Source organism: Stenotrophomonas maltophilia, from assembly GCF_023518235.1.
In the GTDB taxonomy this organism is placed as follows: domain Bacteria; phylum Pseudomonadota; class Gammaproteobacteria; order Xanthomonadales; family Xanthomonadaceae; genus Stenotrophomonas.
Genome location: NZ_CP090423.1, coordinates 114,744 through 345,429, shown reverse-complemented (window position 1 = coordinate 345,429; position 230,686 = coordinate 114,744). Strand labels below are relative to the sequence as shown.

The following is a 230,686-nucleotide window of genomic DNA, read 5'->3' as shown; positions in this document are numbered from 1 at the left end:
GGGCAACACTCTGCACGTCGTCAATTGACGGAAGGAGTTTGCGATGACTGCCACCACCCACGAGAACCTTCATTCGACGCACGACAGCCACGCGCAGCAGCGGCCGACCTCGCCCTGGATGTGGATCGCGCTGATCGTGGCGATGTTCGCGGCTGCACTGCTGTGGCTGCGCCACGCCAATCAGGACGACGTGGCACCGGCGCCGGTGGGCGAGCGGATGCTGCCCGCTGCGGAGCAGCCACTGGTCGATGCGGCCGTGCCTGCCAACGGGCAGGCGGCTCCGGCCGCTATCCAGCGTCGGGCAGCGCCGGCGGTGCGTAACCGCGAGGCGCGCCCGCTGGCCAGCAACAGCAAGCCGACCTACCCGGCAACGGCACTGCGCAATGGCGTGCAGGGCAGCGTGGTGGCCAGCCTCAATGTCGATACCCGCGGCCATGTGACCAATGCGGCGATTGTTTCGCGCAGTGGCGAACGCAGCCGTGATCTTGATCGTGCGGTGCTGAGCACCGTGCAGAACTGGAAGTTCCAGCCGGCCATCCATGAGGGCCGTGCGGTAGCGAGCGTGGTGCGGGTCCCGGTGGACTTCCGCACCGAGCAGCGTTGATCGCGGACGAGGGGTTCGTGATGTTTCGACGGAGGCTTCGGCCTCCGTCCTTTTATGCGGAGCATCGTGCCAACCAAGGTTGGCACCTACCGGGTGCGTCATTCGTGTCGACCCAGGTCGGCACGTGCCGGGCGATGCGGTGCAGCGCTTGAAGCGCCGGTCAGGCCAGATTGAACCCGGCGCTGCGGGCCAGGCCGTCGAAATCCGGGAACGAGGTGGCGACGTTGGCGATGTCGTTGATGCGCACTTCGCCATCGCTGATCTGGCCGGCAATGGCGAACGCCATGGCGATACGGTGGTCACCGTGGCTTTCGATGGTGCCGCTGCCCAGGCGCACACCGCCGTGCAGGGTGGCACCGTCTTCAGTTTCATCCACCTGCATGCCCAGCGCGCGCAGGCCGGTAGCCATCGCCGCAAGGCGATCGGATTCCTTCACCCGCAGTTCGGCCGCACCGGTCACCACGGTCTGGCCTTCGGCGGCGGCCGCCGCCACGAACAGCGCCGGGAACTCGTCGATCATGTCCGGCACCAGCGCTTCCGGAATGCGGGCGCCCTTCAGCGGCGCGTAGCGCACCACCAGATCGGCCACCGGCTCACCGCCCTGCTCGGCCGGATTCTCTTCGGTGATGTCCGCGCCCATCAGGCGCAGCGCGTGCAGCAGGCCGGTACGACGCGGGTTCAGGCCGACCTGCTTCAGGCGCAGCGCGGAACCAGGAATGATGCTGGCGGCCACCAGATAGAACGCCGCCGAGGAAAAATCAGCTGGCACCACGATATCGGTGGCGCGCAGGCGCTGGCCGCCGCGCAGGCGCGCCTTGCCCGGTGAGAATTCGATGTCCACGCCGAACGCCGACAGCATGCGTTCGGTGTAGTCACGGGTCGGGTGCGGCTCGGTCACCGTGGTTTCGCCCTGTGCGTACAGGCCAGCCAGCAGCACCGCCGACTTGATCTGCGCGCTGGCCACCGGCGAGGCGAAATCGATGCCGTGCAGCGACTGCCCACCATGCACGTGCAGCGGCGGCGTGCCATCACTCTCGGTGTCGATCTTTGCGCCCATCTGCGAGAGCGGGCCGGTGACGCGCCGCATCGGGCGGCCGGACAGCGATTCATCGCCGATCAGCGTGCAGTCGAAGGCCTGGCCGGCCAGCAGGCCGGCCAGCAGGCGCATGCCGGTACCGGCGTTACCGCAGTCCAGCGGTGCGTCCGGCGCCTTCAGGCCATCGATGCCGACGCCATGCACGATGCGCTGCGACGAGCTGGGGGTTTCGATGCGCACACCCAGCTGGCTGAAGATGCGCGCGGTGGCGCGGGTGTCCTCGCCTTCCAGGAAGCCTTCGATATGCGAAGTGCCATCGGCCAGCGCGGCGAACATCACCGAGCGGTGCGAGATCGACTTGTCGCCGGGAATGGTCAGGCTGCCCTGCAGCGGCTGGCCCTTGCGGGCAATCCAGTGTTGCGCGTTGCTCATCGTTCGATCATTCCGTAAACGCCGGCCGCGCCGGCGATGCATCAGGGGGCAGCGGCCACGGCCGCCGCGACAGCAGCGCTCAGGGCACAGCCACCGGATAGGAGCCGAGCACCTTGATCTGCGCCGAGTGCGCTTCCAGTTCGGCCAGCGCGGCCTGCATCGGGGCGTCGTCGATATGGCCGGCCAGGTCGATGAAGAAGCCGTATTCCCACTTGCCGTGGTGCGACGGGCGCGACTCGATGCGGTTCATGCTGATGGCGTGACGGGCAAACGGGCTGAGCACATCGAACAGCGCGCCGGGCTTGTCATGGATGAACACCAGCACCGAGGTGCGGTCGTGCCCGGAAGTCGGGAAGATGTTGCGGCCCACCACCAGGAAACGCGTGGTGTTGTCGGCATCGTTCTGGATCGGCTTGGTGACCACCTTCTTCAGACCGTACACGTGGCCGGCGCTCTCACCACCGATGGCCGCCGCATCGTCGGCATTGCGCGCACGGCGCGCGCCTTCGGCGTTGCTCGACACCGGGATCTTCTCGGCTTTGGGCAGGTTGGCGCGCAGCCAGGCCGAGGTCTGCATGAACGACTGCGGATGCGCATAGATGCGCTCGATATCCTCGATGCGACCGCTGCGCGACATCAGGTACTGCTGCACGCGCAGTTCCACTTCACCGCAGATCTTCAGGTTGGAGGTCAGGAACATGTCCAGGGTGATCTGGATGGTGCCCTGCCCCGAATTTTCCACCGGCACCACGCCGAAATCGGCGTTGCCGGCTTCCACTTCCTGGAACACTTCCTCGATGCTGGCCATCGGCAGGCCCAGCGCCGAGCGGCCGAAGTGCTTGAGCACGGCCTGCTGGCTGAAGGTACCTTCCGGGCCGAGGTAGCCGATCTTCAGCGGCTCCTGCTGGGCCAGGCAGGCCGACATGATCTCGCGATAGACGTGCACCAGCAGCTCGTCGCTGAGCGGGCCTTCGTTGCGGTCGACCACCATGCGCAGCACCTGCGCTTCGCGCTCGGGGCGGTAGTAGTCGACGGCGGCGGCCAGCTTGCCCTTGGCCTTGCCGACCTGGTGGGCGAAGCGCGCGCGCTCGGCGATCAGGTTCTGGATGTCACGGTCGATCTGGTCGATCTTCGAACGCACGTCGGCCAGCGCCAGCGGCGCCAGGGTCGGCGCCGGGTTCGAGGCGGCCTTGGCCTTGCTCTTCGCCTTGGTGGGCGCCGTACCGTCCTTGGCCGGTTCGGCCTTGTTCGGCGCCTTCTTGCTGGATTTGCTGCTTCCCATCGGAATTCCTTGTTGCGGGGCACGCACCCGACGGTGCGCGCCGTTCATTGCTCAACCGTGACGCTGCTGGAAATCGGCCATGAAGGCGACCAGCGCCTCGGCCCCGGCCAGCGGCATGGCGTTGTACAGCGAGGCCCGGATGCCGCCGACCACCTTGTGCCCCTTCAGTGCCAGCAGGCCGGCGGCCTTGGCTTCGGCCACGAAACGGGTATCCAGATCGGCGTTGGGCAGGAAGAACGGGATGTTCATCCGCGAACGTGCGGCGTGCGCGACTTCGTTGCGGTAGAAGCCACCGGAGCCATCGATGGCGCCGTACACCAGCGCGGCCTTGGCGGCGTTGCGCCTGGCGAACTCGACCACGCCACCTTCGGCCAGCATCCACTTGAACACCAGGCCGGCCAGGTACCAGTTCCAGGTCGGCGGGGTGTTGAGCATCGAGTCGCGGGCGACGTGCGAGCGGTAATCGAAGATGTCCGCGCGCGGCTGACCGCTGCGCTCGAGCAGATCGCGGCGGATGATCATCACCGCGATGCCGACCGGGCCCAGGTTCTTCTGCGCGCCGGCGTAGATCACGCCGTAGCGGCGCACATCCAGCGGCTCGCTGGCGATGGACGAGCTGAAATCGGCGATCAGCGGGACGTTGCCGGTGTCGGGCACATCACGGAACTCGACACCGTGGATTGTCTCGTTGGCGGTGATGTGCACGTAGGCCGCATCGGGCGAAAGCTGCCAGTCCGCGCGCGGCGGCAGCGTGCGGTAGCCATCGGCCTCGCTGCTGGCGGCGATGTTGACGTCCACGTAGACCCCGGCCTGCTTGACCGCGGTCTTGCCCCAATGGCCACTGACCACGTAGTCGGCACGCTGGCCGGGGCTGGCGAAGTTGAGCGGGATCAGCGCCTGCTGGGTGGTGGCGCCACCAGACAGGAACAGCACCGCATAGTCGTCGGGGACATCGAGCAGGCGGCGCAGGTCGGCCTCGGCCTCGGCGGCCACGGACATGAATTCCGCGCCACGATGGCTCATTTCCACGATCGAAGCGCCGGACCCGTGCCAGTCCAGCATTTCCGCCTGCGCCTGGCGCAGGACCGATTCCGGCAAGGTTGCAGGGCCGGCACTGAAGTTGAACGCGCGCGTCATGTCACACCTGTGGGGCAAGACCCCTAGTATGCCGCACTGCACCAGCCTTGCGGCCTTGTAGCGCAAGGGAAATTTGGTTGCATTCGTATCCATTGGCGACGCAGGTGCGGCCGATGCGGCCGTAGCGCGCGAGGGCGGATGACGCTCTGGTAGCTGCCGACCTTGGTCGGCCTGCGGAAAGCGTGCCGACCAAGGTCGGCACCCACCAAAGCCAAGCGTGGGTAGCGCCGGGCCAGACCCGGCGGTCGCAGGGTTCAGCGTGCGCCGAACCAGAGCAGCAGACTGAGCAACGCCGCCAGCAGCAGCGCGCTGACCAGCAGCCACGGCCAACGCCGGACCCTGCGCGGCGCGACGGGCAGCACCGGCGCCTGCTCGATGTCCTGGCTGGCCTCATCCTCGTCCGGCAATGGGCGCCGGCGCGGGTCATGCGGAACCTCCAGCACGAACCGGTGCTGGCCATCGAACACCACCTGATCGCCGGCCTGCAGCCAGCAGTGGCGAACGGCCACGCCGTTGACCCGGGTGCCATCGGCACTGCCCAGGTCGCGCAGCAGCACGCGCTCGCCATGCACTTCCACGCGAGCGTGCTGTTCGGCGAACGCGGGGTCGTCGATGGCGATGTCGGCGTCGTTGCCACGACCGATCAGGCGCGCCCGCGACAACGTGAAGCTGCGCCCATGATGCAGGCCACCGACGCCACGCAGCAGGCGCTGCTGTTCATCGCTGCCCTCGTCACTCTTCGGCGCAGGCGCCTGCAGCAGGCTCTCGACCTCGCCCTGCAGCACCATCTCCACGCCATCGACGTACACCGCGTCGCCTGCACGCAGCAGGGCCATCCGCCGTACCGGCCGTCCGTTCACATGGATGCTGCGGATGCCGTTGCCGACCTGCAACCACAGCCCCCGGTCATCCATGCAGAACTGCGCCAGCAGCAGGGCGCCATTGCCGCCCTCGCCCAGCCTGACGCTGCCGTTGGCCTGGCGCACGATACGCTGCACCCCGGGCCGCAGGGGCTGGTCGGGCTGTTGTTGTTGGCTGAAGTGGACAAGCAGGTTCTGCACGCGGCGCAGACTAGCAGGTTGCTCGCCAACGAAGAAGAACCGGTGATGAGTACTTGGCGCGAAGGCCCCCGATGCGCACAATGCTCGCCCTCATTGATCATCCCCGCCCTGCGCCAGGAGCCTGCATGTCCACCATCGATGTCCGCCACGCCCACGCCCTGCCCGACGCACAGGCACGCGCGGCGATCGAACAGGTCGCCGCCAAGTTGTCCGAACGTTTCGGCCTGAAGTCGTCCTGGACCGCCGACGTACTGAATTTCTCCGGCAGCGGCGTGGACGGTGCGATCGAGCTGCAGCCGGGCGCCGTACGTGTCACCGCCAAGCTGGGCTTCCTGCTGTCGGCGATGAAAGGCATGGTGGAAGGCGAGATCCAGCGCGTGCTGAAGGAAAAGCTGGGCTGAATCCCTGCGGCGGCCATCACGGTCGTGCAACGCCATCGCGCGCTACTCTCGGGGCAGGCCCAACTCCCACGGGAAGTGCGATGAACCGTTACGAAAACGATGACCGCCGCGACGACGACGCCTCGTTTGGCGACCAGGCCGAGCGCTTCTCGCGCAAGCTGAGCGATTCGGCCCAGCAGGTCTGGCTGGCCGGGCTGGGTGCCCTGGGCCGCGCCCAGGCCGAAGGCAGCCGCTTCTTCGATGGCCTGGTGAAAGAAGGCGAAGCCTGGGAAGCCCGCCGCCGCGAGCGCCAGGGCGACCAGGGCCCGGGCTGGCGCGACAACGTTGAATCGTCACTGGACGACGCGCGTGAAAAAGCCTCCGGCACATGGAACAGGGTCGAGAAGGCCTTCGACGACCAGGTGCAGGGGGTGCTCAAGCGCCTGCATGTGCCCACCGCCGACGAAGTGACCGCGCTGGAAGCCCGCATCGACGCCCTGCATGCGCGCCTGGCCAAGCTGGAGACCCGGGCCGCTTCGGGCAGCGACGCGCCCGCGCCAGGCAGCCACCAGTCGCCGGACAGCCTGCCCTGACCGACGATTGTTGCAATGCAATAAAATCTGGTTGACAATCGCGAGCAACCCGCCAATCGCTTCGGCTGCCGTTTGTTCCCTCCCCTCACGGCTTCAGGATTGGCGGGTTTTTCGTGCCTGCACTACGCCGATCTGAGCGTTTGATCACATTTGGTGTCAGGAACCTCCTGACCCAGCGGGGCGGCGCGCCGATTACACTGTCGTCTTCCGCATTCGCCTCTTCCGCGCACCTCCCGCATGCTCCCCTGGATCCTGGCCCTGCTGTCGGCCCTGCTTGTCTGTTCCCTGGCCGTTGTCTATCTGTGGTGGATCAAGCGACGCCAGAAGGAGATGCAGCTCGGCCTGCAGGCCCTGGCCGGCATGCACTGGCGTGAGTTCTCGGTACTGGTCAAGCGCATGCTGCGCGAGCAGCGCGGGCTGCGCGAACTGAACGATCCGGCCGAGGATGCGCGGGAGCCGAGCAGCGATTTCGTGCTCAGTGACGGCCCCAACCACTGGCTGGTGTCGTGCAAGCATGGCCTGGCCTATCGCATCGGCACCGCTGCGGTGAACGAACTGGGCGCCGCCGCACGCTTGGCCGGCGCCAGGGGCGGCATGCTGCTGACCGAAGGGCGGATCGAACGCGACGGCCGCGCCGCCGCCGAAAAGCAGGCCGTTGAAGTGCTGGACGGCCCGCGCCTGTGGCCCCTGTTGCAGCCTTATCTGCCAGGTGACATCGACACGCGCGTGCGTGCCGGTGCGCGCCACGAAGCGCTGCGCCGGATCGCCATCGCCGCGCTGGGCTCGGTGACGCTGGGCTTGCTGGTGGGCGTGGGTCTGCAGGGCCTGCATGTGGACCGCGCCGAGCCCGTTGCCGCGGCGCCGGTCACCCCGACCGTGGCCGCTGAAGCGGCCCGCGAACCCGCTCCGGTGGCCACGCAGGCCGCCCTGGCAGCGCTGCCCGCGCCGGCCCCCACGGCCGCGCTGGGAACCGTCGATGCGCGCAGCAATCCCAATCCGGATACGGCCACGCTGGACCGTTTCCAGGCGGATCTGTCGCGCGCGCTGGCCGGCAAGCCCGGCATCGCCAGTGGCGTCTGGTTGACCCGCCAGACCCTGGCGATCAACCGCACCGGAGAACTGGATGCGGTATGGCCGCAGGTCTGCGAGGAAGTGCTGCACTACCCGGCCCTGCGCAATGTCCGCATCCAGCTCAATGCCCGCCCCGGCGTGGACGAGCCGGTGCGCTGGCGGCAGTGCGCCACGTATTGATGGGCACCGACATCCACGCATGTCGTGGATGCCACTGTCGCGTCGAGCCAAGCTCGACTCATCGCACATCGCGCGAACAGCAGCCGAGCGTGGGCTCGGCTCTACATGACGCCTCGCCAGGACTCGACGTGGCAGGCAGTTGTTGACCCGTTCGATGATGTCGTCCAGCAGCGCCGGATCAATGCAGGTGACGAGCGTGCGCCCGGCTCTACAGTAAATTTGCGCCATGCGTGGATACGGCCCCTACCGTGCGCCGGGCGCGAAGCGTGCCACCAGGTCCCAGGCATCTCCCAGGAACACCTGCCGCACGCGGGTGATCGGCTGTTCGCCGCGCCAGGTCAGGCGCTCGATCACCAGGCAGGCGGTGCCGGGCTTCACATCCAGCAGCCTGGCGCTGGCGGTGTCCGCGCCCCAGGCGCTGATGCGGTGCTGCGCGCGCGTCCACGACACGTTCTGCAGCAGCCAGCTGCCCGGCGCGGTGGTGTTGAAATCAACCTCCAGCACCTCGGGCACGCCCACCGGGCTGATCAGGCGGTGCTCCAGCGCCAGCGGACGGCCATCGGCCAGATGCAGGCAACGCATCGCCAGCAGCATTTCGCTACCAGCCAACTCCACTTCGCCGGCATTGCCCACGTCAGCCAGACGCAACTCGCGCTGCAGCAGGCGGTAGCCGTACTGATGGCCACGCGAGCCAACCTCCATCGCGATATCCGGAATTTCCAGCGCCACCTGCTCCAGATGCGGCGGCTGCCGCGCCACGAACGAGCCTGCACGGCGGCGGCGCTCGATCATGCCGCTCTCGGCCAGCGCGGTGAGTACCTTGTTCACCGTCATCCGCGAGCAGCCGTACTGCTCCATCAGCTCGTGCTCGTACGGGATGCGGAACCCCGGCGCCCACTCTCCGCTGAGAATGCGGCTTTCCAGATCGCTGCGGATACGCTGGTTGAGCGTGGCGGACTTGCTGGCCTTCACGTGGTGGGGTCTCGGTGGCGGGAGGCGATCAGCCCAGCACGCCCTTCAGGGCGGCGGCGAAGGCGGTGGTGATCGCCTCGCGCTGCAGGTGGCGCCCTTCGGCCACACACTGGCGGCCATGGCGCCAGACCGATCGCAGCGCGCCATTACGTGCGGCGAACACCCAGCTGTCAAGCCATGCGTCATCCTGTCGCGCCTGCAACGCGGGGTGTGCGGCATCCAGTTCGACCAGATCGGCACTGGCGCCCACCTGCAGGCCAGCAGCCACGCCCAGCGCCTGTGCGCCACCGTGCAGTGCACCTTCGAACAGGAAGCGGCCGGTGCTGCGGGTGGCATCCGGGGCCAGCACGTTGCGCCCGCGAAGGGTCAGGCGCTGGCCATATTCGAGCAGGCGCAGCTCTTCGGCCGCGTCGATCAGCACGTTGGAATCGGAGCCGACACCGAAGCGCCCGCCCTCGCGCGCGAACGCCTGCATCGGGAACAGGCCGTCGCCCAGGTTGGCTTCGGTGATCGGGCACAGCCCGGCCACGGCGCGGCTGGCCACGATGGCCGCGCGCTCGTCATCGGTGATGTGGGTGGCATGCACCAGGCACCAGCGCGTATCCACCGGCGCATGGTCGTACAGCCACTGCACCGGGCGCTGGCCGCTCCAGGCCAGGCAGGCCTCGACTTCGCGCACCTGCTCGGCGATATGGATATGCACCGGGCCATCAGTCAGCGGCAGCAGCGCGCCCAGTTCCTCACCGGTGACTGCACGCAGGCTGTGCGGGGCGATGCCGAGCACGGCGTCAGGCAACGCGGCCAACGCCGGCTTGGCGGCATCCAGCAACTGCGCGAAGCCGTCCACATCGTGGATCAGGCGGCGCTGCGCCGGATTCGGCGGCGCGCCACCGAAATCGGCGTGGGCGTAGAACACCGGCAGCAGGGTCAGGCCGATGCCGGTCTGCGCGGCGGCAGCGGCGATGCGCGCGCTCATCTCGGCACGGTCGGCGTACGGCTGGCCGTCGGCATCGTGGTGCAGATAGTGGAACTCGCCGACGCGGGTGAAGCCGCTTTCCAGCATTTCCATGTAGGCCTGGGCGGCGATGGCCTGCACCGCGTCCGGGCGCAGACGGGCCAGGAAGCGGTACATCAGCTCGCGCCAGCTCCAGAAGCTGTCACCGTCACCGCCGCCGATCTCGGTCAGGCCGGCCATGCCGCGCTGGAACGCGTGGCTGTGCAGGTTGGGCAGGCCCGGCACCAGCAAGCCGACGCGGGTATCACCGTCCTGCGCGCCCTGCCCGGTGCTGATCGCGGCGATGCGGCCGTCCTGCACCTGCAGGCGGACATCACGGGCCCAGCCCTCGGCCAGCAGGGCGTGGGCGGCATGGAAGCAGTGCGTGGAACGCGAATCGGACATGGCTGGACAACCCGAAATGGACGCCTATATTGTATAGACATATAAGCACAGCCGCGTTGTGGATGCCATGCACGTCGATACCCTCTGGTCCAACGTCCACCTGATCACCCTCGATGGCGACGGCCTGGGTGTCATCCGCGATGGCGTACTGGCCTGCGCCGAGGGCCGCATCGCCCACGTCGGTGCCGCTGGCAGCGATGCGCACCTGCAGCCGACCACCCGCATCGACGGTGAAGGGCGCTGGATCTCGCCGGGCCTGATCGACTGCCACACCCACCTGGTCTACGCCGGCAACCGCGCCAACGAATTCGAGCAGCGCCTGCAGGGCGTCAGCTATGCCGAGATCGCCCGCGCCGGCGGCGGCATCGTCTCCACCGTGCGTGCCACCCGCGCCGCCACACCCGAGCAGCTGGCCAGCGAAAGCCGCCCGCGCCTGCTGGCGATGCGCGCCGAGGGCGTGACCACCCTCGAGATCAAGTCCGGCTACGGACTGACCCTGGCCGACGAACGCAAGCAGTTGCAGGTCGCACGTGCATTGGGCGAGGAATGCCGGGTCAACGTGGTCACCACCTTCCTTGGCGCGCACGCGATTCCGCCGGGCCGCGAGGCACAGGAATACACCGACGAGGTGTGCAACGTGATGATTCCGGCCATCGCCGCCGAAGGCCTGGCCGAAGCGGTGGACGTGTTCTGCGAGAACATCGCCTTCTCGCCCGCGCAGGCGCGGCAGGTGTTCGAGGCCGCCCGCGCGAACGGACTGGCGGTGAAGATCCACGCCGAACAGCTGAGCAACCAGCACGGCGCCGAACTGGCCGCTGGTTTCGGCGCGCTGTCGGCCGACCATATCGAACATCTGGATGACGCCGGCATCGCCGCGATGGCCGCCGCCGGCACCGTCGCCGTGCTGCTGCCGGGCGCGTTCTATTTCACCCGCGATACCACCCTGCCGCCGATTGCCGCGCTGCGTGCGGCCGGCGTGCCGTTGGCGCTGGCCACCGACAGCAACCCGGGCACCTCGCCGCTGACCAGCCCGCTGCTGGCGATGAACATGGGCGCCACCCTGTTCCGCCTGACCGTGGACGAATGCATCGCCGGCTTCACTCGTGAAGCGGCACGCGCACTCGGCCATGGCGAGCGCATCGGCCGCCTCGCCGTCGGCATGGACTGCGACCTGGCGATCTGGGACATCGACGCCCCCGCCGACCTGGTCTATCGCATTGGATTCAACCCGCTGCACGCGCGCGTGGTGCGCGGTCAGCCCGACCTGCCTGCCTCCTGGAGCAACACATGAGCAACACCCTGGTTCTTCGCCCCGGCCATGTCACTCTCGCCCAGTGGCGGCAGGTCTATCGCGGTGCGCCGCTGGCACTGGACCCGGCCGCATTGCCGGTGGTGCGCGCCAGTGCCGCCGCCGTGGCCGCCATCGTCGCCAAGGGCGCGCCGGTGTATGGCATCAACACCGGCTTCGGCAAGCTGGCCAGCGTGCGCATCGAGCGCGAGGACCTGGCCACCCTGCAGCGCAATATCGTGCTCTCGCATGCAGCCGGCGTGGGCGAACCGATGCCGGCCAGCGTGGTGCGCCTGATGATGGCGCTGAAGCTGGTCAGCCTGGCGCAGGGCGCTTCCGGCGTGCGCGAGGAAACCCTGCTGCTGCTCGAAGCAATGCTCATCAAGGGCGTGCTGCCGGTGGTGCCGGCGCAGGGCTCGGTGGGTGCATCGGGCGACCTGGCGCCGCTCTCGCATCTGGCCAGCGTGATGCTGGGCGTCGGCGAAGCATTCATCGGTGATGAGCGTCTGCCGGCCACCGACGCACTGGCACGTGCCGGCCTGCAGCCGATCGAGCTGGGCGCAAAGGAAGGCCTGGCGCTGCTCAACGGCACCCAGTTCTCGACCGCCTATGCGCTGGCCGGCCTGTTCGAGATCGAGACCGTGTTCCAGGCCGCGCTGGTGACCGGAGCGCTGTCGGTGGAAGCGGCCAAGGGTTCGGACACCCCGTTCGATCCGCGCATCCATGCCATCCGTGGCCAGCGCGGGCAGATCGCCACCGCCGCGGCCCTGCGCACCCTGATGCAGGGCTCGGACATCCGCGAATCGCACCGTGACAACGACGTGCGCGTGCAGGACCCGTACTGCCTGCGCTGCCAGCCGCAGGTGATGGGCGCGGCGCTGGACATCCTGCGCCAGGCCGCGACCACGCTGGAGATCGAAGCCAACGGCGTGTCCGACAATCCGCTGGTGTTCACCGATACCGGCGAAGCGCTGTCCGGCGGCAACTTCCACGCCGAACCGGTGGCCTTCGCCGCCGACATGCTGGCGATGGCGGTGTGCGAGATCGGTTCGATCAGCGAGCGGCGCCTGGCGATGCTGGTGGACCCGGCGCTTTCCGGCCTGCCCGCCTTCCTGACCCCACGCCCGGGCCTGAATTCCGGCTTCATGATTCCGCAGGTGACCGCTGCGGCACTGGTCTCGGAAAACAAGCAGCGCGCCTACCCGGCCAGCGTTGATTCGATCCCGACCTCGGCCAACCAGGAAGACCATGTGTCGATGGCCGCGCACGGCGCGCGCCGCCTGATGCAGATGGCCGAGAACGCCGCCAACGTGATCGGCATCGAGCTGCTGGCCGCCGCGCAGGGCTGTGATTTCCACGCGCCGCTACGCTCCAGCGCCGCGCTGGAATCCGTACGCGCCACCCTGCGTGCGCAGGTGCCAACGCTGGAAGAAGACCGCTACTTCCACCCGGACATGGTGACTGCCACCCACCTGGTGCGCAGTGGCGCGCTTGCACACGGTCTTGCCGACCTGCTGCCGACCGTGGAACCGCAGGCATGAATGCCCATCCCGAATGGCTGACGGTGCACGAGGGCGATGCCCCGTTGATCGTCAGCTTCCCGCATACCGGCAGTGAGCTGCCGCACGACCTGATCGGCCACTACCACTCGCCGTGGCTGGCGCGCCGCGATGCCGACTGGTGGGTGCACGAACTGTACGATTTCGTGCGCGGTATGGGCGCGACCACGGTGCGTTCGGCGATCTCGCGTTCGGTGATCGACCTCAACCGCGATCCCAGCGGGGTCTCGCTGTATCCGGGCCAGAACACCACCGGCCTGTGCCCGCTGACCACCTTCGACAACCAGCCGCTGTACCACGCCGGGCGCGAACCGGATGACGCCGAGATCGCGCGTCGCCGCGATACGTACTTCCTGCCTTACCACGATGCACTGGCCGCGCAGATCACCCGCCTGCGTGCACGCCACGGCACCGTAGTGGTGTACGACGCGCATTCGATCCGTTCGCACATTCCACACCTGTTCGACGGCGAGCTGCCGCAGTTCAACCTCGGTACTGCCGGCCCGTCCGGCGCACCAGACACCTCCTGCGACAACGCATTGAGTGATGTGGTGGAGAACCTGCTCGGGATCAGTGGCATGAGCCAGGTGCGCAACGGCCGCTTCAAGGGTGGCTGGATCACCCGCCACTACAGCAACGTCGCCGGCGGCGTGCACAGCCTGCAGATGGAACTGGCCTGCCGCGGCTACATGCACGAGCCGCTGCCCGATCAGGTGGACGAACACAGCTGGCCCACCCCGCTCGACCCTGACCACGCCGCACCGCTGCGCCACACCTTGGCGCAGGTGCTCAACGCCTGCCTTGAATTCGCTACGAACCGGAGCGCCGCATGACCCGCAACGACCCGTCCCGCACCATCGCCGCGCCGACCGGCACCACGCTCAACGCCAAGAGCTGGCTGACCGAAGCGCCGCTGCGCATGCTGATGAACAACCTGCACCCGGACGTGGCCGAGCGCCCGCAGGAACTGGTGGTGTACGGCGGCATCGGCCGCGCCGCGCGCGACTGGGAGAGCTTCGATGCCATCGTCGAAACGCTCAAGCGCCTGGACGACGACCAGACCCTGCTGGTGCAGTCGGGCAAGCCGGTGGGCGTATTCCGCACCCACGCCGATGCACCGCGCGTGCTGATCGCCAATTCCAACCTGGTGCCGCGCTGGGCCAACTGGGACCACTTCAACGAGCTGGATAGGAAGGGCCTGGCCATGTATGGCCAGATGACCGCCGGCAGCTGGATCTACATCGGCGCACAGGGCATCGTGCAGGGCACCTACGAGACCTTCGTGGAAATGGGCCGCCAGCACTTCGGTGGCGACCTGACCGGCAAGTGGCTGTTCACCGGCGGCCTCGGTGGCATGGGCGGCGCACAGCCGCTGGCCGCAGTGATGGCCGGTGCTTCCTGCCTGGCCGTCGAGTGCCGCAAGAGCAGCATCGACATGCGCCTGCGCACCGGCTACCTGGACACCTGGACCGACAACCTGGACGAAGCGCTGCGCCTGATCGACGAATCGTGCAAGGCCGGCACCCCGAAGTCGGTAGGCCTGCTGGGCAATGTGGCCGACGTGCTGGCCGAACTGCTCAAGCGCGGCGTGAAGCCGGACCTGCTGACCGACCAGACCTCCGCCCATGACCCGGTGAACGGCTACCTGCCGCAGGGCTGGACCGTCGAGCAATGGGACGACAAGCGCGTGTCCGCGCCGAAGGAAGTGGAGAAGGCGGCACGCGCCTCGATGGCCAACCACATCCGCGCCATGCTCGGCTTCCACGCACTGGGCGTTCCCACCGTGGACTACGGCAACAACCTGCGGCAGATGGCGCTGGAAGAAGGCGTGGCCAACGCGTTCGACTTCCCCGGCTTCGTGCCGGCCTATATCCGTCCGCTGTTCTGCCGCGGCATCGGCCCGTTCCGCTGGGCGGCGCTGAGTGGCGACCCGGAAGACATCGCCAAGACCGATGCCAAGGTGAAGGAGCTGATTCCGGACAACCCGCACCTGCACCGCTGGCTGGACATGGCCGCCGAGAAGATCAAGTTCCAGGGCCTGCCGGCGCGCATCTGCTGGGTCGGCCTTGGCGACCGTGATCGACTGGGCCTGGCCTTCAACGAGATGGTCGCCAACGGTGAACTGAAGGCGCCGGTGGTGATCGGCCGCGACCACCTGGACAGCGGCAGCGTGGCCTCGCCCAACCGCGAAACCGAGGCGATGGCTGACGGTTCCGATGCGGTGTCCGACTGGCCGCTGTTGAACGCCCTGCTCAACACCGCCAGCGGCGCGACCTGGGTGTCGCTGCATCACGGCGGCGGCGTCGGCATGGGCTTCTCGCAGCACGCCGGCATGGTCATCGTGTGCGACGGCACCGAGGCAGCGGCGAAGCGGATTGGCCGCGTGCTGTGGAACGACCCGGCCACCGGCGTGATGCGCCACGCCGACGCGGGTTATGAGATCGCGATTGAGTGCGCGAAGGAAAAGGGGCTGGATCTGCCGGGAATTCTGGGCTGATCCAGGGGTGCCGGCCAGCGGCCGGCACTACCGGAAACACCGGGTTCTGCCGGGCATTGTCGGCTGATCCACGGTTGCCGGTCAGCGAATGCGCGGTAGTGCCGGCCGCAGGCCGGCATCGCACCCACCCACCGATGGCCCTTGACCGGGCCACGATGGGGTTTCCATAGTGCGGCCTCACCCTTGGGTTGATGCGCCATGAACCGACAGCTTCGCCATAGCGTTGCCCTGCTGTGCCTGCTTCCGGGCGTCGCGTTCTCAGCCCCGTCCGGCGTGGCCACCCGGTTGGACACGCAGTTGCAGACCAACCGCGAGCGCTACGGCATCGCCGGCCAAGCGGTACTGGTCGCACATGACGGCCAGGTGCTCTACCAGAGCGCCAGCGGCGAGCGTGACCCGGCCATCCATGCGCCGGCCACCGTCGATTCCATTTTCACAGCGCAGTCGATGGCCAAGCTGCTGACCAGCACGCTGGTGATGCAACTGGTGGACCAGGGCAAGGTGGATCTGGATGCACCGGCCAGCCGCTACGTGCCGGACCTGCCGGCCGCCTGGCGAACGATCAGGGTGCGTGACCTCCTCAACCACAGTTCGGGCGTCGCCGAGTACTACGACCGGGTCGACAATCGCTGGGTGAGCAAGGGCTACAGTGGCGTCGCGCCAGATCTTGCGGCCGCGCTGAAGGTGGCGGCCGCCGCGCCGATGCAGTTCGCCACCGGCAGCCGCGTGCAGTACACCCAGGCCAACTACCTGGTGCTGACGGCGTTGCTGGAAGCGCATTACCGCAAACCCTATCCGGCCATCGCGCGCGAGCGCATCCTGCAGCCGCTGAAGATGACCAGCACCTCGTGGGGCGTGGCCAGCGTGCCGGCCCAGCGCGCGGCGGTGCCGTACATCGGCAAGGACGGCGCATTGCAGCCCGCCAATGAAGACCCGTGGCCGAGCTACGGTTGGGGCCATGCCGACCTGCAGACCACCGTGGGCGACATGAACCGTTTCCTGCAGGCACTGGCCGCCGGCAAGCTGCTGCGCACGGCCACGCTGGAAACGCTCTGGCGGCCACAGACGCTGAGCGGCGGCGGCAGCAATTTCTTCTCCACCGGCTGGGACACCACCCGCAGCGATGGCTACACCCAGGTCGGCCACGATGGCGGCACCCGTGTGCGTGCGCGGCTGGCCTACAAGGGCACGCTGGCCGACGGCTACTGGGTGTTCGTGTACCTGACCAACGGCAGTGCGCGCAATGTGTGGTCGAGCACGTTGGTGGAAAGCACGATGGCGGTGGCCGCACCGGGGGAATTCCCGCATGCGGTGCTGTCCGAGCGATTGATCGCTTATGCGCTGGATGATGATGCAGGCGCTGCGCACGCCCTGCGCGCGTGGTTGCGCGACAGCAGCGGCATCGCGGCCAGCGAACTGGAGCGGGCGATCAACAGCGACGGCTACGCCATCCTCGCGAGCCTCGGCGCGCGCAGGGCGCTGAAGGTATTCACGCTCAACACCGAGCTGTATCCGCAGTCGGCCAATGTCTGGGACAGTCTGGCCGAGTGCCATGCCGCGCTGGGTGACAAGGAAACGGCAGAGCGGCTCTACGCGAAGTCGAAGGCGCTGGCGAAGCCTTCGCCGTAACCCTGCTGTAGAGCCGAGCCCATGCTCGGCTGCTCTTCATTGCAACAGCAGAAGACCCACGCTGCGCGCGACAGCCGAGCATGGGCTCGGCTCTACATGGATGCCGTGGGCGGCCATACGCTGCCGATGGGTGACGTGGCGCGCCCGACCTGTTAACTTGCGCGCCACTTTTGTGGTTTACAGCATTTCGCATGTCGCTCTCGCCTCACCGCCCCACCCCGTCGCTGCTGTTCCTGGCCGTTTCCTTCAGCCTGCCCGTCACTGCCCAGGCCGCCCCGCAGGCCACCACCCTCGATGCCGTACAGGTCACCGCCGCCGATGCCAGTGCGCAGGCACGCGCGGAACTGAAGCGCGTGTCGGGCGCCAGCAATGTCATCGACGTGGCCAAGGCCGACGGCCGCCTGTCCAGCAGCGCCGATGTGCTGGCCTACCAGCCCGGCATCAGCGCGCAGTCGCCAGGCAACGAGGGCACCAAGGTCTCGATCCGCGGCTCGGGCATCAATCGCGGCCCGGGTGCGCATGCCTCGGGCATTGCAGTGTCGATCGACGGCTTGCCGCTGACCGGTCCGGGTGGCACGCCGTACGAACTGCTGGAACCGCTGTGGCTGTCGCGCGTGGAGGTACTGCGCGGGGCCAACGGTTTCGAACGCGGCGCGCTGGCGCTCGGCGGCGCCATCGATTACGTCAGCCGCAGCGGCCGTGATTCGGCGGGCGTGCAGTTGCATTACGAGGCCGGCAGCCGTGGCTACCAGAAGCGTGGCCTGAGCTGGGGCGGCGTCAGCGGTGATGTCGACTATTTCCTGGCCTACACCGATACCGAATTCGACGGCTACCAGCGCCACGCAAGCGGCGATGGCAAGGGCGCGATGGCGAACATCGGATGGCAGATCACGCCCGGCCTGCAGACGCGCTTCTTCGTGCGCTATCGCGAAACCAACCACGAAACACCCGGGCGCCTGACCCGCGACCAGATCCGCAACGATCCGCATGCGGCGAATCCGGCCAACCTGGCCATCGATGCGCGCCGCCCGCAGCCGGGCAGCACCTGGCTGGGCAATGTCACCACGCTGCAGATCGATGAGGATTCGTCGCTGCAGGCCGGGCTGGTCTATCACAAATATCCGATGGACCTGAACGAAAGCCTGTACCGCCAGCAGCTGGACTACGCCAACCTCAACGCCACGCTCGATTACCGCCATCACCACACGCTGTTCGGGCTGGACAGCGACACCACGATCGGCCTGCGCGTCACCCATGACCTCGACGCCGACGTGCGCGAGTCGCTGCGCTTTGCCAGCAACGGCTATGCCGCCGGCACGCGCACGCGTGACTTCCGCCACCACGGCACCGACAGCACGCTGCACGTCAGCAATACCCTCACCTTCAATGACCGCCTGCGCATGCAGACCGGGCTGGCACTGATCAACACTCGCCGCGACGTACAGGTGACCTGGCCCAGCAGCGGCGGCCGCCTGCGCGATCATGACTGGGACTATGCGCCGCGACTGGGCTTCACCTGGCAGCACAGCGCGCAGACACAGTGGTTCGGCAACCTCAGCCGCTCGGTGGAAGCGCCGCATCCGTGGTCGATGATCTGGGGTTCGAACCAGTATTTCGGGCCGGGCAATGGCCCATCCACGGGCCGCCAGCGCACGCCGGTGCCGATGCAGAACCAGACCGCCACCACGCTGGAACTGGGTGCACGTGGCGACGCTGCGGTCGGTCGGTGGGAACTGACCGGCTACTACGCGCATGTGAACCACGAACTGCTGAGCGTGGAGCTGCAGCCGGTGCCGAACCTGTTCATCGCAGAGAACAACGCCAGCCCCACCGTGCACCGTGGCATCGAAGCCGGCTTGGACAGCACGCTGTGGCAGGCCGCGCCGGGACGCTTGTCGCTGCGTCAGGCGTACACCTTCAGCGATTTCCGTTACCGCCACGATGCACGCTTTGGCACCAACCGCCTGCCGGGCCTGCCGCGCCACAGCTACCAGGCCGAGCTGCGCTTCGATCACGCGTCCGGTCTGTATGCCTCGCTGAACACCGAATACGCCTCACGCATCGCGGTGGACTATGCCAACAGCTACTGGGCCGACAGCCATGTGATCTTCGGCAGCCGCATCGGCTACGACGCACCCGATGGCCGCTGGCAGGCGTGGGCGGAGATGCGCAACCTCGGCAACCGTCACTACGCCGCCACGGTCACGCCGGGCTATGACGATGCGGGCAAGGATGTGGCGCGCTCGACGCCGGGCGAAGGCCGTGGCGTCTATGCGGGTGTGCGTTGGCGTTTCGATTGAGCCACGCCACGGCGCGATCACACCCCGCGGAAAACTTCCAGCAGGCTGGCCGCGCCCGGTACCAGCTGCTGGGCCAGCCAGCCCACGATCGCAAAGAACAACAGCAGGCCCAGCAGCGGCCAGATCGTGTGCGTCACGCATACCCGCCACCAGCCCTGCTCCTGCATGCCTTGCATGCGCCGGTACAGGCCACCGGCGATGGCCGCATCCACCAGCAGTTCTGCCATCAGCAGCGGCGCTGACCATACCACCCATGCGCTGACCAGCACGACCGCTGCGCCCACCGCGACGATGCCGAGGACGGCCAGCAATGGCAGCCCGGCTTCGTCTTCGGCCAGTCCGGCCAGCGGCACCTCGCTCACCTCAACCCCGCTCTGCGCTGCCGACTCGTTCCACGAGGCAGACGCACCGCCACCACCGGAACGCCCGCCGACATCACTCCACGGCGATTGCGCGGCGCTGCCGTGTGCCGATGGGGTGCCTCCGCCCACCTCCGACGACAGCGCATCGAGCACGTTGTCCCAGCGCCAACGGATCCAGACCCACATCAGCAGCAGGAACACGCCGTAGGCCAGCAGTACCGCCAGCGGGTAGCGCAGCAGCATGGCCTCTACACCGGCCAGCCGCAGCAGATGTGAGACGAGGAACCCGGCGGCGCCGGTCAGCGCAACGATCAGGGCCATCTGCAGCCGCGGCCAACCACGCTGCTGCAGGTGCCGCCGCGCACGCACGACTTCGCTGCCACGGCTCCTGCGCAGCTTCAATGCACTGGTGGAAGAATGGCGCGGGTTCTTCATGCCGCCCCTCGTAGGCGGGAGGCAACGCGGTCAGCGACCTCGGAAACCTGATGCTGCATGCGGACGTCCTTGCCGGGCACGCGTAGGCGGTGATGGCTGGATTCTATCGCCACGCGGCGCCGCGTCCAGAGCGCGCACAGCTTCATTGATCAGGCAGCACCGGGCGTTACGCGCTCATCCACGCGTGACGTGGATCTACCGGATACGGCCGGATCAAGGCGGCGTAGCGGCTTTCAGCAGCTGCGCGGCCACCTGGTCGAACGGGGCGATATCCTGCAGCGCGCGGCTCATCGCCACCGCGCCTTCCACGCCGGCAATCACCAGGCTGGCCAGGCCGGCCGCGGCAGTCGCGTCGTGGCCATCGGCGACGAAGGCAGCTGCCAGGTGCCCCTGCCAGCGCACGAACACCTCGGCGGCGGCCACGCGTGGCTGGCTCGGTGCGGCATCCATCGGCTCTTCCACTGCGGCCGCCAGCACCGGGCAACCGGCACGGAACTGCGTGCGCAGCAGGCGTTCGCGCCACATCGCCAGGAACTGCTGCAGGCCCTGTGCCGCGCCGCCCTTCAGCAACTCCACCAGCAGCGCCTCCACCTTGTCGCCGGCCATGTGCGTGGCGCGTGCCAGCAGTTCCTGCTTGCCGCCCGGGAAATGATGGTAGGTGGAGCCCAGAGGTGCGTCGGCCAGCTTGGTCACCTCGCGGATGCTGGTCGCGTTGAGGCCGACCCGCGCCAGCATCTGTGCCGCAGCATCAATCACCCGTTGCGGGGCGTCAGAGGGTCGCGGGCTCACGGCGGGGTTCCTTGCCAGGACAGTTGTCATAGATTAGCGTACCGACCGTTCTATAACAGTCGTCATAAACATGAATCTATGGTTCCGCCTGCTCCACCTGCTGCTGTGCAGCCTGTTCCGGCCGAAGCTGGAAGCCCCGTTCGGGGTCTCGCGGCTGCAGTTCCGGGTGCTGCCCAACGACCTGGACAGCAACCTGCACATGACCAACGGCCGCTACTGGAACATCTTCGATCTGGGCCGGCTGGACCTGATCCTGCGCATGGGCCTGGGCCGGGTGGCGCTGCGTGAGAAGTGGGCACCGATCGTCGGCGCCGGCACCATCCAGTTCCGCCGCGAACTGAAGCCGTTCCAGCGCTTCACCCTGGAAACACGCCTGGTCGGCTGGGTCGGCTCGCGCGGCATCATGGAGCAGCGCGTGCTGATCGGCCCCGAGCAGAAGATCGCCACCCGTGCACTGCTGGTCACCGGCATCTACGACCGCCGCGCGCGCCGGTTCCTGGGCATGCCGACGATGATGGAAGCCATCGGCGTGGTCGCGCCGCCGTCACCGCCGCTCAGTGCCGCCGCCGAAGCGCTGCTGGCAGCCGATGCGGCGCTGAAGCGGGATGACGCCTGAGCCGCATCAGACCCTGGGCATGTTCTTGGTCACGCAGTGGATGCCGCCACCGCCGCCGGCAATCGCGTCGATATCCACCTGCTCGATCACGCGGCCGGGGTACAGATCCTCCAGCAGTTCACGGCAGTAGCCATCGGCCGCATCGTCACCGAACTGCGGCGCCACCACCGCGCCGTTGATCGGTAGATAGTTGATGTAGCCCATCGCCAGATCGTCGTTGTCACGGGTATGCACGTTGTCGCGCCCGTCCAGCGGCGGCGGCAGCGTGTGCACCTGCAGGCGCCGGCCATCGGCGTCGGTCGCATCGCGCAGTATCTCAAGATGCTCGCGGGTCAGATCGTAGTCGTAGGACTCCGGATCATTGTCGAGGTTGGCGATCACCACGCCCGGGCGCACGAAGCGCGCATAGAAATCCACGTGCGCATCGGTGATGTCCTCGCCGGCGATGCCGGGCAACCAGATCACCTTGCGCAGGCCCAGGTGATGCTTCAGCTCGGCCTCGATATCCGCGCGCGACAACTCCGGATTGCGGTTGCGGTTCACCCAGCAGCTCTCGGTGAGAATGGCCGTGCCGTGGCCGTCGACTTCGATGCCACCGCCCTCGCCGACCAGATCGCTTTCCAACAGCGTCGCACCGGTCACCTGCGCCAGCCACGGCGCCACCGCGCCATCGTTGCGCGCGCTCTGCTTGCCGCCCCAACCGTTGAAGTTGAAATCGACCAGGCCCAGTCCGCCCCGGCCGTCGGTGACGAAACACCCGCCGTAGTCGCGCACCCAGATGTCATCCAGCGGCACCTCCAGGAATTCGATGTTGTCGCGACCGCAGCGGTCCTGCGCCTGCTTCCGCTGCGCCGGGCGGCACAGCACGCTGACCGGCTGGTGGCGGGCGATGGTGCGCGCGAGCCGGGCCACGGCGCTGTTCACCGCATCGGCCTGCGCGCCCCACACCCGCTGCTGCGCGGCAAACGCGAGAAAAACGCGTTCCTGCGGGCCGTGCTCGTCGGGCATGCGCCAGGCGCCCGCGCCTGGGCCCGCGGCTGCAACGCGCCCCGGCAGGCCGGCCAGGCCCAGTGCCGCCAGGCCGCCAAGCCCGGCCGCACCGGCCAGCTGGGTAAGGAAGTGACGACGGGTAGACATGACGGGCTCCACGGGGTTGGGGGTCAGACCATGCTGCGCTTGCCGATCCATAAGAACAAACGATAGATTCAGCCATCAATTGAACAGTTCTGCTTATCTGAAATGCTCAAGCACTGGCCCACGCTGAACGCCCTGCGCGGCTTCGAAGCCGCCGCGCGGCTGGGCAGTTTCCAGGCCGCGGCCGAGGAACTGCACCTGACCCAGTCGGCGATCAGCCAGCAGATCCGCGGCCTGGAGGCCTCGTTGCAGCAGCCACTGTTCTTCCGTCAGGGCCGTAGCGTCACGCTGACCGACGCCGGCATCGACCTGCTGGAAACCACCCAGTCCCTGCTGCGGCAGCTGGCCAGTGGCATCCGCCGGCTTGATCAGTACCGCAAGCCCAATCAATTGATCGTCAACACCAGCCCGGCCTTTGCCCGGCATTGGCTGGTGCCGCGCCTGGCAGAGTTCCATCGCCTGCATCCCGATGCCGACCTGTGGCTGCTGACCAGCGAAGAAGCGCCGGACATGACCACGCAGACCCTGGACATCGCCGTACGCGATGACCTCGATTCACAGGCGCACTGCCAGCACCGCGTGCTGCTGCAGGATCGCCTCTATCCGGCCTGCCACCCGGCGCTGCTGGCCACGCCAGTGCATGAGCGCCTCACCCTGCACGGCGAGCGCGAGATGGACTGGAGCCAATGGCAGGTGCAGGGCGGCGCCGACGTTGGCCAGCGCCGCGACGGCATGAACTTTTCCGAGCCCGGGCAGCTGCTGGACGCCGCCTGCCAGGGGCTGGGCATTGCCCTGGTGAGCGAGCTGCTGGCGGCACGGGCCTGCCAACAGGGACAGCTGCACGCGCTGGACGACGCACGCGTGCGCGGCCCGCGCTGGAGCTGGCTGGTGCATGAGGACAGCGCCGCCGAACCGCTGGTGATCGGCTTCTGCGCGTGGTTGCAGGCCAGCCTGTCCGCTTCTACTTCTGCTTCAGTGCGCGGCTGACGGCCGCTTCTGCCAACGGCGCCATGCGCGCATAGCCCTGCGCCGTCGGATGCACACCGTCCTCGGCCAGCTGCGGATCGAGGCCGCCGACTGCATTGGCCATCGGCGTGTAGTAGTCCAGATAGACCAGCTGCTTCGCCTCGGCGTAGCGCTTCAATGCATCGTTCAGCGCACGCACTTTCGGCGCCGGCGTGATGCCCGGCATCCACGGGTACTCGCTGACCGGCAGCACCGAGGCCAGTACCACGCCGATGCCGTGCGTGCGCGCCAGATCCACCATCGCATGCAGGTTGTCTTCGATCATCGCCTGCGTGGAGGGACCGGTGTTGCCGGCGACATCGTTGGTGCCGGCCAGGATCACCACCACCTGCGGCTTCAGCGCCAGCACGTCCTGCGGGAAACGCAGCAGCATCTGCGCCGTGGTCTGGCCACTGATGCCGCGGTTGAGCCAGCCCTTGCCGGCAAAGAACGAGGCGCTGCCTTCCCTGCCCCAGCCTTCGGTGATGGAATCGCCGTAGAACACCACGCGTGGCTGGCCGGGCACAGCGGCAGGCAGCGCAGCGTTGGCGTCGCGATAGCGCTGCAGCTGCGGCCAATCGGCGAGCTGCTGCTGCATGAAGCGCACCTCGTCCGGGCGCAGCTGCTCGACCGGCTTCAGCAGCAGCGGATTGACCGCCGCAGGTTCGGCCGCCTTCAGCGGGGCGCTCAGCGCCATGGCAACGGTGATGGCAGCGGCAAGCAGCATGGATCCACGCATGCGGGTTCTCCAGGAAACCAGACCCGCAGTCTAGCGCTGCCTGCCCGCTTCATCGCGAAGCCGAGCGCGCCGCCACGCCGGTCACCTTGGCCGGCATCCACATGCCCGGCGTCCAGCCGCTGGCGGCCAGGATCGCCTTCGGGTCATCCTGCTGGACCAGCGCACGCACCGCCTCGCGCTTGTCCCTGGCCTGCAGGTAGTACGCCTTGGCGATGCGGTAACCCACCCAGTAACCCAGGTCGTAGGGTTCCTGCGAACCGGGCGTGTAGTTGTACAGCCACGGTGACAGGTCGGTGCTGTCCAGGTCGAGTGCGAATGCGCTTTCGATATGCACTTCGCGGCCGCGCGTCCACGCGGCGTGGCGCCCATTGCCGACGTTGCCGGAGATCAGTTCGGTGATGAACTCGGCGATCCCTTCGCCCAGCGAAATGCGCAGCACCGTCGCGCGTGGATCACCCGGTTCGACATCGATCAGGCCGGTCTGCTGGATGTGCACGTACTCGTGCGCGATCACGTGCACGAAGCGATCCTGCACGTTGGCATTCATGAAATCGGCCGCACACAGCGCTTCCAGGCCGATGATCACGCCACTTTTCGAGGTCAGGCCGACCGGCCGGCCGCGGCCCACCGCGATGGTCACCGGAGGGAATGTGGTCTGCGGGTAGATCGCCTGCAGGTTGGCGAACACCTGCACCAGGCGCTGCTTCACCGCCGGCAGCTCGGCCAGGCAGTTTCGTCCCTGCGCGTACAGCGCCGGCTGGTTGGCGATGGCCTCGGCGATGCGTTCAGCGGTGACCCGGCGCGCCTGGGCCAGCTCGGCCAGGCCGGTAGAGCCCTCGGCCAGGTAGTCGCGCAATTGGGCCACGCTGGGCTTGCCATCCGCACTGTCGTAAATCGCGTAGAAACGGCCGACATCCTCGGTGAGGATCTGCGGCCCCGTCGGTGCGGCGGCGGCCACGCCCACCGCCCCGGCACAGGCCAGGGCCAGCAGGCCGCGCAGGATCATGTGCATCGCTCCGTCCTTGGTGGTGTGCATGCAAGGCGCGCAATTTACCACTCTGCCCGGGCCGCCGCAGCAGGTGGATGCGGCGCCCCCTGGGCTATGCCAGACTCCCCCTGGGCAGCCAGCCACGGATGACGGAGCACGCACCATGATGATCGTTCCCGCCTACTGGGCCGAAGCCCGCGTACAGGCCCGCTTCCGTGGCCGCGCGCTGGTCGTGCGCCGCTTCGGCTGGTCCGATGAGGGCCCCGCCGAAGCCCAGGCACATGCCGATGCCCGCGCCAACGAGGCACTCAACGCCATCGTTGCCGGGCAGCCGCTGCCGCGCCGCGAGGTGCGCAGCAATTACGGCGTGGAAGGCGTGCCGATCCGCGAACAGATCGTGCAGCGCGATGGCGACGTGGTGATCACCCGCAACAGCTACGGCGCGCTGTGCCTGAACAGTCCGGATGTGTTGTTCGCCGACATCGACCACGCGCCTGCGCCGGGCGGTTGCGTGATGCCGGCCCTGATCGCCGCCGCGGTGCTGCTGGCCGGCGCCATCACCGGCACCCTGCTCTGGCATTGGCTGGTCGGGCTGGTGCTGGGCGTGGTGGCACTGCTGCTGGCCAACGCGGCAGTGCTGGCACGCCGGCGGCAACGCCTCGCCGCCGCCGGCGGTGCCGAAGGCATCGCACTGCAGCGGGTGGCGGCCTTCAGCGAACGGCACCCGGACTGGCACCTGCGCGCCTACCGCACCCCGGCCGGCCTGCGTCTGCTGGCGATGCACGCGACATTCCTGCCCGAAGACGAGCAGCTGCAGGGGTTGTTCAAGGCCCTCGGCACCGATGCACTGTACGCACGCATGTGCCGGCTGCAGCACTGCTTCCGTGCGCGGCTGACCCCCAAGCCATGGCGGGTCGGCTTGAAGTACCGCATCCGGCCGCCGGTGGCGGCCTGGTCCGCCGAGCAGGCCAGCAACCTCGACCGCCTGGCCTGGATCGCCGAGTACGAGAAGAAGAGCGCCGGCTTCGCGGCCTGCGCCTATCTGCGCAGCTTCGGCGATACCACGCGGGTGCATGCCAAGGCCGAACATGTGCGCGAACTGCACGACCGGCTGTCGCACGCGCAGGACCGCCTGCCGCTGGCATGACGGCGGCGCAGGCTCAGTCGGCACCCTGCACGAACGGCTGCCCGGCCAGGGTCATGCCCACCCGCACCGCAATCTGCTGGCCGCTCTTTTCGAAGGTCGTCGCGCACTGCGTGCCGCCTTTCTGGCATCGAACCTCCGGAAAGCCTTCCAGCGGTTCGGCAGCGCCCGCCACCGCGGCTGGCTGCCACCCGGCAGCATCCAGCAGGCGCTTGGCCTTGGCATAGGGCATGCCGGCGATGATGCCCAGCTGCGCCAGTTCGGCGGGCAGCGGCTGGGCGTGAGCAGGAGCCTGCGCCACCATCAGTAATGCAGCAAGAACCACAACCTTCATCGGTGCGCCCCACAACGTGCGTTGGAGCTACAGGGTAGCCCAGTGGCGGCCGCTGTCGGCGCATGGATCACCCCCTGTTACGCAATCCAGGCAGGCCGATACCTGGCGTTACCGTTCGGTCAATGCTCTCCCGGCCGAAGCCCATCGCCCCAGCGCGCCCGCAACGGCCCCTGCTGCCGGAACCGTTGCGGGCAAGCCGCCTCACGCGCAGGCCGGATCAGCCCGGCACGAGCGTGGCGCGCGCCTCCTGGCGGTGCAGTGCCCCCGCCCACAGGGATGGATCGACACCGCCCAGCTGCGCAGGCGCATCGCCAGCGAGCCCCGTGTCAGCACCCGCCTGGAACGCGCCCATGGCCCCCACCAGATGCTGAAGTTCCGCCTCCAGTGACATGGCCTCCGGCGCGGACGCGGCGGCGGAGGTCATGCTGGTGCGCAGCGCGGTCATCGGCGTCAACTGACTGGCAATCTGATCTGCAGTGATGGCGTAGCCACCATCGCCAGGCTGCACGAAGGCAATGGCGTACTGTCCACCCTGGAAATGGCGGAGCACACGCATCTGCTGCCCGGCGCTGCCATCCACCCTGACGACCAGATCATCGCCATCACGGTGATAGCTCAGGCGGCTGCGATCGATGCCATCGAAGTACAACCAGTCGGTACCACCGCCGGTGTTGTCCACCGTATCGGCGCCCGACCCGGCCCGGTAGAAGTACGTGTCGTTGCCCACTCCGCCGATGAGCATGTCATCGCCATCTTCGCCTACCAGTTGGTCGTCGCCGGCGCCACCGATCAGGATGTCCTTGCCGGACCCGCTGAAGCTGCCGTTGCCACCGGACAGGTAATCGTTGCCATCACCGCCTTCCAGCTTGTCATCGCCCCCCATGCCAAACAACTTGTCGTCGCCGGCAAGACCCTTGATCAGGTCACGCCCACTGGTACCAACCAACTGCTCGGCGTTCGCCGTACCGTTGATCTTGGAGGGGTAATCGGCATCGTTTCCGGTCCCCGGCGTACCTCCGCCGTCGCCACCGCCATTGCTGACCAGCGCATTGATGGCCGCCGTGTTGAGCGCATTGCCGGTGGCAGCCTGCAGATAGTCGAGCGCCCAGTCACCGCCCAGGAAGTGATTGGTCACCGTGACGCGTTGGTTGGCATTTCCGTTCACAACGATCACCAGGTTGTCACCTTCGCGGGTGAAAGCCAGCTGTCCGGTGGTAATGCCGTTCTGGAAGAACAACCAGTCGACGCCTCCCCCTGTGTTGTCGATCACATCGTTCCCGCCGCCATGGATGTACTGGTCATCGCCGCTGCCACCCAGAAGCACGTTGTTACCGTCCTGGCCGCGCAGAGTATCGTTGCCTGCGCCTCCCTCAAGCCGGTCATTGCCCGAGCCCGCAGCGCTGCCATTGCCGCCCGCAAGCTGATCATTGCCATCGCCTCCGCGCAGCGTGTCGTCGCCTGCCATACCGAACAGCGTGTCATCGCCGCCCAGACCCTCGATCAGGTCCTTGCCCGCGGTGCCCACCAGCTGCTCTCCTGCCGACGTCCCGGTAACGGTCTTGTCGAACCCGCCCCCACTGCCGCCGCTGACCAGCTGGTTGATCTGGGCTGCGCTGAGTGAACTGCCTCCATCAGGCTGAACCTGATCGATGGCCCAGTCCCCACCGAGGAAGTGATTACGCACGCGTACCGCCGGCGTAGCTCCCTGGTCGATCCGGATCAACAGGTCATCCCCGTCGCGGGAGAAGCTCAGCCGTTCCCGGGTGACCCCGTTCTGGAAGAACACCGTATCGTTGCCGCCTCCGGTGTTGTCTACGACATCACTGCCTGAGTTCGCATCGACCAGATAGGCGTCGTTGCCCGCGCCGCCCAGCAGGGTATCGTTGCCCGCCCCACCACTGAGCGTGTCGTTGCCGCCTCCCCCATTGAGCGTGTTGCTGCCACTGTTGCCCGCCAGGTAGTTGGCCAACGCATTGCCGGTCCCGTTGATGTCGGCACTTCCGGTCAGGAACAGGTTCTCCAGATCCGCCGACAGCGTGTAGGAGGCCGAAGACTGCACCTGGTCCGTGCCCCCGCCGGCAAGCTCGATGATCGTGTCCGCCGTGTTGTCCACGATGTAGATGTCATTGCCTGCGCCACCACTCATCTGATCGGCACCGCTGCCGCCATCAAGATAGTCCGCACCATTGTCACCGCGCAGGACATCGTCACCGCTGCCACCCCAGAGCTGGTCATCGCCGTCGCCGCCGACAAGGGTGTCGTTGCCGTCCATGCCGCTCAGCTTGTTTGCCGCAGCGTTGCCATTGATGACATTGTCCAACGCGTTGCCGTTGCCGGACACGATGCCGTTGGCCAGGATCAGGTTCTCGACATTGTCGGCCAGGATCAGGTTGGTCTCGAAGCGACGCTCGATGGTATCCAGACCGCCGTCTTCGTCCTCGAACACACGGTCCTGGGCCGATTCGATGATGTACAGATCGTCGCCCAGGCCACCGTACAGACGATCGGCACCGAGGCCGCCCTCGAGCCGGTTGTTGCCATCGTTGCCATACAGCTCGTTGTCCAGGCTGTTGCCAACTCCGCTCAGGTGGCCGGAGCCGGTCAGCACCAGATTCTCCAGATGGTCGCCCAGCTGCCAGTCCAGCGCCGCCTCGACCGTATCGACGCCTTCGCCGGCCACCTCGATGACAACATCGCCGGCGCTGTCGACCACGTAGGTATCATCGCCGGCACCGCCGACAAGGCGATCTTCGCCGGCCGCGCCATCAAGCCTGTTGTCGCCCTGGTTGCCTACCAGCGTGTTGTTGCCCTGGTTGCCGATGCCTTCGTATGCACCGTCGAGCAGCTCGAGCCGCTCGACGTGATCGCCCAGCACGTAGCGATGACTGCCACTGCGGACGGTGTCGTCGCCTCCGCCGGCCAGTTCGATCACCTGCTGGCTCGGATCATTCACCACATAGATGTCGTCGCCCTCGCCGCCATACAGGCGATCACCGGCGCCAGCGCCATTCAACACGTCATTACCTGCGCCGCCATGCAGATCGTCACGGAACTGGGTGCCGGCAAGCACATCCGCGCCATCGGTACCCCGCAGCACGTTGCGCACATTCACCGTCAGCCAGGCCGTGGTGCGCTGCCCCCAGCTGTCGGCAGCAATGATCTCCAGCGAAAGATCCGCACCGCCATTGGGCGGTGTGCCCGTCAGCTGCCCGGTAAGCGGGTCGATGACCAGCCAGGCCGGCGCATTCGCACTCAGTGAATAGGTCAGCGTGTCCTGGGCCTCGTCCTGGAACATGCCCGAGGGAATCTGTGCCGAGAAGGCCGCATCACCAATGGCCTCGAACTCGACGAACGGGATCAGCGTGATCGGAGGCTTGTTGGTGTACGGCAGCTGGTGAAGATCGCCGCGACGCACGGTGCCATCGGCGAACAGGAAGTGGTCGACCACCCCACGCACCACCAGACTGCCGCTTTCCTCATACCAGTAGTTGCTGACCGTGAGCTGATCATTCTGATCGCTGCCGACCTGCACGATCAGGTCCAGCCCACTGCGGCTGAAGGTGACGTCGTCCGGGTCGATGCCTGCGCCAAACACCACACGGTCGCGCCCGGCACCCGGCTGCGAATCCACCGTATCGCGGCCATCGCCGATTCCGTAGTGGAAGTCGTCGTCGCCATAACCGCCCCTGAGCATGTCATCGCCGGTACCGCCATGCAGGTCCGCACCGCCCTGGCCTGCGATCAGCTGATCATTACCCTCTTCACCATAGAGGTAGTCCCGGCTGGCCTTGTAGACCGTGTTCGGCTCGCGATCGCCGCCCTTGAGGGTATCGTTGCCTCCGCCGCCGCGGATTTCGTTGCTGAATCCGTTTCCGGTCAGGACGTTGTCACCGGCATCGCCGCGCAGGTTGGCGTGGAACGCGCCCCCGTTGATGGTGCCCGCGCCGCGTCCGTCAGGCACCAGGTTGTTGCCCAGCTCCAGGTTCTCGACATTTGCGAAGTCTGCCACCTCGAACCACTGGTTCTGGGGCGCGCCATCTTCGAGAGCGTCGATCACCACGGTATCGTTGCCTTCCCCGGCCAACTCCACCACTGTGTCGTTGGCACTGATGATGTAGCGATCATCTCCCATACCACCGTACAGATGGTTGGCGCCGGTCGACGTGCGGCCGTTGAGCGTGTTGTCGCCCGCATTGCCCCAGCCCGACCAGTCGCCGCTTCCGACCAGTTCCAGGTTCTCGATGTTGACCAGGTTGGCGATCGAGTAGGACAGGCTGGCACGCACCGTGTCGATGGAGAAGCGGTTGTCCCAGCCCCAGTCACCCTCGATGATCACATCGCCGAGGCTGTCGACAACATAGGTTTCGTTGGCCTGGGTTCCGATCAGCGTGTCATTGCCGGCGCCACCATCAAGCACGTAGTAGCGTCCACTATGGCTGCCCATATAGGACGGCTTGCCAAACTGGATGATGTTGTCCAGGTCGTTGCCGACCAGGGTGCGGGGAATGTGCACGATCCAGCCAGGATAGGACGGGTTCTGCCAATGCCAGGTGTTGCTGTTGAAGACGCCCACCAGATTCTCGACATTGGCCGTCAGGGTGTATGAGAAGGACTCGGCAAAGACGGTGTCCACGCCTTCGCCTTCCAGTTCGATGACCGTGTCCGGGGAAGAGGCGTACTGGTAGCCGGTGCTGATGTAGTAGCGATCATTGCCAGCACCGCCCCGCAGGATGTCCGGGCTGCCATCACTGAATTCGTTCGCATACAGCATGTCATCGCCGGCACCGCCATCAAGCAGGTCCGCACCGCCATCGCCGTAGATCACATCATTGCCATCACCGCCGAAGAGCTGGTCATCGCCTTCGCCACCGAAGATTCGATCGTTGCCCCCCTTTCCATGGACGATATCGTTGCCGGCACCGGCGCGCAGGTTGTTGCCTTCGTCGGTCGCTGTGTACGTATCGTCAGCGTCGGTACCAGTCCAGCTTCGCGCCGTCTCGACAAAGTCCTCGGCGCTCATCCACGTGCCGTCGTCGAACTGGATGATGTGGCTGCGGTTGCTCCCGGCAAGGAATCCATCCAGGCTCAGAGACTGGAACCCGGCACCGGTGAAGAAGGCGAGCATCAGGTCATCGCCGGAGACCTGGATGTTGTTGATCATCGCCCGTGTCAGTCCAGGGCCGATACGGATGATGTCCGTGCCGGCAGCGGCGCTTCCCAGGTTGATGATGCGGTCATAACCATGACCAAAATCGTAGTGATAGATGTCATTGCCGGCGCCGCCGTCGAGCACGTCGTGGCCAAGACCGCCGATCAGCAGGTCATCGCCGGCGCCACCGAACAGCCGGTCGTTGCCCTCCAGGCCCATCAACGTATCGTTGCCGTCAGCGCCATACAGACTGTCGTCACCGCTGGTGCCCAGCATGCTGTCATCACCGCCTGTACCGAAGACAAGCGTCGGCACCTCCAGTTGTTCCTCCAGGCGTTCGCGATCGGTGACATCAATACCGCCCACCGCAATGCCACCGGAACCAGAGGATGCAAAATAGTTGTGCACCACCACGGTATCAGTACCGTCGCGGTGGCGAATGATCAGATCCAGCCCGTACGCCTCGTAGTGCAGATCGGTCTGATTGATGCTGGTACCGAAGGTGATGCGATCACTGCCCGGATTGCCCTCCTGCAGGTAGACATGATCGATACCAAACCCCGCTTCGAAGTGGTACTGGTTGTTGCCGGTGCCACCGTAGAGCAGGTCATTGCCGCTGCCGCCATCGAGGAGGTCATCGCCGGCACCACCGGACAGCAGATCATTGCCTGCGCCACCGCGCAGCGTATCGTTGCCACCCGGGCCATTGTCTTCATCACCGTACAGCCTGTCATCGCCGGCACCACCATTGAGCTCGTCGTGCCCGCCCTGCCCGAACAGCACGTCGTTGCCGGCACCGCCGTCGAGATAATCATTCCCAGCCGCACCGGAACTGCCCGCGCCGCCATCGCCAGCCAGGACGTCATCACCGGCGCCGCCATACAGACTGTCGTTGCCATCCTCACCAAACAGACGGTCGGCGCCGCTGCCCCCGTTCAAGGAATCATTGCCGGCACCGCCCTGCAGCTCGTCGTCGCCATCGCCGCCGTCGAGGGTGTCGCGCCCATCACCTCCCATCAACAGGTCGTTGCCCGCACCACCGGCAAGCACATCGTCACCCGCTTCGCCACGCAGGGTGTCGGCCCCCTCACCACCGGACAGTGTGTCCTTGCCGGACCCACCCCACAGTTCGTCGTCGCCCTGGCCGCCCATGAGCGTGTCATCGCCTTCGCCGCCGATCAGCACGTCCTTGCCGGCGCCGCCATCAAGATGATCGTTGCCATCGCCACCTTCCAGATGATCGGCGCCCTCGCCGCCCAGCAGAACATCATTGCCATCCTGCCCGAACAGCCGGTCGGTGCCATTGCCGCCGTCGAGAGTGTCGTCGCCATCTTCGCCCTGCAGCTCGTCGTCACCGTCTTCGCCCATGAGGCGATCGTTGCCGGTGCCGCCAACCAGAAGATCGTTTCCGATACCGCCCGACAGCAGATCATCGCCGGCCTGACCGGACAGCTGGTCGTTGCCGGCGCCACCACGCAGGATGTCATTGCCGCCCCCGACGATTCCAGACTGCGGGTAATAGTCCCCCCAGATCAGATCGTCACCGTCTCCGCCGTCGATCAGATCATTTCCACCTTCACCCCACATCTCGTCGTCGCCGGCGCCGGCGCCGCCGTCAATGCTGTCGTTGCCGTCTCCGCCTGCCACCTGGTCGTTGCCGGCCCCGGCGAGGATCACATCGTGACCGCCTTCACCACTGATCGCATCGTTGCCATCCCCACCATCGAGGTAGTCGGCTGCACTGCTGCCACCGAGCTGGTCGTTGCCGTCTTCGCCAAACAGGCTCACACCGCTGGTGTAGGTGATACCCGAGCCCTCCTCCGTGGTGATCCGTCCCTGGCCCAGCGCAATGCCATCCGGCTCGGTGGCGCTGCTATAGACAAGGGTGTAGGTATCATTGTCCAGACGACGGAATCTGAACGTCCAGCCCGGCGCCACCGAGGCGCCACTGAAATCGAACATCCCCGACAGGCCATAGTTGAAGCCGATGGCCAGGCTGCCATCATCGCGGCGCCCCAGACGCTGCATTGCAGTCCAGCTGAAGAAGGCCTCCACGTCGCGCCAGATGCCGGATTCGGTGATCGGCACGCGTGAATTCGTGCGCACATCAAAGCCGAAGTTCCACTGCGCATTCAGGACATCATTGCCCTCTCCGCCATGCGCGATCGTCTCCGATCCCAGGCCAGAGATGAAGTCGTCGCCAACACCGCCGGTGATGATGTCGGCGCCACCGCGACCATTGATGATGTCACTGCCTTCACCGCCATCCAAGGTGTCACCGCTGCCGAACGCGGTTCCCCAGATCATGTCGCGGCCATTGCCACCGGACAGGTTGACCGCACCACTGGGCGCGCTGTTCACGAAGGGATTGAGGAAGTCGGCCAGCCCGGTTCCGCCCGTGCCTGCCTGGCCCGGCTTGAACTCCGGAAGCGTGATGCCCAGATGGCCCTGGCTCCAGCCGTCGACCATCACACTGCCGGTGTCGGTGCCACTGCGGATGATCAGCTTCGACCCATTGGCGATCGAGTGGCTGACCTTGATCTGGCCATCGGCGCTCTCCCAGGTGGTGGCCGACGTTGCGATGAGCCCGTTGGCCCAGGCCCCGTTGCCATTGATGACCACGGTACCGTTGCCGTCGGTGTCAACGATCGTATCCAGATCGCCGGCCAGGCCCGTGCCGATGGTGTAGGTGTCAAAGCCCATCCCGCCGCGCAACGTGTCGCTGCCGATGCCGCCGTCGAGCGTATCGTTGCCGGCGCCACCGAACAGCGCGTCATTGCCGGCGCCGCCGTTCAGGGTGTCGTTGCCGCTACCGCCGTCGATCACATCGTTGCCGGCCAGACCAGACAGCACGTCCGCGCCTTCCTGGCCGAAGATGACGTCGGCTTCATCGGTACCGTCGATGGCATCGCCCTGCAGCGAGCCATAGGCGGTCAGTCCGCTCCCTGGCTTCACCGACAGCTTCAGCACGTCCGGCAGGGCATTGAGGAACTCGCGGATCTGGTCCTTGTTGAACTCTCCGTCCTGGGCATCCAGCATCAGCGCGCCGGTGAAGAACAGGAAGGGATCCAACGGGCGGGCAGCCCCTCCGGTACCGTCCTCCAGCATTTCGGTGCTCAGCCGTGCCAGCCATGCCGAGTACACGTCATCGTTCATACCCAGACGCCAGAACCATGAACCGGCCCCCATGGGATCGTTCTCTGCGTTCTTGACCACCTTGACCAGCAGTTCGATGCCGGCCTTGGTATCCCACGGCAGACGACCGTTGCTGTTGAGCATCGAGTCCCAGATGGCATCGCGTTGCTGCTGGTCCAGAAGTCTGAAGGGCGTATTCAACGTCCAGGAATCAACCGGCAGGTTCAGCTCGGTGAAAATGCGGTTATGGAAGGTCCAGGCTTCGTCGGCGGTGATCTCACGAACAACGTCGCCCGCCGCATCTGCGATCTGGTCGAGCATGTCCAGGAGGCCCCGGGCCATGCCCGCGCGCACCGCCTGGATCTTCGCATCGTCCACGGGAACGCCATGATCCTTTGCGGTTTCCTCCAGAAACTCCAGTGCAGTCAGACCGGAGAACATGTTGCCCACGGCCACGCCACTGGCCAACCGGGCATAGCGATGCCCGAAACCGGCGATGAACTGGTACACCTCCTCGATCTTGCCGCTGTCGAGCATCGCCCGCGCCAGTGCACGCTGTTCGGCTGTCATCGTTTCAACCACGTTCAATCTCCTTCACGTTCCGGTGTGTAGGGCAATGGGACCTGATGCGTTGCAGATAGGCCTGGACATCGGCCTGGATCTCCCGCCAATGCGGCAGCAGGTTCTGACGGTAAACAATGGTGGTGCGTACATTCCGCAGCCCAGGCTGCTCAAGCGAGGCCTCGCACAGGGGCGTCCACTGCGGAGGTGCGTATTGCGGCCCGGTCATGCAGCGGATCAGGACAGTGGGTGCGCGTGCTGGGTCCAGGCTGTCGGTATAGGTGATCCGGTTCCAGTTGAAGCTTCGGCGCTCCGACAGCGCCGGTCGGGCCATCTCCAGTCCAAGCGCTGCGTCACGACCGAAATCGAATGTGACCACGGCGGGCAGTTCCTGATGGTGCAGGCGATACAGTCCCCAGTCCCGTATCTGCTGCAGCGTGATGTTCTCGCCCTCGCCGGCCTGGTTCAGGCCGATGTCGATCCAGTTCGAATCGCCGTTCCCCACCGAGTCATGCCGGTCGTAGTCCTGTCGGGTCCGCGCATTGCGCGGCGCCATCTCCGGCCAACGCAGCTGGATGGAAACACTGCGCAATGTCGCGCCGCAGGTGGACGCGGGCTCGGCCTGCGCGTCCCGATCCGTCTCCCATATCCACACATCCTGCCTGGGCACCTCCAGCGCGACACCACCGATGCGCCCCTGCAGTCGTGCAGCTTCTGGTCCTTTCCTGTCGGACCCGCATCCCACCAGCACGAATGACAACGACAACCACAGCATCACGTCGAACCGCAGCCGGCACACGCTCGCCAACCATCTGCCAGCCGCCGCTGGATCGGCCTCAGCGTTCACGCAGCGCCTCCTGCGCGTGCTGCTGCAGAGGGCTGAGCAGATAGTCGATGACCCGTCGTCGCCCCGTCTTGATCTCTGCGGACAAGCTCATGCCAGCACTCATCCTCACCTTGACGCCGCCGATGTCCAGCTCGGGACGGTCCAGGCGGATCCGTGCCGGAAACACCAGGCCCAGCTGCTCATCCTGTGCGGCATCATGGGAGACGCTCACGACGGTACCGGTGAGATAGCCATAGCGGGTGTAGGGGAAACTGTCGATCTTGATCGTGACCGCCTGGCCCGGCCGCACGAAGCCGATGTCCTTGTTGAGCAGCGTCGCTTCCACTTCCATGCCATCGCCACTGGGCACCACCACCAGCAGCGGTTGTGCCGGCGTCACCACGCCGCCCACGGTGTGCACGGCCAGCTGCTGCACGGTCCCGTCCACCGGCGCGCGCAACGTCATCTGTCGATTGCGCTGACCGGTCTTGGCCACTTCCGGCCCCATCTGCCCGATCTGCTCCTGTGCCTTGCGCAGTTCATCAAGGGCCTGTTGCCGGGTGTCGGTGAGCAGCACGCGCAGTTCTTCCCGTGCCGCCAGCAGCGCCGAGCGCAGCTCCTGCACCCGATTGCGCTGCGTGGCCAGGTCGCGCTCGGCGGCGATGCGTTCCTGTTCGCGCAACAGATAGTCGTGGCGCCCAACGTAGTTGCCTTCCACCAGGCGAGCATAGTCCGCCGCGCGGGTGCGCGCGATCTGCGCCGAATCACTCAACGGCTGAATCAAGCCCTCGGTGGTGTGAAGCTCTGCCTGGCGCTGCTGGATGCCGGCCTGCAGGCCATTGCGCCGTGCCCGGAAAGCGTCGAACTGACTGCGCACGAGCACCTGCTCGTCCGCCAGCCGCTGCGCGGGAAGGCCGCTGTCCAATGGCAACTGCGGCTGGCTGCCCGTGTCGAAGGCCACCAGCAGAGCATCCAGTCTCAGTGCCGCCAGCCGGGCGTTGGTCAAGGCTTCGCCGGCCTGGGCGAGCTCTGCCCCGGCGCCCGCCCCCTCCAGCTCGATCAGCAGCTCACCGGCTTTGACCGCCTGCCCGTCGCGCACCAGGATGCGGCGGACCACAGCGGTCTCGGCTGGCTGCACCACCTTGGTACGCGAGTTGACGACGGTCTTGCCGGGCGCCACCGCTACGATGTCGAGCTGGCCGATGCATGCCCAAAGCAGTGCCACGCAGAACAACGCGATGATGATCCGCATGCTCCAGCGCGACGTTGGCGAAACCGGCGTCTCGATCAGCTCCAGGTGGGCAGGCAGGAAATCGCGCTCATCGGCTGTTCGCTGCGGCGATTCCATCTGCGCACGGGCCTTCCACGCCGCACTCGCCACCCTTGCGTATCGACCCAGAAAATCGCCTGCGGCCTGGAATCGATGCTTCATGCGGCCCCCGCCTGCAACCGCTGCAGGTGGGCATAGAAACCATCGGGCAGGCGCATCAGTTCCTCATGAGCGCCGGCCTCGACGATCCGCCCCTTCTCCACCACCACGATGCGGTTCGCATGGCGCACCGTAGACAGCCTGTGCGCGATGATAAGCACCGTGCGGCCCTTGCATATCGCGCGCATGTTGGACATCACCGCATGCTCGGACTCGTAGTCCAGTGCACTGGTTGCCTCGTCGAAGATCAGGATGCGCGGATCGGTGATCAGCGCCCGGGCGATGGCGATGCGCTGGCGTTGGCCACCGGAGAGTCCTGCACCGTGTTCACCCACCTTGGTGTCATAGCCCTCGGGCAGCTCGACGATGAACTCATGCGCGCCGGCAAGCATGGCGGCCTGGATCACCCGTTCCAGCGGCATGCCGGGTTCGCCCAGCGCGATGTTCTCGCGCACCGAGCGGTTGAACAGGAAATTCTCCTGCAGGACTACGCCGAGCTGACGACGCAACCACGCCGGATCAGCCAGTGCCAGATCGTGGCCATCGATCAGTACCCTGCCATGCTCAGGCGAATAGAGGCGCTGCACCAGCTTGGTCAGCGTGCTCTTGCCCGAACCTGAGCGGCCGACGATGCCGATCACCTCGCCCGGTCGAACATCCAGCTCGATGTCATTGAGCACGGCGGCGGCGTCGGGACGATAACGGAACCCAACGCGCTCGAACGTGATCCGGCCCTGGATTGGCGGCAATGCCATCCGGCTTCCCGGCAGCTCGGTGCGCGTATTGAGGATATCGCCCAGCCGTTCGACCGAGATCCCGACCTGCTGGAAGTCCTGCCACAACTGCGCCAGACGGATGATGGGCGCTGCCACCTGGCCGGACAGCATGTTGAAGGCAATCAGCTGACCCAGAGTCAACTTGCCATCGATGACCAGCTTCGCACCCCAGAACAGGATCGCAACGGCCACCAACTTCTGCACCAGCTGTACGCTCTGTTGGCCGAGTGTGGCGATCTTGGTGACGTTGAAGCCTGCACTGACATACCCGGCCAGCTGGCTGTCCCAGGTGCGGGTCACCCTCGGGTCCACTGCCATGGCCTTGACCGTTCCGATCCCGCTGACGGTCTCCACCAGGAAGGCCTGGTTGTCCGCGCCTCGCTGGAACTTGTCATTCAGACGCCTGCGAAGCACAGGTGTCACCAGCGCCGAAATGAGCGCGTACAGCGGCAGCGACAATGCCACGATCAGCGTAAGCCAGCCGCTGTAATGGAACATCACGGCAAGGAAGACAACCGTGAAGAACAGGTCCAGCACTGAGGTCAACGCCTGCCCGGTGAGGAAGCTGCGGATGTTCTCCAGTTCCCGCACGCGGGCGATGGTGTCGCCCACCCGTCGCGATTCGAAGTACGCCAGCGGAAGCGCCAGCACGTGCCGGAACAGACGCGCGCCGAGTTCGACATCGATCTTGCTGCTGGTGTGTGAGAAGACGTAGGTGCGCAGGCCTGACAACACCACGTCGAACACCGCCATCGACACCAGGCCGATGGCAATCACATCCAGCGTGGTGAGCCCGCGGTGCACCAGCACCTTGTCCATCACCACCTGGTAGAACAGGGGTGTAACAAGAGCAAACATCTGGATGAAGAACGAGACGATCAGCACTTCCACCAGCAGGCGCCGGTACTTGATCACCGCAGGGATGAACCAGCTGAAATCGAACTTTGCCAGTTCGCCCAGCACCGAGGCACGCGAGGTCACCTGCAGCAGGCGCCCTGCATAGCGCTGCGCCAGTTCGTCCAGCGTGAGTGTTCGCGGCCGCTTTTCGGCCAGGTCGTGGATGAGTACCTGACCGGCGTCGACCCGTGCAATGATGAAAGGGTGTGCGCCTGCCAACGCCAGCGCCGGCAGCGTGACCCGGGAAAGGCGCCGCAGCGGCGTTGCAGAGATCCTCGCCTTGAGGCCAAGCCGGCTGGCGGCCAGCAGCAGGGCCGTCTCGTCAAAAGCTTCGCCGTTGCGCCCATGCGCATGCGCAAGCTGTTCCGCATCCGCAGCGATGCCATGGAACTGCGCAAGCAGTACCAACCCCCGCAATGCCAGATCCGGCTGGGCGTGAAGCACGCGCTCGCGTGCGACGCCCGGACTGGCTACCGTCCCCTGGTGCATGTCATCCCTGAATGCGTTTTCCCCGGCCCGATCATCGGATGGGCCTCCCGCGGATGTCAAGACCGCGTGATGTGCACCTGACCAACGCTCCCACTGCGCCGGCTACACCCCATCCCTGCCGTGGGGCTGACAGCACAGGGCCGCCCGCAGGCGGCCCTGTGCTGCGCCGTCGAGCAAGCTCGACGCTACCTGGCGTTCTTGTAGAGCAAGCTCGACGCTACTTGGCGTTCTTCACGTAGGTGTCGAACCAGTTCAACATTTCCGCCACAAGCTGCTCGTTCGATTCCAGCGCGGTGTACCAGTGCGGCTCGTTGGGCAGCATCACCAGGCGGGTGGTGCCGCCGTTACCGCGAATAGCCTGGTACAACTTGCGCGACTGGAACGGCTCGGTGCCCGGGTTGGCATCGTCCTCGCCGTGGACCAGCAGCAGCGGCAGCTTGATCTTGTCGGCATAGAAGAACGGCGACGCCTTCAGGTACACGTCCTGCGCCTGCCACACCGAACGACGTTCGTTCTGGAAGCCGAACGGGGTGAAGGTCTTGTTGTACGAGCCACTGGTTGCCACGCCGGCCTTGAACAGGTTGGTGTGCGCGATCAGGTTGGCGGTCATCAGGCCGCCATGGCTGTGACCGGTCACGCCGATGCGGTTGCGGTCGACCACGCCCATCTCCACCGCCTTGTCCACCGCCGCCTTGGCGTCGGCTTCCAGCTGCTCCAGGTAGGTGTCGTAGGCGTTCTTCGGGTCGCCCACGATCGGGAAGGAGGCGTTGTCGATGATCGCGTAGCCGGCCAGCAGCATCAGGCGGTACGGCTGCAGACGGGTGAAGGTCTGCTGCGAACCGGACACCTGCCCCGCCTGTGCCGCGTTGGCGAAGTCGGCCGGGTACGCGTACAGGATTGCCGGCACGCGCTGGCCTTCCTTGTAGCCCGGCGGCGTGTACAGGGTGAACGACAGGTCCACGCCGTCGGCACGCTTGTAGGTCACCAGCTGCTTCTTGATCTGGCGCACTTCCGGGGTCGGGTCGGCCAGCTTGGTCAGCGCAGTAGCACTGGACGCGAACTGGGCCTCGCCGGCCTTCGCATCAGCCACAGCATCACCCTGCTGGCGGATGAAGGCATTGGGCGGATCGATCACCGACTGGTGCCAGGTCAGGTAACGGCCCGGCGTGTTGCTGAAGCCGAGGAACTGCTCGTAGGCATCGGCGCTGCTGCGGAACAGGCGTTCGCTCTTCAGCGAGCCCAGATCCAGGCGGTCCAGGAACGGGCGGTCACCCTGCGGCGAGGCGCCGCGCCCGCTGAGGAATACATGATTGCCGTCCTGGCGCACGACCTGTGCACCGGTGGGCAGGCGGGTGAAGACCAGGTTGCCGGGGTCGCCGTACAGCTCATCACTGGACATGTCCCACAGCAGGCGGCCTTCCTTCTTCGGCTGGTCCACATCGACGATGCGGGTCTGCACCCAGTGGCGGTTCTCGTCATTCTCGTACTGGAACGCCACCGCCGGATCGGCAGTCCATGCGTAGCCTTCGAAGCGCTGCGCGGTGCGGGCGATTTCCACCGGCTTGCCGTTGAACGGTGCCTTCAGCATCAGCACGCGGTCGCGGTGCGGCACGCTGACCTTCCAGTCACCCTTGTCCAGCGCTTCGGCATAGACCAGGGTGGCCGGATCGGTGGCGCGCCAGTCGAAACCACGCGGGCCTTCCGGCACGCCGTGCACCGGCACGCGGTCGGCCAGCGGCAGGCTGGCAATCGGCGTGGCCTTGCCGCTGGTGATGTCCAGCACGGCCACGTCGTTGGCAAAGCGCTGGTAGGTCACCGCATGCGAGTACGGGGCCTTTATCGATTCGGTCAGCACATGCACGCCGTCGGGCGCGGCGCTGACGTCGTTGAACAACGCCGGCTGCCCGACCGGACGCACGCTGCCGGCGGCGGTATCGACCACGGCCAGCTGCGAGGCACCGTAGTAGGCGAACAGCTTCTCGTCATGCACGCTGGTCAGCGTATCGCGCGCCTCATAGGTGCTGCTCTCGCCGCTGCTGCCCAGCGATTCCTGCGCATCCGGGCCGGTCGGCACGCCACCGTCGGACGGCGCCGGGCCCTGGTTGGCCGGCACCAGCTTCACCAGCAGCTTCTGGCTGCCGCCCAGCCACTGCACGGTGTTGCCGAAGATCGGGTTCAGCTGCACGTTCGGGATCTGCTTCACCTGCCCCGTGCTGGCATCGCCCACCCACAGCTGCACGCTGGTATCGACCGCATTCTGGAAGGCGAAATGGCTTCCATCGGCCGACCACAGCGCGCCGGTGGCGCAGCCCTGCGGCAGGTTGACCTTGGTTTCCTTGCCGCTGCCGATATCAACCAGGGTGAAGTCGGCCACGCACGCCGGGATGCCGTAGCCACCTGGGGTGTCATGGCGGCTGCGGTTCTTCGGCTCCAGGCGCACGCCGGCCAGCTTCAGGTACGGCTGGGCGACGCGGCTGATCGACGGATAGGTCTGCGCGGTGGTCAGCAGCAGGCGCTGGCCACCCGGGGCCACGTTCGGCGCAGGCGGCGGCGGTGCCTTCAGCACCCTGAGCAGGTGCTCCGGCGGCTTTGCGTAATCGGCAAGCGCCGGGCCAGCGGCCAGCAGGCCGGCAGTGGCAACGGCAACCGCCGCCGCCAGCGAGGTTCGACGGATCAGCATCCTTATCCCCTGCAGTGTGAATGGAGCCCGAGGACGGGCAAGAGCCCGAATCTAGCACCGCAGCAGGTGGGGGGAATGGGCCGGAAGGGCTAGTGGCCGGATGCAGCAAAGTCGAACACACCCGGCGAGGCCGGCAGCGGGCCGGCATCTGCCAGGCGTGGGCCGTCATCACTGCTGGGCGTGCAGATCCCAGGCGGTCAGGTAGTCGGGGTCGACCACGATCATGCCGCTGTTGCGCATGCGGTATTCGCCGGGCGCGGCCCGCTGGTACTGGTCAAGCATGGGCGGCAGGTAGTGCTCATGACCATCATCTTCGTCGGCCAGCACCACGCCCTCATCGGCGCTGATGCGCAGCACGGTGCCGGCGTACTGTTCCAGACCCTGCACCTGGCCGTCGCCGCCATAGCGAGTGACGCCGACCAGCACCACCTTGCCGATCATTTCCTCGGCCTTGGCATCGTCCAGGGGCGGCAGCATGGGAGTGAATGGGTCGCTCATCGGTGCACCTCCAAAGCCTGTGGGGACATCGTGGATTCGGCACTCTCCCGCGTTGCCAATGCCGACGGCGACGCAGGGGTCCATCTCGGGGCGCAAGTGCGTGGATCGCAGGACCGGCCGGGCCATGCCGGGGTCGCGATGTGTGAAAAGTATCTGAAACTGCGGGGAAACGGCCATCCGTGCCGGGGGCGTGACCGTGTCAGGTCAAGGTCAACACCATGCGTTGCGTTGCATACAGGGTGAAGCATGACAGCTGCACTTTAGCGGCATGACGGCCTCCTGCTGAAGGTCACACGCGGGCGTGTTGCTCCGTTGAGACGAATGCTGCCACCCGGCCCGGAACGAAGAAGTGAAGATTGCAGGCGGCCGCTACACGATGTTTCGCGCGCTACCTGTTCGTTAAGCATGGGCCCTGCTCGGCCCCGGCGCGACGGCCCGGGCGCCACGCTAGAATGCGCCCATGCGCACCGTACATGCCCTCCGTTACATTACCCCGCTGCGGGAAGGCGGCTCCCTGCCCGCCGTGGTCGAGACCGACGACGACGGCATGGCCGTACTGAAGTTCCGCGGTGCCGGCCAGGGCCCGAAGGCGCTGATCGCCGAGCTGATTGCCGGCGAGATGGCGCGCACGCTGGGCCTGCCGATTCCGGAGATCCTGTTTGTCGAACTGGACCGCGAGTTCGCCCGCACCGAGCCGGATCCGGAGATCCAGGAGCTGATCCGTGCCAGCGAGGGCCTGAACCTGGGACTGGATTACCTGCCCGGCGCGATCAACTACGACCCGGCCGCGATGCCGGTGGACTCTGACCTGGCGTCGCGTATCGTCTGGTTCGATGCATTCACCAGCAATGTCGATCGCACCACGCGCAATCCCAATCTGATGGTGTGGCACCGCCAGCTGTACCTGATCGACCACGGTGCGGCGATGTACTTCCACCACGACTGGGCCAATGCCGGCGATGCCTGCGAGAAACCGTTCGTGCTGATCCGTGACCATGTACTGCTGTCATTCGCCAGCCGCATCGCCGAGGTGGATACCGAACTGGCTGCACGCCTGACCGATGCCGAGATCGAGCGCATCGTCGACCTGGTGCCCGACAGCTGGCTGGTGAACGAGCCGGCCTTCGACAGCCCGCAGGCCTATCGGCAAGGCTACATCGACTATCTCAAGCATCGCCTGAAAGTGCGTGCGGTGTTCGTGCAGGAGGCCATCCGTGCCCACGCTGCACACGTATGACTATGCGGTCATCCGCGTGGTACCGCGGGTGGAACGCGAAGAATTCATCAACGTCGGGGTGATCGTGTCCTGCCCCGGTGCACGGCACCTGGAAGCGGCCATCGAGATTGATCCCGCACGCCTGCACGCGTTCGCGCCAACGCTGGACCAGGAGGCGCTGCAGCCGTGGCTGGATGCGATCGTGGCGATCTGCCGCGGCGATGCCGGCGCTGGGCCGATCGCGCAGCTGCCGGCGCGTGCACGTTTCCACTTCCTCACCGCCAAGCGCAGTTCGATCGTGCAGATGTCGAGCACGCACGTAGGCCGAACCGCCGATCCGGCGGGTGTGGTGGAGCACCTGATGACGAAGATGGTGCGGATACCGGCCCCCGATCGGATGACGTCGACCGGGTGACGTCCACTGGGTAGAGTCGACTGTTAGTCGACTGCCGTCCGCGAAGGGATCGAAGCGCCCGCGCTTCGCGCGAGAGTCGACCAACGGTCGACTCTACATCCATTGCCTCACGTTCACTGCAACGGCAACCGCCGCGCGATGTAGTTGACCACATTGCCGATCGCATCCGGATCGACATTGGCCAGACCGACGATCACATAGCCCTGCGCGGGCAGCACCACGATGGCACTGTTCGATCCCGGCGCACCGCCTTCATGGCCGTACTGGTGTTCCCTGCCCTCGCCCTGCACCACGAAGCCAAAGCCATACCAGCGCTTGTGATTCTGCGCCGTGGTGGCCTGCTGCAGCAGTGCCGGCGGGACCAGCTTCCCGCCGCGCAATGCCTCGGCGAACTTCAGCATGTCGGTGGCCGTGCTGTAACCACCGCCGGCGGACATGCCTCGCCATGGCAGCGACTTCGTTTCACGCACCCATTGCCCGTCCTTCTTCGTGTAGGCGACGGCACGCTGTGGCACCTTCACCGTTTCCGGTTCGAAGCCGGTGCCGGTCATGCCAGCCGGTCGCAGGATGTGCTGCTCCACATAGGCATGGTACGACTGTCCTGAAACGGTCTCGATGAGGCGCCCAAGCACGATGAAGCCATAGTTGGAGTAGCTGTCCTGGCTGCCGGGCGTGAACTGCGGTGCATCCTTGGCGAAGCGCTGCACGTAGTCGTCCAGCGTCTTCAGCGAGGCCGAGTACTGTTCGAAGTCATCGCCGAAAAAGTCGCCAAGGCCACTGGTGTGGGTCAACAACTGGCGGACGGTCACCTCAGCGGCGACGGCCTTGTTCGGGTAGTCCGGCAGGTGCTTGCCGATCGTATCGTCAAGCCCCAGCTTGCCGGCCTGCACCAGCTGCAGGATGGCCACCGAGGTGAACATCTTGTTGGACGACGCCAGCCGGAAGCGCGTATCCGCCCGCACCGGAATACCGCCTTCGCGATCCGCCTGGCCGCCCCGCCAATCCAGCAGCACCTGGCCGTTGCGCGCCACCAGCAGCGCTCCCGACAGCGCGTCCTGTGCGCGCAGCGCGTCCAGCTTCGTCCTGGCGTCAGCCATCAGGGCCGGCAACGCAACGCGCTCCGGCTTGTACTTGTCCGGTATTCCGGTGCCTTCGATCTGGAACAGCTTCAGGTGTGCTGGATGGTCCGCGTCCATCTCCGCCGTCACCCACATCGCACGCTCGTTCAGCTGGCCCATCACCAGCAGCTTCGCGTGACCAGGCGCGCCCTCGCGCGTTTCCAGCACGCGCAGCGGGCCGGTACTCCCGCGGAACTCGAGATAGTCCCCGGGGCCACTGCCTTCCTTCTTCGCATACTTGTCGGCGAAAGCATGCAACGCATCGAGGCTGCCTGCGTTGAAAGCCGCAAGCCAGTCATCGATGGCGTCCTGCGCATGCGGATGTGCAGGTTCGGAGGTGGTTGCGCCAATCGCAGGAAATACCGGCGCGGCCGTCAGAAGCGGACAAGCCAGCGCAGCGCACAGCAGCAGACGTCCAACAGCCTTCATCGCAGTTCCTTTGCAGGAATCCCTGCACGCATCCTAGAGCAAGCATGCGCCTGCCGCATCCACGCTACGGACTCTGCCGCAGCACCTCCACCGTGACGTTGAATGCTTCGATGCGGCGCCACTCGCTGCGCGGATGCGGCAGCGACTCCACGCCCATCCCGATCCGGTACCTCACCGTGTCTGCACCTTCGCGCCAGCTGTAGGGCCCGCCATTGCTCCAGCCACAGCAGGTGTAACGCAACATCGGCATTCCGAACGTCTCATGCAGATACGCTTCGACCTGCTCGGCGCGTGCGCCGGCAACGCGGTAGTGGGCCTGCATGGGCTTGATGTAGGACACGTCGTCCTGACTGCAGCCCAGGTATTCCAGCCCTGCCGGCTTCCGCCCCATCGCCTGCAGGAAATCCTGGCATGGGGTGTCCGGTCGCGCCAATCCATCGGCACGCCCACGTGCCTCCCACTCGGCCTGCACCTGCGCAGGCGCGTGGCTGCCGGACAACGACGCCAGCAGCAGCACGCCGAGGGCAGGATGGAATGGCGGAATGGACGTCACGGGGCGATTCTTCGCAGAGGGGCGCCGGAATGCTACCTGATGCCTGCGCTATCGCCGCGCCATGCTCTGCTCATTGAACCGCGCCACGCAGAAATCCAGGAAGCTGCGCAGCTTGGGCGTCAGCTGGCGATCGCGCGGGTACACCAGGTTGATCGAGGTCGACACCGGCACGAAGCCGGGCAGCACTTCCACCAGTTCACCGCGCGCGAGTGCGGCGGCCAGCATCTCGTGCGGCTGCAGGATCAGCCCCAACCCACCCACCGCAGCGGTCAGCAACGGCTCGGCCTGGTTGACCATGAAGCGGCTGGACACCGGCACGGTCAGCACACCGCCGTCGGCATCGAGGAAGCTCCAGCGGGTGCGGATGATCGAATGCGCGAAGCCCAGGCATTCGTGCCGGCTCAGGTCGCTCGGGTGGGTGATGGGTGGACGCGAGGCCAGATACCCCGGTGCCGCACACAGCACCAGCGGATACGGACCCAGCCGCCTCGCCACCAGTCCGCTGTCGGCCAGATCACCGGTGCGGAACACCAGGTCGTAGCCGTCTTCGACGATGTTGACCAGGCTGTTGGACAGATTCAGATCAACCTGCACGTCTGGGTAGGCCTGCATGTAGGCCACCACCGCCGGGCCCAGCGCATGCACGCCGAAGGTGACCGGCGCGCTGATGCGCAGGCGCCCCATCGGCCGCCCGCGCGCCACTTCGGCCAGCTGTTCGGCGCCCTCCACTTCCTCCAGGATCACCCGCGCCCGCGCCAGATAGGCCTGGCCGAAGTCGGTCAGGCTCTGCTTTCGCGTAGTGCGGTTGAGCAGGCGAACGCCCAGGTGCTGCTCCAGCGCCTGGATGTGCTTGCCGACCAGCTGCGGCGACAGGTCCAGCGCGTCGGCGGCAGCGGCGAACGAGCCGACCTCGGCCACCTTGGCGAAGGTCCGGAGCGGAACGATCAGGTCCATTGCAAACGGATGTTTTCCAATGAAACGCCAGATTACCCCTTATTCTGGATGCAGACCACGCGCATAGTGGCCGCCACGCCCCCGCCGGCCCGCGCGCCGGCCCTTCCCAGGAGCCCCCATGAGTCAGGTTGTCCGCATCCACGAATATGGCAATGCCGATGTGCTGCGCATCGACGAGGTCGACGTTCCCGCCCCCGCCGCCGACGAGGTGCAGATCCGGGTCAAGGCGATCGGCCTGAACCGCGCCGAGGTGATGTTCCGCAACGGCGCTTATCTGCAGCAGGCACAGTTCCCCAGCCGCCTGGGCTACGAAGCGGCCGGCGTGGTCGAAGCGCTCGGCAGTGCAGTGAACGGCTTCGCCGTTGGCGATGCGGTCAGTGTGGTGCCACCTCTGGATATCGCCCGCTGGGGCACCTACGGCGAGCTGGCCAATGTGCCGGCGCGGCTGGTGGTCAAGCATCCGCAGGCACTGGATTTTGAAACCGCGGCCGCCGTGTGGATGCAGTACGTCACCGCCTGGGGCGCGCTGCTGGAGCAGGCGCATCTGACCGCCGGGGATTTCGTCATCATCACCGCGGCCAGCAGCAGCGTCGGCCTGGCCGCCATCCAGATCGCCAACGCCGTAGGTGCCACGCCGATTGCGGTGACCCGCGGCGCAGGCAAGCGCCAGGCCCTGCTCGACGCCGGCGCCGCCCATGTCATCGCCACCCAGGATAGGGACCTGGCTGCCGAAGTGGCGCGCATCACCGACGGCGTCGGTGCCCGCGTGGTGTTCGATCCGATCGGCGGCCCGCAGTTCAATGCACTGACCGATGCAATGGCGCGCGGCGGCATCCTGCTGGAGTACGGCGCGCTGAGCAGCGAACCGACGCCGTTCCCGTTGTTCAACGTGCTGGGCAAATCACTCACGCTGAAGGGCTACCTGTACTCGGAAATCGTCGCTGATGATGCCGCGCTGGCGCGGGCCAAGGCCTTCATCGTCGACGGACTGGACAAGGGCATGCTGGTGCCGATGATCGCAAAGGTGTTCCCGTTCGCGCAGATCCAGGAAGCACACCGCTATCTGGAATCGAACGAGCAGATCGGCAAGGTGGTGGTGACGGTGTGATCCGACGCCATGCAATGGGGGCGGCCGATGGCCGCCTCTATTTCTGCCCTGCCGGCAACGCAAATGCCATCACGTAATCGCCCTTCGGGGTTTCCATGAAATGGTGTCCGCCGGCCATGATCACCACATACTGGCGGCCGCCCTGTTCGTACACCATCGGGTTGGCCTGGCCACCGGCCGGCAGCTTGGCGTGCCACAGCTCCTTGCCGGTCTTCAGATCAATCGCGCGCAGCAGATCATCGGTGGCGGCGGCGATGAAGATCAGGCCGCTGGCGGTGATCACCGAACCGCCATTGTTCGGCGTACCGATTTCGATCGGCAGGCCGGAGCGGATGCCGAACGGCCCATTGCCGCGTGCACTGCCGAACGGGCGATCCCACAGCAGCTTGCCGGTACGCAGGTCGATGGCGCGGATGCCGCCATAGGGTGGTTGCTTGCACAGCAGGCCGGTGAACGGCACCCGCCAGCCGGCGTTGACCTGGATGGCATACGGCGTGCCCACCTGCGGATCACCGGCGCCCTCGCCACCGCCCTTGTCGGCGCGGATCTTCTCGCGCGGCAGCCAGCCCCGCCGGTCGGCCTCCGCACGCGGTACCAGCCGGTTGTAGTTGGGCATGTCGTTGTAGTTGGCCACGATCACGCCACGCCGCGTATCGATGGAGACGCTGCCCCAGTCCGAACCACCGTTGTAGCCGGGATACTCGATGGAATGGCGGTCGCTGCTCGGCGGCGTGTAGAAGCCTTCGTAGTAGGCCTTGCGGAACTGGATGCGGCAGACCAGCTGGTCGATCGGGGTCAGTCCCCACATGTCGCGCTCGGTCAGGTCATGCTCGCGCCGTAGCGTGTGGTACAGCGAGAACAGCTGGGTGGGCGAACGCTGTTGCGGTTCGACACCGCCAACTGGAACCTTGCGCTCTTCGGCGGCGCTGAGCAGCTGACCGTTGCGGCGATCAAGGATGTACAGGTCGCCCTGCTTGGTCGGCAGCAGGATCGCCGGCACATTGCCGGCCGCGGTCGGGTAATCGATCAGGCTGGCCTGCGAACCCAGGTCGTAATCCCATACATCCTTGCGCACGGCCTGGAAATGCCAGACCGGTTTGCCGGTGGCCACATCGAGGGCCACCAGCGAGGTGGAATAACGGTTCTGCGCTTCGCTGCGCGAGCCGCTCCAGTAATCGCCGGCGGCATTGCCCAGCGGCAGATAGACCAGGCCCAATGCCTCATCACCGGTGGCGGTGGTCCACATGTTGGGCGTACCGCGCGTGTAGGTCTGTTCGCGTGGCGGCAGGCCGTTGCGCTCGGGCTGGTCCATGTCCCAGGCCCAGCGCAGCTTGCCGCTGATCGCGTCGTAGGCCTGGATCACCCCCGACGGCGCATCCCGGCGCTGGCCATCGAGCACCTGGTGGCCGGTGACGATCACCCCGCGCACGATGGCCGGCGGCGAGGTGATCGACACATAGCCCGGCGGCACCTCGCCCATGCCCAGGGTGATGTCGACCTGGCCGTTGTTGCCGAAGCTGGCGCAGGGGCGGCCGCTGTCCGCATCCACCGCGATGATGCGGCCGTCCAGGGTGCCCTCGATGATGCGCGCCCAGCAGGCCGGATGGCTGCCGGGTGCGGCATTGCGGGTGACGGTGGGCGGTGGCTCGGGCAGCGCCAGATCGGCGGCCACGTCGGCCAGCACCGTATCGGCGATGGTCGGCGTGCTGGGTTGTTCGTAGTAGCTCACGCCACGGCAGGCGGCGGTATAGGGAATCGAAGCGTCCCTGACCTTCGGATCGAACCGCCACAGCTCCTTGCCGCTGCCGGCATCGAGGGCGATCAGGCGGTTGCGCGCGGTGCACAGGTACATGCGGTCGCCAATCTTCAGCGGCGTGGTTTCCGCGCCCCAGCGCTTCTTCGGCAGATCACCGGTTCGGAACTGCCAGGCCAGCTGCAGCGTGCCGACGTTGGCCGGCGTGATCTGCTGCAGCGGCGAGTAACGGGTGGCGGCGTTGCTGCGGCCCCAGGCTGGCCAGTCGCCGTCGGCAGGCTGGTCGGCCGGCTGCAGCCCGGTGGTGTCACGGGTCGGTTCCAGGCCGGCGCTGACCGCGCCTTCCGGGAACGGCTGATGCCCATCCACCTCACCCTTCGGCGCAAACGCCAGACCGAAGGCGGCCACGAACACCAGCAGCAGCACAGCGGCCACCGCACGCGAGAGCCGCCTGGAAACCGGCGTACGCAGGGTCGGCGCCAGCAGCGCCAGCACGATGCCCAGTGCGGTCACCAGACCCAGCCGCGGCACCCATCGCCAGTAGTCGCTGCCCGATTCCCACCCGGTCCACAGCAGCGTTCCGATGAACACCAGCGCGTACAGCGACGCGCCACTGCGCCGGTTGCCGAACAGCAGAATACCGCTGGCCAGCAGTCCGGCGCCGGCGATGGTGTAGTACGCCGAACCTCCCAGGCAGAGCAGCCACGCGCCGAGGCCGCCGATGACCAGGCCAAGCACGACCAGCAGCAGCGACAGCACGGTCACCAGCGGATGGCGGGATACAACGGGGGCGGCGGACTGCGGCGTGGCGGACTGCGGCGTGGCGGACATCGTCGATCTCCGGGGCAGCATGGCCTGTTATCCCACCGTCGCTGTGAAGTGCGCGTGCGGTGAGCGCCGGATACAACAACGCCGGCACGAGGCCGGCGTTGTTGAGGTGGCGTGGCGAGGCGGGCTTACGCCTGCGGCGCGTCCTCGCCCGGCGCGGGGGCTTCGGCCGGGGCGGCGGCAACCACCTCGTCCTCGTCCTCGTCGATCGAGGCATCCATGCGCTCCACCGCCTGCAGCTTCTCGTCCTTGGACAGGCGGATCAGGGTGACGCCCTGGGTGTTGCGGCCGACGCGGCTGATTTCCGAGCCGCGGGTACGCACCAGGGTGCCGCCGTCGGAGATCAGCAGGACCTCGTCGCTGGAGCCCATCAGCACCGCGGCCACCAGCTTGCCGTTGCGCTCGGTGGTCTGGATGCCGATCACGCCCTGCGTGCCACGGCCCTTGCGCGGGTAATCCGGCAGCGGGGTGCGCTTGCCGTAGCCGTTCTCGGTGGCGGTCAGGATGTACTGAACGCTGGCGTCGTCGGCGCCGTCGATCACCGCATCGCCATTGGCAGCGGCTTCCTCGACACCGTTGTCGTCCTCGTTCTCGTCCTCGATGCCACCGGCACTTTCGGCCACGATCAAGCTGACCACTTCCTCGCCGGCCGGCATCTTGATGCCGCGCACGCCGGTGGCGGTACGGCCCATCGAGCGGACCTTGTCCTCGCCGAAGCGCACGGTCTTGCCGTTGGAGGCGAACAGCAGGATGTCGCGCTCACCGTCGGTCAGGCCGACGCCGACCAGCGCATCGCCCTCGTCGAGGTTGATCGCGATCTTGCCGCGGGCCAGACGGAAGGCGAACTCGCCCAGCGGGGTCTTCTTCACCGTACCGTTCTTCGTAGCGAAGAACACGAACTGGCCATCGGCGTACTCGCGCACCGGCAGCACGGCCTGCACGCGTTCGCCCGGTTCCAGCGGGATCCAGTTGATGATCGGGCGGCCACGGGCGTTGGAACCCGCTTCCGGCAGCTGGTAGACCGGCAGCCAGAACACCTTGCCCGAACTGGTGAAGGTCAGCAGCGTGTCATGCGTGTTGACCAGCCACAGCTGTTCGATGAAATCCTCTTCCTTGGTCGCCGCCGCACTGCGGCCACGGCCACCGCGGCGCTGCGCGCGGTACACGCTCACCGGCTGGCGCTTGACGTAGCCGGCGTGCGACACGGTGACCACCACGTCTTCCGGCGCGATCAGGTCGAGGATGTCCAGGTCTTCTTCGCTGTGGCGGATCTCGGTACGACGCTCGTCGCCGAACTCGGCCTTGACGCTGACCAGCTCTTCGCGGATCACCTGCAGCAGGCGGTCGGGATCTTCCAGGATGTGGATCAGCCCGGCGATCACTTCCAGCAGCTGCTTGTACTCGTCGGTCAGGCGGTCCTGCTCCAGCCCGGTCAGGCGGTGCAGGCGCATTTCCAGGATCTGGGTGGCCTGGATCTCGGTCAGCTGGTAGCCGCCCTCGATCAGGCCCACGCCCTTGGGCAGATCTTCCGGACGCGACGCTTCGGCACCGGCGGCGCCCAGCATCGCACCGACCAGGCCCGGCTCCCACACGCGTGCCAGCATGCGCTCGCGGGCTTCGTTCGGGTTCGGCGAGGTCTTGATGAGTTCGATCATCTCGTCGATGTTGGCCAGCGCGACAGTCAGGCCTTCCAGCACGTGGGCACGGGCGCGCGCCTTGCGCAGCTCGAACACGGTGCGGCGGGTGACCACTTCGCGGCGGTGGCGTACGAACGCCTCCAGCATCTGCTTGAGGTTCATCAACTGCGGGCGGCCATCGACCAGCGCCACCATGTTGATGCCGAACACCGATTCCATCTGCGTCTGCTGGTACAGGTTGTTCAGCACAACCTCGGCAGATTCACCGCGCTTGATCTCGATGTAGATGCGCATGCCGTCCTTGTCGGACTCATCGCGCAGCTCGCTGATGCCTTCGATCTTCTTTTCCTTGACCAGCTCGGCGATCTTTTCGATCAGACGCGCCTTGTTCACCTGGTAAGGAATTTCAGTGACGATGATCGATTCGCGGCCGTTGTCGGCCACTTCGATATCGGCCTTGGCACGGATGCGCACGCGGCCACGGCCGGTGCGGTAGCCGGCGACGATGCCGGCGGTGCCGTTGATGATGCCGGCGGTCGGGAAATCCGGGCCCGGGATGTACTCCATCAGGCCATCGACATCGATGTCCGGGTTGTCGATCAGCGCGATGCAGGCGTTGATCGATTCGCTCAGGTTGTGCGGCGGGATGTTGGTCGCCATGCCCACCGCGATACCGGCCGAACCATTGACCAGCAGGTTCGGGAACCGGGTCGGCATGACCGTCGGCTCCAGTTCCTTTTCATCGTAGTTGGGTTGGAAATCGACGGTTTCCTTGTCGATGTCGGCCATCAACTCATGCGCGAGGCGCGACATGCGCGCTTCGGTGTATCGCATCGCTGCCGCCGAGTCGCCGTCGATCGAACCGAAGTTACCCTGGCCATCGACCAGCATGTAGCGCAGCGAGAACGGCTGTGCCAGGCGCACCAGCGTGTCGTACACCGACTGATCGCCATGCGGGTGGTACTTACCGATGACGTCACCGACGATACGCGCCGACTTGAAGTAGGGCTTGTTGCTGTGCGCGTTGAGTTCATTCATCGCAAACAGCACGCGGCGATGCACCGGCTTGAGGCCGTCGCGCGCATCCGGGAGCGCGCGGCCCACGATCACGCTCATGGCGTAATCGAGGTAGCTCTTGCGCATCTCGTCTTCCAGGTTGACCTGGATGATTTCCTTGGCGGTTTCTGCCATTCGGGTTCCGTTGTCTGGTAGCGGTCCAGTCCGGCGCAGCCCTCTGCGGGAGGGGGTCGCGCCGGAACCTCGATTCAACCTGTGGATACTACCACAACGGACCGTTTTCCGCCGCCTTTTACGGGGATTTTACCGGCACAAATCAGGAACTTAGGGGGTTCAGCCGCCCCTGTAGAGCCGGGCCCATGCTCGGTTGCGGCGGATTCCCCGGCGGAGCCGAGCATGGGCCCGGCTCTACAGGCATCCTCGCCCCTGCCCCCCTCAACCGCCGAAGGCGGCGCGCATGTTCTCGGCGGTCGGGTTCAGGATCACCCCGCGTTCGGTCACGATGGCGTCGATCAGCTCGCCCGGGGTGACGTCGAACACCGGGTTCCAGGCGGCGATGCCTTCGGCCACGGTGCGGGTGCCGCCCACGCCATACAGCTCGCCCGGGTCACGCTGCTCGATCTCGATCTGGCTACCGTCCACGGTGTCCATGTCCACCGTCGAGGACGGCGCCACGACCATGAACTTCACGCCGTGGTGGCGGGCGGCGATGGCCAGCTGGTAGGTGCCGATCTTGTTGGCGGTATCGCCGTTGGCGCAGATGCGGTCGGCACCGACGATGACCCACTGCACAGCGCCGGTCTTCATCAGGTGCGAGGCCGCCGAGTCGGCGATCAGGGTGGCGTCGATGCCGTCCTGCTGCAGCTCCCACACGGTCAGGCGCGCGCCCTGCAACCACGGCCGGGTCTCGCCGGCGAACACCCGGGCAATGCGGTGCTGGGCCATGCCGGCTCGGATCACGCCCAGCGCGGTGCCGAAGCCGGCGGTGGCCAGCGAACCGGTATTGCAGTGGGTCAGCACGCCGCTGCCGGCCTCGATCAGGCCCGCACCCAGCGCGCCCATGTGGCGGTTGGCGGCCAGATCCTCTTCGGCGATGGCCTGCGCTTCGGCCTCCAGCAACATCTTCCAGTCGGCGCCTGCGGCACTCAGGCAACGGCGCATGCGCGCCAGCGCCCAGGCCAGATTGACCGCGGTCGGGCGCGAGGCGTTCAGGCGTTGCAGTGCCGGCTCCAGCTGCTGCAGGGCATGCGCGCCATCGGCGGCCTGCACCCCGCGTGCCGCCAGCACCACGCCCCAGGCCGCGGCAATACCGATGGCCGGCGCGCCGCGCACGGTCAGTGCGTGGATGGCCGAGGCGACCTCGTCACTGTCATGGCAGACCACGTGCTCGACCACGAACGGCAGCTTGCGCTGGTCCAGCAGTTGCAGGGCATCGCCGGTCCAGAGGATCGGGCGGATGTGGTCGTAGCGGGCGTAATCGATGTCAGGGGCAGTGTTCATGGGCCCATTGTAGGGCCACGTCCTGCGCGGTTGGAGCCCGCCGGGGCTCAATTCACCGAGAATTCGGCGCGGCAGCCGCCGTCCACCCAGATCCCGTTGCGGCTCCAGCCCCAGGTGCTGCCCTCCTCGCAGGGCGTGCTGGACAGCTGCTGGGACACCGCCGCGCCGACGGAGATGCTCGCCCCGCAGAAGCGCCGCTTCTTCGATTTCGATTCGCAGGTCAGCCGGCGCGGCATATCGACGAAGCGGCCCTGCTCATCGGCCACTTCGAAATCGCCCTGGCAGCCACGGCTGGTCCACACTTCGTTGCGCTTGTAGCCCCAGCCCTGCCCTTCGCGGCACGGCAGTACGGACAGCTGGCGCAGCAGGCGCACCGGCGCCCCATCCAGGCGGACCGGGCAACTCTGCGGGCGACCATTGGACTCGCAGCGCACCACGCGGCGGAACTGGCGTTTGCCGTCGCTGCCGGCCGCTGCCGCGGCCCCCGGCGCACGGCGCGCACGGAACTCGGCGCGACAGCCAAGGGTGACCCATACGCCACTGCGATCGGTCCCCCATTCGCTGCCGCGGATACAGCTGTTGCTGGACAGCTGCCGGATCAGGTCGACGCCATTGGCGACCTCGATATCGCAGTGCACCCAGCCCATGTCGCGTGATTCGCAGGTGACCACTTCCTCGTCATAACCCGGCTGCTGGGCGGACGCGGAGAACGGCAGCCAAGCACCCCAGAGCGCGATGGAGTAGACCGGTACCGCAACAACCGCAAACCACTTGACCAATGCCTTCCCCAACAGGAGTGGACGAATTCCGATGCCAGTGTCCCGCATCGCCCGTGATAAGAGCATCATCCTGCTTGCTGAAGCAAGCGCGTGGATCCGGCAATCCGTTCAGTCTTCGATGTCCGGCAGCAGACGATGTTCATGCATGGGCGAAATCGAACGCCAGCACATCGGCGATGCGCGGCGTGCTCTCCATCGCCATCAGCAGGCGATCCACGCCCACCGCCACCCCCGCGCACGCCGGCATCGACGGCAATGCGGCCAGCAACGCCTCATCCAGCGCCGGCTGCACCTGCCCGCGTGCATGACGCCGCTGCTGGTCACGCAGGAAGCGTGCACGCTGCTCGTCGGCATCGTTCAGCTCGTGATATCCGTTGGCCAGCTCGACCGAGCCCAGGTACAGCTCGAACCGTTCGGCCAGTGCCGGCGAACCGGGGCGGATGCGCGCCAGCGCTGCCTGGCTGGCCGGCCAGTCATGAACCACGGTCATGACGCTGTCATCGAAGCCAGGCTGGATGCGATGGGTCATCAGCAGGTCCAACCAATCGTCTCGGGTCAAGCCGACCGGATCGATGTGCACCTCGCCCAGCGCGGCGCGCAGCGCCGATTCATCGGCATCGAACGCGTCGATGCCCAGGTAGTGCTGGAACAGCTCCCGGTAGCTCAACACACGCAGCGTCGCCGTACGGCCGACCAGGGCCAGCGCCTGGTTGACCAGCTCGGCAGTTTCCTGCACCAGACGATGGTGATCCCAGCCCACCCGGTACCACTCCAGCATGGTGAATTCGGGATTGTGGCGGCCGCCGGCCTCGCCGTTGCGGAACACCCGGCCCAGCTCGTAGCAATCGCCGACACCGGCCGCCAGCAGCCGCTTGAGCGGATACTCCGGCGAGGTCCGCAACCAGCGACGGCGGCCACCGGCATCGACATGCCCACTGAAATCGGTGTGGAAGCTGTCGATGTTCGGCTCGGTATTGCCCGCCACCGACAGGATCGGCGTTTCCACTTCCAGCACATCGCGCTCGGCGAAGAAGCGGCGCACCAGTGCGTTGAGCGCAGCACGCTGGCGCAGCGCATGCAGCAGGGCCTGGCTCACAGGATGCCCTCCGGGCGCGGGTGGTCCAGCGGCAGCGTCAGCAGGTCGCGCGTGTCATCGATGTAGCCGCTGGCCAGGTACAGGCGGCGGGCCAGTTCGTTGTGGTGGTTCACTTCCAGGCGCAGGCGGCTGACGCCACGGCCACGCGCACGCTGTTCGCAGATGGCCAGCGCCTGCTTGCCGCGGCCACGACCGCGCGCGCGGTGGGCCAGGTACAGCTCGTCCAGCAGCATGAAATGGCCGCCCTGCTCCAGACTGAAGCCCATCGCGATCACCGCGTAGCCGACCACCTCACCGGCCTCGTCCAGCCACAGCAGCACCTCGCCGTTGCGCGGGTCGGCCAGCAGCGCATCCACGCCGCGGCGTACGCGTGCGTCGTCAAAGTCGATCCTGTCTTCGGCGTAGAACTCGCGCATCAGCGCGATCAGCCGCTCTTCGTCGGCACGGGTCGCCAGGCGGAAATCCAGCGGGGCGGTCTGCATCGGTCATCCTCTGTGCTTCATGCCGGGCGGCAAACGCCCGGCGGGGTCATCACTCGTGTTCGGCCAGGTAGGCCAGCAGGCGGTCTTCGTCCCACACCGGCACGCCCAGTGACTGCGCCTTGTCCAGTTTGGAGCCGGCCTCGGTGCCGGCCACCACGAAGCTGGTCTTCTTCGACACGCTGCCGGAGACCTTGGCGCCGAGGGCCTCCAGGCGTTCCTTGGCGGCATCGCGGGTGAGCTGGGCCAGGGTGCCGGTCAGCACGACGGTCTGCCCGTCCAGCGGACCGGCCACGATCTCGGCCAGCGCCGGCGCCTTGGCCAGGATCTGCTGCATCGCCGTCTCGGCAGCCAACAGCATCGCACCATGGCCGTCCGTATCCAGCCATTCGGCCAGTCCACGCGCGGTGTCATCGGGCAGCCCGGCGTTGACGAACTGGCCATGCTCGGCGTCGAGAACGGCCTGCGCGCCGGGAAGCGCGGACACCAGCTTTTCCGCACGCAGGCGGGTGATGCCGGGAATCTCCGATTCGACCAGCAGCTGGGCCAGATCCAGCCCCTCGCGCAGCTTGGCACTGGGCGCATGCACATCACTGATGCGGACCTGGCCGACCTGCAGCAGGTCATCGATGGCCTGCTGGTTGCCCTGCTGTTCGAAGAAATGACCCAACGAACGAGCCACTTCGCCGCCGATGTCCGGCACGCGCTTGAACAGCGGCCACGGCAGGTGGCGGATCAGTTCCAGATCACCGAACCACTGCGCCAGCGCCTTGGCGGTGCTCTCGCCGACGTGCTCGATGCCGAGCGCAAACAGCAGCCGTTCCAGCGTGGCGGCACGGCTGGCATCGATCGCCGCGATCAGGTTGTCGGCCCACTTGGTGGCGATCTTCTTCGTGTTCCACTCGAAGCTGGCCGGCTGTACCAGTGCCTGCGCGCGCCACGCCGGATCGCTGCCGTCCAGTCTGAGCACCGCGTTGAGCACCGCACCACTGCCCTCGGCGGGCAGATGCAGCTTCAGCGCCGCCGCCAGTGCCGACGGATCCTCCGCATCCAGCACCAGCTTGAGGTGCAGCAGCGTATCGCGGCTGAGCCGGTACAGGTCGGCCACGCTCCTGACGATGCCGGCATCGACCAGGGTTTCGATGTACTTGTCGCCCAGGCCGTCGATGTCCATCGCGCGGCGAGAGGCGAAATGAGCAATGGCTTCCTTGCGCTGTGCCGGGCAGGACAGCTCACCCGAGCAGCGCCATGCGGCCGCGCCTTCTTCGCGCACGATCTCCGACCCGCACACCGGGCAGCGCGTCGGCATCTGCCAGGGCGCGGTGCCCTGCGGCCGACGGTCGAGGATGACGCTGACCACTTCGGGAATCACGTCGCCGGCGCGGCGCACGATCACGCTGTCGCCGACACGCACATCCAGGCGCGCGATCTGGTCGGCGTTGTGCAGCGTCGCGTTGGATACGATCACCCCGGCCACCGCTACCGGCGCCAACCGTGCAACCGGTGTTGCGGCACCGGTGCGGCCGATCTGGATCTCGATCGCCTCCACCGTGGTGCTCTGCTCCTGCGCCGGAAACTTGTGCGCGATGGCCCAGCGCGGTGCACGCGAGACGAAGCCCATGGCCTGCTGGCCGGCACGATCATCGAGCTTGTAGACCACGCCGTCGATGTCGAACGGCAGGCCGTCACGGCGCTCGCCGATATCGCGGTAATAGCCGAGCAGGCCGTCGGTGCCCTCCACCACCTTGCACAGTGCACTGACCGGGAAGCCCCAGGCGCCCAGCTGCGCCAGCGTAGCCGAGTGGGTATCGGGCAACTCACCGCCCTGCACCTCGCCGGTGCCGTAGGCGAAGAAGCTCAACCGGCGCTGTGCACTGATCTTCGGGTCGAGCTGGCGCAACGAGCCAGCCGCGGCGTTGCGCGGGTTGGCCAGCACCTTGCCGCCCTGCTGACGCGCACGTTCGTTGTAGGCCTCGAAGTCGGCGCGGGCCATGTAGACCTCGCCCCGCACTTCCAGCACGTCCGGCCAGTCCTTGCCATGCAGGCGCTTGGGAATGTCGCCGATTTCACGCAGGTTGGCGGTCACGTCCTCGCCGGTGCTGCCATCGCCGCGGGTCGCGCCGAGTACGAAATGACCCTCCTCGTAACGCAGGCTGATCGCCAGCCCATCCATCTTCGGCTCGGCCGAGAACTGCAGGCTGCGACGGCCCAGCCGCTCGTCGATGCGGCGCACGAAATCGGCCACTTCCTCGTCGCTGAAGGCATTGGACAGCGACAACATCGGCACCGCGTGGCGCACTTCCGGGAAGCGACCGGACGGACGCGCACCGACCTGCTGGGTCGGGCTGTCGGCACGGGCCAGTTCCGGATGCTCGCGCTCCAGCGCTTCCAGCTCGCGCACCATGCGGTCGTAGTCGACGTCGGGGATCTCCGGCGCATCCAGCTCGTGATAGGCGCGGTTGGCCTGGGCGATCTGCCGGCGAAGGTCTTCGGCGCGTTCGGCGGGGCTGGGGCTCATCGGGATCCGGTGGTTCTGGGATGGCCGGGGATTCTACCTCGCCCGGCCGTCAGGCCCTGTAACGCCGCCGCCCTTGTAGCGTCGAGCTTGCCGCGCGCCACCACCAGCGCTAGCGTGCCCGGGCTGCCCTTCGGAAACCCTGCCCGTGACCCTGCCTGCCTCCCGCCGCCACTTCCTGCAATTGGCCGGTGCCGGCCTCACCCTGGCCGGCGCCAGCCTGCCCCGCCTTGCCGGTGCTCAACCCGCTGCGGCTGCAACGGTGCCCTCCGCACCCGGCGAAGGCGCCGTGCTGCTGAATTTCAACGAGTGCCCGTATGGCCCCTCGCCTGCAGCCCAGCAGGCTGCGCGCGACAGCATCGCCGGTTGCGGCCGCTACCGCTTCGCCCTGGCCGGCCAGGTGCGCGACGCCTTCATCGAGCAGGCGCGAATTCCGGCCGACCATGTCCGCCTCTACCCCGGCTCCAGCGAACCCCTCAATCGCGCAGCGGTCGTATGGACCGGCCCGCAGGCCGGGCTGGTAGTGGCCGACCCGACCTTCGAGACGCTGGGCGAGGTCGCCGCCGCACACGGCGCGCACGTGCAGAAGGTGCCGCTGCGAACCGACGGCGCACACGACCTGCGCGCGATGGTCGCTGCTGCGCATGCGCGACCGACCGGGTTGCTGTATGTGTGCAACCCGAACAACCCGACCGGCTCGATCAGCCCGCCGGCCGAACTGGCCTGGCTGCTGGCGCACAAGCCCACCACTACCCGCGTGCTGGTGGACGAGGCCTACCTGCAGTACAGCGATCAACCGAGCCTGATCGCCGAGGTGGCGCAACGCGATGACCTGATCGTGCTGCGCACGTTCTCCAAACTGTATGGCATGGCCGGGCTGCGCCTGGGCGTGGCGGCCGCGCACCCCGACCGCCTGCGCGAACTGGCCCGCCTGGGCGACAACCCGCTGCCGGTGCCCGCGTTGGCCGCAGGCTTGGCCAGCCTGCAGGATCGGCAACTGGTTGCGCAGCGCCGCCTGCAGAATGCCAAGGCCCGGCAGGCCACCATTGCCTGGCTCGGCAAGCGCGGTTTCAGCTGCCTGCCTTCGGAGGCGAACTGCTTCGTGGTGGACGTGCAGCGCGACGGCGCCGCGTTTGCCAAGGCAATGGCAGAGAACGGCGTGGTGATCGGGCGCAGCTGGCCGATCTGGCCGCAGCGCGTGCGCGTGACCGTGGGAACCGAGGAAGAAATGGCGGCATTCCGCCGCGCGTTCGCCAAGGTGGCCGGCGTCCCGTCGTAAACCGCATCCACGCATGGCGTGGATCTACCGGGGATTGCCGATGGGGTGGGTGCCGACCGTTGGTCGGCACGTCAGGCATTACCAGCGCGGCGTCTTGGTCAGCGGCGGCGCCTGGTGCTGGCGGTCGTAGGCGCGCAGCTCGTCACGGATGTGCGCGATGCGCTGGCGGCCGAGCGCATTGCGGCTATCATCCAGCACCACGCCGTCAAGCAGTTCGGCCATACGCTGCACGGTCGGCAGCATCTTCTCCCAGGCGTCCAGCGCGGTCAGCGGCGCCGGCAGGGTCAGGAAGAAAGCGATGGCCGGGGTTTCCATGGCACGGATGTTGGCCATGTCGAAGCTTCCCGGCTTCATGATGCTGGCCATGGAGAAGATCGGGCCGCGCTCGGGGTGGCCTTCCACCAGGCGGTGGAACACGTTCATGTGGCCGAACACCAGGCCGGTCTTCTCCGCTGCCACCACGATGTCTTCGCCACGCAGCTGTTCGCCCGCGCGGGCGGCCACGAACAGCGAGACGATCTTGTCGAAATCCTGGGTCGCGCGCTTGCCCAGGTCGCTGGCTGCGCCTGCGTCGGTGTCGGCCAGGCCCAGTTCGGCCTGCTCGCCCTCTCCGCCCATGCCGGGTTCGAGGCGGCCACCGGCCACGGCGACGCCATCCTCACCCAGGACCGGCTCGCGACGCTCGCCGCTGGTCGGTTCCGCGCCTTCCACGCGGCGCCCCTGGGGCTTCTTCTTCGGGCGGCCAAACAGGAAGATCGCGGCGATCAACAGCAGGCCGGCGGCCAGGATGCCGATGCGCAAAAGTGCCGTGTCGGACATTCGATAGGTTCTCCGGCTGGTTCATTCAGGTAGTTAGGATGGCACGTCAGGCCGCGCCCGCCAATCGTGCGGCCTCTTCCAGGTCGACACTGACCAGCCGGCTGACACCCGGCTCGCGCATGGTCACGCCCGACAGCTGGTGCGCGGCCTCCATCGTCGCCTTGTTGTGGCTGACGAACAGGAACTGCACCTTTTCGCTCATTTCCTTGACCATGTTGGCCAGGCGACCGACGTTGGCCTCGTCCAGCGGTGCGTCCACCTCGTCCAGCAGACAGAACGGCGCCGGGTTCAGCTGGAAGATGGCAAACACCAGCGCCACCGCGGTCATCGCCTTCTCGCCGCCGGACAGCAGCGAGATGCTGGACACGCGCTTGCCCGGCGGCCGCGCCATGATGGTCACGCCGGTATCGAGCAGGTCCTCGCCGGTCAGCTCCAGATACGCATGGCCGCCACCGAACAGGCGCGGATACAGCGCCTGCACGCCGGCGTTGACGCGGTCGAAGGTGTCCTTGAAGCGGCCACGGGTCTCGCGGTCGATCTTGCGGATGGCATCTTCCAGCGTTTCCAGCGCGGTGGTCAGATCCACATGCTGGGCATCCAGGTACTCCGAGCGCTGCGAGGCCTCGCCGTACTCGTGGATGGCGGCCAGGTTGACCGGCTCCAGCCGGCGCATGCGGCCATCGATCTGGTGCACGGCCTGCTCCCAGTCGCCCAGGCGGGCGTCCTCGGGCAGGGCGTTGAGCACGTCCTGCATGACGAAACCGGCTTTCTCCACAGCGCCCTGCAGGGTCTCGGCACTGAGCACCAGGGCCTGCTGGTCCAGCTTGCGCTGCGAAATGCGCTCGCGCTGCGCCAATGCCTGTTCGTCGCGCTGGTGGCGGGTCTGCTCGTAATTGCGCAGCTCGGCGTCGATGCCATCGAGCAGCGTGCGCGCCTCGGTCAGCACGCGGTCGGCGCGCACGCGTTCTTCCAGCGCATTCTGGTGCTCGGCCTGCAGCGATTCGACCGGTGAATCACCTTCATCCAGCTGCAGGTGCAGCTCACCCAGGCGCGAATCGAGCTGGCCACGCTGGGTGCCCATGCGCTCCAGTGCCTGGCCGAGTGACGCCAGCTGCGCCCGCTGCGATTCCAGGGTCAGGGCCAGCGAATGCGCGCGCTCGCGCACCCCACGTGCGGCATCGCGTGCGAGGTCGCGGGCCTCGGTCAGCTGGCGGCGTTCGCCTTCCAGCCGCTGCCGGGTCGACTCCAGATCGCCCATGCTGCTGACCGCGTTCTCCAGCCGCGAACGGGCTTCACGCGCCTGCTCGCTGTTGGCTTCCAGCGTTTCCTGCAGCTGCTTCAGTTCGCCTTCGATGCGATCGATGCGGCTGCGCGCGGCCTCGACCTTGCCCTGCTGGCCCTGCAACTGGCCAGCCAGTTCGGACACCGCACGATGCGCCTGGTACAGCGTGCGCTGCGCGTCCTCGCGCTGCTGCTCGGCCGCCAGCAACTGCTCGCGGAAGCCCGACAGCTGCTCTTCCAGCGCGGCCTCGCGCTCCTGCAGCTGCTCGATCTGCTCGCGCAGTTCGTTGATCTCGCGCTCGCGCAGCAGTGCACCCTGCTGGGCCGCACCGGAGCGCGACACCCGCAGCCAGCCCCGGCCCAGGCGTTCGCCGCCCTGGGTGATGATCGAATCACCCTCGGGCAGCCCGGACTGCAACGCCTTGGCCTCGGCCAGATCCCGGGCGCCATGCAGAGGCGCCAGCAGCCGGCGGATTGCCGCCGGGCCGCGCACGCGTGCGGCCAGCGAGGTCGGCGCGACCTTCAGCTCGGCATCGTCATGGGCGACCAGCGCGATGCGGCCCTCGCCCAGTTCGCCCAGCGCGTCGACCAGGCGGCCCGGGTCATCGACCAGCACGCCTTCGATCAGCTCGCCGAGTGCGCTTTCCACCGCGTTTTCCCAGCCGGCATCGACCTCCAGGCGCTCGCCGACGCGTGCCGCCGAATCCAGCCCGCGGGCCTTCAGCCAGGCGACGGCCGCGCCCTGCTCCTGGCCAAGCGCAGCCTGCTGCAGGGTTTCCAGCGATGCCAGCCTGCCGCGCAGGGCGTTGGCCTGCTTGCGCAGCTCGGCCAGTTCGTTCTGGCCCGCGCGCTGCTGTTCCTGCACGGCGGCGACACCTTCCTTGCGCTGCTCGACTTCCTCGGTCAGCTCATCCAGTGCGGTCTTCTGCGTGTCGTGCTGCAGGTGCAGCTGCTCGAAGGCTTCTTCCAGCGCATCCACGTCCAGCCCGGCGCGCTCGGCGGCCAGCGCCTGGCGGCGCCGGTCGGCGTCGAGGATCTGCTTGTCCAGGTAGTCCACGCGGGTGCGCTCGACATCGCCAGCGCGCGAAGCTTCCGAACTCTGCGAGGTGTGCTGTTCCCAGCGCTGCTGCCAGCCGGCCAGACGGTCCTCGGCCTCGCGCAGGCTTTCCTGCTTGATCTCGTTCTCTTCCTGCAGCGCTTCCAGCTGCGGACTCGCGGCCTCCACCGCCTCGCGCAGCACGCCCAGCCTGGCCTCATCGCCGCTGATGTGCTGGCCCAGTTCGGCCAGCGCCTGCTGCGTTTCATCGCGCGCCTTGTGCAGGCGCTGCGACAGCTCGCGCTGATGCTGGATCTGCTGCTCCAGGCGCGCCAGCGTGCTGCCCACCTGGTAGACCGCCGCCTGTGCGGTGTTGAGCGCATCGGCAGCCTCTTCGCGGCGCACGCGCGAGGTCTCGATACGGGCCTCGGCGTCGCGCTGGTCAGCAATCAGCTGCTGCAGCCTGGTCTCTTCCTGCGACAGCCCTTCGCGCAGCTTCGACAGGCGACCGTCCAGGCCCCGGAACTCAAGCGCCTTCCACTCGGCATCCTTGACCCGGCGCTCTTCCTGCAGCGCCTGGTACTGCTCGGCCTGCCTGGCCTGGCGCTTGAGGTGTTCCAGCTGTTTGCTGATCTCGTCGCGCAGGTCACCCAGCCGGTCCAGGTTCTCGCGGGTGTGGCGGATGCGGGTCTCGGTCTCCTTGCGGCGCTCCTTGTACTTGGAGATGCCGGCGGCCTCTTCCAGGTACACGCGCAGGTCTTCCGGGCGCGCCTCGATGATCTGGCTGATCATGCCCTGCTCGATGATCGAGTAGCTGCGCGGGCCCAGGCCGGTACCGAGGAACAGGTCGGTGATGTCGCGGCGGCGGCACTTGGTGCCGTTGAGGTAGTAGTTGCTGGTGCCGTCGCGGCTGACCGTGCGCTTGACCGAGATTTCGTTGAACGAGGCGTACTCGCCGGAAATCGTGTGATCCGAGTTGTCGAAGATCAGCTCGACGGTCGCCTGCGAGACCGGCTTGCGGGCGTTGGAACCGGAGAAGATCACGTCGGTCAGCGAGTCGCCGCGCAGGCGGCTGGCCGAACTCTCGCCCATGACCCAGCGCACGGCATCGATGATGTTCGACTTGCCGCAGCCATTGGGCCCCACCACGCCGGTCATGTTGGTCGGCAGGTGCAGGGTGGTCGGATCGACGAACGACTTGAAGCCGGACAGCTTGATCGTGGAAAGACGCATAGAGGTTCCGGACTGGGGCCGGCGAGCGGCCTGCATTTACCCTCCAAGTCATTGATCCTGCTGGGATCGCTGACCGTGGAACAGGTGTGACGCCTTGAGTATACCGATGTGGCCGTGTTCTACGAATGGGGGTGGAGTCCGGGCCCGCTTCCAGCCAGCGGCCGGGCCCACAAAACAAAACGGGCACCCTTGCGGGCGCCCGTTCTGCGGTGATGCCAGGCCTTGCGGCGTGGTATCAGGCTTCGGCGACGATGACGACCTTGACGGTGGTCTCGACGTCGGCGTGCAGGTGAACCAGCACGTCGTACTCGCCGATGTTGCGGTAAGCACCTTCGCCCAGGATCACTTCGCTCTTTTCCAGCGGCAGGCCGGCAGCGGTGAAGGCTTCGGCGATATCGCGCGGGCCGACCGAGCCGTACAGCTTGCCTTCGGTCGAAGCATTGGCGGCGATGGTCACGCTCGCGCCTTCCAGCTTGGCCTTGCGGCTCTCAGCGTCGGCGTGGATGGCCTGGGCCTTGGCTTCGTATTCGGCGCGCTTGGCTTCGAACTCGGCCTTGTTGCTCTCGGTGGCCGGCACGGCCTTGCCCTGCGGCACGAGGAAGTTGCGGCCGTAGCCCGGCTTCACATCAACCAGGTCGCCCAGGTTGCCGAGGTTGGTGACTTTCTGCAGGAGGATCAGCTGCATGGTATTGCTCCAGATGAGTTATTCGTTAGCGAGGCGATGCCCCGCAACAAAGGCTGTCCGAATAGCTGGCACAGCGGGGGCGGCACCGGGCCGCCCCGCCGGCATCAGACGTCGTGGTTGTCGGTGTACGGGATCAGGGCCAGGAAGCGAGCGCGCTTGACGGCGGTCGCCAGCTGGCGCTGGTACTTCGACTTGGTACCGGTGACGCGGCTCGGCACGATCTTGCCGTTCTCGGTCAGGTACTGGCGCAGGGTGCTGAGATCCTTGTAGTCGATCTCCTTCACACCTTCAGCCGTGAACTTGCAGAACTTGCGGCGACGGAAGAACTTGGACATGGGAAGGCTCCTTAGGCGGCAGAAGCGGCGTCGTCGCCGGCTTCGTTGTCAGCGGTGGTGGTGGACTCGCCTTCTTCGTCGTCACGACGACGGCGCTCACCGCGCTCCGGCTTGTCACCCTTCTCGTCCTTGCTCTTCATGATCAGCGACTGCTCGGTGTCAGCCTCGTCACGCTTGATGACCAGATTGCGCAGCACGGCGTCGTTGAAGCGGAAGCTTTCGGTCAGCTCGTTCAGAACGGTCTGGTCGGCTTCGATGTTCATCAGCACGTAGTGGGCCTTCACCAGGTTCTGGATCGGGTACGCCAGCTGGCGGCGGCCCCAGTCTTCCAGACGGTGGATGGTGCCGTTGCCGTTCTCGACCAGCGACTTGTAGCGCTCGATCATGGCCGGGACCTGCTCGCTCTGGTCCGGGTGGACCATGAACACGATTTCGTAATGACGACTCATGTTTTTTCTACCTTTCGGATGTGGCCTTGCGGCCGGACAGCCCCCCGCCGTTGAGACCGCGGTGGGGCAAGGATTCCCGCCAGGGAGGCAGGAAGCCGCGCATTATGGCGCAGATGGGGGTGGCAGGCAACCAGGCGGCCCATGCCGCCGTGCCGACCAAGGTCGGCAGCTACCCTAGGCAGGTAGCGCCGGGCCATGCCCGGCGAGCGTATTCAGCCCAGATCGACGTGAAGGCGGTGCTGGCCGCACTCCAGCCACTGGAACAGGCAACCGACCATCTCACCGTCTCGGGTCAGGTGTTCCAGCACCCAGTCGGCGTCGCCCGGGTTGACCTCCGCCACGTCCGGCCGGACCTGATCCCGGATGGGCAGCAGGTCCTCGCCAGCGGTGTAGAACGGCCCGCGGCAGCGCAGCGTCCGCGGCTGGCCGCAGCCGCCTCAGACCCATCGGCCGCTTCGAAGGCGGTCGCGTAGGCGTTGGGGTGATAGGTGAAAACCGGGCGCTCCATCCGTGGGGCCTTCGTGCCGACCAAGGTCGGCACCTTCCAGGCGGGCGCCGGGCCGTGCGTCAGGCCTTGTCGGCGTCGGTGGTGAAGCTCTCGCCGCAACCGCACTCGGCCGTGGCATTGGGGTTGCTGAACGTGAACGTCTCGCTCAGCCCGTGCTTGCCGAAGTCGATCACGGTGCCGTCCACCAGCGCCAGGCTCTTGGCGTCGACATAGATCTTCACGCCGTCCTGGTCGAACACGGTGTCGCCCTCGCGCTCGTCGCGGGCCAGGTCGGTCACGTGGCCCCAGCCGGAACAGCCGGTCTTGGTCACGCCGAAGCGCAGGCCGAGCGCGCCGGGGGTCTGGGCGACAAAGCGCTGCACGCGCTCGAAGGCAATGGGGGTCAGGCTGACAGCCATGGGGCTACTCCAGAGGTACGGGGACATTATAAGGAGCCGTTGCCACGAAAAATGCCTCGCAAGCGGAACGCTGCAACCGGTAAACTCCCGTGTTCACAGATCGAGTCGATCAGCAGAGGATTCAAGTCATGACGGTGGTCAGCGTTGAACATGCGCTTGCCGGGAAGATCCCGGAAGGCGGCGAAGTCACGGTACGCGGATGGGTGCGCACGGTGCGCGGTTCAGCGAATCTGGCCTTCGTGAATGTGAGCGACGGCTCCTGCTTCGCCCCGATCCAGGTCGTGGCCAACGACACCCTGGCCAACTTCGACGAGATCAAGCGCCTGACCAGCGGCTGCTCGGTCATCGCCACCGGCACCCTGGTGAAGTCGCAGGGCAAGGGCCAGTCGTTCGAGATCCAGGCCAGTGCGCTGGAAGTGGTCGGCTGGGTGGAAGACCCGCTGACCTACCCGATCCAGCCCAAGCCGATGTCGCCGGAGTTCCTGCGCGAAGTGGCGCACCTGCGCCCGCGCACCAACCTGTTCGGCGCGGTCACCCGCATCCGCAACTGCCTGGCCCAGGCCGTGCACCGTTTCTTCCACGAGAACGGCTTCAACTGGATCAGCACCCCGATCATCACCACCTCCGACGCCGAAGGCGCCGGCCAGATGTTCCGCGTGTCCACCCTGGACATGGTGAACCTGCCGCGCGACGAGAAGGGCGCGATCGATTTCAGCCGCGACTTCTTCGGCAAGGAAACCTTCCTGACCGTGTCCGGCCAGCTGAACGTCGAGGCCTACTGCCTGGCGCTGAGCAAGGTCTACACCTTCGGCCCGACCTTCCGCGCCGAGAACAGCCACACCACCCGCCACCTGGCGGAGTTCTGGATGATCGAGCCGGAAATCGCCTTCGCCGACCTGGCCGAAGACGCGCGCCTGGCCGAAGAGTTCCTGAAGTACCTGTTCCGCGCGGTGCTGAACGAGCGTGGCGACGATCTGGCCTTCATCGCCGAGCGCGTGGACAAGAACGCGATCACCAAGCTGGAAGACTTCATCAATGCACCGTTCGAGCGCATCGACTACACCGATGCGGTCAGCCTGCTGCAGAAGTCCGGCAAGAAGTTCGACTTCCCGGTCGAATGGGGCCTGGACCTGCAGACCGAACACGAGCGCTGGCTGACCGAGGAACACGTCGGCCGCCCGGTGGTGGTGACCAACTATCCGGAGCACATCAAGGCCTTCTACATGCGCCTGAACGACGACGGCAAGACCGTTGCCGCGATGGACGTGCTGGCCCCGGGCATCGGCGAGATCATCGGCGGCAGCCAGCGCGAAGAGCGCCTGGATGTGCTGGATGCGCGCATGGCCCAGTTCGGTCTGGATCGCGAGCATTACAGCTGGTACCGCGATTTCCGCCGCTATGGCTCGGTGCCGCACGCCGGCTTCGGCCTCGGCTTTGAACGCCTGGTGGTCTACGTCTGCGGGCTGTCCAACATCCGCGATGCGATCCCCTACCCGCGCGCCCCGGGCAGCGCGGACTTCTAAACCCACACGAGCACGGAGGTACTGCCCCCATGACCCTGTTCTTCGCCCTCTGTTTCGTCGGCGTTGCAGTGGCCGGGTTCAGTGCCTTCGTGATCTTCTGGCCGCTGACCCTGGTGCACGTGCGCGATCGCCATCCGGCGCTCGCCGCGCGCTTCGGCAGCGGCGCCTTCCTCAAGCCCGACGCCCTGGGCTGGCTGTTGCGCCGCGACTATCGCCAGCAGCCGGACCGCTCGCTGTCCGGGCTGGCGACACCGGCCTGGGTATCGTTGCTGACCCTGCTGGCTGGACTGGGCATGGCCGCCCTGCTCTGGCTGGCCTCGCTCTGGTAATACGCTCATGAATGACATCACCGCCTCGCGCGACAGCTGGTGGCTGGCCAGCCTCGGCAACACCCTGATCTGGGCCCGCCTGCGCGTGCGTCCGGCCGGCACCGCCGAAGTGCTCGACAGCGATGGCAACACTCTCAGCTACGACAGCGAGGACACCGCCCGCGCGCAGCTGTTCGACGCCGAATTCGTCGAGTTCGACGGCCTGGACGAGGAAGACGCGCTTGTGCGCGGCTTCAGCCTGCACGAGGTGCAGCCGCCGCACGCCGACAGTGACGAAGGCCTGCGTGGCCGCATGGTGCAGTCGCTCGGCGGGCGCGCCTGAGCCGGACATGTTCACCCCGCGCGCCTTCGCCGAGACCGACCTGCTCTGGCTGGACCGACTGCTGGCGCGCGACCCGTTCGTCACCGTACTCACCCCCGGCAGCGATGGCCTACCCGAACTGACCCGGATGCCGGTGCTGTACCAGCGTGACGGTGACCGCATCGAACTGCGCGGCCACTGGGCCCGCGCCAACCCGCAATCACGTTATCGCGGCGAGGCCAAGGTGCTGGTCGATGGCCCGCATGGCTATGTGTCTGCCAGCTGGTATCCGGACAAGGAACCGGCCGCGCGGGTGCCGACCTGGAACTACGCCGCCGCCGAACTGCGTGGCCAGCTGCAGACATTCGACGATACCGCTGCGCTGGCCGATCTGGTCGGAGCGATCAGCGACCGTTTCGAAGCCAGCGTCGGCCAGGCCTGGCAGTTCGATGCCACGCGCGCCGAGCATGGCCCTGAGCTGCGCGCGATCGTCGGCTTCCGCTTCCAGGTCGAGCACGTGCAGTTGAAGCTCAAGCTCAGCCAGAACCATCCGGAGGCCAACCAGCAGGCGGTGATCGCCGCGCTGGAGGCACTGGCCACCCCTTCTTACCAGGAGCTGGCGCAATGGATGCGCTGGCACCGCGAACAGGCTGCCCGCAGCGACTGATCGCCCCTGTTCCCGCGACGCTGCGGCCGGATGGCTGCGGCGAGCCCCCACCCGACGCCAGGGATACCGCACATGAAAGACATCCATCGCCTGCTGCAGAACAACCGCGACTGGGCCGACCGCATCGCCCAGGAAGATCCGGAGTTCTTCCACCAGCTGGCCAAGCAGCAGCATCCGGAATATCTGTGGATCGGCTGCTCCGACTCGCGCGTGCCGGCCAACCAGATCATCGGCATGGCGCCGGGTGAAGTCTTCGTGCATCGCAACGTCGCCAATGTGGTGGCACACAGCGACCTGAACTGCCTGAGCGTGGTGCAGTACGCGGTGGACCAGCTGAAGGTGAAGCACATCCTGATCGTCGGCCACTACGGCTGCGGCGGCGTGCATGCCTGCCTGCACAACACCCGCGTCGGACTGGCCGACAACTGGCTGCGCCACGTCGGCGATGTCGTGCAGAAGCACCAGGGCATCCTCGATGCGATCGAGGATGACGAGCTGAAGCATGCACGCCTGTGCGAACTGAACGTGATCGAGCAGGTCGCCAACCTGTGCCGCTCGACCATCGTCGAGGACGCCTGGGCGCGCGGCCAGAAGCTGATGGTGCACGGCTGGGTCTACAGCCTGAAGAACGGCCGGGTCAGCGAGATGGGCATCGACGTCGGTGCACCGGAAGAGCTCAAGCCGGCCTACGAAAAGGCCCTGTCCTACGTGCCGCGCCAGGGCCGGCGCGACTGACCTCACTACGGATCACGACCATGCTCGCCTCGCCGATCAACCTGCACGCCTGGATCGAAGAACATCGCCACCTGCTGAAACCGCCGGTGGGCAACAAGATGATCGACAACGGCGACTTCATCGTGATGGTGGTGGGTGGGCCGAACTCGCGCACCGACTACCACTACGACGAAGGCCCGGAGTGGTTCTACCAGCTCGAAGGCGAGATGGTGCTGAAGGTGCAGGAAGACGGCGCGGTACGCGACATTCCGATCCGCGCCGGCGAGATCTTCCTGCTGCCGGCCAGGGTGCCTCACTCGCCGCGGCGCCCGCCCGGCGGTGTCGGCCTGGTGGTCGAACGCAAGCGCCTGCCGCATGAACGTGACGGCGTGATCTGGCACTGCGAGCGCTGCAACCACAAGCTCTACGAAGAGTACTTCACGCTGCAGAACATCGAGACCGATCTGCCCAAGGTCTTTGCCAGATACCAGGCCAGCCTTGAACTGCGCACCTGCAGCCAGTGCGGGCACGTGGACCCGTTACCGGCGCCAGTGGCGGGCTGATCTCCTGCCCCTGTAGAGCCGAGCCCATGCTCGGCGGTGGGCCCGCGCAGCCGAGCATGGGCTCGGCTCTACAGGTTCGGCGGCATGCACGCATCCCTGCCACCGGGTGCGCCATCCCAAGCGCTACACTGGCCGTCCCGTTGCAGCCTGTTGCCCAACCATGTCCGACCTGCTCAGCCGCACCCACGCCATTGCCCTGGACGCCGCCGATCCGCTGCGCCCGCTGCGTAACGAATTCCTGATTCCGCGCCATGGCGGCGGCGAACAGACCTACTTCGTCGGCAACTCGCTGGGCCTGCAGCCGCGCGGTGCGCAGGCCGCGGTACAGGAGGTGATGAAGCAATGGGGCGAGCTGGCGGTGGAAGGCCACTTCACCGGCCCCACGCAGTGGCTGTCCTACCACCGCCTGGTGAGCGCGCAGCTGGCCCACGTGGTCGGCGCACTGCCCAGCGAAGTGGTGGCGATGAACACGCTGAGCGTGAACCTGCACCTGATGATGGTCAGCTTCTACAGGCCGACGATCGAGCGCCCGGTGATCCTGATGGAGGCCGGCGCGTTCCCCACCGATCGCCATGCCGTTGAGGCACAGATCCGCTTCCACGGCTTCGACCCCACCGAGTGCCTGGTGGAGGTACAGCCGGATGAGCCCAATGGCACGATCTCGCAGGTGGCAATCGAACGCGCCATCGCCGCGCACGGCCCACGCCTGGCGCTGGTGCTGTGGCCGGGCGTGCAGTACCGCACCGGCCAGGCCTTCGACCTGGACGCGATCACCCGCGCGGCGCGACTGCAGGGCGCGCGCATCGGCTTCGACCTGGCGCATTCGGTGGGCAACCTGCCACTGCGCCTGCATGAGGTGGCCCCCGATTTCGCCGTGTGGTGCCACTACAAGTACCTCAACAGCGGCCCGGGCGCGGTTGCCGGCGCGTTCGTGCACGAGCGCCACCACCGCGACACCACGCTGCCGCGCTTTGCCGGCTGGTGGGGCCACGAAGAGAGCACCCGCTTCCAGATGGCGCCGCAGTTCACCCCGGCCATCGGTGCCGAAGGCTGGCAGCTGAGCAATCCGCCGATCCTCGGCCTGGCCCCGCTGCGCGCCTCACTGGACCTGTTCGAGCGTGCCGGCATGGAGACGCTGCGCAGCAAATCGCTGGCACTGACCGGCATGCTTGAAGCGCTGGTACGCGCGCGCCTGTCCAGCGTGCTGCACATCATCACTCCGGCCGATCCGCAGCGCCGTGGTTGCCAGCTGTCGCTGCGCGTGATCGGCGGTCGTGAGCGCGGCCGTGCCCTGTTCGAGCACCTGCGTGGCATCGGCGTGCTCGGCGACTGGCGCGAACCGGACGTCATCCGCATCTCGCCCACCCCGCTCTACAACCGCTACCTGGACGTGCACCACTTCGTCGAGGAAGTGGAAGCCTGGGCCGGCCTGTAAGCCGGCCCCTCCCCTACTGCTGGACAGTTCGTTGATCGCACACGCTTCCCGCTCGTTGAGCATTATCGGCGCCGGCCTGGCCGGATCCCTGCTGGCCATCCTGCTGTCACGCCAGGGCTGGCGCATCACCCTGTACGAACGCCGCGGCGATCCGCGCATCGCCGATTACGAGAGCGGCCGTTCGATCAACCTGGCCCTGGCCGAGCGCGGACGCAACGCACTGCGCCAGGCCGGCGTGGAGGACGAGGTGATGGCGCGCGCGGTGATGATGCGTGGGCGCATGGTGCACCCGCGCGAAGGCGAACCGCAGCTGCAGCGCTATGGCCGCGATGACAGCGAAGTAATTTGGTCGATCCACCGCAGCGACCTCAACACCACGCTGCTGGAGCTGGCCGAACAGGCCGGTGCCACCGTACACTTCCACCGCCGCCTGCATACCGTGGATTTCGATGCCGGCTACGCACGCTTCATCGACGACCGCGATGACAGCCCACATGACATCCACTTCGACACCCTGATCGGTGCAGACGGCGCCGGCTCGGCGCTGCGGGCGGCGATGAACCGGCGCGCACCGCTGGGCGAGGACATCGCCTTCCTCGACCACTCCTACAAGGAGCTGGAGATTCCGCCGGCCGCCGATGGCAGCTTCCGTATCGAACGCAATGCGCTGCACATCTGGCCGCGCGGCCACTACATGTGCATCGCCCTGCCCAACCACGAAGGCACCTTCACCGTCACCCTGTTCCTGCCCAACCAGGGGGATCCCAGCTTCGCCACGGTCAACACCGGAACGCAGGCCGAAGCACTGTTCGCGCACGAGTTCGCCGATACCCTGCCGCTGATCCCGAACCTGCGCACAGACTGGGAACAGCACCCGCCGGGCCTGCTCGGCACGCTCACCCTGGAACGCTGGCACCAGCAGGGCCGCGCGGTGCTGATCGGCGATGCCGCCCATGCCATGGTGCCGTTCCACGGCCAAGGCATGAACTGCGCCTTCGAGGACTGCGTGGCACTGGCCCGCCATCTGATGGAAGCGGATGACCTGGAAGGCGCCTTCGCGGCGTTCGAGAGCGAGCGCAAGCCGAACGCACGTGCCATCCAGCAGATGGCGCTGGAGAACTATCTGGAAATGCGCGACCGCGTGGCCGATCCTGCGTTCCTGCTGCAACGCGAGCTGGAGCAGGAGCTGCAGCGGCGCTGGCCGACCCGCTTCGTGCCGCACTACACCATGGTCACCTTCCTGCACACGCCGTATGCCGAAGCACTGCGCCGCACCGAACTGCAGCGCGACATGCTGGTGGCGGCCACTGCCGGCCACGATTCACTGGACAACATCGACTGGGCTGCCCTGGAAGCGCAGATCCATGCGCAGCTGCCGGTGCTGGAGGGCGCGCACTGATGGCTGACAGCTTCCTGTTCTACGACCTGGAAACCTTCGGTCAGGATCCACGGCGCACCCGCATCTCGCAGTTCGCGGCGATCCGCACCGACGCCGACCTCAACGAGATCGACACCCCGGTCAGCTTCTTCGTGCGCCCGGCCGATGACCTGCTGCCCTCGCCGATGGCCACCCTGGTCACCGGCATCACACCGCAGCAGGCCCTGGCTGAAGGCATCAGCGAGGCCGAGGCGTTCGACCGCATCAATGAAATGCTGTCGCGGCCCAGCACCTGCGCACTGGGCTACAACACGCTGCGCTTCGATGACGAGTTCGTCCGCTACGGCCTGTTCCGCAACTTCCACGACCCGTACGAGCGCGAGTGGCGCAACGGCAATTCGCGCTGGGACCTGCTGGACATGCTGCGGCTGATGCGCGCGATGCGCCCCGATGGCATCCAGTGGCCGCTGCGCGAGGACGGCGCCACCTCGTTCAAGCTGGAGCATCTGGCCGAAGCCAACCACGTGCGCGAAGGCGATGCGCACGAAGCGCTTTCGGACGTGCGCGCCACCATCGGCATGGCGCGCCTGTTCAAGCAGTCTCAACCGCGCCTGTGGGACTACGCACTGAAACTGCGCGACAAGCGCTTCGTCGGCAGCCTGCTGGATGTGGCCGCGCTCAAGCCGGTGCTGCATATCTCCATGCGCTACCCGGCCAGCCGCCTGTGCGCGGCGCCGGTGCTGCCGCTGGCGGTGCACCCGACCATCAACAATCGGGTGATCGTGTTCGACCTGGACGGCGACATCGACGACCTGCTGGAACTGCCCGCCGAGGTGATCGCGCAGCGGCTGTACATGCGCGCCAGCGAACTGCCCGAGGGCGTGGCACGGGTGCCGCTGAAGGAAGTGCATGTGAACAAGGTGCCGGCACTGATCGCCTGGAACCACCTGCGTGCCGATGACCATGCGCGGCTGGGTCTGGACGTGGCGGCGATCGAGGCCAAGGTCGAGCGCCTGCGCGCGTTCGCCCCGCAGCTGGCCGAGAAGGCGCGCCAGGTCTACAACCAGCCGCGCGCGGCCACCGTGGCCGACGTCGATGCCTCGCTGTATGACGGTTTCCTCGGCAACGGCGACAAGCCGCTGCTCGCGCTGGCCCGCACCACCGCGCCGGAACAGCTGGCCGCGCTGGAAGGCCGCTTCCGCGACCCACGCCTGCCCGAGCTGCTGTTCCGCTACCGCGCGCGCAACCATCCTGGCAGCCTCGCGCCGGCTGAACGCGAACGCTGGCAGGATTACCGCCGCCAGCGCCTGCTCGGAGACAGCGGCCTGGGCGAACTCAACCTGCCCCAGTACCGGCAGCAGCTCGATGCACTGGCCGCCGATGCGCCCGACGACGCGCGGCGCCAGGCCCTGCTGCAATCGCTGCGTGACTGGGGCCAACATCTGCAGGAGACGTTGTGAGTACCTATTTCTCGGACGCCAGCTTCAGGTTCCTGCGCAGCCTCGCGCGGCACAACGACAAGGCCTGGTTCAACGACCACCGCCAGCAGTACGAAGACCACGTGCGGCAGCCGTTCCTGCGCCTGCTGGGCGATCTGCAACCGGCGCTGGCCGAGGTCAGCGAGCACTTCCGCGCCGATACCCGTGGCGTCGGTGGCTCGCTGTTCCGCATCCATCGCGACGCACGTTTTTCCAACGACAAGTCGCCCTACAAGACCTGGCAGGGCGCGCGTCTGTTCCATGAGCGCCGCCGCGAAGTGGCCGCGCCCTCGTTCTACGTGCATCTGCAGCCGGGCGAGAGCTTCGTCGGCGCAGGCCTGTGGCACCCGGAGCCGGAGACCCAGCGCCGCGTGCGCCATTTCATCCTCGACAACCCGGGCAGCTGGAAGGCCGCCGCGCATGCACCGGCCCTGCGCAAGCGCTTCGATTTCGAGGAAAGCGAGAAGCTGGTGCGCCCGCCGCGCGGCTTCCCGGCCGACTTCGAGTTCATCGACGACCTCAAGCATCGCAACTGGGTGATGTGGCGCTCGCTGGACGACGCCACGATGACCGGGCCGCGCCTGTTGTCCACGCTGGGCAAGGACCTGGCCGGGCTGGGCCCGTTCGTCGACTACCTGTGCGCGGCATTGGACCTGGAATTCTGATGTCGCCGCAGCCTGCGCTGGCGCGCCAGCGGCGAGTGCTGGGCCGTACAGGCCTGGCGGTTTCACCGGTCGGCCTGGGTTGCTCCGGGTTCTGGGGCCATCGCCGCTTTCCCGAAGCGTCGGCGGCAGCCGTGGTCGCGCATGCATTGGCCCATGGCGTGAACCTGCTGGACACCGGGCACAACTACTCCGGCTTCCATGCCGAGCCGCGCCTGGGCCGCATTCTTCGCCCGCTGCTGAAGCACTACCCGCGCGATGCGCTGGTGATCTCCAGCAAGGGCGGCACGCTGACCGGCCAGGCCGGCATCAGCGGTGCCGAGCAGCGCAACTTCTCGCCTGCGGCCATCACCGCCAGTTGCGAAGCCTCGCTGCGCAACCTCGGCCTGGACCATCTGGACATCTACCAGCTGCATGGCGCCAGCGAACACGACATCAACGACGATCTGCTGGCCGCGCTGCAACGCCTGCGCGAGCGTGGGCTGATCCGGCACACCGGCATCAACACCCACTCCGCATCGACCTTGCGCTGGATGATCGCCCACCCCACCGCCTTCGATGTGGTGCTGCTGGACTACAACGCCCTGCAGCAGGACCGCGAACCGCTGATCGACCAGCTGCACGCCGCCGGCATCGGCGTGCTGGCAGGCACGGTGCTGGCACAGGGCCACCTGCTGCCCGCGCGCCCGCGCCTGCCGCGGCTGGCCGATGGTTGGTACCTGGCGCGTGCCTGGCTCAAACCCAGCAGCCGGCAACTGATGCACAGCGCCCGCAGCATGCGCAGCGCCGTGGCCGCGATCAACAGCCAGCGCCCGGCGCAGACCGCCTTCGCCTACGCGCTGGGCCACGCCGGCGTGGCCAGCGGGATCCTCGGCACCACCCGCATCGGCAGCCTGGATGAAGTGCTGGCCACACGGCCGGAGGCGCTGAGCGCTGCCGAGCGCCAGCAACTGGTGGACGCCTTCGGAGATGGCCGCGGCTCCCCCAGTCATTGAGTCTTCACCCGGCACGGCCGCTGTTGCGGCAGTCTGGGGGCATGAAAAAGCTCACTGCCCTCGCAATCCTGCTGGTCCTGGCACTGGCGGCCTGGTGGTTTGGCGGCCCCTACGTGGCCGTCAACGGCCTGTCCAAAGCCATCGAGCAGCGTGACACCGCGCGCCTTGAGCGCTACGTGGACTTCCCGCGCGTTCGCAGCAGCCTGCGCGCCCAGCTCAACGACTACCTGGTACGCCAGGCCGGTCCGGATGTGGCGGCCAGCCCATTCGGCGCCCTCCTCTACGGCCTGGGCGACCAGCTGGGTGGTGCCGCCGTGGACACCATGGTCACCCCGGCCGGGATCGGTGCGATGCTGCAGGGCCACGTGCTGTGGAAACGCGGCCGCAATGAGCTGCAGGGCGGCGACGCCTTCGGCCCGACCGAACCGGCTCGGCCACTGAAGAACGCCGAGCACCATTTCGAAGCGCTGGACCGCTTCGTGATCGACGTCGATCGCGGCCCCGGCCAGCCGCCATTGAAGGTCGTGCTGGAACCGCAGGGCCTGCGCTGGAAGGTGGTGGACCTGCAGTTGGGGATGTCGGGCAGCCCGTAGCCCCGCTGCCCTGCGCTCGCCGGGCAGGGCCCGGCGATGGTCACCCCTCGTTGGCGACACCGTGCGGGACGTGACCGGCGGCCACGTGTTCGCGCGCGCTGTCGATGTTGTGCTGTGAATCGTCGAAGAAGATGTCGGCACCGAAGGCCTGCAGGAACGGTCCCTTGTGGCGCCCACCGAGGAACAGCGCCTCATCCAGGCGCACGCCCCACTCACGCAGCGTGCGGATCACCCGCTCGTGCGCCGGCGCCGAACGCGCGGTGACCAGCGCGGTGCGGATCGGTGCGCTTTCGCCGGCCGGGAACACTTCCTGCAGCGTATGCAGGGCCGACAGGAAACCACGGAACGGACCGCCGCTCAGTGGCTCACGGGCGCGCTCACGCTCGTGGCGGCCGAATGCTTCCACGCCCTGCTCGCGTGAGATGCGCTCGCTTTCATCGCCGAAGATCACCGCGTCGCCGTCGAAGGCGATGCGCAGCTGGCCGGCCGGGCGGCCAATGTCGATCTGGTCGGCTGCCGCCGCCGCGGTCTCACCCGGTGGCTTGGGCAGGATCGTCGCTGCGGCGATGCCGTGGCGCAGCGCGCTGCGCACCGATTCCGGATTGGCCGACAGGAACAGGTCGGTACCGAACGGCTTCACATACGGCCAGGTCGGCTCGCCGGCGGTGAAAGTTGCACGGATGATGCCCAGGCCATAGTGCTGGATCGAATTGAAAATGCGCAGGCCGGTATCGGCCGAGTTGCGCGACAACAGGATCACCTCGACCCGCGGGTTCTCCGGGCTGGCGCCCTGGTTCAGCGCCAGCAGCTTGCGCACCACCGGAAAGGCCACGCCCGGGCCGAGGATGTCGTCCTCATGCTGGCGCTGGAATTCGGCATAGGCCGCCACGCCATCGCTCTCGAACAGCGCATGGCTTTCTTCCAGATCGAACAGCGCGCGCGAGGTCACCGCGACGGTCAGCAAACGGGGGGAGTTGTCGCCCATCGGTGGGGGTCCTTCAAGCGGTCGGCGGGGCCGGCGGCCTATTGTCCTCAAAAAACGAACTGTTCGCTCAGGATCCGGTCTTCCAGATTGTGCTCCGGGTCGAACAGCAGCGTCACCCGGCGGTCCTTCGACTCGCGGATGGTCACCTCCACCACATCACGGGTCTCGTGCGAATCGGCGGTGACACTGACCGGGCGCTTGTACGGATCGAGCACGCGGAAGCGCACCTCGGTGTCGGCCTTGAGGATCGCGCCGCGCCAGCGCCGTGGCCGGTACGGGGCCAACGGCGTCAAGGCGATGGTGTGCGAACCCAGCGGCAGCACCGGGCCATGCGCGGAATAGTTGTAGGCGGTACTGCCGGCCGGGGTGGCCACCAGCACGCCGTCGCCGATCAGCTCGGCCACCCGCTCCTGGCCGTTGAGGTCGATGCCGATGTGTGCCGCCTGCCGGGTCTGGCGCAACAGCGAGACATCGTTGTACGCCAGCGAACCGGTGCTGGTGCCCGATTCGGTCAGTGCCACCATTTCCAGCGGGCGCAGATGGGCCGGCTCGGCGCGGGCGATGCGGGCATGCACGTCATCGTCGCCGCGGTACTGGTTCATCAGGAAGCCGACGGTCCCCAGCTTCATGCCAAACACCGGCTTGCCCAGGTGCCCGTGCCGGTGCAGCGTCTGCAGCATGAAGCCATCGCCGCCCAGTGGGCACAGCACGTCGGCCTGCTCGGGAGCGTAGTCGCCATAGCGCGACACCATCGCCGCACGCGCCATCTGCGCCGGTTCGGTGGTGCTGGCCAGGAAAGCGATGCGGGGGGAGTCGCTCATCGGTGGATCCGGGGGGAACTGGTCAAGAGCATAACCGAGCACCGCTGCGCTCGCCGGGCATGGCCCGGCGAACGTGCCCAGAAACAGAACGGCCCCGCTTTCGCGGGGCCGTTCCGGTTTACGCTCGCCGGGCAGCGCCCGGCGTTACCTCACTTACGCGCCATGTGCCGCCAGCTGGCCCAGGCGCTGCACCGCGACCGAGACGGTCGGGTAGTCCAGGGTCTTCTGCTCGGCCAGTTCGGCCAGCATCGCCAGGGTGAAGCGCAGGCTGTTGTCGTCACGGCCCATCCAGGCTGCAACCTTGGCCTCCGCGCTGCTGCCCTTGGTGCCCAGCACCTGGCCGGCCAGGTTGCGGTGGTTGGCCGCCAGTTCGTCACGCAGCACGCCACGTGCCACCGCGTGCCAACGACCGTTGACCTCCAGCGCGTCGACCTGCTCGAACAGCCACGGCAGCTGCAGGGCGTCGCCAAGGCGGAAGTGGACCTTGGACACGTCCACCGGCTTCAGCTTGCGGGTGCGGGCCAGTTCGATGATGTCGAACGCCGGCTCCAGGAAGTGCAGTTCGGCCAGCTGCTGCGCCAGCGCGGACGGCAGGCCCTTTTCCTTCCACTCGGCCACCAGGGCTTCGTAGGTCGGACGCTGCGAATCCGGCAGCACGCCCGAGGCGACACGGATGTCGTTGAACGGACCCTGGTAGCGGTTGACCGCTTCGGTGATGCCCGGCATCGCGCCCGGGCGCGACAGCAGCCAGCGCACGAACGAACGCTGCAGCTTCCAGATCACTTCCAGTGCGTCGATCTGCACCGACTCCGGCACCTTGCCGTCGAGCGCATCGATCTGCGCCCACAGCGCGCGTGCATCCAGCGTTTCGCGGCTGATGGTGTAGGCCTTGGCCACCTCGGCGATGGAACGGCCGGTGTCTTCCTGCATGCGCATCAGGAAGGTAGCGCCCATGCGGTTGATGGTCTGGTTGGTCACGGCCGTGGCGATGATTTCACGCTTCAGGCGGTGACGCTCCATCGCGTCGGCATACTTCTTCTGCAGCGGGGTCGGGAAGTAGCGCTGCAGTTCCTTGGACAGGTACGGGTCTTCCGGAATGTCCGAATCCAGCAGCTGGGCGAACGCCACCAGCTTGGAGTAGGACAGCAGCACCGACAGTTCCGGACGGGTCAGGCCCTGGCCGCGTGCCTTGCGCTGGGACAGCTCGGCATCGGACGGCAGGAACTCGATCTGGCGATCGAGCAGGCCCTGCTGTTCCAGGGTGCGGATGAAGTGCTGCTTGGAGCCCAGGCGCTTGACCGCCATCCGCTCCATCAGGCTCAGGGCCTGGTTCTGGCGGTAGTTGTCGTTGAGCACCAGCTCGGCCACTTCGTCGGTCATCGACGCCAGCAGCTTGTTGCGCTGTTCAACGGTCAGCTTCTTGGCCCGCACCACATCATTGAGCAGGATCTTGATGTTGACTTCATGGTCGGAGGTATCCACACCGGCCGAGTTGTCGATGAAGTCGGTGTTGAGCAGCACGCCGGCCTGCGCGGCTTCGATACGGCCCAGCTGGGTCATGCCCAGGTTGCCGCCCTCGCCCACCACCTTGCAGCGCAGCTCACCACCGTTCACGCGCAGCGCATTGTTGGCGCGATCGCCGACATCGCTGTGCTGCTCGCTGGCAGCCTTGACGTAGGTACCGATGCCGCCGTTCCACAGCAGGTCGACCGGTGCCTTCAGGATCGCGCTCATCAGATCGTTCGGCGACAACGCCTTGACGCTGTCGTCCAGGCCCAGCGCTTCACGCACCTGCGGGGTGATCTCGATCGACTTCAGGCTGCGCGGGAAGATGCCGCCGCCCTTGCTGATCAGCTTGGCATCGTAGTCGGCCCAGCTCGAACGCGGCACGGTGAACATGCGCTCACGCTCGACGAACGAGGTCGCCGCATCCGGGTTCGGGTCCAGGAAGATGTGGCGGTGATCGAAGGCGGCCACCAGGCGGATATGGCGCGACAGCAGCATGCCGTTGCCGAACACGTCGCCGGACATGTCGCCGACGCCGACCGCGGTGAAGTCCTGGGTCTGGCTGTCACGGCCCAGCGCACGGAAGTGGCGCTTGACCGACTCCCACGCACCGCGTGCGGTGATGCCCATGCCCTTGTGGTCGTAACCCACCGAACCGCCGGAGGCGAAGGCATCGCCCATCCAGAAGCCGTGCGCGATGGCCAGGCCGTTGGCGATGTCGGAGAAGGTCGCAGTGCCCTTGTCGGCGGCCACCACCAGGTACGGATCGTCCATGTCGTGGCGCACGACATCCACCGGCGGCACGATCTTGTTGTTGACGATGTTGTCGGTGATGTCCAGCAGGCCCTGGATGAACAGCTTGTAGCAGGCCACGCCGTTGGCGAAGACCGCATCGCGATCACCGTTCACCGGCGGCATCTTGGCGAAGAAGCCACCCTTGGCGCCGACCGGCACGATCACGGTGTTCTTCACCATCTGCGCCTTGACCAGGCCCAGCACTTCGGTACGGAAGTCCTCGCGGCGGTCCGACCAGCGCAGGCCGCCACGGGCCACGGCACCGAAGCGCAGGTGGGTACCTTCCACGCGCGGGCCGTACACGAAGATTTCGCGGTACGGGCGCGGCTTGGGCAGGTCCGGCACCAGCGCCGAATCGAACTTGAAGCTGATGACATGGCCGTGCTGGCCATTGGCATCGGTCTGGTAGTAGCTGGTACGCAGGGTCGCGTCGATCACGCCCATGAACGAGCGCAGGATGCGGTCCTCGTCCAGGCTGGACACGCGGTCCATCAGCTTCAGCAGCGCATCTCGCGCGGCCTGCATCTGTGCATCGCGATCACCCTTGCGGGCGTCGACCACGGTCTTGAGGACCTTCAGGGTGGCCTCGTCGCCGGCAGCCAGCACATCGAGGTGGGCCTTCAGCTGGGCCTGGCCAGCGGCGATGTCATCCTTGCTCTCGTGGCCGGTGGCCGGATCGAAGCGGGCTTCGAACAGTTCCACCAGCAGGCGCGCCAGCAGCGGGTAACGGGCGAAGGTGCCTTCCACGTAGGCCTGCGAGAACGGCACGCCGGTCTGCAGCAGGTACTTGCAGTAGCCACGCAGCATGGCGACCTGTCGCCAGTGCAGGCCGGCGGCCAGCACCAGGCGGTTGAAGCCGTCGTTCTCGGCATCGCCGTGCCAGACGCGGGCGAAGGTCTCACCGAAGGCTTCATCGACGCTGGCGGCATCGATTGCACCGGCGGTCGATTCGACTTCGAAGTCCTGCACATACACCGGCGCGTTGTCGACCGACAGGCGGTACGGACGCTCGGCGATCACGCGCAGGCCCATGTTTTCCATCATCGGCAGCGCGTCCGACAGCGGAATGTCGTCCAGCTGGCGGTACAGCTTCAGGCGCAGGCCATCACCGCTTTCGCGCGGCACCGCCTGCAGGCTCAGGCGCAGGTCGTCCGGGCCGGTCAGCGCGTCGAGCTGGCTGACATCATTGGCGGCAACGGCGGTGCTGTTGTCTTCGATGTAGCCGGCCGGCAGCGCCTTGCCGATGCGGGCAGCGATGCGCAGGCCTTCTGTTTCGCCATGGCGCGACACCAGCGCTTCACGCAGGTCGTCCTGCCAGTTGCGCAGCACCTGGGCCAGCTTCTGTTCCAGTTCGGCGGTATCGACGTCGAGCATTTCGCCCGGCTTCGGGCGCACGATCAGGTGCACCTGCGCCAGCGGCGATTCACCCAGCACCACCGAGCTGTCCACGTACTCACCGTGCAGCGCGTCCTTCAGCATGGCCTCGATGCGCAGGCGCACGTCGGTGTTGAAGCGCTCGCGCGGCAGGTAGACCAGCGCGGAAATGAAACGGCTGTACTTGTCGCGGCGCAGGAACAGGCGGCTGCGCACGCGCTCCTGCAGACCCAGCACGCCCATCGCGGTGCGCAGCAGTTCGTCCTCGCTGGACTGGAACAGCTCTTCGCGCGGCAGGGTTTCCAGAATGTGGCGCAGCGCCTTGCCACTGTGGCTGGCCGGGGCCAGGCCGGACTGCTTCATCACGTGTTCGTGGCGCTGGCGCACCAGCGGGATTTCCCACGGGCGGCGGTTGTAGGCGCTGGAGGTGAACAGGCCAAGGAAGCGCTGCTCGCCGATGATCTTGCCCTTGGCGTCGAATTCCAGCACGCCGATGTAGTCCATGTAGCCGGCGCGGTGCACGCGCGAACGGGCATTGGTCTTGGTCAGGATCAGCGCGTCCTTCAGCCCGGACGTGGCGTTCAGGCCCTGCGCGGCCAGGGTCTTGACCGGACGGGCGGCGGACTTGTCCTTGCCGCGCATCAGGCCCAGGCCGGTGTCGTTCAGCGGCGCCAGCACGTCTTCCTTGCCCTGCTTCTCGACGCGGTATTCGCGGTAGCCGAAGAAGGTGAAGTGGTTGTCGGCGGCCCAGCGCAGGAACTCCTGTGCTTCCTTGCGCGAGGCATCGTCGACCGGCAGCTGGCGGCTGCCCAGGTCGTCGGCCAGCGCCAGTGCCTTGTCCTTCATCGGCTGCCAGTCGCGCACGATCGCACGCACTTCATCCAGCGCCTTGTTGATGGCCTGCTCGATGGCGGCCATGGCTTCGGCCGGCTGGCGGTCGATCTCCAGCAGCATCACCGACTCGGCATCACCCTCGCCGACCTTGAGCAGCTTGCCGGCCTTGTCGCGACTGAAGTGCAGCACCGGATGGCCCAGCACGTGGACGCCCACGCCCTGCTCGGCCAGCGACATGGTGACGGTGTCGACCAGGAACGGCATGTCGTCGTTGACGATCTGCAGCACGGTGTGCGGCGATTCCCAACCATTGGCCTTGGCGGTCGGATTGAACACGCGGACGTTGGCCTTGCCGGCCTTGCGGGCACGGGCGAATTCCAGCGTCTCAGCCGCGAGAGCGGCCCACTCTTCAGCGCTGTGGTGCGGGAACTCGTCCGACTCCATGCGCTTGTAGAAGCCAGTGGCAAAGGCCACTGCTTCGGCCTGTGCGGCCGCGGGGTAGCGCTTGCGCAAGGCCGTGTACACCGGCTCCAGGGAGAAACCAGCGGTCACTGCGACCTCCGACTCTGCTGGTTTGGTCTTGTTTTTCACGGTCTTGGCTGCGGTTTTTTGCGGTTTCATGGCAGAGCGATGCGCTTGCTCAGTTGGGAAAATGAAATTGTAGCCCTACCGCACGAAAAGGCCTTGCTGCAGGACGGAATAAGCAGATTCGGGTTTGCTGCGGTTTAGACGCCTATTCAGTTCGCACCGGTATGGTCCCGGCGCCCTCCGCAGCACTTCCGACAGGATCGGCAAAGCGTGTTACCGGAAGACACACGCAGCCACACCCATTCGATTCCACAATGCTGAACTGGACGGTATAGTCCACCGCGTGAACCCGCCCTGCCCCCCCGCTGCCCTGGACGCGCGCGATGAGCGTGTGTTCGATGCCGTGCGCGAACTGCTGGCCCAGCAGGGCATGCAGATGAGCATGGATGCGGTGGCCCAGCACGCCGGCTGCTCCAAGCAGACCCTGTACTCGCGCTATGGCAGCAAGCAGGAACTGCTGCGCCGGGTCATGCAGCGCCATGTCGGCCACGCCACCGGCGCCATGCTGCGTGCACTCCGCACTGACGACCTGCGTGCCAGCCTGCTCCAGTTCGCCACCGACTTCCTGGAGCATTTCAACCAACCGCACGTGGGCCAGGCCTGTCGGCTGATCGCCGCCGACGCCGCGCAGTTTCCTGAAGAGGCGCGTACGCTGTACCGGCATGGCGCCGGCGCACTGACGCTTCATCTTGCTGAATGGATTGAAACCGTTTGCATGCAAGGCCGGCTCCGCCATGACGACCCGCACTACATGGCCGAACTGCTGCTGAGCATGATCGCCGGTCAGGATTTCGACAAACAGCGCTTCCATACCGCCCATCGTGATGACGCGCAGCTGCGTCGGCGCTGGGCAGAGTTCTCCGTCGACAGCTTCCTGCGCGCGTTCGCGCCACAGCCGTCGCCGGCCCCGTCTACAAACCAACCCCGGAGTTCCTCCTGATGACCGCCCCACTCCGCACCCTTGCCTTGACGTGCGCCGTTGCTGTCGCGCTGGCTGCCTGCAAGAAGCCGGAACAGCAGACGCCCCCGCCGCCGGAGGTAGGCGTGATCGACGCCAAGCCGCAGACCCTGCCGCTGCAGCGTGAGCTGGTCGGCCGCCTGTCGCCGTTCCGCAGCGCCGACGTGCGCGCACGCGTGCCGGGCGTTCTGCTCAAGCGCGTCTACCAGGAAGGCTCGCAGGTCAAGCAGGGCCAGGCCCTGTTCCTGATCGACCCGGCCCCGCTGCGCGCCTCGCTCAATGCCTCCGAAGCCCAGCTGGCCTCGGCCCGCGCCACCTACGCCAATGCCAAGGTGGCCGCCGACCGCGCCCGTTCGCTGGCGCCGCAGCAGTTCGTCTCCAAGTCCGACCTGGACAACGCCGAATCGGCCGAGCGCACCGCGCTGGCCGCGGTCAAGCAGGCCGAAGCCACCGTCACCTCCTCGCGCATCAACCTGGGCTACACCGAAGTGACCGCGCCGATCAGCGGCGTGGCCAACAAGCAGCAGGTCACCGAAGGTGCGCTGGTCGGCCAGGGCGATGTGACCCTGCTGACCACCGTCGACCAGCTCGATCCGCTGTACGTGAACTTCTCGCTGAGCGTGGACGAACTGACCCAGCTGCGCGCGCAGCAGGCCAAGGGTGCGCTGGCACTGTCCGGTGACGGCAAGGCGACGGTCAACGTCAAGCTGGCCGATGGCAGCACCTACAGCGAGCCGGGCACGCTGGACTTCTCCTCGACCACGGTCGATCCGGCCACCGGTGCGGTGTCGCTGCGCGCACTGCTGCCCAACCCTCAGCAGATCCTGCTGCCAGGTGCCTTCGTCAGCTTCCAGGCCAACCTGGGCGAGCGCAACAACGCCTACCTGGTGCCGCAGCAGGCGCTGCTGCGCGACACCACCGGCGGCTACGTGATGGTGGTCGGCGCCGACGGCAAGGTCATTCGCAAGAACGTCAAGACCGACGGCGCGCAGAACGGCAACTGGCTGGTCAGCGACGGCCTGGCCGCCGGTGACAAGGTCATCGTGGCCGGCGTGCAGAAGGTCAAGGAAGGCGCACCGGCCGTGGCCAAGCCGTGGACCCCGGGACAGGACGCCAACGGCAAGCCTGCCGCAGGCGGTGCTGCACCGGCGGCCGCGGCTCCGGCTGCAGGCAAGGCACCGGCCGACGCGGCCAAGCCCGAGCAGGCCGATGCGGCCAAGCCGGCCGCCACCGAATCGAACAAGCAGTAACGGGAACCTTCCGTCATGCCTAAATTTTTCATCGAGCATCCAGTCTTCGCCTGGGTGGTTGCGATCCTGATCTCGCTCAGCGGCGTGATCGCGATCCTCAACCTGGGTGTGGAGTCCTACCCCAACATCGCCCCGCCACAGGTGACCGTCTCGGCCACCTACCCGGGCGCCAGTGCCGACACCACTGAAAAATCGGTCACCCAGGTGATCGAGCAGCAGCTGACCGGTATCGATCACCTGCTGTACTTCAGTTCCTCGTCCGCCTCCAACGGCCGTGCCTCGATCACCCTGACCTTCGAGACCGGCACCGATCCGGACATCGCCCAGGTGCAGGTGCAGAACAAGGTCTCGCTGGCCACGCCACGACTGCCTTCGGAAGTGACCCAGCAGGGTGTGGTGGTGGCCAAGGCCAACGCCGGCTTCCTGATGGTGATCGCGCTGCAGTCCGATACGCCCACCATCAATCGTGACGCCCTGAACGACATCGTCGGCTCGCGCGTGCTCGACCAGGTCTCGCGTATCCCCGGCGTCGGCAGCACCCAGCAGTTCGGTTCCGAGTACGCCATGAACATCTGGCTGAACCCGGAAAAGATGCAGGGCTACGGCCTGTCGGCCAGCCAGGTGCTGGCCGCGGTGCGCGCGCAGAACGTGCAGTTCGCCGCCGGTGCGCTGGGTTCGGACCCGTCGCCGGAGGGCCAGCACTTCACCGCCACGGTGTCGGCCGAAGGCCGCTTCAGCTCGCCGCAGGAGTTCGAGAACATCATCCTGCGCGCCAACCCCGACGGCTCGCGCGTGCTGCTCAAGGACATCGCCCGGGTGGCCTTCGGTGCCAACAACTACGGCTTTGACACCCAGTACAACGGCAAGCCCACCGGTGCCTTCGCCATCCAGCTGCTGCCGGGCGCCAACGCCCTGAACGTGGCCGATGCGGTGCGCGCCAAGATGGACGAACTGCAACCCAGCTTCCCGTCCGGCGTGACCTGGTTCTCGCCGTACGACAGCACCACCTTCGTCAAGATCTCGATCCAGGAAGTGGTCAAGACCCTGTTCGAAGCAGTGTTGCTGGTGTTCCTGGTGATGCTGATCTTCCTGCAGAACTTCCGCGCCACGCTGATCCCGACCCTGGTCATTCCGGTGGCCCTGCTCGGTACCTTCCTGGGCATGTGGATGATCGGCTTCACGATCAACCAGCTGACCCTGTTCGCGATGGTGCTGGCGATCGGCATCGTGGTCGATGACGCGATCGTGGTGATCGAGAACGTCGAGCGCATCATGACCGAGGAAGGGCTGGCGCCGAAGCCGGCCACGCAGAAGGCGATGACCCAGATCACCGGCGCGGTGGTGGCGATCACCGTCGTGCTGGCCGCGGTGTTCATTCCGTCGGCACTGCAGGGCGGTGCGGCCGGTGAGATCTACAAGCAGTTCGCGCTGACCATCGCCATCTCGATGGCGTTCTCGGCGTTCCTGGCACTGGGCTTCACCCCGGCGCTGTGCGCGACCTTCCTGAAGCCGACGCACAACGACAACCCGAACATCGTCTACCGCACCTTCAACAAGTACTACGACAAGATCAGCCACACCTACGTGGGGCATATCACCTCGGCGGTGCGCCACGCCCCGCGCTGGATGATCCTGTTCGTCGTGCTGACCGCGCTGTGCGGCTTCCTGTTCACCCGCATGCCCGGCAGCTTCCTGCCGGAAGAAGACCAGGGCTATGCGCTGGCGATCGTGCAGCTGCCGCCGGGTTCGACCAAGAGCCAGACCAACGAAGTGTTCGCGCAGATGCGTGGCGTGCTGGAAAAGCAGGACGGCTATGAAGGCATGCTGCAGGTGGCCGGCTTCAGCTTCGTCGGTTCCGGCGAAAACGTGGGCATGGGCTTCATCCGCCTGAAGCCGTGGGAGGAACGCAAGTTCACCGCGCCGGAGTTCATCCAGAACATGAACGGCGCGTTCTACGGCATCAAGGAAGCGCAGATCTTCGTGGTCAACCTGCCGACCGTGCAGGGTCTGGGCCAGTTCGGCGGCTTCGACATGTGGCTGCAGGACCGCAGCGGCGCCGGCTACGAGCAGCTCACCCAGGCACGCAACATCCTGCTCGGCAAGGCCGCACAGAAGCCTGAAGCGCTGGTCGGCGTGCGCCCCAACGGCCTGGAGAACGCGCCGCAGCTGCAGCTGCACGTCGATCGCGTGCAGGCGCAGTCGATGGGCATGTCGGTGTCGGACGTGTACAGCACCATCCAGCTGATGCTGGCCCCGGTGTACGTCAACGACTTCTTCTACGAAGGCCGCATCAAGCGGGTGACCATGCAGGCCGATGGCCCGTACCGCACCGGCCAGGAATCGCTGAAGAGCTTCTACAGCCCGTCCAGCCTGACCACCAATGCCGATGGCACCAACGCGATGATCCCGCTCAACACGGTGGTCAAGTCCGAGTGGGTGTCGGCACCGCCGTCGTTGAGCCGCTACAACGGCTATTCGGCGATCAACATCGTCGGCTCGCAGGCCCCGGGCACCAGCTCGGGTGAAGCGATGCAGACGATGGAGAGCATCGTCAACGACGACCTGCCGGCCGGCTTCGGCTACGACTGGTCCGGCATGTCCTACCAGGAAATCCTGGCCGGTAACGCTGCGACCCTGCTGCTGGTGCTGTCCATCGTGGTGGTGTTCCTGTGCCTGGCCGCGCTGTATGAAAGCTGGTCGATTCCGGTGGCGGTGCTGCTGGTGGTGCCGCTGGGCGTGCTGGGTGCGCTGGGTCTGTCGATGCTGCGTGGCCTGCCCAACGATCTGTTCTTCAAGATCGGTCTGATCACCGTGATCGGCCTGGCGGCGAAGAATGCAATCCTGATCGTGGAGTTCGCGGTGGAGCAACGCGCAGCCGGCAAGAACCTGCGCGATGCCACCATCGAGGCAGCGCGCCTGCGCTTCCGCCCGATCCTGATGACCTCGTTCGCGTTCATCATGGGCGTCATCCCGATGGCGATCTCCAGCGGTGCCGGCGCCAACTCCCGTCACGCCATCGGCACCGGCGTGATCGGTGGCATGCTGTTCGCCACCCTGCTCGGCCTGCTGATGATCCCGGTGTTCTTCGTGGTCGTGCGGCGCATGCTGGGCGACAAGCTCGATGAACCCTCCAAGGAGTTCATGGAACGCCAGCGCGATGCCGATGCCGCGCACCGTCCGGATCGCTGATCCGGCCGAAAGCTGAAACGAGAAAGGCCCCGGAGCGATCCGGGGCCTTTTTTGTTGCTGCTTTTGAATCCATGCCAACCAGGGTTGGCATCTACCCAAGCAAGGGCATGCCCGGTAGCCGCCAACCTTGGTTGGCGCTCTGCAGGGGGTCTCAGCGGAGCAGTGCAACCAGCACGCATACCACCACAATCACCGAGGCCACCCACTGCATCGGTACGAAGAAGAAATGATGGGGCGCGGCTTCGCCCTTCTTCCGGGGCATGCGATTGAGCCACAGGCCCAACAGTACGTTCACGGTTGCGCCGATACCCGCACCCAGGAGAACCTGCTGCAACGGAATGTTGCCTTTGGGGCCATCATGCGGATAAAAGTACGCCAGCAGCAGGATCACTGCGATCGGCGTCACCAGCGTCATCAAACCCCAGCCGCGATGGATCATCGTGCAGACCCTTGAGAAAAACGGCCTGCATTGTAGCGGGGCTTTGGAAGGGCGCCGCACAATGAAATTGATGGCGGTACGTGGGTTGCCGCTCTGTAGAGAACAGCGCATCCACGCATGGCGTGGATCTACTGGCCGCGCCGCCGTTGCAGCGGCGCGGCCCTTGCCACTCAGCGCAGCCCGGTCTCGTTTCGTGCGATCACCAGGCGCTGGATCTCCGAAGTGCCCTCGTAGATCTCGGTGATCTTGGCATCACGGAAGTAGCGCTCCAGCGGCATTTCCTTCGAATAGCCCATGCCGCCATGGATCTGCACCGCCTGATGGGTGATCCACATCGCCGCCTCCGAAGCGGTCAGCTTGGCGATGGCCGCTTCATTGCTGAAGCGCTTGCCCTCGCCCTTCACCCACGCCGCGCGCAGGGTCAGCAGCAGCGCCGCGTCCAGCTTGCACTTCATGTCGGCGATCTTGGCCTGGGTCATCTGGAAGGTACCGATGGCCGCGCCGAACGCCTTGCGCTCCTTCACGTACTCGATCGTAGCTTCATAGGCAGCGCGGGCAATGCCGATCGCCTGCGAGGCGATGCCGATGCGACCAGCATCCAGCACGCCCATCGCGATCTTGAAGCCCTCGCCTTCCTGGCCCAGCACGTCCTCGGCCTGGGCTACGTAGTCGTTGAACTCGATCTCGCAGGTGGCCGAGGCGCGGATGCCCAGCTTCGGTTCGGTCTTGCCACGGCCAAAGCCGGGCTTGTCGGTGTCGATCAGGAAGGCGGTGATGCCGCGCGCACCCTTGTCCGGCTCGCTCATTGCAAACAGCACGATGTACCTGGCCACCGGGCCGGAGGTGATCCAGCTCTTCTTGCCATTGATCACGAAGCTGCCATCGGCCTGCTTGACGGCCCGGCAACGCATGGCCGTGGCGTCCGAGCCGGACTGTGGCTCGGTCAGCGCGAACGCACCGATGGCCTCGCCCTCGGCGATGGCACGCACGTATTTCTGCTTCTGTGCTTCGCTGCCATGGGTCAGGATGCCGTTGCAGAACAACGAATTGTTCACCGACATGATGGTCGAATGCGCAGCATCACCGGCGGCGACCTCCACCATCGCCAGCACGTACGCAATCGGGTCCATGCCCGCGCCACCGTATTCGGTCGGCACTTCGATGCCCATCAAGCCGTTCTCGCCCAGCAGGCGGATGTTGTCCAACGGGAACTCGCCGGTGCGGTCATGGTGCTCCGCGCTGGGGGCGATCTTCTCCTGCGCGATGCGACGCGCAACGTCCTGCAGCATCAACTGCTCTTCGGTAAAGCTGAAATCCACAACACCCTCCCGGGTACATGAAGTTATGGGCCGCATGCGGCGCGCCCAGGTAGCTCGATTGTACCGGGGCGTGAATGGTTCCGTACGCCAGCGACTTGACCCTGGCAGGCCTTCTCGGCGAATATATCTCTATATCGCGATAGGTAGATATTTATGGATCTGGAAGACTGGTCGACCCGCCTGAAGGTGTTCGCCGATGCCACCCGCGTGCGCCTGCTGGCGCTGCTGGAACAGGAAGAGCTGACCGTGGCCGAGCTGTCGGCGATCACGCGGCTGGCGCAGCCCCGCGTGTCGACCCATCTGGCGCGCCTGAAGGAAGCCGGGCTGGTCCGCGACCGCCGTGCCGGCGTATCGGCCTACTACCGCTTCGACGAGGCCCAGCTGGACCCAGCGCAGCGCGCATTGTGGCACGCATTGAGCAACGGAAGCGACGATCCGCTGCTGCGCCAGGATGCTGAACGGGTGGCCGCCGTGCTGGCCCACCGCGCCTCCGACCAGAACTGGGCCGACAGCGTGGCAGGCGACATGGAACGCCACTACTCCCCGGGCCGCACCTGGGAGGCGCTGGCACGCACCGCGCTGCCGCTGCTGGAAACCGGCGACGTGCTCGACATCGCCTCCGGTGACGGCGTGCTGGCCGAACTGGTCGCCCCGCACGCCAAGCGCTACGTCTGCATCGACACCAGCGCGCGCGTGGTCGCCGCCGCCAGCGAGCGCCTGCGCCGCCTGCCCAACGTGGAGGTACGCGAGGGCGACATGCATGCGCTGCCGTTCAAGGACCGCAGCTTCGACCTGGTGGTGCTGATGCACGCGCTGACCTACGCCAGCAAGCCGGCGCAGGCGGTGACCGAGGCCGCACGCGTGCTGCGCCCGGGCGGCCGGCTGCTGCTGTGCAGCCTGGCCCGCCATGAGCACAAGGCCGCCGTCGAGGCGTACGGCCACGTCAACCTCGGCTTCAGCGACAAGGAACTGCGCAAGTTCGTCGACAAGGCCGGCCTGCAGGTGTCCAGCCTGGAGACGGTCACCCGCGAGAAGCGCCCACCGCATTTCGAAGTGATCTCGCTGATCGCCAACAAGCCCTGAGCCCGAGTCCACCATGTCCGCGCTGCCCTGGTTGCATCCCGATCGTGCCAACGCCCTGCTCGTCGCCCTGCGCGAGCGCATCCTGATCATCGACGGTGCCATGGGCACCATGATCCAGCGCCACGGGCTGCAGGAGCAGGATTATCGCGGCGAGCGCTTCGCCGGCGGCTACGACCACGCCCACGGGCCGGGCTGCGACCACGGTACGCCCGAGGGTCACGATCTGAAGGGCAACAACGATCTGCTGCTGCTGACCCGGCCGCAGATCGTCGCCGACATCCACACCGCCTATCTGCTGGCCGGCGCCGACCTGGTGGAAACCAACACGTTCAACGCCACTTCGGTGAGCCAGGCCGATTACCACCTGCAACACCTGGTGTATGAGTTGAACAAGGCCGGCGCAGCCGTTGCACGCGCCTGCTGCGATGCGGTGCAAGCGACCACGCCGGACAAGCCGCGCTTCGTCATCGGTGTGATCGGCCCCACCAGCCGTACCGCCTCGATCAGCCCGGACGTGAACGATCCCGGCTTCCGCAACACCAGCTTCGATGAACTGCGCGATACCTACCGCGAAGCGATTGAAGGCCTGATCGACGGCGGCGCCGACACGCTGATGGTCGAGACCATCTTCGACACGCTCAACGCCAAGGCCGCGCTGTATGCGCTGGAAGAAGCCTTCGATGCACGCGCTGCGCGCCTGCCGGTGATGATCTCCGGCACCATCACCGATGCCTCCGGCCGCACCCTGTCGGGGCAGACCGCCGACGCCTTCCACGCCTCGCTGGCGCATGCGCGGCCGCTGTCGATCGGCCTGAACTGCGCGCTGGGCGCCGACGCGATGCGCCCACATGTGGAGACCCTGGCGCGCGTGGCCGACTGCCATGTCAGCGCACACCCCAACGCCGGCCTGCCCAATGCCTTTGGCGAGTACGACGAAACGCCCGAGGAAATGGCCACCACGCTGCGCGGCTTCGCCGAGGATGGCCTGCTGAACCTGGTCGGCGGCTGCTGCGGCTCCACCCCCGAGCACATCCGCGCCATCGCCCAGGCCGTGGCCGGCCTGCCGCCCCGTCCACTTCCCGGCGCGCAGGAGCAGCAGGCCGCATGAGCACCGCCCCCTACACCCGCCTGTCAGGCCTGGAACCGCTGGTCATCACCCCGGACCTGCTGTTCGTCAATGTCGGCGAGCGCACCAACGTCACCGGCAGCGCGCAGTTCCGCAAGCTCATCAAGGAAGGCCGCTACGAGGAAGCCGTGGACGTGGCCCGCCAGCAGGTGGCCAGCGGCGCGCAGATCCTCGACGTCAACATGGACGAAGGCCTGATCGATTCGGAGGCAGCGATGACCCGCTACCTCAACCTGATCATGTCCGAGCCGGACATCGCACGCATCCCGGTGATGGTCGACTCCTCCAAGTGGAGCGTGATCGAGGCCGGGTTGAAGTGCCTGCAGGGCAAGAGCGTGGTCAACTCGATCTCGCTGAAGGAAGGCGAAGCACTGTTCCGCGAGCACGCGCGCAAGGTGCTGCGTTACGGCGCAGCTGCGGTGGTGATGGCGTTCGACGAGACAGGCCAGGCCGACACCTGCGCGCGCAAGGTGGAAATCTGCACCCGCGCCTACCGCATCCTGGTCGATGAGATCGGCTTCCCGCCACAGGACATCATCTTCGACCCGAACATCTTCGCCGTCGCCACCGGCATCGAAGCGCACGACAACTATGCGGTGGACTTCATCGAAGCCACCCGCATCATCAAGCAGACCCTGCCGCACTGCCATGTCTCCGGCGGCGTCTCCAACGTCTCGTTCTCGTTCCGCGGCAACGAAACGGTACGCCAGGCCATCCACTCGGTGTTCCTGTACCACGCCATCGCCGCTGGCATGGACATGGGTATCGTCAACGCCGGCGCGATGCCGATCTACGACGAGCTGGAGCCTGAGCTGCGCGAACGCGTGGAGGATGTGATCCTCAACCGCCGCAGCGATGGCACCGAACGCCTGCTGGAGATCGCCGAGCGCTACAAGGGCAAGAAGGGCGCGGCCAAGACCGAGGATCTGGGCTGGCGTGAAAAGCCCGTGGCACAGCGCCTGGCGCATGCGCTGGTGCACGGCCTGGATGCCTGGGTGGAGGAAGACACCGAATTGGCCCGGCAGGGCTCCAGCCGCCCGCTGGACGTGATCGAAGGCCCGCTGATGGACGGCATGAACGTGGTCGGCGACCTGTTCGGCGCCGGCAAGATGTTCCTGCCGCAGGTGGTGAAATCCGCACGGGTGATGAAGAAGGCCGTGGCCTACCTGCTGCCGTACATCGAGGCCGAAAAGGCCCGCAGCGGCGATACCGCCAAGAGCAATGGCAAGATCATCATGGCCACGGTGAAGGGCGATGTGCACGACATCGGCAAGAACATCGTCGGCGTGGTCCTGGCCTGCAACAACTTCGAAGTGATCGACCTGGGCGTGATGGTGCCGGCGCAGAAGATCCTCGACGCCGCGCGCGAGCACCATGCCGACCTGATCGGCCTGTCCGGGCTGATCACCCCCTCGCTGGAAGAAATGAGCCACGTCGCGCGCGAAATGGAACGCCAGGGCTTCGACCTGCCGCTGCTGATCGGCGGGGCAACCACCTCGCGCGCACACACGGCCTTGAAGATCGACCCGCACTACAAGGCGCCCACGGTGTGGGTGAAGGATGCCTCGCGTGCGGTCGGCGTGGCCCAGTCGCTGATCTCGCGTGATCTGCGCGATGCCTTCGTCGCCGCCAACGAGGCCGACTATGCCGAGATCCGTGCGCGTCACCGCAACCGTGGTGATGCCAAGCGCCTGGTCTCGCTGGAGCACGCACGCGGGCAGAAGTTCCAGGGCGACTGGGCCAACTACACGCCACCTGCACCGCGTCAGCCCGGCCTGCACGTCTTCGATGATTACCCACTGGCCGAACTGGTGGACTACATCGATTGGACCCCGTTCTTCCAGGCGTGGGAGCTGGCCGGCAAATTTCCGGCCATCCTCACCGACGAGATCGTCGGCAGCCAGGCCAGCGAACTGTACCGCGACGCGCGCGCGATGCTCGACCGCATCGTCGGCGAGAAGTGGTTGACCGCCAAGGCGGTGTTTGGCCTGTGGCCGGCCAACAGCGTGGGCGACGATGTGCGCGTGCAGCACCCGGCTGGTGAAACCACCCTGCACTTCCTGCGGCAGCAGGTGGACAAGCCGGCCGAGCGCCCGGACTTCTGCCTGGCCGATTTCATCGCACCTGCCGACAGTGGCCGCGACGACTGGATCGGCGCGTTCGCGGTGACCGCCGGCATCGGTATCGACGCGCACGTTGCACGCTTCGAAGCCGAGCATGACGACTACAACGCGATCCTGCTGAAGGCACTGGCTGACCGCTTCGCCGAAGCGCTGGCCGAGCGCCTGCACCAGCGCGTGCGCACGCAGTTCTGGGGCTACGACCACGCCGAGACGCTGGACAACGAGGCGCTGATCGACGAACAGTACCGCGGCATCCGCCCGGCGCCGGGCTACCCGGCCTGCCCCGAGCACAGCGAGAAGCGCCGCCTGTTCGACCTGCTGCAGGCCGAGGCCAACGCCGGCATGGAGCTGACCGAGAGCTTTGCGATGCTGCCCACCGCGGCAGTATCCGGCTACTACTTCAGCCACCCGCAGAGCCAGTACTTCGTGGTGGGCCGGCTCAGCCGTGAACAGGTCAGCGACTACGCCCGCCGCAAGGGCGTGGACCGCGCGCAGGCCGAGCGCTGGCTGGCCTCCAACCTCGACTACGACCCCGAATAGACAAAGGGGACGGATCCGCGTTCAGCGCTGCAGCAGCACCTGCTGCAGCGAAGGCAACAGCAGGCGATTGCCCTGCGCACTGAGGTGATCGCCATCAAAGAACAGCGGCCGGCCATCACGCTGTGCCGGGCACAGGCGGTCGTCGCACAGGGCCGGCAACGGATCCCAGAGCACGCCGCCGGGCAGGCCGTCGACCACCTGGCGCAGGCTGCCCAGCATGGGCGCGCGCAGCGTCTCCATCGCCTCGCGCGTGCTGTCCAGGCCATTGCGGCAGACTTCGTTGCACGCGTTGAAGCTGTCCGAACAGCGATACGGGGGCGCCGGCAGCACCGGCTTGGGCGCCTCCAGCACGATGCGCACGCCCCGCTCGGCCAGCGGCCTCCACTGCGCGATCGCCTCGGCCACCTCAGTCTTGCGCCCGACGGCAGCTTCGGCGGTCAGCTCTCCGGCAAGCTGCGCCTGCGCGTCGAACAGCACGAACTGATCGGACAGGCGCGGAACCCGCAGCGACACCAGCACCACCGCGTCACCCGGTTGCGCACGGCGTGCGATGTCCGCGAACACCGCCGCATCGAATCCGGCACAGCCCGCACCTGCACCACGCCACTTCTGCAGGCTTACCTGCGGGCATCCGCCACGGCCATACAGCGACACTTCCGCGCCGGTTTCCAGCGCCAGGCGTTGCAGCAGTTCGATGTAGGCCATCGCATGCGAATCACCGGCAACGAACACCCGCGCCGGCGCACCCGCCGGCACCGCACGGTCGCAGTTTCCGCGGGCATAGGTGCGCGCACTGCCACCCTCGAAACGATGCTTGGCCGTCACCAGGGCACAGCCGGGATAATCGCCGGCCACGCTCTTGCCGTCGGGGTACCAATCGGCCGGATGCCGGCTGACGGTACTCAACGACAGCTGTGGCGCCTGCCGGTAGAGCAGTGTCTGCAGGCCGGCAGCGAGCAGCAGCGCAACCGCGCCGGCCAGCACCCACCGCTCGGGGCGAAGGCGCTGCGCCAACCTGCCGCGGAAGGGTTGTTCCACCCAGCGCCACGACAGCCACGACAGCAGCAGCACCAGCGCCATCGCAGCGATCATCTGCGCCGGTGTCTGCAGGCCCACAGTCCAGCGCATCAGCACGAACACCGGCCAATGCCACAGATACAGTGAGTACGACAGCAGGCCGACACGGCGCATCGGGGCACTGGCCAGCAGGCGCGCGACCCAGGCCTGCGGATGATGATGCAGCGACCACAACAGGCCTACGGTGGCAAAGGCCGGCAGCAGACCATCCGGCCATGGCGAATGCCCTGCACGCGCGGACCACAGCGCCCACCCCAGCAGGGCCAGCGCCACCACCGCCAGCAGGGAGAATACGGGGGCCGTGCGCTTCGGCGCCTGCCCCGTTGCGCACTTCAGCGACGGGCGCAGGTGCAGCCACTGGAACAGCAGCACCCCCACCCCCAGCTGCCACAGGCGCGTGCTGGTGGCATAGAACGCCCACGACGGCGCCACGTCGCGCATGCCCAGCAGCGCTGCATGCAGCAGCGACGCCACACCGACCAGCGCAAACAGGCCCAGGCTGATCCAGCGCCCACGCGCACCGCGCGCCCAGGCCAGGAACAGCAGCGGGAAGATCAGGTAGAACTGCTCCTCCACCCCCAACGACCAGGTATGGGTATAGGGATTGAACTCGGCCCTGGGGGCGAAGTAATCGTTGCCGATCGCTGCCAGCACCCAGTTGCTGAAGCCGAACAGGGCCATCAACCCGGTCTTGTCACTGGCCTCGCTGAGCCAGGACTCGGGAATGAACAGCACACTGGCCAGCGCGGTCAGCAACAGGCAGGTCAACAGGGCGGGCGCGATTCGGCGGATGCGACGCGCATAGAAGCGCAGCATCGACGGCCCCAGCGGAAGCGGTGGCAACCGGTGTACCGATGCGCTGACCACGAAGCCGGAGATGACGAAGAACACGTCCACACCGGTGAACCCGCCCGGCAGCCAGGCCGGGTCGAGGTGGAACACGATGACGGCCAGCACGGCAATCGCGCGCAGGCCGTCGATGTGCGGTACATAGCCGCGGCTTGGATCTGCGGTCATCCCTTCCCCCACCGCCGCGACGGCCGTGGGCCCGCAGCATTCACGCGTTTACCAGACCAGGTCGTCCGGCACCTGGTACTGCGGATCGGCGTACGGATCTTCCTCGGCCGGCGCGTTCGGATCGACCTTCAGCGCCACCGATGCGGCGAACACCGCCTCGGACTGCGCCAGCACCTCGGCAGTCACCAGCAGGTATCGGCCATTGAGCTGGACCACACCCAGTTCACCGGCATTGAGCGCGGTCAGCTGTTCGGCGGTCACGTAGATGCGCTTGATCTTGCCGCCGTACGGGAAGTGGCGGGCGATGTCCGCGTCCTCGGCATTCAGGCCCTTGTCCTTCAGCAGCTCTTCCAGCTTGGCCTTGGCCTCACGGCGAACGCGCGCCTCTTCCTGCTTCAGGCGCTCGGTCTCGATGCGCTCTTCCTTTTCCCGCTGCGCACGGATGGCGTAGGCCTTGGCCAGGTCCATTTCCTCGGCAGAACGCGGCTTGCGCGGGCCTTGCTGGCCGGGCCCACGGGACTGCCCGGGCTTGCCTGCACCCGCGTGGCCGTGGCCACCTCGGCGCTCGCCGGGCTTGTGTTCGCCCTTGCCGGCGCCCTGCGGCTTTCCATTGCCATTGCCACCCTTGCCCTGCGGGCGGCCATCACGGCGGGGGCCATCATTCTTGCGCTCGGGCTTGGGCGCGGGCTTGAAGCCCAGGCCCATCAGCTGGTCGCGGAGGGTATCGCTCATAGGATTCGGATCAGTAGTGCGGCGGCGGCGGTTCGCTCGCCGGATCGGAAGAATTCAGTGCGTTGCGGACCTTGCCCAGGTCTTCCAGCAGGACGCGCAGCACGTCGGCATTGCGCATGCCCTGCATGCGGGCATCGGCCAGCGCATCGCTCAACTCGGCCAAGGCCTGTTCCTGGAAGGACACGCGCATTTCCAGTTCGACCAGACGCGCTTCAAGCGCCTGTTCGCGTTCGGTGGGCAGCTCAGACATGCAGCGAACGCCCCCGGCCGATACCGTAGTACGCCACGCCCGCGGCTTCCACCTCGGCCGGGTCGTAGAGGTTGCGCCCGTCGAACACCACTGCGTCCTTGAGCTGCTCGCGCAGCTTCTGGAAATCGGGGCTGCGGAACTGCTTCCACTCGGTCACCACCACCAGCGCGTCGGCGCCCTGCAGGGCCTCATCGGCACTGTTGCAGAACACCAGGTCATCGCGCTCACCGAAAATGCGCTGCGATTCGTGCATCGCTTCGGGGTCGTAGGCGCGCACCGTCGCACCGCCCTCCCACAGCTGCGCCAGCAGGCGGCGGCTGGAGGCTTCACGCATGTCGTCGGTGTTGGGCTTGAACGCCAGGCCCCACACGGCAAAGGTCCTGCCGCGCACGCCCTCGTCCTCGCCCTTGTCGTAGTGACGCTGGATGAGCGCGAACAGATGACCCTTCTGCGCATCATTGACCGCTTCCACCGCATTCAGCAGCTTCGGTTCCAGACCGTACTGCTGGGCGGTGCGGGCCAGCGCCTGCACGTCCTTGGGGAAGCACGAGCCGCCGTAACCGGCACCGGGATAGATGAAGTGCCAACCGATGCGCGGATCCGAACCGATACCCTGGCGGACCTGCTCGACGTCGGCACCCACGCGTTCGGCGATGTTGGCGATTTCGTTCATGAACGAAATCTTGGTCGCCAGCATGGCGTTGGCCGCGTACTTGGTCAGCTCGGCCGAACGCACGTCCATTTCCACCACGCGGTCGTGGTTGCGGTTGAACGGTGCGTACAGGCGGCGCATCACTGCCACCGACTCTTCGCTGGTGGCACCGATGATGATGCGGTCCGGGCGCATGCAGTCGGCCACCGCATCGCCTTCCTTCAGGAATTCCGGATTGGACACCACGTCGAAGGCGATGTCCGCACCACGTGCGGCCAGCTCTTCGGCAATGGCGGCACGCACCTTGTCGGCGGTACCCACCGGCACCGTCGACTTGTTGACCACCACGGTCGGCACACTCATGTGCCGGCCGATGGTGCGGGCCACGGCCAGCACGTACTGCAGGTCGGCACTCCCGTCCTCGTCCGGCGGCGTGCCGACGGCGATGAACACCACCTGGCCATGGCCGATCGCGGCAGCCGCGTCCGTGGTGAACGCCAGCCGCGAGGCCGCATGGTTGGCCTTCACCATGGGTTCCAGGCCCGGCTCGTAGATCGGGATGATGCCCTGGTTGAGGCCGTCCACCTTGGCCTGGTCGATATCGACACAGACCACCTGATGACCGACATCGGCCAGGCAGGTACCGGTCACCAGCCCTACGTAACCGGTACCAAAAATTGCAACGCGCATGTCCGTATTCGCTCCTGGATGACTTACGGCAGAACGCCCAGCAGCTCGACGTCAAACGTCAGCGTGGCGTTCGGGCCGATCGGGCCACCCGGGGTGCCGTTCTCGCCGTAGGCCAGTTCGCCCGGGATCCAGAAGCGGTACTTCGAACCGACCGGCATCAGTGCCACGCCTTCGGTCCAGCCCTTGATCACCTGGTCCAGGCCGAATTCGGCCGGCTGGCGGCCGTAGGAGCTGTCGAACACGGTGCCGTTGAGCAGCTTGCCTTCATAATTGACGCGCACCTTGCTGCTCGGCAGCGGACGCTCGCCGCTGCCCGGGCGGATCACCTGGTACTGCAGGCCCGACGCGGTGGTCACCACGCCCGGCTGGGTCTTGTTCTTGGACAGGAACGCATTGCCTTCCTCACGGTTGGTCTGCGCGGCGGCGGCGGCCTTGGCCTGCATTTCAGCCTGCTTGCTGCCCATGAAGGCCTGGATGGTGGCGGTCGCGTCAGCTTCCGTCATCTTCGGCTGACCCTTGCTCAGACCCGTGCTGATTGCGTCAAACAACGCGGCAACGTCGATGTCGTCCTTCAGCTGTGCCAGCGACGGACCGACCGAGTAGGAACCGATCATCTGCGCGACCTTGACACGATCGACCTTCGGCGGCTGCGTGCCCGGCGCCATGCCCGGCACCTGCTGGCCGCTGCGCGCCATTACTACCTGACGCAGCGCAGCGTCGGTGGCCTTGGCCTGTTCCTGGGTAATCTGCGGCTGCAGGCCTTCGAAGGAACGCTCCACGGCGGTGCGCAGCGCGGCGACATCGATCTCATCGGCGATCGGGGTGAACGACTTGGCCACGTCCAGGCCGATGGCATAGCCCAGCTTCTGCTTGGGGGAATTCAAGGTTGCGGTCTCCTTGGCGGCTGCCGGAGCAGCCGGTTGTTGCGACAGAGCGACACCCGAAGTGCCCATCGCCAGAATCAGAACCGACGCCGCGGCGCCGCGCATTCCCATCTTCATTCGCTGCATTCCTGGAAGTGTCTGGGCGCCGACGTCGGCGCGAAAAGAACCATTGTCGCACGCATGCCCCCGATGTCGAGGCATCCGTGCCGGATATCAATGCTGGGCGGCGGCCAGGGCCTTGTCGATGGCCGCCGTCAACTGCGGATCGTCCGGCGTCACCTTGCTGGCGAACTGGGCGATGACCTTGCCATCGCGGCCGACCAGGTACTTGTGGAAGTTCCATCCCGGCGCCACGCCGGTAGCCGCGGTCAGCCGCTGGTACAACGGCGTGGCCTGCGCGCCAACCACATGCACCTTCTCGAACATCGGGAACCGGACCCCGTAGGTCAGCGTGCAGAACTCCTGGATCTGCTTCTCGTCGCCCGGCTCCTGGCCCTTGAAGTCGTTGGACGGAAAACCGAGCACGGCAAAACCACGGCCGGCGTAGCGCTTGTGCAGGGCTTCCAGACCTTCGTATTGCGGGGTATAGCCACACTTGCTGGCGGTATTGACCACCAGCAGCACCTGCCCGTGATAGCGCTGCTGCAGATTGATCTGCTGCTTGCCCGCCAACGGACGGTACGACAGGTCAAGCAGATCGGCGGCCAGGGCCGTGGCCGGACCGGCAACGCCGGCAACCATCAGGGCCAGCAGGGAGAGTCCACGCAGGCGGCGCAGGGAAACGGTCGGCAGAGGCATCAAGGTCAGTCCGTAGTGGCCTTTTACAGGGCCCGACCGGTACGGGCCGGGGATCGGCCGAACTATAGCACCGGGCCTGCGCTGCCCCGGCCGGCGCAGGCCAAGCCGGCTTTGCGCGATATGGCGCCTTTGCCGGCGGTCGCCGGTGCACGGCTCAGGAATTACACGACATCTACAATACTGAATGCAAGGGCGATCTCGAGCCCCGCCTGCGAAGTTTTTATTTTCATTGAAAAACAATGAGTTGAATGAATATTTCGGCCATATGACCCCCCGTGCCATCAGTTGGGTCCGGCAAGGGCTTGCACGGCGGCGTGCCGGTGTTATAGTTGCATACAACACCAGTCACCTGAGACAGGGGGAAGCCATGAACGCTCGGATTCGTCGCACTCTCACCGCACCCGCGGTCACGGCCGTTTCGACGCTGCTGGTGCTGGCCTGGCTGGCCATGCCCGCCCCCCCGGCCTCGGCCGACAGTGCGCAGGACGCGACCGTTTCACCGACAGGGACTGCCACCCCCTCCCCCCCTCCCCCGCGTCGGCTGCACAGCTCCCTGTCCATGCCGTATTTCTCGTTCGCACAGCCGCTGACCCCACGGAGCTGAACATGAGCGACATCCAGTGGAGCGACGGCGCTCCGATCTATCGTCAGTTGAAGGAGCGCGTGATCGCCATGATGCTCGACGGAATCCTCAAGCCGGGCGATGCCCTGCCCTCGGTGCGTCAGGTCGCCGCCGACTATCAACTCAACCCCATCACCGTTTCGCGCGCTTACCAGGAACTGGCCGATGAAGGCCTGGTGGAGAAGCGCCGCGGCCTGGGCATGTTCATGACCGAGCAGGCGGCCACGCAGCTGCGCAGTACTGAGCGCGACCGCTTTCTCAACGAAGAGTGGCCGGCCGTACTGGAACGCATCCAGCGCCTGGGCCTGAGCCTCGACGAATTGCTGCCCCAGGGGAATGTCTGATGAATAGCTCCGCAAGTGAATCGGTGATCACCGCCCGAGGCCTGCGCAAGGCCTACAAGACCACGGTCGCGCTCGACAATGCCAGCTTCAGCATTCCGAGCGGGCGCATCGTCGGCCTGATCGGCCCCAACGGTGCCGGCAAGACCACCGCGTTGAAGGCCATCCTCGGCCTGACCTCGGTGGAAGGCGAGTTGAGCGTGCTCGGACGCGACCCACGCCTGCACCGCGATGAGCTGATGAAGGACATCTGCTTCATCGCCGATGTTGCCGTGCTGCCGCGCTGGTTGAAGGTACGCGAGGCGATCGATTTCGTCGCCGGCGTGCATCCGCGCTTCGACCGCGCCCGCTGCGAGCGCTTCCTGGCCAACACCAAGCTGCAGCCCAAACAGCGCGTGCGCGAACTGTCCAAGGGCATGATCGTGCAGCTGCACCTGGCGCTGGTGATGGCCATCGATGCCCGCATCTTGGTGCTGGACGAACCCACCCTGGGCCTGGACATCCTTTACCGCAAGGAGTTCTACCAGCGCCTGCTGGAAGACTACTTCGACGAACAGAAGACCATCATCGTCACCACACACCAGGTGGAAGAGATCGAGCACATCCTCAGCGATGTGATGTTCATCCGCGATGGCCGCATCGTGCTGGATGCGGAAATGGACGACGTCGGCCAGCGCTACACCGAGCTGCTGGTGAACGCCGACCAGCTGGAAACGGCGCGCGCCCTGAAGCCGATCGACGAGCGCAGCCTGGCGTTCGGCAAGACCGTGATGCTGTTCGATGGCGTGCCGCGCACCCAGCTTTCCACCCTCGGTGAAACCCGCAGCCCGGGCCTGGCCGATCTGTTCGTCGCCATCATGAAGGGGACCTACGCATGAATGCCGTCAACCACCCTGTCGGCCCGATGGGCACCCTGCGCTGGCTGCTCAAGCGCGAGTATTGGGAAAACCGCGGCGGCTTCCTGTATGCCCCGCTGATCGCCGGCCTGATCTCGCTGGTGATGAGCACCGTGGGCATCGCCTTCGGCCTGTTCGCCCTGCATCGTGCCGCCCGCGATGGTGGCCTGCACATCGACGGCGAGGACGTGAACATCAATGGCCTGGACCTGGCCCTGCTGACCCGCGACATCAGCGCCAAGGATCTGACCGACCTCGGCAATGGACTGGACCTGACCCTGGTACTCAGCTCGGCCTGGCCGTTCCTGGTGCTGGCCTTCGTGGTGTTCTTCTACTGCCTCGGCGCACTGTATGACGACCGCCGCGACCGCAGCATCCTGTTCTGGAAATCGCTGCCGCTGTCGGACAGCCAGACGGTGCTGTCCAAGGTACTCAGCGCGCTGATCGTGGCGCCGCTGATCGCCGTGGTGGCCGGCATCATCACCATGTTCGGTTTCATGCTGGTCATCAGCATCGTCGCGCTGATGCACGGCGGCAGCCCGATGACCCTGATCTGGGGCCCGGCCAGCCCGCTGACCCTGGCCGCCGGTCACCTGGCCTGGATTCCGGTCTATGCCCTGTGGGCGCTGCCGACCGCCGGCTGGCTGCTGCTGTGCTCGGCCTGGGCCAAGAGCAAGCCGTTCCTGTGGGCGGTGATGCTGCCGCTGTTTGCCGGCGTCATCGTCAGCACCACCAAGGTCATGCCGCTGGTTGGCCTGAGCACCGGCTGGTTCTGGCAGAACATCGTCGGCCGCCTGCTGCTGGGTGGCGTGCCGGGCATGGACCTGCTCTACCGCCTCGGCGCCGATGACAACGCACGCCGCGACCTGGACTCGGTGGTCAGCCTGATGTCGCCGGCCTCGCAGTTGAAGTCACTGGCCATGCCGGAACTGTGGATCGGTGCGGTCGTCGGCGCACTGTTCATCTTCCTCGCCATCCGCCTGCGCAAGCGCGCCGGCGAGATCTGATCCCATCCCTCTGGAGGCACCACCCATGCGTTCCCTGCTCGCTTGTTCTGCGCTGTTGCTGTTGCCACTGTCGGCGCTGGCCGCCGATGCTCCGAACTGCAAGTTCACCGCTGCGCGCGCGTTGAAGCTGGACCTGGCCGGTGCCAAGGCGGTGGTCTTCGAAGTGAACCAGCATGACCTGAAGGTCGTCGCCAGCGCCGGCGGTGGCCAGCTGGACGGCCGGGCCTGCGCCTCCAGCCAGGAATGGCTGGACCAGCTGGTACTGGACCAGCGCCGGGTGGGTGACAAGCTGGTGGTGAGCCTGCGCCGCGAAGGCCGCACCAGCGGCATCAACCTGGGTAACAGCTACGCCTGGCTGGACATCCGTGGCAGCGTGCCGGACAACCTGCCGTTGCAGCTCAAGGTCGGCTCCGGCGACGCCAGCGTGGAGAACGCGCAGTCGCTGAGCGTGGACGTCGGTTCCGGCGATGCCATTGCCCGCGGCACCCGCGGCAGCATCCATGCGGCCGTGGGCTCGGGTGATCTCGACATCGATGGCGGCAGCTCGCTGAACCTGCTGTCGCTGGGTTCGGGCGACGTCAACGTGCGCAATATCGGCGGCGATGCCAGCACCGGTACGGTGGGCTCGGGCGACCTGAAGATCAGCGATGTGCGCGGCAATGCGCGGCTGGACACGGTTGGCTCCGGCGACATCGAGTTCAAGCGCGTGCAGGGCAATGTGGAGGTCGGCGTGGTCGGCTCCGGCGGCGTCGATCTGGATGACATCGGCGGGAGCGTGCACGTGCGCAGCCACGGCTCGGGCGACATCCGCGTGGACGGCGTGCGCGGCGCGCTGACCGTCGACCACAGCGGCAGTGGCGATGTGGAGCACCGCAACGTCAGCGGCAAGGTCACCCTGCCGCGCAACAAGTAACCACCTTCCAACCGGTTCGAGGGGAATGCCATGAAGCTGTTGCGCCTGCTGCCCGCCACCCTGTTGTGCCTGCCGCTGATCGCCTGCGGCGGCCCCGCCTCCACCCCTGACAGCTCGGTCGGCAAGAGCGTGGCCGACGCCACCAGCGGCGTCAGCCAGACGGTGAAGGAGACCATGGACGACGCCCGCCGCGACATCGCCCAGGGCAACATCAAGATCTCTGCCGACAAACAGCCGCGTGCGGAAATCACACCGGACGGCCACCTGCTGATCGATGGCAAGGATGTTCCGGCCAACGATGCACAGCGCCGCCAGCTGCTGGCCTACCGGGGCCACGTGGTCGCCATCGCGATGGACGGCATGGATGTCGGCCTGGCCGGCGCCAAGCTCGGTGCCAGCGCGGCCGGCGAAGCGCTGAAGGGCATCTTCAGCGGCGACAGCGAAGGCGTGGAGAAGCGCATCAACGCCGAGGCCGCCAAGATCGAGGCGCAGGCCAAGCGCATCTGCCAGCGCCTGCCGGCCATGCTGGCCAGCCAGCAGGCCCTGGCCCGCGAACTGCCTGCGTTCAAGCCCTACGCCACGATGGACCAGAGCGACGTGGACGACTGTGGCAAGGACACCGTGGTCCTGCGCTAGACCGCTGGCGGCGCTGCGCATCCGGCCGGCAGTGACATCGCGCTGCCGGCCGGCGGGCCTACAATGACGGCCCCGGACGCTGACGAACCGAAGCCATGATCAAGCCGTTGCTGCTGGCCGCCCTGCTGTGTCTGCCGCTGCTGGCCTGCGACGGCAGCGCAGAAAACGCCGGCAAGGGCCTGGGCACGCGTGCGGCCGAGATCTCCGGCGGCCTTGGCCAGAAGGTCAGGGACGCCACCGATGAAGCCCGCAGGAATCTGATCCGGGACAACACCGCGCTCCACGCCGAGGGGCAGCCGCGCGCGGAAATCACCGCCGACGGCCAGCTGTTGATCGACGGCAGGCCGATCCCCACCGATGGGGCACAGCGCCGCCAGCTGCTGGATCATCGCAACCTGCTGATCGCCAGTGCCTCCGACCGCCTGGACGCGGATCAAACCTACGCCAATGCCGCCGACGCCACGTTGAAGGGACTCCTCGGCAACGGTGGTGATGTCCGGAAACAGGTCGGCGGTGAGTACGACCGGCTCGAAGAGAAGCTCAAACGCATCTGTGCCCGCATGCCCGCGCTGTTGGCCAGCCAGCAGGCCCTGGCACGCGACATCCCGGCCTTCAAGGCCTACGCGACGATGACACAGAATGACGTTGACACCTGCGGCAAGGGCGACGGCTCCCTCTCGATCTCGTTCGACGACTGAGACATTTCAGCGCACCCTGCCGGCGGCGGGCTGCCGAAGCCGGCCGTTCTGCGCCGACCCGCTTACAATGGCAGCCCCGGACGCCCCCGAACCGACGCAATGAAGAAGCTGTTCCTGCTGCTGGCCGCCCTGCTCTGCCTGGGCCTGGCCGGCTGTGACAAGGATTACCGAAACCACCGCGCCGAGCGCGGCAAGCCCAAGATCTCCGTCAGCGAAGGCATGGTGACCGTGCGTCGCCCGCCGGCACCGAACATCATCATCCTCGGCGATGGCACGATGAAGGTGGACGAGATCCAGATCCCGCTGGATGACGGCCAGAAGCAGATGCTGCAGACGATGTTCGGCAAGCTGCAGGTGCTGCGCCAGAACACGCTGGTGGCCGCCCCGGCCGACCCGAACATGCAGCCGGTGAAGATCCAGCCACCGGAAGGCATGGAAGTGATTCCGGCCGACCTGATCCACCGCATCCCCGAATTCAAGGATTACACCGACACCTTCGGCAACATCGTCGCCGACCGTCGTTGAATACAGAAACGCCGCCCAAGGGCGGCGTTTCTCATTGACCCGGTAGCGCCGGGCCACGCCCGGCGACTGTAGTGTTCGGTCCGCCAGCATTCCGCCGGGCACGGCCCGGCGCTACCCAACCGGGCGATCAACCGCCGCCGCCGCCACCACCGCCCGCCTGGATGCCACCGGCGGTCAGCGCGGTCGGGTCCAGCAGGCGACGCAGCTCGGCCTCTTCAAGCCCGCTGTCTTCCAGCGCCACATCCAGCACCGGGCGCTGTTCCTTGTAGGCGCGCTTTGCAATCGCGGCGGCCTTCTCGTAGCCGATGATCGGGTTCAGCGCGGTGACCAGGATCGGGTTGCGCGCCAGCGCCTCGGCCACGCGGTCCTCGCGCACCTTCAGGCCGGCGATGGCACTGTCGGCCAGCAGCGTGGACACGTTGGCCAGCAGGCCGATGCCATCGAGCAGGTTCACCGCAATCAGCGGCAGGGTGACATTGAGCTGGAAGTTGCCGGTCTGCCCGGCCACGGTAATCGCGGTGTGGTGGCCGATCACCTGCGCGCAGGCCATCACCGTCGCTTCAGGGATCACCGGGTTGACCTTGCCCGGCATGATCGAGCTGCCCGGCTGCAGCGCCGGCAGTTCGATCTCGCCCAGCCCGGCCAGCGGACCGGCGTTCATCCAGCGCAGGTCATTGGCGATCTTGATCAGCGCCACCGCCAGTGCATTGAGCTGGCCGGACAGTTCCACCGCGTCGTCCTGTGCGGCCAGGCCTTCGAACTTGTTCTCGGCGCTGTCGAACTTGAAACCGGTCTGCTGTTTCAACGCCTTGGCCACCTGCGCGCCGAAACGCGGGTCGGCGTTGATGCCGGTGCCGATGGCGGTGCCGCCCAGCGGCAGGCGGCGCACGCGCTTGAGGCTGTCCTCGATGCGCTCCTGCGCCGAGGCCAGCTGCGCCGACCACGCACCGAACTCCTGCTCGAAGGTCAGCGGCATCGCATCCATCAGGTGGGTGCGGCCGGTCTTGACCACCTTGCGCAGGCTGCGGCCCTTCTTGTCCAGCGTCCTGCGCAGGTGCACCAGCGCCGGCAGCAGCTGCTCGTGCGTGGCCAGCACCGCCGATACCCGCAGCGCCGTCGGGATCACGTCATTGGAGCTCTGACCCTGGTTGACGTGATCGTTGGGGTGCACCACGGTCTTGCCGGCCTTGCCGGCGCGGTTGGCCAGAGTGGCGATGACCTCGTTGGCATTCATGTTCGACGACGTGCCCGAGCCGGTCTGGTAAACGTCGATCGGGAAATGCGCGTCCCAGTCACCGGCGGCCACTTGAGCGGCGGCGGTCTGGATGGCCTTCGCCACGGTCTTGGGCAGGTGGCCCAGCTCGGCATTGACGCCGGCGGCGGCGCCCTTGACCAGGCCCAGCGCACGGATGAAACCGCGCGGCATGCGCTGGCCCGAGACCGGGAAATTCTGCACAGCGCGCTGGGTCTGCGCGCCCCACAGGGCATCGGCAGGCACCTGCAGCTCGCCCATGCTGTCATGTTCGATCCGGAACCCGGTGGTTCCACCCTTGCTTGCAGCTTTGCTCATTGCATCGACTCCGCACTACTTCAGTTGGGGAAAGGGAAGCGGCGGCTGGCAGGGTGTCGCTTCCCGGGCTGGCGGCTGCGCCCACGATACTCCCTTGCCTGCAGTGCGGGATGACGAGCACGGGCCAGATCGTTTCATCCGCAGGGTCGTTTACACGGGTAGCGCCGGGCCGAGCCCGGAGAGCGCGCAGCGCGGCCGCCACCCGCCGGGCATGCGAAATGGAATCGTGGGCCGGACGTGATTGCCGGCCAGCGGCCGGCACTACCTCACCGGCACGTCGTAGAATATTGGCCCCGCCGCTTGCCCCAGCCCTGCCGACATGTCCGATTCCGCCCTGCTCGCCCTGTCCCCGCTCGATGGCCGTTACGCCGGCAAGGTCGACACCCTGCGCCCGATCTTCTCCGAATATGGCCTGATCAAGGCCCGTATCGTGGTCGAGGTGGAATGGCTGCTGGCGCTGGCCGCCGAGCCGGGCATCGTCGAACTGGCGCCCTTCTCCGACGCAGCCACCGCCCGCCTGCGCGGGCTGGCCGCCGGCTTCAGCCCGGCCCAGGCCGCGCGCGTGAAGGAGATCGAGCGCACCACCAACCATGACGTCAAGGCGGTGGAGTACTTCATCAAGGAACAGCTGAAGGACGACGCCGAGCTGGCCCCGGCGCTGGAATTCGTGCATTTCGCCTGCACCAGCGAGGACATCAACAACCTCAGCTACAGCCTGATGCTGGAACAGGCCCGCCGCGAAGTGCTGCTGCCGACCCTGGACGGCATCGCCGCCAGCCTGCGCAGCCTGGCCCACGCCCAGGCCGGCCAGCCGATGCTGTCGCGCACCCACGGCCAGACCGCTTCGCCGACCACCCTGGGCAAGGAGCTGGCCAACGTGGTGGCTCGCCTGGAGCGTCAGCGCAAGCAGATCGCCGCGGTCGAGCTGACCGGCAAGATCAATGGCGCTGTCGGCAACTACAACGCGCACGTGGCCAGCTACCCGGACGTGGACTGGCCGGCCTTCGCTGAGCGCTTCGTGACCGGCCTGGGCCTGGTGTTCAACCCGTACACCACGCAGATCGAACCGCACGACAACGTCGCAGAGATCGGCGATGCTGCACGCCGCGCCAACATCATCCTGATCGACCTCGCCCGTGACATCTGGGGCTACATCTCGCTGGGCTACTTCAAGCAGCGCCTGAAGGAAGGCGAAGTCGGCTCGTCGACGATGCCGCACAAGGTCAATCCGATCGATTTCGAGAATGCCGAAGGCAACTTCGGCATCGCCAACGCACTGTTCGAGCACTTCAGCGCGAAGCTGCCGATCAGCCGCTGGCAGCGTGACCTGACCGATTCCACCGTGCTGCGTGCACTGGGCACCGCGTTCGGCCACAGCCAGGTAGCACTGGACTCGCTGGCCAAGGGCCTTGGCAAGCTGGAAGTGAACCCTCAGCGCCTGGATGCCGATCTGGATGCGGCCTGGGAAGTGCTGGCTGAGGCCGTGCAGACGGTGATGCGCCGTCACGGCCTGCCGAACCCGTACGAGCAGCTGAAGGCGCTGACCCGTGGCCAGGGCATTACCGCTGAGTCGATGCGTGCGTTCGTGCAGGGGCTGGAGCTGCCGGCGGATGCGAAGCAGCGTCTGCTGGACATGACCCCGGGCAGCTATACGGGTCTGGCCGAGTCGCTGGCGAAGAAGATCTAAGGGGTTTCCTTTGCGGCGGCGGCCGCGGGCGCTGGCTGCGGCAGTCAACAGCAACGGCAACGTCAAAGGCGGCTCTGGGTTTTTGTTGGGATTGGCGGGGCGGGTTGGATTCGCGGGGGACGCCGTGAATCCGTCCGTGGAGGCTTGGCAGCCGCATCCATGCGGCTGACACCCCCGCGAACCCAACCCGCCCCACCCCTGACAGATTCCCGGTGACGGATCGAAGAGCGTTGGGGTGTCGGGACGGAATTTGAAAGAGGGACGCGGCTTCGCCGCGTCCCTCTTTGTTTGTGGGGGTTTTGCACAAGCAAGCGCAGCGCGCGACCCGCCGTTGCCTTTGATTTTCTTCTTCCCTTCCGTGGCGGGCCGCGCAGGAAACTGTCAGGAGCCGGGTGGGGTGGGGTCGCGGGACCGTTGGCGCCATGGATGGCGCCATCGAGCCCCCATGGATGGGTTGTGGTGGTCTAATCAACTTGGACACTCGATAGGATCAATTTCGAGCATCGAGGTAGACCCATGGCAAAACAGATCACTCAGGGCATGAGGGATGAGGCGGTTCGCCTTGTCGTTGTGGAGGGGCAGACAGTCAGGGACGTCTGCCAGCTGATGGATGTCGGCCCGACGGCGCTGAGGCGCTGGATCGAGCAATGGCGGCGAAAGCATGACCCTCAGGCCGAGGCACCGCCGGTGGATGCCCAGGTCAGAATCGCCGAGCTGGAGGCCCAGAATCGCAGGCTCAAGGAGGAGCGCGACCTGCTAAAAAAATCCATCGCCTTCTTCATTCGGGACAGCGATCACCGGAACAGGTGATCCAGGAATTGGGGAAGGTCGCTCCGATCCGGTTGGTGTGTCAGTTGATGGACTATCCCCGTAGCAGCTACTACGCCTGGCTGCACCGGGAGCCCCGGATTGACCGGGCGCTGCTGGCCCAGGTTGATCTGGTTCGTCGCATTCATCAGTCCCATCGGGGGAGCTGTGGCTCTCGCAAGATGGCCAGGGAGCTGACCAACTGCGGCCTACCCATGGGGCGCTACCGCGCCCGGACGCTGATGCGCCGAGCCGGTGTCAGGGCGCGACAGCACCGGCGGCACAAGTACCACAGCCTTGGGCCGCAGGCACTGACGGCGCCCAACGTGTTGGAACGCCAATTCAACCCGGCGGCCCCCAACCAGGTCTGGGCAGGGGATATCACCTACATCCCGACCCAGCAAGGCTGGCTCTATCTGGCCATCGTGGTGGATCTGTTTGCCCGCCGGATCGTGGGCTGGGCTCACTCTCACGAAGGGGATGCCTGGCTGGCCGTCAGAGCCCTGCGCGGGGCGCTGAAACAGCGTCGTCCCAACGGGCGACTACTTTTCCACTCGGATCAAGGTCGGCAGTACACCAGCCATGCCATGGCCGAAATCCTGCGTGACAACGGCATCACCCAGAGCATGAGCCGGAAGGGCAACTGCTGGGACAACGCGGTGGTGGAACGGGTTTTCGCCACCCTCAAAGGGGAATGGCTTTACTCCAAATACCCCACTCGACAGGAGGCGGCAGCAGACATCGAGCAGTTCGTGGACTGGTACAACCACCGTCGGCTACACAGTGCCAACGGCCTTGTGCCACCTGCGCTTTGTGAAGAGCAGGTGGCCTGAACTCCCTTTGGGAGTGTCCAAAAATACTGGACCACCACAGGTTTACGGCGTGTCCCGCGACCCCACCCCACCCGGCCCAACACATGAAGCCAGCGCATTCCGCGCCCCCCCACCCCGCCACGAGGGGCTCCGCCGTTGGCCGGAACCCCGCGACAAACCACCGCACGTGCGCAATCCCAACGAACGTCGGACAATGGAACCCTTGGCGGCCCGCCACGCCGCCCCTCCCGCTTTCCGCTGCAAGGATTCCCCCATGGCCGCCCGCAAGTCCTCCGCTCCGCTCATCGAAGTCACCGCCCGCCCCGGCCAGCCGCTGGGCATGGCCCCGGCCACCTTCCTGCGCGATTTCTGGCAGAAGCGCCCGCTGCTGATCCGCAATGCCTTCCCCAACTTCCAGACCCCGGTGCAGCCGGAAGACCTGGCCGGCCTGGCCTGCGAGGAAGGCGTGCTGGCGCGCCTGATCGAACACAACAAGGCCCAGGACAGCTGGCGCGTGCGCAGCGGCCCGTTCCAGGAAGACATCTTCCCGGCCCTGCCCGACCACGACTGGACCCTGCTGGTGCAGGATGTGGACAAGTGGGACAAGGACGTGCGCGCTCTGATCGAGCACTTCCGCTTCCTGCCGCGCTGGCGCATGGACGATGTGATGATCAGCTTTGCCGCCACCGGCGGCTCGGTCGGCGCCCATGTCGACCAGTACGACGTGTTCCTGCTGCAGGCCCAGGGCCATCGCCGCTGGCAGATCGACGCCAGCGAATCGATCAAGGGCAAGCGCCCGCCGCTGGGCTTCCGCCCGGACGTGGAACTGAAGCTGCTGCAGGTGTTCAAGCCGACCCACGACTGGGTGCTGGCGCCGGGCGACATGCTGTACCTGCCGCCGAACGTGCCGCACCACGGCGTCGCCGAAGATCCCTGCCTGACCTTCTCCTTCGGCATGCGCGCACCGGCCTCGGCCGAGCTGATCAGCGACTACCTGGACACCCTGATCGCCGATGCCGACGAGAACATCCGCTACCAGGATGCCGACCTGAAGGTGCCGGCCGACCCGAACGAGATCGACACGGTGGCGATGGCGCGGGTGATCACCGCGCTCAATGCCATCCGCATGAACGACCCGGACAAGCTGGGCGACTGGTTCGGCCGCTTCATCACCACCTACCGCGCCGCCGGCGAAGTGATGGCCCACCAGGCCGCGCCGGCCCAGGAAGAGGTGGTCGAAGCGCTGGCCTCCGGTCTGCTGCTGCAGCGCCACCCGTGGGCGCGGCTGGCCTGGCGCCGGGCCAAGCGCGGCGCCAGCCTGTATGTCAGCGGCCAGGACTTCGCGCTGCCGGTGAAGGACGCCCAGCGTCTGGCAGGTGCCGAGCAGCTCGACGCCGCCGCCTATCGCGGCCTGTCCGACAAGGGCCGCGCGGTGGTCCAGCAGCTGCTGGTCGGGGGCGTATTCCAGCTGATCGATCCGGACGAGATGTACGAGGCCGAAGACGAAGATGAAGACGACGGCGTGGATGCCGTGGTGCTCGGCGAGGTGGTCGAGGGCCGTGACCGCGTCGATGCGATCGACGCCGATGCGGTGTCCGACGATGTCCACTCCGTGACCGTGCATGACGACGGCATCGAGGTCATCGTCAGCTTCGACGACGAGGACGAGGACGACAGCAACGACGGCCGCGCCTGAGCCCTGCCATGATCCGGGTCCAGCAGGTCAGCCACGCCGACGCCCACGTCGCCATCCACGACGTGCGGCAGCGGGTGTTCGTGCAGGAACAGGGCATCGCCGCCGAACTGGAGCGCGACGCGCTGGACCCGGTCAGTGCCCATGTGCTGGCCCTGGACGCCGACGGCCAGCCGGTCGGCACCGGCCGCCTGGCCCCGGATGGCCGGATCGGCCGCATGGCGGTGCTGGCCAGCCACCGCAGCCAGGGCGTCGGTGAAGCCCTGCTGGACGCGCTGGTCGAAGCCGGGCGCCGGCTCGGCCTGGCCGAACTGCATCTGCACGCCCAGCTGCCGGCCCGCGACTTCTACGCCCGCCAGGGCTTCCTGCCCGAAGGTGAGGTGTTCGAGGAAGCCGGCATCGGCCACCAGCAGATGCGCCGCCGGCTGGGCGTGGCCAGCGCCATCGACAGCCGCGCAGAGGCGCTGGCCATCACCACCGCCATCCTCCACCGTGCCCGCCGCCAGCTGTGGCTGCACAGCCGCCAGCTGGACCCGGGCCTGCTGGACGCGCCACCGGTACAGGCCGCCCTGCGCCGCTTCGCCACCGCCCGCCACGACAAGCAGCTGCGGGTGATCGTGCACGACGCTGCCGCCATCGCCGCCGCAGGGGCACCGCTGCTGGCGCTGGCCCAGCGCCTGCCCAGCGTGATCCAGTTCCGCGAAGTGACCGACCCGATCGACCGTGCACTGGTCTCGGCCTGCCTGCTCAACGATGCGGGCGACTTCTACTTTCGTCTGATCGGGCATCGCCTCGACGGCGAGGCCGGTATCGCGCTGCCGGCACGTTCGCAGCCGTTCGAGCAGCAATTGCAGCGTGTCTGGGACCGTTCGCGCGAATGCAGCGAACTTCGCGCGCTCGGCATCTGAGCCGACAGCGCCGCCCCAACCTGTCTGGAAGCGGCATCGGGGGACGCGGGATGCCGCCGCTGCTGCCCCTTCGTGTCCGGATGGGGGTACAATTTGGCTGTTTGAACGCGCCCGTGCAGGGCTATTCATGTTCCTGCCGGGTCCTTCTGAAGCCATACCCCACAAAGCGAATCAGCACCCTCCATCGTGGACAATCTACTGAAGCAGTTTGCGCAATCTTCGCAACTCGCCGGCGGCAACGCCTCCTATGTCGAGGACCTGTACGAGCAGTACCTGGTCTCCCCGGATAGTGTCGATCCCAAATGGAAGACCTACTTCGACGGCTTCAAGGGCCGTGAAGCAGGTGACATCCCGCACTCGGCCGTCATCTCCCACATCGCGGAAGCGGCCAAGGATGCGCTGAAAGCCGGCACCGGCACCGGTGCGGGCGACGAGCGTGAGCGCAATGTCGGTCGTCTGATCACCGCCTACCGTTCGCGCGGCCACCTCGATGCGCGCCTGGACCCGCTGGGCCTGACCAAGCCGGTCAACACCCCGGACCTGGGCCTGCCGTTCCACAGCCTGTCCGATGGCGACCTCAACAGCGAGTTCAGCACCGGCGGCGTCGGTGGCCAGCCGCGCATGAAGCTGCGCGACCTGCTGGCGCGCCTGAAGGCGACCTACACCGGCTCGATCGGTGCGGAGTTCATGCACATCTCCGAGGTCGAGCAGCGCCAGTGGATCTACAAGAAGCTGGAACTGGCCGGTGGCAACTACCAGCTGGACGCTGACACCCAGCGCCGCACCCTGGAGCGCCTGACCGCAGCCGAAGGCCTGGAACGCTACCTGCACACCAAGTACGTCGGCCAGAAGCGCTTCTCGCTGGAAGGCGGCGACTCGCTGATCCCGATGATGGACACCATCATCCGCAGCGCCGGCAAGGATGGCGTCAAGGATGTGGTGGTCGGCATGGCCCACCGCGGCCGTCTGAACGTGCTGGTCAATACCCTGGGCAAGAACCCGCGCAAGCTGTTCGACGAATTCGAAGGCAAGTTCGAGCACGACGAGCACGCGTCGGCCGGCGACGTGAAGTACCACATGGGCTTCTCCGCCGACGTTGCCACCGAAGGCGGCCCAGTGCACCTGGCGCTGGCGTTCAACCCGTCGCACCTTGAAATCGCTGACCCGGTCGTGGCCGGTTCCGTGCGTTCGCGCCAGGAGCGCCGCAAGGACACCGCCCGCAAGCAGGTCATGCCGATCCTGATCCACGGCGACGCGGCCTTCTCCGGCCAGGGCGTGGTCATGGAGCTGTTCCAGATGTCGCAGGCCCGCGGCTTCGCCGTCGGCGGCACCGTGCACATCGTGGTCAACAACCAGGTCGGCTTCACCACCTCCAACCCGCTGGATACGCGCTCCACGCGCTATGCCACCGACGTGGCCAAGATGATCGCCGCGCCGGTGCTGCACGTGAACGGCGATGACCCGGAAGCGGTGGTGTTCGCCGCGCAGCTGGCCTTCGAGTTCCGCCAGACGTTCGCCAAGGACGTGGTCATCGACCTGATGTGCTACCGCCGTTGGGGCCACAACGAGGCCGACGAACCGGCGATCACCCAGCCGCTGATGTACCAGGTGATCCGCAAGCACCCGACCACCCGCGAGATGTACGCCGAGCAGCTGGAAAAGGCGGGCGTGATCGCCGCCGGCGCCGGCAAGGCGATGGTCGATGCCTACCGCGAGAAGCTGGACGCCGGTGAAGTGACCACCGAGCTGGCCAAGGTCGAGAAGACCCCGCCGAGCAGTCCGCTGTTCGTCGATTGGCCCAAGCTGCTGGAAGGCAAGCTGTCCGATCCGATCTCGACCAAGGTCGAGAAGAACAAGCTGGTCGAGCTGGCCAAGCTGATCAACACCATTCCGGACGAAGTGCAGCTGCACTCGCGCGTGGCCAAGGTCTACGAAGACCGCCGCAAGATGGCCGCCGGTGAGATCCCGGGCGACTGGGGCTTTGCCGAGAACCTGGCCTACGCCACCCTGCTCGACGAAGGCAATGCACTGCGCCTGGTCGGCCAGGACGTCGGCCGCGGTACGTTCACCCACCGCCACGCGATCCTGCACGACCAGAAGACCGACAACTACTACATGCCGCTGCGGCAGCTGGTGGATTCGCCGGAGAAGGCCACCGTCATCGATTCGCTGCTGAGCGAAGAAGCGGTGATGGCCTACGAATACGGCTTCTCCACCACCGATCCGAACACGCTGTGCATCTGGGAAGGCCAGTTCGGCGACTTCGCCAACGGCGCCCAGGTGGTCATCGACCAGTTCATCGCCGCCGGTGAAGCCAAGTGGGGCCGCATTTCCGGCCTGACCCTGCTGCTGCCGCATGGCTATGAAGGGCAAGGCCCGGAACACAGCTCGGCCCGCCTGGAGCGCTTCCTGCAGCTGTGCGCACTGGAAAACATGCTGGTGGTGGTGCCGTCCACCCCGGCACAGGCCTTCCACATGCTGCGCCGCCAGCAGCATCTGACCACGCGCAAGCCGCTGGTGGTGATGTCGCCCAAGTCGCTGCTGCGCCACAAGCTGGCCGTGTCGAGCCTGGACGAGCTGGCCAACGGCGAATTCCAGCACCTGATCGGCGACGCCAACGCCGACGCCAAGAAGGTCAAGCGCGTGGTGCTGTGCTCGGGCAAGGTCTACTACGACCTGCTGGAAGACCAGACCAAGCGTGGCCAGGACGACGTGGCGATCATCCGCGTGGAGCAGCTGTATCCGTTCCCGCGTGCGCTGCTGGCTGCCGAACTGAAGAAGTACGGCAAGGCCACCGACGTGGTGTGGACGCAGGAAGAACCGCAGAACCAGGGTGCGTGGTACCAGATCCGCCACCACCTGCAGTTCTGCCTGGCCGATGGCCAGAACCTGCACTACGCCGGTCGCGCACGCTCGGCTTCGCCGGCTGCCGGTCACATGGCTGACCACGTCCGCGAACAGCAGCAGCTGGTCGCCGATGCACTGGTCAACCCGTTCAACGACACGTTCGCTGAATAATCCTCCCCCTATTTAGAAGACAAACCAGGAAGCTCCCGCATGGCCACCGAAGTCAAAGCCCCGGTACTGCCCGAATCCGTCGCCGACGGCACCATCGCCACCTGGCACAAGAAGGTGGGCGACGCCGTCAAGCGCGACGAAAACCTGCTTGACCTGGAAACCGACAAGGTCGTCCTGGAAGTGCCGTCGCCGGTCGACGGCGTGATCAAGGAAATCAAGTTCGCCGAAGGCTCGACCGTGACCTCCAGCCAGGTCGTGGCGATCATCGAGGAAGGCGCCGTGGCCGCTGCCCCGGCTCCGGCCGCTGAAGCCGCTCCGGCTGCAGCCGCTGCCCCGGCCGCTGCTGCTGCTCCGGCCGCCGCTGCCGCTCCGGCCCCGGCCGCCAAGTCGGCTGCCGATGCGCTGCCGCCGGGCGCCCGCTTCACCGCCATCACCGAAGGCGTGAACCCGGCCGACGTTGACGGCACCGGCCGTCGCGGCGCGGTGACCAAGGAAGACATCGTCAACTTCGCCCGCAACGGCGGCGCCGGCAAGGCCGGTGGCGCACGTCCGGAAGAACGCGTGCCGATGACCCGCATCCGCAAGCGCATCGCCGAACGCCTGATGGAGTCGAAGAACTCCACCGCCATGCTGACCACCTTCAACGAAGTCGACCTGTCCAAGGTCTCGGCGGCGCGCAAGGAACTGCAGGACGAGTTCGTCAAGGCCCACGGCATCAAGCTGGGCTTCATGAGCTTCTTCGTGAAGGCCGCGGCCAACGCACTGCAGCGCTTCCCGCTGGTCAACGCCTCGATCGACGGCGACGACATCATCTACCACGGCTACTCGGACATCTCGATCGCCGTGTCGACCGAGAAGGGCCTGGTCACGCCGGTGCTGCGCAACGTCGAGCGCATGTCGTTCGCCGACATCGAAAAGACCATCGCCGACTACGCCAAGAAGGCGCGTGACGGCAAGCTGGGCCTGGACGAACTGCAGGGTGGCACCTTCACCGTGACCAACGGCGGCACCTTCGGTTCGCTGCTGTCGACCCCGATCATCAACCCGCCGCAGAGCGCCATCCTGGGCATGCACGCCATCAAGGAGCGTCCGATCGCCCAGAACGGCCAGGTCGTGATCGCGCCGATGATGTACCTGGCGCTGTCCTACGACCACCGCATCATCGACGGCAAGGACTCGGTGCAGTTCCTGGTGGACATCAAGAACCAGCTGGAAAACCCGGGCCGCATGCTGTTCGGCCTGTAAGACACCTCCCGCCCCTCCGCGCCTGCGCGGAGGGGTTCTGGTAATGCATCAAGGAATAATTCAATGGCTGAACAATTCGACGTCGTCGTCATCGGTGCCGGCCCGGCCGGTTACCACGCTGCCATCCGCGCGGCCCAGCTGGGCCTGAAGACCGCCTGCATCGACGCAGCGCTGGGCAAGGACGGCAAGCCGGCCCTCGGCGGCACCTGCCTGCGCGTGGGCTGCATCCCGTCCAAGGCGCTGCTGGATTCCTCGCGCCAGTTCTGGAACATGGGCCACATCTTTGGCGACCACGGCATCAGCTTCAAGGATGCCAAGATCGACGTCGAAGCGATGGTTGGCCGCAAGGACAAGATCGTCAAGCAGTTCACCGGCGGCATCGGCATGCTGTTCAAGGCCAACAAGGTCGCCGCCTACTACGGCTTCGGCGAACTGCAGCCGGGCAACGTGGTCAAGGTCACCCAGCATGACGGCTCGATCGTCGAGCTGAAGGGCACCAACGTGATCATCGCCGCAGGTTCGGATTCGATCGAACTGCCGTTCGCCAAGTTCGACGGCGAGACCATCGTCGACAACGTCGGCGGCCTGGACTTCACCGAAGTGCCGAACCGCCTGGCGGTGATCGGCGCCGGCGTGATCGGCCTGGAACTGGGCAGCGTGTGGAAGCGCCTGGGCGCTGAAGTCACCATCCTGGAAGCACTGCCGGAGTTCCTGGCCGTGGCCGACGCCGAAGTGGCCAAGACCGCTGCCAAGGAATTCAAGAAGCAGGGCCTGGACATCCGCCTCGGTGCCAAGGTCTCCAAGACCGAGATCACCGGCAAGGGCAAGAAGAAGGAAGTCGTTGTCACCTACACCGACAGCGAAGGCGAAAAGACCCTGACCGTGGACAAGCTGCTGGTGGCCGTCGGCCGTCGCGCCGCCACCAAGGGCCTGCTGGCTGAAGGCACCGGCGTGAAGATCAACGAGCGTGGCCAGATCGAAGTCGACGCGCACTGCCACACCGGCGTCAACGGCGTGTGGGCGGTCGGCGACTGCGTGCGCGGCCCGATGCTGGCGCACAAGGGCTTCGAGGAAGGCATCGCGGTGGCTGAGCTGATCGCCGGCCTGCCGGGCCACGTCAACTTCGACACCATTCCGTGGGTCATCTACACCGAGCCGGAACTGGCCTGGGTCGGCAAGACCGAAGCCCAGCTGAAGGCCGAAGGCATTCCGTACAAGGCCGGCAGCTTCCCGTTCGCCGCCAACGGCCGTGCCGTGGCGATGATCGAGCCGGCTGGCTTCGTGAAGATCCTGGCCCATGCCGAAACCGATCGCATCCTCGGCATGCACCTGGTTGGCGCCAACGTCTCCGAGCTGGTGCACGAAGGCGTGCTGACCATGGAGTTCAGCGGTTCGGCCGATGACCTGGCCCGCATCTGCCACGCCCACCCGTCGCTGTCGGAAGTGATCCACGACGCAGCAATGGCGGTCAGCAAGCGCGCCATCCACAAGGCGAACTGATCGTTCGTCTTCGGGGTGGGTGCCGACCGTTGGTCGGCACTGAACTGCAAACGAAAAACCCCGCCTCGGCGGGGTTTTTTGTGCGCGCGGCCCGATCAACTCAACAACACTGCAGCGCCATCCAGGTCTGCGACAGATCGCGCGCGGCCAGGTCCTGCCGGCGAATCCAGAAATACAGCATTCCCGAGTCGCCCCACATCGCGTCGTTGTCGGCCGAGTCCAGCTGCAACAGCAGCTGCCACTGGCCCCGGTCCTGTTCCCATGCAGGCCTGCGCGGATCGCTGTAGGCAGTGCCGTCACCGCACGACAGGCCGTGAGTGACCAGCTGCGCTTCCAGCTGCATGTCGCCCTGGATGCTATGCGCATGGCCTCCCACCGCGTGCAGTGGCTTGGCGCGGCCAGCATGATGGGCTGCGACGGCATCGACCAGCTCGAAGTACGCGTCTTCGCAGCGTTCGTCCCAGCCCAGGCCTTGTTCCGTCATCCATCCGCCGACGCGTGCGCCCTCGGCCGATTCCAGCTGAGGCAGGCGGAGCCCGGGGTGGAACACCAACGCGGAAGGGACAAGTGCGAACGCTTCATCGGCCGCGGGCAGGCGTCGCACAAGCTCGTCGGCGTTGAACAGGAAGACGCGGTGTCCCGTGCGATGTTCCGGTTCGTACCCCCATGGCTGTTCGTCCATGTCGTAGAAGAACGACAACACCCCCGTTGACGGCAGATCCAGCCCCGATGGCGCATCGGCCAGATCCGCCAGGTTGATCTGTAGCAGGAAGTCCAGCGCACGCCCTCGATGAACGGGCCACGCAAACCCTTCCGGAACATCGGGACCGCCACCTTTGCGTGACGCCCCCAGCATCGGTGGGTCCGTTGCAGCGGGCGCGAACGCCAGGCAGGGCCGCAGCAGGCTGGACAAGGCGTCGGCCTGGGCAGCCAGTCCGTGCTGCGCACACAGGTCGGCGAACCAGGGTGGTGCAATATCCATGTCCAACATCCATGTTGATTGGGAAGCGGCAGTCTAGATTGCGAAAGCGACGTGTATCAATGTGGGGCCAATGGATCCACAGCCACGCCCAGGCCCCGCACGAAGACCTGCGTCGCGCGCGAAGCGCGACCCACCTCCGAGCAGACCAGACCAAACACACGGCGGATGCCAGGGGTTATCGGCAGCACCCGCAGACCATGACGATCCGCTGGCAGGGTCGATTCCGGCACCAGCGAAACACCCATGCCCTCGCGGACCAGCACGCACGCACTGGCCCAGTCGCGCACCGTGATCCGCACATCCCTCAGCTGCAAACCGGCCTCTTCCATCAAGCGCTGACCATTCACCGCGCAACCGCCAGTGGCGAGGATGAAGGGCTCGGCAGCCAGTTCGTGCAACCCGATCCCACGTTCGGTGGCGCGACGTGTCAAGGCGTGCGCTTGCGGCAGCACCGCCACCCATACATCGCTACCGAGCGTCAGGGCAGATCGTTCAGCGGCCGGATTCATCACCACGCCGGCCTCGACCGCGCCTGATTCCAGCCAGCGTTCCACCTCTTCATCCGAGCCCTCAACAACCGCGATTTCGATGCCCGGGTGGCGGCGGTGGAAATCACGCAGCAGCGCGGGTAGCACGGTTGAAACGATCGAGGGAAAGCTGGCCAGCCGGATGCGGGCGCCACTCAGCCCTTGGCTGTCATCGGCAAGGGTGCGGATGGCCTGCAGTCCCGCCAGCATCGTCCGTGCGTGATCGATCACCTGCTCGCCCAAGGCGGTGATGCCCACCTGTCGGCGCTCACGGTTGAACACGGCAAACCCCAGGGCCGCTTCCAGCTGCGCAATGGCCTGGCTAGCGCCCGACTGGGTGATGCCTACGCGCTGCGCGGCCCCCGAAATGGTGCCTGCGTCTGCCACGGCGACCAGCAGGCGCCAATGTGCAAGGTTCATCATGCTGGACAGTAGTACAGCTTATGCATTGAAAGTTGAACATTAATTTTACCGGATGGCACGGCGTCTGCAGACTGCCTGGCATCGGCAAGCCGTGTCCTGGCTACGCCGCCCTGCCCCGGAGACCTTCCATGAAGCTGTACTACGCGCCCTACACCTGCTCGCTTTCGCCGCATATCGTGCTGCGCGAGCTCGGCCTGCCATTCGAACTGGTCAAGGTCGACAACACCACCAAACAGACCACCGATGGCCGCGATTTCCGCACCATCAACCGCAAAGGCTATGTAGCGGCGCTGGAACTGGATGACGGTCAGGTGCTGACCGAAGGACCGGCCATCGTCCAGTACCTGGCCGACCTGAAACCCGAATACGCGCTGGCCCCGCCCGTCGGCAGCTGGGAGCGGGTTCGACTGCAGGAATGGCTGAACTTCGTCACCAGCGAAATCCATGCTGGCTCGGCGCCGCTGTTCAACGCCGCACTTCCGGAGGACGCCAAGGCATTCTTCCGCGAGAAGCTGTTCAAGCATTTCGACTTGCTGCAGGAGACACTGGCACAGCAGGACTTCCTGATGGGACCGTGCTTCAGTGTGGTCGATGCCTATCTGTTCACCGTGCTGGGCTGGTGCCGGTTCTTCGCCATCGACCTTGCGGCGTGGCCGGCGCTGCCCGCTTACGTCCGCAGGGTCAACGCGCGACCGGCCGTGCAGGCGGCGCTACGTGCCGAGGCCGCATGATGTAGAGCCGAGCCGACGCTCGGCTCTCCGGTTGGCGATCCGGGAAAGCACAGCCGAGCATGGGCTCGGCGCTACACCTTCCCAACCGGCTTCTTCGGCGGGTCGTCACAGATCCGGTGCTGCACCACCGTCTCGCCAACCTTCCATTCCTTCACCACCCGGCAGTTCTCCTTTTGCGGAGGCTTCTGCGGCGTCTTCAACTCGGCCTTGTCGCCATCTTGCTGGCGCTCCAGGTAGGCCCCGGTTGGCTGCGGCTTCGCCAGCGCCGGTGCGGCCATCAACAGCATCAACGTCATGATGGCAAGCGGCTTCATGCGGTCACCGGGCCACCGCCGAGCAGGCGCGCCGGCAGCATGAACAGCGCGCGCAGGAACGCGAACAGTGCCGAGAACGTGATGCCGACCAGGCGGAAGGGCAGGCTCAGCAGCCACACGAACGGCCAGGCAATCAGGGCCAGGATCGCCAGTGGCCAGCACAGCACGAACAGCAGGCACCACACACCAAGCGCGAACAGGGTCTTCATCACGGTCTCCTTGGGCGGCACCCTGCCGCCTGCGGACACCATGGCGCCCTGCCCCGGCGACCGCAAACGGATTGCGACGAAACCGGGCTGGGGGCGATGAAAGCGGTGGTTCATGGGGTTGCCGAACGGATTCACACCGGGACTGCGCCCGGGCGGCCGTGGCTCACCTGGAAGCGCGCCGCGGTACGCACCGCGGCATCGGCGCGCAGGACGCTGTCGGCAAAGCGTAGTTCGGCATCCACCGTCTGCCGGTTCAGCTGCAGCTTCCACCAGCCACGGCGGTCGCCGTCGAAATAACGGATATGCGGGTTCTGTGGAATCGACGGCCCGTAGTACGGTCCATACGGCGTATCGTCGCCGCCACTGCTGATCGCCGGGGCGATGAATTCGGTGGCCAGCACCGGCGCGTTGGCGGCGTCGAAATCCAGCTTCAGGTCGTTGACGAAGGTGGAATGCCAGTCGCCACCGAGCACGATGGCGTTGCCCTGCCCGCCTGCCTGCAGCGCCTGCAGCAGGCGGGTGCGTGCGGCCGGGTAACCGTCCCAGGCGTCGTTCCAGAAGCGTTCGCGCGGCGTGCCGCCGTCCAGCCGCAGCTGCGCCATCAGCAACTGCTGCACCACCACATTCCAGCGTGTGCCGCGTGCGGCCGCCATCGACTGGGTGAACCAGGCTTCCTGGCCCAGGCCCAGCATGCTCATGCGCGGGTCCAGCGCTGCCTCGCAGCGTGGCGATTCGCCCACCCCACACGGATTGGCCGGGCGGAACTGGCGACAGTCGAGCAGCGTCAGCTGTGCCAGATCGCCGTAACGCAGGCGCCGGTGCACGCGCAGGCCGCCGTTGCCGGTTGGCGTGCTGCGCATCGGCAGGTGTTCGTAGAACGCGCGGTAGGCCGCCGCGCGGCGCACGATGAAGTCCTCCGTCGAGACGCCGGGCTTTTCCGGATGGATGCCGGAATAATCGTTCTGCACTTCGTGGTCGTCCCAGATCACCGCGAACGCGTGTGCGGCGTGCGCGGCCTGCAGATCGGGATCGAGTTTGTACAGTGCGTACTGGTCACGGTAGCGCTCCAGGCTCACCGTCTCGCCACTGAATCGCGCTGCATCCAGCGTGCTGCCGCGCGCGTTCTGCAGCGGGCTGTACTCGTACAGGTAGTCGCCCGCATGCAGCACCAGATCCACGTCGCTCTGCGCGATGTCACGCAGCACCGGGTAGTAGCCGCTGTTCCAGGCCTGGCAGGTGCACAGCGCCAGCCGCAGCTGCTGCAGCTGCGTGTCCAGCAGCGGCGCGGTGCGGAAGTGGCCGACCACGCTTTCCTCATCGCCGTCGCAGGCGAAACGATAGTAATAATCGCGGCCGGGACGCAGGCCATTGACCTCCACATGTACCGAATGGGCCAGCTCGGGCACAGCCGCAGCAACGCCCCGCTGCACCAGCCGACGCATGCCGGGGTCTTCGGCCACGAACCAGCGCACGGGCACCGCCCGCGACGGCATACCGCCGCCGTTGAGCGGGTCCGGTGCCAACCGCGTCCACAACACCGCGCCCTGCGGATCCGGATCGCCGGCGGCAACGCCGAGGGTAAATGGATCACGCCCCAGCCGCGGCCGCGGACCGGCCGTGGCCAGCCCCGGCATCGCCGCCAGTGCGATCGCCGCCCCCGTGCCCTGCCACGCCATGCGCAGCAGGCGACGGCGGCTCTCCGGATCGACAGGGCCTCGCATCAGAAGCGCACGGTGGCGGTGGCCATCACCTGGCGTGGCGCGCCGACCTGCATGGTCGCCAGGCTGCGGGTCGGGTCGGCGGCGTAGGTGCCGTTGGTGTTGATCGAGGACAGGTAACGTTTGTCGGTCAAGTTGGTCAGGTTCAGCGCCACGGTCAGGTTCTGTGCCGGGCCGAGCTTGCCGAAGTCATACGCCACCGAAGCATTGACCAGCCAGTAGCTCGGTACGGAAACGTCGTTGGTATAGGTCACGTAGCGCTTGCCGACATGGTTGGCGGCCAGGCGCAGGTCCCACGGGCCCGGGGTCCAGGCCAGGGTGCTGGCGAACATCCATTCCGGGGTGTCGACGGTCTTCTTGCCGCGGGTCGGCACCACGCCGTTGTTCACGTAGTCGTTGTCGTAGGTACTGTCATTCCAGGACAGCGCGTTGGACCAGGTCAGGTCCTGCATCGGCTTCAGCTGCAGGGTCGCCTCGGCGCCGCGGCTGGTCACCGAACCGACGTTGGAGAACAGCGCCGGGCAACCGAGGATGCCCACGCACTGCGCGATGGCCAGCAGGCGGTTGTCGAACTTGACGTCGTACACCGCCACCGAGGCTTCATAGCCCTGGCCGTAGCCGCGCCAGCCCAGCTCGATCGTGCGCGACTGTTCCGGCTTCAGGTTCTTCGCACTGGCATCGAATGCGGCCTGCGGCACGTTGAACGGGCTGCCCACGCCCAGCGCATAGGCCGCGATGTTCTTGGCGAACGAACCGAAGATCTCATTGCCTTCGTTGAGCTTGAAGTTGAAGCCGGCCTGCGGCAGGAAGCCCTTCTTCGAGGTCAGGCTGCTGTTGTTGGCATAGCTGCCCAGCGGCGTGCGCACGCGGGTGCGGGTGTTCGGCGACTTTGCACCGATGTCGATGGTCAGGCGGTCCTCGAACAGGCGGAAGCGGTCCTGCACGTAGAACTGGCGGGTGATGGTGGTGTAGCGCTGGTGCCACACGCGCTGGTCGGGATTGCGCAGGAAGAAATCGTCGGTGACCGGGCCGTCGATGTAATAGAAGTTGCGCTGCACGCTATGGCCGTTGTCCTCGTACCACAGGCCCGCTTCCAGTTCGTGGCCCGCCACGTTCCAGGTGAACGCCGAGGTCACACCGGTGCGGTCGATCGCGTATTCGGTGGTGCGGATCGAGATCGGGATCTCGCGGCTGGTCCCCGGGTTGGACGGATTGGACGGGCTGAACCAGTGGCCCTGGCCACGGTTGCTGTGGTTGTAGACGTTGACCTTCAGCCGCATCGACTCGTTCAGGCCGAAATCGCCGGTGATGCTGGACAGGTCGTCGTTGCGCAGGCCGTGGCCGGAGTAGTACGCATCCCACGGGCTGTTGACGCCGCCGCTGAACGTGCCGCGTGCGGCAGCGACGGCGCGATCCCAGTCCGGCGCGTAGTTATCCCAATCCCAACCGAGACGATCGATCATCTCCAGCGAGAGATCCTGATAATCGGCCTCGACGCGGCGCGATGCATTGAACAGCGCGGTGATCCTGCTGTCGGTGCCGAAGTTGTAGGTGGCCTTGCCGTTGAACTGCTTCAGCTCCTGCGATCCCTTGCCCTTCCACTTGTCGCCTTCGGAGTAGGCGCCGGACAGGTAGGCGGCAAAGCCCTGGTGTTCACCGGTGTCCAGACGTGCATAGCTGCGGCGTGCACTGTCGCTGCCAAAGCCCTGCGCCAGCACCACGCCGTACTCGGTGGACGGGTCGATCGAATAGAACTGGAACACGCCGCCGAGGTTGCTGGTGGACGGCGTGCCGAGAGCACCGATGCCGGTGGACACTTCGGCACCGCCCAGATTCTCGCTGATCACCGCACGGCTGATATGCAGGCCGTTGCTGTTGCCGTAGGCCATGTTGCCCAGCGGGATGCCATCGAGCGTGTAACCCAGGCGGTTCTGGTTGAAGCCGCGCAGGCTGATGGTGGTGGACCACTCATACGCACCGGTGGCGTCGGCCGATTCGAAATGCACGCCCGGCTTGGTCGCCAGCAGCTTCAGCGGGTTGGCGCCGGGCGGCAGCACCTTCAGGTCCTCGGCGGTCACGCGCTGCACCTGGCGGGCTTCGCCGCGGCCGATCACTGAGACCGAATCGAGCGTGGTGGCCGACTGCACGTCGGTGGCGGGGGTGGTTTCGGCAGCAGCCAGCGATGGCAGCGATGCGCAGACCAGCAGAGCCAGCAGATTGCGGCGGAGCGGAGCGTGGGACGGCATGAAGGCGGATTCCTTGGGCACGCTGGACGCCGAAGGGCGGCGTCGAAGGGCAGCAGCGGCGGAATCGTAGAAGCGTCGCGTTACATGTCATTTACACGCCACGTACGCACGTTCGGTGTTTCGAATGGTTTGCCGGCCAGGGGGGTGCCGGCCAGCGGCCGGCACTACGGCTATTCGAACGAGCCGACCGAGTCGTGGGCCAGGTTGTCGAAGCGGGTGTACTCGCCGAAGAACTTCAGCTTGCACGAGCCGGTCGGGCCACCACGGTGCTTGCCGATGATGATCTCGGCCAGGCCCTTGTCCGGCGAATTTTCCTTGTTGTAGTAGTCGTCGCGGTAGATGAACACGATCATGTCCGCGTCCTGCTCGATTGCGCCCGACTCACGAAGGTCGGCCATCACCGGGCGCTTGTCGGTACGCGTTTCCAGCGAGCGGTTGAGCTGGGACAGCGCGATCACCGGCACGTTCAGTTCCTTGGCCAGGCCCTTGAGCGAACGCGAGATCTCCGAGATTTCGGTCGCGCGATTCTCGCTGTTGCCCGGCACGCTCATCAGCTGCAGGTAGTCGATCACGATCAGGCCCAGGTCGTGCTCGCGCTTGAGCCGGCGGCACTTGGAACGCAGCACTTCCGGCGACACGCCCGGCGTGTCGTCGATGAAGATCTTGGTTTCCTTCAGCATCTTGATCGCGCTGGTGACGCGGCTCCAGTCCTCGTCTTCCAGCTGGCCGGTACGCAGGCGCTGCGCGTTGATGCGGCCATTGGAGGAAATCAGGCGCATCGCCAGCTGCGAGGCCGACATTTCCATCGAGAACACCGCCACGCCCTTCTTCGACTTGATCGCCGCGTATTCGGCGATGTTCAGTGCGAAGGTGGTCTTGCCCATCGCCGGGCGCGCGGCCAGGATGATCAGGTCGGTCGGCTGCAGGCCGGCGGTCATCGCATCAAAGTCGTTGTAGCCGGTCGGCAGGCCGGTGATGTTGCCGCCGTTCTCGAAGCGGTTGCGCAGTTCCTCGAAGGCGTCCTTCAGCGCGCCAGGCATGGCCACGAAGTCGGTGCGGCCACGTGCGCCCTGCTCGGCGATGGCGAACACGCTCTTTTCCGCCGCCGACAGCAGCTCGCTGCTGTCACGGCCTTCGGGCTGGAAGCCATCATTGACGATGTCGGTACCGACCTGGATCAGCTGCCGCAGCACCGCCTTGTCGCGCACGATCTCGGCGTAGGCCACGATATTGGCCGCCGACGGCGTGGTGCTGGCCAGCTCGACCAGGTAGGCGCCATCGCCGACCAGTTCCAGCTTGCCCTGCGATTCGAACCACTCGCCCAGGGTCACCGCATCGAAGGGCCGCTCGCGCTCGGACAACTCGCGGATCGCCCGATAGATCATCTGATGGTCACGGCGATAGAAATCGCCTTCGGTCAGCTGGTCGTTGACCCGGTCATAGGCTTCCGGTGCCAGCATGAGGCCACCGAGCACCGCCTGCTCGGCTTCCACCGAATGCGGTGGTACCCGCAACTGATCGATGCGCGACTCGTCGCGATCACGATCAAAGCCATCACCGCGCTCTCTGCGGTTGGAACGGAAGCCGGAACGAGCGGACATGCTGCGGTGTTTCCTGCAAAAGTGGGCCGGGCCAGTGTAGGCATGCGCCGACCCCGGCAGCCATGGACAAGCCTGTGGATAAGCCGTGGAAGAACGGGGGATATCCGCCGGTACCTGGCCATTCTGGCGTGGAGGCGTCGCAATACCTGCGATGGGCGCCGTTGCGGCACCCGAGCGGAGCATTATCGCAGATCAGGCGGCCCGGGTCGGAGCCCGTGCAGACGCGCGCAGGGGGATGTGGGGGCAGAGCCCGCCGCTGCGCGCCGGGGTCCGACCCCGGGCGTGGCTGGGGGCGTGGCTGGGGTCGGATCCCTCTGCAACGCAGAGGGCTCTGACCCCGCCGGCCTCAATCACCCTTCACGTGCACCGCGATCAGCGCCAGGAACCGGTCCACGTAGCCCTGCAGGAATTTCTGCGTGCCTTCGTTGTGGATCGTGCCATCGGTATCGATCAGGCCGTCCTTGAAGTGGATGAACGCCTCCGGCTGGCCGAGCACATGCATGTCCAGGAACGCCAGGCTGTTGCGCAGGTGCTGCTGGGCCACGGCGGTGCCGATCTGGCCGATCGAGGCGCCGATCACCGCCGCCGGCTTGCCGGCGAAGGCACTGTCACCATAGGGGCGCGAGCCGATATCGATGGCGTTCTTGAGCACACCCGGCACCGAGCGGTTGTACTCGGGTGTGACGAACAGCACCGCATCGGCCGCGCGCACCTGATCCTTCAACCGGGTGCCCTGCGGCGGATAGTGGCCATCGAAATCCTGGTCGTACAGCGGCAGGTCGCCGATCTGCACGTACTGGAAGCGCGCGCGGTCACCGGCGATCTTCTCCAGCGCATGGGCCAGCTTGCGGTTGCAGGAGTCCTTGCGCAGGCTGCCGACGAGCACGGCAATGGTGGGGACGGACATCGGAACATACTCCTCACGGTGCGGGAGACCCAGCCTAGTGGCCGGGCCCGTGCAGGCCGGTGAAGATCAGCCGCCGGTCACGCCGGCCCGCACCTGCCGCCAATGCGCCTGCCAGGCCTGGAACATCAGCACGTTCCACAGATGGGTGTGCCACTTGCGCTGCCCGCCCAGGAACTGATGCCACAGCGGTTGCACCGCCGCAGCCGACAACACGCCTTCACGTTCCAGGCGCGCGGGCTGCAGCAGATCGTCGGCCCACGGCCGCAGGTCGCCCTTCAACCAATCGCTGACCGGTGCGCCGAAGCCACGCTTGGGTCGATGCACCATCGACTGCGGCACGTAGCGGCCCAGCACGCGCTTGAGCAGCACCTTGCTGGTGGTTTCGCTGCGCTTGAAGCCCAGCGGCAGCGACCAGGCGAACTCGGCCACGCGCCAGTCCAGCAATGGTGCCCGCGCCTCCAGGCTGACCGCCATCGAAGTGCGGTCGACCTTGCACAGCAGATCGTCGGGCAGATAGCTCACGAAATCGGCCAGCATCATCGCATCGGCCGGGGTGCCGGCGCCGTGCAGGGGATCGGCCAGGTCATAGAAGCTGCCCGCGGCCTGCGCGCCGGGCACTGCGGCAGCCGGATCGCGCCAGCGCGAAATGCGGTTGCGGTAGACGTCGCCGATGCCACGCGCGCCGGTCTCGGCCAGCAGTGCCGCCAACCCACCGGTGCGCGAGGCCTCGCCCTGCTGCTGCGAACGTGCGCCCATCCAGCGCCGCAACGGGCCGGGCACGCGGCCGAGCATCTGCCAGTTGCGCAGCGCGCGCACGTAGCGCGTGTAACCGAAGAACAGTTCATCGCCGCCATCGCCGGACAGCGCCACGGTCACGCCCTGCCGCGCCAGCCGGGCGACCAGCGCGGTCGGTACCTGCGAGGCATCGGCGAAGGGCTCATCGAACATCACCGGCAGCTGCGGTACCACCGCCAGCGCGTCGGCGCCGCTGACATACAGCTCGGTGTGGTCGCAGCCCAGCTGCGCCGCCAGTTCCCTGGCCAAGGGCGCCTCGTCATGGCTCGAATCGCTGAAGCCGATGCTGAAGCTGTGCACCGGCTGCCCGCTCTGCGCCTGCATCAGCGCGGCCACCAGCGACGAATCGGTGCCGCCGGACAGGAACACACCGACCGGTACATCAGCCACCATGCGCAGCGCCACCGCATCGCGCAGCAGCGTGTCCAGCTGTTCCTCGGCCTCCTCGATGCGGCCCTGGAACGGCGTGGCCAGTGCCGCCTGCATGCGTGCACGCGCATCCCAGTACGGGCGTTGCGCCTGCTCCGGGCGATGCGCGGCCGCACCGGCAGCAACCATCGCCGCGTCCAGACGCAGCACGCGGCCGGGCATCAGCTTGTAGCAGCGCTGGTGGATGCTGTGCGGCGCCGGAATGTAGTCCAGGCGCAGCAGCAGGGTCAGTGCGTCGCGGTCGATATCGTTGTCGAAGGCCGGGTGCTGCCACAGCGCCTTCAGTTCCGAACCGAACACCAGCGTGTCACCGGCCCAGCCGTAGTACAGCGGCTTCTTGCCGACGCGGTCGCGGGCCAGCCACAGGCACTGCTGCTGACGGTCCCACAGCGCGATGGCAAACATGCCGTTGCAGCGCTGCAGGGTCTCTTCCACGCCCCACTGCAGGATCGCCGCCAGCAGCACTTCGGTATCGGAATGGCCACGGAAGCCATGCCCCAGCGGCTCCAGCTCGGCGCGCAGCGCCGCGAAGTTGTAGACCTCGCCGTTGTAGGCCATCACGTAGCGGCCATCGGCCGAGGCCATCGGCTGGTGGCCCAGCGGGGACAGATCGAGGATGCTCAGGCGGCGATGCGCCAGCGCGATGCCGGACCCGGCATCGACCCAGCTGCCGCCATCATCCGGCCCGCGATGGTGCAGCGCCTGGCCCATGGCCAGCACCTGCGCCTGCAGCGCCTCGGCCGACGCCATCGGCGCCGGCAACAACATTCCCGCCAATCCACACATGCATCAGGGTTCCTGCGCCAGGTCGAGGGCGGCGCCAATCACCGCATTGTCGCTTGGAAGCCCGAACATTGCTGCCCCTGCCAGCGGGGTATAGGTATCGGCGCCACAGACCCGGCGCAGCGGCAGATGGCCGAACCCTGCTTCGACCAGGGCGGTGACCACGCCTTCGCCCACCCCGCCGCTATGGCGGCCCTCGTCCAGCACCAGTACCCGCCGTGCGCTGGCCGCCTGGCCGGCGATGAAGCCGGCATCCAGCGGTACCAGCCAGCGCAGATCCACCACCCTGACCTGCCAGCCCAGCTGCTGCTCGATTGCCCGCGCCGCCCGCAGCGCCATCGGCACGCCGTTGCCATAGGTGTAGACCACCAGGTCGTCCGCCTCGGGGGCATAGACCCGCCCCTCGCCCGGCACCAGCGCCTGCCCCTGCGCCGGGTAGTCGAACAGCCACTGGCCATCACCGGCGTCATGCAGGTCCTTGCTCATGTACAGCGCGATCGGCTCCAGCAGCACCGCCACCCGCCCATCCACCCGCGCCATCGCCGCCAGCGTGCGCAACATCATCACCGCGTCATCGCCGCGCGACGGGCAGCCGACCACCAGCCCCGGAATGTCGCGCAGCGCGGTGATCGAATTGTCATTGTGGAAGTGGCCGCCGAAGCCCTTCTGGTAGCCCAGTCCCGCCACCCGCACCAGCATCGGGTTGCGGTACTGGTCATTGGAAAAGAACTGCAGCGAACACGCCTCGCCACGCAGCTGGTCGATGGCGTTGTGCAGGTACGCCAGGTACTGGATCTCCGGAATCGGCAGCATGCCCATGTTGGCCAGGCCCTGCGCCATGCCCAGGATCATGGTTTCATCCAGCAGCGTGTTGAACACCCGGCGCGGGCCGAAGCGGCGCAGCAGATCCTTGCTGACGGTGTAGACGCCGCCCTTCTGCGCCACGTCCTCGCCGAACAGCAGGCTCTGCGGGTACTTGGCCAACAGTTCCTGCAGGCCATGGTTGATCTGGATCGCCAGGTGCCGCGGTGCCTGCCGCTCGGGCAGGGCCCCGGCGTCGCCATACAGTGCCTCGCGCGTTGCCGCCGGCACCGCCCGCTGCGCCTCGGCCTGCACTGCTGCCGGCGTGTACGGCGCCAGCGGGGCCATCACCTCCTGCAGCGATTGCAGCGTGGCGCTACCTTCGGCGTCAGCCGCGGCGGCCATGCAGCGCGCGCGCATCGTTTCGTATGCGACCTCGATCGCCGCCGCATCCATCCAGCCCGACTCCAGCGCGATCTGCGCCGAGCGCAGCAGGGGGTCACTCGCCTCGGCCGCGCACAGTTCCGGCAGCGCGCGCCATTCCACCTCGAAATCGGTACCGGCGTGGCCCATCAGGCGCGTGGTGCGCAGATGCAGGAAGGTCGGCCGCCGGGTGCGCCGGCAATGCTCCACCGCCGCCTGCACCTGGGCATGGCCGGTGGCCAGGTCCAGACCGTCGGCGAAGAAATAGTCCAGCCCCGGCTGCCGGCTGAAACGTTCGGCGATCCAGCCTTCAGGCGTCTTCACCGAGATGCCCAGGCCATTGTCTTCGCAGACGAACAGGATCGGCGCCGGCAATTTCTGGTAGGCCGACCACATGGCCGTGTTGAAGGCGGTCTGCGCGGTTGCGTGGTTGGCCGAGGCATCGCCGAACGAACACAGCACGATGCTGTCGGCGGGAATCGGCAGGTCCTGGCCCAGCCGCTTGCCGCTCTCGATGGCCAGCGCGGTACCCAGCGCTTTGGGCAGGTGCGAGGCGATGGTCGAGGTCTGTGGCAGTACCCACAACGGCTTGCTGCCCCACACCTTGTGGCGGCCACCGCTGGCCGGATCCTCGGCACTGGCGGCGAACGACAGGGCGGCATCGCGCAGCGGATCGATGCCTGGTACCTGCCGCGAGCGCTCGGCCATGAAGGCGCCGGAGCGATAGTGCAGGAACGCAGGGTCGGTGTGTCGGCAGGCCCGCGCCAGCAGCGCGTTGCCTTCATGGCCGGACGAACCGATGGTGTAGAAGACCTTGTTCTGCACGCGCAGTACGCGTGCCATCAGGTCCAGCTGGCGGCTGGCCAGCTGCGAATCGAACAGTTCATCGAAGGCCGCGGCGGTGAGCGTGCTGCCCGGCAGGATCGGTGCATCCGGCGCCGGTCGCAGGCGCGGGCTGCCGCGCCAACCGCGCACCGCCTCGAGGAAATTGACATCGCACACATCGGCGCGGTTGAGCACGCGCATGCGTGCGGGAATCGGATCGGGAACCACAGCGAACATCGCACACCCTCCGTGTCGTTGTTGCTTTCCGCCGGGCATGGCCCGGCGCTAACGTGTGGGGTTCACCTCAGAAAGAATCACGCCGCCTCGAAGCGTGCGCGCACCTCGGCGGTCACCGCCGGCATCGGCAGGAAGCGGGGCTGTGCACGTACGCGCTGCAGCCAGGCGCGCACTTCCGGGAACGGCTCCAGGCTGATGCCGCCCTCGTGCGCCACATCGGTGTAGGCGAACAGGGCAATGTCGGCGATACCGTAGCCGCTGCCGGTGAACCACTGCGCCTGGCGCAGGTGCTGCTCCATCACCGCCAGCGCGCTGGCGGCGCGTTCATGCAGGCGCGGCAGCTCGGCACGGCGCGGCGAATCGGCTGCGGTCCAGCCACGGATGAAGCGCGCCACGGCCACGCAGGGCTCATGCGTGTACTGCTCGAAGAACATCCAGCTCAGCGCTTGCGCACGCTCCCAGCCATCCACCGGCAGATACGGCGTGCCTTCGGCCAGCCAGAACAGGATTGCATTGGATTCGGTCAGCACGCGGCCGTCGTCGCGGACGATCAGCGGCACCTTGGCATTGGGATTCAGTGCCAGGAACTCGGCGGTGTGGGTCTGCCCGTGGGCGCTGTCGACCTCCACCCAGCGGTAGCGGCTGCCCAGCTGCTCCAGCAGCAGTCGGACCTTGTGGCAATTGCCCGAGACCGACATGCCATGCACCGTCAACGGGACGCGCTCTTCCACCATTGCCTGCTCCATCGGATCCGGCCGGCGGCCGGCTGCACGCAGTCTGGCAAGCGTGCCGGTGAATGCCAAGCGCGGGTGCAGCATGGCAACACGGTAGTGCCGGCCAGCGGCCGGCACTAGCGGGCAACGCTCAGCGCACGCGTTGTCGCCATTGCTCGCGCGACTGGCCCCAGATCTGCATCGGCTTGTCGTTGTACGGCGGCGGCAACTCCCCCATGCGCAGCAGCGTGCTGCCGAGCTTGCGCGCCACCGCCCGCGAGTTCTCGTTGTTCTCGGCGATGGTATGGATCACCTCGTCCCAGCCCAGCGTATCGAAGGCCCAGTCGATGGCGGCAACCGCCGCTTCCGGCGCATAGCCCCGGCCCCAGCTGGCACGGCGGATGCCCCAACCTACCTCGGTGCCCGGCCAGTCCTGCGGCTGCCAAGGGCCCATCCGCCCGATCCATTGGCCACTGGATTTCTCGATAACGCTGAACATCGAGAAGCCGAACAGCTGCCAGGCACCGGCCAGGCTGCAGAAGCCGCGCCAGGCCACCGATGGCGGCTGCACCCCGCCCAGGGTGCGCATCGTTTCCTCGTCGGCACAGAACGCCAGGTAGGGTTCGTAGTCCTCGCGCAGCAGCGGGCGCAGGATCAGCCGCTCGGTTTCCAGGCGCAGGTCGAAGATGCTCATGCCGACTCCATGTCGAAGGGGCCACCATGATGGTGGATTCCGCCGCCACAGGGATGAATGCCGGCGCGCACAACGAAACGGGCCGGCATGTGCCGGCCCGTTCGGTACTGCACGCTGCGCCGGAATTACTGGCGCGTAGCGGCGGTCGCACCGGCGGCAGCGGTCTGCGTGACCAGCTGGCCGTCTACCACCGGCAGGCGATCGCTGGCCGGCTTGTTGTCCAGGCGCACGGTCTTCTCTGCGCCGTCATAGCGGTAGGTCACGTTGTAACCCTTCACCACATCGTTGGTACCCATGGCAATGCGGGTGCCCGGCTTGCTGGCCATGCGCATCGTGCCGGTGGTGCCATCCTCATTGCGGTAGGTCACGTTGTAGCCGGTGACGCGGCTCGACTCGGAGGTCGCGGTCTCGGTGTGGCACTGGCGCTCGGTACGGTTGACCACGCGGCCACCGACATGACGCTTGTCGATCTGGTTGCCGATCAGGCCACCGGCCACTGCACCGGCTGCGGTGGCGGCCTTCTTGCCGTTGCCGCCACCCACCTGGTTGCCGAGCAGGCCACCGACCACCGCGCCGACCACGGTGCCGCCGACATTACCGTCGCGCTCAGGCAGGCGTTCCTGCACGGTCACGTCTTCGCAGACTTCGTGCGGGGTCTGGGTGGTGGAGGTCTCACGCACCGGATCGGTGCCGATCACGGTGGCGTAGGCCTTCTGCTTCTCGGTGATCGGGTCGACCTTCAGCACGTCGGCATATTCCAGCCCACGCGGCGCGGACGGGTCGAGCATGTCACCACGGGCACCGTCGTCGCTGGCGTTGCCACTGGCCAGGCGCGATTCGCCGTTGGGGGTTCCGGCGCTGATGGAATCGGGCGACGAACCGCCGCTCTTCATGAAGGCAGCGGTGGCGATGCCACCGACCAGCAGCGCGCCCGCTGCGACCAGGACAGTTGTTGTTGTACTTTTCATGACCTGCTCCTTGCGGACCATCCGCAACGTTCTCGACGCAGATTGCAGCATGCACTGCCTGAACGGAATCTCCACATTTCCTGCTCATTCCTGTAACCCATTCAGCATCGGGAAATGCTGGGCCCGTGGTAGCGTTTGCATATTCCCCACGAGGATTGCCGCCATGGCCAACCCGATGCTGCTGCCGGTTCTGCAATGGGCCCGCCGGCTGCGCTACCCCACCCTGTTCAAGCTGACCGCCGGCCTGTTCATCCTGACCCTGTTCATCCCCGACCCGATTCCGTTCGTCGATGAGCTGGTGCTGGGGTTCGGAACGCTGCTGCTGGCCAACTGGAAAAGCCGCAACACCGCGACGCCGCCGCCCCTGGAACAGCGTTGAGCGTGCTGGTCGACAGCCATTGCCACCTCGATGCCAGTGAGTTCGACCCTGACCGCGCGGCCGTGATCGCGCGTGCGCAGGCGGCCGGCGTCCATGTCCAGGTGGTGCCGGCAGTCACCGCCGCAAGCTGGCCGAAGCTGCGCGAGGTCTGCACACAGGCGCCGGGGCTGTACCCGGCCTATGGCCTGCATCCGATGTTTCTGGCGGCGCACCGGCCCGAGCATCTGCCGCTGCTGCGCGCATGGATCGAGCGCGAGCGCCCCTGTGCGATCGGCGAGTGCGGGCTGGACTTCTTCGTTGAGGGACTCGATGCGGACACCCAGCAGGCCTACTTCATCGGCCAGCTGGAACTGGCCCGTGAATTCGACCTGCCGGTGATCGTGCACGCGCGCCGCGCGGTGGATGCGGTGATCGCGGCGATCCGCCGCATCGGCGGCCTGCGCGGCGTGGTGCACAGCTTTTCCGGCAGCCCGGAACAGGCCGCGCAGCTGCACCGGCAGGGCTTTCTGCTCGGCCTGGGCGGCCCGTTGACCTACGAGCGCGCGCAGCGGCTGCAGCGGCTGGTGCGGGAGATGCCGCTGGAACAGCTGCTGCTGGAGACCGACGCGCCGGACCAGCCCGACGCCGGCATCCGTGGCCAGCGCAACGAGCCGGCGCGGCTGGCGGTCATCGCCGGCCACGTGGCCGCGCTGCGTGGGATGGAGGTAGACGCCGTGGCACACGCCACCACCGGGAATGCGCGTCGGCTGTTCGCGCTGCCGGCGCAGCGAGGGTAGTGCCGGCCGCCGGCCGGCAACCCCGGAACGATTGAATCGACGCGGATGCCGGCCAGCGGCCGGCACTACCGTCATGCCTCTGCGTCGGCCGGGACCACCTCAGCCTTCACCTTCTTCGGCTCCAGCAGCATCTCCAGCGCCTTGCCCACCGCAGCAAATGCGAAGGCGCCGGTGATGTGGGTGGCCGCACCGAGGCCGGCACCGCAATCCAGCTTCAGCGCGGCGTCGGCCCCCAGGTTCGGGCGCAGGCCACAGACACTGCCGTCGGCCTGGGGATACTTCACGTTCTCCAGCGAATACACCGCCGGCACGCCGAAATAGCGCTTGGCATTCTTCGGGAAATTGAACTCGCTGCGCAGCTTCTTGCGGATCAGCGCCAGCATGGCGTCATGCTCGGTGCGCGAGACATCGCGGATGCGCACCAGGGTCGGGTCGGTGCGGCCCCCGGCAGCCCCTACGGTCAGCAGCGGCAGCTTGCGGCGGCGGCACCAGGCGATCGTCTCGACCTTGACCCGGAAGCTGTCGCAGGCATCGATCACCAGGTCGAAACCGCGGTCCAGCAGCTCGGCCATGTTGGAGACGGTCAGGAACGCCTGCACCGCATCGACACCGATATCCGGATTGATCGCACGGCAGCGCTCGGCCATCGCCTCGGCCTTGTTGCGGCCATAGTTTCCTTCCAGCGCGGGCAGTTGCCGGTTGGTGTTGGACACGCAGATATCGTCGGCATCGATCAGGGTCAGGTGGCCGACCGCCGAGCGCGCCAGCGCTTCCACCACCCACGAGCCGACGCCGCCCATGCCCACCACCGCCACGCGGCTGCCCTGCAGGCGCTCGAGCGCACCTACGCCATACAGCCGTTCGATGCCGGCGAAGCGTTGTTTGACCTGTTCGTTCATCCGGCTATTTTAACGTGCAGGCACGCGTGCCTACAGCGCGCCGGTACCAAACCCACCGTTGCACGACCGGAGAGCCCGCCATGAACGCCAGCCCGCCCCGCCGCCTGTCCTCCGCCCACCGCTACCTGTTCGTGCTGTGCCTGGGCCTGCTGATCGGCCTGGTCGCCACGGTGATGGTCGGGCGCGTGTTGCAGGCTCGCCGCGATCCGTTCCCGAACAGCCTGATGCAGGTGATGCAGCGGCAGTCGCAGCTGCTGCAGCAGGCCCAGCAGCAGAACCGCTGCAGCCTGGCCGACAGCGTTCCGCGCCTGCAGGCGCTGCGCCTGCTGTCCAACGACCTGGACCTGGCCTTTCCCGGGCTGAAGGACAACGCGCAGTTCCAGCAGCATGCCAGCCGGTTGCGCGGCACCCTCAACAGTGCACTCGCTGCGCCGCCCAGTGACTGCACCGCCCTGGCCAAGGTGGTGGAAAGCGTGCAGAGCGAGTGCCGGGCCTGCCATCAGGATTTCCGCTGAAGCGCATTCATCTTCCAGCCGGACTGTGCACGCGTGGTTGGCACCTCGTTCACGTTCAAAAGGGGACGATTCGTCCACCCTGCTGCATGACGCAGTACCACCCAACGCACCCGCCTTCACGGCCAGGAGACGCCCCATGAAGATCCAGCTCATCGCTGCCAGCGCCATTGCCACCCTTGCCCTGGCCGGCTGTGCCACCTCGCCCGGCTACGGCGGTGGCGGCTACAACAATGGCGGTTACAACTCGGGCGGTTACGGCAACAACGGCGGCTACAACCAGGGCCGCTGCGCCGACTGCGGCATCGTCACCCGCATCAACGTGGTGCCCTCGGGCCGTACCGCGCCCAGCGCGACCGGCGCGATCCTGGGCGGCATCGTCGGCGCCGTGGCCGGTCATGAGATCTCCGACCACACCGGTGGCAGCCGTGGCAACAAGAACATCGCCGCCGCCGCGGGTGCGGTCGGTGGTGCACTGGCCGGTAACCAGATCCAGAAGAACGTCACCAGCGACACCTACGACATCAGCGTGCGCATGGATGATGGCCGCACCATCGTGGTCAACCAGCGTGATCTGGCCGGCATCCGCGAGAACACCTATGTGCGCGTGGTCAACGGCAAGGTCATCCTGCGCTGATCGGCAACGGGCCAACGGTAAAGAAAAAGGCCCGCTTGCGCGGGCCTTTTCCGTTTGACGTGATGCAGCTCGATCAGGTCGGCTGCACGGCGTCGGCCTGCAGGCCCTTCTGGCCCTGCACGACGGTGAAGGTGACCTTCTGGCCTTCCTTCAGGCTCTTGAAGCCCTGGGTCTGGATGGCGCGGAAGTGCACGAACACGTCTTCGCCGTTTTCACGGCTGATGAAGCCGAAGCCCTTTGCATCGTTGAACCACTTGACGGTACCGGTCTCGCGTTCGGACATCTCACTAACTCCCTGATGACTCTCTCTTGTTGTTGGAAACGCCTGGTGGGCGGCTGACAAGCAAGGGGGAAGCGAGGTGCATCGATGCAGCGGATCGGGAAGATCTTGCTTCATCAGGCCACGATCCACGGTGACCTTGCCAAGCTCAGCGACTGCAACTTAACCCGCCCAAAACGAAAAAGCAACTGGCAAAATCTTTCACTGTCAACCCCAAAACGACCACCATACGGACCAGCATGGGACTCTCATTCATCTTGTATCTGCTAGCGGTCATTTTTGTCCTCGTCGGTATCGCCGGGATCATCCTGCCGGCCCTGCCAGGCATCCCGCTGGTCTTCGTCGGCCTGCTGCTGGCCGCCTGGGCCGATGGCTTCGCGCATGTCGGCTGGCCCACCCTGGTGGCGCTGGGCGTGTTGACCCTGCTCTCGCTGCTGGTTGACGTGCTGGCCACCGTGGTCGGCGCCCAACGGGTCGGGGCCAGCCGCAAAGCCCTGTGGGGAACGTTCGTGGGCAGCATCGTCGGGCTGTTCTTCATGCCGATCGGCCTGTTCGCCGGGCCGCTGCTCGGCGCGTTGGCCGGCGAGTACTGGCATACCCGCGAACTGGGACGCTCGACCAGGGTCGGCCTGGCCACCTGGCTGGGCATCCTGCTGGGCCTGGCGCTGAAGCTGGCCGTGGTCATCGCGATGCTGGGCCTGTTTGCCTTCGCCTGGTTCCTGTAGCGGGCATTGCCTTCACGCTGCGCGCACGCTGTGCCCGTGCATAAACCGTGGGGGCTGGCCGCCATCCGGTGCAGTCGCCACACTGTGCGTTCCCCGTATTCAATGAAGGGCCTGCTGCAATGACCCTCCCCACGCTGTTTCCCCGCCTCGCACCACTGGCCGCAGCCCTGTCCCTGGCCAGCGCTACGGCGGCCGCCCAGGAGTTCGCGCCCAGCGCCGAAGCCTCGCCGGCGGCGTGCGCGGCCATCACCACCGATGCGGCCCGCCTGGCCTGCTATGACCGTCAGTTCGGGCATACCCCGCAGGCCACGGCCGCCGCCGATGCAGCCGCCGAAGCCGCCGCCCAGGCCCGCCGCGAAGAACGCCAGACCGCACGCGTGAGCCAGGGTGAGGAGAAGCTGCGCGAACGCGTCAGCGACCTGTTCCGCCCGGCCGCCCCGGACAGCGCGCTGGCCAATGCCGGCCGCGGCTCGCTGCTGGACAGCCGCTGGGAACTGGCCGAGGACTCCAAGCTGGGCCCGTTCCAGCTGCGCGCCTACAAGCCGGTGTACCTGTTGCCCGCGTTCTGGACCAGTGACCGCAACACCATGCCGCACTCGCCGAACCCGGCCAATACGGTCACCACGCCGCAGGTCCTGGACAGCGCCGAATTGAAGTTCCAGATCAGTTTCAAGACCAAGATCGCCGAGAATTTGTTCGGCGACAACGGCGACATCTGGGCCGGCTACACCCAGAGCTCGCGCTGGCAGGCCTATAACAGCGCCGATTCACGCCCGTTCCGCGAAACCAACTACGAGCCGGAAGTGATGATGGTGTTCCGCAATGGCTACTCCATCGGGGGCTGGCGCGGGCGCATGACCGGCATCGCGCTGAACCACCAGTCCAACGGCCGCGCCGACCCGCTGTCGCGCAGCTGGAACCGGGTGATGCTCAACATCGGCCTGGACCGCGAGAACTGGGCGCTGGTGCTGCGCCCCTGGTACCGCATTCCGGAAACCCGCAGCGATGACAACAACCCGGACATCGAGGACTACATGGGCCGCGGTGATGCGACCCTGACGTGGAACCGCAACGGCCACGAGGTCTCGCTGATGGCCCGCCATTCGCTGCGCACCGGCAGCCGCTCGCACGGTGCGCTGCAGCTGGACTATGGCTTCCCGATCAGCAACCTGCTGCGCGGCCACGTGCAGGTCTTCGATGGCTATGGCGAGAGCCTGATCGACTATAACCACAAGGCCACGTATGTGGGCGTGGGCGTGTCGCTGCTGGAGTGGTTCTGATGCACGTGACGATCTGGCACAACCCGGCCTGCAGCAACTCGCGGGGGGCGCTGAAGCTGATCCGCGACGCCGGCTTCGAACCGGTGGTGATCGACTACCTGGACAGTCCTCCCGACATCGCCACGCTGCGCCAGGTGCTGGCCGAGTCGGGGTTGTCCGCGCATGAGCTGGTGCGCAGCAAGGAGCAATCGTTCGCCGAGCTGGGCCTGGCGGACGCCGATGAGGCCACCCTGTTGGCGGCCATGGCTGAACACCCGCGACTGATCAACCGTCCGGTGGTGCGCACCGCGCGCGGCACGCGCCTGTGCCGTCCCCCGGAAACGGTGCTGGAGCTGCTGTAACCCACCCCGCTCTGGTAGAGCCGAGCCATGCTCGGCTGCGGTCCGCGTGCAAACCGTGAATGCAGCCGAGCATGGCTCGGCTCTACAGAACAGGCTTACAGCCAGTCGGCGATGCCTTCGCGGCGGTACACCTCGGCAAAGGCCGGGCGCGCCTTCATCGCGCTGGCATGCGCCTTCAGCACCGGCCAGGTGTCGCTGGGCCGGGGCATGTTGCGCGACCAGCGCATCAGCATCACCAGCATGTAGTCGACCACGCAGGGGGTTGAGCCCAGCAGGTAGGGGCCGTGCGCCTGCAGATGGGTGGCCACGTGCTGCCAGGCCGCTTCAAGGCGCTGCCGCGCCATTTCGCGGCTGGCGGCCACGTGCGCCTCGCCCGCCACCTCATGCGGATAGAACCAGGCCCGATAGGCCGGTTGCAGCGTATTGGCGCACCAGAACATCCAGCGGTAGGCATCGCCCCGCTGTGGCGTGCCCAGCGCCGGCAACAGGTTGGCCTCCGGGTGCCGGTCGGCCAGATACAGCGCGATGGCCGCCGCTTCGGTCAGCACCACGCCATCGATCACCAGCGTCGGCACCACGCCGGCCGGATTCAGCGCCAGGTACCCGGCCGCCTTGTGCTCCTGCGTATCGAAATCCAGCGACACCAGTTCATGCGCGATGTCCAGTTCGATCAGCAGCCAATGCACCACCAGGGCGGCGGTACTGGGCGAACCATACAGCGTGGTGCTCATGCGGCAGATCCTGTGCGGGTGGAGCGGCCGATTATGCGCCCACGCGGGCAATCGTTGCTCAACCACAACTGCTCATGCAGGAATCCCGGCGTTCACCACAGGACATCATCGGCGCGCGCATCGTGCAGTCATGTGCTTTCAGTTCGCAGGAGCGCCGCAACTCCGGGTTGTCCACGTCCTTGCAATGCTTGTCCGGGGCCGGCGCCACCCGCTGCTCGCAGTTGCTCTGGCGGCTGCCGATGGAATCATTCTGCGCCATGCAGCTGCGGTAGCTGGCCTGGCACTGCATGCGGCATTGCGCCGATGCGGAGAAGTCCGCGCCTTCGTACGACGCTGGGGTACTGCAGCCGGCCAGCGCCAGCAGCACGCCTACCACGATGAATCGATGCAGAGCCATGGACACGTCCTGTGTGAGCGGATGCCGACCGTAGCAGAGCAATCGCTGCAGATTCGTTAACCGCCGCTCCAGATACAGCAACGGCGCCACGCGGGCGCCGTTGCCTGAAACGGAAGCGGAGGAATTACTCCACCACCACCGGAATCTTGCCGATGCGGGCCTGCCATTCACGCGGACCGGTCTTGTGCACCGATTCGCCGGTGGAGTCGACCGCCACGGTCACCGGCATGTCCTGCACGGTGAACTCGTAGATCGCTTCCATGCCCAGGTCGGCAAAGCCAACCACCTTGGCCGCCTTGATCGCCTTGGACACCAGGTAGGCCGAACCGCCGACCGCCATCAGGTAGGCCGACTTGTTGTCACGGATCGCCTCGATGGCCGCCGGGCCGCGCTCGGCCTTGCCGACCATGCCCAGCAGGCCGGTCTGCTCCAGCACCTGGCGGGTGAACTTGTCCATGCGGGTGGCGGTGGTCGGACCGGCCGGGCCCACCACTTCGTCGCGCACCGGATCGACCGGACCGACGTAGTAGATGAAGCGGCCCTTCAGGTCGACCGGCAGTTGCTCGCCCTTGTTGAGCATGTCCACCATACGCTTGTGCGCGGCGTCGCGGCCGGTCAGCAGCTTGCCGTTGAGCAGCAGGGTCTGGCCCGGCTTCCAGCTGGCCACGTCTTCCGGGGTGATCGTGTCCAGGTCCACGCGGGTGCCCTTGGACGCGTCGTAGGTCAGCTTCGGCCAGTCTTCCAGCGACGGCGGATCCAGCATCACCGGGCCGCTGCCGTCCAGGGTGAAGTGCGCATGGCGGGTGGCCGCGCAGTTCGGGATCATCGCCACCGGCAGGTTGGCCGCGTGGGTCGGGTAATCGTTGATCTTGATGTCGAGCACGGTGGTCAGGCCGCCCAGGCCCTGTGCGCCGATGCCCAGCGCATTGACCTTCTCGTACAGCTCCAGGCGCAGCTCTTCGATGCGGTTGGAGGCACCACGGGCCTGCAGCTCGGTGATGTCGATCGGCTCCATCAGCGCTTCCTTGGCCAGCAGCATCGCCTTCTCGGCGGTGCCACCGATGCCGATGCCGAGCATGCCCGGCGGGCACCAGCCAGCGCCCATGGTCGGCACGGTCTTCAGCACCCAGTCGACGATGGAGTCGGACGGGTTGAGCATGGCGAACTTGGTCTTGGCTTCCGAACCACCGCCCTTGGCGGCGACGATCACGTCGACCGTATTGCCCGGCACCACCTTGACGTTGACCACGCCCGGAGTGTTGTCCTTGGTGTTGATGCGCTTGCCGGCCGGATCAGCCAGCACCGAAGCGCGCAGCTTGTTGTCCGGGTGCAGGTAGGCACGGCGCACGCCTTCATTGGCCATGTCTTCCACGCCCATGGTGGCGTCGTCCCAGCGCACGTCCATGCCGATTTCCAGGAACACGGTGACGATGCCGGTGTCCTGGCAGATCGGACGGTGGCCTTCGGCGCACATCCGCGAATTGATCAGGATCTGGGCCATCGCTTCCTTCGCGGCCGGCGACTCCTCGCGCTCGTAGGCGGCGGCGAGGTTCTTGATGTAGTCGACCGGGTGGTAGTACGAGATGTACTGCAGCGCGTCGGCGATGGACTGGATGAGGTCTTCCTGCTTGATCGATGTCACGGCTTGCTCGCTTGCTCGAGGCTGGCGGGGGTAATCCGCCCATTTTACCCCCTCCGCCGACTGCGCGTAGATTCACCGGGGTCAGATCCCTTTCCAGCGGAAAGGGATCTGACCCCCCTCTGTCACGGTTCATTCCTGTCCGGCGTCCTGGTCAACATGAACATCGAAACCGCTTTCCAGACCCACCGCCCGCGCCTGATGGCCCTGGCCTACCGCCTGCTCGGCAGCCGCGCCGATGCCGAAGACGTGGTCCAGGACGCCTGGCTGCGCTGGTCCGGCGCCGACCCGGCCAGCGTCCGCGACGCCGAGGCGTGGCTGGTCACCACCACCACGCGGCTCGGGCTGGACCGCCTGCGCGCGGCCAGGCGCGAGCGCGTGCACTACGTCGGCCCATGGCTGGCTGAGCCGCTGGCGGTCACCCTCGAGCCCGATCCGGCCCCCGGCCCGGCCCAGTTGCATGCGCTGGCCGACGATGTCTCGGTCGCCTTCCTGACCCTGCTCGAGCAGCTCGGCCCTGAAGAGCGCGCCGCGTTCCTGCTGAAGGAAGCCTTCGACCACGACTATCGCGAGATCGCCGTCCTGATCGGCCACAGCGAAGCCAACTGCCGGCAGCTGGTGCACCGCGCGAAACAACGCCTGCAGTCCGGGCGGCCGCGCTTCAACGCCGACGCCAGCCAGCACCGGCAGCTGCTGGCGCGCTTCATGGAGGCCTCGCAGCGCGGCGACAGCGAAGCGATCCAGGTCCTGCTGCACGCCAACGCGTTGCTGGTCTCCGACGGCGGTGGCGTGGTTACCGCCGCGATCCGCCCGCTGCTGGGCGCCGAGCGCATCGGCCGCCTGTTCTGGGCGATCGCGCGCCGTGGGGCGGTGCATCCGGCGCAGCTGGGCTATGTCAACGGCGAGCCGGCAATCCTGCTCTTCATCGGTGATCGCCTGCACTCGGTCACCACCATCGAAGTGATCGATGGCCGCATCGCCAACCTCTACAGCGTGCTGAATCCGGAAAAGCTGCCGACGGTTGTCACGCGCGAGGGTGCTGCGGCGTCCTGGTAGTGAAAGGCGGCCATCGTGGCTGCCGTGGAGCCGAAAATGTCCGACCACGCCTCTCCCCGCGTCCCGTACACCCGCCTGGCCGCCGAGGCCTTCAAGGGCCTGCTGGCCACCAGCAAGGCGGTGCATGACAGCTCGATCGACCCGACCCTGATGGAACTGCTGTTCCTGCGCGTATCCCAGCTCAATGGCTGCGGCTACTGCATGGACATGCACGGCACCGCGCTGCGCAAGGGGGGCATCGAGCCGCGCAAGCTCGATACCCTGCCCGCGTGGCACGAAAGCCGCTTCTTCGATGCGCGCGAGCGTGCCGCGCTGGGCTGGGCCGAGGCGCTGACCCGGCTGACCGACGGCGCGCCGTCACAGGCCGCGTTCGATGCGCTGGCCCCGCACTTCGATGAGAAAGGCATCAGCGACCTGAGCATGGGCATTGCGGTGATCAATGCCTGGAACCGGTTGGGTGCCGGCCTGCTGCCGCCGCTGCCGTAATTCTCACCGGGGTCAGATCCCTTTGCGTGGCAAAGGGCTCTGACCCCGGCGCTGCCGCACGGCTGCACTGACCCCCTCTGCACGGCCCGGGCGCGCACAATGCGCGCATGCCCGCCGCCTCCGAAAGAAAGCCCAGCCTGCGCCAGCGCTTCAGAGCGATGCGCAACCTGCCGCCATTCCTGCGCATGGTCTGGCAGACCAGCCCCGCGCTCACCCTGGCCAGCCTGGGCCTGCGCCTGATCCGTGCGCTGCTGCCGGTGGCGATGCTGTACGTCGGCAAGCTGATCATCGACACCGCGCTGCACCTGAGTCAGCACGATGCGGGCTTCCCGCCCCTGGGCGAGGCGCTGTCCAGTGGCCTGCTCAATCCGCTGCTGGGCCTGCTGGCGCTGGAGTTCGGCCTGGCCATCGGCTCGGACCTGCTCGGCCGGCTGGTCAGCTATGCCGATGCGCTGCTCTCGGAACTGTTCGCCAACGTCACCAGCATCCGCTTGATGGAACATGCCGCCACGCTGGACCTGGAGGACTTCGAGGACCCGGACCTGCAGGACAAGCTGGACCGTGCTCGGCGCCAGACCATGGGCCGGATGAACCTGATGAGCCAGCTGTTCGGCCAGGTGCAGGATGCGATCACCGTGGCCAGCCTCGCCGTCGGCCTGCTGGTCTACGCGCCGTGGCTGATCCTGCTGCTGGCGCTGGCGCTGGTGCCGGCCTTCATCGGTGAGTCGCACTTCAACGCGGCCGGCTACAGCCTCAACTTCCAATGGACGCCCGAGCGCCGCCAGCTCGACTACCTGCGCCAGCTCGGCGCCAGTGTGGAAACGGCCAAGGAAGTGAAGATCTACAACCTGCACCGCTTCCTGGTGGAGCGTTACCGGCGCCTGTCGGTGGCGCTGTTCCAGGCCAACCGGGCACTGGCCCGGCGCCGCGCGTTCTGGGGCACGCTGCTGGCTGCGCTGGGCACGCTGGGCTATTACACCGCCTACGCCTACATCGCCTGGCGCACGGTGCGCGGCGATTTCTCGATCGGTGACCTCACCTTCCTGGCCGGCAGCTTCCTGCGCCTGCGCCAGCTGCTGGAAGGCCTTTTGATCGGGTTCTCGCAGGTGGCCAGCCAGGCGCTGTACCTGGACGATCTGTTCTCGTTCTTCCAGATCGAGCCGGAGATCCACACCCGCGACGGCGCCGTACGCGTGCCGCAGCCGATCCGCCAGGGCTTCGTGTTCGAGAACGTCGGCTTCCGCTATCCCGATGCGGAACAGTGGGCGGTGCGCCATCTGGATTTCCAGCTGCATGCGGGCGAAGTGCTGGCCCTGGTGGGCGAGAACGGCGCCGGCAAGACCACCCTGGTCAAGCTGCTGGCGCGGCTGTACGAACCGGACGAGGGCCGCATCCTGCTTGATGGCCGCGACCTGCGCGATTACGACCTGGACGACCTGCGCGCCAACCTCGGAGTGATCTTCCAGGACTTCGTGCGCTACAACCTCAGCGCCGGCGAGAACATCGGCGTCGGCCAGGTCGAGGCCATGCACGATCAGGCGCGCATCGCCGACGCCGCCCGGCGTGGCATGGCCGAAGAAGTGATCGACGCACTGCCCGGCGGCTATGATCAGCTGATCGGGCGGCGCTTCAAGCAGGGCGTGGACCTGTCCGGCGGCCAATGGCAGAAGATCGCCATCGCCCGCGCATGGATGCGCAATGCGCAGGTGATGATCCTGGATGAGCCCACGGCGGCGCTGGATGCACGCAGCGAGTTCGAGGTGTTCCAACGGTTCAGGGAACTGGCGGATAATCGCACCGCTGTACTGATTTCCCACCGTTTTTCCTCGGTACGCATGGCCGATCGCATCCTGGTGCTGGCCGATGGGCGGATCGAGGCCAGTGGCACCCACGCCCAGCTGATGGCCCAGGGCGGTCGCTACGCCGAGCTGTTCGAGCTGCAGGCGGCCGGTTACCGCTGAGAACGCCTCTCGTTCCGCCTAATGAGAACCTGTCTCATTTGAGATAGAATCACCCCCGACGACTTTCGATAGATACGCCCATGTCCTCCGCTTTCGGCGCCGAAACGGTGCTTGAGGTCCGTCACTGGACCGACGCCTACTTCAGCTTCACCCTTACCCGCGACAGCGGTTTCCGCTTCGAGAACGGCCAGTTCGTGATGATCGGCCTGGAAACCGAGGCGCGGCCGCTGCTGCGCGCCTATTCCATCGCCAGCGCCAACTGGGAAGAGCATCTGGAGTTCTTCAGCATCAAGGTGCAGGACGGCCCGCTGACTTCGCGCCTGCAGCACATCAAGCCGGGCGACAAGGTGCTGGTCGGCAAGAAGCCCACCGGCACCCTGCTGATCAGCGACCTGCACCCGGGCAAGAACCTGTATCTGCTGGGCACTGGCACCGGCATGGCGCCGTGGCTGTCGGTGATCAAGGATCCGGAGACCTACGAGCGCTTCGAGAAGGTGATCCTGTGCCACGGCGTACGCTACGAAAAGGACCTGGCCTACCGCGATTACTTCGAGAAGGAACTGCGTGAGCACGAGTTCCTCGGCGAGATGATCGGCGACAAGCTGCTGTACTACCCGGCCGTCACCCGCGAACCGTTTGCCAACCAGGGCCGCCTGACCTCGCTGATGGAAAGCGGTGAGATGCAGCGCACCCTTGGCCTGCCGGAACTGAGCCCGGAAAACGACCGCGCGATGATCTGCGGCAGCCCGCAGATGCTGGCCGACCTGCGCGCCGTGCTCGACGCGCGTGGCTTCCAGGTTTCGCCGCGCATCGGCCAGCCGGGCCATTACGTGTTCGAGCGCGCGTTCGTCGAGAAGTAAGGCGGCCTTTGTGCGTGCCCGCTTGCGTGCTCCACGCATTGCGGGCATCGTGCACCGCACATGGGCCAATGGCCCCCTGGGGACGACACGGATGACGAACACACCTGTTCCGCACTGGATGCGGGCCTGGGCAATGGCCTGCCTGCTGCTGGCCGCCATTCCGGCATGGGCCTCGCCGCCCGCCAGCGGCGACGTGCCACCGCAGGCGCTGGGCGATGACGCCAAGGGCAAGCCAGTCAACCTGACCGAGCTGCGCGGCAAGGTGGTGATCGTGACGTTCTGGGCTTCCTGGTGCGGCCCGTGCCGCAAGGAACTGCCCATCCTGGCGCATCTGCAGCAGGTCGTCGGCGAAGACGCATTGCAGGTCTATGCCGTCAACTGGGGCGAGCCGCGACGGGAGGTCAACCGCCTGATCCGCCAACGTGGCTGGCCGAAGCTGGACTACCTGCACGATCCCGGTGGCGTGCTGGCCGAGCAGTTCGGCATCGTCGCCGTGCCCCACATGTTCATCGTCGGCCGTGACGGCACCATCGCCCACGCCCATCGTGGCTACAGCGAGGCCAGCCTGCCGCGGATCATGCAACAGGTCATCGAAGCGCTGCCCGAAGAAGTCCGCAACCGCCAGGCAGGAGCGGCCGCAGGAAACTGAGCGGCGGCAATCACGAGCGACGCCGGGCATGGCCTGGCGCTGCCGCAGGGCGCAGGCGGTTACAGCAGCGCTTCGATCGCTCCGCGCAGTTGCTCCGGCCGGGTGGTGGGCGCATACCGCGACACCACCTGCCCCTGGCGGTCGACCAGGAACTTGCTGAAATTCCACTTGATGCGGGCACTGCCCAGCAGGCCGCGCTTCTGGCGTGACAGCCAGGCCCACAGGGGATCAGCGCCCTCGCCGTTGACCTCGATCTTCTCCGACAGCGGGAAGCTGACCGGGTAATCCAGCGAGCAGAACTGGCGGATCTGCGCGGCATCGCCGGGCTCCTGTGCGCCGAACTGGTTGCAGGGGAAGCCGATCACCACCAGGCCGCGCTCGCGATAGTCCTGCCACAGCTGTTCCAGGCCGGTGTACTGCGGGGTGAAGCCACAGCGGCTGGCGACGTTGACCAGCAGCAGCGGCTGGCCCTGGTACCGGGCCAGCGCCTGCGGCTGGCCGTCCAGGTCACGGAAGCTGAAATCGTAGGCGGTGGTCATGGCGGTGGGCCCGGGGAAAGGACACCCGCATGGTACCGGGGGAGCCGCGTGCCCGGCAGCCACCCATGCGGCGGCGCTGCCAGCATGTCTTTTGACACAAGTGGGCGCGCGACCGGCCGGGTTACCCTCGGAACCTTGTTTGCCTTACCGGAGTTCCTACCTTGACCACTCGCCTTGCCCTTGCCGTGGCCATGTCCCTCGGCCTTGCCCTGCCCGCCTTCTCCGCCGGCGCCGCCACCCCGGCCGCCAGCACCGCCGCCCAGCAGGCCAATCCGTTCTTCGCCGAAAGCCCGCTGCCCCTGCACTTCCCGCAGTTCGACAAGATCAAGGACAGCGATTTCGCCCCGGCCTTCGACGCCGGCATGGCGCAGCAGCTGAAGGAAGTGGAAGCGATCGCCAACAACAAGGCCAAGCCGACCTTCGACAACACCATCATCGCCCTGGAAAAGAGCGGTGACGTCCTTGATCGCGCCACCACCGTGTTCTTCAGCCTGGTCGGCGCCGATACCAACGACACCCGCAAGAAGCTGCAGGCTGATTATTCGGCCAAGTTCGCCGCGCACAGCGATGCGATCGCGCTGAACGGCAAGCTGTTCGCGCGCATCCAGGCACTGTACGACACCCGCAGCCAGCTGGGCCTGGACGCCGAAGGCGTGCGCCTGGTCGAGAAGTACTACGACAACTACGTACGCGCCGGCGCCAAGCTGTCCGACGCCGACAAGGCCAAGCTGAAGGAAATGAACGCCGAGCTGGCCAACCTGGGCACCAAGTTCAGCCAGAACGTGCAGTCGGAAGTGAACGCTTCGGCGATCACCGTCGCCGACGTCAAGGAACTGGACGGCCTGTCCAAGGAGCAGATCGCGGCCGCCGCCGAAGCGGCCAAGGCCCGCGGCCAGGACGGCAAGTACGTGATCACCCTGCTCAACACCACCGGCCAGCCGCCGCTGACCAACCTGGCCAACCGCGCCCTGCGCCAGAAGATCTACGAAGCCTCGGTCAGCCGTGGCAGCCGTGGCGGCGAGTTCGACAACACCGCACTGGTCTCGCGCATCATGCAGCTGCGTGCCGACAAGGCCAAGCTGATGGGCTTCCCGAACTTCGCCGCCTATAACCTGACCAACCAGACCGCCAAGACCCCCGAAGCGGTCAATGCGATGCTGGGCAAGCTGGCCCCGGCCGCGGTGGCCAACGCCAAGCGTGAAGCTGCCGACCTGCAGGCGATGATCGACCAGGAACAGAAAGCGGCCGGCAAGAAGACCTTCGCGCTGGAACCGTGGGACTGGGCCTTCTACAGCGAGAAGGTGCGCCAGGCCAAGTACAACTTCGACGAGTCGCAGCTGAAGCCGTACTTCGAAATGAAGAACGTGCTTGAGAACGGCGTGTTCCATGCCGCCAACCTGGAATTCGGCCTGACCTTCAAGCAGCGCACCGACCTGCCGGTCTACCACGATGACGTCACTGTCTACGATGTGTTCGACGCCGACGGCAGCCAGCTGGCGATCTTCATCTTCGACCCGTATGCACGCGCCTCCAAGCGCGGTGGCGCGTGGATGAACTCCTACGTATCGCAGTCCAAGCTGACCGGCTTCAAGCCGGTGGTCGCCAACCACCTGAACATCCCGAAGCCGCCGGCCGGCCAGCCGACCCTGCTGACCTGGGACGAGGTGAACACCACCTTCCACGAGTTCGGCCACGCCCTGCACGGCATGTTCTCCAACGTGAAGTACCCGTACTTCTCCGGCACCTCGGTGCCGCGTGACTTCGTCGAGTTCCCCTCGCAGGTCAACGAGATGTGGTCGGACAACCCGGTCATCCTGAAGAACTACGCCAAGCACTACCAGAATGGTTCGGCGATGCCGCAGGCACTGCTGGACAAGGTGCTGGCCGCGGCCAAGTTCAACCAGGGCTTTGCCACCACCGAGTACCTGGGTGCGGCCATGCTGGATCAGCGCTGGCACCAGATCGGCGCTGATCAGGTGCCGGCCGCCAAGGACGTGATGGCCTTCGAGCGTGCTGCGCTGGAGAAGGACGGCATCTACTACGCACCGGTTCCGCCGCGCTACAAGACCCCGTACTTCAGCCACATCATGGGCGGCTACTCGGCCGGCTACTACGCCTACATCTGGTCGGAAGTGCTCGACGCCAACACCCAGAAGTGGTTCAAGGACAACGGTGGCCTGAGCCGCAAGAACGGCGACCACTTCCGCGCCACCCTGCTGTCCAAGGGTGGCAGCGTGGATGCCATGCAGCTGTTCCGCGATTTCGCCGGCCACGAGCCGCAGATCGAGCCGCTGCTGGAAAAGCGTGGCCTGACCGGCGCCGGCAACTGATCGCTGGCGCGGTAGCGTGAAACGAAAACCGCCCGGGAGACCGGGCGGTTTTTTTATTGGATGGGGTCAGAGGCCATTTCTACGAAACGGGATCCGACCCCGGGGTCGGATCCTGTTCCATCGGAAAGGGCTCTGGCCCCATCCACGCATGGCGTGGATGGACCTGAATCAACGCGGCGCCACGTACCCGCCCGGCACGCCTTCCGGCGACAGCACCAGCTGCCATAGCTGCGCATGCCGGCAACGGAAGGTGGCCATCGAGCCGGCCAGGTAGAACCGCCACATGCGGCGGAAATGCTCGTCATAACGGGCATCCAGCTGCGGCCAGGCCGCTTCCACATTCCGCCGCCAGGCCTGCAGGGTCAGATCGTAGTCGGTGCCGAAGTTGTGCCAGTCCTCCAGCACGAAGCGTCCTTCGAACGCCTTGCTGATCTGCAGCGCCGAAGGCAGCATCGAATTGGGGAAGATGTAGCGCGCGATCCACGGATCGGTGCGGTGCCGGGAGATGTTGGTACCGATGGTGTGCAGCAGCAGCAGGCCGCGCGGCGACAGGCAGCGCCGGGCCACCTCGAAGAAGCTGGCGTAGTTCTTGTCGCCGACATGCTCGAACATGCCGATCGAGAAGATCGCATCGAACGGCTCATCCAGTTCCCGATAGTCCTGCAGGCGGATCTCGATCGGCAGGCCGGCACACAGCTCGCGGGCGAAGTCGGCCTGCTCCTGCGAGATGGTCACGCCGACACCGCTGACGCCATAGCGCTCGGCAGCGAACTTCAGCGCTTCGCCCCAGCCACACCCAATGTCCAGCACGCGCTGGCCCGGGCGCAGCCCCAGTTTGCGGCAGACCAGGTCGAGCTTGGCCTCCTGCGCGGCGTCCAGATCGCCGGCACTGCGCCAGTAGCCACAGCTGTACACCAGGCGCTGGCCGAGCATGGCCTGGTAGAGATCATTGCCAAGATCGTAGTGGCGCCGGCCGACCTCGTAGCTGCCCTGCCCGCTCTGCAGGTTGAACAGCCGCGCTTTCAGCGCATCGGCCACTTCGCGCCAACCATGCACCCGTTCGTCCAGGTGCGCCTGCATCAGGTGGACAAGGAATTCATCCAGGACGGTGGCATCCCACCAACCGTCCATGTAGCTCTCGCCGAGGCCGAGCGAGCCGTGTGCCATGACCCGCGCGAAGAAGCGCGGGTCATGCACCTGGATGTCCTGTGGCTGGGTGCCGCCGATGCGGACCCCGGCTTCGTGCAGCAGGCCGGCGACCCGCTCCTGCAACCCTGTATCCACCCCACGTCCTCCACTGCGGTCAACCGCGTGCGAACAGCTCCACGTAGTCCTTGGCCACGTGCGGCAACACCACCGCCGCCGGTACGTCAGCGGTCTGGGTGCCGTCCGAGTATGGACCCACCTGGTACGGCGGGAACACAAAGCGCAGCGCGGTGATCTGCCCCTTGTCGTCGGTCAGCGGCTGGAACTGGCTGAAATTATCGGCCTGCGGGCCGGTCCCGTCGGCGATCATGCGCGAGGCATTGCGCAGCGATTCCTGCAGCTGGGCCGGGTCCATGTCTTCGCCACTGAGGCGGGTGGCCACGCGCTCGCGCAGCTGGTCGGCGACGAAATCACTGATCGCTTTCCAGCCCTTGGCGTCGGGCACCAGCTTCTCGGCACTGAGCATCTGCTGCTGCTGAGGCAGCCACACGAAGCGCGCCACCAGCGGCTCGCCGTGGGCGCCACCGGTATAGCGGCTGCCATCGGCGCTGACCACCACCAGCTGCGGGGTTTCCAGCAGCTTCTCAAAGCTCAGCGACAGTTCGTAGGGCATGGTCGGCTTGTCATTGCCCAACCCATCCAGCGCCTGCTGCAGGTCGCTGCGCGCACTGGTGGCATAGCCCTGCAGCGCGCGCGCCAGCCCCGGGTAGCGATCGATGCCGGCCGGGTAGCTGATACCCACCACTTCGCGCTCGTTGTTCTCGATCACGTCGCGCAGATCCAGCGGCGCTTCCGCGGCCGGCGTTTCACCCGCCGCGGTGGCCTCGGCGGCAGGCGCCGCGTCGGTCGCCGGAGCCGGCTCGCTTTCGCGCTGGCAGCCGGCCAGCAACAGCACGCCCACCACGCCGGCCAGCACGCTGATGTGCAGTGGCCGGTTGTTTCCAATCTTCATCGGGATCCCCTGTTCATGTTTGTCCATCATCGCCTGCCCTGGCTGAAGCGTGGCCCGCTGGCGCTCAGCCCACCAGCAGGTCGTGGTACTCCTCGTGCCGCTGCAGGAAGGCTTCGGCATAGGAACACGCCGGCACCACCTTGTACTTCTGTTCGCGGGCAAAACGCAGCGCGACGCGGGTCAACTCGCCGGCAATGCCACGGCCAGCGATCGGCTCGGGCACTTCGGTGTGGGTGATGACCATGCGCCTGCGCTTGATCTGGTAGTCCAGTACCGCCAGCTGTCCTCGCACACGAGCGGTGAAGCGGTGGTTGGCCAGGTCGTGCTCGACCTCGTAGGCCAGACCGGGGGGCGTGACCGAAGCCATGGAACTGTCTCCTGCGGCGACTGCGTGGATGGTGCGCAGCCGGGCGCCATGATCGCGTGAAGCCTGAACAGGGGCAAGTCCAGTCCGTTCACGTCACTTTTCGACCCTCAAGCTGGAGCCGGGGCGGCCGCTATCGCCTGTGGAGGGGTCCGGCCTGGCTGGCACGGCCCTTGCGAACGTTGATCACGTGCACCCCGCGGAGGCTTTCATGCACCCCAGCGACACCCATTCGGACACCGACCACGCCCTGCTCGAGGGGCTGCTGCAACTGGCAGTGGAAGGGCAGACCGAAGACCAGGATTTCCAGCGCATCGGCGAGGAAGTGTTCGCCCGCCTGCTGGACACCTACGGCCAGCAGACCCGGGCCTGACCAGCAACCAGGTCCCTGCCCCGGGGTCGGATCCAGCGGATCCGACCCCAGCCCCTCAACCGCCGCCGAGGCGGAAGGTCGGGTTGGACAGTTCGCGCAGGAAGTGGCTGAAGATGCTCGGCTGCATGGCCAGCATGAAGATCACGCCGAACGCCGCGCCGGCCAGGTGCGCACTGTGGTTGATGCGGTCACCGCCACGCTTGTCCATCCAGATGCTGTAGCCGACATAGAACGCGGCGTAGATGATCGCCGGTGCCGGGATGAAGAACACCAGGATGATCGACCACGGCTTGATCAGGATGAAGGCGAACAGCACCGCCGATACCGCACCGGACGCCCCCAGGCTGAGGTAGTTCGGGTTCTTCTGGTTCTTCAGGTAGCTGGGCAGGATCGAGACCAGCAGCGCGCCGATGTAGAACGCCGGATAGGTCAGGTAGCTGCCGGTCAGCTGCACCATCACGCTCTCGATGAATCCCCCGAAGAAGAACAGGGTGATCATGTTGAAGATCAGGTGCGACCAGTCGGCGTGGATGAAGCCATAGGTCACCAGCCGGTCGTACTGGCGGTGACGGTCGATGGCCGGCGGCCACAGGATCAGCCGGTCGGCCAGCTTGCGGTTGTTGAACGCCATCCAGGACAGGATGGCGGTGATGGCGATCAACAGCAGATTGACAGGGGTCATCTCAGGCTCAGGCGCTGCGGTAGTTGTCGACCATACGATAGCGTTTTGCATACCAACCGAACGCCAACGCCGCGATGAAGGCAAAGCCGGCGAAGAAGAACATCAGGAAGGCGGCCTCGCTCAGCCCGGTACTGGCAATCTGGTGGGTCACCGCATCGTTGCGCACCGCCGCGTTGGACAGCAGCACCCACAGGTTGCCGATGGTGGTGGTCAGGTTCCAGAAGCTCATCACCACGCCCTTCATCGCCTGCGGCGCCTGGCTGTAGGCGAATTCCAGGCCGGTGGCCGAGACCAGCACCTCACCGAAGGTCAGCAGCGCATACGGCAGCATCTGCCAGAAGATCGACATGGCGTTGCCACCGTCCATGATCACCTGGATGCCGCCGACCACGATCCAGGCCAGGCCGCTGAAGGCGATGCCGGCGGTCATGCGGCGCAGCGCGGTCGGCTCGAAGCCGAAGCGGCGCAGCGCCGGGTACAGCACCAGATTGTTGAACGGGATCAGGATCATCACCAGCAGCGGATTCAGCGCCTGCATCTGCGAAGCGGTGAACCAGCTCGGCATCTGCATCTGCTGGCCCTGCAGCACCCAGGTCGAGGCCTTCTGGTCGAACAGCGAGAAGAACGGCGTGGTCAGCGCGAAGATCACCAGCACGCGCAGCACCGAGCGCACGCCCTCCACCGCCTCGGCCGGATGCTGGCCGCGGGCGCGGTCCAGCTGCAGCCAGGTGCCGCCGCCGATGCCGGCCAGGATGGCCACCAGCGCCAGGCACAGGCAGATCACGATGCCCAGCGAACCGACCAGGCCGAACGAGGCGGCGGCCAGCACCAGACCGGCAATGGCCATCACCAGGCCCGGACGGCCCTGGCCGGCCACGCGCGCGGTCAGCGCGGTGCGCACCACGTTGGCGAACGAATGCGGATCCTTCGGCGGCAGCGGCACCAGCACGTAGCGCTTGCGGCCCAGCCAGAACACGAAGGTGGCCACGAACATCAGGATGCCCGGGATGCCGAACGCCCACTGCGGGCCCCAGTTCTTCAGCACCAGCGGAATCAGCAGCGAGGCGAACAGCGAACCGAAGTTGATGATCCAGTAGAAGGCGTCGAAGACGATCTTGGCCAGGTGCTTGTTGCTCTGGTCGAACTGGTCACCCATGAACGAAGCCACCAGCGGCTTGATGCCACCGGCGCCGAGCGCGATCAGGCCCAGGCCGAGGAAGAAGCCTTCGCGGCTGTTCTCGAACAGCGCCAGGCACAGATGGCCGGCACAATAGACCAGGCTGAACCAGAGAATGGTGTGGTACTTGCCGAAGAACCTGTCGGCCAGCCAGCCACCGAGCAGCGGGAAGAAATACACGCCGATCATGAAGCTGTGCATGATGTCCTTGGCTTCACCGGCACGGCCTTCGGCTGTGATTTCCTGCAGCAGCAGCGAGGTGATCAGGAACTGCACCAGGATGTTGCGCATCCCGTAGAAGCTGAACCGTTCGCAGGCCTCATTGCCGATGATGTACGGGATCTGGCGCGGCATCTTTCCCTGGCCGGCGATGGGGGCGACTGCGTCGTGGCTCATCCTGTAAGGCATTCCTGCAAAGCGAAAGGCGCAAGATTACCGGAACCCGGGCTTGCGAGGCACGCTGCAGGGCTGCATGACAACGGTGGCAATCCATGGCAGGCGACGCCGACCCTGCCGGAAGTCACGGCACCTGCACGACAAAAGCGTAAACTTATCGTTATGCGCCCCCTCCCCCCCGCCCGCCTCCTGCTCAGCTGCCTTGCGCTGGTGCTGGCGTTGCAGGCGCAGGCGCGTCCACAGGCGCCAGCCAGTGCTGCCACTGATGCAGAGCCCCGCCAGCTGACGGTGGCCGCCCTGGAACTGCCCAGCCGCGACGACGCGCAATGGAAGCTGCGCCGCGAGCAGGTCGCGCAGCTGCTCACCGAACTGCAGCCGGATGTGATCTCGGTGCAGCAGGTGCTGCAGCAGCAGGGCCGCAACCCGGCCTGCTGGCTGGCCAGCCGGTTGCGCTACAGCTGCGACTTCGTCACCGCCGACCCGCCCAGCCAGTCGCTGCGGCATGGCAACGCGATGCTGACCCGGCTGCCGGTCAGCGAAGACGGAGTCACCCTGCTGCATCCGCCTGGCACCTTCAGCGCCGCCGGCATGATGCGCCTGAAGCTGGGCCAGGCGCTGGTGAACATCTACGTGGCGCGGCTGCGCCCGGACCCGGACGAGGCGGCCGCCCGTCAGCATCAGACCAGCGATCTGATGACCTGGATCGGGGCCACGGCCGAAGGCATGCCCAGCCTGATCGCCGGTGATTTCTCGGCAACCACGGTGGAACTGGTGCGCAGCACGCCCGGCTTCCAGCCGGCCCGGCGCAATCCCGGCGGCCGCCCCGAAGCACCTGCGGCCAGTGGTGGCGGCGCCAGTGGCCACGGCCTGGACGTGCTGTTCCAGGTCAAGCACTTCGGTGGCATCCGCCAGCAGCCGATCCTGCTGCCGGCCGACGGTGACCTGCCCGGCCTGCGCCTGGGCGTGATGGCAACCCTGCGCCTGCAGGGCGATACGGCCACCGCAGAATAGGTAGTACCGGCCGCTGGCCGGATCCCCCGGCACCACACGGATGCCGGCCAGCGGCCGGCACTACCCAATGACTGCTGCAACAAAAAGGCCGGGGTCTCCCCCGGCCTTTTCATTTCATCCAGTGACGCAGATCAGGCGATCGCTTCCTGGTAACGGCGCTCGACTTCGTTCCAGTCAATGACGTTGAAGAACGCGCCGATGTATTCCGGGCGACGGTTCTGGTACTTCAGGTAGTACGCGTGCTCCCACACGTCCAGGCCGAGGATGGGGGTATTGCCTTCCATCAGCGGGCTGTCCTGGTTGCCGGTGCTTTCGACCACGACCTTCTTGTCCGGGGTCACGCTCAGCCAGGCCCAGCCACTGCCGAAGCGGGTCAGGGCGGCCTTGGTGAAGGCATCCTTGAACTTGTCGAAGCCCCCCAGGTCCTTGTCGATGGCCTTGGCCACGTCGCCCACCGGGTTGCCGCCGGCGTTCGGCGCCATCACCGTCCAGAACAGCGAATGGTTGGCGTGGCCACCACCGTTGTTGCGCACCGGGCCCTGCAGGTTCTCCGGCAGCGACTTGAGCTTCTTCACCAGTTCTTCGACCGGCAGGTCAGCGTACTCGGTGCCTTCCAGCGCCGCGTTGACGTTGTTGATGTAGGTCTGGTGATGCTTGGTGTGATGGATTTCCATCGTCGCCGCATCGATATGCGGTTCCAGCGCGTCGTAGGCGTAGGACAGCTTGGGCAGGGTGTAGGCCATGATGCATCTCCTGATAGCGAGGGCACCCGACGGTGTCGGGCGGTGCGCGGTGAATGATGGGGACAGACCGCCAGATTACCAAGGGGGATGTAAAGGAAATTGCGTCCTGCCGGTGAGCATCCCGACAATTGTTACGCAGCAGTGACGCGCCGCCCTCCTCATTCACCGTGCAGCGCGCAGGCGCTACAGTGCGTGCATCACCCTCGCCTGCCCCCGCCCATGCGCAACCCCCGGCTGCTGATCACCGCCATCGCCCTGCTGCTGCTCGGCCTGGTCGTCAACCACTTCATGCAGCGGCCACCGGCGCCGCAGTTCGCACCGGACCTGCAGGGCGCGCCCGCCGCGCGTGCACCGGCGGCGCGCAGTACCGGCGACGCCAGCGGGCTGCCGGCGTTCCTGCCCGCCGAGGCACGGCAGACCATCGCCCTGATCCAGCGCGGCGGCCCGTTCCCACATCGCCAGGATGGCAGCACCTTTGGCAACCGCGAGCAGCAGCTGCCGCAGCGTGCGCGCGGCTACTACCGCGAATACACCGTCGATACGCCCGGCGCACGCACCCGTGGCACGCGCCGCATCGTTACCGGTGGCGATCCGCCGGAGGCGTGGTACTACACCGATGACCACTACGCGTCATTCCGCAGCTTCACCGTACCGGCCCAGGGAGCGCAGTGATGAGCCATGATGATTTCGGCCTCGGCCTGCATGACATCAACAATGCCGGCGTCTACGCCATCGACAGCGAGGACATCGGCGCGCTTGCCGCAGCGATGCGCGATGCCGGCCTGAAAGTGATCCGCATCGATCTGGAAGGCGTGACGGACAAGCGCACGTTGCTGGCCCGGCTGGCCGCGCAGCTGGATTTCCCGGCCGGCTTCGGCGGCAATTGGGATGCCTTGTCGGACAACCTGCGCGACCTGCAGTGGCTGCCGGCCAACGGCTATGCATTGTTCCTGGCCGACGTGGACGCACTGCGGGCCACCACGCAGAAGGACTTCGACACCCTGCTGGAAGTGATGGATGAAGCCAGCCGCGACTGGGTCGGCCGCGACGTGCCGTTCTGGGTGTTCCTGTCGCAGAGCGCGTAGGCGCAATGCCCTGGTAGAGGCCGGCCCTGGTCGGCATGGGCTGGTGCCTTGGTAGAGGCCGACCTTGGTTGGCGCTTCTGTGCCAACCAAGGTTGGCACCTACCAGAGCCCGCCATCGCGACGACCACACCCCGCGATGGAAACAGGCGTGGACAACGGCAGCCGCTAGCGGCTTCCGTTGTCTTCCTGCAGTTCCTTCTTGAACGGGATGTCCGGCGGCGGACGCGCCACGGCCGGCTGGTCCTGCATGTTCGGATCACTCAGGCCGCAACCGCCACCGGCCTGCAGGATCGAGATCACGCAGGAAATCCGCGTGCTGGTGCCCGGTAGCGGGATCTCCATCGTCTGGATGCCCTTGCGCACCCACTCGGCCAGCAGCGATTCCTGCGGCACCCAGTATTTGTCGAACGAGGTGGGGGTGTAGTCGTACGGCGGCCGCTTCAACCACGTGCCCGACTGGGCGATGCGCTCCCGGCTCCAGCCATCATTGGCACCGCCCGGCGCGCCGCGCTCGGCATGACCCTCACCGTCCTGCCCCGGTACACGCACGCTGCCATCGGCATTGAACAGGCCATCTCCCTTGCCTGCGCTGCTGGCCTGGCGGGCACCGCTGGCGGCGCCATCACGGTTGCGGCTGGACGCGCCCCAGTCATCGCCCTTGGCGGGGGTGGCCCAGTTGCCCGGCGTTGGCGCAGGGCGCGCGCCTGCCTGGCCGGGTGCGGTGCTGGGCACCGACGCTGCCGATGTCCGGTTGCTGGCCTGCGCCGCACTGCCGCTGGCCGCCGGCATAGCGGCCGGCGCACTGCCACTGGAGGTGGAAGGCGACGCTGCCGGCGCCGACGCGACGGCGCGCTCGCGCACCTGCACCTCGCGACCTGCCGGCGCACGCACCGCCGGCACGCGGCCGGCCACGTCCGCCATCCGCACCTGCGGATCGACCACTGCCTGTACCTCACGTTCGCGCACCTGCACGTCGCGCTGCGGTACGCGCACCTGCACATCAGCCGTGCGCAGCGGCTGCGGTGCAACCGGCGCATCCACCGCGCTGACCTCGCGTTCCTGCACCTGGATCTCACGCACCTGCGGCGCGCGCACCGCGACCTCCGGCGTCCGCAGCGGTGTCGGGGTGGGCGGCGCCTGCACCGGCTGCACGCTGCGCTCGCGCACCACCGGCGTGGCGTCGCGCGGCACGATGCTGACCTCGGTACGTGGCACGCTGACCGGAGGCACCACGAAATCGCTGCTGGCTTCGGCCACGGTGGTGGCCTGCACCGGCGAGGGCGGTGGAGCTGCCAGCGGCGCGGGTTCGGCAGTGGCAGGCGGCACGGACTGGCTGGCGGTGGGTGCCGCTGCTGGCGCGGGCGCAGGCGCCGATGCTGCGGCCGGACGCGGCTCGGGCGCGGTCGCCGCGCCCGCGTCATGGCCCGCCGCAACCTGACCGGCCGGCGCGGCCGCAGCCGCTTCAGCGCCGGGCTGATCGCCGCCGCCTTCCTGGCTGGCGCGGCCGACGAATTCCACCTGCACGCGCTCGCCCTCGGCGCCCTCTTCGTCCGGCGCCGTGGTGCGGATCACCGCCACCCACAGCAGCAGAATGAAGAACAGCAGATGCAGCAGCGCACTGGCCAGCGCGGAGGTCCAGCGCATCCAGCGCTGGTCCCGCGGCGCGGCATCCCAGTCCTGCCAGAACAGGCGGCGCAGGGCCTGCCAGGGCGACAAACGCGGCAGCCGGCCCGGCGGGCCCGGCAGCGGCCGCGGCAGCAGCACCGCGATCACCTCACGGGCGTGCAATGGCCTGGGCAGCGGACCCAATGAGCGCAACCACAGCGCCCAGCCATACGGCAGGCGCGTGGTCTTTTCGAGGATGGCGCCTGGCTGCTGGCGCGCCAGCAGCAGGTCGATGAGTTGCTCGGCCCGGGTCAGAGGCACGCGTCGGCGATCAGGCGGCGTTGCCGCGCGGAATGTACGGCGCGTGGCCGCTGTCGTGGTCGGTCGCGTCGCGCACAGCGGTCACGCCCGGCACGCGCCCCATCAGGGTCTTTTCGATGCCCTGCTTGAGGGTCACGTCGGCCATGCCGCAGCCCTGGCAGCCGCCACCGAAGCGCAGCAGCACCACGCCTTCGGCCGAGACTTCCTGCACGGCCACCTTGCCCCCATGCGACGCCAACTGGGGATTGATCTCGTTTTCCACCACCCAGTGCACGCGCTCGACCAGCGAGGCCGCATCGCCGGGCGCTTCGCCCTTGATGCGCGGTGCCTTGATGGTCAGCTGCTGGGTGCCGGCGCTGCCGGCGACGATATCGATCTCGGCGCCGTCGAGCCAGCCGACGCTGCCGGCATCGACATAAAGGGTGAAGCCATCGCAATCCACCGCCCACTCGTCGCCAAGCAGGTCGGTTGGCTCGGCGAACTCCAGCCGGGCGTCGGCGCGCGGCGTACCGGGATCGACGGCACTCAGGCGCACGCCCATGCCGGGCACGCCCTCGCGTTCGATCAGCTTGCGGAAGTGGGTCTGGGCAGTGTCGGAGATCTGGATCATCAGGCTATTCTAGCCAAGTCAGCGTCGGCCGCTCATTCGGTTTATACACCGTCCGGCGCATTGTTCAGTCAACACGAGGTGGAGGAACCCATGTCCGACCTGATTCCGCTGGCACAGGCGCACTGCGTGCCGCGAAAGGGCAGCGACCACAAGCTGGGCGAGGCCCGCCTGGCCGAGCTGCTGCCGCAGGTGCCGGGCTGGGAGCTGGCCGAGGCCGGCCAGGCGCTGGTGCGCACCTTCCGGTTCAAGAACTATTACGAAACGATGGCCTTCGTGAACGCGCTGGCCTGGATCGCCCACCACGAGGACCACCACCCGGACCTGGGCGTGCACTACGACCGCGCCGTCGTGCGCTATTCCACCCACGACGTGGGCGGCCTGAGCGAGAACGACTTCATCTGCGCGGCAAAGACTTCGGCCCTGACGGAGCAACTGCCATGAACGTACGTTTGCTGAGCCTGTCCCTGATCGCTGCGACCGGCCTGGCCGGCTGTGGCCCGTCCGAACCGCCGGCACCGCCACCGACGCCGCCGACCGAAGTGGCCGCGGTGAAGACGCCGCCGCCGCAGTACCCGCTCGAACTGGCCTGCATGGGCGTGGGCGGCACCAGCACCTTCAAGGTGACCATCGGCACCGACGGCAAGCCCAGCGAGGTTGCCCTGCTGACCGGCGCTGGCAATCCGCAGCTGGACGAGCTGGCCAGGACCGCCGTGCAGGGCTGGCAGTTCAATGCCGCCACCCGCAACGGCCAGCCGGTGCCGGCCACCATCCAGGTGCCGGTCAGCTTCAATCCGCCGCAACCGAAGCCCGACCAGTGCTTCGCAATTGAAGAACGCCTGCGCCGCGGCGGCTGATCGCGCACTCCGACGAGGCCAGCCGACGCCCGCCTCGCCCTCGCCGCCCCGGCCCTGCCCGGGGCGGTTGTCTGTCAACAGGACCGCGTCGGTAGATGCTGCAGATTCCCACCGAAAACATCTGGATCGCACTGGCGGTCACCCTTGCGGCCGGCCTGGCGACCGCCATCGGCAGCCTGATGGTGCTGTTCTCGCGGCGGCCCAACCCGCGCCTGCTGGCCTTCGGCCTGGCTTTCGCCGGTGGCGCGATGGTCTATGTGTCGCTGTCGGAAATCCTCAACAAGTCCATTGCATCGTTCGCGCTGGCCTATGGCGAGCGCACCGGCTTCACCTACGGCACGCTGGCATTCCTGCTGGGCGTGGTGGCGATCGTGCTGATCGACCACTTCATTCCCAATCCGCATGACAGCCTGGACAAGCAGGACCCCGCGTTCCGCGAGAACAGCCGCGAGTACCTGAAGCGCGTCGCCCTGCTGACCTCGATCGCGATCACCGCGCACAATTTCCCGGAAGGCCTGGCGACCTTCTTCGCCACGCTGGAAAGCCCGTCGGTGGGCATGCCACTGGCCTTCGCCATCGCCATCCACAACATTCCCGAGGGCATCGCGATCGCGGTGCCGGTGTACTTCGCCACCCAGAACAAGTTCTATGCGTTCAGTGCCAGCCTGCTGTCCGGCCTGGCCGAGCCGGTGGGCGCGGCACTGGGCTACTGGTTGCTGTCCGGATCGCTGTCGCACGCCACCTTCGGCTGGGTGTTCGGGCTGATTGCCGGCGTGATGGTGTTCCTGGCGCTGGATGAGCTGCTGCCAGCGGCCAAGCGCTATGCCAAGGGCCACGAGACCGTATACGGGCTGGTGGCCGGCATGGGCACATTGGCGATCAGCCTGGTGCTGTTCAAGTGGTGAGGGGTTGCCGGCCAACGGGCTGAGCCCCCTGGCGGCTGGCGGAGCGAGATGCCGGGGTTGGGCCGGGCGAGGTGGGTTTGCGGGGGACGCGGTAAACCCATCCATGGGGGCTTGAGCGCGCCATCCATGGCGCTTACACCCCCGCAAACCCACCTCGCCCAGCCTCTGACAGGCTATAGGCGTGCCAGCCGCGCGATGAAGGAATGAGAAAGCGAAGCCCGCGCCGTGCGCGTGAGTCGAGCGTGGCTCGACTCCACCCGGGCCGCCGCGCGGCCCGGGTCTGCTTTTCTTTTGATGTTCCGTGGCTGACGCGCACGCGGTCTGTCGAAGGGCGGCCCGGATGGGTTGGCGGGGGTGTCCGCGGCATGGATGCCGCGGCCAAGCCCCCAAGGACGGGTTCACGGCGTCCCCCGCCAACCCATCCGGACCGACCAAAACCGGAATCCCGCTTTGGACGCCAGCCGCGAGGGGGCTGCGCCCGTTGGCCGGTCAGCCCCGCAGGGGCTACTTCAGCCGGTCCAGCGCCTCGACCAGCTCCTCGGCCAGCGGCGCGTTCAGCACGTACGGGGTCTTGCCATCATCCAGCGCGAACTCCAGCGATGCCGCATGCAGGAACAGCCGCTTCAGCCCGATCTGCTCACGAAGCCGCTTGTTGACCGCCGGATCGCCGTACTTGTCGTCACCGGCCACCGGATGACCCAGATGCTGGGCATGCACGCGGATCTGGTGGGTGCGACCGGTCTCGATGCGCACTTCGCAATAGGAATGACCACCGCGGCGCTCCAGCACCCGGAAGTGGCTGATCGATTCCTTGCCGATCGCGTTGACCTGCACATGGCGCTCGCCGCCCTGGCGCAGGCCCACGTGCAGCGGCGCATCGACCGTCATCACGCCATCTGGCATGCGCCCGGCCAGCAGGGTCAGGTAGCGCTTGCGGATGCCGGCGCCGTGGTCTTCACGCAGCAGGGCCTGCAGTTCGCTCAGCGCCGAACGCTTCTTGGCCACGATCAGCAGGCCGGAGGTGTCGCGATCCAACCGGTGGACCAGCTCCAGGGTCTGGCCCGGGCGCAGCGCCCGCAGCGTCTCGATGGCACCGAAGCTGATGCCGCTGCCGCCATGGCTGGCCACGCCGGTGGGCTTGTTCAGCGCCAGCAGGCGCGCATCCTCGAAGACGATGGCCTGCTCCAGCCGGCGCATGAACGCCTCGGGCGGGCCCGCCTTGTCTCCTTCCTCCGTGAGACGGACCGGCGGCACACGCACCTCATCGCCCGCCTCCAGCTTGCGTTCGGCCTTGGCGCGGCCGCCATTCACGCGGACCTGGCCGCTGCGCACCAGCTTGTAGACCAGGCTGCGCGGGGCGCCCTTGAGCTGGCCCAGCAGGAAATTGTCCAGGCGCTGGCCGGCACGGTCCTCGGGAACGGTGATCATGCGCACGGAAGGCTTGTCGCCGGCTGGCTTGGTGGGGTCTGAGGCAGTCATCTGGCTGTTTATTCTGTTACACTCGGGGGGCGAGATAAGGGATTGATTTCGTTGGAAGTTACTCAGGGCCAGAAGCCCAGCTTCCGACGAATCCGGCACAGTGCGCGACCACCGCCCGCGGGGCGGCCATGTTAGCGGCTCACCGGCCTTCCCGGCCATCGCCGGATGCCTGACACGCAACCGTGCTGAACATGTCCCGCGTGGCGCTCCAGCCTGGCTGACAGCTGCCTGCGGCCCTGCAACACCCAAAACCCATAAGAGTGAAGCGCTCCCGCGGCCTGCCGTGGTGTCGTAGCGCTGGAAACCCAAGCCGCCCTCCCCGCGCTTGCGCGAATGGGCGGCGAGCCGTGTCCAGAGGCGAAACCCCATGGCGTTCCGCGCGGTAGCCGCTTGCGAGGAACGCAACAATGAAGCGAATGCTGATCAACGCCACGCAGGCTGAAGAGCTGCGTGTTGCCATCGTGGATGGCCAGTCGTTGTATGACATCGACATCGAACAGCCGTCGAAGGAACAGAAGAAGTCCAACATCTACAAGGGCCGGATCTTCCGCATCGAGCCCTCGCTGGAAGCGGCCTTCGTCGAATACGGTGGTGGCCGCCATGGCTTCCTGCCGCTGAAGGAAATCTCCCGCGACTACTTCCAGGCCGGTGTCGACCACAACAAGGCCGGCATCCGCGAGCTGCTCAAGGAAGGCCAGGAAATCGTCGTCCAGGTCGACAAGGAAGAGCGTGGCAACAAGGGCGCTGCCCTGACCACGTTCATCTCGCTGGCCGGCCGCTACATGGTGCTGATGCCGAACTCGCCCAGCGCCGGCGGTGTTTCCCGTCGCATCGAGGGCGAAGACCGTGCCGCCCTGAAGGACGCGCTGGACAAGCTGAACATCCCCGACGACATGGGCGTGATCATCCGCACCGCCGGCGTCGGCCGCGATGCCGAAGAGCTGCAGTGGGATCTGGACTACCTGCTCAACGTCTGGCGCGCCATCGCCGACGCCGCGCTGAGCAAGCCGGCCCCGTTCCTGATCTACCAGGAATCGCGCCTGATCGTGCGCGCCCTGCGTGACTACCTGCGCGCCGACATCGGCGAGATCCTGGTGGACACCGAGGAGATGTACGAGCACGCCCGCGAGTTCATGCAGCAGGTGATGCCGCAGACCCTGCGCAAGCTCAAGCATTACAAGGACGACATCCCGCTGTTCAACCGCTTCCAGATCGAATCGCAGATCGAAGGCGCCTACGAGCGCAACGTGCGCCTGCCGTCGGGCGGCTCGATCGTGGTCGACCAGACTGAAGCGCTGACCGCCGTCGATGTGAACTCCTCGCGCGCCACCAAGGGCAGCGACATCGAGGACACCGCGTTCCAGACCAACCTGGAAGCGGCCGAAGAAGTGGCCCGCCAGCTGCGCCTGCGCGACCTGGGCGGCCTGGTGGTGATCGACTTCATCGACATGGCCTCCAACAAGCACCAGCGCGAGGTCGAGAACCGCCTGGCCAACGCGCTGAAGTACGACCGCGCGCGCGTGCAGGTCGGCCGCATCTCGCGCTTCGGCCTGCTGGAAATGAGCCGCCAGCGCCTGCGCCCGAGCCTGGGCGAATCCAGCCAGATCGTCTGCCCGCGCTGCGACGGCCACGGCCGCATGCGCAGCGTCGAGTCGCTGTCGCTGTCGATCATCCGCGTTGCCGAAGAGCACGCGATGAAGGAAAACACCGGGCAGGTGCTGGTGCAGGCCCCGGTGGAGATCGCCAACTACCTGTTGAACGAGAAGCGCAGTGCGCTGCGCGAGATCGAGCGCCGTCACGAAGCGCCGATCGTGATCGTTGCCGACGAGCAGCTGCACACCCCGCACTACACCGTGACCCGCCTGCGCGAGAACGAGCTGGGTGAAGAGAGCAACAAGCCCAGCTACCAGCGCGGCACCCCGCGCAAGCTGCCGGTGCATGCCCTGACCAAGGGCCAGCTGAACATCCCGCCGCCGGCAGTGACCCAGGTCAAGCACACCTCGCCCGCCCCGGTGCGCGAGGAAGCAGAACCGGCCAAGGCCGCGCCGGCCCCGGTCGCCACAGCGCCGGTGGCAGCGGCCCCGAGCGGTGGCGTGATCGGCTGGCTCAAGCGCGTGTTCGGTGGCGAAGCGGCACCTGCTCCGGCGGCGCCCCCGGCGGCACGTCAGCAGCAGGAAGGCGGCCGCAAGGACCGCAACAAGGATCGCAACAAGGACCGCAAGGACCGTCGCGACGACAATCGTGGCAATGGTGGCAACGGCAACGCGCAGCAGCAGAAGGACGGCGGCAACCGCAAGGACCGCGGCGAGCAGCGCAAGGACGGCCGCAACGGCAACAACGGCAATGCCCAACAGCAACCGCAGCAGGGCAAGCAGAAGGAGCCGCAGCAGAAGGATGGCCAGCAGCAGCCGCAGCAGAACAAGCCGCGCAACGAGCAGCAGGGCCAGAACCAGAACCAGCAGCAGCCGAAGCTGAAGCAGCCCAAGCAGCCGCGTCCGCAGCAGCAGGACGGCGACAAGCCGGCCGACAAGCCGCAGCGCAATGCCGCCGAGGCGCCGGTCGATGCAGTGCCCGCAGCCGCCGCCGTGGCCGCGACCGCCGTTGCCGCCAACGTGGTGACCGCGCAGGAAGGTACGGCTCCGGCCGCACCGGTGGCCGAAGTGGGCCTGGCTGATGCAGCACCGGTGGCCGACACCGCGGTCAACGCTGATGCCGACGCCGTTGCCGTGTCCGGCGACGATGCGGCAATCGACGCCGCAGGCGAGCAGGCTGGCGAAGGCGCGACCCGCCGTCGTCGCGGTCGTCGCGGTGGCCGTCGTCGTCGCCGTGGTGGCGCCGAGAACGCTGCCGTCAGCGATGCCCTGGGCGATGACCAGGATGACGCCGACGAAGGTGATGACAGCGACAGCACCGACCCGGTTGCCGACGGCAGCGCCGAGGCCACCCCGGTGGCCGTGGCGCAGCCGGCCCGCTCGCAGCCGGAATTCGATTTCGATGACGAAGCCGAGCCGGCGACCGTTGAAGCCGAGAAGCCGGCCCGTGCTGCCGCCGCCGTGGTTGCTGCGCCGGTTGCGGTGGTGAGCAGCGCCGTGGTCGATGCCGCAGCGCCGGTCGTGGCCGAAGCACCGGCACCGGTCATCAAGGCCGAGCCGGCGCCGCAGCCGGTTCAGACCAGCATGCTGGATCAGATCGACGCCGCTACCCCGGCCCAGCCGGCGGCACCGATCGCTCCGGTGGCTGAAACCAAGCCGGTTGTCGAGGAGGTCGCCGCGGTGGCCGCGCCGGCACCGGTGGTGGTCGACGCTGCGCCGGTGGTGGAAGCGGCTCCGGTCGTTGAAGCCAAGCCGGTGGTTGCCGAAGCCGCACCGATCGTGGCCGACGTCATTCCCGTGGTTGAGGCCGCTCCGGCGGTTGAAGCCGCTCCGGTGGTGGAAGCGAAGCCGGTGGTCGAGGCCGTCCCGGTGGTCGAAGCTGCACCGGTCGTGGAACAGCCGGCAGCACCGGTGGCCGTCGAGGCCGCGCCGGTCGAAGCTGCCGCACCGGTGGCTGAAGCCGTGGTGACGCCGTCGATCGACCCGATGGCCGATGGCCATGCCGATTCGGCCAGCCAGGCCGCTGATGCCCAGGCATCGGACGAAGACGAAGAAGCTGCCAAGCGCACGCCGCCGGCGAACTGATCGTTCTTTGATCGCGTAGAACGAAACGGCGGGGATCGATGATCCCCGCCGTTTCTGTTTGTGCCGTACCGTGATGTGGTGGCAGACCTGGGTCGGCGCCGTAGATTCAATGCACACGGATACGCCCGTGCCAACCAGGGTTGGCACCTGCCAGAGCAAGGACACAGGCGCCGCCGATAGCACGGGCACCGCCGTGGCAGATGCCGACCTTGGTCGGCGCCGTGGTTCGTGCCAAGCCAGGTTGGCACCTACCGAAGCGGGTGTTGCTCAGGGCTTGGGGGCGAACTGCAACCGAGTCCAGACGCCGTAGTGGTCCGACGCCCAGCGGCCGCTGTCGTCGGGCTGATCGAACAGGATCTTCGCTTCGCGCGCGACCATCGCGTCCTGCTGGAAGAAGATGTGGTCGATGCGCGAGGGCGCCTGGTAATAGTGACGGTTCAAGGTGCTGACGCCGGCCAGATCGGTGTTGACGTGCACGCTGCCGTAGCTGTCGCCGTAATGGCTGCGCAACTCACTCAGATCGCCGGCATCGACCAGCGCGTTGAAATCGCCAGCGATCACCACCGGCGCACCGGCCGAGGTTTCGGTAATGAAACGCAGCAGGTCCTCCACCTGGGTGCGGCGGATGCGCTGGCCGTTCTCGTCGCTGCGCTCGTTCAGATGCGTGGCATAGACGTTCACCGGCGCGCCATCGACGTCGATGCGCAGGTGCGCCACCGTGCGGTAGTCGTCCAGCGGCTTCAGCAGATGATCGCCGCGCGCCAGGATCGGGCGCCGGGTCAGCAACGCATTGCCGTAGCGCTTGGGTGCACCGACCGGATCGGTCGACACGAACACATACTGGTAGCCCAGCTGGCTGGCCAGCCATTGGGCCTGGTTGCGCACGTTGCGGCGCTGGATCACCTCCTGCAGGGCCACCGCATCGGGTTGCAGGCGCTTGAGCTCGGCCAGAATGGTGCGGCGGCGGCTCGGCCAGTCCTCGCGGTCATGGTGCAGGTTGAACGTGACCATGCCCATGCCCGCAGCGCTGGCAACGTCGGTCGCCGCAGTCGTGGCCGCTGGCTCGGCCGCCAGCACAACGCCCGGCAATGCCAGCGCAATCGCCAGCCCCAGGGCGCGCACCGATGCGCGCGCCCTCGCCCCCTGCTCCCTCATGGTTACTGCCCCTTGCGTTCGGCGCGGCGCACCGCGCTCGGCACATCGATTTCGACCCGCGCCGGCAGCTGGTGCACGTGCAGCTCCCTGTTGATCCACTCGGCCGCTTCGCCGTTGATGGTCGCCTCGCCCGGATCACCGGCGTACGGCCACGGCAGCACCACGCCGCCGACCGGTGGCAGCAGGCCCGGCTGCACCTCCAGCACCAGCTGCTTGTCACTGCGCTGCAGGCGGTAGTTGAGCTGGCCCTGCGGCGTGCGCAGACCCTGCACGGCGATGCCCTCGCCCTGCAGCCACGACGTCGGCACGCCGGCAGCCAGCACCAGTGCATCATCCATGTCACGGTTGTAGGCGAACATGTCCAGCGCCGAACGCACGAAGTCCGACGCCACCCAGGCATGCGGCAGGTCACCGACGAAGAACGGCTTGCGCGGCGTGCGCGAGACCACTTCAGCCCACTGGTTCCAGGCCTGCGGCGCGCGATCCCTGAAGAAGAACTCGGTGGCCTGCCAGGCACGATCGCGCCAGCCCAGGCGCACGAACGCGGCCACATTGCGCCACTCGTAAGGGGTGTAGTCCTTCCATTCGCGCTTGCCGTCGCGGCGGGCCACGAACTCCTTCCAGTAGCGCTCGAAGGTCGCCTCCAGCGCCTGCTGCGGCAGGCGGCCCTGCTCGCCACCCGGCGCCAGCGCGATGGTGGTGGAGGTGGCATCGAAATCGCCCAGCTCGGCCGAACCCGGCAGGTAATCGATGTGGTGCTGCTGCATCGCCGACAGCAGCGACGCCTGCAGGTCATCACGGAACTGGTCCCGCGATTCGGCCATCTGCATCGCCTCGACCTTGCCCAGCTGGGCCGCCAGCAGCGCCGCGTCCTTGTAGCCGCGCAACGCCCAGAAGTTGTCCCAGTACGAATGCATCGGCTTGGCCGAATAACCTTCGTGGCTGATCGAGGCCGGCATCATGCCGTAGAAGGCCGGGTTGCGCGCACGGTTCTCTTCGGTGCGCTCGCTGGCGCGCAGCTGCTCCATGTAGGTATAGGCGCCCTGCACATGCGGCCACATCAGCTCGGCGAAGGTGCTGTCACCGGTATAGCGTCCATATTCGGCAATGCTGTAGATCAGCTCGCCGTGGCTGTCGTTCTCCGGCACCGGGTCGCTGCCGCGCGCATCGACGCAGCACGGCACCTTGCCGTTGTCGAACTGGAACGGCGCATACCAGTTGATGTAGTCACGCACCGCGTCGCTGCGGCCCATGCGCAGCAGGCCTTCGGAAATCATCGCGCCATCGCGGATCCAGCTGCGCGCATACGAACGCGTGCCGGGCTGCAGGCGCGGGCCAACGCGCGAGATCAGCATGTGTGCGACGGCGGTGCGCAGGGTGTCGACCAGCGCCTGGCCTGCGGCGGGCACCTGCAGCGAGACCACGCCCAGCTTCTGCCGCCACTGCTCGGCCACCTGCGCCTGCGCCTTGGCCACGTCCAGCGCCTTCGGTGCCCAGCCACCGGTCTGCGGCAGCACCACCGCCACTTCCCGGCTCTGCCCCGGCTCCAGCTTGATGGTGTACAGCAACGCACCCGAGGCCATGCCGGTGCTGTCCTTCACTGCAGTAGTGGCCGGGTACTTGCCGTCGGCCAGGTGCATCGCATCGAGCTTGCCGTCGAAGGTGCTGGCAAAGCGCGCGTCGGGCACCTGCAGGGGATACACGCGCGGCTCGCCGTTGATCCGCACCAGCTGATCGCCGACATCCAGCGCATCGATGCGGCTGAAGCCACCGACGGTGTTGAGGAACTGCGTGGGCGGATTGACCTGCCACGGGCGGATCGCCAGTGCCAGGGTGTATTCGTGCGCCACCTTGTCCGGGTTGCTCAACCGGTAGCGGCCGATCAGCTGCGCGCGCTCTGGGGTGCCCTGCACGAAGCTGGTCACCGCCAGCCCGACCTTTTCATGCACCCAGTCGACATTGGCGATGGGCAGGTAATGGTCCTGCAGCGACTGGGTGATGGCGACCTTGGACCAGTCCAGCAGCTTGCCATCGAGGCGGATGAACGGCTCGATGCTGAAGCTGCCCTTGGCCGGCTCCAGCGCGCCGTCCTCGCTGATCAGCGCCTGTTCCTGGCCGCCGTCGAGGCCGAGCAGGGTCCAGTAGGGTTGTTCGCCCACATAGGCGCGCGGCAATGATCCGCGTGGCAGGTCGGCGGCCACCGAGGACAGGAAGGCATTCGGCGTTGCGGCAAAGGCCAGCGGCTTCAGTGCGATGTCACGGATGCCGTAGCGCCAGTTCGGGCCGTCCTGCAGATCGAAGCGCACGTAGCGCGCATCGGTATCGGGCAGCGCCAGCCAGTCACGGCCACCGGCACCGCTGGTCACCTCGCGCACGGTGCGCCAGTCACGGCCATCTTCCGAGGTACGCACGGTATAGCGGCGCGCTTCCAGGTTCGGCAGCCAGTCGATCACTGCACCGCCGATCTCGCGGCTCTTGTGCAGGTCCAGGCTGATGGTCTGCTGCTTGACCCCGCCACTGATCCAGAACGTATCGCTCTTGCCGTCGATCATGCGGTCCTGCAGCGCGGTGGCGGTATCGGCAATCACCGAGGGCACCAGCGCCGAATCGTCCTGCGGCGGCAGGCCCTGCAGGGTGAGCTTGTCGAAGCACACCGTGCCACGGCCGCCGACCTTGCTGTAGATCGTGAACTCGACGGCGGCGCTGCGCGCCAGCTCCTTCTCCGGCGACGGCCCCCAAGCCTTGTCGATCTGGCGTCGACGGTATTCGACCGGCGTCCACGCCTTGGGGAAGCTGTAGCCGGGGCGGTTGACCCACCAGACGTTGTCGCCGCTGGCATCGATCAGCTTGAACTGCAGGTCGTTGGCCGGCGAATCGCCGCGCAGCTGGAAGCCGAAACGGTAGTTGGCCGGGTATTGAATGTCCAGCGCGCGGCGGATGCCGACGTAACCGGAAACCTCATGGAAGTCGTAGTCCAGGCACAGCGCGCGGCCACCGCCGGCGCCACTGACCGGGCGCAGCGAACCGCTGACCTGGTCGGACAGCACCAGCTTCCAGGCGCCGATGTCGTCGAAGTCGTCCAGCACCTTCGGTGCCGGCAGCGCCGGGGGTGCGGCGATCGCCAGGGAAGTCCACAACAGGCCCAGTCCAACGGCGATCACTCGCTTCATCCCTTGACGCTCCCCAGCAACAGACCTTGGATGTAGTACCGCTGCAGCACCAGGAACAGCGCCAGCACCGGGACCACGGTGACCACCGCGCCGGCCATCATCATTTCCACGTCCATGATGTGCTCGCGCGAGAGGGTGGCCAGCGCCACCGGCAGAGTGTAGTGCTCCTGATCGGTCAACACGATCAACGGCCACATGAAATCGTTCCATGCGCCCATGAAGGTGAAGATCGCCAGGGTCACCAGCACCGGCTTGAGCATCGGCAGCACGATCTGGAAGAAGATGCGCAGCTCCCCTGCCCCGTCGATGCGGGCCGCCTCCAGCAGTTCATCCGGGATCGAGCGCGCGTACTGGCGCACCAGGAAAATGCCGAACACGCTGGCAAGCGCCGGCACGATCACGCCACCAAAGCTGTTGACCAGGCCGAGCTGCTTCATCAGCAGGAACAGCGGCAGCATCGCCACCTGCGCCGGAATCACCAACGCCGCCATCAACACCTGGAACAGGCGCTCGCGGCCGACGAAGTTGAGCTTGGCGAAGGCATAGCCGGCCATGGTGTTGAGCAGCAGCGAGCCGAAGGTGATCGCCAGCGAGACCAGCAGGCTGTTGGCGAAGTTGCCGCCCATGCCAGTACGTGCGAACAGCTCATGGTAGTTGTGCGTGGTGATGCTCGAAGGCAGCAGCGGCGGCGGGAAATGGCTGGCCTCGCCCTGCGGCATGAACGAGACCGACACCATCCACAGCAGCGGCGCCAGGCTGACCAGGGCCAGCACCAGCAACGCGCCATTGATCATCCACGGGTACCAGCGCGACTGGCCGATTTCACGACTCATACCAACTGCCTCTTGCGGCCAAAGCGGAGCATCACGGTGGTCACCGCCAGGATGATCAGGAACAGCAGGAACGCCACCGCCGAGGCGCGTCCCAGGTTCCACCACTTGAAGCCTTCCTCGAACATGAAATACAGCACGCTGACGGTGCTCTGCAGTGGGTCGCCGCGGGTCATCACGTACGGCTCGGCGAACAGCTGGAAGTAGCCGGACACGGTAATGACACCGACCACCAGCAGCACCGGCCCGAGCATCGGCAGGGTGATGTGCAGGAACTGCTTCCAGCGCGAGGCGCCGTCGATGCGCGCGGCCTCGTACAGGTCATGCGGGATCGCCTGCAGGCCGGCCAGGAAGATCACCATGTTGTAGCCGAAGTTCTTCCATACCGCGAACAGCATGATGGTCGGCATCGCCCAGTTCGGGTCACCCAGCCAGTCTATCGGGCTGATGCCCAGATGGCCCAGCCCATAGTTCACCAGGCCGTAGCTGGTATGGAACAGGTAGCGCCAGATCACCGCCACCGCCACCAGCGTGGTCACCACCGGGGCGAACAGTGCGGTGCGGAACAGGGCCTTGAAGCGCGCCGCCGGGGCGTTGAGCAGCATTGCCGCGCCCAGCGACACGCCGATCGACAACGGCACGCCGATCAGCACGAAGTAGGTGGTGTTCCACAGCGACTTCCAGAACATCGGCGTCTGCAGCAGCTCGACGTAGTTGCCCAGGCCGACAAAGCGCAGGTTGCTGCTGTCGGCCAGCGCATACAGGTCGAAGTCGGTCACGCTCAGCGCCAGCGCCGAGGCCACCGGCAGGCCGAAGAACACGCCCAGCACGATCAGCGAGGGGCCGGCGAAAATCCAGCCGGCAAGCGAAGTACGTTTCATTGTGCGCTCCCGGCGGCCACGGCACTGCTGGACTGCGACGACGGTGCGCGCTGCTGCAGGCGTTGTTGTTCATGCATCCAGCGGCGCTTGGCCAGCACCTTGTCCACGCGCTGGTCGAGCTCTTCCACCGCTTTGTCCTGCGCCAGGCCACCGCGCACCACCTTCTCGGTGACGATGCGCATTTCCTGCACGATGCGCTCCCATTCGAGCACCTTCGGCGTCGGCTTCACCCGCTCCAGCTGGTCACGGAACGCCGCAGCCAGCGGATCATTGGCCAGCGACGGCGCGCTCCAGGTGCTGCGGCGCGGCGGCAGGTCGCCGATGATCGAATGGAAACGCGCCTGGATCGCCGGCCGCGACAGGAACTCGATCAGCTTCCACGACGCTTCCTTCTGCTGCGACTTGCGGAAGATCACCAGGCTGGTGCCACCGGCGATGCCGGCACCGGGGCCATCCGGGCCGGGAAGGGCCGCGGTACCCCACTGCCCTTCCAGTTCCTTCGGCTGGAGCTTCTTGAACTCGCGGATGTTCCAGGGGCCGGAAATGTAGAACACGTTGAAGCCGCGGAAGAACTCGTCCCAGACATTGGAGATCTGTGTCTCGGACATCTTCGGCGCCCAGCCCTGCTCGAACATGTTGGCGTAGAAGGCCAGCGTGCGGCGGAAGCCCGGGCTGGCGAAGTTGCCGCGGGTATCGTCGTCGCGCAGCAGCGGGTCGGGCTGCTGCAGCGCCAGCGACAGCTGCTGCTCGAACTCGTTGATCGGCATCAGTACCGCGTAACGGTTCGGGCCCTGCATGCGCTTGATCGCCGCCATCTGCTGGTCCCACTCGGCCCAGGTACGCGGCGGGTGGTCGTAGCCGGCCTTGGCCAGCAGGTCCTTGCGGTAGTAGATCAGGCGCGTATCGACGTACCACGGCACGCCGACCAGCTCGCCATGGATCACGTTGGTATCCCAGATGCCCTGGAAGTAGTCCTTTTCATCAACCACCGCCGAGTGATCGACAAACGGCTGCAGCGGCGTCAGCGCATCGAGCTCGGCGAACTCCGGCACCCAGGTGTTGCCGAGCTGGCAGACATCGGGCAGGCCGTCGGCGGCGAACGCGGTCAGCAGCTTCTCGTGCGCTGCCGTCCACGGGATGTTCTGCACATCCACCTTGATGCCGGGGTTCTCTGCCTCGAACTCGTGGATCAGCTCGCTGACCACCTCCGCTTCGCGGCCCATCGCCCAGAAGCGCACGGTGGTGGTACCCGGCTCGGTGCGTGCGCAGCCGGCCACGGCCAGGGCGGCCAGGGCAGGCAGCGCCCAGCGGCGCAGGCGGTCGATCCAGTTCGGCACCGGGTTACTTCCCCTGCCCTGTGTTGCGGTTGGCATTGTTCTTCTGTTCCTGCGCGGCAGCCGCGCGTGATTCGGCGATACCCACCGCGCGTGCCGCCGCGGCCTTTTCGTCTTTCTGCAGTTCCAGCGGCTGGAACGAGCCTTCCGGCGCCAGCCAGCCGCCACTGAACCCGGCCCGCTCCAGACCCTTGCGGATGTACGGGTTCTTCTTCATCACTTCCCAGACGAAGTCGTTGCGGTAGTTGGCGATCATGGTCAGGATCGGGCCCTGGTCGATGGCGATGTAATCGCTGGCGACCCAGCCGCGATCCGGCACCACGCGGCCGGTCTTGATCGGGATGTCGTAGTTGAAGCTGGGATTGAACGAATCCAGGAAGCCGTAGCTGGAATAGATGTAGTCGCCGTAGCGCTTGTGCATCTCCAGCGTGGCCGGAATCACCTGCTCCGGTGCGAACACCACCGAGGCGATCGCCGCGGTCGGCGCGATCGTGCCGTCATCGAAGTTCTCGCGCAGGCCGGCGCCGCGCGAGGAATAGTGGCGGAACTGGCGCTGCTCGCCGCGGTACTCCTGCGTGGTGTTCTGCGGGCCATCGCTGGCGGTCAGGCCCCAGACGTTCTCGCCATAGTCCTTCCACTGCATCGGGTTGGCGATGGCGTACTCGCGCTGGGCCAGCGCGGCCGAACGGCTGTTGAGGAAATAGGTGCTGCCGCGTTCGCGCATGTACCCGTCCTGGATATCGCGGAAGTCGATCCAGACATGGCTGTACTGGTGGCCGAACAACGGGCCGAAGGACAGGTATTCCTGGCCCTGGTAGACGCCCCAGTCGTTGTCATAGGTGCGCGTCCACACCGTCCATGCGTCCGGGCTGACCGGGTGCGTGGGCGAGCCCAGGGCGAGGATGTAGACCATCATCGCCTCGTTGTAGCCCATCCAGTCATGGTCGATGAAGCCGCTCTCCGGGAACCAGCCCATCGAGATCAGCGGCGCGCGCTGCTGCAGCCACGGCCAGTCGACCTTCTTGTACAGGGCGTCGGCGATCTGCCGGATTTCCTTCTCGCGCGGGTCGTCACCGTCGTAGTAGGACTGCGCGAACAGCACGCCCATCATCAGCAGCGCGGTATCCACCGAGGACAGCTCGACCCAGCTGTCGTAGCGTCGGCCCTGCTGCATGTCCAGGAAGTGGTAGTAGAAGCCCTTGTAGCCGGCCTTGCCGGTACGCTGCGGGCCCATCGGCACGTCGCGGAAGAACTTCAGCGTAGTCAGCGTCCGATCGATCGCCTGGTTGCGGCTGACCCAGCCGTTCTCGATGCCGATCGGATAGGCAGTCAGCGCGAAGCCGACCGAGGCGATGCTGGCGAACGGCCGCGACGGATAGCGGTCCGGGGTCAGGCCGTTCACTTCGTTGGTGGTGTCCCAGAAGAACTGGAAGGTGCGCCGCTCGATGTCATCGAACAGCGGCGGCAGCTCCGGCTTCATCGGCCGCGGCGGTGCGTCAGCCTCGATCAGGATCACCGGTGGGCGCGGCTTGGCAGGCTCCTGCTGGGCCGGCTGGCAGGCGGCCACGCCCAGGCTCAGCGCGGCGGCGGACAACAGATGGCGTGCCTGCATGGCGCGGTTCCTCCGGTGGTCTGATCGATGGGAAAGCATACCGTCCAATGATCTGAAATCGTTTACAAGATGCGTTCTTAAAAAACCACGAAAAACGTGGTTTGACACCGCGATCATTGCCCACACCGCTGCCCTCTGCCCGGCAGCGGTGTGGGCAATGGACCGGCACCAGGCCGGCCATTGCCGTTTTCACCGATGCCGCCAGCGAGCCGGCGGCATCGGGTCATGCATCAACGCCCGGGCTTAGAAGCGGAAGCCCACTTCGGCCTTGACCTGACGCGGCGTACCGATGATCTCGCCGGTCTCGTTGTAGCTGGCCTGCAGCTTGCCGTTGGTCTTGACGTAGTTGTAGGTGGAGAAGTTGTCGAAGTTGAACACGTTGATGATGTCGATACGCGCGTACAGCTCGGTATCGCCCGGCATCTTGAACGTCTTCGTCGCCTGCAGGTCGACCGAACGGTAGCCGAAGATCTTGCCACCCACCAGGAACTTGCCGGTGGCATTGGGCACGGCCGCCTGCGGGGTCGGCAGGGTGTAGCCGCTGGCCTGCATCACCGGGTACCAGTCATTGACGGCGGTCGGCGTAGCCAGGGTGATCTTGCCACCGAAGGTGATACCCCAGAAGCCGGCGTACGAACCGGTCACCACCAGGCGGTGGCGCGGCGCGCCGTTGGAGCGGATGGTCGGGTAGTCACCGATCAGGCCGCGGTCGAAGGCGTACTTCTCGTTGATGTCGCGGTTGTGGCGCGCGGTGGTCCAGGTATAGGCGATCGAGGTCCCCCAGCCGCTTTCCTTGGTGAACGGCTTCTGCGCCGACAGCAGGACCTGGGTCGCACGGGTCTTGATGCCCTGCTGGCCGATGATCAGGCTGCCGAAGCCCGGCACGTTGCAGCTCCAGGCCTGGCTCAGGCCCGGGTCGGTGCCGCCGCACAGGCGCGGGTCATCGAAGAACTGGCCGGTCGGGTAACGGTTGCCCAGGGTGAAGGCGAAGCCGTCGTAGCTCAGGGTGCGGGCGATGGTGGCATCGGTCAGCCAGTCACCGATCTGGTTGCTCATGCCCAGGCTGAACTGATCCGAGTACGGGGCCTTCAGCTTGTTGTTCAGCAGGTCCACTTCCAGGCCGGCATTGCTGGTCGCGCCAACCAGCGACTGCAGGTTGCCGATGCCGTTGAGCAGGTTCGGGTTCCAGTCGTAGCAGGCGGCCTGGCCGTTGATGCAGGTGCCGGTGGCCGGGTTGCGGAAGTAGATGGTCGGCTGCGGCAGGGCCAGCTTGGTGGTTTCCAGCTGCAGGTTGTCAAACAGGTCGCGGTCGTAGGAACGGCCGGCACCACCGTGGATCACGTGCTGCTCGTCGGCGTTGATGTCATACGAGAAGCCCAGGCGCGGCTGCCAGGCATCCTTGAACGCCTTGCGGTTGTGGCCGTTGCTGATGTAGTCGCTGATGTCCAGGCCGCCCAGTGCCAGCGAATCGGCATAGGTCTGGCCGGCAGGCGCGCGCGGATCCTGCGAGTAGATGGCGTCGACCACCTGCTGCGGGGTCACGAAGTCCAGGTAGGACGGGGTCTTTTCGTAGTCCCAGCGCAGGCCGAGGTTGATCTGCAGGTGGTCATTGACCTGCCAGTCGTCCTGGATGAACACGCCGTACTGCTTGGACTTGGAACGCACTTCACCGGACACGCCCGACACGCCGGTCACCGGCTTGACGAACTGCGCCTTGTACGGAATGGAATCCGGGAAGTCCGGATCGCCCAGGCTGTAGGTGAAGGTCGGGTTGATCTGCGCCGCATCGGAGGCGTACAGGTCGATCTGCTTGTACTTCACGCCCATCTTGATGGTGTGGTCACCGGCCCACTGGATGCCATCCAGGGTCAGGTTGTCTTCGATCGACCAGCCCTTCTGGCCCTTCACCTGCGAATCCAGTGCCGAGGCGCCACCGATCTTCACCACGGTGCGGTCTTCCGGACCGTCCGGCGCGGTGTAGGTGATGCCGTTGGCCAGGGTCAGCGGGGTCGGGTTGTTGAACGAATCTTCGTGGGTGACCATCAATTCGTTGTAGTAACGCTCACCGCTGTGGTTCCAGCGCAGCGCGTAACGACGGTCGGTGTTGACCACTTCACGGCCGGCTTCCGGCGAGGTCTGGCCACTGAACTGCGACTGGGTTTCGTCGCGGTCCTGGAAGGTCAGTTCGATGCGATCGTTGTCGGTCGGCTCGAAGTCGATCTTGCCGAAGATCAGGTCCTGCTGGAACGGCTGGCTGGCCGGGCCGAGGCCGGCAGCACCGGCCGGCGGCAGCAGGCCGGCAGCGCCGGTGACCGCGCCGTCCGGCGCGATGGTGACCGGCAGGTCAAAGCGCTTGGCTTCGTAGGTCACGAAGAAGTGGGCCTTGTCCTTGACGATCGGGCCGCCCAGCGCGAAGCCGTATTCCTTCTCGGCCGAGACCATCTTGTCCTTGCCGCCCTGGCGCTCGGCCGGGGTCTTGGCGCGCATGTCTTCATCGGTGTAGCGGTAGAACGCCTCACCCTTGAACTCATTGGTACCGGACTTGGTCGCGGCGGTCACCGCAGCGCTCGACACCTGGCCGTACTCGGCCTTGTAGTTGCCGCTGATGACCTTGTATTCACCGATGGCCAGCTGCGGGAACGGGTTGCCGGCGCTGCCGGACTGGCCGGCCACGCCGCCGCCCTTGACGTAGCTCTTCTGGCCCACGCCGTCGATGTACACGTTGGTGCCGTCGGCATTGGTGGCACCGCCGCGCAGCGAGGTGTTGCCCTTGGCGTCGCGGGTGAAGATCATGCCCGGCACCGCGTCGGCGAACTCCAGGAAGTTGCGCGACACCTGCGGGGTGGTCTGGATCTGCTGCAGGCTGACGGTCTTGCCGACTTCAGAGGTGCGCACTTCCTGCAGCAGGGTCGGTGCGACGACGTTGACGGTGTCCAGGTTGGTGGCCGCGGTCGAACCCGGCGTGCTGCTGGCAGCACCGGCGAAGTTCAGCGTGGCGGTCGAGGCCACGGTGACGGTGACCTTCTGGGTCTGGCCGTTGGCGACCACGTCGTAGGTGCCCGGATCCAGGCCCATCAGCGAGTAGCTGCCATCGGCACGCACGGTGCCGCGACGGACGGTACCGGTGGCCACATTGGTGGCGGTGACTTCAGAGCCAGCCTGGGCGCCGGCAACCTGGCCGCGCAGACTGGCGTTGGCCGACTGCGCCATGGCGTTGGGGGCCGCAGCCAGCATCAGACAGCTGACCAGTGCGGTGCTCAGCAGCCGGCGTGCCGGCGTGCGGAAAGTGGTATGCATCATCAACTCAATCTCCGGGTGGCGGTGACCGCTCGCGCGGTCCCTGCGATCAATCAAAAAAGAAGGAACGCCTCTGGCTTCAACGGCCGGATGGCGGAGTGGTGGAATCGCGAACTATCAAGCGGGGAACCAGGGTCTGCTTGTCCCCTGTCCCATCCGTGGAGGTGCCGTCCATCAACTGCATCAGGCGCGTCATGGCCCGATCGCCGAGCTCGGCGATGCTGACCTGCATGGTGGTCAGCGACGGGTGGACGAAACGTGCCAGTGGAATGTCATCGAAACCGGCCAGGGCGACATCGGTCGGCACATGGACCCCAGCCTGCGTGAACGCATACAGGCAACCCAGGGCCATCATGTCGTTGGCGGCGAACACGGCATCGGGCAGCGCTCCGGCTGCCAGCAACTCCTGACCGGCGCGGTGGCCGGAAGCTTCGTCGAAATCACCGGGCAGCTCGATGCCTTCGGCGCCACTGCCGAATGCCGCCAGCGCGTCACGGAAGCCGCGCAGGCGCTCGCGCGCGTCGAAGTTGAGGTCCGGGCCAGAAATGAAAGCGATGCGGCGGTGACCGGCCTCCAGCAGGTGGCCGGTCATGGCCATCGCACCGGCGTGGTCGTCGATGCTCAACACCGGGTGTTCCTGCGTGGGCAGGTAGGTATTGATCAACACCGTTGGCAGCGACTGCGGCAGGTTGTCGGTCAGGAAGCCCGGGCTTTCGGCATAGGGCGAGAGCACCAGCAGCCCGTCAACCCGGCCGCGCATGGCACGCAGGGCCGCGCCCTGCTGCTCCTGGTCGCCGTGGTAGCTGGACACCAGCAGGTGCTGGCGGCGGTTGCGGGCAACGTTGTCGATGCCGCGCATCAGCTCGGAGAAGAATTCGCCGTACAGGTCGGGCAGCACCACGCCCACCGTGTTGGTGCGGCGGCTGCTCAGGCTGCGGGCGGCGGCGTGCGGGGTGTAACGCAGCCGGGCGGCCACCTCCAGCACAAGCTGGCGGACCGGTTCGGCGACATTTTCATGCCCGTTGAGCGCACGCGATACCGTGGCCACGGAGACCCGGGCTTCGCGAGCGACGTCTTTGATTGTGATAGCTGCCTTGTTCACGAAGCCGCCCTCCACGGCTTGGACCTACCAGCATTGGCGCGGAATGTAAGCGTTTCCATCTGGGCTTGTAAACAGTCCGTTAGGCGAATGTCCTGAAATGGACATGAAAACCTGTCCATCACAGGCCTTTGCGAAGACCTGCGATGACAGCGCGGGACAAGGGCTCAGCCCTGTTCTGACGGGGTGGATGCGCGGATGGACAGGGCGTGGATGTCGTTGTCCATCATCGCCCCCAGTGCGGCATAGACCGCGCGGTGGCGCGCCAGCGGGCCCAGCCCGGCAAAGCGCTCGCTGACCACCAGTACGTTGAAATGGCCGCGCCCATCGCGGGCTCCGGCATGGCCGGCATGGCGATGACTGTCGTCTTCGATTTCCAGCCGGGTCGGAGCCAGCGCCTGTTGCAGCGCATCACGGATCCGTTCGATCCGTCCGCCGTTCACGGCAGGACCTTGCGGAACGGCCGCACCTGCACGCGGGTGTAGACGCCCGCGGCGACGTAAGGGTCGGCATCGGCCCAGGCCTGAGCCTGGGCCAGCGACTCGAACTGGGCAATCACCACCGAGCCGCTGAAGCCGGCCGGACCGGGGTCTTCGCTATCCACCGCCGGACAGGGGCCGGCCAGCAGCAGGCGCCCTTCGTCGCGCAGCCCGTGCAGACGTGCCAGATGTTCGGGCCGGGCCTGCAGCCGCTGTGCCAGCACATCCTGGCCGTCATACCCCTCGATCACATACCACACCGGCGTTACCTCGCTTGCGTTTTCGGGTCCGCAGATTCTAGCCAATGGCCCCTGCCGCCGCCCTCGGCTGGACACCTGCGCCACAAAGGCTTACCCTAGAGTCCATTGCACGTGGCTGGATGCAGCAGCTCTTCGGTTCCTGCGGCCAATGCGGCCCCCGACGACCGACCTGCCGCTTCAAAACCGGATCGCCTGACCGGGCCACGTAGACGACCTCCCCGTAGTTTCGTCGCTGCCGTTCGCTGCGGCGCGTCCTGCTGTTTGATATGTGTGGAATCGCGCCGATCCCGGCGTGTCTGGTGCCCTGGGGCTCCGTGGCGTTGGCCCGGCGAACCCGGTGCCGCGACTGGTCCGTTGCAATCCTGATGTCCATTAGATGACTTCCGAACTCGCGCTCGACGCGAACCCGCCAACCCGGCCGCCCGCCCCCCAGCAGCAGGAAATGCCGCTGGCCGTGGTGCATGGGCAACCGGTCCTGCAGATCCCGCAGGACCTGTACATCCCGCCGGACGCGCTGGAAGTGATCCTGGATGCCTTTGAAGGCCCGCTGGACCTGCTGCTGTACCTGATCCGCCGGCAGAACCTGGACGTGCTGGACATTCCGGTGGCCGAGATCACCCGGCAGTACGTGGAATACATCACCGTGATGCGCGAGCTGCGTTTCGAGCTGGCGGCCGAGTACCTGGTGATGGCCGCGATCCTGGCCGAGGTGAAGTCGCGCATGCTGCTGCCGCGGCCGGTCAGCGAGGAAGGCGACGAGGCCGACCCGCGCGCCGAGCTGGTGCGCCGGCTGCAGGAGTACGAACGCTTCAAGCAGGCGGCCGAGGACATCGACGCCCTGCCCCGCCAGGACCGCGACACCACGGTGGCGCATGCCTTCATGCCCGAGCGCGCGGCGGTGAAACTGCCGCCGCCGGTGGACCTGAAGGAAATGCTGCTGGCGCTGCACGACGTGCTCAAGCGCGCCGAGCTGTTCAGCGGCCACGCCATCAAGCGCGAGGCACTGAGTGTTCGCCAGCGCATGGGCGAAGTGCTCGGCCGCATGGAAGATGGCAGGTTCTATCGTTTCGAGAGCCTGTTCACCGCCGAAGAAGGCAAGCTGGGCGTGCTGGTCACGTTCCTGGCGGTGCTGGAACTGGCCAAGGAGCAGTTGCTGGACATCGTGCAGGAAGAGCCGCTGGCGCCGATCTACGTGAAGTCGCTGGCCGCCGGCAACACCAACGCCCCGCTGCAGTTCAGCAGCGAGTTCGACGACAACGACGACGCCAACGAGAACGAGTGAGCGCTGCCTGCAGATGGATCAATCGCTGATCAACCGCATAGTCGAAGGTGCCCTGCTGGCCTCCAGCCAGCCGCTGACCCTGGCCCAGCTGAAGGACCTGTTCCCGGAAGAGGAACCAGCACCGCCGGGCAGCATCGAACGTGCGCTGGAGCGCCTGCGTGAAGCCTGCGCGGAGCGCGGCGTGGAACTGGTCGAGGTCGCCTCCGGCTTCCGCTACCAGGTCACCGGCGAAGTGCACAGCTGGATCAGCCGGCTGTGGACCGAACGCAAGACCCGCTACACCCGTGCCACGCTGGAAACCCTGGCGCTGATCGCCTACCGGCAACCGATCACCCGCGGCGAGATCGAACAGGTGCGCGGCGTGGCGGTCAGCAGCAACATCATCCAGGCCCTGGAAGAACGTGAATGGATCCGTGTGGTCGGCCACCGCGACGTGCCCGGCAAGCCGGCACTGTTCGGCACCACCAAGGGCTTCCTGGACTATTTCGGCCTCAAGCGCCTGGACGAACTGCCGCCCCTGTCCGAACTGAAGGACCTGGGCGAGCTGGAACCGCAGCTGGCGCTGGACCGCGATGGCCCGGCCGTTGCCGGTGCAGACGGCCCGGATGTTTCGGCCGGCGCCGACGGCGCTGCCGCCAACGATGACGCCGGCCTGGCCGGCAGTGACACCCCAGATTCCGCCGATGCAGACACTGCCTCGGCTTCCGATGAGCAAGCACCTTCGCCCCTCGATGATGGGCACCCCGATTCCGCGCCGGGCGAGCGCGCGGTGCCAGTGAACGAACGCGAAGACAACGCCGTCGCGACGACGACCGTGGCTGTTGACCAAGCCGATTCCGAACCAGAGGCCGACCTCGAAACCGTCGGCCGGAGCAAAACTGATGAGTGACACCCCCCGTAACAAGCTCTCGCTCAAGCGCGAAGCCACCTCCGAACAGTTCAAGCTGGAAGAGCGCCTGCACAAGGTGCTGGCCCAGGCCGGCCTCGGCTCGCGCCGCGCGCTGGAACAGCGCATTGCCGAGGGCCTGGTCAAGGTCAACGGCGAAGTCGCGCAGACCGGCATGTCGGTCAAGAGCGGCGACAAGATCGAGCTGGATGGCCGTGGCTTCGTCGCCACCGCGCTGGCCGAACCGTCGCGCGTGCTGGTCTACAACAAGCCGGAAGGCGAAGTGACCACCCGCGAAGATCCCGAAGGCCGCCCGACCGTATTCGAATCGCTGCCGCCGCTGAAGGGCGCGCGCTGGATCGCCATCGGCCGCCTGGACATCAACACCACCGGCCTGCTGCTGGCCACCACCGACGGTGAACTGGCCAACGCCATGATGCACCCGTCGCTCGAGGTCGAGCGCGAGTACGTGGTGCGCGTGCGCGCCCCGGAAGGTGAGGAAAAGGTCTCCGACGCCATCGTCGACCGCCTCGCCCGTGGCGTCGCGCTGGAAGACGGCCCGGCCAAGTTCGACGAGATCGAACGCATCGGCGGCACCGATTCGCACGATTGGTTCCGCGTCGTGGTAAAGGAAGGCCGCAACCGCGAAGTGCGCCGCCTGTGGGAATCGCAGGGCTGCCAGGTCAGCCGCCTCAAGCGCACCCGCTACGGCAAGGTCAGCCTGCCGCGCGAACTGGCCCGTGGCCATTCGGTGGAACTGGGCACCTCCCAGGTCGAAGCCCTGCGTGCGCAGCTGAAGCTGGAAGAAGGCGCGCCGTCGGCACTGACCCTGCAGCCGGTGATCGGCCAGCGCCGCGCCGCCAAGACCACCGTGCGCGTGCGCGAAGGTGGCCGTGGCAATGCGTACGTCAACGGCCACAACACGGCCGACGAAGGCCGCGAACTGCGCCGCTTCGACAACGTGCGCGAAGATCGCGGCCGTGGTCGCGGTGGCAAGGGTGGCGGCTTCAAGGGCGGCCTGACGGTCAGCGGTGAAGCGGCGGCCAAGCAGTCGCAGAAGCCGTTCAAGCAGCGCGCGCCGAAGAATGATCGCTCGCTGCCGGAAGGCAACCCGGCCGCGTTCCGTACCTGGTACGTGCCGGACGGTGTCAGCACCGGCCCGAGCGGCCATCGCAATGCCGGTCCGGGCGCACGTGGCCCGGGTGCCCGTGGTCCGGGCGCGGGCGGCCAGGGCCGTCCGTACGGCAAGCCGAAGAGCGCAGGCGCAGGCGCCGGTGGCGGCCAGGGCCGTGGCGGTTTCGGCGGTGAAGGCCGTGGCGGCGCAGGCGGCCAGGGTCGTCCGGCCGGTGGCGGCAACCGCTCGCAGGGCCAGGGCAACAAGCACCCGTACGGTCATCCGGGCAACGCCCCGAGCTTCCCGTCCGACCACGCCACCCCGGGCTTCAACCCGTATGGCAGCCCGAAGCCGGCACACGGCGCCCGTCCGGGCGGTCGCGGTCCGGGTGGCGGCAACAACCGTGGCCCGGGCGGTAATCGCGGCCCCGGCGGTCCGGGTGGCAACCGTGGCCCGGGTGGCCCCGGCGGCAACCGCGGTCCGGGCGGCCCGCGCCGCAGCGGCCCGCGCGGCGGCTGATCGCTACTGCGACTGAAACGAAAAACCCCGGCGCAGGCCGGGGTTTTTCTTTGTCTGGTGTCGGCCCGAGATTGGGCGCGACCGATGGTGCAGTTCCGTTTTAGGAAAGGTTTGAAAACAAGTTATCTGTGTCACAGGTCGCCGTAACCGGGTCGACCGGTCTCTATCGTGGGCGCTCTTCCACACCACAGGGCACTTCCCATGACTGGCATCACCCCCGAACAGGCACGCGCCAACGCCGACCTCGCTGGCCGTACCACCGGCGAATTCATCCAGGACATCGATTACTCCATTGATGCCAATTCACGCGAAGGCAAACGCAATATCGTGGTCGCCCTACCCCGCGGCCTGGCGCGCGAAGGCCAGGCCGAAGCAGTAATGGCGCATTACCAGGACCGTGGCTACGAGGTCGAACAACTGAGCGTAACCGGTCACGCCTGGAACCTGCAGATCGGCTGGTAAGAAGAAGGGGACGTAGGGGACTAAGTCGCTCTTGCCACATTGCGAGTGGTCAAGGCGAAAACGACTTAATCCCTTCCGTCCCCTTTTTTGGGGTCAGCGGCGGCTGATGGTGAAGGCGGTGCCGTCCACGCCCAGATCCCAGCCTTCGCCGGTGCCGGACAGGGCCAGCGAGATGTCGCCCTTGGTCATCACCTGCGCGTTGCTGGACTTCACCGCACCCGCGTGCGCGCCAACCGATGCGTAGGTCCCCAGCAGTTCATTGACGCTGACCGCACCGGTGAAACTGCCCCGGCCATTGGTGATCTTCGATTTACCCACCGTCAGGCCGCCCCCCTTCATCTGGATGCGTACCGGCAGGCTGGCACCGTTGCTGCAGGTGACCGTGCCGTTGCCGGAGGCGGTCTTGTAGATCAGCGACCAGCCGGACAGGTTGTAGCGAAGCTGGCAGTCGAGATTGCCGGCGGCGTGCGCGGCCGGGGCCAGCGACGCGGCAGACAGGGCCAGCAGCAGGGCGAAGGGCTTGTTCATGGCGGGACTTCCAGATCGTTCGGACTGCTGGCGAATCTAGCAGCGCGCGCGTGCACGATGGATGCACGCGCGCGTACAGGTGCGGCCAACATTCAGCCGCCGTCCGGCTGGCTCAGGCCTGCTCGTCCAGATGGAACGCATCGGCATCGAGCATCGCCGGGAAGCGTGCGCGGTGCGCGGCCAGCGCCTCGGCCGAAATGGTGGTGGTCACCACCTGCTCGCGCTCGCGGATCTCCACCTGCGGCTGGCCGAGGAAATCGATCACCGCGCTGTCGCCTGCATAGTGCAGCTGGTTGCCATCCACGCCCACGCGGTTCACTGCAGCCACGAAACACAGGTTCTCGATCGCCCGCGCGCGCAGCAGGGTCTTCCACGCATAGGCACGCGCCGAGGGCCAGTTGGCGACGAAGATCTGCAGGTCGAAGTCCAATTGCTCGGGACGCTCGACGTTGTAGCGGTTGCGGCAGAACACCGGGAAGCGCAGGTCGTAGCAGACCTGCGGATTGATCCGCCAGCCCTTCCATTCCACGCTCAGGCGCTCGCGACCGGCGGCATAGCGTTCGTGCTCGCCGCCGTAGCGGAACAGGTGACGCTTGTCGTAGTACTGCAGCCCGCCATCGGGTGTGGCGAACAGCAGGCGGTTGTACACGCCCTCGCCATCGCGCAGCTGCACGCTGCCGATCACCGCCGCGTTCAACGCCCGGGCCTGCTCGCGCACCCAGGCCACAGTCGCGCCGTCCATGCCTTCGGCCTGGGCGATGGCATCGTTGGAGAAGCCACTGGTGAAGGTCTCCGGCAGGATCACCAGGTCGGTGTTGCCGGCCAACGGCGCCAGCAGCGCGCCGTAGTATTCACGATTGCCCGCCGGGTCATGCCAGCGGGTATCGCCCTGGACGAGGGAAATGCGCAGGTCCTGCATCATCGCTGCTCCGCTCAAAGAAGGCGCAGGCGTTCGATCGCCGCGTCCATGGTCGCTTCATTCTTGGCAAAGCACAGGCGCACCAGGCGCTGGCCAGCCGGGGGATTCTCGTAGAACGGCGACAGCGGGATGGCGGTCACGCCCTTCTCGATGGTCAGCCACTTCACGAACTCGTGATCCGGCAGGTCGCTGATGGCCGAGTAGTCGACCAGCTGGAAGTAGCCTCCCGGCACCGGCAGCGGCTTCAGGCGGGTACCGGCCAGCTGCTCGCGGAAGCGATCGCGCTTGGCCTGGTAGAACGCGCCCAGCTCCAGGTGGTGTTCCGGCTCGTCACGGATCATCGCGGCGAAGCCGTACTGCGCCGGGCCAAAGCTGGTAAAGGTGTTGTACTGGTGCACCTTGCGGAACTCGGCGGTCAGCGCCGACGGCGCGATCGCGTAGCCGATCTTCCAGCCGGTGCAGTGGTAGGTCTTGCCGAAGCTGGAAATGACGAACGCGCGCTCGCGCAGTTCCGGGTAGCGCAGCACCGATTCATGACGGCGGCCGTCATAGATGATGTGCTCGTACACTTCATCGGAGATCAGGTAGATCTGCGTGCCGCGCAGCAGCTCGGTCAGCGCCTGCATGTCCTGCGCCGACAGCATCGCGCCGGACGGATTGTGCGGGGTGTTGACGATCAGCATGCGGGTGCGCGGAGTGATTGCCGCACGCACGCGATCCCAATCGACCGCGAAGGTCTGCGGATCGAGCGACACATGCACCGCCCTGGCGCCGGCCAGGTCGATCGCCGGCTCATAGCAGTCATACGCCGGGTCGAGCACGATCACTTCCTCGCCGGCACGCACCACGGCGTGGATGGCATTGAAGATCGCCTCGGTGCCGCCGCTGGTGACGGTGATCTCGCTGTCCGCGTCGATCTGTGCGCCATAGCAGTCCAGCGCCTTCTGCGCGATCGCCTGGCGCAGCGGCGCCACGCCGGTCATCGGCGGGTACTGGTTCAGACCGGCAGCCATCGCCCTGGCGGTCTCGTCGATCAGGCGCTGCGGCGCGGAAAAGTCCGGGAAACCCTGGCCCAGGTTGACCGCGCCGTGTTCGGCGGCGAGCTGGGACATCACGGTGAAGATCGTGGTACCGACCTTGGGCAGCTTGGTGTTGGGTTGCATCGGCCTGGGGAGTATGGGGAGACGGATCCCCGAGTTTACGCAATCCCTGCTTCGGTAGTGCCGGCCGCCGGCCGGCAACCTCGGCTGGCAGATGGGGAAATTGCCGGCCAGCGGCCGGCACTACCATCTGAATTCACCGCTACAATTGCCGCCGCACTCCGGCATGAAGACCCCTGCCCCTTGAACACCCCTGCATTGCTGGCCGCCAGTGGCCTGAGCTTCTCCCGCAATGACGAGCCGGTGTTCGGCCCGCTGGACTTCCACGTGGACGCCGGCGAAGCCCTGCTGGTGCAGGGTGGCAACGGTGCCGGCAAGACCACGCTGCTGCGCGTGCTGGCCGGCCTGGCCCGGCCCGGTGCCGGCCAGGTACGGATCGACGGCAAGCCGGCCAGCAATGCCGAGCGGGCGCGCTACGTCGCCTATCTCAGCCACCTGCCCGCGCTGAAGCCGGACCTGGATACGCTGGAGAACCTGCACTTCCTGTGCGGCCTGCACGGCCGCCGTGCGCGGCAGATGCCGGGCAACGCGCTGGCCATCGTCGGCCTGGCCGGCTACGAAGACACCCTGGTGCGTCACCTGTCCGCCGGGCAGAAGCGGCGCCTGGCGCTGGCGCGCATCTGGCTGTCGCCGGCGCCGCTGTGGCTGCTCGACGAACCCTATGCCAACCTCGACCTGGAGGGCATCACCCTGGTCAACCGGATGATCTCGGCGCACCTGCGCGCCGGTGGCGCAGCGCTGGTCACCACCCATGGCGCGTATGCCGCACCGCCGGTGCGCACCCGCCAGCTCGACCTCGGTGGTGCCGCATGATCGCGCCGGGTACCGAACCGGGCCTGTGGCAGACCGCCGGCGCCCTGCTCAAGCGCGATCTGCGCCTGCTCTGGCGCCGTCGCGGCGATGCGCTGCAGCCGCTGCTGTTCGCAGTGCTGGTGGTGGTGCTGTTCGCGCTGGCCCAGGGCCGCGAACCAGAACTGCTGAGCGCCACCGCCGGCGCCGTGCTGTGGCTTGCGGTGCTGCTGGCCGGGCAGCTGTCGCTGGATTCGCTGTTCCGTTCCGATGCTGAAGACGGCTCGCTGGAGCAATGGCTGCTGGCACCGGTGCCGCTGGCCTGGCTGGTACTGGTGCGCGTGCTGCTGCACTGGGCCACCACAGCGCTGCCGTTGATCGTGGTCAGCCCGTTGCTGGCCGAAATGCTGCATCTGCCGCATGACCGGCTGCCGCTGTTGCTGGCATCGTTGCTGCTGGGAACGCCGTTGCTGAGCCTGATCGGTGGCGTGGTCGCCGCGCTGACCGTAGGCATCCGGCGCTCTGGTATTCTCGTGGCGTTGCTGTCGTTGCCGCTGTACGTGCCGGTGCTGGTGTTCGGCGCAGGCAGCCTGGCGGCGGCCGGACGCGGACAGGATCCGGTCGGTGCACTGCTGATGCTGGGCGCCGGCCTGCTGGTCGCGCTGGTGCTGGCACCGCTGGCCACTGCTGCTGCAATACGCATTTCTCTGAGTTGACCGAGCTGAGAGCCAATCCACCCCTGCTGGATAGCCGCCACGCATGAATCCGATTGTCCGCTGGTTCCACCAACTCGGTTCACCGCCCACGTTCGACCGTTTCGCTGCCCGCTGGTCGCGGGTGTTCTACCTCGCTGCGGTGCCGGTGCTGCTGGTCGGCATCTGGCAGGCGCTGCTGGTGGTGCCGCCGGAGGCCCGGCAGCTGGACAGCTTCCGCATCCTCTACATCCACGTGCCCAGCGCCTGGATGAGCCTGTTCGTGTTCGCGCTGATGGCGCTGTATGCCGCCATCGCACTGATCTGGCGGATCAAGGTCTGCGAGATCCTGGCCATGGCCTGCGCGCCGATGGGCGCCGGCTTCACCCTGATCACCCTGCTCACCGGCAGCATCTGGGGCAAGGGCACCTGGGGCACCTGGTGGGATTGGGACCCGCGCATGACCAGTGAACTGGTGCTGCTGTTCCTGTACCTGGGCGTGATCGGCCTGTACCACGCCATCGAAGACCGCCGCAGCGCCGCGCGCGCGGCCGGACTGCTGGCCATCGTCGGTGTCAGCCTGCTGCCGGTGATCCGCTACTCGGTGGACTGGTGGGGTGGCCTTCACCAGCGCCAGTCGATCAATGTATTTGGTGACTCGGCGATCAGCAGCGCGATGATCGCGCCGCTGTGGTGGATGGTGATCGGCACCAAGTTCTGGTTCGCCGGTTCGGTGCTGGCCAAGGCGCGCGCCGACAACCTCGACCGCGAGGCGGGCAAGGCCTGGGTCGGTGGCCGCGTCGATTCAGAGCGCCCGGCCCGGGAGGCCCAGCCATGACCCACCTGCCCTATGTGATCGGTGCCTACGCCGTGTTCGTGCTGGTGCTCGGCGCCGATGTCCTCGGTTCGTGGCTGCGCCTGCGCGTGGCGCGCCGCCTGGCACTGGCCCGGCAGCAACGGCAGCAGACCCGCGCCGGCAAGCAGGACGCAGCGGCCTCGCTGCCGACGGAGCTGGAACGATGACGCCGGTGCAGCGTCGCCGCCTGGCCTGGGTACTGCTGGCCCTGCTTGCCTCCGGCCTGGCCACCGCACTGGTGGCGATGGCGTTGGAGCGCAACATCGCCTATCTGTACACGCCCGCCGAAGTACTGCGCGGCGATGTCGATGCACAGACGCGCTTCCGCTTGGGCGGCATGGTGGTGAAGGGATCCTTCAACCGCCCGGTCGGCTCGCTGGAGGCACGCTTCGAGGTGACCGACGGCGATGCACAGCTGCCCGTGGCCACCTCACGGATCCTGCCGGACATGTTCGCCGAAGGCACGGCGGTGGTCGCCAGTGGCCGCCTGCAGGATGGCGTGTTCGTCGCCGACGAAGTGCTGGCCAAGCACGATGAAAAATATGTGCCGAAGGAAGTGGCCGACAAGATGGGCGACGCCCATCGCAAGCATGACGTGCCGGTAACGGCGCCCGAGGTGCGTTGAGTGCTGCCCGAACTGGGTCAGATCCTGCTGTTGTGCGCGCTGCTGGCCTCGCTGCTGCAGACCGCCCTGCCGCTGGCCGGTGCACATCGCAACCATGCCGCATGGATGGCGGTGGCACGACCGGCCGCCTTCGCGCAGTTGCTGCTGCTGGCCGGTGCGTTCGCGGTGCTCACCGCCGCATTCGTGCAGCAGGACTTCTCGGTGCGCTATGTCGCCGAGAATTCCAACTCACTGCTGCCGATGATCTACCGCTACTCGGCGGTGTGGGGTGCGCACGAAGGCTCGCTGCTGATGTGGGCGCTGGTGCTGGCACTGTGGACCGGCGCGGTGGCGCTGTTCTCGCGGCACCTGCCGGCGCCGGTGCAGGCGCGCGTGCTGGCGGTGATGGGCATCGTCAGCGTCGGCTTCCTCGCGTTCCTCATCTTCACCTCCAACCCGTTCCTGCGCCTGAACCCGGCGCCGCTGGAAGGCCGCGACCTCAACCCGCTGCTGCAGGACCCGGGCCTGATCATTCACCCGCCGATGCTGTACCTGGGCTACGTCGGCTTCGCGGTGCCCTTCGCCTTCGCCGTGGCCGCACTGCTGGAAGGCCGCATCGACGCGCGCTGGCTGCGCTGGACGCGGCCGTGGACCAACGTGGCCTGGGGCTTTCTGACCCTCGGCATCGCGCTGGGCAGCTGGTGGGCCTACTACGAGCTGGGCTGGGGCGGCTGGTGGTTCTGGGACCCGGTGGAGAACGCCAGCTTCATGCCCTGGCTGGTCGGTGCGGCACTGATCCACTCACAGGCCGTCACTGAAAAGCGCGGCACCTTCGGCAGCTGGACCCTGCTGCTGGCGATCGCCGCCTTCGCGCTGTCGCTGCTGGGCACGTTCCTGGTGCGCTCGGGCGTGCTGACCAGCGTGCATTCGTTCGCCGCCGATCCCTCGCGCGGCCTGTTCATCCTGATCTTCCTGTCGCTGCTGGTCGGCGGCAGCCTGCTGCTGTACGCACTGCGCGCCAGCCAGCTGAGCGTGGATGCCGACGATCCGCGCCGCGGCTTCACCGCCACCTCGCGCGAAACCCTGCTGCTGGCCAACAACCTGCTGCTGGCCACGGCCTGCGCGATGGTGCTGCTGGGCACGTTGTACCCGCTGCTGGCCGACGCGCTGTCACTGGGCAAGATCTCGGTCGGGCCACCCTACTTCGGCAGCCTGTTCCTGCTGCTGATGGCACCGATGGTGCTGCTGCTGCCGTTCGGGCCGCTGGTGAAGTGGCAGCGTGACCAGCCCTCGCGCGCCTTCGCGCTGCTGGCGCCCTGGCTGGGCCTGGCGGTGGTGCTCGGTGCATTGGCCTGGTGGCAGGCGCCGCAGAACGGCTGGAAGGCCGGCATCGGTGTGGCCGCCGCCGCCTGGGTCGGGCTCGGTACCGCGCGCTTTGTCTGGCAGCGGCTGCGCGGCAATGGCCGCTTCACCGCCGAAATGCTCGGCATGATTGTTGCCCACACCGGCATTGCGGTGTTCCTGGCGGGCGCACTGCTGGTGGAAGCCCTGAACGTGCAGCGCGAAGTGGCGCTGGCACCGGGCCAGCAGCTGGTGGTCGGCCGTTACGAGGTGCGCTTCGAGGGCGTGGACCACCGCGAAGGCCCGAACTTCATCGCCGACCGTGGTCATCTGCGGGTGTTCCGCAACGGCCATGAACAGGCCCTGCTGCATCCGGAGAAGCGCCAGTACGCCAGCGGCGGCCAGGTGATGACCGAAGCCGGCATCGATGCACGCTTCGATGGCGATGTCTACGTGGCATTGGGCGAGCCGCTGGGCAACAATGCATGGGCGGTGCGGGTGCATATCAAGCCGTTCGTGCGCTGGATCTGGCTGGGCGCGCTGCTGATGGCCCTGGGCGGATTCATCACCGCCGCTGACCGCCGTTTCCGTCGTCCGTAGGAGTTTCCATGTCCGAGTCCCCCGCCCCGCGCCCCTCCCGCCCGCTGCCGCCGGTAGCCATCGTGATCGGCGTGCTGTTCTTCTTCGGCCTGCTCGGGCTGATGATCTACGGGGTGATGAAATCGGGCGACCCGCAGCGTGACGTGCTGCCTTCGGCACTGATCGACAAGCCCGCGCCGGCGTTCGCGCTGCCGGTGCTGCACGACCCGGACATGATCGTGCGCAGCGATGAGCTGCGCGGCGCCCCCTACCTGCTGAACGTGTGGGGCAGCTGGTGCGCGGCCTGCCGCGAGGAACACCCGGTGCTGACCCGTTTCGCCGAGAGCAAGCGCGTGCGCGTGATCGGCTACAACTGGAAGGACGACCCGACCGACGCACTGCACTGGCTGGAACAGCTGGGCAATCCGTTCATGGTGGTGCTCAGCGATGTCGAGGGACGTACCGCGATCGACTGGGGCGTGACCGCTGCGCCGGAGACCTTCCTGGTCGATGGCAGCGGCGTGGTGCGCTGGAAGTACAGCGGTGCGATGACCCAGCGTGTGGTCGACGAGAAGCTGATCCCGGCGCTGGAAAAGATCGAAAAGGCGCAGGGCAATGCCGGCACTACCCTGCATACGGCACCGTAACCCGATGCGCTGGCTGCTGGTGCTGCTGCTGATGCTGCCACTGGCCACGCTGGCCCAGCAGCCGCTGCACGACCCGCAGCCGCTGCAGTTCCGCGATGGCGCCGAAGAGCGTCGCTTCCATGACCTGGCCGCGCAGCTGCGCTGCGTGCAGTGCCAGAACCAGTCGCTGGCCGACTCCAATGCCCAGATTGCCCAGGACCTGCGCCGCGAGGTGCTGCAGCTGATGCAGCAGGGCCACGACGATGCGCAGATCAAGCAGTTCCTGGTGGCCCGCTATGGCGAGTTCGTGCTCTACCAGCCGCCGCTGCAGCCGGGCACCTGGCTGCTGTGGGGCGGCCCGTTGCTGGTACTCGGTGCCGGTGCGCTGGTGGTGCTGGGCATCGTCCGCCGCCGCGGGCGCACGGTGGCTGCCGCACCGGCCGGCAAGGACGATGAAGGAGACGGCTGGTGAACGTGTGGCTGCCGACAATGGCCGGAGCCGTGGCAGCACTGATGGCGGTGCTGGTGCTGTGGCCGCTGCGCCACCACGGCCGCAAAGGGTTTTTCGTGGGTGTGCTCGCACTCGGCGTTGCCGGTACCTGCCTGTATGTGCTGGTGGGTGATCCCCGTGCTGCGCAGCTGAAACCGGCAGCCACGGTGGCGACCTTGCACGATGGGGTGCAGGCCCTGCAGGACGCACTGAAGCGCGATCCGCAGCGTGCCGATGGCTGGGCCCTGCTGGGCCGTTCGCAGGCCGAACTGGGCGACGCTCCCGCCGCGGCCGCCGCGTTCGCCCGCGCCGCAGCGCTCGCCCCCGATGATCCGGGAGTGCTGGTGGAAGCGGCGCAGGCGCGTGCCCAGGCCGACCCGGGCAAGCAGTTCGATGACACCGCCGTGGCCTGGTTGCAGCAGGCTCGATCACTGGCCCCGGACGCGGAGCGGGCCAGCTGGTTGCTGGGCATCGCCCTGCGCCAGCGTGGCCGCAATGCCGAGGCCGCCGATGTATGGAGCAGTTTGCTGCCACGGCTGGAACCCGGTGCCGCGCAGGCGTTGCAGGCGCAGATTGCCATCGCCCGTGAGGCGGCCGGCCAGTCCGCCGAGGCAACGGTTGCAGCGGCGCCGGCATTGCTGCAGGTACGTGTGCAGTTGCCGGCCATGAAAGCGGCCGAGTGGCCGGCCAGCACCCAGGTGTTCGTGCTGGCGCGTGCCGTCGGCGGGCCGCCGATGCCGGTGGCCGCACGCAAGCTGCCACTGGCCGGCTTCCCGGCCACAGTCGGGCTGGGCGACGCCGACAGCCCGATGCCCACCGCACCGCTGTCGGCGCACCGCGAAGTGGAAGTGCTGGCGCGCATCTCGCGCAGCGGCAGCGCCAACCGGAGCGAAGATGACCTGCAGAGCGTCCCGGTAAAGGTGAGCCTGCCTCATGAAGGCGTCGTGGAGCTGCGGTTTCCGTAGCGCACCGCGCGGTAGTGCCGGCCGCCGGCCGGCAACCACGCAGGCGCATCAAGGTTCATGAGGTTGCCGGCCAGCGGCCGGCACTACCGTGTCGATCGCCAATGGAAACCAGCGTGTCGCCAGCTGCACATGCCGCCCCGCTAGAATGCCCTCATGACCGAATTCATCCCGCCCGGCACGCGTTTCCACGCCCTGCCCTCGCCGTTCCCGTTCAAGCGCGGTGGCGCCCTGCACGGCGCACGCGTGGCCTTCGAAACCTGGGGAACGCTGGCCACCGATGGCAGCAACGCGATCCTGATCGTCACTGGCCTTTCCCCGGACGCGCATGCCGCCGCCAATGAGGCCAACCCGGCACCGGGCTGGTGGGAAGCGATGGTCGGCCCGGGCAAGCCGATCGATACCGACCGCTGGTTTGTGGTGTGCGTCAATTCGCTGGGCAGCTGCAAAGGTTCGACCGGCCCGGCCTCGCTCAACCCCGCCACTGGCCAGCCCTACCGCCTCGATTTCCCCGAGCTGTCGATCGAAGACGGTGCCCGTGCCGCCGTCGAGGTCGTGCGTGCGCTGGGCATCACCCAGCTGGCCTGCGTGGTCGGCAATTCGATGGGCGGCATGACCGCATTGGCCGTGCTGATGCTGCACCCGGGCATCGCACGCAGTCACATCAACATCTCCGGCAGTGCGCAGGCGCTGCCGTTCTCGATCGCGATCCGCTCGCTGCAGCGCGAGGCGATCCGCCTCGACCCGCGCTGGAATGGCGGCCACTACGACGACGCCGAATACCCCGAGTCCGGCATGCGCATGGCGCGCAAGCTGGGCGTGATCACCTATCGCTCCGCACTGGAATGGGACGGCCGATTCGGCCGCGTGCGGCTGGATTCGGACCAGGCCGACGACGATCCGTTCGGCCTGGAATTCCAGGTGGAAAGCTACCTGGAAGGCCACGCGCGTCGCTTCGTGCGCTTCTTCGATCCCAACTGCTACCTGTACCTGAGCCGTTCGATGGACTGGTTCGACCTGGCCGAGTACGCCGATGGCGACGTGCTGGCCGGGCTGGCGAAGATCCGGGTGGAGAAGGCGCTGGCCATCGGCGCCAACACCGACATCCTGTTCCCGGTGCAGCAGCAGCAACAGGTCGCCGACGGCCTGCGTGCCGGTGGTGCCGAGGCGCGCTTCATCGGCCTGGAATCGCCGCAGGGCCATGATGCGTTCCTGGTCGATTTCGAGCGGTTCGGCCCGGCCGTGCGCGACTTCCTCGACGCGCTGTAAGTGGGCTGGCGGCGCAACCTGGCGCTGGCCGCGTTCGGCGCCTTGATCGCATTGATGATCAGCGGCGTGCTGCCGCTGTGGCTGGGCGGCGGGTGCCTGCTGGTCAGCGCAGTGTCGTTCGGGCTGTACGGCCACGACAAACGCGCGGCCCAGCGAAAGCAATGGCGGATTCCCGAACGCACGCTGCAGCTGCTGGCGTTCGCCGGCGGCTGGCCCGGCGCGCTGCTCGGCCAGGCCGTATTCCGCCACAAGCACCGCAAGGCCGCATTCCAATGGGTGTTCTGGCTGTGTGTGCTGGCCAACGTGGCCTCGATCGCGGTGCTGCTGCGCGAGTTTTCGCGATAACCCTCGCAATCGGTAGTGCCGGCCAGCGGCCGGCACTACCATTCACGCTTCGCGGACCAGCACCCCATCACGCATCCGGTACTGCGCATCCACCACGCCTCCGGGCAGATCATCGTGGGTGATCATCAGCAGGCTGCGACCGTCCAGCAGCGCGGAAAGATCCTGCAACAGCGCGCGCGCCGTATCCACGTCCAGGCCTTCGGTCGGTTCGTCCAGCAGCAGGATCGGCGCGTTGCGCAGCAGCGCACGCGCCAGTGCCAGGCGCCGCGCCTGGCCAGCCGACAGCGTCGCGCCGTTCTCGCCCACCCAGGTCTGCAGGCCACCGTTGTGCTCGGCCCATTCGCCCAGGCGTACCCGGCGCAGCACCGCCCACAGCGCGGCGTCGCTGGCATCGGGATCGCCCAGCCGCAGATTCTCGGCCACCGTTCCGGCAAACACCGGTGCGTTCTGCGGCAGCCAGGCCAGCTGCCGATGCCATTCGGCCTGGGCGAAATCGCGCAGATCACGGCCGCCATAGGTCAACCGTCCCTGCTGCGGATCCCACAGGCGCAGCAGCAGACTGGACAGCGTGGTCTTGCCGCAGCCACTGTCACCGCGCACGGCAATGCGTTCGCCCGGCGCCAGGGTCAGCTGTACACCGGCCAGTACCGGCCGCGCTGCACCCGGCCACTGGAAGTGCACGTCATTCCAGTGCACACGCGCCGCCTGCGGCACCGGCTGCGGCGCCTGCGGGTCCTCCACCGTCAGCGGCTGCTCGACAATGGCCTGCAGGCGATCGGCGGCGATGCGCCCGGATTGCAGCGACTGCCAGGCCAGGCCCATGCCCGCCCATAGCTCGATCAGCGCGACGGTGAGGAAGACCAGGCCGGCCGCCATTTCCGCCGCGATGCGCTGCTGCTCGGCAGCGTGCAGGGCCAGTGCCAGCATGGCCACCAGCCCAAGCCCGGCGACCAGCCCATGCAGCGTGGAGCCGGCAATCAATCGCCAGCGCCGGCGCCGGTCGCGCGAGGCCAGCTGCTTGGCCGCCACCCGCACCTTCAGCTGCCACGCTGCATCGGCATGCAGCGCGGCCAGATCGCCCACGCCTTCCAGCCCCTCGAAGGCGGCGGTGCGCAGCGCGGCGCGATGCGCGGCGCGGTCGGCCTCTTCATCATCGCGGCCGCGCACGCCCAGCCACGGCACACCGAAGGCGATCAGCACCGCCAGTACCGCCAGCAGCAGCGCCGCTGATGGCAGGATCATCGCCGCCGAAGCAATCGCCACCAGCGACAATCCGCCCAGCGCCAGCAGCGGACCGATGGCGCGCACCAGCAGGCCATCGACCTCACCGATGTCACCGAGCAGGCGTGCCAGCAGGTCGCCGGTACGGGTGGCGCCCAGCCGGGCCGGTGCCAGCGGCAGCGCGCGGCGGAAGAACCACACGCGCAGGTCGCGGGCGATGCGCAGGGTGGCGTCGTGGCCAACCAGCTTCTCGAAGTAGCGCGACACGATCCGGGCCATGGTCAGGCCACGGATACCGGCCGACGGTGAGAAGAAGTTGAAGCCCTGGCCGAGCCCGGCCGCACCGGCCAGCGCAGCCGCGGTGAGGAAACCACCGGACAGGCCCAGCAGTGCGGTACCGGCCAGCATCGTGGTCCACAGCAGCAGCACGGTCAGCAGCAGGCGCGGCCGATGGCGCAGGAACACCGCGCGCAGCGAATCGGGCGAACGGTTCATGCGCGCACCGCCTGCGCCGGTTCGACCAGGCGACCTTCTGGCAGCAGCAGGCAGCGGTCGGCCCAGGCGATCACGGTCGGGCTGTGGGTGGCCACCACCACACTGCGCCCGCGCGCATACGCGGCCAGGCTGCGCAGCAGTGCCGCTTCGGTATCGGCATCGAGGAAGGCGGTGGGTTCGTCCAGCAGCAGCACCTGCGGGTCGCGCAGCAGCAAGCGGGCCAGGGCGATGCGTCGTGCTTCGCCACCGGACAGGCCGAAACCGCGCTCGCCGATCACCGTATCCAGCCCCTGCGGCAGGCGCTGTGCGAACTGCAGCACCTGCGCGGCCTCGGCGACCGCACGCAGGCGCGCGTCGGTGGCCCCGGGATCGGCCAGCCGCAGGTTGTCGGCGATGCTGCCGTGGAACAGGTACGGGCGCTGGCTGGCATAGGCCACCTGGACGCCGGGGCGCACCTGCAACTTTCCGGCGCGCGGCGGCAACCAGCCGGCCAGCGCTTCCAGCAGCGTGCTCTTGCCACTGCCACTGGGGCCGACCAGGGCCAGCCGCTGTCCCGGCTCCAGCAGCACGTCCAGATTCTGCAGTACATCCTGCGGCGCACCCAGCGGGCGCAGCACCAGGCCGCGCGCCTGCAGTGGCGGCAATGCGGCCTCGGCCGGCTCCACCGCCAGCGGTACGGTCTCGTTCTCGACCAGGTTCTGCTCATCGGGCAACGACTGCAGCAGACGCTCTACTTCGGCCGCGGCGGCCAAGGCATTGGCGCGGTCGTGGTAGTGCGCGGCCAGGCGCCGCAGCGGGGCGTAGAACTCCGGGGCCAGCAGCAGGCAGAACAGACCGGCGCCGAGGCTCGGCACGCTGGCGTGCAGCGACATCATGCCCAGGTAGCTCAGGCCCAGGTACAAGGCCACCATCGCCACACTCACCGAGGCAAAGAATTCCAGCACCGTGGACGACAGGAAAGCGATGCGCAGCACCTTCAGGGTACGCACGCGCACGCCCTCGGCCGCCGCCTCGATGCCCTCCAGCTCGGCCTCGCCGCGGCCATACAGGCGCAGCAGGCCCAGTCCCTTGATGCGGTCGGCGAAATGGCCACTCATCCGCGCCAGCTCTCCCAGCTGCGCACGGCCGGCGGCCTCGGCGCCCCACCCCACCAGCATCATGAAGAACGGCACCAGCGGTGCGGTGAACAGCAGGATCAGCGCCACCACCCAGTCGACCCAGGCCACTGCGGCCAGGATCAGCAGCGGGACCACCACCACTTCGGTCCGTACCGGCAGGAAACCACTGTAATAATTCTCAATCGCATCGCCGTGATGCAGCATCAGTTCGCCCAGCTCGCCGGTGCGGCGCTGGCGCAGCCATAGCGGGCCATGGCCCAGCAGGCGGGCGAACACACGCTCGCGCAATGCCAGCCGTGCGGCATCGGCCACATCGCCGGCCGCCGCCTGGGTGGCGCTGCCCAACAGGGTACGCAGCACCAGAATCAGCGCCAGCGCACCCAATACCGGCAGCCCCGACGCCAGCGCGGCATGCTCCACCAGCACCTGCTGCACCAGCCAGGCGATGCTGGCGGCCTGCCCGATCAGCAACGCGCCCGACACGCTGATGCACAACGCGGCCAGGCGCTGACGACCGCGTGCGGGCCGCGCCAGATCGGCCAGCCAGGCCGTGCGCGCGCGCCGCTGACGGGTGGTTTCAGCGTCCGGGGACAGACTGGCGGAAGTCGTTTCGGCAGCGCTCAAGGGGTCTTCACGGTCAACGGGGGAGACACGGCATTGTAGGCGCAGGCAACAGCCCGCCCCTGCGGCCGGCGGTCGCAGTCTTCATCGGGTTCGCATACGATCCCTTCGCAGACCTGTTCATACATTGATCTGGATCAAGGCTTTCTGAAGTAGTCGGTCACATCATTCACGTCGTAGACCACCCTTCCCGCCACCTGCAACGGCACTATCCAACGAGGTAGCCAGGCCATGATTGATCAGACAGTCGTAGAACTGTCGCGGCTGCAATTCGCGCTGACCGCGATGTACCACTTCCTATTCGTACCGCTCACCCTCGGCCTGTCCTTCATGGTGGCCATCATGGAGAGCGTGTACGTGATGACCGGCAAGGAGATCTGGCGCAGGATGACCCTGTTCTGGGGCGTCCTGTTCGGCATCAACTTCGCCATGGGCGTCGCTACCGGCATCGTCATGGAATTCCAGTTCGGCATGAACTGGTCCTACTACAGCCACTACGTCGGCGACATCTTCGGTGCGCCGCTGGCCATCGAAGGCCTGATGGCGTTCTTCCTGGAAGCCACCTTCGTCGGCCTGTTCTTCTTCGGCTGGAACCGCCTGAGCAAGGTCAAGCACCTGATGGTGACCTGGCTGATGGCGCTGGGCACCAACCTGTCGGCAATCTGGATCCTGATCGCCAACGGCTGGATGCAGAACCCGACCGGTGCGGTGTTCAACCCGGAAACCATGCGCATGGAAGTGGTCGACTTCATGGCGGTGGTGTTCAACCCGGTGGCGCAGGCCAAGTTCGTGCATACCGTCAGCGCCGGCTACGTGACCGGTGCGGTGTTCGTGATGGCGATCAGTGCCCTGTTCCTGCTGCGCAACAAGCACAAGGACCTGGCCCGTCGTTCGTTCGCGGTCGCCGCGGCGTTCGGCCTGCTGTCCTCGCTGTCGGTGGTGGTGCTGGGTGACGAGAGCGGTTACGCCGCCAGCGAACACCAGAAGATGAAGCTGGCCGCGATCGAAGCGATGTGGGAAACCGAGCGTGCGCCGGCCGACTTCACCGCCTTCGGCATCCCGAACCAGACGACCCACCAGAACGACTACGCGGTAAAGATCCCGTACCTGATGGGCCTGATCGCCACCCGTTCGTTGAACCAGCCGATCCCGGGCATCCTGGAACTGGTCGAGCGTGCCGAACACCGCGTGCGTGGCGGCCAGCTGGCCTACGGTGCGCTGGAACGCCTGCGTGCCAACAAGAACGACGTCGAAGCGCGCGAGATGTTCGACCGCCACTGGCAGGATCTGGGCCATGGCCTGCTGCTCAAGCGCTACCGCGATGACATCCTCAACGCCACCCCGCAGGAAATCTCGCAGGCGGCGATGGATACCGTGCCGCGCGTGATGCCGCTGTTCTGGACCTTCCGCGTGATGGCCGGCCTCGGCTTCTACCTGATCGCCTTCTTCGCACTGGCCTTCTACTACTCCTGCCGCAACAACTTCCAGGACAAGCGCTGGTTCCTCAAGGTGGCCCTGTGGACGCTGCCGGCACCGTGGATCGCCATCGAATGCGGCTGGTTCGTGGCCGAGTACGGTCGCCAGCCGTGGGCGGTTGATGGCGTGCTGCCAACGTTCTATGCGGCATCGGGCCTGGCCTTGCACGAAATCGTGCTGACCCTGGCCGGCTTCACCGCGATCTACACCGCGCTGATCGTGGTCGAGATCAAGCTGATGCTCAAGGCGATCCGCAAGGGTCCGGACGAGGTGCTGCCGTCGCTGCAGTCGCCCCAGCCGCATGCTTCCCACAATGCCTCGGCGCCCGCCGCCGGCCAGGCCTGAGGCAGGAGAACCACGATGGATTTCATTCTTCTGGACTACACCACGCTGCGCGTGATCTGGTGGCTGCTGCTCGGCATCCTGCTGATCGGCTTTGCCGTGATGGATGGTTTTGACCTGGGCGTGGGCACCCTGCTGCCCTTCGTCGCCCGCAACGATGCCGAGCGCCGCCTGGTGATCAACACCATCGGCCCGGTCTGGGAAGGCAACCAGGTGTGGCTGGTGCTGGGCGGTGGTGCGATCTTCGCCGCGTGGCCGCCGCTGTACGCGGTCAGCTTCTCCGGGTTCTACCTGGCGATGTTCGTGATCCTGTTCGCGCTGATCCTGCGTCCGGTCGGCTTCAAGTTCCGCAGCAAGATGCCCAGCGAACGCTGGCGCAACACCTGGGACTGGGCGCTGTTCATCGGTGGCTTCATCCCGGCGCTGATCATGGGCGTGGCGGTGGGCAATGTGCTGCTGGGCGTGCCGTTCCACTTCGATGACAGCATGCGCATCTTCTACACCGGTTCGTTCTTCGGTCTGCTGATGCCGTTCGCGCTGCTGGCCGGCCTGCTCAGCGTGTCGATGCTGGTCGCCCACGGTGCCGCCATGCTGGTGATCAAGACCGACGGCCCGGTGGCCGAGCGTGCGGCCCGCTTCGGCAGCATCGCCGCGATCATCGCCTTCGTGCTGTTCGCGGTGGGCGGTGCCTGGGTGGCCTTCGGCCTGCCCGGCTACCAGATCACCTCGCAGGTGGTCACCGATGGCGCCACCAACCCGCTGCTGAAGACCGCCGAACTCGGCGCCGCCGGTGGCTGGATGCGCAACTACAGCACGATGCCGGCCACGATCCTGGCGCCGCTGCTGGGCCTGGCTGGCCTGCTGGCCAGCGCGGTGCTGCTGCGCGCCCGTCGCGGCGGTCTGGCCTTCATCGCCTCCGGTGCGGCCATCGCCGGCATCATCCTGACCGTCGGCTTTGCCATCTTCCCGTTCCTGCTGCCGTCCTCGAGCCAGCCCACCTCCAGCCTGACCGTGTGGGACGCCTCGTCCAGCCACCTGACCCTGTGGATCATGCTGCTGGCCACGGCGGTGTTCCTGCCGATCATCCTCGCCTACACCACCTGGGTGTACCGCGTGCTGAAGGGCAAGACCACCAGCGAAGAGATGGGCAACAACCCGAACGCATACTGATTGACGGTGTGCCGGGCCACGCTCGGCACACCCCTTGAACAAAGGAGATTGACCATGTGGTATTTCGCCTGGATTCTCGGTGCCGGCCTCGCCTCGACGGTGGCCATCCTCAACGGCATGTGGTTCGAAGCCCGCGAGCAGAACCGCATCGAGAAGGAAAATCGTCACTGAGCCGTAAAAAAGCCTTGCCGCCTTGGCCTTCACACGGTATCTTAGGCGGCTCCTTCGGGGTGTAGCTCAGTCTGGTAGAGCGCTACGTTCGGGACGTAGAGGTCGCAGGTTCGAATCCTGTCTCCCCGACCACTCATGTGGTCGCATTGAAGCCTGGTGAAGTCGTCCAGGCTTTTTTGTTCCCTGAAGTGGCACTGCTTCGGCAGTGTGAAGAAAACAGCATTTACCCCTTGCCGCCATCGGGGTAGATCGCTAGAATAGGCGGCTCCCTTCGGGGTGTAGCTCAGTCTGGTAGAGCGCTACGTTCGGGACGTAGAGGTCGCAGGTTCGAATCCTGTCTCCCCGACCACTTCGGTGGTCACCAAGAAGCCTGGAAGACGACAGTCCTCCGGGTTTTTTTGTGCCTGTTGTTCGGGCGCCCTGCCTGTGAAGCGCTGCAACGGGGCAAGGCTGCCGCCCTGCCCCGTCACACGGCCCGACGTCAGCAGGGCCGCACGTTGAGGCCGGCGTACAGGCCCAGCGCGCGACTGGCCTGGATCAGACCCTCGATCACGCGGTCGCCCACGTCCTGGTCCGGCCCACCATCCTGCCGCGCCCGCTCGGCCGCCAGCAGAATGGCATGCACGGTGAGCAGCCCGGCCAATGCGCAATCGGCATCGGCCAGGGCCATGCAACGGCCGGGATTGAGCTGGCGTTCGGGCCAGGGCCGTCCATCGGACGCGCCCCCGCTGTCGATACCACGCAACTGCGCGACGAAGGTGATGGGCTCGCCTGCCGCGTCGGCATTGGCCGGCGCGTGACCGGTGGGCGGGAAAGAAGTATCAGAGGTCTTCATGGGCATTCTCCATGCAAGGAACACGGTGATGCCGCCAGACAAGGGCGGCGGGCGATACGTGGCTGCAAAAACCCGGCCTCAGCGTTCGGGCGGATGTGCTTGCGCACATCCCCACGCACCGCCCGCCATGGAACGCGGACGGAATGCCAGCCGGCGCCGCGCGAAGCGACGCCGGCTGGCAAGCGTAAAACACGCTGAAGCTCGGGTTTGCAGTCCCGGCCACCCTTTTCCGGTGGCATGCGAAGGTGTAAACGCCAACGCACGATGCGCCAATGGGCAAACACGCCACCGCAACAATTCGTACGATTCGCGACATTGTTGCACAGCGCCTGTAGACGTCCAGAACGAAGCGGCGCAAAGGCTTGGCGGGTGTTAAGCCACTAGCGTCGCTGTGCCTTGCAGCAGGATGAGAGTCGTGCGGATTACGTCACCCTGCGCGCGGCAGAGGCGTTGCGTGAGGGTGAGGGCCGGTCGTGGCTGTGCTCAGCCCTTGAAGTGGGGATCTGTCACCGGCAGCAGGTCGTAGCTGGCCAGATCCATTTCGACGCGGTGCACCTTGTCGACCTGCGCGTCGTCGGTGGGGTCGAACACGCCCGGTACAGAGACGATCACCGTCCCCAGGCCATCAACCGGATGGACCGAGTGTGCGTCGCGGATCTGCGCGTGGGTGATCTGCGCGGGCACGAAGCCCATCCAGCCAAAGAACTGACGGTGCTGATACAGACGCCGGCTGATCTGGTAGTTAACAAGTTCATTTTCGAGCGTTCTAGCCTTGACATCTGTACAAGCGAATTCTGGCTGAATCGCCTTCACCGATTCGATCAATGCATTGAGCATGACTGACGAAGCAGCTTCTCCGAAGGCTGCGATCCCTTTAATACTGAAACTATTGCGTCCTGATGTTGGGTTCAAGTCGAGCACAACCACACCGGGCTTTCGCCAATCCCGATCATTGTCAACGTTGGCCAGCATCAATGAAGCTCCAAGCTCTTCATAGTGGCCGAAACGGCTACGACTGCTCTCAATACGGCTCCTCATTGAACCCAGCAAGGCATCGGCGTCTTGCAGGGACACATACTTATCTGCGGGACCCGAGGGCAACGCATACCAGCTCTTCAATAATGAGTGCGTCCGCGCCAGGCTTTGGGTAAGTCCCCTGGCCCTACTCAGCACCTCCTCGGGTGTACGGGAGGTCGGCTTTGTGCGCAGATTGGCTTGAGCGCCCAGAATCATGCATTTCCTCCAAAGAACGGCTCGTACCTGCAGAGAAGTGGATCGACAAAATCCATTGTTATCGCCGCACTCATCACCCGCGGCTGCATGAAACACCACAAAAGTTTGGCTGATGCCCCGGCGATCCCAATCGCGGCACGCTGCCTATCCATTTGCTCGCGCCATGGACCGAAGACACTCTGCCGAACGAAGCCATACTTCACGTCTCCATGTTCATCCAGAAACTGGTCATACCTCCCCTTCGCCTCCACCACCGTGCAGTCCTTCAACCAGAACCCATCAAACTCGCAAGCGTTGAAGTGCCACTCCTGCACGGTGCGTGAGAACCCACCGCGTTCAAGGTAGTCAAACAACGTATCCACCGAGAACAACCGCCGATCAGGATCCGCCTTGTCGGCGACCATGAAACCAAACCGCAGTGGTGCCGAGCGTAGATTGGCGATGTACAGCTGATACTCGTAATTGATCAGATTGCTTTGGGTCACATAGCGCGGGGTCAGGGGTGGACCGATGAACCCCTCCTTCAGCAGGCACTCGTTGCACGCGGTTTCGTCGGGCATCTGCGAGCAGTCCACCTCCCGCGCCTTGACCTTCGGCTCAGCGCGCGCATCCGGCTTGGCTTCACCGCGCACCCGCCGCTGGATGCCATCCACCACATCGCGAATGCCATCGACCACGTCACCGGTGGTCGGCCCACCGTGGGGTTCCACCGGATGGCCGTCTTCATCCACGCCGCCGTTGCCGCCTCCCATGCCGGGCCCAAGCCAAGGCCGCGGGCCGATGATTCTGGTGCCCATCGTTACTCCTGGTGTCCTGCCAGATTCGACAGCAGATCAGCTGCTGCCAGATTCGGATCCTTCGCGGTGCGCATCCACATGTCCGCGGCCGGGACGGCCCGCAAGCCGCGCGCCCACGCCACGTCCGCCTTCACCCAGCGCACCAGCACCTGCAGGTGAGTGATGCGCAGCACGTAGGCGGCATGGTCATGGCTTTGCACTACCTCATCCATCAATGCGCCATCGCTCAGATGACCCACCCTGCCGGGGTACTCCTCGCGAATCTCCCGGCACAACAACTGGAAAAAGGTGGAGGGGTCAGGCAGACGCAGCAGGGCCTCCTGTAACGCGGCGTCGAACACAGCGTGCCTCCCGCATCAGCACGGGCGCAGGCTGGCACTGCAAGGGTTTGGCTGGATTGCGGCGAATACGTGACGCACATCAACCGCCGCCCTCCAGCGATGCAGATCGCGACAAATCGCGCCGACAGGACCGGGCCCCGCCAGCCACGTACAATGGCGCCTCCCCCACCCTGCCGCGTCGGCGTAGACCGATGCCGGCCCTGCATGCCAGCACTCCGGCGTGCGTCACCTGCAAGGACCACCGATGAGCTCCTCCCCTTCCGATTCGCCGTCGCTGCTGCACGGGCGCCTGCTCGCCTTCGCCGCGATCCTGCTGGCCGCAGTCAACCTGCGCACCGCCGTCACCTCGATCACGCCGCTGCTGGACGTGCTCGGCCAGCAGTTCGGCTTCGGCACCACCATGACCGGCGTGCTGGGCATGCTGCCGACCGCCTCGTTCGCCCTGTTCGGCGTGGCCACACCGGCCCTGGCACGGCGCCTGGGCCTGGAGCGCACCACGCTGCTGGCGATGGTGATGGCGATGGCCGGCCTGCTGCTGCGCTCCAGCGCCGGCAATGTCGGCACGCTGCTGCTGGGTTCGGTGCTGGCGCTGGCCGGCATGGGCATCGGCAACGTGGTGGTGCCGCCGCTGGTGAAGCGCTACTTCGCCAACAAGGTCGGCACCATGAGCACGCTCTACATCAGCGTGCTGCAGCTGGGCACGATGCTCCCGGCCCTGCTGGCGGTGCCGGTGGCCAACGCCGCCGGCTGGCGCGTGTCGCTGGGCATGTGGGCTCTGCTGGCGCTGGCCGCCGCATTGCCGTGGCTGATGCTGGCCCGGCGCGCGCCGAAGCCGCAGGCCGATGCCACCGACCCCTCCGCGCAGCCGCATGGCAAGGTCTGGCGCACGTCGCTGGGCTGGAGCATGACGCTGATGTTCGGCATGACCTCGCTGATGACCTATTCGATGTTCACCTGGCTGCCGCGCATCGTGGTGGAGGCCGGCGGCTCGCCGGCCTTCGGCGGGGTGATGGTGGCGGTGTTCTCGGCGCTGGGCCTGCTGCCCTCGCTGGTCATTCCGTCGATGGCGGTGCGCCTGCAGAACCCGTTCCCGCTGGTGCTGATCGGCTTCTTCTCGTTCGTGATCGCCTTCACCGGCCTGCTGCTGGCACCGATGAAGGCCCCGCTGCTGTGGGCCTGCCTGCTCGGCGTCGGCCCGTCCACGTTCCCGCTGGCGCTGACCCTGATCAACCTGCGTACGCGTACCCCCACCGGCTCGGCGGCGCTGTCCGGCTTCATGCAGGGCGTGGGCTACAGCTTCAGCTGCCTGGGGCCGTTCCTGGTCGGCTGGCTGCACACCGTCAGCGACGGCTGGACGCTCCCGTTCAGCTTCCTGTTCGGCTGCGCCACGCTGATGCTGTGCGCCTCCTGGGTGGCGTGCAAACCGCGCAAGCTGGAAGACCTCTGGTAAGCCGTGCCGGCCACCTTGGCCGGTCCCGACGGGCGCTTACCCGCCTTTCCGGGAAATTTGACGCGCAACTGACAATTCCGGGCGGATAGTGCCCACGAGTGCCCATCCTTGCCGCGTGCCGGCATTGGGCACGGGGGCGGCCCGGCCGCCCAGGCCACCACTCGGTGCGCGGGGGATTCTCGTTCAAGACATGACATCGCGGGTCGCTGTCCGGGTTGTACCCGTCCTGACTGGGCGGGAGTGCACGAAGGGAGTGACGCAGGGCACGGCCATCCAGAAATCTGGCATGTGATGTGCGTCACATTTTTCACGGTTGTCTGGTCAGGAAGCCAAGGGGGTCCCCAATGGTCGTCCACCGCCGGCTGGCGCTCTGCGTCGGCCTCGCCTGCTCCGCGCTGGCCTGGGCCAGCGGTGCCGCGCCGCCGGACCGCGAGGCGGCGCTGGCCGAGATCGGCCGCTACCGTGACCAGGCCCGCTGGCTGGACGCGCTGGGCGCGATCGAACGGGCGAGCCAACAACAGCCCAATGACGACCTGCTGTTCAAACTGCGCGTCCTGACCCTGGGCGACATCGGCAATGCGTGGCGCGCCTGGGAGCTTTACCAGCAGCGGCCACAGCTGTTCGACGCTGCCCAGAAGCAACGCCTGGAGGGCGACTATCTGGCCAAGCTGGTGGTCTGGAGCCTGGCCTACAGCCGCAGCGAAGACAGCCGCCTGGAAGAGGCCGAATCCACGCTGGCGCGCATGCAGCGCTATCTTGGCGGCGAAGGCACGCCACCGGCCCAGGCTCCGCTGCGCATCCGCATGGACCGCCTGATCCTGCTCAACCGGCTGGGGCGCCACGCCCAGGTACGCGAGGAAGCACGCGCCCTGCAGGCCGAGGGTCACACGCTGCCCGACTACGTGCTGCCTGCGGTGGGCGATTCACTGATGGGAACGCTGCACCCGCAGGAAGCCATTCCGGTACTGCAGGCCGCGGTGGCCGGCGACCCCACGCGCGATGCCTCGCACTCGCAACTGGCCTACGCCTACCTGGAAAGCGAGCAGCAGGAGAAAGCCATTGAGCTGTTGCAGGCGTGGCGTGACAAGGAACCGGCCTGGCGCTGGAGCAATGGCAAATCGCCGTATGCGAACTGGTCGCGCTACGAGGCCGACCTGAATCTGGCGATGGTGCGCGCCTACAGCGGCGATCTGTCCACCGCGCAGCACGACCTGGAATCGATGGTGGATATCGCGCCGGGCAACGGCGGCCTGCAGAGCGCACTGGGCAGCGTGTACATGATGCGCGGCTGGCCACGCCGGGCCCTGCAGCGGCAGCAGATGGCGCACGCGCTCGACCCGCGTGACGTGGAAGCGCGGCTGGGCATGGAAGAGGCCTACGTCGCCCTGCAGCGCGATGACCTGGCGCGACCGCTGCACGACGACCTGGTCGCGCGCTACCCGACCCAGCCGGCGGTGCAGCGCATGGACCAGGCGTGGCGCGTGCATCGCGGGTGGCAGGTGCAGGCATGGACCGACATCGGACGCAGTTCCGGTGGTGGCGGCACTTCACCCTTGGGCAACAATGATCGTCGCTATGGCGTGGAAGTGCAGTCACCGATCCTGGACGATCGCTGGCGGCTGTTTGCCTTTGCCGACCGGCGCTCGGTCGACTTCCAGGACCAGCGCATCGACCCGCTCTGGCTCGGCGCAGGCGTGCGCTACCGCTTCGGCCAGCTGGATGCGGAAGCGGCCGTGCTGCGCGCCAATGACCATGTGGGTGATACCGGCCTGCGCGCCGGCGTGGGTTGGCAGTTCAACGACTACTGGCACGCCGGCCTTGCGGCCGCGCGCAATGACCCGGAAGCGTCGATGCAGGCGCGCGTTGCCGGCATCACCGCCGACAGCCTGAGCGCGCGGGTGGACTACCGGCGCAGTGAGCTGACCCACTGGATGTTCGGCGCCAGCCGCTTCCGCTACGACGACGGCAATCATCGCGAGCTGTTCAGTACCGCCCTCGAGCAGCGCCTGCTGACCCGACCGCGCTGGCTGGTCGACGGCCTGGCCAGTGCCTACACCAGTCGCGGCAGCCGCGCTGATGCGCCCTATTTCAACCCGTCACGCGACCGCATGGTCGAGATCGGGCTGCGCATCGACCAGCAACTGTGGCGGCACTACGAACGCCACTTCCGGCACCGGCTGACGGTTTCGCTGGGGGACTACTGGCAGGACGGCTTCGGCAGCGCGCTGGTGCCATCGGTGTCCTACCAGCATGAGTGGCAGCTGGGGCCGGGCCGTGTGCTCGAGTACGGCGTGCGCTGGTCGCGGCCGGTCTACGACGGCCACCGCGAACGCCATCTCGGCTTCGAAGCCGCATTGCGCTGGGGAGACTGACATGGCCCGCATCCTGCGACTGATCCTGCTGCTGTTGCTCAGCACCGCACCGACCGCAATGGCACAGCAGGCCGCGCATCTCGATGCGGCCGACAACGGGCTGCTGATCCTCAGCTACCACGATATCCGCGACCAGGTGGCCGCCAAGGGCGATGCCGATACCTATGCGGTGAGCACGCAGAACTTCGCCGCACACCTGGACTGGCTGGGGGCGCATGGCTACCACCCGGTGTCGCTGTCGCAGGTGATCGATGCCTCGCAGGGCCGCGCCACGCTGCCACCACAGCCGGTGCTGCTGACCTTCGATGACGGCCTGCGCAGTGTCTACGACAAGGCGTTCCCGTTGCTGCAGGCCTATCGCTACCCGGCCCTGGTGGCGGTGATCACCGACTACATGGACATGGCGCCGGGCCGCACCATCGACTACGGCTACCGCCCGTTCGGCCACGACGATTTCCTCACCTGGGCGCAGCTGAAGCAGATGCATGACAGCGGCCTGATCGAAGTGGCCAGCCATACCGACAACCTGCACCATGGCGTGCTTGCCAATCCGCAGGGTAACTCCACTCCGGCCGTCGTGACCCGGGTCTACTCGCCTTCCACGCGCAGCTATGAGACCCAGACGCAGTACGAACAGCGCCTGCGCGCCGACCTGACCCGCAGTGCGCAGCGGATCGAGCAGCATCTTGGCGTACGCCCCCGCGCGATCGTGTGGCCGTACGCGGCCTACAACCAGCTGAGCAACGACATCGCCGAGCAGCTGGGAATGCCGGTGTCGTTCGACCTGGAGGGGCGCAGCACACCGGTCACCCGTGACCTGCACGGCCTGGCGCGTTTCCTGGTCAGCGACAACCCGACCGTGGAAGGACTGGCATTCGAACTGCGCCGCGACGCGGCACTTGATGGCATCCGCGCCCTGCAGATCGACCTGGATGATGTGTATGACCCCAACCCGGCGCAGCAGGCGCGCAACCTCGACGCGCTGATCGAACGGGTCAAGCGCATCGCACCCACCCACGTCTACCTGCAGGCCTTCGCCGACGCCGACGGCAACAACACCGCCGATGCGCTGTACTTCCCCAATCGCCACATGCCGATGCGGGCGGACCTGTTCAGCCGCGTGGCCTGGCAGCTGAAATCCCGCGCAGGGGTAAAGGTGTATGCGTGGTTGCCGGTGCTGGGCTTCGAGCTGCCCGACCCGGTGCAGCGCAAGGCATTGGCCATCCACAACGGCGATGCCGATGGCATGTACCGGCTGGACTTCACCAACCCGAAGGCGCGCCAGATCATGCTTGACCTCTACGAGGACCTGGCGGTCAATTCCTACTTCGAAGGCCTGCTGTTCCACGATGATGGCTACCTGCGCGACACCGAGCTGCCGTCGCTGCCGGCGGGGAGCGATGGCAGCGCGCGCACCCAGGCGCTGATCGACTTTACCCTGGCCCTGCGCGACCGCGCGCAACGCTGGCGGCCGAAACTGGCCACCGTGCGCAACCTGTATGCCGAACCGGTGCTGCGCCCGCAGAGCGAAGCCTGGTTCGCGCAACGCCTGGACCTGTTCAACAAGGCCTACGACCAGACTGCGCTGATGGCAATGCCGTGGATGGAGGGCAGCAAGCATCCGGAGCGCTGGCTTGACCAGCTGCTGGCCGCCGTACGCCGCCACGATCCACAACTGCAGCACACGCTGTTCGAGCTGCAGACCGTCGACTGGCGCACGGGCCAGCCGATTCCCGCCGACCGACTGCGCGCGCAGATCCGCCAGCTGCAGGCACAGGGTGTGCACCACTTCGCCTGGTACCCGGATGACTTCATCGCCGACCAGCCCTCCACCCACGATGCCCGTGCGGCCATGTCCGCCGGCAACTTCCCGTATCCGGAGAAGTGACGTGGACATGCATCCGTTGCTGCTGATCCTGTTCCAGTTCGCCTTCTACTACCCGATGGTGATGGCGTTCTTCTGGATGTCCGGCGGTCTGTACTACTACTACCGGCGCGAACGCCATTCGCGCCCACGCAGCGACCCACCGCTGATGGTCGATCCGCCGTTCGCGACCCTGCTGATTCCCTGCCACAACGAATCGGAGAATCTTGACGACACCCTCGGCGCTGCGCTCAACCAGCGCTACCCGACCGATTACGAGGTGATCGCCATCGATGACGGCAGCAGTGACGACACCGGTGCGCGCCTGGACGCGCTGGCGGCCCAGCATCCGCGGCTGCGCGTGCTGCACCTGGACCGCAATCTGGGCAAGGCCAATGCGTTGCGCATGGGCGCGCTGGCGGCGCGCTCGGAGTACCTGGTGTGCATCGACGGCGATGCCATGCTGGAGGAACACGCACTGCACTGGATGGTCTGGCACCTGGTCAGCGGCAACCGGGTCGGCGCGGTCACCGGCAATCCGCGCATCCGCAACCGCTCCACCCTGCTTGGCCGTCTGCAGGTGGCCGAGTTCTCCTCCATCATCGGCATGATCAAGCGGGCGCAGCGCGTGTACGGGCGCATCTTCACCATTTCCGGGGTGATTGCCGGCTTCCGTCGCACTGCATTGCACCAGGTGGGCTGGTGGTCGGACGACATGGTGACCGAAGACATCGACATCAGCTGGCGCCTGCAGCGCGGGCATTGGGACATCCGCTACGAGCCCAACGCCCTGTGCTTCATCCTGATGCCGGAAACACTGAAGGGATTGTGGCGGCAGCGCCTGCGCTGGGCGCAGGGCGGCGTGGAAGTCATGCTTCGCCACGCCCGCTCTCTGCTGAACTGGCGCGAGCGCCGGATGTGGGGCGTGCTGCTGGAGTACGTACTGAGCGTGATCTGGGCCTACACGATGCTGTTCATCGTCGTGCTGTGGGTGCTGGGCAAGTTCTTCCCGATGCCGCCCCAGCTGTACATCGCCAGCCTGCTTCCTCAGTGGCATGGCGTGATCCTGGCGCTGGTCTGCCTGCTGCAGTTCGCCAGCAGTCTGATCATTGACCGGCGTTACGAAACACAGATTGGACGCAACTACTTCTGGGTCATCTGGTACCCGATGGCGTACTGGCTGATCAGCCTTTCCACCACCCTGGTGGCGTTGCCGAAGGCGCTGCTGCGACGCCGTCGCAAGCGCGCCACCTGGACCAGCCCTGATCGGGGAGTACGATGAACACACAGCACCCGTCCAACCGATTCGATTCGCGGATGATCCGCAAGCCACACCGCCAGCCGCGGTTCCAGCGCACGGCCTGGGGATTTGTCACCCTGGCGTTCTGGGGCTTCTACTTCTACCTGTGGGCACCCCTGGTGACGCTGGTGTCGTGGCTGGTCGGCGGCCAGATGGCATGGCAGCAGCTGTATGAGCGGCAGAACCAGTTCGACCCCTATGTGCTGGTGGCGCTGCCGGTGATGCTGTTGTGCGCCAGTGTGCTGCTGATCAGCTGGGCCGAGTACAACCGTGCGCGCTTCCGCGGACGGGACCGGCGACTGCCGCGGCCGCTGGCCAGCGTCAACGAGGTGGCAGCGGACCTGGGCGCCAGTACCGGCCTGGCCGAGCGCCTGGCCCAGTGCAAGGCGGCGACGCTGCACATGGACGAGCACGCACGTCCGGTCGGCATCCGCCGCGAAGTGGTGTAGCCCGACAACCCGGTGGGTGCCGACCTTGGTCGGCACCCGGGTCTCATCCACGCATGGCGTGGATCTACCGGGTCCGAAGGCCTGGCGGCCAGGACATCAGCGGCGGGTCTGCCCTTCGCCACGCACCACGAAGCGTTCGACGGTGAGCGCTTCCAGCCCCATCGGCCCGTACGCATGCAGGCGCGTGGTGGATATGCCGATCTCGCTGCCCAGCCCCAGCTGGCCACCATCGGAGAAGCGCGAGGACGCATTGACCATCACCACCGCCGAGCGCAGCGCATTGACGAAGCGCTCGGCATTGCCGCTGTCTTCGGTCGCGATCACTTCGGTATGGTCGGAGGTGTAGGTCCGGATGTGCGCGATGGCCGCATCCAGATCGTCGACCACGCGCACCGCCAGCACCAGATCAAGGAACTCGGCAGCGTAGTCGTCTTCGGTGGCCAGCGTGCTACCCGGCAACAGGGGGTGCGCATCCGCATCGGCACGCAGCTGCACGCCACGCTCGCCGAGCGCCTGCGCCACGTGCGGCAGGAACGCTTCGGCCACATCTCGGTGCACCAGCAACGTCTCCAGCGAATTGCAGGCCGCCGGCCGGCTGCACTTGCCATCCACCAGCAGGTCAACGGCCTTGCCGAGGTCGGCACTGGCATCGACGAACAGGTGGCAGACGCCCTTGTAGTGCTTGATCACCGGCACCCGCGCATGCTCGGCAACGAAACGGATCAGGCCTTCGCCGCCGCGCGGAATCGCCAGATCGATCAGTTCGTGCAGCTGCAGCAGCTCCAGCATGGCTTCGCGGCGCAGGTCGGTCAGCACGGTCACCGCGGCCGGCGGTACGCCATGGGCCTGCAAGGCACCGGCCAGCGCCTGGGCAATGGCGGTGTTGGAATGGATCGCTTCGGAACCGCCGCGCAGGATCACGCCATTGCCGGCCTTCAGGCACAGCGCCGCCGCTTCTGCGGTCACGTTCGGGCGCGCCTCGTAGATCATCGCGATCACGCCCAGTGGCACGCGCACCTTCTGCACGCGGATGCCGTTCGGGCGCACGTCGTCGCGGGTCACCTGGCCGACCGGATCGGGCAGCCCCGCCACTTCGCGCACCGCTTCGGCCATCGCCAACAGGCGCGGCGGGTCCAGTGCCAGGCGATCGAGCATGGCACTGCCCACCCCCTTGTCGCGCGCCGCCGCCAGATCGCGCGCGTTGCCAGCCAGGATCAACCCGGCGTTCACCTCCAGCGCCTGCGCCATGCCCAGCAGCAGCGCCCGCCGGGCATCACTGTCGAGGCCGGCAACCACCTGGGCCGCGTCACGGCAGGCACGTGCCTGCGCTTGGATATCGCTCATCGGGATGTCCTTCAAACCGGTCATGGCAGCACCAGGTCGTCGCGATGGACGACGCTGCCACCGTAGTTGTAGCCGAGCACGGCCTGGATGTCGCGCGAATGGCGGCCTGCGATGCGGCGCACGTCATCGGCCGCGTACTGGCTGACGCCACGGGCGATGCACACCCGCCCCTGCGGTGCGTCCCAGCACACCTGCACCATGTCGCCACGGCGGAACGTCCCTTCGGCACCGGTGATGCCGCCGGGCAGCAGCGAGGCGCCCTTCTCGCGCATCGCCTGCGCCGCGCCGGCATCGATGAGGATCGCGCCTTCGGCCAGCGGTGCGTGGCGCAGCCAATGCTTGCGGGCCGCTTCGCGGCTGCGCGCGGCATGAATGCGGGTACCGAACAGGCGATCCTGTGCCAGCGCGCGTACCACCTCGCCACTGCGGCCGTTGAACAGATAGGTTTCGATGCCGAGGCGACCGGCCTTCGCCGCGGCCTCCAGCTTGGTGCGCATGCCGCCGGTACCAGCGCGCGAGCCCGCGCCGCCGGCCATCGCCAGCACCTCATCACTCAGCTCTGCGACATCGTGCAGCGGCCTTGCGTCAGCCACGCTGCGCGGGTCGGCGCTATACAGCCCGTCGATGTCGGTAGCGATGAACAGCGCATCGGCATCGACCATCGCGGCCACCGTCGCGGCCAGGTTGTCATTGTCGCCGAGCTTGAGCTCGTCCACCGACACGGTGTCGTTCTCGTTGACCACCGGCAGCGCGCCCAGCCGCAGCAGCTCGCTGAGCGTGGCGCGTGCATTGAGATAGCGGCGGCGGTTGCGCAGGTCGTCGTGGGTCAGCAGCACCTGCGCCACCGGGCGCTCGAAGAAGCGCTGCCAGAGCCCGATCAGCTGCGCCTGGCCCAGCGCTGCCAGGGCCTGGCGTGCGGCCATCGCCGCGCCGGGCTCGTCGGCGCGCGGCAGGATCGCGCGACCGGCCGCTACCGCGCCGGACGATACGATCACCACCTCGCGCCCGGCCAGCACGTTGGCCGAGACAAACTGGGCCAGGCCCAGCGCATGCCGCGGCGACAGGCCACCGCCATCGGCGGCCAGCAGGCTGCTGCCCACTTTCAGCACCGCACGCCGCCACGGCGGCAGCGCCTGTTCCGGGAACGGCGAAGCGACGTGGCTGGCATGCAGGGTCATCAGTCAGGGCCTCAGCGGGTGTTCCATTCGTGCACGGTCAGGTCGGAGGCCTGCATCGTCACCAGCGGATCGGTGGCGACGATGGCCTGCGCCTGCGCCAGGCTGTCCACGTTGCACAGCACGTAGGCGCCACCACTGCCATCGGCGAAGCCGCCGGTCAGCTGCAGCTTGCCCTGCGCCTGCAACGCATCAAGGAAGTCGCGGTGCGGCTGTACGGCCGCCGCGTTGAAATCAGGCCGACGCATGGCCAGCACCAGGTAGACGGTGCCGGCCATCAGGACAGCGCCTGCCAGCGTGCGCGCAGTTCATCCAGGCGCAGATCGGCGGCCGAGCCCGGCGACACGCGTGCGGCCAGACTGCCCTCCGGCGTGCGTCCCTGCCCTGCACTGTCGGCACCGGCCGCCGCGGCCTTGTAGGCCTCGCGGAACGGCACACCGGCCACGGCCGCTTCCACCGCCACATCGGTGGCATACATGCCCGAGTCGATCGCCGCGCGCAGTTTGTCATCGCGCCATTCCAGATTGGCCAGCAGCGCCGGCAGCAGCTCCAGCGCGGCCAGGCCACGGCCGAAACCGTGGAAGATGGCGCCCTTGGACGACTGCAGGTCACGGTGATAACCCGACGGCAGCGACAGCAACTGTTCGATCTCGGTACGCGCGGCGGCCACGCTGGCGTGGGTGGCACGCATCAGCTCGATCACATCCGGGTTGCGCTTGTTGGGCATGATCGAGCTGCCGGTGGTGTACTGCGCCGGCAACGCAACAAAGCCGAACTCGGCGCTGGTGAACAGCGACAGGTCCCAGGCGATGCGGCGCAGGTCCAGCGTGGCACCACCGAGCGCTTCCAGCGCAGCCAGCTCGAACTTGCCGCGCGACAGCTGGGCATAGATCGGCGAGATCTGCATGCGCGCGAAGCCGAGCGCGGCGGTGGTGTGCTCACGGTCCAGCGGCAGATTCACGCCGTAGCCGGCGGCAGTGCCGAGCGGGTTGGCATCCACCAGTGCATGGGTGTCGCGCGCGCGGATGGCGTTGTCGATGAAGGCTTCGGCCCAGCCGGCCCACCACATGCCTGCCGAGGACACCACAGCACGCTGGATGTGGGTATAGCCGGGAATCGGCAGATCCTTCTCGGCCTGCGCACGGTCCAGTGCAACCTTGGCCACGTCGGTACTGACCTGCGCCACGCGCTGCAGCTTCTCTTTCAGCCACAGGCGGGTGGCCACCAGGATCTGGTCGTTGCGGCTGCGGCCAGTGTGGATCTTGCGGCCGGCATCGCCGAGGCGTTCAGTCAGGCGGGCTTCGATGGCCGAGTGACCATCTTCGTACCGCGTGTCCAGCACGAAGCGGCCGTCGCGGAAGTCCTGCGCCAGCACCTCCAGTTCGCGCAGCAGTCCAGCCAGCTCGTCGGCACTGAGGATGCCGATGTGCTGCAGGCCCTGCGCATGCGCGGCGCTGGCGGCGATGTCGTGCAGGAAGAACTCGCGGTCGAGGATCACGTCGTCGCCAGCGAGGAAGGTCTGGATCTGGGCGTCGACAGCGACGCCGGGCTTCTGCCAAAGAAGGTCTGCCATGGGGGCTCCGGAAGGCGGGGTCAGTGCGGGATCGACGTCAGTTCGTCGATGCCCAGCGCGAGATTGAGGTTCTGCATGGCCTGGGTGGCCGCGCCCTTGAGCAGGTTGTCCAGGGTCGCCACCACCACCACCCGTTTGCCGCCCGGGGCCAGGGTGAAGCCACCGACCTGGGCGCCATGGCGACCGGCGATGCGGCTGACCCACGGCGCTTCATCCACCACCTCGATCAGCGGTTCGCCGGCATAGGCCTGCTGGAAGCGTTCGACGATCTGCTCGCGGGTCTGCGCGCGATTCAGCCACAGGTTCGCAGTCAGCGTGATGCCACGGAAGTGCGGCGCGACGTGCGGCATGAACTCGACGGCCACGCCCAGTCGCACCGACACCTCGCGCTCATGCACGTGATTGGTCAATGCATACGGCATCAGGTTGTCGGCCAGCAGTTCAACGTTGTTCTTGTCCGAGGGCGTGGTGCCGGCGCCTGAGTAACCGGACACACCAAAGCACTGCGGCGGACCGGCCAGCAGATCCAGCAGCGGGTGCACCGCCAGCTGCATCGCCGTGGCATAGCAGCCCGGATTGCTGATGTGCTTCTGGCCGTTGTAGCGGCCCCGGGTCAGTTCCGGCAGCCCGTAATACCAGCTGTGGTCGAAGCGGTAATCGGCCGACAGGTCGACGATGACCGTGTCCGGCTTCGCCGCTTCCAGCGCGGCTACGAACGGGGCGGCCAGGCCATTGGGCAGGGCCAGGATCACCGCATCCACGCCCTTGGCCGCCACGGCATCGGCGTCCAGGTTCTCATACTGCAGGTCCCCCTGGAATTCCGGATGGTGATCGGACAGGCGCTGCCCGGCGCGCTCGCGCGAGGACACAAAGGCCAGTTCCAGGCGCGGGTGCGCGGCCACCAGCTTGATCAGCTCGGCGCCGGTATGGCCGCGGGCACCGACGATGCCCAGGGTGAAAGTCGAATCGTTCATGCGTGACTGTCCAGGCGGAACTGCAGGTGGCGCTTCACGCCCTGCCATTCCGCATCGATGATGGAGAAGATGACGGTGTCGCGCGGCGTGCCGTCGGCATGCCGCTTGTGGTTGCGCAGCACGCCATCCTGCTTGGCGCCGAGGCGGGCGATGGCGGTGCGCGAAGTGGCGTTGAACCAGCTGGTTTCCAGCACCACGCTGATGCACCCCAGCACCTCGAAGGCGTGCTGCAGCAGCAGCAGCTTGGCTTCGGTGTTGGCGCCGGTGCGCTGCACGCGCGGCGCGTACCAGGTGTAGCCGAGGCTGAGTCTGGGCACGCTGGCATCCAGATCGTAGAAACGGGTGCTGCCGACGATGTCACCGGCCGCATCACGGATCACGAACGGCAGCACCCTGCCTTCGGCCTGCGCCTGCAGCGCGGCCTGCACATAGGCCTCGGTGCGCTCCGGCGACGGCACCTGGGTGTACCAGAGCTGGTCCAGCCCGCTGCCTTCCAGCGCAGCACGCAGGCCGGGCACGTGCTCATCCTGCAACGGCTGCAACGACACGTGCTGACCACGCAGGGTGGGTACCAGGTTCCAGGCGTCCGGGTTGTTCATCGTTCAGCCCTGCAGGCTCGGGGCGCGCTGCGCGCAGTGTTCGACATAGGTACGGATGCGGTCGATGCCATCGGCGCCGTACCAGAACACCTTCCAGTGGTCCTGCTTGTAGCAGCCATCGGATTCGGCGTAGTAGAAGTGGTTGATCGGGTTGCCGTGGCGCGAACGCCAGAACAGCTGCGGAGTTTCCTCCAGCATCACGTTCCAGACCGCGCGACCCAGGCCTTCGCCCTGTGCATCGTCGAGCACGGCGAACTTGTCCAGGTACACGCCTTCGGCCTCGTCGGTGAGGATCACCGCGGTGCGGTAATTCTCGCTGACATAGGCGCGCAGCAGCCTGGTCTTCTCGAAGTAGTCCGGCACCAGGGTGCGGCCGAAACTGGATTCGATCAGGCCCTTCAGACGCGGCAGGTCCAGTTCGTTCCAGGCGGTGGCGCGCAGCACTTTTTCGCCCTTGCGCACCAGCGTGCCCGAGCCCTTGTGAGTGAACAGTTCCTTGGCCAGGTCGGCCGGCCGGGTGATCGACACCGACGATTCAAGCGGCAGCCGGTCGAGCAGATCCTTGATCTGTTCGATCTTCACTTTCATGCCACCGTGGATCCACGGCTGCGCGATCAGGTGGTCGTACTCGGTGGACAGGTTGATCGAATCGATCACGTTGCCCGCCTCATCCAGCAGGCCACCGGTGCCGGTCAGGAAGATGATCTTGTACGGCTGCAGCTCCTGTACCAGCTCGTTGGCGGCGAAGTCGGCGTTGACGTTGAGGATCTGGCCGCCGGCGGTCTCGCCCAGGCTGGTGATGACCGGGATCGAGCCGGCACGCAGGCTGGCCTCGATCGGCGCCAGGTTGACCTTCTTCACTTCGCCGACCAGGCCGTAGGTATCCACGTCCAGGTACTCGGCCTCGAACACGCCACCGGTGATCGAAGTGGCGCGCGCGCCGTTCTGCTGCAGCGCCTCGACCAGGCGCAGGTTGGACTGCTGGAACACCCGGCGCACGATCGCCAGCGCTTCCGGTGAGGTCACGCGCAGGCCGTTGACGGTCTGCTTGTCGATGCCGGCCGCCGACAGCTCGGCATCCAGCTGCGGGCCGGCGCCGTGCAGCACGATCGGGGTCAGCCCGACTTCCTGCAGGAACGACAGCGACGAGGTCAGCGCGTCGAGATCGTCGCGCAGCACCGCGCCGCCGACCTTGACCACGGCGAAGCGCTTGGCGTCCAGCTGCGAGAAGCGCTTGAGGTACTGGCTGATCTCCTTCGCGCTGGCCATGCTGGAAAGCAGGCGCACGATGGTCTGGCGGGTCTGGCGGTGGGGCTGGAGGGCAGGAGACATTTCGTTTTCGTCGGAAAGGGAAGAATCAGGCGCCGGCGGCGATGATGCGATGTACGGCGTCGGTGTAGCGCTGTAGCTGGTCCAGCGTCACGAACTCATCTGCGGTATGGGCCTGGGCAATGTCGCCCGGGCCGAACACCAGCGTGGTGTAACCGGCAGCGGAGAACAGCGAAGCTTCGGTCCAGAAGTCCACCGCGTTGCCGATCGGCAGCTCCAGCGCATCGGCCACGTCGCGCGCCAGCAGGCGACGGTTCTCGGCCTCGGCGATGTCACCGGCCGGCAGGCTCGGGCCACGGAAGGTTTCGGTGAACAGGGCTGCCTGCGGTTCGGCGAAACCTGCAAAGGTCGCCAGCAACGCGTCGATATCCATCGACGGCAGCGGGCGGAAACCGAAGCGCACTTCGGCGGCCGGCGCGATCATGTTGGCCTTGATGCCACCTTCCACGCGACCGATGTTGAAGCGCAGGCCGGTCAGCCCGCCAAAGCGCGCCGAAGCCAGCGATTCCACATGGTCCAGGGCGCGGTTGCCCCAGCGCATGGCCTGGTGCAGCGCGCTGGCGGCGGCATCCTGCTTGCCGGAGGCATGCCCGGCACGGCCGACGAACTGCATCAGCACCGAGCTGATGCCACGGTGCGCCAGCACCGCTTCACTCATGGTCGGCTCAGCCACCAGCACCGCTTCGTACGGAATGCCGCGGGCCAGGAACGCGGCAATGCAGCGCGGATCGTTGGCTTCCTCGTCGCTGGAGAACAGGAACGCGGCATCACCATCGCTGGCATTGGCCGCAGCCACCAGTGCAGCGGCCGCGCCCTTGATGTCGCACACGCCGAGGCCGACCACGCGGTCATCCAGGCGCCGCATCACGTGCGGGTCGGCACTCCAGTGCGGCGAGTCCGGCACCGTGTCCAGGTGCACGTTGAACAGGTACTTCGGCGTACCGCGCACGGCGTACAGGCTGACCGCACCGGCACCATGGTCGATCACCTCGAGGTTGAACCCGGGCAGGTTGTCGCGCAGGTAATCGAAGATCCCACCGGTGGTGATCGCACGCGGCGGGTTGCGGGTGTCGAAGGACACCAGGGCCTGCAGATGCGAGAGCGTCTGTTCAAGCATGAATCAAAGATCCTGTGGAGTTCCGCCGGGCATGGCCCGGCGCTACCGTAATGCGTCTGGTGGAGAGCCCCCTTCTTGTTGAAGGGGGCGCGCCAACGGCGCAGGGTTAAGGCGGAATGCGTGGTCAACCGCTCAGCGGTTGACTTGCGCGTAAAGCGTCGAGCTCATGCCGAACAGCTTGATGAAGCCCTCCGCCTCTTCCACACCCCAGTCGGCCGACTGCGCGTAGGTGGCACCCTTGGTGTTGAGCAGGTGCGGCGACTTCACCGCCACTGCATCGACGCGGCCACCACGGGTTTCCAGTACCACCTCGCCGTTCACCTTGGCCTGCGAGGACTTCAGGAACGCTTCGATGTCGGTCTTCAACGGGTCGTGGTAGAAGCCTTCGTACACCAGCTCCACCCACTTGCGCGCCACGTCCGGCTTGAAGCGGTTCTGCTGCTTGGTCAGCACGGCGTCTTCCAGCGCGCGGTGTGCGGCCAGCAGCGAGACCAGGCCCGGGGCCTCGAATACGATGCGGCCCTTCAGGCCGATCACGGTGTCGCCGGTGTACACGCCGCGGCCAACGCCATACGGGGCGAACAGCTTGTTGAGCTGGGCCAGGATCTGGTCGCCCGGCAGCGCCTTGCCGTTCAGTTCAACCGCTTCGCCTTCGACGAACTTCAGGGAGACCGTCAGCGCCTGTTCCGGCCACTCGCTGCGCGGCGAGCACCAGCCACGCGCGCCTTCGCCCGGCGCTTCCCAACGGTCGATCTCGCCGCCGGACATGGTCACGCCCAGCAGGTTCTCGTTGATGGTGTAGGCCTGCTGCTTGGCGCGCACGCCGAAGCCGCGCTCTTCCAGGTACTTCTGCTCGTAGGCGCGGGTCTGGGTATGTTCCTTCTGGATCTCGCGGATCGGCGCGATGATCTGGTAGTCGCCCAGCGCCTTCACCGCCAGGTCGAAGCGGACCTGGTCGTTGCCCATGCCGGTGCAGCCGTGGGCGATGATGTTGGTGCCCAGTTCGGCGGCACGCTTCAGCGCGGCATCGACGATCAGGTAGCGGTCGGACACCAGCAGCGGGTACTGGCCCTGGTAGCCTTCGCCGGCCCACACGAACGGCTTGACGAAGCCTTCCCAGATGGCCGGGCCGCCATTGACGGTCACATGGCTGGTGACGCCCAGCTCGGCGGCACGCTTTTCGATGAAATCGCGCTCTTCATCATCCACGCCGCCGGTATCGGCGAACACGGTGTGCACGTTGCAGCCGCGCTCCTGCAGGTACGGCACGCAGAAGCTGGTATCCAGGCCGCCGGAGAAGGCGAGAACGACGTCTTTGTTGCTCATGGGGGTAATGTCCAATCGGGTGGGGTAGCGCCGGGCCATGCCCGGCGGATTGTTTCAATGCCTGGAAATCAGCGCCCGGCAACGGCGGCCATGATCGCCTTCTGCACGTGCAGTCGGTTCTCGGCTTCGTTGATGGCAATGCACTGCGGCGAATCCATCACGCCGTCGGTAGCCTTCACGTTGCGGCGCAGCGGCAGGCAGTGGCTGAACACGCCGTTGTTGGTCAGCGCCATCTTCCGCTCGTCCACGATGAAGTGCTTGAACTGGTCGCGGATCGGCTTTTCCGGCTCCCAGTTGCCGAAGAACGGCAGCGCGCCCCAGCTCTTGGCGTAGACCACATCGGCACCAGCGTAGGCGCTGTCGATGTCATGGCTGATCTTCAGCGAACCGCCGCTCTCGGCCACGTTCTGCTCGGCCCAGCCCATGTAGCGGTCGTCGAGGATGTAGTCGGCGGTCGGGCACAGCAGGGTCACGTCCATGCCCATGCGGGTGGCGATGGTCAGCGCCGAGTTGGCCACGGCGGTATTCAGCGGCTTGGGGTGGTAGGTCCAGGTCAGCACGTACTTCTTGCCACGCAGGTCCTGGGTGCCGAAGTGCTCCTGCAGGGCCATGATGTGGGCCAGCTCCTGGCACGGATGGGTGATGGTCTCCATGTTGATGACCGGTACCGGCGAGTACCTGGCGAAACTCTGCAGGACCACATCCTGGCGGTCGTAGGCCCAATCCTGGAACTTCGGGAACGCACGCACCGCAATGATGTCGCAGTAACGGCCCAGCACCTTGGCCACCTCAGCGATGTGTTCTTCGGTATCGCCATCCATCACCGTGCCGAGATTGAA

At 66.7% G+C, this 230,686-nt stretch carries 199 protein-coding genes and 2 tRNA genes (1 of these 201 running past the window's edge); 97 read left to right on the top strand and 104 right to left on the bottom strand.

Features of this window, described 5'->3' with window-relative positions; all coding sequences use genetic code 11:
• Window positions 1-43: 43 nt before the first annotated feature.
• Window positions 44-604, top strand: a complete 561-nt coding sequence (locus LZ605_RS01735; protein WP_249843609.1) for an energy transducer TonB — start codon at window positions 44-46, stop codon at window positions 602-604.
• 160 nt (window positions 605-764) lie between these two features.
• Here the strand turns inward: LZ605_RS01735 and aroA are convergent, their stop codons facing one another.
• The 4 genes from aroA to LZ605_RS01715 all read right to left on the bottom strand — a co-directional run bounded on the left by aroA (window position 765) and on the right by LZ605_RS01715 (window position 5,552).
• Window positions 765-2,072, bottom strand: a complete 1,308-nt coding sequence (gene aroA / locus LZ605_RS01730; RefSeq protein ID WP_249843608.1) for a 3-phosphoshikimate 1-carboxyvinyltransferase — start codon at window positions 2,070-2,072, stop codon at window positions 765-767.
• A 79-nt stretch (window positions 2,073-2,151) separates the two neighbouring features.
• A complete protein-coding gene (pheA, locus tag LZ605_RS01725; protein WP_423172528.1) occupies window positions 2,152-3,354 on the bottom strand; it encodes a prephenate dehydratase in 1,203 nt (400 codons plus the stop codon).
• A 51-nt stretch (window positions 3,355-3,405) separates the two neighbouring features.
• Complete coding sequence (gene serC, locus LZ605_RS01720) at window positions 3,406-4,491, bottom strand: 3-phosphoserine/phosphohydroxythreonine transaminase (protein WP_249843607.1); 1,086 nt, start codon at window positions 4,489-4,491, stop codon at window positions 3,406-3,408.
• Between the two features lie 254 nt (window positions 4,492-4,745).
• Complete coding sequence (locus LZ605_RS01715) at window positions 4,746-5,552, bottom strand: FHA domain-containing protein (RefSeq protein WP_249843606.1); 807 nt, start codon at window positions 5,550-5,552, stop codon at window positions 4,746-4,748.
• Window positions 5,553-5,677: 125 nt separating this feature from the next.
• Here LZ605_RS01715 and LZ605_RS01710 point away from each other — a divergent pair, with 125 nt between their 5' ends.
• The 3 genes from LZ605_RS01710 to LZ605_RS01700 all read left to right on the top strand — a co-directional run bounded on the left by LZ605_RS01710 (window position 5,678) and on the right by LZ605_RS01700 (window position 7,776).
• Window positions 5,678-5,953 carry a polyhydroxyalkanoic acid system family protein gene (locus LZ605_RS01710; RefSeq protein WP_005417302.1) on the top strand — a complete coding sequence of 92 codons (276 nt, stop codon included), beginning with the start codon at window positions 5,678-5,680 and terminating at the stop codon, window positions 5,951-5,953.
• An 80-nt stretch (window positions 5,954-6,033) separates the two neighbouring features.
• The gene (locus tag LZ605_RS01705) at window positions 6,034-6,525 is read left to right on the top strand and encodes a phasin family protein (protein WP_249843605.1); all 492 of its coding nucleotides are present in this window, start codon (window positions 6,034-6,036) and stop codon (window positions 6,523-6,525) included.
• A gap of 237 nt (window positions 6,526-6,762) precedes the next feature.
• Window positions 6,763-7,776: a restriction endonuclease gene (locus LZ605_RS01700; protein ID WP_249843604.1), complete on the top strand. Its 1,014-nt coding sequence runs from the start codon at window positions 6,763-6,765 to the stop codon at window positions 7,774-7,776.
• 243 nt (window positions 7,777-8,019) lie between these two features.
• On the opposite strand, the gene hutC is transcribed toward LZ605_RS01700, so the two are convergent.
• Window positions 8,020-8,748 carry a histidine utilization repressor gene (hutC, locus tag LZ605_RS01695; RefSeq protein WP_249843603.1) on the bottom strand — a complete coding sequence of 243 codons (729 nt, stop codon included), beginning with the start codon at window positions 8,746-8,748 and terminating at the stop codon, window positions 8,020-8,022.
• 28 nt (window positions 8,749-8,776) lie between these two features.
• Window positions 8,777-10,147 (bottom strand): formimidoylglutamate deiminase, encoded by a 1,371-nt coding sequence (locus LZ605_RS01690; protein WP_249843602.1) that lies wholly within the window; start codon window positions 10,145-10,147, stop codon window positions 8,777-8,779.
• Window positions 10,148-10,214: 67 nt separating this feature from the next.
• Here LZ605_RS01690 and hutI point away from each other — a divergent pair, with 67 nt between their 5' ends.
• From hutI to LZ605_RS01660, 6 genes are all read left to right on the top strand, one after another.
• A complete protein-coding gene (gene hutI / locus LZ605_RS01685; RefSeq protein ID WP_249843601.1) occupies window positions 10,215-11,438 on the top strand; it encodes an imidazolonepropionase in 1,224 nt (407 codons plus the stop codon).
• The gene (hutH, locus tag LZ605_RS01680; protein WP_249843600.1) at window positions 11,435-12,976 is read left to right on the top strand and encodes a histidine ammonia-lyase; all 1,542 of its coding nucleotides are present in this window, start codon (window positions 11,435-11,437) and stop codon (window positions 12,974-12,976) included. Before hutI ends, hutH begins: the two co-directional genes overlap by 4 nt.
• Window positions 12,973-13,827, top strand: coding sequence for an N-formylglutamate deformylase (gene hutG / locus LZ605_RS01675; protein ID WP_249843599.1), 855 nt, complete (start codon window positions 12,973-12,975; stop codon window positions 13,825-13,827). The genes hutH and hutG overlap by 4 nt, the downstream gene beginning before the upstream one ends.
• On the top strand, window positions 13,824-15,491 hold the full coding sequence (gene hutU / locus LZ605_RS01670; protein ID WP_249843598.1) for a urocanate hydratase: 1,668 nt from the start codon (window positions 13,824-13,826) through the stop codon (window positions 15,489-15,491). Before hutG ends, hutU begins: the two co-directional genes overlap by 4 nt.
• Before the next feature lie 198 nt (window positions 15,492-15,689).
• Window positions 15,690-17,120, top strand: coding sequence for a serine hydrolase domain-containing protein (locus LZ605_RS01665; RefSeq protein ID WP_249843597.1), 1,431 nt, complete (start codon window positions 15,690-15,692; stop codon window positions 17,118-17,120).
• 191 nt (window positions 17,121-17,311) lie between these two features.
• The gene (locus LZ605_RS01660; RefSeq protein ID WP_249843596.1) at window positions 17,312-19,420 is read left to right on the top strand and encodes a TonB-dependent receptor family protein; all 2,109 of its coding nucleotides are present in this window, start codon (window positions 17,312-17,314) and stop codon (window positions 19,418-19,420) included.
• 17 nt (window positions 19,421-19,437) lie between these two features.
• Here the strand turns inward: LZ605_RS01660 and LZ605_RS01655 are convergent, their stop codons facing one another.
• Together LZ605_RS01655 and LZ605_RS01650 are read right to left on the bottom strand one after the other, a co-directional pair.
• Entirely contained in the window at window positions 19,438-20,217 is a 780-nt protein-coding gene (locus LZ605_RS01655) for a hypothetical protein (RefSeq protein WP_249843595.1), read from the bottom strand.
• A 213-nt stretch (window positions 20,218-20,430) separates the two neighbouring features.
• Window positions 20,431-21,006, bottom strand: coding sequence for a TetR/AcrR family transcriptional regulator (locus LZ605_RS01650; RefSeq protein ID WP_249843594.1), 576 nt, complete (start codon window positions 21,004-21,006; stop codon window positions 20,431-20,433).
• Between the two features lie 70 nt (window positions 21,007-21,076).
• On the opposite strand from LZ605_RS01650, the gene LZ605_RS01645 reads away from it, so the two are divergent.
• Window positions 21,077-21,622 carry a thioesterase family protein gene (locus tag LZ605_RS01645; protein WP_249843593.1) on the top strand — a complete coding sequence of 182 codons (546 nt, stop codon included), beginning with the start codon at window positions 21,077-21,079 and terminating at the stop codon, window positions 21,620-21,622.
• A 6-nt stretch (window positions 21,623-21,628) separates the two neighbouring features.
• On the opposite strand, the gene LZ605_RS01640 is transcribed toward LZ605_RS01645, so the two are convergent.
• Window positions 21,629-22,759, bottom strand: a complete 1,131-nt coding sequence (locus LZ605_RS01640; RefSeq protein WP_249843592.1) for an agmatine deiminase family protein — start codon at window positions 22,757-22,759, stop codon at window positions 21,629-21,631.
• 102 nt (window positions 22,760-22,861) lie between these two features.
• On the opposite strand from LZ605_RS01640, the gene LZ605_RS01635 reads away from it, so the two are divergent.
• Entirely contained in the window at window positions 22,862-23,743 is an 882-nt protein-coding gene (locus LZ605_RS01635) for a LysR family transcriptional regulator (RefSeq protein WP_249843591.1), read from the top strand.
• On the opposite strand, the gene LZ605_RS01630 is transcribed toward LZ605_RS01635, so the two are convergent.
• The gene (locus LZ605_RS01630) at window positions 23,718-24,500 is read right to left on the bottom strand and encodes an SGNH/GDSL hydrolase family protein (protein WP_249843590.1); all 783 of its coding nucleotides are present in this window, start codon (window positions 24,498-24,500) and stop codon (window positions 23,718-23,720) included. The genes LZ605_RS01635 and LZ605_RS01630 overlap by 26 nt on opposite strands.
• A gap of 49 nt (window positions 24,501-24,549) precedes the next feature.
• On the bottom strand, window positions 24,550-25,512 hold the full coding sequence (locus LZ605_RS01625) for a DUF2268 domain-containing putative Zn-dependent protease (protein ID WP_249844981.1): 963 nt from the start codon (window positions 25,510-25,512) through the stop codon (window positions 24,550-24,552).
• A 139-nt stretch (window positions 25,513-25,651) separates the two neighbouring features.
• On the opposite strand from LZ605_RS01625, the gene LZ605_RS01620 reads away from it, so the two are divergent.
• On the top strand, window positions 25,652-26,635 hold the full coding sequence (locus tag LZ605_RS01620; RefSeq protein ID WP_249843589.1) for a hypothetical protein: 984 nt from the start codon (window positions 25,652-25,654) through the stop codon (window positions 26,633-26,635).
• Between the two features lie 13 nt (window positions 26,636-26,648).
• On the opposite strand, the gene LZ605_RS01615 is transcribed toward LZ605_RS01620, so the two are convergent.
• From LZ605_RS01615 to LZ605_RS01565, 7 genes are all read right to left on the bottom strand, one after another.
• Entirely contained in the window at window positions 26,649-26,966 is a 318-nt protein-coding gene (locus tag LZ605_RS01615) for a hypothetical protein (RefSeq protein ID WP_249843588.1), read from the bottom strand.
• A gap of 217 nt (window positions 26,967-27,183) precedes the next feature.
• Entirely contained in the window at window positions 27,184-35,820 is an 8,637-nt protein-coding gene (locus LZ605_RS23060) for a putative Ig domain-containing protein (protein ID WP_279919765.1), read from the bottom strand.
• Window positions 35,821-35,824: 4 nt separating this feature from the next.
• The gene (locus LZ605_RS01585) at window positions 35,825-36,658 is read right to left on the bottom strand and encodes a hypothetical protein (RefSeq protein WP_249843587.1); all 834 of its coding nucleotides are present in this window, start codon (window positions 36,656-36,658) and stop codon (window positions 35,825-35,827) included.
• Window positions 36,648-38,069, bottom strand: a complete 1,422-nt coding sequence (locus tag LZ605_RS01580; protein WP_249843586.1) for an HlyD family type I secretion periplasmic adaptor subunit — start codon at window positions 38,067-38,069, stop codon at window positions 36,648-36,650. The genes LZ605_RS01585 and LZ605_RS01580 overlap by 11 nt, the downstream gene beginning before the upstream one ends.
• Window positions 38,066-40,228 carry a type I secretion system permease/ATPase gene (locus tag LZ605_RS01575; RefSeq protein WP_249843585.1) on the bottom strand — a complete coding sequence of 721 codons (2,163 nt, stop codon included), beginning with the start codon at window positions 40,226-40,228 and terminating at the stop codon, window positions 38,066-38,068. Before LZ605_RS01575 ends, LZ605_RS01580 begins: the two co-directional genes overlap by 4 nt.
• A gap of 217 nt (window positions 40,229-40,445) precedes the next feature.
• On the bottom strand, window positions 40,446-42,908 hold the full coding sequence (locus LZ605_RS01570; protein WP_249843584.1) for a S9 family peptidase: 2,463 nt from the start codon (window positions 42,906-42,908) through the stop codon (window positions 40,446-40,448).
• 168 nt (window positions 42,909-43,076) lie between these two features.
• Window positions 43,077-43,406, bottom strand: a complete 330-nt coding sequence (locus tag LZ605_RS01565) for a hypothetical protein (RefSeq protein WP_249843583.1) — start codon at window positions 43,404-43,406, stop codon at window positions 43,077-43,079.
• 460 nt (window positions 43,407-43,866) lie between these two features.
• Between LZ605_RS01565 and LZ605_RS01560 the strand changes: the two genes are divergently transcribed.
• Entirely contained in the window at window positions 43,867-44,643 is a 777-nt protein-coding gene (locus LZ605_RS01560) for a HipA family kinase (protein ID WP_249843582.1), read from the top strand.
• Window positions 44,621-45,037 (top strand): DUF3037 domain-containing protein, encoded by a 417-nt coding sequence (locus LZ605_RS01555; protein WP_249843581.1) that lies wholly within the window; start codon window positions 44,621-44,623, stop codon window positions 45,035-45,037. The genes LZ605_RS01560 and LZ605_RS01555 overlap by 23 nt, the downstream gene beginning before the upstream one ends.
• Before the next feature lie 113 nt (window positions 45,038-45,150).
• On the opposite strand, the gene LZ605_RS01550 is transcribed toward LZ605_RS01555, so the two are convergent.
• The 3 genes from LZ605_RS01550 to LZ605_RS01540 all read right to left on the bottom strand — a co-directional run bounded on the left by LZ605_RS01550 (window position 45,151) and on the right by LZ605_RS01540 (window position 48,091).
• The gene (locus LZ605_RS01550; RefSeq protein ID WP_249843580.1) at window positions 45,151-46,584 is read right to left on the bottom strand and encodes a serine hydrolase domain-containing protein; all 1,434 of its coding nucleotides are present in this window, start codon (window positions 46,582-46,584) and stop codon (window positions 45,151-45,153) included.
• A gap of 64 nt (window positions 46,585-46,648) precedes the next feature.
• Window positions 46,649-47,137, bottom strand: coding sequence for a DUF4952 domain-containing protein (locus tag LZ605_RS01545; RefSeq protein WP_249843579.1), 489 nt, complete (start codon window positions 47,135-47,137; stop codon window positions 46,649-46,651).
• A gap of 48 nt (window positions 47,138-47,185) precedes the next feature.
• The gene (locus tag LZ605_RS01540; RefSeq protein ID WP_249843578.1) at window positions 47,186-48,091 is read right to left on the bottom strand and encodes a LysR substrate-binding domain-containing protein; all 906 of its coding nucleotides are present in this window, start codon (window positions 48,089-48,091) and stop codon (window positions 47,186-47,188) included.
• 118 nt (window positions 48,092-48,209) lie between these two features.
• Here LZ605_RS01540 and LZ605_RS01535 point away from each other — a divergent pair, with 118 nt between their 5' ends.
• Window positions 48,210-49,199 (top strand): zinc-dependent alcohol dehydrogenase family protein, encoded by a 990-nt coding sequence (locus LZ605_RS01535; protein ID WP_249843577.1) that lies wholly within the window; start codon window positions 48,210-48,212, stop codon window positions 49,197-49,199.
• A gap of 37 nt (window positions 49,200-49,236) precedes the next feature.
• Here the strand turns inward: LZ605_RS01535 and LZ605_RS01530 are convergent, their stop codons facing one another.
• The 7 genes from LZ605_RS01530 to ligA all read right to left on the bottom strand — a co-directional run bounded on the left by LZ605_RS01530 (window position 49,237) and on the right by ligA (window position 60,812).
• Entirely contained in the window at window positions 49,237-51,783 is a 2,547-nt protein-coding gene (locus tag LZ605_RS01530; RefSeq protein ID WP_249843576.1) for a membrane-bound PQQ-dependent dehydrogenase, glucose/quinate/shikimate family, read from the bottom strand.
• A gap of 125 nt (window positions 51,784-51,908) precedes the next feature.
• On the bottom strand, window positions 51,909-54,608 hold the full coding sequence (gene gyrA, locus LZ605_RS01525) for a DNA gyrase subunit A (protein ID WP_249843575.1): 2,700 nt from the start codon (window positions 54,606-54,608) through the stop codon (window positions 51,909-51,911).
• A 261-nt stretch (window positions 54,609-54,869) separates the two neighbouring features.
• On the bottom strand, window positions 54,870-55,934 hold the full coding sequence (gene mtnA, locus LZ605_RS01520; protein WP_249843574.1) for an S-methyl-5-thioribose-1-phosphate isomerase: 1,065 nt from the start codon (window positions 55,932-55,934) through the stop codon (window positions 54,870-54,872).
• 47 nt (window positions 55,935-55,981) lie between these two features.
• Complete coding sequence (locus LZ605_RS01515; protein WP_249843573.1) at window positions 55,982-56,713, bottom strand: DUF3011 domain-containing protein; 732 nt, start codon at window positions 56,711-56,713, stop codon at window positions 55,982-55,984.
• Window positions 56,714-56,852: 139 nt separating this feature from the next.
• On the bottom strand, window positions 56,853-57,809 hold the full coding sequence (gene epmA, locus LZ605_RS01510) for an EF-P lysine aminoacylase EpmA (protein ID WP_249843572.1): 957 nt from the start codon (window positions 57,807-57,809) through the stop codon (window positions 56,853-56,855).
• Entirely contained in the window at window positions 57,806-58,291 is a 486-nt protein-coding gene (locus tag LZ605_RS01505; RefSeq protein ID WP_107232965.1) for a GNAT family N-acetyltransferase, read from the bottom strand. Before LZ605_RS01505 ends, epmA begins: the two co-directional genes overlap by 4 nt.
• Before the next feature lie 49 nt (window positions 58,292-58,340).
• Window positions 58,341-60,812, bottom strand: a complete 2,472-nt coding sequence (ligA, locus tag LZ605_RS01500; protein ID WP_249844979.1) for an NAD-dependent DNA ligase LigA — start codon at window positions 60,810-60,812, stop codon at window positions 58,341-58,343.
• Window positions 60,813-60,951: 139 nt separating this feature from the next.
• On the opposite strand from ligA, the gene LZ605_RS01495 reads away from it, so the two are divergent.
• The gene (locus LZ605_RS01495; protein ID WP_249843571.1) at window positions 60,952-62,082 is read left to right on the top strand and encodes a pyridoxal phosphate-dependent aminotransferase; all 1,131 of its coding nucleotides are present in this window, start codon (window positions 60,952-60,954) and stop codon (window positions 62,080-62,082) included.
• 78 nt (window positions 62,083-62,160) lie between these two features.
• On the opposite strand, the gene zipA is transcribed toward LZ605_RS01495, so the two are convergent.
• The 7 genes from zipA to LZ605_RS01460 all read right to left on the bottom strand — a co-directional run bounded on the left by zipA (window position 62,161) and on the right by LZ605_RS01460 (window position 68,826).
• Complete coding sequence (gene zipA, locus LZ605_RS01490) at window positions 62,161-62,901, bottom strand: cell division protein ZipA (protein ID WP_249843570.1); 741 nt, start codon at window positions 62,899-62,901, stop codon at window positions 62,161-62,163.
• A gap of 46 nt (window positions 62,902-62,947) precedes the next feature.
• Complete coding sequence (gene smc, locus LZ605_RS01485; RefSeq protein WP_249843569.1) at window positions 62,948-66,451, bottom strand: chromosome segregation protein SMC; 3,504 nt, start codon at window positions 66,449-66,451, stop codon at window positions 62,948-62,950.
• 235 nt (window positions 66,452-66,686) lie between these two features.
• Entirely contained in the window at window positions 66,687-67,136 is a 450-nt protein-coding gene (gene rplI, locus LZ605_RS01480; RefSeq protein ID WP_107232960.1) for a 50S ribosomal protein L9, read from the bottom strand.
• 104 nt (window positions 67,137-67,240) lie between these two features.
• The gene (rpsR, locus tag LZ605_RS01475; protein ID WP_249843568.1) at window positions 67,241-67,471 is read right to left on the bottom strand and encodes a 30S ribosomal protein S18; all 231 of its coding nucleotides are present in this window, start codon (window positions 67,469-67,471) and stop codon (window positions 67,241-67,243) included.
• An 11-nt stretch (window positions 67,472-67,482) separates the two neighbouring features.
• Window positions 67,483-67,920, bottom strand: coding sequence for a 30S ribosomal protein S6 (gene rpsF, locus LZ605_RS01470; RefSeq protein ID WP_107232959.1), 438 nt, complete (start codon window positions 67,918-67,920; stop codon window positions 67,483-67,485).
• Between the two features lie 212 nt (window positions 67,921-68,132).
• Window positions 68,133-68,261 (bottom strand): CbrC family protein, encoded by a 129-nt coding sequence (locus LZ605_RS01465; RefSeq protein ID WP_249843567.1) that lies wholly within the window; start codon window positions 68,259-68,261, stop codon window positions 68,133-68,135.
• Window positions 68,262-68,487: 226 nt separating this feature from the next.
• Window positions 68,488-68,826, bottom strand: a complete 339-nt coding sequence (locus LZ605_RS01460) for a HesB/IscA family protein (protein WP_006452998.1) — start codon at window positions 68,824-68,826, stop codon at window positions 68,488-68,490.
• Between the two features lie 128 nt (window positions 68,827-68,954).
• Here LZ605_RS01460 and asnS point away from each other — a divergent pair, with 128 nt between their 5' ends.
• The 12 genes from asnS (at window position 68,955) to LZ605_RS01400 (ending at window position 79,464) form a co-directional block, all read left to right on the top strand.
• Window positions 68,955-70,349, top strand: a complete 1,395-nt coding sequence (asnS, locus tag LZ605_RS01455) for an asparagine--tRNA ligase (RefSeq protein WP_079222389.1) — start codon at window positions 68,955-68,957, stop codon at window positions 70,347-70,349.
• A gap of 29 nt (window positions 70,350-70,378) precedes the next feature.
• Window positions 70,379-70,678: a hypothetical protein gene (locus LZ605_RS01450; protein WP_099490769.1), complete on the top strand. Its 300-nt coding sequence runs from the start codon at window positions 70,379-70,381 to the stop codon at window positions 70,676-70,678.
• A gap of 7 nt (window positions 70,679-70,685) precedes the next feature.
• On the top strand, window positions 70,686-71,000 hold the full coding sequence (locus LZ605_RS01445) for a hypothetical protein (RefSeq protein ID WP_107232957.1): 315 nt from the start codon (window positions 70,686-70,688) through the stop codon (window positions 70,998-71,000).
• Window positions 71,001-71,007: 7 nt separating this feature from the next.
• Window positions 71,008-71,646 carry an FMN-binding negative transcriptional regulator gene (locus tag LZ605_RS01440; protein WP_249843566.1) on the top strand — a complete coding sequence of 213 codons (639 nt, stop codon included), beginning with the start codon at window positions 71,008-71,010 and terminating at the stop codon, window positions 71,644-71,646.
• A gap of 72 nt (window positions 71,647-71,718) precedes the next feature.
• Entirely contained in the window at window positions 71,719-72,381 is a 663-nt protein-coding gene (can, locus tag LZ605_RS01435) for a carbonate dehydratase (protein WP_106550249.1), read from the top strand.
• A gap of 20 nt (window positions 72,382-72,401) precedes the next feature.
• The gene (locus LZ605_RS01430; RefSeq protein WP_249843565.1) at window positions 72,402-72,923 is read left to right on the top strand and encodes a 3-hydroxyanthranilate 3,4-dioxygenase; all 522 of its coding nucleotides are present in this window, start codon (window positions 72,402-72,404) and stop codon (window positions 72,921-72,923) included.
• Window positions 72,924-73,083: 160 nt separating this feature from the next.
• On the top strand, window positions 73,084-74,358 hold the full coding sequence (kynU, locus tag LZ605_RS01425) for a kynureninase (RefSeq protein WP_249843564.1): 1,275 nt from the start codon (window positions 73,084-73,086) through the stop codon (window positions 74,356-74,358).
• A 31-nt stretch (window positions 74,359-74,389) separates the two neighbouring features.
• Window positions 74,390-75,757, top strand: coding sequence for an FAD-dependent oxidoreductase (locus LZ605_RS01420; RefSeq protein ID WP_249843563.1), 1,368 nt, complete (start codon window positions 74,390-74,392; stop codon window positions 75,755-75,757).
• Window positions 75,757-77,196, top strand: a complete 1,440-nt coding sequence (gene sbcB, locus LZ605_RS01415) for an exodeoxyribonuclease I (RefSeq protein ID WP_249843562.1) — start codon at window positions 75,757-75,759, stop codon at window positions 77,194-77,196. The genes LZ605_RS01420 and sbcB overlap by 1 nt, the downstream gene beginning before the upstream one ends.
• On the top strand, window positions 77,193-77,879 hold the full coding sequence (locus tag LZ605_RS01410; RefSeq protein WP_107232950.1) for a DUF2461 domain-containing protein: 687 nt from the start codon (window positions 77,193-77,195) through the stop codon (window positions 77,877-77,879). The genes sbcB and LZ605_RS01410 overlap by 4 nt, the downstream gene beginning before the upstream one ends.
• The gene (locus LZ605_RS01405) at window positions 77,879-78,871 is read left to right on the top strand and encodes an aldo/keto reductase (RefSeq protein WP_249843561.1); all 993 of its coding nucleotides are present in this window, start codon (window positions 77,879-77,881) and stop codon (window positions 78,869-78,871) included. Before LZ605_RS01410 ends, LZ605_RS01405 begins: the two co-directional genes overlap by 1 nt.
• A gap of 41 nt (window positions 78,872-78,912) precedes the next feature.
• Window positions 78,913-79,464, top strand: coding sequence for a DUF2939 domain-containing protein (locus LZ605_RS01400; RefSeq protein ID WP_249843560.1), 552 nt, complete (start codon window positions 78,913-78,915; stop codon window positions 79,462-79,464).
• A 40-nt stretch (window positions 79,465-79,504) separates the two neighbouring features.
• On the opposite strand, the gene LZ605_RS01395 is transcribed toward LZ605_RS01400, so the two are convergent.
• From LZ605_RS01395 to LZ605_RS01385, 3 genes are all read right to left on the bottom strand, one after another.
• Window positions 79,505-80,449 (bottom strand): 5'-nucleotidase, encoded by a 945-nt coding sequence (locus LZ605_RS01395; RefSeq protein WP_019660382.1) that lies wholly within the window; start codon window positions 80,447-80,449, stop codon window positions 79,505-79,507.
• A 47-nt stretch (window positions 80,450-80,496) separates the two neighbouring features.
• Entirely contained in the window at window positions 80,497-81,270 is a 774-nt protein-coding gene (locus LZ605_RS01390; RefSeq protein WP_249843559.1) for an NAD kinase, read from the bottom strand.
• A 153-nt stretch (window positions 81,271-81,423) separates the two neighbouring features.
• Window positions 81,424-86,400: an NAD-glutamate dehydrogenase gene (locus tag LZ605_RS01385; protein WP_249843558.1), complete on the bottom strand. Its 4,977-nt coding sequence runs from the start codon at window positions 86,398-86,400 to the stop codon at window positions 81,424-81,426.
• 250 nt (window positions 86,401-86,650) lie between these two features.
• On the opposite strand from LZ605_RS01385, the gene LZ605_RS01380 reads away from it, so the two are divergent.
• Genes LZ605_RS01380 through LZ605_RS01370 form a run of 3 tightly spaced genes read left to right on the top strand, consistent with a single transcriptional unit; the run spans window position 86,651 to window position 91,764 of the window.
• Window positions 86,651-87,307, top strand: coding sequence for a TetR/AcrR family transcriptional regulator (locus LZ605_RS01380; protein WP_249843557.1), 657 nt, complete (start codon window positions 86,651-86,653; stop codon window positions 87,305-87,307).
• Window positions 87,307-88,575 carry an efflux RND transporter periplasmic adaptor subunit gene (locus LZ605_RS01375; RefSeq protein WP_107232944.1) on the top strand — a complete coding sequence of 423 codons (1,269 nt, stop codon included), beginning with the start codon at window positions 87,307-87,309 and terminating at the stop codon, window positions 88,573-88,575. Before LZ605_RS01380 ends, LZ605_RS01375 begins: the two co-directional genes overlap by 1 nt.
• A 15-nt stretch (window positions 88,576-88,590) precedes the next feature.
• Complete coding sequence (locus tag LZ605_RS01370; protein ID WP_249843556.1) at window positions 88,591-91,764, top strand: multidrug efflux RND transporter permease subunit; 3,174 nt, start codon at window positions 88,591-88,593, stop codon at window positions 91,762-91,764.
• Window positions 91,765-91,915: 151 nt separating this feature from the next.
• Here the strand turns inward: LZ605_RS01370 and LZ605_RS01365 are convergent, their stop codons facing one another.
• Together LZ605_RS01365 and LZ605_RS01360 are read right to left on the bottom strand one after the other, a co-directional pair.
• The gene (locus LZ605_RS01365) at window positions 91,916-92,203 is read right to left on the bottom strand and encodes a hypothetical protein (protein WP_249843555.1); all 288 of its coding nucleotides are present in this window, start codon (window positions 92,201-92,203) and stop codon (window positions 91,916-91,918) included.
• A gap of 170 nt (window positions 92,204-92,373) precedes the next feature.
• Window positions 92,374-93,522, bottom strand: coding sequence for an acyl-CoA dehydrogenase family protein (locus tag LZ605_RS01360; RefSeq protein WP_249843554.1), 1,149 nt, complete (start codon window positions 93,520-93,522; stop codon window positions 92,374-92,376).
• A 153-nt stretch (window positions 93,523-93,675) separates the two neighbouring features.
• Between LZ605_RS01360 and LZ605_RS01355 the strand changes: the two genes are divergently transcribed.
• From LZ605_RS01355 to metH, 3 genes are read left to right on the top strand one after another with little or no spacing between them, the layout of a single operon-like run.
• Window positions 93,676-94,605, top strand: coding sequence for an ArsR/SmtB family transcription factor (locus tag LZ605_RS01355; protein ID WP_057495390.1), 930 nt, complete (start codon window positions 93,676-93,678; stop codon window positions 94,603-94,605).
• A 13-nt stretch (window positions 94,606-94,618) separates the two neighbouring features.
• On the top strand, window positions 94,619-95,713 hold the full coding sequence (locus LZ605_RS01350; protein ID WP_249843553.1) for a homocysteine S-methyltransferase family protein: 1,095 nt from the start codon (window positions 94,619-94,621) through the stop codon (window positions 95,711-95,713).
• Window positions 95,710-98,394, top strand: coding sequence for a methionine synthase (gene metH, locus LZ605_RS01345; protein WP_249843552.1), 2,685 nt, complete (start codon window positions 95,710-95,712; stop codon window positions 98,392-98,394). Before LZ605_RS01350 ends, metH begins: the two co-directional genes overlap by 4 nt.
• Before the next feature lie 21 nt (window positions 98,395-98,415).
• Here metH and LZ605_RS01340 read toward each other — a convergent pair whose 3' ends face one another.
• From LZ605_RS01340 to LZ605_RS01315, 6 genes are all read right to left on the bottom strand, one after another.
• Window positions 98,416-100,488 carry an acyltransferase family protein gene (locus LZ605_RS01340; protein WP_249843551.1) on the bottom strand — a complete coding sequence of 691 codons (2,073 nt, stop codon included), beginning with the start codon at window positions 100,486-100,488 and terminating at the stop codon, window positions 98,416-98,418.
• Between the two features lie 48 nt (window positions 100,489-100,536).
• Window positions 100,537-101,220: a DUF2058 domain-containing protein gene (locus LZ605_RS01335; protein ID WP_249843550.1), complete on the bottom strand. Its 684-nt coding sequence runs from the start codon at window positions 101,218-101,220 to the stop codon at window positions 100,537-100,539.
• 10 nt (window positions 101,221-101,230) lie between these two features.
• The gene (locus LZ605_RS01330; protein ID WP_046982650.1) at window positions 101,231-101,470 is read right to left on the bottom strand and encodes a SlyX family protein; all 240 of its coding nucleotides are present in this window, start codon (window positions 101,468-101,470) and stop codon (window positions 101,231-101,233) included.
• Window positions 101,463-102,812, bottom strand: a complete 1,350-nt coding sequence (locus LZ605_RS01325; RefSeq protein ID WP_249843549.1) for a UDP-glucose dehydrogenase family protein — start codon at window positions 102,810-102,812, stop codon at window positions 101,463-101,465. Before LZ605_RS01325 ends, LZ605_RS01330 begins: the two co-directional genes overlap by 8 nt.
• Window positions 102,813-102,835: 23 nt before the next feature.
• A complete protein-coding gene (locus tag LZ605_RS01320; RefSeq protein WP_249843548.1) occupies window positions 102,836-103,813 on the bottom strand; it encodes an FKBP-type peptidyl-prolyl cis-trans isomerase N-terminal domain-containing protein in 978 nt (325 codons plus the stop codon).
• 96 nt (window positions 103,814-103,909) lie between these two features.
• Window positions 103,910-104,494 (bottom strand): glutathione peroxidase, encoded by a 585-nt coding sequence (locus tag LZ605_RS01315; RefSeq protein WP_249843547.1) that lies wholly within the window; start codon window positions 104,492-104,494, stop codon window positions 103,910-103,912.
• Window positions 104,495-105,100: 606 nt separating this feature from the next.
• Here LZ605_RS01315 and LZ605_RS01310 point away from each other — a divergent pair.
• The 7 genes from LZ605_RS01310 (at window position 105,101) to LZ605_RS01280 (ending at window position 110,132) form a co-directional block, all read left to right on the top strand.
• The gene (locus tag LZ605_RS01310; RefSeq protein WP_107232934.1) at window positions 105,101-105,460 is read left to right on the top strand and encodes a GntR family transcriptional regulator; all 360 of its coding nucleotides are present in this window, start codon (window positions 105,101-105,103) and stop codon (window positions 105,458-105,460) included.
• Complete coding sequence (locus LZ605_RS01305; protein WP_107232933.1) at window positions 105,460-106,335, top strand: ABC transporter ATP-binding protein; 876 nt, start codon at window positions 105,460-105,462, stop codon at window positions 106,333-106,335. The genes LZ605_RS01310 and LZ605_RS01305 overlap by 1 nt, the downstream gene beginning before the upstream one ends.
• Window positions 106,332-107,360, top strand: a complete 1,029-nt coding sequence (locus LZ605_RS01300) for an ABC-2 transporter permease (RefSeq protein ID WP_249843546.1) — start codon at window positions 106,332-106,334, stop codon at window positions 107,358-107,360. Before LZ605_RS01305 ends, LZ605_RS01300 begins: the two co-directional genes overlap by 4 nt.
• Window positions 107,361-107,385: 25 nt before the next feature.
• Complete coding sequence (locus tag LZ605_RS01295; protein ID WP_249843545.1) at window positions 107,386-108,273, top strand: DUF4097 family beta strand repeat-containing protein; 888 nt, start codon at window positions 107,386-107,388, stop codon at window positions 108,271-108,273.
• A gap of 30 nt (window positions 108,274-108,303) precedes the next feature.
• Window positions 108,304-108,909 carry a YggN family protein gene (locus LZ605_RS01290; protein ID WP_249843544.1) on the top strand — a complete coding sequence of 202 codons (606 nt, stop codon included), beginning with the start codon at window positions 108,304-108,306 and terminating at the stop codon, window positions 108,907-108,909.
• A 95-nt stretch (window positions 108,910-109,004) separates the two neighbouring features.
• Entirely contained in the window at window positions 109,005-109,607 is a 603-nt protein-coding gene (locus LZ605_RS01285) for a YggN family protein (protein WP_249843543.1), read from the top strand.
• Window positions 109,608-109,706: 99 nt separating this feature from the next.
• A complete protein-coding gene (locus LZ605_RS01280) occupies window positions 109,707-110,132 on the top strand; it encodes a hypothetical protein (protein ID WP_249843542.1) in 426 nt (141 codons plus the stop codon).
• 127 nt (window positions 110,133-110,259) lie between these two features.
• Here LZ605_RS01280 and LZ605_RS01275 read toward each other — a convergent pair whose 3' ends face one another.
• Complete coding sequence (locus LZ605_RS01275) at window positions 110,260-111,702, bottom strand: class II fumarate hydratase (protein ID WP_249843541.1); 1,443 nt, start codon at window positions 111,700-111,702, stop codon at window positions 110,260-110,262.
• 319 nt (window positions 111,703-112,021) lie between these two features.
• Here LZ605_RS01275 and purB point away from each other — a divergent pair, with 319 nt between their 5' ends.
• The 8 genes from purB (at window position 112,022) to lpdA (ending at window position 123,372) form a co-directional block, all read left to right on the top strand.
• Window positions 112,022-113,389, top strand: coding sequence for an adenylosuccinate lyase (purB, locus tag LZ605_RS01270; protein WP_249843540.1), 1,368 nt, complete (start codon window positions 112,022-112,024; stop codon window positions 113,387-113,389).
• A gap of 516 nt (window positions 113,390-113,905) precedes the next feature.
• Window positions 113,906-114,199, top strand: coding sequence for a transposase (locus tag LZ605_RS23140; protein ID WP_019338990.1), 294 nt, complete (start codon window positions 113,906-113,908; stop codon window positions 114,197-114,199).
• Window positions 114,196-115,029 (top strand): IS3 family transposase, encoded by an 834-nt coding sequence (locus LZ605_RS01265; protein ID WP_404830271.1) that lies wholly within the window; start codon window positions 114,196-114,198, stop codon window positions 115,027-115,029. Before LZ605_RS23140 ends, LZ605_RS01265 begins: the two co-directional genes overlap by 4 nt.
• Before the next feature lie 253 nt (window positions 115,030-115,282).
• The gene (locus tag LZ605_RS01260; RefSeq protein WP_249843539.1) at window positions 115,283-116,704 is read left to right on the top strand and encodes a cupin domain-containing protein; all 1,422 of its coding nucleotides are present in this window, start codon (window positions 115,283-115,285) and stop codon (window positions 116,702-116,704) included.
• An 8-nt stretch (window positions 116,705-116,712) separates the two neighbouring features.
• Window positions 116,713-117,609: a GNAT family N-acetyltransferase gene (locus tag LZ605_RS01255; RefSeq protein WP_249843538.1), complete on the top strand. Its 897-nt coding sequence runs from the start codon at window positions 116,713-116,715 to the stop codon at window positions 117,607-117,609.
• Window positions 117,610-117,795: 186 nt separating this feature from the next.
• On the top strand, window positions 117,796-120,627 hold the full coding sequence (locus tag LZ605_RS01250) for a 2-oxoglutarate dehydrogenase E1 component (protein WP_249843537.1): 2,832 nt from the start codon (window positions 117,796-117,798) through the stop codon (window positions 120,625-120,627).
• Between the two features lie 39 nt (window positions 120,628-120,666).
• Window positions 120,667-121,872 carry a dihydrolipoyllysine-residue succinyltransferase gene (gene sucB / locus LZ605_RS01245; RefSeq protein WP_249843536.1) on the top strand — a complete coding sequence of 402 codons (1,206 nt, stop codon included), beginning with the start codon at window positions 120,667-120,669 and terminating at the stop codon, window positions 121,870-121,872.
• A 63-nt stretch (window positions 121,873-121,935) separates the two neighbouring features.
• Window positions 121,936-123,372 (top strand): dihydrolipoyl dehydrogenase, encoded by a 1,437-nt coding sequence (gene lpdA / locus LZ605_RS01240; protein WP_008264626.1) that lies wholly within the window; start codon window positions 121,936-121,938, stop codon window positions 123,370-123,372.
• A 100-nt stretch (window positions 123,373-123,472) separates the two neighbouring features.
• Here the strand turns inward: lpdA and LZ605_RS01235 are convergent, their stop codons facing one another.
• Both LZ605_RS01235 and LZ605_RS01230 read right to left on the bottom strand, forming a co-directional pair.
• Window positions 123,473-124,285: a YwqG family protein gene (locus LZ605_RS01235; protein ID WP_249843535.1), complete on the bottom strand. Its 813-nt coding sequence runs from the start codon at window positions 124,283-124,285 to the stop codon at window positions 123,473-123,475.
• 125 nt (window positions 124,286-124,410) lie between these two features.
• Window positions 124,411-125,268, bottom strand: a complete 858-nt coding sequence (locus LZ605_RS01230; protein WP_249843534.1) for a LysR family transcriptional regulator — start codon at window positions 125,266-125,268, stop codon at window positions 124,411-124,413.
• A 164-nt stretch (window positions 125,269-125,432) separates the two neighbouring features.
• Between LZ605_RS01230 and gstA the strand changes: the two genes are divergently transcribed.
• Window positions 125,433-126,035, top strand: coding sequence for a glutathione transferase GstA (gstA, locus tag LZ605_RS01225; RefSeq protein ID WP_249843533.1), 603 nt, complete (start codon window positions 125,433-125,435; stop codon window positions 126,033-126,035).
• Window positions 126,036-126,106: 71 nt separating this feature from the next.
• Here gstA and LZ605_RS01220 read toward each other — a convergent pair whose 3' ends face one another.
• The 11 genes from LZ605_RS01220 to LZ605_RS01170 all read right to left on the bottom strand — a co-directional run bounded on the left by LZ605_RS01220 (window position 126,107) and on the right by LZ605_RS01170 (window position 139,698).
• Complete coding sequence (locus tag LZ605_RS01220) at window positions 126,107-126,349, bottom strand: hypothetical protein (protein WP_249843532.1); 243 nt, start codon at window positions 126,347-126,349, stop codon at window positions 126,107-126,109.
• Window positions 126,346-126,558, bottom strand: a complete 213-nt coding sequence (locus LZ605_RS01215) for a hypothetical protein (protein ID WP_107230906.1) — start codon at window positions 126,556-126,558, stop codon at window positions 126,346-126,348. Before LZ605_RS01215 ends, LZ605_RS01220 begins: the two co-directional genes overlap by 4 nt.
• A 131-nt stretch (window positions 126,559-126,689) precedes the next feature.
• Window positions 126,690-128,279, bottom strand: a complete 1,590-nt coding sequence (locus LZ605_RS01210) for an alkaline phosphatase D family protein (RefSeq protein WP_249843531.1) — start codon at window positions 128,277-128,279, stop codon at window positions 126,690-126,692.
• Window positions 128,279-130,522, bottom strand: coding sequence for a TonB-dependent receptor family protein (locus LZ605_RS01205; RefSeq protein ID WP_249843530.1), 2,244 nt, complete (start codon window positions 130,520-130,522; stop codon window positions 128,279-128,281). Before LZ605_RS01205 ends, LZ605_RS01210 begins: the two co-directional genes overlap by 1 nt.
• A 170-nt stretch (window positions 130,523-130,692) precedes the next feature.
• Complete coding sequence (locus LZ605_RS01200; RefSeq protein ID WP_057498262.1) at window positions 130,693-132,123, bottom strand: replicative DNA helicase; 1,431 nt, start codon at window positions 132,121-132,123, stop codon at window positions 130,693-130,695.
• Between the two features lie 346 nt (window positions 132,124-132,469).
• The gene (locus tag LZ605_RS01195; RefSeq protein ID WP_249843529.1) at window positions 132,470-133,030 is read right to left on the bottom strand and encodes an NADPH-dependent FMN reductase; all 561 of its coding nucleotides are present in this window, start codon (window positions 133,028-133,030) and stop codon (window positions 132,470-132,472) included.
• A 66-nt stretch (window positions 133,031-133,096) separates the two neighbouring features.
• Entirely contained in the window at window positions 133,097-135,040 is a 1,944-nt protein-coding gene (gene asnB, locus LZ605_RS01190; RefSeq protein WP_249843528.1) for an asparagine synthase (glutamine-hydrolyzing), read from the bottom strand.
• Between the two features lie 3 nt (window positions 135,041-135,043).
• The gene (locus LZ605_RS01185; protein ID WP_249843527.1) at window positions 135,044-137,323 is read right to left on the bottom strand and encodes a transketolase C-terminal domain-containing protein; all 2,280 of its coding nucleotides are present in this window, start codon (window positions 137,321-137,323) and stop codon (window positions 135,044-135,046) included.
• Between the two features lie 77 nt (window positions 137,324-137,400).
• A complete protein-coding gene (locus tag LZ605_RS01180) occupies window positions 137,401-138,057 on the bottom strand; it encodes a glutathione S-transferase family protein (protein WP_249844978.1) in 657 nt (218 codons plus the stop codon).
• 130 nt (window positions 138,058-138,187) lie between these two features.
• Window positions 138,188-138,730 (bottom strand): GNAT family N-acetyltransferase, encoded by a 543-nt coding sequence (locus tag LZ605_RS01175; protein WP_249843526.1) that lies wholly within the window; start codon window positions 138,728-138,730, stop codon window positions 138,188-138,190.
• A gap of 125 nt (window positions 138,731-138,855) precedes the next feature.
• Complete coding sequence (locus LZ605_RS01170; protein WP_279920363.1) at window positions 138,856-139,698, bottom strand: glycine zipper 2TM domain-containing protein; 843 nt, start codon at window positions 139,696-139,698, stop codon at window positions 138,856-138,858.
• A gap of 163 nt (window positions 139,699-139,861) precedes the next feature.
• Between LZ605_RS01170 and LZ605_RS01165 the strand changes: the two genes are divergently transcribed.
• Window positions 139,862-140,077: a DUF6116 family protein gene (locus tag LZ605_RS01165; RefSeq protein WP_249843525.1), complete on the top strand. Its 216-nt coding sequence runs from the start codon at window positions 139,862-139,864 to the stop codon at window positions 140,075-140,077.
• A complete protein-coding gene (locus LZ605_RS01160) occupies window positions 140,074-140,853 on the top strand; it encodes a TatD family hydrolase (RefSeq protein ID WP_249843524.1) in 780 nt (259 codons plus the stop codon). Before LZ605_RS01165 ends, LZ605_RS01160 begins: the two co-directional genes overlap by 4 nt.
• A 71-nt stretch (window positions 140,854-140,924) precedes the next feature.
• Here the strand turns inward: LZ605_RS01160 and LZ605_RS01155 are convergent, their stop codons facing one another.
• Window positions 140,925-141,752, bottom strand: coding sequence for a tRNA threonylcarbamoyladenosine dehydratase (locus tag LZ605_RS01155; RefSeq protein ID WP_249843523.1), 828 nt, complete (start codon window positions 141,750-141,752; stop codon window positions 140,925-140,927).
• A gap of 80 nt (window positions 141,753-141,832) precedes the next feature.
• Here LZ605_RS01155 and LZ605_RS01150 point away from each other — a divergent pair, with 80 nt between their 5' ends.
• Both LZ605_RS01150 and LZ605_RS01145 read left to right on the top strand, forming a co-directional pair.
• Window positions 141,833-142,267: a cytochrome c gene (locus tag LZ605_RS01150; protein WP_249843522.1), complete on the top strand. Its 435-nt coding sequence runs from the start codon at window positions 141,833-141,835 to the stop codon at window positions 142,265-142,267.
• Between the two features lie 136 nt (window positions 142,268-142,403).
• Window positions 142,404-142,901: a glycine zipper 2TM domain-containing protein gene (locus tag LZ605_RS01145; protein ID WP_057498272.1), complete on the top strand. Its 498-nt coding sequence runs from the start codon at window positions 142,404-142,406 to the stop codon at window positions 142,899-142,901.
• A 73-nt stretch (window positions 142,902-142,974) separates the two neighbouring features.
• On the opposite strand, the gene LZ605_RS01140 is transcribed toward LZ605_RS01145, so the two are convergent.
• Window positions 142,975-143,184 (bottom strand): cold-shock protein, encoded by a 210-nt coding sequence (locus tag LZ605_RS01140; RefSeq protein ID WP_057498273.1) that lies wholly within the window; start codon window positions 143,182-143,184, stop codon window positions 142,975-142,977.
• A 236-nt stretch (window positions 143,185-143,420) separates the two neighbouring features.
• On the opposite strand from LZ605_RS01140, the gene LZ605_RS01135 reads away from it, so the two are divergent.
• The 3 genes from LZ605_RS01135 (at window position 143,421) to arsC (ending at window position 145,527) form a co-directional block, all read left to right on the top strand.
• Window positions 143,421-143,906: a DUF456 domain-containing protein gene (locus LZ605_RS01135; protein WP_249843521.1), complete on the top strand. Its 486-nt coding sequence runs from the start codon at window positions 143,421-143,423 to the stop codon at window positions 143,904-143,906.
• Window positions 143,907-144,025: 119 nt separating this feature from the next.
• Window positions 144,026-145,186 (top strand): phospholipase A, encoded by a 1,161-nt coding sequence (locus LZ605_RS01130; RefSeq protein ID WP_249843520.1) that lies wholly within the window; start codon window positions 144,026-144,028, stop codon window positions 145,184-145,186.
• On the top strand, window positions 145,186-145,527 hold the full coding sequence (arsC, locus tag LZ605_RS01125; protein WP_249843519.1) for an arsenate reductase (glutaredoxin): 342 nt from the start codon (window positions 145,186-145,188) through the stop codon (window positions 145,525-145,527). Before LZ605_RS01130 ends, arsC begins: the two co-directional genes overlap by 1 nt.
• Window positions 145,528-145,622: 95 nt before the next feature.
• Here arsC and LZ605_RS01120 read toward each other — a convergent pair whose 3' ends face one another.
• From LZ605_RS01120 to LZ605_RS01110, 3 genes are all read right to left on the bottom strand, one after another.
• A complete protein-coding gene (locus LZ605_RS01120) occupies window positions 145,623-146,258 on the bottom strand; it encodes a glutathione S-transferase family protein (RefSeq protein ID WP_249843518.1) in 636 nt (211 codons plus the stop codon).
• Window positions 146,259-146,316: 58 nt separating this feature from the next.
• Window positions 146,317-146,655, bottom strand: coding sequence for a hypothetical protein (locus LZ605_RS01115; RefSeq protein WP_249843517.1), 339 nt, complete (start codon window positions 146,653-146,655; stop codon window positions 146,317-146,319).
• Between the two features lie 124 nt (window positions 146,656-146,779).
• Window positions 146,780-148,297, bottom strand: coding sequence for a fumarate hydratase (locus tag LZ605_RS01110; protein ID WP_107230920.1), 1,518 nt, complete (start codon window positions 148,295-148,297; stop codon window positions 146,780-146,782).
• A gap of 156 nt (window positions 148,298-148,453) precedes the next feature.
• Between LZ605_RS01110 and LZ605_RS01105 the strand changes: the two genes are divergently transcribed.
• The 5 genes from LZ605_RS01105 to LZ605_RS01085 all read left to right on the top strand — a co-directional run bounded on the left by LZ605_RS01105 (window position 148,454) and on the right by LZ605_RS01085 (window position 153,306).
• A complete protein-coding gene (locus tag LZ605_RS01105) occupies window positions 148,454-149,350 on the top strand; it encodes an RNA polymerase sigma-70 factor (RefSeq protein WP_249843516.1) in 897 nt (298 codons plus the stop codon).
• A gap of 36 nt (window positions 149,351-149,386) precedes the next feature.
• Window positions 149,387-149,836, top strand: coding sequence for a carboxymuconolactone decarboxylase family protein (locus tag LZ605_RS01100; RefSeq protein ID WP_053509636.1), 450 nt, complete (start codon window positions 149,387-149,389; stop codon window positions 149,834-149,836).
• Between the two features lie 107 nt (window positions 149,837-149,943).
• Window positions 149,944-151,797, top strand: coding sequence for an ABC transporter ATP-binding protein (locus LZ605_RS01095; protein ID WP_249843515.1), 1,854 nt, complete (start codon window positions 149,944-149,946; stop codon window positions 151,795-151,797).
• Window positions 151,798-151,877: 80 nt separating this feature from the next.
• On the top strand, window positions 151,878-152,657 hold the full coding sequence (locus LZ605_RS01090) for a ferredoxin--NADP reductase (protein WP_014037801.1): 780 nt from the start codon (window positions 151,878-151,880) through the stop codon (window positions 152,655-152,657).
• Window positions 152,658-152,748: 91 nt separating this feature from the next.
• Complete coding sequence (locus tag LZ605_RS01085) at window positions 152,749-153,306, top strand: TlpA disulfide reductase family protein (protein ID WP_249843514.1); 558 nt, start codon at window positions 152,749-152,751, stop codon at window positions 153,304-153,306.
• A 59-nt stretch (window positions 153,307-153,365) separates the two neighbouring features.
• Here the strand turns inward: LZ605_RS01085 and LZ605_RS01080 are convergent, their stop codons facing one another.
• Window positions 153,366-153,845, bottom strand: coding sequence for a glutathione peroxidase (locus tag LZ605_RS01080; protein WP_249843513.1), 480 nt, complete (start codon window positions 153,843-153,845; stop codon window positions 153,366-153,368).
• Window positions 153,846-154,006: 161 nt separating this feature from the next.
• On the opposite strand from LZ605_RS01080, the gene LZ605_RS01075 reads away from it, so the two are divergent.
• The gene (locus LZ605_RS01075) at window positions 154,007-156,175 is read left to right on the top strand and encodes a M3 family metallopeptidase (protein ID WP_249843512.1); all 2,169 of its coding nucleotides are present in this window, start codon (window positions 154,007-154,009) and stop codon (window positions 156,173-156,175) included.
• A gap of 168 nt (window positions 156,176-156,343) precedes the next feature.
• Here the strand turns inward: LZ605_RS01075 and cfa are convergent, their stop codons facing one another.
• The 3 genes from cfa to LZ605_RS01060 are packed head-to-tail and all read right to left on the bottom strand — an operon-like array spanning window position 156,344 to window position 158,700.
• Window positions 156,344-157,459: a cyclopropane fatty acyl phospholipid synthase gene (gene cfa / locus LZ605_RS01070; protein WP_249843511.1), complete on the bottom strand. Its 1,116-nt coding sequence runs from the start codon at window positions 157,457-157,459 to the stop codon at window positions 156,344-156,346.
• Window positions 157,460-157,478: 19 nt separating this feature from the next.
• Window positions 157,479-158,360, bottom strand: a complete 882-nt coding sequence (locus tag LZ605_RS01065) for a DUF3298 and DUF4163 domain-containing protein (RefSeq protein WP_249843510.1) — start codon at window positions 158,358-158,360, stop codon at window positions 157,479-157,481.
• A gap of 37 nt (window positions 158,361-158,397) precedes the next feature.
• Window positions 158,398-158,700 carry a GNAT family N-acetyltransferase gene (locus tag LZ605_RS01060; protein ID WP_006455911.1) on the bottom strand — a complete coding sequence of 101 codons (303 nt, stop codon included), beginning with the start codon at window positions 158,698-158,700 and terminating at the stop codon, window positions 158,398-158,400.
• A 208-nt stretch (window positions 158,701-158,908) separates the two neighbouring features.
• Between LZ605_RS01060 and LZ605_RS01055 the strand changes: the two genes are divergently transcribed.
• Window positions 158,909-159,070, top strand: a complete 162-nt coding sequence (locus LZ605_RS01055; RefSeq protein ID WP_181358714.1) for a hypothetical protein — start codon at window positions 158,909-158,911, stop codon at window positions 159,068-159,070.
• A gap of 55 nt (window positions 159,071-159,125) precedes the next feature.
• Here LZ605_RS01055 and LZ605_RS01050 read toward each other — a convergent pair whose 3' ends face one another.
• Together LZ605_RS01050 and LZ605_RS01045 are read right to left on the bottom strand one after the other, a co-directional pair.
• A complete protein-coding gene (locus LZ605_RS01050; protein ID WP_107230927.1) occupies window positions 159,126-159,752 on the bottom strand; it encodes a rhomboid family intramembrane serine protease in 627 nt (208 codons plus the stop codon).
• Window positions 159,753-159,759: 7 nt separating this feature from the next.
• Window positions 159,760-161,325 carry an oligopeptide:H+ symporter gene (locus LZ605_RS01045; RefSeq protein WP_249843509.1) on the bottom strand — a complete coding sequence of 522 codons (1,566 nt, stop codon included), beginning with the start codon at window positions 161,323-161,325 and terminating at the stop codon, window positions 159,760-159,762.
• 162 nt (window positions 161,326-161,487) lie between these two features.
• On the opposite strand from LZ605_RS01045, the gene LZ605_RS01040 reads away from it, so the two are divergent.
• A complete protein-coding gene (locus LZ605_RS01040) occupies window positions 161,488-162,336 on the top strand; it encodes an endonuclease/exonuclease/phosphatase family protein (RefSeq protein ID WP_249843508.1) in 849 nt (282 codons plus the stop codon).
• A gap of 131 nt (window positions 162,337-162,467) precedes the next feature.
• On the opposite strand, the gene LZ605_RS01035 is transcribed toward LZ605_RS01040, so the two are convergent.
• Window positions 162,468-163,079: a superoxide dismutase gene (locus tag LZ605_RS01035; protein WP_005410310.1), complete on the bottom strand. Its 612-nt coding sequence runs from the start codon at window positions 163,077-163,079 to the stop codon at window positions 162,468-162,470.
• Between the two features lie 219 nt (window positions 163,080-163,298).
• Here LZ605_RS01035 and LZ605_RS01030 point away from each other — a divergent pair, with 219 nt between their 5' ends.
• Both LZ605_RS01030 and LZ605_RS01025 read left to right on the top strand, forming a co-directional pair.
• Window positions 163,299-163,751, top strand: a complete 453-nt coding sequence (locus LZ605_RS01030) for a ribonuclease domain-containing protein (RefSeq protein WP_249843507.1) — start codon at window positions 163,299-163,301, stop codon at window positions 163,749-163,751.
• A complete protein-coding gene (locus LZ605_RS01025) occupies window positions 163,751-164,164 on the top strand; it encodes a barstar family protein (protein ID WP_249843506.1) in 414 nt (137 codons plus the stop codon). Before LZ605_RS01030 ends, LZ605_RS01025 begins: the two co-directional genes overlap by 1 nt.
• Before the next feature lie 165 nt (window positions 164,165-164,329).
• Here the strand turns inward: LZ605_RS01025 and LZ605_RS01020 are convergent, their stop codons facing one another.
• Together LZ605_RS01020 and LZ605_RS01015 are read right to left on the bottom strand one after the other, a co-directional pair.
• Window positions 164,330-166,090 (bottom strand): hypothetical protein, encoded by a 1,761-nt coding sequence (locus LZ605_RS01020; protein WP_249843505.1) that lies wholly within the window; start codon window positions 166,088-166,090, stop codon window positions 164,330-164,332.
• Window positions 166,091-166,100: 10 nt separating this feature from the next.
• Entirely contained in the window at window positions 166,101-166,700 is a 600-nt protein-coding gene (locus LZ605_RS01015; RefSeq protein ID WP_005410314.1) for an NfuA family Fe-S biogenesis protein, read from the bottom strand.
• A gap of 90 nt (window positions 166,701-166,790) precedes the next feature.
• Between LZ605_RS01015 and LZ605_RS01010 the strand changes: the two genes are divergently transcribed.
• The 3 genes from LZ605_RS01010 to zupT all read left to right on the top strand — a co-directional run bounded on the left by LZ605_RS01010 (window position 166,791) and on the right by zupT (window position 168,459).
• Window positions 166,791-167,141, top strand: coding sequence for a 4a-hydroxytetrahydrobiopterin dehydratase (locus LZ605_RS01010; protein WP_107230933.1), 351 nt, complete (start codon window positions 166,791-166,793; stop codon window positions 167,139-167,141).
• Window positions 167,138-167,554, top strand: a complete 417-nt coding sequence (locus LZ605_RS01005) for an energy transducer TonB (protein WP_249843504.1) — start codon at window positions 167,138-167,140, stop codon at window positions 167,552-167,554. Before LZ605_RS01010 ends, LZ605_RS01005 begins: the two co-directional genes overlap by 4 nt.
• Window positions 167,555-167,649: 95 nt before the next feature.
• On the top strand, window positions 167,650-168,459 hold the full coding sequence (zupT, locus tag LZ605_RS01000) for a zinc transporter ZupT (RefSeq protein ID WP_249843503.1): 810 nt from the start codon (window positions 167,650-167,652) through the stop codon (window positions 168,457-168,459).
• Window positions 168,460-168,963: 504 nt separating this feature from the next.
• On the opposite strand, the gene LZ605_RS00995 is transcribed toward zupT, so the two are convergent.
• Entirely contained in the window at window positions 168,964-169,938 is a 975-nt protein-coding gene (locus LZ605_RS00995; RefSeq protein WP_249843502.1) for an RluA family pseudouridine synthase, read from the bottom strand.
• 407 nt (window positions 169,939-170,345) lie between these two features.
• On the opposite strand from LZ605_RS00995, the gene LZ605_RS00990 reads away from it, so the two are divergent.
• Window positions 170,346-173,615, top strand: a complete 3,270-nt coding sequence (locus LZ605_RS00990; RefSeq protein WP_249843501.1) for an Rne/Rng family ribonuclease — start codon at window positions 170,346-170,348, stop codon at window positions 173,613-173,615.
• Between the two features lie 267 nt (window positions 173,616-173,882).
• Here LZ605_RS00990 and LZ605_RS00985 read toward each other — a convergent pair whose 3' ends face one another.
• The 10 genes from LZ605_RS00985 to LZ605_RS00940 form a co-directional block, all read right to left on the bottom strand.
• Entirely contained in the window at window positions 173,883-174,770 is an 888-nt protein-coding gene (locus LZ605_RS00985; RefSeq protein ID WP_249843500.1) for an endonuclease/exonuclease/phosphatase family protein, read from the bottom strand.
• A 2-nt stretch (window positions 174,771-174,772) separates the two neighbouring features.
• Window positions 174,773-177,940 (bottom strand): discoidin domain-containing protein, encoded by a 3,168-nt coding sequence (locus LZ605_RS00980; protein ID WP_249843499.1) that lies wholly within the window; start codon window positions 177,938-177,940, stop codon window positions 174,773-174,775.
• Entirely contained in the window at window positions 177,937-178,773 is an 837-nt protein-coding gene (locus LZ605_RS00975; protein WP_057495576.1) for a carbohydrate ABC transporter permease, read from the bottom strand. The genes LZ605_RS00980 and LZ605_RS00975 overlap by 4 nt, the downstream gene beginning before the upstream one ends.
• Window positions 178,770-179,651 (bottom strand): carbohydrate ABC transporter permease, encoded by an 882-nt coding sequence (locus tag LZ605_RS00970; protein WP_249843498.1) that lies wholly within the window; start codon window positions 179,649-179,651, stop codon window positions 178,770-178,772. Before LZ605_RS00970 ends, LZ605_RS00975 begins: the two co-directional genes overlap by 4 nt.
• Complete coding sequence (locus tag LZ605_RS00965; RefSeq protein ID WP_249843497.1) at window positions 179,648-180,988, bottom strand: sugar ABC transporter substrate-binding protein; 1,341 nt, start codon at window positions 180,986-180,988, stop codon at window positions 179,648-179,650. Before LZ605_RS00965 ends, LZ605_RS00970 begins: the two co-directional genes overlap by 4 nt.
• A 4-nt stretch (window positions 180,989-180,992) precedes the next feature.
• Window positions 180,993-182,597, bottom strand: a complete 1,605-nt coding sequence (locus LZ605_RS00960) for a glucoamylase family protein (RefSeq protein ID WP_249843496.1) — start codon at window positions 182,595-182,597, stop codon at window positions 180,993-180,995.
• A 243-nt stretch (window positions 182,598-182,840) separates the two neighbouring features.
• Window positions 182,841-185,897, bottom strand: a complete 3,057-nt coding sequence (locus tag LZ605_RS00955; protein WP_107230942.1) for a TonB-dependent receptor — start codon at window positions 185,895-185,897, stop codon at window positions 182,841-182,843.
• Window positions 185,898-185,973: 76 nt separating this feature from the next.
• Window positions 185,974-187,011, bottom strand: a complete 1,038-nt coding sequence (locus tag LZ605_RS00950; RefSeq protein ID WP_249843495.1) for a LacI family DNA-binding transcriptional regulator — start codon at window positions 187,009-187,011, stop codon at window positions 185,974-185,976.
• A gap of 149 nt (window positions 187,012-187,160) precedes the next feature.
• Window positions 187,161-187,436, bottom strand: coding sequence for a BolA family protein (locus LZ605_RS00945; RefSeq protein ID WP_249843494.1), 276 nt, complete (start codon window positions 187,434-187,436; stop codon window positions 187,161-187,163).
• Entirely contained in the window at window positions 187,433-187,732 is a 300-nt protein-coding gene (locus LZ605_RS00940) for a YciI family protein (protein ID WP_249843493.1), read from the bottom strand. Before LZ605_RS00940 ends, LZ605_RS00945 begins: the two co-directional genes overlap by 4 nt.
• Before the next feature lie 376 nt (window positions 187,733-188,108).
• Here LZ605_RS00940 and LZ605_RS00935 point away from each other — a divergent pair, with 376 nt between their 5' ends.
• The 4 genes from LZ605_RS00935 (at window position 188,109) to LZ605_RS00920 (ending at window position 191,995) form a co-directional block, all read left to right on the top strand.
• Window positions 188,109-189,014, top strand: a complete 906-nt coding sequence (locus LZ605_RS00935) for a segregation and condensation protein A (protein ID WP_249843492.1) — start codon at window positions 188,109-188,111, stop codon at window positions 189,012-189,014.
• A 13-nt stretch (window positions 189,015-189,027) separates the two neighbouring features.
• The gene (scpB, locus tag LZ605_RS00930) at window positions 189,028-189,903 is read left to right on the top strand and encodes an SMC-Scp complex subunit ScpB (RefSeq protein ID WP_249843491.1); all 876 of its coding nucleotides are present in this window, start codon (window positions 189,028-189,030) and stop codon (window positions 189,901-189,903) included.
• Window positions 189,896-191,533 (top strand): pseudouridine synthase, encoded by a 1,638-nt coding sequence (locus tag LZ605_RS00925; protein WP_249843490.1) that lies wholly within the window; start codon window positions 189,896-189,898, stop codon window positions 191,531-191,533. Before scpB ends, LZ605_RS00925 begins: the two co-directional genes overlap by 8 nt.
• Window positions 191,534-191,734: 201 nt before the next feature.
• Window positions 191,735-191,995, top strand: coding sequence for a hypothetical protein (locus tag LZ605_RS00920; protein WP_249843489.1), 261 nt, complete (start codon window positions 191,735-191,737; stop codon window positions 191,993-191,995).
• Between the two features lie 93 nt (window positions 191,996-192,088).
• On the opposite strand, the gene LZ605_RS00915 is transcribed toward LZ605_RS00920, so the two are convergent.
• The 3 genes from LZ605_RS00915 to LZ605_RS00905 form a co-directional block, all read right to left on the bottom strand.
• Window positions 192,089-192,523, bottom strand: a complete 435-nt coding sequence (locus LZ605_RS00915; RefSeq protein ID WP_107230949.1) for a hypothetical protein — start codon at window positions 192,521-192,523, stop codon at window positions 192,089-192,091.
• 112 nt (window positions 192,524-192,635) lie between these two features.
• The gene (locus LZ605_RS00910; RefSeq protein WP_249844976.1) at window positions 192,636-193,442 is read right to left on the bottom strand and encodes an amidohydrolase; all 807 of its coding nucleotides are present in this window, start codon (window positions 193,440-193,442) and stop codon (window positions 192,636-192,638) included.
• A 14-nt stretch (window positions 193,443-193,456) separates the two neighbouring features.
• A complete protein-coding gene (locus LZ605_RS00905; protein WP_249843488.1) occupies window positions 193,457-194,605 on the bottom strand; it encodes a pyridoxal phosphate-dependent aminotransferase in 1,149 nt (382 codons plus the stop codon).
• On the opposite strand from LZ605_RS00905, the gene ccmA reads away from it, so the two are divergent.
• The 11 genes from ccmA to LZ605_RS00850 all read left to right on the top strand — a co-directional run bounded on the left by ccmA (window position 194,531) and on the right by LZ605_RS00850 (window position 203,155).
• Window positions 194,531-195,415, top strand: coding sequence for a heme ABC exporter ATP-binding protein CcmA (gene ccmA, locus LZ605_RS00900; protein ID WP_429001136.1), 885 nt, complete (start codon window positions 194,531-194,533; stop codon window positions 195,413-195,415). The genes LZ605_RS00905 and ccmA overlap by 75 nt on opposite strands.
• Window positions 195,412-196,107, top strand: a complete 696-nt coding sequence (gene ccmB / locus LZ605_RS00895) for a heme exporter protein CcmB (protein WP_249843487.1) — start codon at window positions 195,412-195,414, stop codon at window positions 196,105-196,107. Before ccmA ends, ccmB begins: the two co-directional genes overlap by 4 nt.
• 43 nt (window positions 196,108-196,150) lie before the next feature.
• Window positions 196,151-196,921: a heme ABC transporter permease CcmC gene (gene ccmC, locus LZ605_RS00890; protein ID WP_249843486.1), complete on the top strand. Its 771-nt coding sequence runs from the start codon at window positions 196,151-196,153 to the stop codon at window positions 196,919-196,921.
• Window positions 196,918-197,106, top strand: coding sequence for a heme exporter protein CcmD (gene ccmD / locus LZ605_RS00885; protein ID WP_249843485.1), 189 nt, complete (start codon window positions 196,918-196,920; stop codon window positions 197,104-197,106). Before ccmC ends, ccmD begins: the two co-directional genes overlap by 4 nt.
• Window positions 197,103-197,564 (top strand): cytochrome c maturation protein CcmE, encoded by a 462-nt coding sequence (ccmE, locus tag LZ605_RS00880; protein ID WP_249843484.1) that lies wholly within the window; start codon window positions 197,103-197,105, stop codon window positions 197,562-197,564. The genes ccmD and ccmE overlap by 4 nt, the downstream gene beginning before the upstream one ends.
• On the top strand, window positions 197,565-199,484 hold the full coding sequence (locus tag LZ605_RS00875) for a heme lyase CcmF/NrfE family subunit (RefSeq protein ID WP_249843483.1): 1,920 nt from the start codon (window positions 197,565-197,567) through the stop codon (window positions 199,482-199,484).
• Between the two features lie 8 nt (window positions 199,485-199,492).
• Complete coding sequence (locus LZ605_RS00870; protein ID WP_249843482.1) at window positions 199,493-200,110, top strand: DsbE family thiol:disulfide interchange protein; 618 nt, start codon at window positions 199,493-199,495, stop codon at window positions 200,108-200,110.
• 4 nt (window positions 200,111-200,114) lie between these two features.
• On the top strand, window positions 200,115-200,561 hold the full coding sequence (locus tag LZ605_RS00865) for a cytochrome c-type biogenesis protein (RefSeq protein WP_249843481.1): 447 nt from the start codon (window positions 200,115-200,117) through the stop codon (window positions 200,559-200,561).
• Entirely contained in the window at window positions 200,555-201,544 is a 990-nt protein-coding gene (locus tag LZ605_RS00860) for a c-type cytochrome biogenesis protein CcmI/CycH (protein WP_306803899.1), read from the top strand. The genes LZ605_RS00865 and LZ605_RS00860 overlap by 7 nt, the downstream gene beginning before the upstream one ends.
• Before the next feature lie 153 nt (window positions 201,545-201,697).
• Window positions 201,698-202,810 carry a homoserine O-acetyltransferase MetX gene (metX, locus tag LZ605_RS00855; protein WP_249843479.1) on the top strand — a complete coding sequence of 371 codons (1,113 nt, stop codon included), beginning with the start codon at window positions 201,698-201,700 and terminating at the stop codon, window positions 202,808-202,810.
• Window positions 202,811-203,155, top strand: coding sequence for a DUF1294 domain-containing protein (locus tag LZ605_RS00850; RefSeq protein ID WP_249843478.1), 345 nt, complete (start codon window positions 202,811-202,813; stop codon window positions 203,153-203,155). It begins immediately after the preceding gene.
• Between the two features lie 42 nt (window positions 203,156-203,197).
• Here the strand turns inward: LZ605_RS00850 and cydC are convergent, their stop codons facing one another.
• Together cydC and cydD are read right to left on the bottom strand one after the other, a co-directional pair.
• Window positions 203,198-204,871, bottom strand: coding sequence for a thiol reductant ABC exporter subunit CydC (gene cydC, locus LZ605_RS00845; protein WP_249843477.1), 1,674 nt, complete (start codon window positions 204,869-204,871; stop codon window positions 203,198-203,200).
• On the bottom strand, window positions 204,868-206,613 hold the full coding sequence (gene cydD / locus LZ605_RS00840) for a thiol reductant ABC exporter subunit CydD (protein ID WP_249843476.1): 1,746 nt from the start codon (window positions 206,611-206,613) through the stop codon (window positions 204,868-204,870). The genes cydC and cydD overlap by 4 nt, the downstream gene beginning before the upstream one ends.
• Window positions 206,614-206,841: 228 nt before the next feature.
• Here cydD and LZ605_RS00835 point away from each other — a divergent pair, with 228 nt between their 5' ends.
• The 5 genes from LZ605_RS00835 (at window position 206,842) to LZ605_RS00815 (ending at window position 210,118) form a co-directional block, all read left to right on the top strand.
• Entirely contained in the window at window positions 206,842-208,431 is a 1,590-nt protein-coding gene (locus tag LZ605_RS00835) for a cytochrome ubiquinol oxidase subunit I (RefSeq protein WP_107230964.1), read from the top strand.
• A 15-nt stretch (window positions 208,432-208,446) separates the two neighbouring features.
• Window positions 208,447-209,598 (top strand): cytochrome d ubiquinol oxidase subunit II, encoded by a 1,152-nt coding sequence (cydB, locus tag LZ605_RS00830; RefSeq protein WP_107230965.1) that lies wholly within the window; start codon window positions 208,447-208,449, stop codon window positions 209,596-209,598.
• Window positions 209,599-209,652: 54 nt separating this feature from the next.
• Window positions 209,653-209,769: a cytochrome bd-I oxidase subunit CydX gene (gene cydX / locus LZ605_RS00825; RefSeq protein ID WP_008268311.1), complete on the top strand. Its 117-nt coding sequence runs from the start codon at window positions 209,653-209,655 to the stop codon at window positions 209,767-209,769.
• A gap of 55 nt (window positions 209,770-209,824) precedes the next feature.
• Window positions 209,825-209,901: transfer RNA gene (locus LZ605_RS00820), tRNA-Pro, on the top strand.
• 140 nt (window positions 209,902-210,041) lie between these two features.
• Window positions 210,042-210,118, top strand: a tRNA-Pro gene (locus LZ605_RS00815).
• Between the two features lie 132 nt (window positions 210,119-210,250).
• Here the strand turns inward: LZ605_RS00815 and LZ605_RS00810 are convergent.
• The 4 genes from LZ605_RS00810 to LZ605_RS00795 form a co-directional block, all read right to left on the bottom strand.
• Window positions 210,251-210,604 (bottom strand): hypothetical protein, encoded by a 354-nt coding sequence (locus LZ605_RS00810; RefSeq protein WP_249843475.1) that lies wholly within the window; start codon window positions 210,602-210,604, stop codon window positions 210,251-210,253.
• A gap of 483 nt (window positions 210,605-211,087) precedes the next feature.
• Window positions 211,088-211,837, bottom strand: coding sequence for an Imm52 family immunity protein (locus LZ605_RS00805; RefSeq protein WP_249843474.1), 750 nt, complete (start codon window positions 211,835-211,837; stop codon window positions 211,088-211,090).
• On the bottom strand, window positions 211,834-212,634 hold the full coding sequence (locus LZ605_RS00800; RefSeq protein WP_249843473.1) for a Tox-REase-5 domain-containing protein: 801 nt from the start codon (window positions 212,632-212,634) through the stop codon (window positions 211,834-211,836). The genes LZ605_RS00805 and LZ605_RS00800 overlap by 4 nt, the downstream gene beginning before the upstream one ends.
• Before the next feature lie 2 nt (window positions 212,635-212,636).
• Entirely contained in the window at window positions 212,637-212,975 is a 339-nt protein-coding gene (locus tag LZ605_RS00795; protein WP_249843472.1) for a hypothetical protein, read from the bottom strand.
• Between the two features lie 244 nt (window positions 212,976-213,219).
• Here LZ605_RS00795 and LZ605_RS00790 point away from each other — a divergent pair, with 244 nt between their 5' ends.
• The 5 genes from LZ605_RS00790 (at window position 213,220) to pgaD (ending at window position 220,410) form a co-directional block, all read left to right on the top strand.
• Entirely contained in the window at window positions 213,220-214,425 is a 1,206-nt protein-coding gene (locus tag LZ605_RS00790; protein WP_249843471.1) for a CynX/NimT family MFS transporter, read from the top strand.
• Window positions 214,426-214,769: 344 nt separating this feature from the next.
• A complete protein-coding gene (pgaA, locus tag LZ605_RS00785; RefSeq protein WP_249843470.1) occupies window positions 214,770-216,797 on the top strand; it encodes a poly-beta-1,6 N-acetyl-D-glucosamine export porin PgaA in 2,028 nt (675 codons plus the stop codon).
• Window position 216,798: 1 nt separating this feature from the next.
• Entirely contained in the window at window positions 216,799-218,685 is a 1,887-nt protein-coding gene (gene pgaB / locus LZ605_RS00780) for a poly-beta-1,6-N-acetyl-D-glucosamine N-deacetylase PgaB (protein ID WP_249843469.1), read from the top strand.
• A gap of 7 nt (window positions 218,686-218,692) precedes the next feature.
• Window positions 218,693-219,943, top strand: coding sequence for a poly-beta-1,6-N-acetyl-D-glucosamine synthase (gene pgaC / locus LZ605_RS00775; protein WP_249844975.1), 1,251 nt, complete (start codon window positions 218,693-218,695; stop codon window positions 219,941-219,943).
• Window positions 219,940-220,410, top strand: coding sequence for a poly-beta-1,6-N-acetyl-D-glucosamine biosynthesis protein PgaD (pgaD, locus tag LZ605_RS00770; protein ID WP_249843468.1), 471 nt, complete (start codon window positions 219,940-219,942; stop codon window positions 220,408-220,410). The genes pgaC and pgaD overlap by 4 nt, the downstream gene beginning before the upstream one ends.
• Window positions 220,411-220,506: 96 nt before the next feature.
• Here the strand turns inward: pgaD and LZ605_RS00765 are convergent, their stop codons facing one another.
• The 10 genes from LZ605_RS00765 to LZ605_RS00720 form a co-directional block, all read right to left on the bottom strand.
• A complete protein-coding gene (locus LZ605_RS00765) occupies window positions 220,507-221,778 on the bottom strand; it encodes a glutamate-5-semialdehyde dehydrogenase (RefSeq protein WP_249843467.1) in 1,272 nt (423 codons plus the stop codon).
• Window positions 221,775-222,932, bottom strand: a complete 1,158-nt coding sequence (proB, locus tag LZ605_RS00760; protein WP_249843466.1) for a glutamate 5-kinase — start codon at window positions 222,930-222,932, stop codon at window positions 221,775-221,777. The genes LZ605_RS00765 and proB overlap by 4 nt, the downstream gene beginning before the upstream one ends.
• An 11-nt stretch (window positions 222,933-222,943) precedes the next feature.
• Complete coding sequence (locus LZ605_RS00755; protein ID WP_103281852.1) at window positions 222,944-223,207, bottom strand: YciI family protein; 264 nt, start codon at window positions 223,205-223,207, stop codon at window positions 222,944-222,946.
• A complete protein-coding gene (argH, locus tag LZ605_RS00750; RefSeq protein WP_249843465.1) occupies window positions 223,207-224,502 on the bottom strand; it encodes an argininosuccinate lyase in 1,296 nt (431 codons plus the stop codon). Before argH ends, LZ605_RS00755 begins: the two co-directional genes overlap by 1 nt.
• A 20-nt stretch (window positions 224,503-224,522) precedes the next feature.
• Window positions 224,523-225,476 carry an N-acetyl-gamma-glutamyl-phosphate reductase gene (argC, locus tag LZ605_RS00745; RefSeq protein WP_249843464.1) on the bottom strand — a complete coding sequence of 318 codons (954 nt, stop codon included), beginning with the start codon at window positions 225,474-225,476 and terminating at the stop codon, window positions 224,523-224,525.
• Complete coding sequence (locus LZ605_RS00740; protein ID WP_249843463.1) at window positions 225,473-226,075, bottom strand: GNAT family N-acetyltransferase; 603 nt, start codon at window positions 226,073-226,075, stop codon at window positions 225,473-225,475. The genes argC and LZ605_RS00740 overlap by 4 nt, the downstream gene beginning before the upstream one ends.
• A gap of 3 nt (window positions 226,076-226,078) precedes the next feature.
• Entirely contained in the window at window positions 226,079-227,407 is a 1,329-nt protein-coding gene (locus LZ605_RS00735) for an acetylglutamate kinase (RefSeq protein WP_249843462.1), read from the bottom strand.
• Window positions 227,408-227,432: 25 nt separating this feature from the next.
• Window positions 227,433-228,521, bottom strand: a complete 1,089-nt coding sequence (locus LZ605_RS00730; RefSeq protein ID WP_249843461.1) for an acetylornithine deacetylase — start codon at window positions 228,519-228,521, stop codon at window positions 227,433-227,435.
• Between the two features lie 132 nt (window positions 228,522-228,653).
• Window positions 228,654-229,847 carry an argininosuccinate synthase gene (locus LZ605_RS00725; protein WP_249843460.1) on the bottom strand — a complete coding sequence of 398 codons (1,194 nt, stop codon included), beginning with the start codon at window positions 229,845-229,847 and terminating at the stop codon, window positions 228,654-228,656.
• Between the two features lie 68 nt (window positions 229,848-229,915).
• Window positions 229,916-230,686: the 3' portion of an N-acetylornithine carbamoyltransferase gene (locus LZ605_RS00720; protein ID WP_249843459.1), read on the bottom strand. The gene runs 240 nt beyond the window's last position; 771 of the gene's 1,011 nt are visible here — the last part of the coding sequence; the start codon falls outside the window, past its right edge — the gene reads right to left on this strand; its stop codon occupies window positions 229,916-229,918.

Excerpts from the sequence above, each read along its gene's own strand:
- LZ605_RS00985 (WP_249843500.1), bottom strand. The coding sequence starts at position 174,770 with ATGAGGGAGCAGGGGGCGAGGGCGCGCGCATCGGTGCGCGCCCTGGGG.
- LZ605_RS01145 (WP_057498272.1), top strand. The coding sequence starts at position 142,404 with ATGAAGATCCAGCTCATCGCTGCCAGCGCCATTGCCACCCTTGCCCTG.
- metH (WP_249843552.1), top strand. The coding sequence starts at position 95,710 with ATGAGCACCGCCCCCTACACCCGCCTGTCAGGCCTGGAACCGCTGGTC.
- LZ605_RS00955 (WP_107230942.1), bottom strand. The coding sequence starts at position 185,897 with ATGATGCATACCACTTTCCGCACGCCGGCACGCCGGCTGCTGAGCACC.
- LZ605_RS01295 (WP_249843545.1), top strand. The coding sequence starts at position 107,386 with ATGCGTTCCCTGCTCGCTTGTTCTGCGCTGTTGCTGTTGCCACTGTCG.
- LZ605_RS01340 (WP_249843551.1), bottom strand. The coding sequence starts at position 100,488 with ATGACCGCAGATCCAAGCCGCGGCTATGTACCGCACATCGACGGCCTG.
- pgaC (WP_249844975.1), top strand. The coding sequence starts at position 218,693 with ATGCATCCGTTGCTGCTGATCCTGTTCCAGTTCGCCTTCTACTACCCG.
- LZ605_RS00725 (WP_249843460.1), bottom strand. The coding sequence starts at position 229,847 with ATGAGCAACAAAGACGTCGTTCTCGCCTTCTCCGGCGGCCTGGATACC.
- LZ605_RS23060 (WP_279919765.1), bottom strand. The coding sequence starts at position 35,820 with ATGACAGCCGAACAGCGTGCACTGGCGCGGGCGATGCTCGACAGCGGC.
- purB (WP_249843540.1), top strand. The coding sequence starts at position 112,022 with ATGTCCGATTCCGCCCTGCTCGCCCTGTCCCCGCTCGATGGCCGTTAC.
- hutH (WP_249843600.1), top strand. The coding sequence starts at position 11,435 with ATGAGCAACACCCTGGTTCTTCGCCCCGGCCATGTCACTCTCGCCCAG.
- LZ605_RS01065 (WP_249843510.1), bottom strand. The coding sequence starts at position 158,360 with ATGGACAAACATGAACAGGGGATCCCGATGAAGATTGGAAACAACCGG.
- LZ605_RS01015 (WP_005410314.1), bottom strand. The coding sequence starts at position 166,700 with ATGATCCAGATCTCCGACACTGCCCAGACCCACTTCCGCAAGCTGATC.
- LZ605_RS01700 (WP_249843604.1), top strand. The coding sequence starts at position 6,763 with ATGCTCCCCTGGATCCTGGCCCTGCTGTCGGCCCTGCTTGTCTGTTCC.
- LZ605_RS01540 (WP_249843578.1), bottom strand. The coding sequence starts at position 48,091 with ATGGACCTGATCGTTCCGCTCCGGACCTTCGCCAAGGTGGCCGAGGTC.
- LZ605_RS01120 (WP_249843518.1), bottom strand. The coding sequence starts at position 146,258 with ATGAGCACCACGCTGTATGGTTCGCCCAGTACCGCCGCCCTGGTGGTG.
- LZ605_RS01450 (WP_099490769.1), top strand. The coding sequence starts at position 70,379 with ATGACCCTGTTCTTCGCCCTCTGTTTCGTCGGCGTTGCAGTGGCCGGG.
- asnS (WP_079222389.1), top strand. The coding sequence starts at position 68,955 with ATGACGGTGGTCAGCGTTGAACATGCGCTTGCCGGGAAGATCCCGGAA.
- LZ605_RS00980 (WP_249843499.1), bottom strand. The coding sequence starts at position 177,940 with ATGAAGCGAGTGATCGCCGTTGGACTGGGCCTGTTGTGGACTTCCCTG.
- ccmE (WP_249843484.1), top strand. The coding sequence starts at position 197,103 with ATGACGCCGGTGCAGCGTCGCCGCCTGGCCTGGGTACTGCTGGCCCTG.
- LZ605_RS01135 (WP_249843521.1), top strand. The coding sequence starts at position 143,421 with ATGGGACTCTCATTCATCTTGTATCTGCTAGCGGTCATTTTTGTCCTC.
- LZ605_RS01035 (WP_005410310.1), bottom strand. The coding sequence starts at position 163,079 with ATGGCCTACACCCTGCCCAAGCTGTCCTACGCCTACGACGCGCTGGAA.
- aroA (WP_249843608.1), bottom strand. The coding sequence starts at position 2,072 with ATGAGCAACGCGCAACACTGGATTGCCCGCAAGGGCCAGCCGCTGCAG.
- LZ605_RS00905 (WP_249843488.1), bottom strand. The coding sequence starts at position 194,605 with ATGCAACCCAACACCAAGCTGCCCAAGGTCGGTACCACGATCTTCACC.
- LZ605_RS01185 (WP_249843527.1), bottom strand. The coding sequence starts at position 137,323 with ATGTTCGCTGTGGTTCCCGATCCGATTCCCGCACGCATGCGCGTGCTC.
- gyrA (WP_249843575.1), bottom strand. The coding sequence starts at position 54,608 with ATGGCAGAAACCGCCAAGGAAATCATCCAGGTCAACCTGGAAGACGAG.
- LZ605_RS01570 (WP_249843584.1), bottom strand. The coding sequence starts at position 42,908 with ATGCTGATCCGTCGAACCTCGCTGGCGGCGGCGGTTGCCGTTGCCACT.
- LZ605_RS01290 (WP_249843544.1), top strand. The coding sequence starts at position 108,304 with ATGAAGCTGTTGCGCCTGCTGCCCGCCACCCTGTTGTGCCTGCCGCTG.
- pgaB (WP_249843469.1), top strand. The coding sequence starts at position 216,799 with ATGGCCCGCATCCTGCGACTGATCCTGCTGCTGTTGCTCAGCACCGCA.
- LZ605_RS01430 (WP_249843565.1), top strand. The coding sequence starts at position 72,402 with ATGCTCGCCTCGCCGATCAACCTGCACGCCTGGATCGAAGAACATCGC.
- cydC (WP_249843477.1), bottom strand. The coding sequence starts at position 204,871 with ATGAACCGTTCGCCCGATTCGCTGCGCGCGGTGTTCCTGCGCCATCGG.
- zipA (WP_249843570.1), bottom strand. The coding sequence starts at position 62,901 with ATGTCCGACACGGCACTTTTGCGCATCGGCATCCTGGCCGCCGGCCTG.
- gstA (WP_249843533.1), top strand. The coding sequence starts at position 125,433 with ATGAAGCTGTACTACGCGCCCTACACCTGCTCGCTTTCGCCGCATATC.
- LZ605_RS01565 (WP_249843583.1), bottom strand. The coding sequence starts at position 43,406 with ATGAGCGACCCATTCACTCCCATGCTGCCGCCCCTGGACGATGCCAAG.
- LZ605_RS01710 (WP_005417302.1), top strand. The coding sequence starts at position 5,678 with ATGTCCACCATCGATGTCCGCCACGCCCACGCCCTGCCCGACGCACAG.
- LZ605_RS01180 (WP_249844978.1), bottom strand. The coding sequence starts at position 138,057 with ATGGTGGAAGAGCGCGTCCCGTTGACGGTGCATGGCATGTCGGTCTCG.
- LZ605_RS01085 (WP_249843514.1), top strand. The coding sequence starts at position 152,749 with ATGACGAACACACCTGTTCCGCACTGGATGCGGGCCTGGGCAATGGCC.
- LZ605_RS01690 (WP_249843602.1), bottom strand. The coding sequence starts at position 10,147 with ATGTCCGATTCGCGTTCCACGCACTGCTTCCATGCCGCCCACGCCCTG.
- LZ605_RS01315 (WP_249843547.1), bottom strand. The coding sequence starts at position 104,494 with ATGCCTCTGCCGACCGTTTCCCTGCGCCGCCTGCGTGGACTCTCCCTG.
- LZ605_RS01405 (WP_249843561.1), top strand. The coding sequence starts at position 77,879 with ATGTCGCCGCAGCCTGCGCTGGCGCGCCAGCGGCGAGTGCTGGGCCGT.
- LZ605_RS01735 (WP_249843609.1), top strand. The coding sequence starts at position 44 with ATGACTGCCACCACCCACGAGAACCTTCATTCGACGCACGACAGCCAC.
- LZ605_RS01140 (WP_057498273.1), bottom strand. The coding sequence starts at position 143,184 with ATGTCCGAACGCGAGACCGGTACCGTCAAGTGGTTCAACGATGCAAAG.
- ccmD (WP_249843485.1), top strand. The coding sequence starts at position 196,918 with ATGACCCACCTGCCCTATGTGATCGGTGCCTACGCCGTGTTCGTGCTG.
- rplI (WP_107232960.1), bottom strand. The coding sequence starts at position 67,136 with ATGCAGCTGATCCTCCTGCAGAAAGTCACCAACCTCGGCAACCTGGGC.
- LZ605_RS01285 (WP_249843543.1), top strand. The coding sequence starts at position 109,005 with ATGATCAAGCCGTTGCTGCTGGCCGCCCTGCTGTGTCTGCCGCTGCTG.
- LZ605_RS00865 (WP_249843481.1), top strand. The coding sequence starts at position 200,115 with ATGCGCTGGCTGCTGGTGCTGCTGCTGATGCTGCCACTGGCCACGCTG.
- ccmB (WP_249843487.1), top strand. The coding sequence starts at position 195,412 with ATGATCGCGCCGGGTACCGAACCGGGCCTGTGGCAGACCGCCGGCGCC.
- LZ605_RS00915 (WP_107230949.1), bottom strand. The coding sequence starts at position 192,523 with ATGAACAAGCCCTTCGCCCTGCTGCTGGCCCTGTCTGCCGCGTCGCTG.
- LZ605_RS01350 (WP_249843553.1), top strand. The coding sequence starts at position 94,619 with ATGTCCGCGCTGCCCTGGTTGCATCCCGATCGTGCCAACGCCCTGCTC.
- LZ605_RS01165 (WP_249843525.1), top strand. The coding sequence starts at position 139,862 with ATGGCCAACCCGATGCTGCTGCCGGTTCTGCAATGGGCCCGCCGGCTG.
- pheA (WP_423172528.1), bottom strand. The coding sequence starts at position 3,354 with ATGGGAAGCAGCAAATCCAGCAAGAAGGCGCCGAACAAGGCCGAACCG.
- LZ605_RS00925 (WP_249843490.1), top strand. The coding sequence starts at position 189,896 with ATGAGTGACACCCCCCGTAACAAGCTCTCGCTCAAGCGCGAAGCCACC.
- LZ605_RS01310 (WP_107232934.1), top strand. The coding sequence starts at position 105,101 with ATGAGCGACATCCAGTGGAGCGACGGCGCTCCGATCTATCGTCAGTTG.
- LZ605_RS01660 (WP_249843596.1), top strand. The coding sequence starts at position 17,312 with ATGTCGCTCTCGCCTCACCGCCCCACCCCGTCGCTGCTGTTCCTGGCC.
- LZ605_RS01665 (WP_249843597.1), top strand. The coding sequence starts at position 15,690 with ATGAACCGACAGCTTCGCCATAGCGTTGCCCTGCTGTGCCTGCTTCCG.
- LZ605_RS01275 (WP_249843541.1), bottom strand. The coding sequence starts at position 111,702 with ATGAGCAAAGCTGCAAGCAAGGGTGGAACCACCGGGTTCCGGATCGAA.
- LZ605_RS01370 (WP_249843556.1), top strand. The coding sequence starts at position 88,591 with ATGCCTAAATTTTTCATCGAGCATCCAGTCTTCGCCTGGGTGGTTGCG.
- LZ605_RS01050 (WP_107230927.1), bottom strand. The coding sequence starts at position 159,752 with ATGACCCCTGTCAATCTGCTGTTGATCGCCATCACCGCCATCCTGTCC.
- LZ605_RS01105 (WP_249843516.1), top strand. The coding sequence starts at position 148,454 with ATGAACATCGAAACCGCTTTCCAGACCCACCGCCCGCGCCTGATGGCC.
- LZ605_RS01355 (WP_057495390.1), top strand. The coding sequence starts at position 93,676 with ATGGATCTGGAAGACTGGTCGACCCGCCTGAAGGTGTTCGCCGATGCC.
- LZ605_RS01025 (WP_249843506.1), top strand. The coding sequence starts at position 163,751 with ATGAGCCATGATGATTTCGGCCTCGGCCTGCATGACATCAACAATGCC.
- ccmC (WP_249843486.1), top strand. The coding sequence starts at position 196,151 with ATGAATCCGATTGTCCGCTGGTTCCACCAACTCGGTTCACCGCCCACG.
- LZ605_RS01305 (WP_107232933.1), top strand. The coding sequence starts at position 105,460 with ATGAATAGCTCCGCAAGTGAATCGGTGATCACCGCCCGAGGCCTGCGC.
- proB (WP_249843466.1), bottom strand. The coding sequence starts at position 222,932 with ATGACCCTGCATGCCAGCCACGTCGCTTCGCCGTTCCCGGAACAGGCG.
- LZ605_RS01530 (WP_249843576.1), bottom strand. The coding sequence starts at position 51,783 with ATGTCCGCCACGCCGCAGTCCGCCACGCCGCAGTCCGCCGCCCCCGTT.
- zupT (WP_249843503.1), top strand. The coding sequence starts at position 167,650 with ATGCTGCAGATTCCCACCGAAAACATCTGGATCGCACTGGCGGTCACC.
- sucB (WP_249843536.1), top strand. The coding sequence starts at position 120,667 with ATGGCCACCGAAGTCAAAGCCCCGGTACTGCCCGAATCCGTCGCCGAC.
- serC (WP_249843607.1), bottom strand. The coding sequence starts at position 4,491 with ATGACGCGCGCGTTCAACTTCAGTGCCGGCCCTGCAACCTTGCCGGAA.
- LZ605_RS00810 (WP_249843475.1), bottom strand. The coding sequence starts at position 210,604 with ATGAAGACCTCTGATACTTCTTTCCCGCCCACCGGTCACGCGCCGGCC.
- LZ605_RS01220 (WP_249843532.1), bottom strand. The coding sequence starts at position 126,349 with ATGAAGCCGCTTGCCATCATGACGTTGATGCTGTTGATGGCCGCACCG.
- LZ605_RS01535 (WP_249843577.1), top strand. The coding sequence starts at position 48,210 with ATGAGTCAGGTTGTCCGCATCCACGAATATGGCAATGCCGATGTGCTG.
- LZ605_RS01215 (WP_107230906.1), bottom strand. The coding sequence starts at position 126,558 with ATGAAGACCCTGTTCGCGCTTGGTGTGTGGTGCCTGCTGTTCGTGCTG.
- LZ605_RS01460 (WP_006452998.1), bottom strand. The coding sequence starts at position 68,826 with ATGGCTGTCAGCCTGACCCCCATTGCCTTCGAGCGCGTGCAGCGCTTT.
- rpsF (WP_107232959.1), bottom strand. The coding sequence starts at position 67,920 with ATGAGTCGTCATTACGAAATCGTGTTCATGGTCCACCCGGACCAGAGC.
- LZ605_RS01365 (WP_249843555.1), bottom strand. The coding sequence starts at position 92,203 with ATGATCCATCGCGGCTGGGGTTTGATGACGCTGGTGACGCCGATCGCA.
- LZ605_RS00970 (WP_249843498.1), bottom strand. The coding sequence starts at position 179,651 with ATGAAACGTACTTCGCTTGCCGGCTGGATTTTCGCCGGCCCCTCGCTG.
- LZ605_RS01100 (WP_053509636.1), top strand. The coding sequence starts at position 149,387 with ATGTCCGACCACGCCTCTCCCCGCGTCCCGTACACCCGCCTGGCCGCC.
- LZ605_RS01170 (WP_279920363.1), bottom strand. The coding sequence starts at position 139,698 with ATGAAAAGTACAACAACAACTGTCCTGGTCGCAGCGGGCGCGCTGCTG.
- LZ605_RS01030 (WP_249843507.1), top strand. The coding sequence starts at position 163,299 with ATGCGCAACCCCCGGCTGCTGATCACCGCCATCGCCCTGCTGCTGCTC.
- scpB (WP_249843491.1), top strand. The coding sequence starts at position 189,028 with ATGGATCAATCGCTGATCAACCGCATAGTCGAAGGTGCCCTGCTGGCC.
- LZ605_RS01115 (WP_249843517.1), bottom strand. The coding sequence starts at position 146,655 with ATGGCTCTGCATCGATTCATCGTGGTAGGCGTGCTGCTGGCGCTGGCC.
- LZ605_RS01045 (WP_249843509.1), bottom strand. The coding sequence starts at position 161,325 with ATGAGCCACGACGCAGTCGCCCCCATCGCCGGCCAGGGAAAGATGCCG.
- smc (WP_249843569.1), bottom strand. The coding sequence starts at position 66,451 with ATGCGTCTTTCCACGATCAAGCTGTCCGGCTTCAAGTCGTTCGTCGAT.
- LZ605_RS01325 (WP_249843549.1), bottom strand. The coding sequence starts at position 102,812 with ATGCGCGTTGCAATTTTTGGTACCGGTTACGTAGGGCTGGTGACCGGT.
- LZ605_RS01640 (WP_249843592.1), bottom strand. The coding sequence starts at position 22,759 with ATGTCTACCCGTCGTCACTTCCTTACCCAGCTGGCCGGTGCGGCCGGG.
- LZ605_RS01200 (WP_057498262.1), bottom strand. The coding sequence starts at position 132,123 with ATGTCCGCTCGTTCCGGCTTCCGTTCCAACCGCAGAGAGCGCGGTGAT.
- LZ605_RS00990 (WP_249843501.1), top strand. The coding sequence starts at position 170,346 with ATGAAGCGAATGCTGATCAACGCCACGCAGGCTGAAGAGCTGCGTGTT.
- LZ605_RS01645 (WP_249843593.1), top strand. The coding sequence starts at position 21,077 with ATGAATCTATGGTTCCGCCTGCTCCACCTGCTGCTGTGCAGCCTGTTC.
- LZ605_RS01615 (WP_249843588.1), bottom strand. The coding sequence starts at position 26,966 with ATGAAGGTTGTGGTTCTTGCTGCATTACTGATGGTGGCGCAGGCTCCT.
- LZ605_RS01155 (WP_249843523.1), bottom strand. The coding sequence starts at position 141,752 with ATGAACGAACAGGTCAAACAACGCTTCGCCGGCATCGAACGGCTGTAT.
- LZ605_RS01130 (WP_249843520.1), top strand. The coding sequence starts at position 144,026 with ATGACCCTCCCCACGCTGTTTCCCCGCCTCGCACCACTGGCCGCAGCC.
- LZ605_RS01205 (WP_249843530.1), bottom strand. The coding sequence starts at position 130,522 with ATGCCGTCCCACGCTCCGCTCCGCCGCAATCTGCTGGCTCTGCTGGTC.
- LZ605_RS01150 (WP_249843522.1), top strand. The coding sequence starts at position 141,833 with ATGAACGCCAGCCCGCCCCGCCGCCTGTCCTCCGCCCACCGCTACCTG.
- LZ605_RS01560 (WP_249843582.1), top strand. The coding sequence starts at position 43,867 with ATGCGCACCGTACATGCCCTCCGTTACATTACCCCGCTGCGGGAAGGC.
- LZ605_RS00960 (WP_249843496.1), bottom strand. The coding sequence starts at position 182,597 with ATGCAGGCACGCCATCTGTTGTCCGCCGCCGCGCTGAGCCTGGGCGTG.
- LZ605_RS00975 (WP_057495576.1), bottom strand. The coding sequence starts at position 178,773 with ATGAGTCGTGAAATCGGCCAGTCGCGCTGGTACCCGTGGATGATCAAT.
- LZ605_RS01040 (WP_249843508.1), top strand. The coding sequence starts at position 161,488 with ATGCGCCCCCTCCCCCCCGCCCGCCTCCTGCTCAGCTGCCTTGCGCTG.
- LZ605_RS01055 (WP_181358714.1), top strand. The coding sequence starts at position 158,909 with ATGCACCCCAGCGACACCCATTCGGACACCGACCACGCCCTGCTCGAG.
- LZ605_RS00805 (WP_249843474.1), bottom strand. The coding sequence starts at position 211,837 with ATGATTCTGGGCGCTCAAGCCAATCTGCGCACAAAGCCGACCTCCCGT.
- asnB (WP_249843528.1), bottom strand. The coding sequence starts at position 135,040 with ATGTGTGGATTGGCGGGAATGTTGTTGCCGGCGCCGATGGCGTCGGCC.
- LZ605_RS01330 (WP_046982650.1), bottom strand. The coding sequence starts at position 101,470 with ATGTCTGAGCTGCCCACCGAACGCGAACAGGCGCTTGAAGCGCGTCTG.
- LZ605_RS01060 (WP_006455911.1), bottom strand. The coding sequence starts at position 158,700 with ATGGCTTCGGTCACGCCCCCCGGTCTGGCCTACGAGGTCGAGCACGAC.
- LZ605_RS01195 (WP_249843529.1), bottom strand. The coding sequence starts at position 133,030 with ATGTCCGTCCCCACCATTGCCGTGCTCGTCGGCAGCCTGCGCAAGGAC.
- LZ605_RS01005 (WP_249843504.1), top strand. The coding sequence starts at position 167,138 with ATGAACGTACGTTTGCTGAGCCTGTCCCTGATCGCTGCGACCGGCCTG.
- LZ605_RS00730 (WP_249843461.1), bottom strand. The coding sequence starts at position 228,521 with ATGCTTGAACAGACGCTCTCGCATCTGCAGGCCCTGGTGTCCTTCGAC.
- LZ605_RS01300 (WP_249843546.1), top strand. The coding sequence starts at position 106,332 with ATGAATGCCGTCAACCACCCTGTCGGCCCGATGGGCACCCTGCGCTGG.
- LZ605_RS00740 (WP_249843463.1), bottom strand. The coding sequence starts at position 226,075 with ATGAACAACCCGGACGCCTGGAACCTGGTACCCACCCTGCGTGGTCAG.
- sbcB (WP_249843562.1), top strand. The coding sequence starts at position 75,757 with ATGGCTGACAGCTTCCTGTTCTACGACCTGGAAACCTTCGGTCAGGAT.
- cydB (WP_107230965.1), top strand. The coding sequence starts at position 208,447 with ATGGATTTCATTCTTCTGGACTACACCACGCTGCGCGTGATCTGGTGG.
- cydX (WP_008268311.1), top strand. The coding sequence starts at position 209,653 with ATGTGGTATTTCGCCTGGATTCTCGGTGCCGGCCTCGCCTCGACGGTG.
- rpsR (WP_249843568.1), bottom strand. The coding sequence starts at position 67,471 with ATGTCCAAGTTCTTCCGTCGCCGCAAGTTCTGCAAGTTCACGGCTGAA.
- arsC (WP_249843519.1), top strand. The coding sequence starts at position 145,186 with ATGCACGTGACGATCTGGCACAACCCGGCCTGCAGCAACTCGCGGGGG.
- hutU (WP_249843598.1), top strand. The coding sequence starts at position 13,824 with ATGACCCGCAACGACCCGTCCCGCACCATCGCCGCGCCGACCGGCACC.
- pgaA (WP_249843470.1), top strand. The coding sequence starts at position 214,770 with ATGGTCGTCCACCGCCGGCTGGCGCTCTGCGTCGGCCTCGCCTGCTCC.
- mtnA (WP_249843574.1), bottom strand. The coding sequence starts at position 55,934 with ATGAACACTGCCCCTGACATCGATTACGCCCGCTACGACCACATCCGC.
- LZ605_RS00910 (WP_249844976.1), bottom strand. The coding sequence starts at position 193,442 with ATGCAGGACCTGCGCATTTCCCTCGTCCAGGGCGATACCCGCTGGCAT.
- LZ605_RS01625 (WP_249844981.1), bottom strand. The coding sequence starts at position 25,512 with ATGCACATGATCCTGCGCGGCCTGCTGGCCCTGGCCTGTGCCGGGGCG.
- LZ605_RS00800 (WP_249843473.1), bottom strand. The coding sequence starts at position 212,634 with ATGGGCACCAGAATCATCGGCCCGCGGCCTTGGCTTGGGCCCGGCATG.
- LZ605_RS00790 (WP_249843471.1), top strand. The coding sequence starts at position 213,220 with ATGAGCTCCTCCCCTTCCGATTCGCCGTCGCTGCTGCACGGGCGCCTG.
- LZ605_RS01375 (WP_107232944.1), top strand. The coding sequence starts at position 87,307 with ATGACCGCCCCACTCCGCACCCTTGCCTTGACGTGCGCCGTTGCTGTC.
- LZ605_RS00735 (WP_249843462.1), bottom strand. The coding sequence starts at position 227,407 with ATGTCTCCTGCCCTCCAGCCCCACCGCCAGACCCGCCAGACCATCGTG.
- LZ605_RS01280 (WP_249843542.1), top strand. The coding sequence starts at position 109,707 with ATGAAGAAGCTGTTCCTGCTGCTGGCCGCCCTGCTCTGCCTGGGCCTG.
- LZ605_RS01320 (WP_249843548.1), bottom strand. The coding sequence starts at position 103,813 with ATGAAGATGGGAATGCGCGGCGCCGCGGCGTCGGTTCTGATTCTGGCG.
- LZ605_RS00870 (WP_249843482.1), top strand. The coding sequence starts at position 199,493 with ATGTCCGAGTCCCCCGCCCCGCGCCCCTCCCGCCCGCTGCCGCCGGTA.
- LZ605_RS00835 (WP_107230964.1), top strand. The coding sequence starts at position 206,842 with ATGATTGATCAGACAGTCGTAGAACTGTCGCGGCTGCAATTCGCGCTG.
- LZ605_RS01210 (WP_249843531.1), bottom strand. The coding sequence starts at position 128,279 with ATGCGAGGCCCTGTCGATCCGGAGAGCCGCCGTCGCCTGCTGCGCATG.
- LZ605_RS01095 (WP_249843515.1), top strand. The coding sequence starts at position 149,944 with ATGCCCGCCGCCTCCGAAAGAAAGCCCAGCCTGCGCCAGCGCTTCAGA.
- LZ605_RS01010 (WP_107230933.1), top strand. The coding sequence starts at position 166,791 with ATGTCCGACCTGATTCCGCTGGCACAGGCGCACTGCGTGCCGCGAAAG.
- LZ605_RS01620 (WP_249843589.1), top strand. The coding sequence starts at position 25,652 with ATGATGATCGTTCCCGCCTACTGGGCCGAAGCCCGCGTACAGGCCCGC.
- argC (WP_249843464.1), bottom strand. The coding sequence starts at position 225,476 with ATGAACGATTCGACTTTCACCCTGGGCATCGTCGGTGCCCGCGGCCAT.
- LZ605_RS01575 (WP_249843585.1), bottom strand. The coding sequence starts at position 40,228 with ATGCACCAGGGGACGGTAGCCAGTCCGGGCGTCGCACGCGAGCGCGTG.
- can (WP_106550249.1), top strand. The coding sequence starts at position 71,719 with ATGAAAGACATCCATCGCCTGCTGCAGAACAACCGCGACTGGGCCGAC.
- LZ605_RS01440 (WP_249843566.1), top strand. The coding sequence starts at position 71,008 with ATGTTCACCCCGCGCGCCTTCGCCGAGACCGACCTGCTCTGGCTGGAC.
- LZ605_RS01395 (WP_019660382.1), bottom strand. The coding sequence starts at position 80,449 with ATGGGCGACAACTCCCCCCGTTTGCTGACCGTCGCGGTGACCTCGCGC.
- LZ605_RS01655 (WP_249843595.1), bottom strand. The coding sequence starts at position 20,217 with ATGAAGAACCCGCGCCATTCTTCCACCAGTGCATTGAAGCTGCGCAGG.
- LZ605_RS01335 (WP_249843550.1), bottom strand. The coding sequence starts at position 101,220 with ATGAGCGATACCCTCCGCGACCAGCTGATGGGCCTGGGCTTCAAGCCC.
- LZ605_RS00920 (WP_249843489.1), top strand. The coding sequence starts at position 191,735 with ATGACTGGCATCACCCCCGAACAGGCACGCGCCAACGCCGACCTCGCT.
- LZ605_RS01400 (WP_249843560.1), top strand. The coding sequence starts at position 78,913 with ATGAAAAAGCTCACTGCCCTCGCAATCCTGCTGGTCCTGGCACTGGCG.
- LZ605_RS01390 (WP_249843559.1), bottom strand. The coding sequence starts at position 81,270 with ATGAGCGACTCCCCCCGCATCGCTTTCCTGGCCAGCACCACCGAACCG.
- LZ605_RS00755 (WP_103281852.1), bottom strand. The coding sequence starts at position 223,207 with ATGGCCGGCACCGTCTACCTGGTGCTGGCCATGCGTCGGCCTGATTTC.
- hutG (WP_249843599.1), top strand. The coding sequence starts at position 12,973 with ATGAATGCCCATCCCGAATGGCTGACGGTGCACGAGGGCGATGCCCCG.
- LZ605_RS01080 (WP_249843513.1), bottom strand. The coding sequence starts at position 153,845 with ATGACCACCGCCTACGATTTCAGCTTCCGTGACCTGGACGGCCAGCCG.
- LZ605_RS01580 (WP_249843586.1), bottom strand. The coding sequence starts at position 38,069 with ATGAAGCATCGATTCCAGGCCGCAGGCGATTTTCTGGGTCGATACGCA.
- LZ605_RS01630 (WP_249843590.1), bottom strand. The coding sequence starts at position 24,500 with ATGCGTGGATCCATGCTGCTTGCCGCTGCCATCACCGTTGCCATGGCG.
- LZ605_RS23140 (WP_019338990.1), top strand. The coding sequence starts at position 113,906 with ATGGCAAAACAGATCACTCAGGGCATGAGGGATGAGGCGGTTCGCCTT.
- LZ605_RS01505 (WP_107232965.1), bottom strand. The coding sequence starts at position 58,291 with ATGCAGACCGCCCCGCTGGATTTCCGCCTGGCGACCCGTGCCGACGAA.
- LZ605_RS00765 (WP_249843467.1), bottom strand. The coding sequence starts at position 221,778 with ATGACCGGTTTGAAGGACATCCCGATGAGCGATATCCAAGCGCAGGCA.
- LZ605_RS01705 (WP_249843605.1), top strand. The coding sequence starts at position 6,034 with ATGAACCGTTACGAAAACGATGACCGCCGCGACGACGACGCCTCGTTT.
- LZ605_RS00935 (WP_249843492.1), top strand. The coding sequence starts at position 188,109 with ATGACTTCCGAACTCGCGCTCGACGCGAACCCGCCAACCCGGCCGCCC.
- LZ605_RS01385 (WP_249843558.1), bottom strand. The coding sequence starts at position 86,400 with ATGAAACCGCAAAAAACCGCAGCCAAGACCGTGAAAAACAAGACCAAA.
- argH (WP_249843465.1), bottom strand. The coding sequence starts at position 224,502 with ATGGCAGACCTTCTTTGGCAGAAGCCCGGCGTCGCTGTCGACGCCCAG.
- hutI (WP_249843601.1), top strand. The coding sequence starts at position 10,215 with ATGCACGTCGATACCCTCTGGTCCAACGTCCACCTGATCACCCTCGAT.
- LZ605_RS01255 (WP_249843538.1), top strand. The coding sequence starts at position 116,713 with ATGATCCGGGTCCAGCAGGTCAGCCACGCCGACGCCCACGTCGCCATC.
- LZ605_RS00995 (WP_249843502.1), bottom strand. The coding sequence starts at position 169,938 with ATGACTGCCTCAGACCCCACCAAGCCAGCCGGCGACAAGCCTTCCGTG.
- lpdA (WP_008264626.1), top strand. The coding sequence starts at position 121,936 with ATGGCTGAACAATTCGACGTCGTCGTCATCGGTGCCGGCCCGGCCGGT.
- LZ605_RS01175 (WP_249843526.1), bottom strand. The coding sequence starts at position 138,730 with ATGAGCATCTTCGACCTGCGCCTGGAAACCGAGCGGCTGATCCTGCGC.
- metX (WP_249843479.1), top strand. The coding sequence starts at position 201,698 with ATGACCGAATTCATCCCGCCCGGCACGCGTTTCCACGCCCTGCCCTCG.
- LZ605_RS01550 (WP_249843580.1), bottom strand. The coding sequence starts at position 46,584 with ATGAAGGCTGTTGGACGTCTGCTGCTGTGCGCTGCGCTGGCTTGTCCG.
- LZ605_RS01635 (WP_249843591.1), top strand. The coding sequence starts at position 22,862 with ATGCTCAAGCACTGGCCCACGCTGAACGCCCTGCGCGGCTTCGAAGCC.
- kynU (WP_249843564.1), top strand. The coding sequence starts at position 73,084 with ATGTCCGACCTGCTCAGCCGCACCCACGCCATTGCCCTGGACGCCGCC.
- LZ605_RS01445 (WP_107232957.1), top strand. The coding sequence starts at position 70,686 with ATGAATGACATCACCGCCTCGCGCGACAGCTGGTGGCTGGCCAGCCTC.
- pgaD (WP_249843468.1), top strand. The coding sequence starts at position 219,940 with ATGAACACACAGCACCCGTCCAACCGATTCGATTCGCGGATGATCCGC.
- LZ605_RS01260 (WP_249843539.1), top strand. The coding sequence starts at position 115,283 with ATGGCCGCCCGCAAGTCCTCCGCTCCGCTCATCGAAGTCACCGCCCGC.
- LZ605_RS01090 (WP_014037801.1), top strand. The coding sequence starts at position 151,878 with ATGTCCTCCGCTTTCGGCGCCGAAACGGTGCTTGAGGTCCGTCACTGG.